Annotated in this window: 205 protein-coding genes, 2 tRNA genes, 2 pseudogenes and 2 riboswitches (2 of these 211 cut by a window edge); of the genes and pseudogenes, 121 read left to right on the top strand and 88 right to left on the bottom strand. The window is 66.1% G+C overall.

What is annotated here, in order from left to right; all coding sequences use genetic code 11:
* Positions 1-1,211 carry the 3' portion of a DNA-directed RNA polymerase subunit beta gene (gene rpoB, locus ACEN9H_RS28825; protein ID WP_413672970.1) on the top strand. The gene continues 2,899 nt to the left of window position 1, outside the view, so only the last 1,211 of its 4,110 coding nucleotides appear in the window; its start codon lies beyond the left edge, outside the window; its stop codon occupies positions 1,209-1,211.
* A 220-nt stretch (positions 1,212-1,431) separates the two neighbouring features.
* On the top strand, positions 1,432-5,679 hold the full coding sequence (gene rpoC, locus ACEN9H_RS28820) for a DNA-directed RNA polymerase subunit beta' (protein WP_056128704.1): 4,248 nt from the start codon (positions 1,432-1,434) through the stop codon (positions 5,677-5,679).
* An 82-nt stretch (positions 5,680-5,761) separates the two neighbouring features.
* Here the strand turns inward: rpoC and ACEN9H_RS28815 are convergent, their stop codons facing one another.
* The 8 genes from ACEN9H_RS28815 to ACEN9H_RS28780 form a co-directional block, all read right to left on the bottom strand.
* Positions 5,762-6,694 carry a hypothetical protein gene (locus tag ACEN9H_RS28815; protein ID WP_413672969.1) on the bottom strand — a complete coding sequence of 311 codons (933 nt, stop codon included), beginning with the start codon at positions 6,692-6,694 and terminating at the stop codon, positions 5,762-5,764.
* 19 nt (positions 6,695-6,713) lie between these two features.
* Positions 6,714-7,658 (bottom strand): hypothetical protein, encoded by a 945-nt coding sequence (locus ACEN9H_RS28810; protein ID WP_413672968.1) that lies wholly within the window; start codon positions 7,656-7,658, stop codon positions 6,714-6,716.
* A 52-nt stretch (positions 7,659-7,710) separates the two neighbouring features.
* The gene (locus tag ACEN9H_RS28805) at positions 7,711-8,109 is read right to left on the bottom strand and encodes a hypothetical protein (RefSeq protein ID WP_413672967.1); all 399 of its coding nucleotides are present in this window, start codon (positions 8,107-8,109) and stop codon (positions 7,711-7,713) included.
* Positions 8,106-8,948, bottom strand: coding sequence for a CsgG/HfaB family protein (locus ACEN9H_RS28800; protein ID WP_413672966.1), 843 nt, complete (start codon positions 8,946-8,948; stop codon positions 8,106-8,108). Before ACEN9H_RS28800 ends, ACEN9H_RS28805 begins: the two co-directional genes overlap by 4 nt.
* On the bottom strand, positions 8,945-9,370 hold the full coding sequence (locus ACEN9H_RS28795) for a curli assembly protein CsgF (protein ID WP_413672965.1): 426 nt from the start codon (positions 9,368-9,370) through the stop codon (positions 8,945-8,947). Before ACEN9H_RS28795 ends, ACEN9H_RS28800 begins: the two co-directional genes overlap by 4 nt.
* Positions 9,371-9,391: 21 nt before the next feature.
* Positions 9,392-9,799 carry a CsgE family curli-type amyloid fiber assembly protein gene (locus ACEN9H_RS28790; RefSeq protein ID WP_413672964.1) on the bottom strand — a complete coding sequence of 136 codons (408 nt, stop codon included), beginning with the start codon at positions 9,797-9,799 and terminating at the stop codon, positions 9,392-9,394.
* A 198-nt stretch (positions 9,800-9,997) separates the two neighbouring features.
* Complete coding sequence (yfcF, locus tag ACEN9H_RS28785; RefSeq protein ID WP_413672963.1) at positions 9,998-10,615, bottom strand: glutathione transferase; 618 nt, start codon at positions 10,613-10,615, stop codon at positions 9,998-10,000.
* Between the two features lie 85 nt (positions 10,616-10,700).
* Positions 10,701-11,705, bottom strand: coding sequence for a zinc-dependent alcohol dehydrogenase family protein (locus ACEN9H_RS28780; protein WP_413672962.1), 1,005 nt, complete (start codon positions 11,703-11,705; stop codon positions 10,701-10,703).
* A 97-nt stretch (positions 11,706-11,802) separates the two neighbouring features.
* On the opposite strand from ACEN9H_RS28780, the pseudogene ACEN9H_RS28775 reads away from it, so the two are divergent.
* Positions 11,803-12,695, top strand: a pseudogene (locus ACEN9H_RS28775) (LysR family transcriptional regulator).
* The gene (locus tag ACEN9H_RS28770; RefSeq protein ID WP_413672961.1) at positions 12,692-13,240 is read left to right on the top strand and encodes a cysteine hydrolase family protein; all 549 of its coding nucleotides are present in this window, start codon (positions 12,692-12,694) and stop codon (positions 13,238-13,240) included. The pseudogene ACEN9H_RS28775 and the gene ACEN9H_RS28770 overlap by 4 nt, the downstream one beginning before the upstream one ends.
* A gap of 34 nt (positions 13,241-13,274) precedes the next feature.
* Here ACEN9H_RS28770 and ACEN9H_RS28765 read toward each other — a convergent pair whose 3' ends face one another.
* From ACEN9H_RS28765 to ACEN9H_RS28745, 5 genes are all read right to left on the bottom strand, one after another.
* Positions 13,275-14,006: an Imm52 family immunity protein gene (locus ACEN9H_RS28765; RefSeq protein WP_413672960.1), complete on the bottom strand. Its 732-nt coding sequence runs from the start codon at positions 14,004-14,006 to the stop codon at positions 13,275-13,277.
* On the bottom strand, positions 14,003-14,596 hold the full coding sequence (locus ACEN9H_RS28760) for a restriction endonuclease fold toxin 5 domain-containing protein (RefSeq protein WP_413672959.1): 594 nt from the start codon (positions 14,594-14,596) through the stop codon (positions 14,003-14,005). The genes ACEN9H_RS28765 and ACEN9H_RS28760 overlap by 4 nt, the downstream gene beginning before the upstream one ends.
* Entirely contained in the window at positions 14,596-14,931 is a 336-nt protein-coding gene (locus ACEN9H_RS28755; RefSeq protein ID WP_413672958.1) for a hypothetical protein, read from the bottom strand. The genes ACEN9H_RS28760 and ACEN9H_RS28755 overlap by 1 nt, the downstream gene beginning before the upstream one ends.
* Positions 14,924-15,415 (bottom strand): DUF4123 domain-containing protein, encoded by a 492-nt coding sequence (locus tag ACEN9H_RS28750; RefSeq protein WP_413672957.1) that lies wholly within the window; start codon positions 15,413-15,415, stop codon positions 14,924-14,926. Before ACEN9H_RS28750 ends, ACEN9H_RS28755 begins: the two co-directional genes overlap by 8 nt.
* A 289-nt stretch (positions 15,416-15,704) precedes the next feature.
* The gene (locus tag ACEN9H_RS28745; protein ID WP_413672956.1) at positions 15,705-15,995 is read right to left on the bottom strand and encodes a hypothetical protein; all 291 of its coding nucleotides are present in this window, start codon (positions 15,993-15,995) and stop codon (positions 15,705-15,707) included.
* A 120-nt stretch (positions 15,996-16,115) separates the two neighbouring features.
* Here ACEN9H_RS28745 and sodC point away from each other — a divergent pair, with 120 nt between their 5' ends.
* Positions 16,116-16,646 (top strand): superoxide dismutase [Cu-Zn] SodC, encoded by a 531-nt coding sequence (gene sodC / locus ACEN9H_RS28740; protein ID WP_413672955.1) that lies wholly within the window; start codon positions 16,116-16,118, stop codon positions 16,644-16,646.
* A gap of 4 nt (positions 16,647-16,650) precedes the next feature.
* On the opposite strand, the gene ACEN9H_RS28735 is transcribed toward sodC, so the two are convergent.
* Positions 16,651-17,127 carry a DUF1348 family protein gene (locus tag ACEN9H_RS28735; protein ID WP_413672954.1) on the bottom strand — a complete coding sequence of 159 codons (477 nt, stop codon included), beginning with the start codon at positions 17,125-17,127 and terminating at the stop codon, positions 16,651-16,653.
* A 141-nt stretch (positions 17,128-17,268) separates the two neighbouring features.
* Here ACEN9H_RS28735 and ACEN9H_RS28730 point away from each other — a divergent pair, with 141 nt between their 5' ends.
* Positions 17,269-17,829 carry a TetR/AcrR family transcriptional regulator gene (locus ACEN9H_RS28730; protein ID WP_413672953.1) on the top strand — a complete coding sequence of 187 codons (561 nt, stop codon included), beginning with the start codon at positions 17,269-17,271 and terminating at the stop codon, positions 17,827-17,829.
* Positions 17,830-18,000: 171 nt separating this feature from the next.
* Positions 18,001-20,610 (top strand): ATP-binding protein, encoded by a 2,610-nt coding sequence (locus ACEN9H_RS28725; RefSeq protein ID WP_413672952.1) that lies wholly within the window; start codon positions 18,001-18,003, stop codon positions 20,608-20,610.
* Between the two features lie 21 nt (positions 20,611-20,631).
* On the opposite strand, the gene ACEN9H_RS28720 is transcribed toward ACEN9H_RS28725, so the two are convergent.
* Positions 20,632-21,357, bottom strand: coding sequence for a hypothetical protein (locus tag ACEN9H_RS28720; RefSeq protein WP_413672951.1), 726 nt, complete (start codon positions 21,355-21,357; stop codon positions 20,632-20,634).
* 108 nt (positions 21,358-21,465) lie between these two features.
* Between ACEN9H_RS28720 and ACEN9H_RS28715 the strand changes: the two genes are divergently transcribed.
* A complete protein-coding gene (locus tag ACEN9H_RS28715) occupies positions 21,466-22,470 on the top strand; it encodes a hypothetical protein (RefSeq protein ID WP_413672950.1) in 1,005 nt (334 codons plus the stop codon).
* Positions 22,471-22,809: 339 nt separating this feature from the next.
* On the opposite strand, the gene ACEN9H_RS28710 is transcribed toward ACEN9H_RS28715, so the two are convergent.
* Both ACEN9H_RS28710 and ACEN9H_RS28705 read right to left on the bottom strand, forming a co-directional pair.
* Positions 22,810-25,086 (bottom strand): M28 family peptidase, encoded by a 2,277-nt coding sequence (locus ACEN9H_RS28710; protein ID WP_413672949.1) that lies wholly within the window; start codon positions 25,084-25,086, stop codon positions 22,810-22,812.
* 27 nt (positions 25,087-25,113) lie between these two features.
* Positions 25,114-25,782 carry an energy transducer TonB gene (locus ACEN9H_RS28705; RefSeq protein ID WP_413672948.1) on the bottom strand — a complete coding sequence of 223 codons (669 nt, stop codon included), beginning with the start codon at positions 25,780-25,782 and terminating at the stop codon, positions 25,114-25,116.
* 260 nt (positions 25,783-26,042) lie between these two features.
* Here ACEN9H_RS28705 and ACEN9H_RS28700 point away from each other — a divergent pair, with 260 nt between their 5' ends.
* From ACEN9H_RS28700 to ACEN9H_RS28665, 8 genes are all read left to right on the top strand, one after another.
* Positions 26,043-26,693 carry a response regulator gene (locus tag ACEN9H_RS28700; protein WP_229412145.1) on the top strand — a complete coding sequence of 217 codons (651 nt, stop codon included), beginning with the start codon at positions 26,043-26,045 and terminating at the stop codon, positions 26,691-26,693.
* A gap of 44 nt (positions 26,694-26,737) precedes the next feature.
* On the top strand, positions 26,738-27,703 hold the full coding sequence (locus ACEN9H_RS28695) for a hypothetical protein (RefSeq protein WP_413672947.1): 966 nt from the start codon (positions 26,738-26,740) through the stop codon (positions 27,701-27,703).
* Entirely contained in the window at positions 27,700-29,283 is a 1,584-nt protein-coding gene (locus ACEN9H_RS28690; RefSeq protein WP_082577329.1) for an ATP-binding protein, read from the top strand. The genes ACEN9H_RS28695 and ACEN9H_RS28690 overlap by 4 nt, the downstream gene beginning before the upstream one ends.
* A 60-nt stretch (positions 29,284-29,343) precedes the next feature.
* Positions 29,344-31,032, top strand: a complete 1,689-nt coding sequence (locus ACEN9H_RS28685; protein WP_413672946.1) for a M14 family zinc carboxypeptidase — start codon at positions 29,344-29,346, stop codon at positions 31,030-31,032.
* A gap of 19 nt (positions 31,033-31,051) precedes the next feature.
* Positions 31,052-32,722: a PQQ-dependent sugar dehydrogenase gene (locus ACEN9H_RS28680; RefSeq protein WP_413672945.1), complete on the top strand. Its 1,671-nt coding sequence runs from the start codon at positions 31,052-31,054 to the stop codon at positions 32,720-32,722.
* A gap of 77 nt (positions 32,723-32,799) precedes the next feature.
* Positions 32,800-33,462 (top strand): cytochrome b/b6 domain-containing protein, encoded by a 663-nt coding sequence (locus tag ACEN9H_RS28675; protein ID WP_413672944.1) that lies wholly within the window; start codon positions 32,800-32,802, stop codon positions 33,460-33,462.
* Positions 33,463-33,486: 24 nt separating this feature from the next.
* Positions 33,487-34,155, top strand: a complete 669-nt coding sequence (locus ACEN9H_RS28670) for a response regulator (RefSeq protein WP_413672943.1) — start codon at positions 33,487-33,489, stop codon at positions 34,153-34,155.
* Positions 34,152-35,483, top strand: a complete 1,332-nt coding sequence (locus ACEN9H_RS28665; RefSeq protein WP_413672942.1) for an ATP-binding protein — start codon at positions 34,152-34,154, stop codon at positions 35,481-35,483. The genes ACEN9H_RS28670 and ACEN9H_RS28665 overlap by 4 nt, the downstream gene beginning before the upstream one ends.
* Here the strand turns inward: ACEN9H_RS28665 and ACEN9H_RS28660 are convergent, their stop codons facing one another.
* The 3 genes from ACEN9H_RS28660 to ACEN9H_RS28650 all read right to left on the bottom strand — a co-directional run bounded on the left by ACEN9H_RS28660 (position 35,484) and on the right by ACEN9H_RS28650 (position 39,169).
* Positions 35,484-37,292 (bottom strand): DUF885 domain-containing protein, encoded by a 1,809-nt coding sequence (locus ACEN9H_RS28660; protein ID WP_413672941.1) that lies wholly within the window; start codon positions 37,290-37,292, stop codon positions 35,484-35,486.
* A gap of 78 nt (positions 37,293-37,370) precedes the next feature.
* Positions 37,371-38,504: a branched-chain amino acid ABC transporter substrate-binding protein gene (locus tag ACEN9H_RS28655; protein ID WP_413672940.1), complete on the bottom strand. Its 1,134-nt coding sequence runs from the start codon at positions 38,502-38,504 to the stop codon at positions 37,371-37,373.
* 179 nt (positions 38,505-38,683) lie between these two features.
* Entirely contained in the window at positions 38,684-39,169 is a 486-nt protein-coding gene (locus ACEN9H_RS28650) for an Lrp/AsnC family transcriptional regulator (protein WP_056128727.1), read from the bottom strand.
* A gap of 152 nt (positions 39,170-39,321) precedes the next feature.
* On the opposite strand from ACEN9H_RS28650, the gene ACEN9H_RS28645 reads away from it, so the two are divergent.
* The 4 genes from ACEN9H_RS28645 to ACEN9H_RS28630 all read left to right on the top strand — a co-directional run bounded on the left by ACEN9H_RS28645 (position 39,322) and on the right by ACEN9H_RS28630 (position 51,481).
* The gene (locus tag ACEN9H_RS28645; protein WP_413672939.1) at positions 39,322-41,244 is read left to right on the top strand and encodes an aminotransferase class V-fold PLP-dependent enzyme; all 1,923 of its coding nucleotides are present in this window, start codon (positions 39,322-39,324) and stop codon (positions 41,242-41,244) included.
* 159 nt (positions 41,245-41,403) lie between these two features.
* Positions 41,404-49,587 (top strand): GH36-type glycosyl hydrolase domain-containing protein, encoded by an 8,184-nt coding sequence (locus ACEN9H_RS28640; RefSeq protein ID WP_413672938.1) that lies wholly within the window; start codon positions 41,404-41,406, stop codon positions 49,585-49,587.
* Positions 49,584-49,751, top strand: coding sequence for a hypothetical protein (locus ACEN9H_RS28635; protein WP_413672937.1), 168 nt, complete (start codon positions 49,584-49,586; stop codon positions 49,749-49,751). The genes ACEN9H_RS28640 and ACEN9H_RS28635 overlap by 4 nt, the downstream gene beginning before the upstream one ends.
* 95 nt (positions 49,752-49,846) lie before the next feature.
* Entirely contained in the window at positions 49,847-51,481 is a 1,635-nt protein-coding gene (locus ACEN9H_RS28630; RefSeq protein ID WP_413672936.1) for a CehA/McbA family metallohydrolase, read from the top strand.
* Here the strand turns inward: ACEN9H_RS28630 and ACEN9H_RS28625 are convergent.
* A complete protein-coding gene (locus ACEN9H_RS28625) occupies positions 51,478-52,053 on the bottom strand; it encodes a TMEM165/GDT1 family protein (protein ID WP_413675644.1) in 576 nt (191 codons plus the stop codon). The two genes, ACEN9H_RS28630 and ACEN9H_RS28625, sit on opposite strands and share 4 nt — an antisense overlap.
* Positions 52,054-52,146: 93 nt before the next feature.
* Between ACEN9H_RS28625 and ACEN9H_RS28620 the strand changes: the two genes are divergently transcribed.
* Positions 52,147-53,781, top strand: a complete 1,635-nt coding sequence (locus tag ACEN9H_RS28620; RefSeq protein ID WP_413672935.1) for a serine hydrolase — start codon at positions 52,147-52,149, stop codon at positions 53,779-53,781.
* A gap of 188 nt (positions 53,782-53,969) precedes the next feature.
* Here ACEN9H_RS28620 and ACEN9H_RS28615 read toward each other — a convergent pair whose 3' ends face one another.
* On the bottom strand, positions 53,970-54,884 hold the full coding sequence (locus ACEN9H_RS28615; protein ID WP_413672934.1) for a hypothetical protein: 915 nt from the start codon (positions 54,882-54,884) through the stop codon (positions 53,970-53,972).
* Positions 54,884-56,425: a trypsin-like peptidase domain-containing protein gene (locus ACEN9H_RS28610; RefSeq protein ID WP_413672933.1), complete on the bottom strand. Its 1,542-nt coding sequence runs from the start codon at positions 56,423-56,425 to the stop codon at positions 54,884-54,886. Before ACEN9H_RS28610 ends, ACEN9H_RS28615 begins: the two co-directional genes overlap by 1 nt.
* A gap of 374 nt (positions 56,426-56,799) precedes the next feature.
* Between ACEN9H_RS28610 and ACEN9H_RS28605 the strand changes: the two genes are divergently transcribed.
* The 10 genes from ACEN9H_RS28605 (at position 56,800) to ACEN9H_RS28560 (ending at position 69,520) form a co-directional block, all read left to right on the top strand.
* Positions 56,800-58,437 carry a TldD/PmbA family protein gene (locus ACEN9H_RS28605; protein ID WP_056128602.1) on the top strand — a complete coding sequence of 546 codons (1,638 nt, stop codon included), beginning with the start codon at positions 56,800-56,802 and terminating at the stop codon, positions 58,435-58,437.
* 13 nt (positions 58,438-58,450) lie between these two features.
* A complete protein-coding gene (locus ACEN9H_RS28600) occupies positions 58,451-59,788 on the top strand; it encodes a TldD/PmbA family protein (protein WP_056128598.1) in 1,338 nt (445 codons plus the stop codon).
* Between the two features lie 147 nt (positions 59,789-59,935).
* Complete coding sequence (locus ACEN9H_RS28595) at positions 59,936-61,573, top strand: TldD/PmbA family protein (RefSeq protein WP_413672932.1); 1,638 nt, start codon at positions 59,936-59,938, stop codon at positions 61,571-61,573.
* Between the two features lie 5 nt (positions 61,574-61,578).
* Positions 61,579-62,199, top strand: coding sequence for a DUF4159 domain-containing protein (locus ACEN9H_RS28590; protein WP_036240140.1), 621 nt, complete (start codon positions 61,579-61,581; stop codon positions 62,197-62,199).
* A 2-nt stretch (positions 62,200-62,201) separates the two neighbouring features.
* Positions 62,202-63,200, top strand: a complete 999-nt coding sequence (locus ACEN9H_RS28585; RefSeq protein ID WP_413672931.1) for an AAA family ATPase — start codon at positions 62,202-62,204, stop codon at positions 63,198-63,200.
* Between the two features lie 3 nt (positions 63,201-63,203).
* Entirely contained in the window at positions 63,204-64,088 is an 885-nt protein-coding gene (locus ACEN9H_RS28580) for a DUF58 domain-containing protein (protein WP_413672930.1), read from the top strand.
* Complete coding sequence (locus ACEN9H_RS28575; protein WP_413672929.1) at positions 64,085-64,954, top strand: BatA domain-containing protein; 870 nt, start codon at positions 64,085-64,087, stop codon at positions 64,952-64,954. Before ACEN9H_RS28580 ends, ACEN9H_RS28575 begins: the two co-directional genes overlap by 4 nt.
* Entirely contained in the window at positions 64,938-66,914 is a 1,977-nt protein-coding gene (locus ACEN9H_RS28570) for a DUF4175 family protein (RefSeq protein ID WP_413672928.1), read from the top strand. Before ACEN9H_RS28575 ends, ACEN9H_RS28570 begins: the two co-directional genes overlap by 17 nt.
* Entirely contained in the window at positions 66,911-68,425 is a 1,515-nt protein-coding gene (locus tag ACEN9H_RS28565) for a hypothetical protein (RefSeq protein ID WP_413672927.1), read from the top strand. The genes ACEN9H_RS28570 and ACEN9H_RS28565 overlap by 4 nt, the downstream gene beginning before the upstream one ends.
* 60 nt (positions 68,426-68,485) lie before the next feature.
* Positions 68,486-69,520, top strand: a complete 1,035-nt coding sequence (locus ACEN9H_RS28560; protein WP_413672926.1) for an MBL fold metallo-hydrolase — start codon at positions 68,486-68,488, stop codon at positions 69,518-69,520.
* Here ACEN9H_RS28560 and ACEN9H_RS28555 read toward each other — a convergent pair.
* The 20 genes from ACEN9H_RS28555 to ACEN9H_RS28460 form a co-directional block, all read right to left on the bottom strand.
* Complete coding sequence (locus ACEN9H_RS28555; RefSeq protein WP_413672925.1) at positions 69,501-70,820, bottom strand: hypothetical protein; 1,320 nt, start codon at positions 70,818-70,820, stop codon at positions 69,501-69,503. The two genes, ACEN9H_RS28560 and ACEN9H_RS28555, sit on opposite strands and share 20 nt — an antisense overlap.
* On the bottom strand, positions 70,813-71,910 hold the full coding sequence (locus ACEN9H_RS28550; protein WP_413672924.1) for an NAD/NADP octopine/nopaline dehydrogenase family protein: 1,098 nt from the start codon (positions 71,908-71,910) through the stop codon (positions 70,813-70,815). The genes ACEN9H_RS28555 and ACEN9H_RS28550 overlap by 8 nt, the downstream gene beginning before the upstream one ends.
* Positions 71,911-72,012: 102 nt before the next feature.
* Positions 72,013-72,525, bottom strand: coding sequence for a GNAT family N-acetyltransferase (locus ACEN9H_RS28545; RefSeq protein WP_413672923.1), 513 nt, complete (start codon positions 72,523-72,525; stop codon positions 72,013-72,015).
* Positions 72,526-72,565: 40 nt separating this feature from the next.
* The gene (locus ACEN9H_RS28540; protein WP_056128562.1) at positions 72,566-73,336 is read right to left on the bottom strand and encodes a spermidine synthase; all 771 of its coding nucleotides are present in this window, start codon (positions 73,334-73,336) and stop codon (positions 72,566-72,568) included.
* Complete coding sequence (locus tag ACEN9H_RS28535; protein WP_082579137.1) at positions 73,336-73,716, bottom strand: energy transducer TonB; 381 nt, start codon at positions 73,714-73,716, stop codon at positions 73,336-73,338. Before ACEN9H_RS28535 ends, ACEN9H_RS28540 begins: the two co-directional genes overlap by 1 nt.
* A gap of 231 nt (positions 73,717-73,947) precedes the next feature.
* Positions 73,948-75,270 carry a sensor histidine kinase gene (locus ACEN9H_RS28530; protein WP_413672922.1) on the bottom strand — a complete coding sequence of 441 codons (1,323 nt, stop codon included), beginning with the start codon at positions 75,268-75,270 and terminating at the stop codon, positions 73,948-73,950.
* Complete coding sequence (locus tag ACEN9H_RS28525) at positions 75,267-76,601, bottom strand: sigma-54-dependent transcriptional regulator (RefSeq protein ID WP_413672921.1); 1,335 nt, start codon at positions 76,599-76,601, stop codon at positions 75,267-75,269. The genes ACEN9H_RS28530 and ACEN9H_RS28525 overlap by 4 nt, the downstream gene beginning before the upstream one ends.
* 24 nt (positions 76,602-76,625) lie before the next feature.
* Positions 76,626-77,861, bottom strand: coding sequence for an ABC transporter permease (locus tag ACEN9H_RS28520; protein ID WP_056329156.1), 1,236 nt, complete (start codon positions 77,859-77,861; stop codon positions 76,626-76,628).
* 18 nt (positions 77,862-77,879) lie between these two features.
* Complete coding sequence (locus ACEN9H_RS28515) at positions 77,880-79,190, bottom strand: ABC transporter permease (protein ID WP_413672920.1); 1,311 nt, start codon at positions 79,188-79,190, stop codon at positions 77,880-77,882.
* A gap of 10 nt (positions 79,191-79,200) precedes the next feature.
* Positions 79,201-79,917 (bottom strand): ABC transporter ATP-binding protein, encoded by a 717-nt coding sequence (locus ACEN9H_RS28510; protein WP_413672919.1) that lies wholly within the window; start codon positions 79,915-79,917, stop codon positions 79,201-79,203.
* Between the two features lie 18 nt (positions 79,918-79,935).
* Positions 79,936-81,204 (bottom strand): efflux RND transporter periplasmic adaptor subunit, encoded by a 1,269-nt coding sequence (locus ACEN9H_RS28505; protein ID WP_413672918.1) that lies wholly within the window; start codon positions 81,202-81,204, stop codon positions 79,936-79,938.
* Between the two features lie 403 nt (positions 81,205-81,607).
* Positions 81,608-83,380, bottom strand: a complete 1,773-nt coding sequence (atzF, locus tag ACEN9H_RS28500; RefSeq protein WP_413672917.1) for an allophanate hydrolase — start codon at positions 83,378-83,380, stop codon at positions 81,608-81,610.
* Between the two features lie 19 nt (positions 83,381-83,399).
* Entirely contained in the window at positions 83,400-84,269 is an 870-nt protein-coding gene (locus ACEN9H_RS28495) for a TorF family putative porin (RefSeq protein ID WP_413672916.1), read from the bottom strand.
* A gap of 30 nt (positions 84,270-84,299) precedes the next feature.
* Complete coding sequence (gene uca / locus ACEN9H_RS28490; RefSeq protein WP_413672915.1) at positions 84,300-87,905, bottom strand: urea carboxylase; 3,606 nt, start codon at positions 87,903-87,905, stop codon at positions 84,300-84,302.
* 9 nt (positions 87,906-87,914) lie between these two features.
* Positions 87,915-88,571 carry an urea amidolyase associated protein UAAP2 gene (locus ACEN9H_RS28485; RefSeq protein ID WP_413672914.1) on the bottom strand — a complete coding sequence of 219 codons (657 nt, stop codon included), beginning with the start codon at positions 88,569-88,571 and terminating at the stop codon, positions 87,915-87,917.
* 10 nt (positions 88,572-88,581) lie between these two features.
* On the bottom strand, positions 88,582-89,337 hold the full coding sequence (locus ACEN9H_RS28480; protein ID WP_413672913.1) for an urea amidolyase associated protein UAAP1: 756 nt from the start codon (positions 89,335-89,337) through the stop codon (positions 88,582-88,584).
* A 10-nt stretch (positions 89,338-89,347) separates the two neighbouring features.
* Positions 89,348-90,175 carry an ABC transporter ATP-binding protein gene (locus ACEN9H_RS28475; RefSeq protein WP_056329165.1) on the bottom strand — a complete coding sequence of 276 codons (828 nt, stop codon included), beginning with the start codon at positions 90,173-90,175 and terminating at the stop codon, positions 89,348-89,350.
* A gap of 3 nt (positions 90,176-90,178) precedes the next feature.
* Positions 90,179-91,027: an ABC transporter permease gene (locus ACEN9H_RS28470; protein ID WP_371771593.1), complete on the bottom strand. Its 849-nt coding sequence runs from the start codon at positions 91,025-91,027 to the stop codon at positions 90,179-90,181.
* 3 nt (positions 91,028-91,030) lie between these two features.
* A complete protein-coding gene (locus ACEN9H_RS28465; protein ID WP_413672912.1) occupies positions 91,031-92,032 on the bottom strand; it encodes an ABC transporter substrate-binding protein in 1,002 nt (333 codons plus the stop codon).
* A gap of 54 nt (positions 92,033-92,086) precedes the next feature.
* Positions 92,087-92,196, bottom strand: a riboswitch (guanidine-I (ykkC/yxkD leader).
* Between the two features lie 493 nt (positions 92,197-92,689).
* Positions 92,690-94,546: a phosphoethanolamine transferase gene (locus ACEN9H_RS28460; RefSeq protein WP_413672911.1), complete on the bottom strand. Its 1,857-nt coding sequence runs from the start codon at positions 94,544-94,546 to the stop codon at positions 92,690-92,692.
* A gap of 377 nt (positions 94,547-94,923) precedes the next feature.
* On the opposite strand from ACEN9H_RS28460, the gene rpsL reads away from it, so the two are divergent.
* The 5 genes from rpsL to rpsJ all read left to right on the top strand — a co-directional run bounded on the left by rpsL (position 94,924) and on the right by rpsJ (position 99,913).
* Positions 94,924-95,307: a 30S ribosomal protein S12 gene (gene rpsL, locus ACEN9H_RS28455; protein WP_036240557.1), complete on the top strand. Its 384-nt coding sequence runs from the start codon at positions 94,924-94,926 to the stop codon at positions 95,305-95,307.
* A gap of 127 nt (positions 95,308-95,434) precedes the next feature.
* Positions 95,435-95,905: a 30S ribosomal protein S7 gene (gene rpsG, locus ACEN9H_RS28450; RefSeq protein WP_036240559.1), complete on the top strand. Its 471-nt coding sequence runs from the start codon at positions 95,435-95,437 to the stop codon at positions 95,903-95,905.
* 135 nt (positions 95,906-96,040) lie between these two features.
* Positions 96,041-98,146: an elongation factor G gene (gene fusA / locus ACEN9H_RS28445; RefSeq protein ID WP_056128506.1), complete on the top strand. Its 2,106-nt coding sequence runs from the start codon at positions 96,041-96,043 to the stop codon at positions 98,144-98,146.
* A gap of 78 nt (positions 98,147-98,224) precedes the next feature.
* Positions 98,225-99,415, top strand: a complete 1,191-nt coding sequence (gene tuf, locus ACEN9H_RS28440) for an elongation factor Tu (protein ID WP_160406738.1) — start codon at positions 98,225-98,227, stop codon at positions 99,413-99,415.
* A gap of 180 nt (positions 99,416-99,595) precedes the next feature.
* Positions 99,596-99,913, top strand: a complete 318-nt coding sequence (rpsJ, locus tag ACEN9H_RS28435) for a 30S ribosomal protein S10 (RefSeq protein WP_005663509.1) — start codon at positions 99,596-99,598, stop codon at positions 99,911-99,913.
* Between the two features lie 212 nt (positions 99,914-100,125).
* Here rpsJ and ACEN9H_RS28430 read toward each other — a convergent pair whose 3' ends face one another.
* Together ACEN9H_RS28430 and ACEN9H_RS28425 are read right to left on the bottom strand one after the other, a co-directional pair.
* Positions 100,126-101,481, bottom strand: a complete 1,356-nt coding sequence (locus tag ACEN9H_RS28430) for an 8-oxoguanine deaminase (protein ID WP_371765287.1) — start codon at positions 101,479-101,481, stop codon at positions 100,126-100,128.
* A gap of 77 nt (positions 101,482-101,558) precedes the next feature.
* Positions 101,559-102,911, bottom strand: coding sequence for a nucleobase:cation symporter-2 family protein (locus ACEN9H_RS28425; protein ID WP_413672910.1), 1,353 nt, complete (start codon positions 102,909-102,911; stop codon positions 101,559-101,561).
* Positions 102,912-103,346: 435 nt separating this feature from the next.
* Here ACEN9H_RS28425 and ACEN9H_RS28420 point away from each other — a divergent pair, with 435 nt between their 5' ends.
* A complete protein-coding gene (locus ACEN9H_RS28420; RefSeq protein WP_056329184.1) occupies positions 103,347-104,348 on the top strand; it encodes a LacI family DNA-binding transcriptional regulator in 1,002 nt (333 codons plus the stop codon).
* Between the two features lie 4 nt (positions 104,349-104,352).
* Here the strand turns inward: ACEN9H_RS28420 and ACEN9H_RS28415 are convergent, their stop codons facing one another.
* The gene (locus ACEN9H_RS28415) at positions 104,353-105,408 is read right to left on the bottom strand and encodes a mechanosensitive ion channel family protein (protein ID WP_056329187.1); all 1,056 of its coding nucleotides are present in this window, start codon (positions 105,406-105,408) and stop codon (positions 104,353-104,355) included.
* Positions 105,409-105,443: 35 nt separating this feature from the next.
* On the bottom strand, positions 105,444-107,750 hold the full coding sequence (gene ggpS / locus ACEN9H_RS28410) for a glucosylglycerol-phosphate synthase (protein ID WP_056126489.1): 2,307 nt from the start codon (positions 107,748-107,750) through the stop codon (positions 105,444-105,446).
* A 346-nt stretch (positions 107,751-108,096) separates the two neighbouring features.
* Between ggpS and ACEN9H_RS28405 the strand changes: the two genes are divergently transcribed.
* The 30 genes from ACEN9H_RS28405 to dsbD all read left to right on the top strand — a co-directional run bounded on the left by ACEN9H_RS28405 (position 108,097) and on the right by dsbD (position 124,648).
* Positions 108,097-108,173: transfer RNA gene (locus ACEN9H_RS28405), tRNA-Val, on the top strand.
* 288 nt (positions 108,174-108,461) lie between these two features.
* Positions 108,462-109,118, top strand: coding sequence for a 50S ribosomal protein L3 (gene rplC / locus ACEN9H_RS28400; protein ID WP_036240330.1), 657 nt, complete (start codon positions 108,462-108,464; stop codon positions 109,116-109,118).
* Positions 109,119-109,121: 3 nt separating this feature from the next.
* On the top strand, positions 109,122-109,742 hold the full coding sequence (rplD, locus tag ACEN9H_RS28395) for a 50S ribosomal protein L4 (RefSeq protein ID WP_056126492.1): 621 nt from the start codon (positions 109,122-109,124) through the stop codon (positions 109,740-109,742).
* The gene (gene rplW / locus ACEN9H_RS28390) at positions 109,739-110,056 is read left to right on the top strand and encodes a 50S ribosomal protein L23 (RefSeq protein WP_036240333.1); all 318 of its coding nucleotides are present in this window, start codon (positions 109,739-109,741) and stop codon (positions 110,054-110,056) included. Before rplD ends, rplW begins: the two co-directional genes overlap by 4 nt.
* Positions 110,056-110,883, top strand: a complete 828-nt coding sequence (gene rplB, locus ACEN9H_RS28385; RefSeq protein WP_036240335.1) for a 50S ribosomal protein L2 — start codon at positions 110,056-110,058, stop codon at positions 110,881-110,883. The genes rplW and rplB overlap by 1 nt, the downstream gene beginning before the upstream one ends.
* A gap of 9 nt (positions 110,884-110,892) precedes the next feature.
* Positions 110,893-111,168 (top strand): 30S ribosomal protein S19, encoded by a 276-nt coding sequence (gene rpsS, locus ACEN9H_RS28380; protein WP_036240336.1) that lies wholly within the window; start codon positions 110,893-110,895, stop codon positions 111,166-111,168.
* Positions 111,165-111,497, top strand: coding sequence for a 50S ribosomal protein L22 (gene rplV, locus ACEN9H_RS28375; protein WP_179966292.1), 333 nt, complete (start codon positions 111,165-111,167; stop codon positions 111,495-111,497). Before rpsS ends, rplV begins: the two co-directional genes overlap by 4 nt.
* 11 nt (positions 111,498-111,508) lie before the next feature.
* Positions 111,509-112,303 carry a 30S ribosomal protein S3 gene (gene rpsC / locus ACEN9H_RS28370; protein ID WP_036240339.1) on the top strand — a complete coding sequence of 265 codons (795 nt, stop codon included), beginning with the start codon at positions 111,509-111,511 and terminating at the stop codon, positions 112,301-112,303.
* 2 nt (positions 112,304-112,305) lie between these two features.
* Complete coding sequence (gene rplP / locus ACEN9H_RS28365) at positions 112,306-112,725, top strand: 50S ribosomal protein L16 (protein WP_005663456.1); 420 nt, start codon at positions 112,306-112,308, stop codon at positions 112,723-112,725.
* A 12-nt stretch (positions 112,726-112,737) separates the two neighbouring features.
* Entirely contained in the window at positions 112,738-112,929 is a 192-nt protein-coding gene (gene rpmC, locus ACEN9H_RS28360) for a 50S ribosomal protein L29 (protein WP_036240341.1), read from the top strand.
* The gene (gene rpsQ / locus ACEN9H_RS28355) at positions 112,926-113,198 is read left to right on the top strand and encodes a 30S ribosomal protein S17 (RefSeq protein WP_036240344.1); all 273 of its coding nucleotides are present in this window, start codon (positions 112,926-112,928) and stop codon (positions 113,196-113,198) included. The genes rpmC and rpsQ overlap by 4 nt, the downstream gene beginning before the upstream one ends.
* A 254-nt stretch (positions 113,199-113,452) precedes the next feature.
* Entirely contained in the window at positions 113,453-113,821 is a 369-nt protein-coding gene (rplN, locus tag ACEN9H_RS28350) for a 50S ribosomal protein L14 (protein ID WP_056126494.1), read from the top strand.
* Positions 113,822-113,831: 10 nt separating this feature from the next.
* Positions 113,832-114,146 carry a 50S ribosomal protein L24 gene (gene rplX, locus ACEN9H_RS28345; protein ID WP_036240348.1) on the top strand — a complete coding sequence of 105 codons (315 nt, stop codon included), beginning with the start codon at positions 113,832-113,834 and terminating at the stop codon, positions 114,144-114,146.
* 6 nt (positions 114,147-114,152) lie between these two features.
* The gene (gene rplE / locus ACEN9H_RS28340) at positions 114,153-114,692 is read left to right on the top strand and encodes a 50S ribosomal protein L5 (protein WP_036240349.1); all 540 of its coding nucleotides are present in this window, start codon (positions 114,153-114,155) and stop codon (positions 114,690-114,692) included.
* A gap of 4 nt (positions 114,693-114,696) precedes the next feature.
* On the top strand, positions 114,697-115,002 hold the full coding sequence (rpsN, locus tag ACEN9H_RS28335; RefSeq protein WP_056126496.1) for a 30S ribosomal protein S14: 306 nt from the start codon (positions 114,697-114,699) through the stop codon (positions 115,000-115,002).
* 14 nt (positions 115,003-115,016) lie between these two features.
* Complete coding sequence (rpsH, locus tag ACEN9H_RS28330) at positions 115,017-115,412, top strand: 30S ribosomal protein S8 (protein WP_036240352.1); 396 nt, start codon at positions 115,017-115,019, stop codon at positions 115,410-115,412.
* A 10-nt stretch (positions 115,413-115,422) separates the two neighbouring features.
* Positions 115,423-115,956 (top strand): 50S ribosomal protein L6, encoded by a 534-nt coding sequence (gene rplF / locus ACEN9H_RS28325; RefSeq protein WP_056126497.1) that lies wholly within the window; start codon positions 115,423-115,425, stop codon positions 115,954-115,956.
* A 12-nt stretch (positions 115,957-115,968) separates the two neighbouring features.
* Positions 115,969-116,331 (top strand): 50S ribosomal protein L18, encoded by a 363-nt coding sequence (gene rplR / locus ACEN9H_RS28320; protein ID WP_036240357.1) that lies wholly within the window; start codon positions 115,969-115,971, stop codon positions 116,329-116,331.
* Positions 116,332-116,343: 12 nt separating this feature from the next.
* Positions 116,344-116,862 (top strand): 30S ribosomal protein S5, encoded by a 519-nt coding sequence (gene rpsE / locus ACEN9H_RS28315; RefSeq protein WP_036240359.1) that lies wholly within the window; start codon positions 116,344-116,346, stop codon positions 116,860-116,862.
* Positions 116,863-116,873: 11 nt separating this feature from the next.
* Positions 116,874-117,053 carry a 50S ribosomal protein L30 gene (gene rpmD, locus ACEN9H_RS28310; protein ID WP_036240361.1) on the top strand — a complete coding sequence of 60 codons (180 nt, stop codon included), beginning with the start codon at positions 116,874-116,876 and terminating at the stop codon, positions 117,051-117,053.
* Positions 117,054-117,080: 27 nt separating this feature from the next.
* The gene (gene rplO, locus ACEN9H_RS28305; protein WP_036240364.1) at positions 117,081-117,512 is read left to right on the top strand and encodes a 50S ribosomal protein L15; all 432 of its coding nucleotides are present in this window, start codon (positions 117,081-117,083) and stop codon (positions 117,510-117,512) included.
* Positions 117,513-117,541: 29 nt separating this feature from the next.
* Positions 117,542-118,876 carry a preprotein translocase subunit SecY gene (secY, locus tag ACEN9H_RS28300; protein WP_056126499.1) on the top strand — a complete coding sequence of 445 codons (1,335 nt, stop codon included), beginning with the start codon at positions 117,542-117,544 and terminating at the stop codon, positions 118,874-118,876.
* A gap of 32 nt (positions 118,877-118,908) precedes the next feature.
* Positions 118,909-119,127 carry a translation initiation factor IF-1 gene (gene infA / locus ACEN9H_RS28295; RefSeq protein ID WP_005663428.1) on the top strand — a complete coding sequence of 73 codons (219 nt, stop codon included), beginning with the start codon at positions 118,909-118,911 and terminating at the stop codon, positions 119,125-119,127.
* Between the two features lie 37 nt (positions 119,128-119,164).
* Complete coding sequence (rpmJ, locus tag ACEN9H_RS28290) at positions 119,165-119,278, top strand: 50S ribosomal protein L36 (RefSeq protein WP_005663407.1); 114 nt, start codon at positions 119,165-119,167, stop codon at positions 119,276-119,278.
* Positions 119,279-119,293: 15 nt separating this feature from the next.
* Positions 119,294-119,659: a 30S ribosomal protein S13 gene (gene rpsM, locus ACEN9H_RS28285; RefSeq protein ID WP_036240369.1), complete on the top strand. Its 366-nt coding sequence runs from the start codon at positions 119,294-119,296 to the stop codon at positions 119,657-119,659.
* A 14-nt stretch (positions 119,660-119,673) separates the two neighbouring features.
* The gene (gene rpsK, locus ACEN9H_RS28280; RefSeq protein ID WP_036172227.1) at positions 119,674-120,078 is read left to right on the top strand and encodes a 30S ribosomal protein S11; all 405 of its coding nucleotides are present in this window, start codon (positions 119,674-119,676) and stop codon (positions 120,076-120,078) included.
* A gap of 251 nt (positions 120,079-120,329) precedes the next feature.
* On the top strand, positions 120,330-120,953 hold the full coding sequence (gene rpsD, locus ACEN9H_RS28275; RefSeq protein ID WP_371765281.1) for a 30S ribosomal protein S4: 624 nt from the start codon (positions 120,330-120,332) through the stop codon (positions 120,951-120,953).
* 233 nt (positions 120,954-121,186) lie between these two features.
* The gene (locus ACEN9H_RS28270; RefSeq protein ID WP_413672909.1) at positions 121,187-122,164 is read left to right on the top strand and encodes a DNA-directed RNA polymerase subunit alpha; all 978 of its coding nucleotides are present in this window, start codon (positions 121,187-121,189) and stop codon (positions 122,162-122,164) included.
* 114 nt (positions 122,165-122,278) lie between these two features.
* A complete protein-coding gene (gene rplQ / locus ACEN9H_RS28265; protein ID WP_371762175.1) occupies positions 122,279-122,674 on the top strand; it encodes a 50S ribosomal protein L17 in 396 nt (131 codons plus the stop codon).
* Between the two features lie 111 nt (positions 122,675-122,785).
* Positions 122,786-124,648 (top strand): protein-disulfide reductase DsbD, encoded by a 1,863-nt coding sequence (dsbD, locus tag ACEN9H_RS28260; protein WP_413672908.1) that lies wholly within the window; start codon positions 122,786-122,788, stop codon positions 124,646-124,648.
* 160 nt (positions 124,649-124,808) lie between these two features.
* Here the strand turns inward: dsbD and ACEN9H_RS28255 are convergent, their stop codons facing one another.
* Positions 124,809-125,303, bottom strand: a complete 495-nt coding sequence (locus tag ACEN9H_RS28255) for a Spy/CpxP family protein refolding chaperone (RefSeq protein ID WP_413672907.1) — start codon at positions 125,301-125,303, stop codon at positions 124,809-124,811.
* Positions 125,304-125,530: 227 nt separating this feature from the next.
* Between ACEN9H_RS28255 and ACEN9H_RS28250 the strand changes: the two genes are divergently transcribed.
* The 5 genes from ACEN9H_RS28250 to ACEN9H_RS28230 all read left to right on the top strand — a co-directional run bounded on the left by ACEN9H_RS28250 (position 125,531) and on the right by ACEN9H_RS28230 (position 133,235).
* Positions 125,531-126,259 (top strand): response regulator, encoded by a 729-nt coding sequence (locus ACEN9H_RS28250; RefSeq protein WP_056126509.1) that lies wholly within the window; start codon positions 125,531-125,533, stop codon positions 126,257-126,259.
* Entirely contained in the window at positions 126,256-127,623 is a 1,368-nt protein-coding gene (locus tag ACEN9H_RS28245; protein ID WP_413672906.1) for an ATP-binding protein, read from the top strand. The genes ACEN9H_RS28250 and ACEN9H_RS28245 overlap by 4 nt, the downstream gene beginning before the upstream one ends.
* A 148-nt stretch (positions 127,624-127,771) precedes the next feature.
* On the top strand, positions 127,772-128,947 hold the full coding sequence (locus tag ACEN9H_RS28240) for an efflux RND transporter periplasmic adaptor subunit (RefSeq protein ID WP_413672905.1): 1,176 nt from the start codon (positions 127,772-127,774) through the stop codon (positions 128,945-128,947).
* 5 nt (positions 128,948-128,952) lie between these two features.
* Positions 128,953-132,069, top strand: a complete 3,117-nt coding sequence (locus tag ACEN9H_RS28235; RefSeq protein WP_413672904.1) for an efflux RND transporter permease subunit — start codon at positions 128,953-128,955, stop codon at positions 132,067-132,069.
* Between the two features lie 266 nt (positions 132,070-132,335).
* Entirely contained in the window at positions 132,336-133,235 is a 900-nt protein-coding gene (locus ACEN9H_RS28230; protein ID WP_413672903.1) for a cell envelope integrity protein TolA, read from the top strand.
* A gap of 2 nt (positions 133,236-133,237) precedes the next feature.
* Here the strand turns inward: ACEN9H_RS28230 and ACEN9H_RS28225 are convergent, their stop codons facing one another.
* The 6 genes from ACEN9H_RS28225 to yihA form a co-directional block, all read right to left on the bottom strand.
* The gene (locus tag ACEN9H_RS28225) at positions 133,238-133,972 is read right to left on the bottom strand and encodes a LytR/AlgR family response regulator transcription factor (protein ID WP_413672902.1); all 735 of its coding nucleotides are present in this window, start codon (positions 133,970-133,972) and stop codon (positions 133,238-133,240) included.
* Positions 133,969-135,048: a sensor histidine kinase gene (locus tag ACEN9H_RS28220; protein WP_413672901.1), complete on the bottom strand. Its 1,080-nt coding sequence runs from the start codon at positions 135,046-135,048 to the stop codon at positions 133,969-133,971. The genes ACEN9H_RS28225 and ACEN9H_RS28220 overlap by 4 nt, the downstream gene beginning before the upstream one ends.
* Positions 135,045-135,716, bottom strand: coding sequence for a hypothetical protein (locus ACEN9H_RS28215; protein WP_413672900.1), 672 nt, complete (start codon positions 135,714-135,716; stop codon positions 135,045-135,047). Before ACEN9H_RS28215 ends, ACEN9H_RS28220 begins: the two co-directional genes overlap by 4 nt.
* Before the next feature lie 58 nt (positions 135,717-135,774).
* Positions 135,775-137,070: an MFS transporter gene (locus ACEN9H_RS28210; RefSeq protein WP_413672899.1), complete on the bottom strand. Its 1,296-nt coding sequence runs from the start codon at positions 137,068-137,070 to the stop codon at positions 135,775-135,777.
* 84 nt (positions 137,071-137,154) lie between these two features.
* Positions 137,155-138,168 (bottom strand): porphobilinogen synthase, encoded by a 1,014-nt coding sequence (gene hemB, locus ACEN9H_RS28205; protein WP_413672898.1) that lies wholly within the window; start codon positions 138,166-138,168, stop codon positions 137,155-137,157.
* A gap of 15 nt (positions 138,169-138,183) precedes the next feature.
* Complete coding sequence (gene yihA, locus ACEN9H_RS28200; protein ID WP_160406723.1) at positions 138,184-138,876, bottom strand: ribosome biogenesis GTP-binding protein YihA/YsxC; 693 nt, start codon at positions 138,874-138,876, stop codon at positions 138,184-138,186.
* Positions 138,877-139,051: 175 nt separating this feature from the next.
* On the opposite strand from yihA, the gene ACEN9H_RS28195 reads away from it, so the two are divergent.
* The 6 genes from ACEN9H_RS28195 to ACEN9H_RS28170 all read left to right on the top strand — a co-directional run bounded on the left by ACEN9H_RS28195 (position 139,052) and on the right by ACEN9H_RS28170 (position 145,109).
* Positions 139,052-139,735: a c-type cytochrome gene (locus ACEN9H_RS28195; RefSeq protein WP_413672897.1), complete on the top strand. Its 684-nt coding sequence runs from the start codon at positions 139,052-139,054 to the stop codon at positions 139,733-139,735.
* Between the two features lie 144 nt (positions 139,736-139,879).
* A complete protein-coding gene (locus ACEN9H_RS28190) occupies positions 139,880-141,973 on the top strand; it encodes a cytochrome c biogenesis protein ResB (protein ID WP_413672896.1) in 2,094 nt (697 codons plus the stop codon).
* Between the two features lie 30 nt (positions 141,974-142,003).
* Entirely contained in the window at positions 142,004-143,170 is a 1,167-nt protein-coding gene (ccsB, locus tag ACEN9H_RS28185) for a c-type cytochrome biogenesis protein CcsB (protein ID WP_413672895.1), read from the top strand.
* A gap of 120 nt (positions 143,171-143,290) precedes the next feature.
* Complete coding sequence (gene msrP, locus ACEN9H_RS28180) at positions 143,291-144,268, top strand: protein-methionine-sulfoxide reductase catalytic subunit MsrP (RefSeq protein ID WP_413672894.1); 978 nt, start codon at positions 143,291-143,293, stop codon at positions 144,266-144,268.
* A gap of 12 nt (positions 144,269-144,280) precedes the next feature.
* Positions 144,281-144,922, top strand: a complete 642-nt coding sequence (locus tag ACEN9H_RS28175; RefSeq protein WP_413672893.1) for a sulfite oxidase heme-binding subunit YedZ — start codon at positions 144,281-144,283, stop codon at positions 144,920-144,922.
* Positions 144,923-144,926: 4 nt separating this feature from the next.
* On the top strand, positions 144,927-145,109 hold the full coding sequence (locus ACEN9H_RS28170) for a hypothetical protein (protein ID WP_036239466.1): 183 nt from the start codon (positions 144,927-144,929) through the stop codon (positions 145,107-145,109).
* Positions 145,110-145,155: 46 nt separating this feature from the next.
* Here ACEN9H_RS28170 and lysA read toward each other — a convergent pair whose 3' ends face one another.
* Together lysA and lptM are read right to left on the bottom strand one after the other, a co-directional pair.
* Complete coding sequence (lysA, locus tag ACEN9H_RS28165; RefSeq protein WP_413672892.1) at positions 145,156-146,430, bottom strand: diaminopimelate decarboxylase; 1,275 nt, start codon at positions 146,428-146,430, stop codon at positions 145,156-145,158.
* An 11-nt stretch (positions 146,431-146,441) separates the two neighbouring features.
* Positions 146,442-146,717, bottom strand: coding sequence for an LPS translocon maturation chaperone LptM (lptM, locus tag ACEN9H_RS28160; protein ID WP_229412148.1), 276 nt, complete (start codon positions 146,715-146,717; stop codon positions 146,442-146,444).
* Positions 146,718-146,758: 41 nt separating this feature from the next.
* Here lptM and cyaY point away from each other — a divergent pair, with 41 nt between their 5' ends.
* On the top strand, positions 146,759-147,088 hold the full coding sequence (cyaY, locus tag ACEN9H_RS28155; RefSeq protein ID WP_056126539.1) for an iron donor protein CyaY: 330 nt from the start codon (positions 146,759-146,761) through the stop codon (positions 147,086-147,088).
* Positions 147,089-147,124: 36 nt separating this feature from the next.
* Here cyaY and ACEN9H_RS28150 read toward each other — a convergent pair whose 3' ends face one another.
* Entirely contained in the window at positions 147,125-147,715 is a 591-nt protein-coding gene (locus tag ACEN9H_RS28150) for a PEP-CTERM sorting domain-containing protein (RefSeq protein WP_413672891.1), read from the bottom strand.
* A 158-nt stretch (positions 147,716-147,873) separates the two neighbouring features.
* Entirely contained in the window at positions 147,874-150,225 is a 2,352-nt protein-coding gene (locus ACEN9H_RS28145) for a penicillin-binding protein 1A (protein ID WP_160406713.1), read from the bottom strand.
* A gap of 298 nt (positions 150,226-150,523) precedes the next feature.
* On the opposite strand from ACEN9H_RS28145, the gene ACEN9H_RS28140 reads away from it, so the two are divergent.
* The 8 genes from ACEN9H_RS28140 to ACEN9H_RS28105 all read left to right on the top strand — a co-directional run bounded on the left by ACEN9H_RS28140 (position 150,524) and on the right by ACEN9H_RS28105 (position 160,449).
* Positions 150,524-151,597 carry a pilus assembly protein PilM gene (locus ACEN9H_RS28140; RefSeq protein ID WP_056126544.1) on the top strand — a complete coding sequence of 358 codons (1,074 nt, stop codon included), beginning with the start codon at positions 150,524-150,526 and terminating at the stop codon, positions 151,595-151,597.
* Positions 151,597-152,214 (top strand): PilN domain-containing protein, encoded by a 618-nt coding sequence (locus tag ACEN9H_RS28135; RefSeq protein ID WP_371765265.1) that lies wholly within the window; start codon positions 151,597-151,599, stop codon positions 152,212-152,214. Before ACEN9H_RS28140 ends, ACEN9H_RS28135 begins: the two co-directional genes overlap by 1 nt.
* Positions 152,211-152,879 carry a type 4a pilus biogenesis protein PilO gene (locus ACEN9H_RS28130; protein WP_056126548.1) on the top strand — a complete coding sequence of 223 codons (669 nt, stop codon included), beginning with the start codon at positions 152,211-152,213 and terminating at the stop codon, positions 152,877-152,879. The genes ACEN9H_RS28135 and ACEN9H_RS28130 overlap by 4 nt, the downstream gene beginning before the upstream one ends.
* Complete coding sequence (locus tag ACEN9H_RS28125; RefSeq protein ID WP_413672890.1) at positions 152,876-153,415, top strand: pilus assembly protein PilP; 540 nt, start codon at positions 152,876-152,878, stop codon at positions 153,413-153,415. Before ACEN9H_RS28130 ends, ACEN9H_RS28125 begins: the two co-directional genes overlap by 4 nt.
* A complete protein-coding gene (gene pilQ, locus ACEN9H_RS28120) occupies positions 153,412-155,565 on the top strand; it encodes a type IV pilus secretin PilQ (RefSeq protein ID WP_413672889.1) in 2,154 nt (717 codons plus the stop codon). The genes ACEN9H_RS28125 and pilQ overlap by 4 nt, the downstream gene beginning before the upstream one ends.
* 26 nt (positions 155,566-155,591) lie before the next feature.
* A complete protein-coding gene (locus tag ACEN9H_RS28115) occupies positions 155,592-157,571 on the top strand; it encodes a hypothetical protein (RefSeq protein ID WP_413672888.1) in 1,980 nt (659 codons plus the stop codon).
* Between the two features lie 74 nt (positions 157,572-157,645).
* The gene (gene aroKB / locus ACEN9H_RS28110) at positions 157,646-159,313 is read left to right on the top strand and encodes a bifunctional shikimate kinase/3-dehydroquinate synthase AroKB (protein ID WP_413672887.1); all 1,668 of its coding nucleotides are present in this window, start codon (positions 157,646-157,648) and stop codon (positions 159,311-159,313) included.
* A complete protein-coding gene (locus ACEN9H_RS28105) occupies positions 159,310-160,449 on the top strand; it encodes a deoxyguanosinetriphosphate triphosphohydrolase (protein ID WP_160406698.1) in 1,140 nt (379 codons plus the stop codon). The genes aroKB and ACEN9H_RS28105 overlap by 4 nt, the downstream gene beginning before the upstream one ends.
* Positions 160,450-160,452: 3 nt before the next feature.
* Here the strand turns inward: ACEN9H_RS28105 and ACEN9H_RS28100 are convergent, their stop codons facing one another.
* From ACEN9H_RS28100 to mutM, 4 genes are all read right to left on the bottom strand, one after another.
* Positions 160,453-160,821 carry a VOC family protein gene (locus tag ACEN9H_RS28100; RefSeq protein WP_413672886.1) on the bottom strand — a complete coding sequence of 123 codons (369 nt, stop codon included), beginning with the start codon at positions 160,819-160,821 and terminating at the stop codon, positions 160,453-160,455.
* Positions 160,822-161,120: 299 nt separating this feature from the next.
* Positions 161,121-162,230 (bottom strand): A/G-specific adenine glycosylase, encoded by a 1,110-nt coding sequence (gene mutY, locus ACEN9H_RS28095; RefSeq protein ID WP_413672885.1) that lies wholly within the window; start codon positions 162,228-162,230, stop codon positions 161,121-161,123.
* A 3-nt stretch (positions 162,231-162,233) separates the two neighbouring features.
* Positions 162,234-164,168 carry a dynamin family protein gene (locus tag ACEN9H_RS28090; RefSeq protein WP_413672884.1) on the bottom strand — a complete coding sequence of 645 codons (1,935 nt, stop codon included), beginning with the start codon at positions 164,166-164,168 and terminating at the stop codon, positions 162,234-162,236.
* Positions 164,169-164,205: 37 nt separating this feature from the next.
* The gene (mutM, locus tag ACEN9H_RS28085) at positions 164,206-165,039 is read right to left on the bottom strand and encodes a bifunctional DNA-formamidopyrimidine glycosylase/DNA-(apurinic or apyrimidinic site) lyase (protein WP_056126562.1); all 834 of its coding nucleotides are present in this window, start codon (positions 165,037-165,039) and stop codon (positions 164,206-164,208) included.
* Positions 165,040-165,239: 200 nt separating this feature from the next.
* Here mutM and ACEN9H_RS28080 point away from each other — a divergent pair, with 200 nt between their 5' ends.
* The 6 genes from ACEN9H_RS28080 to ACEN9H_RS28055 all read left to right on the top strand — a co-directional run bounded on the left by ACEN9H_RS28080 (position 165,240) and on the right by ACEN9H_RS28055 (position 170,643).
* On the top strand, positions 165,240-167,027 hold the full coding sequence (locus ACEN9H_RS28080; protein WP_413672883.1) for a tetratricopeptide repeat protein: 1,788 nt from the start codon (positions 165,240-165,242) through the stop codon (positions 167,025-167,027).
* Positions 167,028-167,091: 64 nt separating this feature from the next.
* Complete coding sequence (locus tag ACEN9H_RS28075; RefSeq protein WP_413672882.1) at positions 167,092-167,700, top strand: outer membrane lipoprotein LolB; 609 nt, start codon at positions 167,092-167,094, stop codon at positions 167,698-167,700.
* Between the two features lies 1 nt (position 167,701).
* Positions 167,702-168,595, top strand: a complete 894-nt coding sequence (gene ispE, locus ACEN9H_RS28070) for a 4-(cytidine 5'-diphospho)-2-C-methyl-D-erythritol kinase (protein WP_413672881.1) — start codon at positions 167,702-167,704, stop codon at positions 168,593-168,595.
* Between the two features lie 80 nt (positions 168,596-168,675).
* Positions 168,676-168,752, top strand: a tRNA-Gln gene (locus ACEN9H_RS28065).
* 161 nt (positions 168,753-168,913) lie between these two features.
* A complete protein-coding gene (locus ACEN9H_RS28060) occupies positions 168,914-169,864 on the top strand; it encodes a ribose-phosphate pyrophosphokinase (RefSeq protein WP_056126570.1) in 951 nt (316 codons plus the stop codon).
* Positions 169,865-170,055: 191 nt separating this feature from the next.
* Positions 170,056-170,643, top strand: coding sequence for a 50S ribosomal protein L25/general stress protein Ctc (locus tag ACEN9H_RS28055; protein ID WP_371765253.1), 588 nt, complete (start codon positions 170,056-170,058; stop codon positions 170,641-170,643).
* Between the two features lie 57 nt (positions 170,644-170,700).
* On the opposite strand, the gene ACEN9H_RS28050 is transcribed toward ACEN9H_RS28055, so the two are convergent.
* Positions 170,701-172,170, bottom strand: coding sequence for an HD domain-containing phosphohydrolase (locus ACEN9H_RS28050; RefSeq protein ID WP_413672880.1), 1,470 nt, complete (start codon positions 172,168-172,170; stop codon positions 170,701-170,703).
* Positions 172,171-172,303: 133 nt separating this feature from the next.
* Between ACEN9H_RS28050 and ACEN9H_RS28045 the strand changes: the two genes are divergently transcribed.
* Together ACEN9H_RS28045 and pth are read left to right on the top strand one after the other, a co-directional pair.
* The gene (locus ACEN9H_RS28045; RefSeq protein ID WP_413672879.1) at positions 172,304-173,083 is read left to right on the top strand and encodes an alpha/beta fold hydrolase; all 780 of its coding nucleotides are present in this window, start codon (positions 172,304-172,306) and stop codon (positions 173,081-173,083) included.
* 79 nt (positions 173,084-173,162) lie between these two features.
* Positions 173,163-173,747: an aminoacyl-tRNA hydrolase gene (pth, locus tag ACEN9H_RS28040; RefSeq protein ID WP_056126578.1), complete on the top strand. Its 585-nt coding sequence runs from the start codon at positions 173,163-173,165 to the stop codon at positions 173,745-173,747.
* A gap of 69 nt (positions 173,748-173,816) precedes the next feature.
* On the opposite strand, the gene ACEN9H_RS28035 is transcribed toward pth, so the two are convergent.
* A complete protein-coding gene (locus ACEN9H_RS28035; protein ID WP_413672878.1) occupies positions 173,817-175,247 on the bottom strand; it encodes an HD domain-containing phosphohydrolase in 1,431 nt (476 codons plus the stop codon).
* A 69-nt stretch (positions 175,248-175,316) separates the two neighbouring features.
* On the opposite strand from ACEN9H_RS28035, the gene ACEN9H_RS28030 reads away from it, so the two are divergent.
* Positions 175,317-175,835: a GNAT family N-acetyltransferase gene (locus ACEN9H_RS28030; RefSeq protein WP_413672877.1), complete on the top strand. Its 519-nt coding sequence runs from the start codon at positions 175,317-175,319 to the stop codon at positions 175,833-175,835.
* 1,161 nt (positions 175,836-176,996) lie between these two features.
* Here the strand turns inward: ACEN9H_RS28030 and ACEN9H_RS28025 are convergent.
* Positions 176,997-177,569 (bottom strand): annotated as a pseudogene (locus ACEN9H_RS28025) (DUF3857 domain-containing protein); the annotation flags it as partial.
* Between the two features lie 107 nt (positions 177,570-177,676).
* Here ACEN9H_RS28025 and ACEN9H_RS28020 point away from each other — a divergent pair.
* The 3 genes from ACEN9H_RS28020 to ACEN9H_RS28010 all read left to right on the top strand — a co-directional run bounded on the left by ACEN9H_RS28020 (position 177,677) and on the right by ACEN9H_RS28010 (position 180,947).
* Positions 177,677-178,774 carry a patatin-like phospholipase family protein gene (locus tag ACEN9H_RS28020; protein WP_413672876.1) on the top strand — a complete coding sequence of 366 codons (1,098 nt, stop codon included), beginning with the start codon at positions 177,677-177,679 and terminating at the stop codon, positions 178,772-178,774.
* An 87-nt stretch (positions 178,775-178,861) separates the two neighbouring features.
* Entirely contained in the window at positions 178,862-179,953 is a 1,092-nt protein-coding gene (ychF, locus tag ACEN9H_RS28015) for a redox-regulated ATPase YchF (protein ID WP_056126586.1), read from the top strand.
* A gap of 343 nt (positions 179,954-180,296) precedes the next feature.
* A complete protein-coding gene (locus ACEN9H_RS28010) occupies positions 180,297-180,947 on the top strand; it encodes a DVUA0089 family protein (protein ID WP_413672875.1) in 651 nt (216 codons plus the stop codon).
* Positions 180,948-180,950: 3 nt separating this feature from the next.
* Here the strand turns inward: ACEN9H_RS28010 and ACEN9H_RS28005 are convergent, their stop codons facing one another.
* Positions 180,951-182,909, bottom strand: a complete 1,959-nt coding sequence (locus ACEN9H_RS28005; protein ID WP_413672874.1) for a phosphatase PAP2 family protein — start codon at positions 182,907-182,909, stop codon at positions 180,951-180,953.
* Between the two features lie 155 nt (positions 182,910-183,064).
* Between ACEN9H_RS28005 and ACEN9H_RS28000 the strand changes: the two genes are divergently transcribed.
* Positions 183,065-185,047 (top strand): PhoX family protein, encoded by a 1,983-nt coding sequence (locus ACEN9H_RS28000; RefSeq protein ID WP_413672873.1) that lies wholly within the window; start codon positions 183,065-183,067, stop codon positions 185,045-185,047.
* A gap of 105 nt (positions 185,048-185,152) precedes the next feature.
* Here ACEN9H_RS28000 and ACEN9H_RS27995 read toward each other — a convergent pair whose 3' ends face one another.
* The 7 genes from ACEN9H_RS27995 to thiC all read right to left on the bottom strand — a co-directional run bounded on the left by ACEN9H_RS27995 (position 185,153) and on the right by thiC (position 189,936).
* Complete coding sequence (locus ACEN9H_RS27995; RefSeq protein WP_413672872.1) at positions 185,153-185,281, bottom strand: hypothetical protein; 129 nt, start codon at positions 185,279-185,281, stop codon at positions 185,153-185,155.
* A 103-nt stretch (positions 185,282-185,384) separates the two neighbouring features.
* Positions 185,385-185,513 (bottom strand): hypothetical protein, encoded by a 129-nt coding sequence (locus ACEN9H_RS27990; protein ID WP_413672871.1) that lies wholly within the window; start codon positions 185,511-185,513, stop codon positions 185,385-185,387.
* Positions 185,514-185,616: 103 nt separating this feature from the next.
* Entirely contained in the window at positions 185,617-186,222 is a 606-nt protein-coding gene (thiE, locus tag ACEN9H_RS27985) for a thiamine phosphate synthase (protein ID WP_056126593.1), read from the bottom strand.
* A 9-nt stretch (positions 186,223-186,231) separates the two neighbouring features.
* The gene (gene thiD, locus ACEN9H_RS27980; protein WP_413672870.1) at positions 186,232-186,996 is read right to left on the bottom strand and encodes a bifunctional hydroxymethylpyrimidine kinase/phosphomethylpyrimidine kinase; all 765 of its coding nucleotides are present in this window, start codon (positions 186,994-186,996) and stop codon (positions 186,232-186,234) included.
* Complete coding sequence (locus ACEN9H_RS27975; RefSeq protein ID WP_413672869.1) at positions 186,996-187,790, bottom strand: thiazole synthase; 795 nt, start codon at positions 187,788-187,790, stop codon at positions 186,996-186,998. The genes thiD and ACEN9H_RS27975 overlap by 1 nt, the downstream gene beginning before the upstream one ends.
* 25 nt (positions 187,791-187,815) lie before the next feature.
* Positions 187,816-188,019: a sulfur carrier protein ThiS gene (thiS, locus tag ACEN9H_RS27970; protein ID WP_105378838.1), complete on the bottom strand. Its 204-nt coding sequence runs from the start codon at positions 188,017-188,019 to the stop codon at positions 187,816-187,818.
* Positions 188,020-188,022: 3 nt separating this feature from the next.
* Positions 188,023-189,936 carry a phosphomethylpyrimidine synthase ThiC gene (gene thiC, locus ACEN9H_RS27965; protein ID WP_413672868.1) on the bottom strand — a complete coding sequence of 638 codons (1,914 nt, stop codon included), beginning with the start codon at positions 189,934-189,936 and terminating at the stop codon, positions 188,023-188,025.
* A 198-nt stretch (positions 189,937-190,134) separates the two neighbouring features.
* A riboswitch (TPP riboswitch) is annotated at positions 190,135-190,238 on the bottom strand.
* Between the two features lie 135 nt (positions 190,239-190,373).
* On the opposite strand from thiC, the gene ACEN9H_RS27960 reads away from it, so the two are divergent.
* The gene (locus tag ACEN9H_RS27960) at positions 190,374-191,219 is read left to right on the top strand and encodes an MOSC domain-containing protein (RefSeq protein WP_413672867.1); all 846 of its coding nucleotides are present in this window, start codon (positions 190,374-190,376) and stop codon (positions 191,217-191,219) included.
* Here ACEN9H_RS27960 and ACEN9H_RS27955 read toward each other — a convergent pair.
* The 8 genes from ACEN9H_RS27955 to ACEN9H_RS27920 all read right to left on the bottom strand — a co-directional run bounded on the left by ACEN9H_RS27955 (position 191,216) and on the right by ACEN9H_RS27920 (position 198,496).
* Complete coding sequence (locus ACEN9H_RS27955; RefSeq protein WP_056126609.1) at positions 191,216-191,500, bottom strand: DUF971 domain-containing protein; 285 nt, start codon at positions 191,498-191,500, stop codon at positions 191,216-191,218. The two genes, ACEN9H_RS27960 and ACEN9H_RS27955, sit on opposite strands and share 4 nt — an antisense overlap.
* On the bottom strand, positions 191,497-192,474 hold the full coding sequence (locus ACEN9H_RS27950) for a HEAT repeat domain-containing protein (RefSeq protein ID WP_413672866.1): 978 nt from the start codon (positions 192,472-192,474) through the stop codon (positions 191,497-191,499). Before ACEN9H_RS27950 ends, ACEN9H_RS27955 begins: the two co-directional genes overlap by 4 nt.
* Before the next feature lie 23 nt (positions 192,475-192,497).
* Positions 192,498-193,340 carry an ABC transporter ATP-binding protein gene (locus tag ACEN9H_RS27945; protein WP_413672865.1) on the bottom strand — a complete coding sequence of 281 codons (843 nt, stop codon included), beginning with the start codon at positions 193,338-193,340 and terminating at the stop codon, positions 192,498-192,500.
* The gene (locus tag ACEN9H_RS27940; protein WP_413672864.1) at positions 193,337-194,158 is read right to left on the bottom strand and encodes an ABC transporter permease; all 822 of its coding nucleotides are present in this window, start codon (positions 194,156-194,158) and stop codon (positions 193,337-193,339) included. Before ACEN9H_RS27940 ends, ACEN9H_RS27945 begins: the two co-directional genes overlap by 4 nt.
* 172 nt (positions 194,159-194,330) lie before the next feature.
* Positions 194,331-195,725 carry an ABC transporter substrate-binding protein gene (locus ACEN9H_RS27935; RefSeq protein ID WP_413672863.1) on the bottom strand — a complete coding sequence of 465 codons (1,395 nt, stop codon included), beginning with the start codon at positions 195,723-195,725 and terminating at the stop codon, positions 194,331-194,333.
* Positions 195,726-195,746: 21 nt separating this feature from the next.
* On the bottom strand, positions 195,747-195,980 hold the full coding sequence (locus ACEN9H_RS27930) for a ferredoxin family protein (RefSeq protein WP_075794293.1): 234 nt from the start codon (positions 195,978-195,980) through the stop codon (positions 195,747-195,749).
* A 13-nt stretch (positions 195,981-195,993) separates the two neighbouring features.
* On the bottom strand, positions 195,994-197,724 hold the full coding sequence (locus ACEN9H_RS27925; RefSeq protein ID WP_413672862.1) for a fumarate reductase/succinate dehydrogenase flavoprotein subunit: 1,731 nt from the start codon (positions 197,722-197,724) through the stop codon (positions 195,994-195,996).
* Between the two features lie 22 nt (positions 197,725-197,746).
* A complete protein-coding gene (locus ACEN9H_RS27920; RefSeq protein WP_413672861.1) occupies positions 197,747-198,496 on the bottom strand; it encodes a GntR family transcriptional regulator in 750 nt (249 codons plus the stop codon).
* 154 nt (positions 198,497-198,650) lie between these two features.
* Here ACEN9H_RS27920 and ACEN9H_RS27915 point away from each other — a divergent pair, with 154 nt between their 5' ends.
* Entirely contained in the window at positions 198,651-199,241 is a 591-nt protein-coding gene (locus ACEN9H_RS27915; protein WP_413672860.1) for a dienelactone hydrolase family protein, read from the top strand.
* Between the two features lie 95 nt (positions 199,242-199,336).
* Entirely contained in the window at positions 199,337-200,455 is a 1,119-nt protein-coding gene (locus tag ACEN9H_RS27910) for a sensor domain-containing diguanylate cyclase (protein WP_056329241.1), read from the top strand.
* 3 nt (positions 200,456-200,458) lie between these two features.
* On the opposite strand, the gene ACEN9H_RS27905 is transcribed toward ACEN9H_RS27910, so the two are convergent.
* Positions 200,459-202,441 carry a monovalent cation:proton antiporter family protein gene (locus tag ACEN9H_RS27905; protein ID WP_160406655.1) on the bottom strand — a complete coding sequence of 661 codons (1,983 nt, stop codon included), beginning with the start codon at positions 202,439-202,441 and terminating at the stop codon, positions 200,459-200,461.
* An 85-nt stretch (positions 202,442-202,526) separates the two neighbouring features.
* Between ACEN9H_RS27905 and ACEN9H_RS27900 the strand changes: the two genes are divergently transcribed.
* The 9 genes from ACEN9H_RS27900 (at position 202,527) to ACEN9H_RS27860 (ending at position 209,631) form a co-directional block, all read left to right on the top strand.
* Complete coding sequence (locus ACEN9H_RS27900; RefSeq protein WP_413672859.1) at positions 202,527-203,549, top strand: KpsF/GutQ family sugar-phosphate isomerase; 1,023 nt, start codon at positions 202,527-202,529, stop codon at positions 203,547-203,549.
* Positions 203,549-204,082 carry a KdsC family phosphatase gene (locus ACEN9H_RS27895; RefSeq protein ID WP_413672858.1) on the top strand — a complete coding sequence of 178 codons (534 nt, stop codon included), beginning with the start codon at positions 203,549-203,551 and terminating at the stop codon, positions 204,080-204,082. Before ACEN9H_RS27900 ends, ACEN9H_RS27895 begins: the two co-directional genes overlap by 1 nt.
* Positions 204,083-204,089: 7 nt before the next feature.
* The gene (gene lptC, locus ACEN9H_RS27890) at positions 204,090-204,701 is read left to right on the top strand and encodes an LPS export ABC transporter periplasmic protein LptC (protein ID WP_056329249.1); all 612 of its coding nucleotides are present in this window, start codon (positions 204,090-204,092) and stop codon (positions 204,699-204,701) included.
* A gap of 13 nt (positions 204,702-204,714) precedes the next feature.
* On the top strand, positions 204,715-205,284 hold the full coding sequence (gene lptA / locus ACEN9H_RS27885; protein WP_413672857.1) for a lipopolysaccharide transport periplasmic protein LptA: 570 nt from the start codon (positions 204,715-204,717) through the stop codon (positions 205,282-205,284).
* 14 nt (positions 205,285-205,298) lie between these two features.
* Positions 205,299-206,075, top strand: coding sequence for an LPS export ABC transporter ATP-binding protein (gene lptB, locus ACEN9H_RS27880; RefSeq protein WP_371765226.1), 777 nt, complete (start codon positions 205,299-205,301; stop codon positions 206,073-206,075).
* A gap of 2 nt (positions 206,076-206,077) precedes the next feature.
* Positions 206,078-207,580 carry an RNA polymerase factor sigma-54 gene (locus ACEN9H_RS27875; RefSeq protein ID WP_413672856.1) on the top strand — a complete coding sequence of 501 codons (1,503 nt, stop codon included), beginning with the start codon at positions 206,078-206,080 and terminating at the stop codon, positions 207,578-207,580.
* 63 nt (positions 207,581-207,643) lie between these two features.
* The gene (hpf, locus tag ACEN9H_RS27870; protein WP_036238902.1) at positions 207,644-208,003 is read left to right on the top strand and encodes a ribosome hibernation-promoting factor, HPF/YfiA family; all 360 of its coding nucleotides are present in this window, start codon (positions 207,644-207,646) and stop codon (positions 208,001-208,003) included.
* A gap of 102 nt (positions 208,004-208,105) precedes the next feature.
* Positions 208,106-209,182, top strand: coding sequence for an enoyl-CoA hydratase/isomerase family protein (locus ACEN9H_RS27865; protein ID WP_413672855.1), 1,077 nt, complete (start codon positions 208,106-208,108; stop codon positions 209,180-209,182).
* The gene (locus tag ACEN9H_RS27860; RefSeq protein ID WP_413672854.1) at positions 209,179-209,631 is read left to right on the top strand and encodes an SRPBCC family protein; all 453 of its coding nucleotides are present in this window, start codon (positions 209,179-209,181) and stop codon (positions 209,629-209,631) included. Before ACEN9H_RS27865 ends, ACEN9H_RS27860 begins: the two co-directional genes overlap by 4 nt.
* A 16-nt stretch (positions 209,632-209,647) precedes the next feature.
* On the opposite strand, the gene rapZ is transcribed toward ACEN9H_RS27860, so the two are convergent.
* The 5 genes from rapZ to ilvA form a co-directional block, all read right to left on the bottom strand.
* Positions 209,648-210,511, bottom strand: a complete 864-nt coding sequence (gene rapZ, locus ACEN9H_RS27855) for an RNase adapter RapZ (protein ID WP_413672853.1) — start codon at positions 210,509-210,511, stop codon at positions 209,648-209,650.
* Between the two features lie 187 nt (positions 210,512-210,698).
* Positions 210,699-211,634: an HPr(Ser) kinase/phosphatase gene (hprK, locus tag ACEN9H_RS27850; protein ID WP_036238906.1), complete on the bottom strand. Its 936-nt coding sequence runs from the start codon at positions 211,632-211,634 to the stop codon at positions 210,699-210,701.
* A 16-nt stretch (positions 211,635-211,650) separates the two neighbouring features.
* Positions 211,651-212,133: a PTS sugar transporter subunit IIA gene (locus ACEN9H_RS27845; RefSeq protein WP_259448148.1), complete on the bottom strand. Its 483-nt coding sequence runs from the start codon at positions 212,131-212,133 to the stop codon at positions 211,651-211,653.
* A 334-nt stretch (positions 212,134-212,467) separates the two neighbouring features.
* Positions 212,468-213,298 (bottom strand): NADPH-dependent 7-cyano-7-deazaguanine reductase QueF, encoded by an 831-nt coding sequence (gene queF, locus ACEN9H_RS27840; RefSeq protein WP_056126646.1) that lies wholly within the window; start codon positions 213,296-213,298, stop codon positions 212,468-212,470.
* Positions 213,299-213,445: 147 nt separating this feature from the next.
* Positions 213,446-214,978: a threonine ammonia-lyase, biosynthetic gene (gene ilvA, locus ACEN9H_RS27835; RefSeq protein WP_413672852.1), complete on the bottom strand. Its 1,533-nt coding sequence runs from the start codon at positions 214,976-214,978 to the stop codon at positions 213,446-213,448.
* A gap of 302 nt (positions 214,979-215,280) precedes the next feature.
* Between ilvA and ACEN9H_RS27830 the strand changes: the two genes are divergently transcribed.
* From ACEN9H_RS27830 to ACEN9H_RS27815, 4 genes are all read left to right on the top strand, one after another.
* Complete coding sequence (locus ACEN9H_RS27830) at positions 215,281-215,784, top strand: YqaA family protein (RefSeq protein ID WP_371765209.1); 504 nt, start codon at positions 215,281-215,283, stop codon at positions 215,782-215,784.
* A 218-nt stretch (positions 215,785-216,002) separates the two neighbouring features.
* Complete coding sequence (locus tag ACEN9H_RS27825) at positions 216,003-220,010, top strand: DUF3683 domain-containing protein (protein WP_413672851.1); 4,008 nt, start codon at positions 216,003-216,005, stop codon at positions 220,008-220,010.
* Positions 220,007-220,429, top strand: coding sequence for an HIT family protein (locus ACEN9H_RS27820; protein ID WP_413672850.1), 423 nt, complete (start codon positions 220,007-220,009; stop codon positions 220,427-220,429). The genes ACEN9H_RS27825 and ACEN9H_RS27820 overlap by 4 nt, the downstream gene beginning before the upstream one ends.
* A gap of 242 nt (positions 220,430-220,671) precedes the next feature.
* Positions 220,672-221,097: a gamma-butyrobetaine hydroxylase-like domain-containing protein gene (locus tag ACEN9H_RS27815; RefSeq protein ID WP_056126657.1), complete on the top strand. Its 426-nt coding sequence runs from the start codon at positions 220,672-220,674 to the stop codon at positions 221,095-221,097.
* Between the two features lie 52 nt (positions 221,098-221,149).
* Here ACEN9H_RS27815 and ACEN9H_RS27810 read toward each other — a convergent pair whose 3' ends face one another.
* Positions 221,150-221,353, bottom strand: coding sequence for a cold-shock protein (locus ACEN9H_RS27810; protein WP_036238916.1), 204 nt, complete (start codon positions 221,351-221,353; stop codon positions 221,150-221,152).
* A 274-nt stretch (positions 221,354-221,627) separates the two neighbouring features.
* Between ACEN9H_RS27810 and ubiE the strand changes: the two genes are divergently transcribed.
* The 5 genes from ubiE to ACEN9H_RS27785 all read left to right on the top strand — a co-directional run.
* Complete coding sequence (gene ubiE / locus ACEN9H_RS27805; protein ID WP_056126659.1) at positions 221,628-222,362, top strand: bifunctional demethylmenaquinone methyltransferase/2-methoxy-6-polyprenyl-1,4-benzoquinol methylase UbiE; 735 nt, start codon at positions 221,628-221,630, stop codon at positions 222,360-222,362.
* 9 nt (positions 222,363-222,371) lie between these two features.
* Positions 222,372-223,316 carry a Tim44 domain-containing protein gene (locus tag ACEN9H_RS27800; protein WP_413672849.1) on the top strand — a complete coding sequence of 315 codons (945 nt, stop codon included), beginning with the start codon at positions 222,372-222,374 and terminating at the stop codon, positions 223,314-223,316.
* A gap of 106 nt (positions 223,317-223,422) precedes the next feature.
* Positions 223,423-224,082 (top strand): SCP2 domain-containing protein, encoded by a 660-nt coding sequence (locus ACEN9H_RS27795; RefSeq protein WP_413672848.1) that lies wholly within the window; start codon positions 223,423-223,425, stop codon positions 224,080-224,082.
* The gene (ubiB, locus tag ACEN9H_RS27790; RefSeq protein ID WP_056126665.1) at positions 224,082-225,650 is read left to right on the top strand and encodes a ubiquinone biosynthesis regulatory protein kinase UbiB; all 1,569 of its coding nucleotides are present in this window, start codon (positions 224,082-224,084) and stop codon (positions 225,648-225,650) included. The genes ACEN9H_RS27795 and ubiB overlap by 1 nt, the downstream gene beginning before the upstream one ends.
* Positions 225,650-226,135, top strand: partial view of a methyltransferase gene (locus tag ACEN9H_RS27785; protein ID WP_413672847.1) — the 5' portion only. It continues 120 nt past the right edge of the window; only the first 486 of its 606 coding nucleotides appear in the window; its start codon is at positions 225,650-225,652; the stop codon falls past the right edge of the window. Before ubiB ends, ACEN9H_RS27785 begins: the two co-directional genes overlap by 1 nt.

Raw genomic sequence — 226,135 nt, 5'->3', positions numbered from 1 at the left:
TGAACGACCAGCTGCGTATCGTCGAAGGCGACGCGTTCCAGCGTCTGGAGCGTCTGCTCGTCGGCAAGACCGTCAACGGCGGTCCGAAGAAGCTGGCGAAGGGTGCCGTGATCGACAAGGCCTACCTGGACGACCTGGACAAGTTCCACTGGTTCGACATCCGTCCGGCCGACGACGAAACCGCCAACGCACTGGAGGCGATGAAGGAGTCGATCAACGAGAAGCGTCACCAGTTCGACCTGGCGTTCGAAGAGAAGCGCAAGAAGCTCACGCAGGGCGACGAGCTGCAGCCGGGCGTGCAGAAAATGGTCAAGGTCTACCTGGCCGTCAAGCGCCGCCTGCAGTCGGGCGACAAGATGGCAGGCCGCCACGGTAACAAGGGTGTGGTCTCGCGTATCGTGCCGGTGGAAGACATGCCGTTCATGGCCGACGGTACGCCGGCCGACGTCGTGCTGAACCCGCTGGGCGTTCCGTCGCGTATGAACGTCGGTCAGATCCTGGAAACCCACCTGGGTTGGGCAGCGAAAGGCCTGGGTCTGCGCCTGGGCGAAATGATCAAGGCCAAGGCCGAGACCGAGCAACTGCGCGCGTTCCTGGGCAAGATCTACAACGAAACGGGCAAGAAGGAAGACCTGGACAACTTCAGCGACCAGGAAATCGTCGAGCTGGCGAACAACCTCAAGAACGGCGTGCCGTTCGCGACCCCGGTGTTCGACGGTGCCCACGAAGAAGAGATCCGCCGCATGCTGGATCTGGCTTTCCCGGACGAGATCGCGGCCCACCTGGGCATGACCCCGTCGAAGAACCAGGTCACGATGTACGACGGCCGCACCGGCGAAGCATTCGAGCGCAAGGTGACCGTGGGCTTCATGCACATGCTGAAGCTGCACCACCTGGTCGACGACAAGATGCACGCCCGCTCGACCGGTCCGTACTCGCTGGTGACGCAGCAGCCGCTGGGCGGTAAAGCCCAGTTCGGCGGCCAGCGCTTCGGTGAGATGGAGGTGTGGGCACTGGAAGCGTACGGCGCATCGTACGTGCTGCAGGAAATGCTGACCGTCAAGTCGGACGACGTGAACGGCCGTACCAAAGTGTACGAGAACCTGGTCAAGGGCGACCACGTGATCGACGCGGGTATGCCGGAATCGTTCAACGTGCTGGTGAAGGAAATCCGCTCGCTGGGTATCGACATCGATCTCGAGCGCAGCTAAGACAGCAGCACGGCCGCCAGCCTTCGGGCTGGCCCGCGACCCCAACATCGTCGTTCCCGCGCAGGCGGGAACCTGAGTTCGGTGAATCGCCGAAAAACTTGGATCCCCGCCTGCGCGGGGATGACGGTTTTAAGGAATGTGGTTCCAGCAAGCACTGGCGAAAATCAGTGAGAAGCTGGCGGTAGTAGTAGGTACAGAATTCAATCACCCGGAGTGATAAATGAAAGCACTGCTCGATCTATTCAAGCAAGTTCAGCAAAACGAGAGCTTCGACGCCATCAAGATTGGCCTGGCGTCGCCCGAGAAAATCCGTTCGTGGTCGTTCGGCGAAGTCAAGAAGCCGGAGACCATCAACTACCGTACGTTCAAGCCGGAACGTGATGGCCTGTTTTGCGCGAAAATCTTTGGTCCGATCAAGGACTACGAATGCCTGTGCGGCAAGTACAAGCGCCTGAAGCACCGCGGCGTCATCTGCGAGAAGTGCGGCGTCGAAGTCACCCTGGCGAAAGTCCGTCGTGAGCGCATGGGCCACATCGAGCTGGCCTCGCCGGTCGCGCACATCTGGTTCCTGAAATCGCTGCCGTCGCGCCTGGGCATGGTCCTGGACATGACGCTGCGCGATATCGAACGCGTCCTGTACTTCGAAGCATACGTCGTGACCGATCCGGGCATGACCCCGCTGAAGAAGTGCCAGATCATGTCGGAAGACGACTACGCCGCCAAGTACGAAGAGTACGGCGACGACTTCACCGCATTCATGGGCGCCGAAGGCATCCGTGAACTGCTGCGCTCGATCGACATCGACCGCGAAGCCGAAGCCCTGCGCGTCGAACTCAAAGAGTCGAAGTCGGAAGCCAAGATCAAGAAATACGCCAAGCGCCTGAAAGTGCTCGAGGCGTTCCAGCGTTCGGGCATCAAGCCGGAATGGATGATCATGGAAGTGCTCCCGGTCCTGCCGCCGGAGCTGCGTCCGCTCGTCCCGCTGGATGGCGGCCGTTTCGCCACGTCCGACCTGAACGACCTGTATCGCCGCGTCATCAACCGTAATAACCGCCTGAAGCGCCTGATGGAACTGCGCGCGCCGGAAATCATTACGCGTAACGAGAAGCGCATGCTGCAGGAAGCCGTGGACTCGCTGCTGGACAACGGCCGTCGCGGCAAGGCGATGACCGGCGCCAACAAGCGTCCGCTGAAGTCGCTGGCTGAAATGATCAAGGGTAAGGGCGGCCGCTTCCGTCAGAACCTGCTGGGCAAGCGCGTCGACTACTCGGGCCGTTCGGTCATCGTGGTGGGTCCGCAGCTGAAACTGCACCAGTGCGGTCTGCCGAAGCTGATGGCTCTCGAGCTGTTTAAACCCTTTATCTTCAACAAGTTGGAGTTGATGGGTCTGGCAACGACCATCAAGGCTGCGAAGAAGCTCGTCGAGCAGCAGGAACCGGTCGTCTGGGACATCCTGGAAGAAGTCATCAAGGAACACCCGGTGATGCTGAACCGTGCGCCGACGCTGCACCGTCTCGGTATCCAGGCGTTCGAGCCGGTCCTGATCGAAGGTAAAGCGATCCAGCTGCACCCGCTGGTCTGCGCGGCGTTCAACGCCGACTTCGACGGTGACCAGATGGCAGTCCACGTCCCGCTGTCGATCGAAGCACAGATGGAAGCGCGTACGCTGATGCTGGCGTCGAACAACATCCTGTTCCCGTCGAACGGCGAACCGTCGATCGTGCCGTCCCAGGATATCGTGCTGGGTCTGTACTACGCGACCCGCGAGGCGATCAACGCCAAGGGCGAAGGCATGCTGTTCCCCGACGTGTCGGAAGTCATCCGCGCGTACGACAACAAGGAAGTCGAACTGGCGACCCGCATCACCGTGCGTATCGTGGAATTCCCGCGCAACGCCGAAGGCGGTTTCGACCAGACGCTGACCCGCTACGAGACCACGGTCGGCCGTGCGATCCTGTCCGAGATCCTGCCGAAAGGCCTGCCGTTCTCGGTGCTGAACCGCGCGCTGAAGAAGAAGGAAATCTCGAAGCTGATCAACACGTCGTTCCGCAAGTGCGGCCTGCGTGCGACCGTCGTGTTCGCCGACAAGCTGATGCAGTCGGGCTTCCGTCTCGCAACGCGCGCCGGTATCTCGATCGCCGTCGACGACATGCTGATCCCGGACGTCAAGAAGACCATGATCTCGACCGCCGAAGCGGAAGTGAAGCAGATCGAGCAGCAGTACGCCTCGGGTCTGGTCACCGCCGGCGAGCGTTACAACAAGGTCGTCGACATCTGGGGCAAGACCTCGGACGAAGTGGGCAAGGCGATGATGGACCAGCTGAAAGTCGAGCCGGTCACGAAGCGCGACGGCACCCAGGGCACGCAAGAGTCGTTCAACGCCATCTACATGATGGCCGACTCGGGCGCCCGTGGTTCCGCAGCCCAGATCCGCCAGCTGGCCGGTATGCGCGGCCTGATGGCGAAGCCGGACGGCTCGATTATCGAAACGCCGATTACCGCGAACTTCCGCGAAGGCCTGAACGTTCTGCAGTACTTCATCTCGACGCACGGCGCCCGTAAAGGTCTGGCCGACACCGCGCTGAAGACGGCAAACTCGGGTTACCTGACCCGTCGTCTGGTCGACGTGACGCAGGATCTGGTCGTGACGGAAGACGATTGCGGCACCTCCAACGGCACGCACATGAAGGCGATGGTCGAAGGCGGTGAAGTGATCGAAGCCCTGCGCGACCGTATCCTCGGCCGCGTGACCGGTACCGACGTCGTCAATCCGGAAACGCAGGCGACCCTGTACGAAGCCGGCACGCTGCTGGACGAAGACATGGTCGAAGAGATCGAGCGTCTGGGCATCGACGAAGTCAAGGTCCGCACGCCGCTGAACTGCGACACCCGTTACGGCCTGTGCGCGAAGTGCTATGGCCGTGACCTGGGCCGCGGCATGCTGGTCAACTCCGGCGAAGCCGTCGGTGTGGTGGCAGCACAGTCGATCGGTGAGCCGGGTACCCAGCTGACCATGCGTACGTTCCACATCGGTGGTGCGGCATCGCGTGCGGCGGTGGCATCGTCGGTGGAAGCCAAGTCGAACGGTACGGTCCGCTTCACGGCGACCATGCGTTACGTGACCAACGGCAAGGGCGCCCAGATCGTCATTTCGCGTTCGGGCGAAGTGCTGATCACGGACGACCACGGCCGCGAGCGCGAGCGTCACAAGGTGCCGTACGGCGCGACCCTGGCTGTCCAGGACGGCATGGTGGTGAAAGCCGGCCTGCCGCTGGCAACGTGGGACCCGCTGACCCGTCCGATCATCACCGAGTACGCCGGTACGATCAAGTTCGAGAACGTGGAAGAGGGCGTCACCGTCGCTCGCCAGGTGGACGACGTGACCGGCCTGTCGACCCTGGTCGCGATCGACCCGAAACGCCGCGGTTCGGGCAAGGTCAATCGTCCGCAGGTCAAGCTGCTCAACGCCGAAGGCCAGGAAGTCAAGATCGCCGGCACCGAGCACGCCGTGACGATCGGCTTCCAGGTCGGCGCGCTGATCATGGTGAAGGATGGCCAGCAAGTGTCGGTGGGTGAAGTGCTTGCACGTATCCCGACCGAATCGCAGAAGACCCGTGACATTACCGGTGGTCTGCCGCGCGTTGCCGAGCTGTTCGAAGCCCGTTCGCCGAAAGATGCCGGCATGCTGGCGGAAGTCACTGGTACGGTCGCATTCGGTAAAGAGACCAAGGGCAAACAGCGCCTGGAAATCACCGACATGGACGGCAACAAGCACGAGTTCCTGATCACGAAGGACAAGCAAGTGCTGGTGCACGACGGCCAGGTGGTGAACAAGGGCGAGATGATCGTGGACGGCCCGGCCGATCCGCAAGACATCCTGCGCCTGCTGGGTATCGAAGCGCTGGCCCGCTACATCGTCGACGAAGTGCAGGACGTGTACCGTCTGCAGGGCGTGAAGATCAACGACAAGCACATCGAGGTGATCGTTCGCCAGATGCTGCGTCGTGTTCAGATCGTCGAAGCCGGCGACACCGACTACATCGTCGGCGAGCAGGTGGAGCGTTCGGAACTGCTGGAAGAGAACGACCGCGTGACGGCCGCAGGCAAGCTGCCGGCGACCTACGAAAACGTGCTGCTGGGTATTACCAAGGCATCGCTGTCGACCGACTCGTTCATCTCGGCCGCATCGTTCCAGGAAACCACCCGCGTGCTGACCGAAGCGGCGATCATGGGCAAGCGCGACGGTCTGCGCGGCCTGAAGGAAAACGTCATCGTCGGCCGCCTGATCCCGGGCGGTACCGGTCTGGCATTCCACCGCGCCCGCAAGGAGAAAGAAGCGTGGGAAGCCGAAGAGCGCGCAGCGCTGCTGCAGCAGGAGAAGGCCAACATGGCTGCCGAGCTGCAGGCGATGGAAGACCAGCAGAATGCTGCGGCTTCGGTCGAGCAGCATCATGGCGACGGCGAGTGATCTTCGCTTCTGCTTAGCTTAATCAGCTAGTGAAAACGGCACCTCGAGGGGTGCCGTTTTTTTTACCCGTCGCTTGACGGCCTCAGTGCTGGTAGATGTTCGTCCAGTTGCCCGAGCCCGTCTGGTTGACGTTGGCCACATAGCCTGCGCCAGCCTGGCTGACCGTCGCATTGTTGCTGCTGCCCATCTGGGCAATCGTGGCCAGGTTGCCGGCGCCGGTCTGGATCACCCTGGCCAGGTTGTTATTGCCGACCTGGTTGATGTCGGCGACATGGGCGTCGCCGGTCTGGCTGGCGTCGGCGGTGTTGCCCGATCCCTGTTGCCGGATCGTGATCGCGTCATCCCAGCCATCGTTCTGCGTCGTGCTCGCGCTGTTCTGGGTGCCGTTCTGCACGATGTCGGGGCCGCCCGCCACCATGTTGTTGGCGACCACGGCGACGGTATTCCCATCGCCCGTCTGCGTGATCGCCGGGCCGCGGAACGTGGCGCCCCGCTGGCTGACCGTCAACCTGTTACCCGTGCCGGTCTGGGAGGTCTGGATGCTGGTGTCGGCACTGTCGATCTGCTCCACGCGCGCGAGGTTGCCGCTGCCGTTCTGGTCGACGATGACGGGGCTCGACGTGACGATGGCCTGCGTGATCGCGGCATCGTTCCCGTTCCCGAGCTGTGTGATGCTGGTGTCGAACCGACCGTACACCCTCACGCCGTCCTGCGTGATCCCTGCATTGTTTCCCGTGCCGTTCTGGCTGACCACGGCGGTCACACCGTTGTTGGTGTCGCGCTGGAAGATGCCGCCGCTTGTGGCGCCGGGGCCGCCCACGTGGTTATTGTTGCCGATCTGCGTGATCGATGCGGTGGTGTTCGGCGCCGTGTCGTACGGCGTCAGGCCGACCTGCTCAGCGGCCGCGGTGTTGCCGTTGCCCTGCTGCGTGACCGTGACGGTCTGGCTCGACGCGACGTGGCTGGCGCAGGCCAGCAACGCGCCGATGGCGATTGCCGAAAGTCTGGATTTCATGAGCTTGCTCCTTGGGGTATCAGTGCTGATAGACGTTCGACCAGTTGCCCGCGCCGGTCTGGCTCACGTTGCCGACATAGTAGGCCTGGAGAGTCTGGGTCACCGTTGCGCTGTTGCTGTTGCCGATCTGGGCAATCGAGGCCTTCTGGAAGCCGTTGGCCTGGGTCAGGTTGGCAAGGTTGTAGCTGCCGTTCTGGCTGATGTCTGCATAACTGGTGCCTGACACGCTTGCGTTGGCAACGTTGCCTACACCCTGTTGTGAGAGCGTGAGCATGATATCGAAACCGATCAGCAGGACGTTCGCGTTGTTCATGCTGCCGTCCTGCGTGATCCTGGCGCCGGGGCCAAGGAGATTGTCCGCGTAGAGCGAGACCGTATTGCCTTCGCCGGTCTGGGTCACCTGCGGTCCGCCGTGCGAGCTGCCCAGGTGGTCCACCGTGGCCGTGTTGCCGGAACCGTTCTGCGTGACGTGGAGCGACGCATCGCCGGTACCGACCTGCCGCAAGCGGGCCAGGTTGGCACTGCCGTTCTGGTCGACGGTAACATCGTTGGAGAACGCGTTCGTCTGCGTGATCGTCGCATCGTTCCCGTTGCCTTGCTGGGTAATCACGGCTTCGACCGGCGGCGAGTTCCCTCCGAGCCTGCCGTTCTGCGTGATGCCCGCGTTGTTGTCCGACCCGGTCTGGCTGACCGTTGCACGCGCGCCGCCCCGTGGGGCAAGTATCTGGTAAATGCCGCCGCTCGTGGCACCGGGGCCGCCGACGTGGTTGTTATTCCCGATCTGCGTGATCGATGCGGTGGTGGCGGCCGGGAAGGCGACCGGGTCGGACGTCGTATTTACCTGCTCCGCCGCGACGGTATTGCCGCCGCCCTGCTGCGTGACCGTGATCGTCTGGCCCGATGCAGCCAGGCTGGCGCAAGTCAGACTGATACCAAGTGCGATTGTCGAGAGTGCGAATTTCATGAAGTGCTCCTCGAAGTGGACAGGGGCGGATTGGAAAGCGATTCAGCGGCCCCTAATGCTGAACGATGGTGGCCGACTTGCCGTTGCCGTACTGGGTGATGCGCGCATAGCCTTGCCGGCCGTACTGCTCGATGCGGGCCGTGTTCAGGGTGCCCTGCTGGTCGATGCCGGCCCGATTGCCTGCGCCTGCCTGCAGGATGCTGGCCGCGTTCCGCTGGCCGCTCTGCTGCACGACGGCCTCGTTGTCCAGGCCCGTCTGGAGCAGGCCGGCGTTGTTGTCGCTGCCCGCCTGCGACACCGATGCCCGGCCTGGCGCGGCGGGCAGGGATGCCGCGGCAGTGACGGCGATGGGCACATCGAGTTCGGACGGGGCAAGATCGCCCGCGCGGGCACCCGCGAGGATGCCGGCGGCCAGCAGCAGGCCCCCGGCAGCGAGCCGCAGGGTGGTCATGGCGCGCTCCCCGCGACGGCCAGGTAGCGCCGCAGCACCGGACTGGCCATCCCGGCATCGTCCTGCAGCGCCCAGTTCCCGGCCCGGATGCCCTGCGCGATCAGGTGCACCACGGCGGCCTCGATCGCCTCGCCCACGCACAACTGCGTCGGCTCGTTGCGGGTCGTGCCCGCCTCGAATTCCGCCAGGTCCTTCACGTTGACGAACTTGAAGACGCTCGGATGCAGCTCGTACGAATAAATCGTCTTGGTGGTCGACACGCTCTGCAGGATCTGGCCGCCGCGGATGTCGACCGTGCGCAGGTTGACCGTCACCTGGTCGACCCGGTACTGGGTGCTCATCCCGATGCCGAGGAAGCGCGCGCCGACGCCGCCGGTGCGCACATTGCTCTCGTAGGCGACGACGCCGCCTTCGATCAAGACCGAGGCCGCGAGCAGGGGAGGCATCTGCACGGGCGGCGCCCCCGCCGGCTGCGGCATCTCCAGCGCGCGCACGATCTTGCGTTCGGTGAGCAGATTCTGCAGGTTCTCGCGTTCGACCGGGATGAACCAGCCCGAGTCCTGCAGCGCCCGGATCAGCATCGACGACGCACCCTGCGTCACCGCGGTGGAGAAGGAGCTGTCCGGCGCCGGCTTGTACTGGCCGGTCTGGTCGCGGATGCCGTACACGGCCACGGCGATCCTGCCCTTGGGCGGCGGCAGGGCGAGCAGGTCGCGCCGGATCGCGGTGTCGGGCGTCAGCTGGGCATTGTCGCGCACCGTCGAGGGCACATGGGCGCATCCGCCCAGCGAGCACAGCAGTGCCAATGCTGTCAGACGGGAGCAGCGCCGCGGGTTCATTGGCCCACCTCGAACGAGGTCACGGCGCCGGTCGTCTTGTCCGTCGTGGTCACGCGCAGCAGGCCGCCGCCCAGGTCGGTCACCGTGATGACGAAGTTCTCGGTTGAAAAAGTCCCCGGCAACAGTTTGCCGTCCGATCCCATCAGCTTCGACGTCGCGGCGGACGCGAGCTGGCTCAGCATCATGCGTTCGAGCGTCTGGTTGAACTGTTGGAGGGGCGACTGGTTCAGCGGCGACGATCCGCCCAGGCCCGACAGGCCATGCTTGTTGGTCGCCGACGCCGCGCCCAGCAGGCCCGGACCGTTGGAGGGCGCGCCGCCGAAATTCGGGTTGACCGGCACGTAGACCAGTTCGGAAGCGCACGCGGCGGCGCCCCAGAGCGCGAGGCTGCAGGCGACAGGCAGGGACAGTCGGTGGGACATGGCTCACTCCTTCATGCGGGGTCAGAATTCGTCGGGCGCGAGGTCGGTATCGAGGACGAGCGTGTGTTGGCGCTCGATGTCCAGGACGGCCTGGTAGGCGCTCTCGGCGGCGTTTTCGCCCAGCGCCCTCAGCGCCGTGCGCGCGGGCGGCAGCTGCACCTGGAGTACCCGGCGCGGGCCGTACTCGACCCAGATCAGCGTGCCCCAGCGCGCCGACGGGCGCTCGCGGATGGCGATCGTGTAGCGGTCGCTGCCGGGCTTGTCGAGCCAGGCCGTGATGAAGGAACGGCAGAACTCATGACCCGCCACCGTGATGGGCTGGCTCGTCACGATGCCCCAGCCGTCCGGGTCGGGGTCACGGCCGCTGGCCTGTCCGGCGATGGCACAGGCGGCGAGCAGGCATGCGAGGTGGCGGGCAATCCGGATCATCTGCAACCTTCATTGCTCAAAAGTTATAAAATAAGCAATATGAATAAGTGCAGTGTATCGATCGGACGAGCCCGGCCCATGAGCATGGTCAGAGATGGGTGATTGCGATTTTTCCGATATGGGCGACGATCCTGGATGCTGAAGCCTTGGCTGGATCAGCTAATAAAAACGGCACCTCGAGGGGGCCGCATTGTTTGATCAGAGCGGTGGACGCGGCAGATCGACCCATGCCTGAACCGACGCCCGCTCCCATTGTCTCTTCGCGTAGTCGGCAAATCGCGCCGGCACGTCATCGCCATTCAGGACGAGGCGGTTCAGCATTACGGCGAGATCCACGTCCGCGATACACCACGTCTCGAACAGATGCTCACGGTCCTGTGCCAGCAGCGTATCCGCGGCCTTGAACAGTCTTTGCGCGGCCTGCTCCGCGGCGGTCGATAAAGGCGCATTGGACGGGCCATAAAACAGCACTTCCGTCGTACGCTCCTGGCGGATGGGCAGCAGGTCGCTTCTCAACCACGCCTGGATTTGCCGGGCTCGCGCTTTTGCCTTCGGGTCGGCGGGATACAGGGCGGTGCCGGAATACACCTCATCGAGGTATTCCGTGATTGCCGAAGACTCGGACAAGCGAAAGTCGCCGTCGACCAGCGTCGGCACGCGTTGTGTCAGCGAGGTGGCGGCATAGTCCGCTGAGCGGTTCGCGCCCGCCCCCAGATCCAGCGTTTGCATATCGAACGGAATGCCTTTTTCCTTGAGCCCGACAAAAACGGACATCGCATAGGGACTGGCGTACTGGGCGTCGACGTAGAGAAGCATAATGATCCTTTGGCACTGTGGTGAATGTTGTTGGACAGGAAACAGTAACACCAGATCGCCGCTTCTGCACGACGCCCTTCGGATATCAATGTTCGATCACCAGCTTGCCAAAATGCCGCGACCCCGCCGCCAGCTCGGCATACGCCGCCGCCGTCTCACCGATCACGAACCGCCGATCGACCACCGGCACGATGCCGTTGGCCTCGATGGCCCGCACCGCTTCCGCCAGGTCCGCCACCGATCCCGTGCTGTTGCCCACCACGCGCAAGGCCTTGCCGATGATGGAGAACAGGTTGACCGACGTCGTCGCGCCCGACAGGAACCCGACCGTGAACACGGTGCCGCCCATCGCGGCCGCGTTCAGCGAGCGCTCGAACGTCGCGTCGCCGACCGTCTCGACGACGAGGTCGGCGCCGCGGCCGTGCGTGATTTCCAGCACGGCCTTGTCCCAGTCCGGCACCGCACGATAATTCACCAGGTGGTCCGCCCCGAGCGCACGTCCGCGTTCCAGCTTCTCGTCCGATGACGACACGAGGATGACGGTCGCGCCGCTCGCCTTCGCGAACTGCAGCGCGAACAGGCTCACGCCTCCGGTGCCGAGAATGACGACCGTGGAACCCGGCCGCACCGACGCCGAACGCACCGCATTCCACGCCGTCGTCGCCGCGATCGGCAGGGTCGCGCCCTGGGCAAGATCGAGGTGTTCCGGCAGCCGCACGACGCTCTTCGCCGGCACCGCCACGTATTCCGACAGCGACCCGGGGTGCGTGATCCCGCGCATGGCCGCGATCCGTTCCGGCCGCATCGGCCCGTCGAGCCAGTCCGGCATGAAGTGCGGCACGACACGGTCGCCGAGCGCGACGCTCTCCACGTCCGCACCCAGCGCGACGATTTCTCCGGCCCCATCGGCGACAGGCACCATCGGCAAGGTCGCGCCGGGGAAGCTGCCCGTCGCGACGGCAACGTCGATGAAGTTCAGCGCGGCCGCGCGCAGGCGGATGAGGACGTCGCCCGGCCCGGGCTGCGGATCGGGCAAGGACACGCGGCGGAACGCGGTCAACGACGGTTCGACAAGCTGGATGGCATACATGGCGTTGGCTCCTGTGAAATGAGACGCCCAGTGTGATTGCCAACGGAAAGACGATAAACTCGGCATTTCTTGCAACATTTCCAACCAGGACTTGCGAATGGATCTGCTGGACAGCATGAAGGTCTACGTGTGCACCGTCGAGAAGGGCAGCCTCAGCGCGGCCGCGGACGCGTGCGGCATGTCGGCGACCATGGCCGGCAACCATGTCCGCGCGCTCGAGCAGCGGCTCGGCATGCAGCTGATGCACCGCACGACGCGGCGCCAGCACGTGACGGCGTTCGGCGAGGAGTATTACGCGCGCTGCAAGGAGATCCTGCGGCTCGTGGCCGAGACGGACGCCCAGGCGCACACGATGCGGCTCGCGCCCGCGGGCACGTTGCGCGTCAGCGCGCCCGTCACGTTCGGCACGGAGGCGCTGGCGCCGGTGCTGTCCGATTACCTGGCGCGCTATCCGCAAGTGGATGTCGAACTGGATATTTCCGATCGCTTCGTGGACCTGATGGCAGACGGTTACGAGGCCATCATCCGTGTCGGCCAGTTGCCACCGGATGCGAACGTCGTCGCCCGGCCGCTGGCGCCGTACCGGCTGATGCTGTGCGCGTCGCCCGACTACCTCGCGCGGCGCGGCGTCCCCGCGACCCGGCCGACCTGGCCAGTCACGATTGCATCGCGTTCGGCGCGGCCAGCATCAACCAGTGGCGCTTCCAGCACGACCACGACGTCTGCCAGGTGCCCGTCACCGGCCGCGTGAAAATCAACAATGGACAGGCCTTGCGCACTGCGGCGCTGCACGGGCTCGGGATCGTGCTGCCGCCAACAATCCTGCTCGAGCCCGACGTGCGGGCGGGGCGGCTCGTCCAGCTGTTTCCCGAGTACGGATTGCCGGAGCGGCCGATGCACATCGTTTACCTGCCGGACCGTTATCGCTCGCCCAAGCTGCGCAGTTTTATTGATTTCGTCATCGAACGTTTTGGAGAGCCGACCTCATGATTGCCCTGCTCATCATCGACATGCAAAAAGGCATGCAGAGCCCGACCCTGCCGCCCCGGAACAACCCGCAGGCGGAAGCCAACATTGCCCGCCTGCTGGCCGCGTGGCGGGAGCGCGAGGAGCCCGTCGTCCTCGTCCGCCACATCAGCCGCTCGCCGACGTCGGTGTTCGCGCCCGGCCAGAGCGGCGCCGAGTTCCAGGAAACGTTCCTGCCGCTGGCGCACGAGCACGTCGTCGAAAAGAACGTGCCGGATGCCTTCGTCAACACGGGGCTCGAACGGTGGCTGCATGCGCGCGGCATCCGCGACGTCGTCATCGCCGGCGTGAGCACGAACAATTCGGTCGAGGCGACGGCGCGCACGGCCGGCAATCTCGGGTTCTCGACAGTCGTCGTGGCGGATGCCTGTTTTACCTTCGACAAGACGGATTTCGGCGGCATCTTGCGCAGCGCCGAGGAGGTTCATCTGATGGCGCTCGCGAACCTGCATGGCGAGTATGCAGACGTAAAAGGGACTGCCGACATCTTGCGCCCGCTCAGAAATTGAGTATGCGTATCGCGCCGATCTCCGCTGTTCAGTTCTAGAACTTTGCGACAAATTCACTATTGGTCGGGAGCAGATCTTGATCGACCAGCCGAGTCTCGATCGCGTTCGCCTTTTTGATGTGCTCAGGATTTTGCACGTCGAAGGTTTCCGCTACCGTTACGATGAGACTACCACGCTGGGTTTTACCTTTGTCATCCATGATCTTGATGACTTCAGCTGCTTCCGGAACTTGACGAACATTGATGTCGAACGGCAGATAGAGCATCCAGCCTGCGCCTGGTCTGTCAGGGAAAACGCTTTTTTCCAGATATCCGCCTGGAGCTACCTGGACAACCATGGGTTTCCACATATTGATAACGGCCAAGACCAATTTGATGACATTGGACCGATCGCGAAGTACTACAGCATCTTTGCTGCTGAAATTCAAAGTTGATGGAAAGGGGCCAATGTTATATGTGGCTGTGTAGGCGATAGCGCCTTCTTCTTCTGAACCGTTCCACACGCCCAAGGTCCTCAGGTCGGTGGCAAGGTTGTCGCTGTCAGCTTTGGCCATCGCAAGTGCCGCTGCGCTCGGCCCCACTTCAGTGAATGCCTTATTCAGCAATGAATCGGCTTCAGTATCTGCGGGAGGAAACCATTGGTCGAGAGGATGCCCTAGCGTTTCCAGAGCCTTGGCTATTTTCCATATGTCGATGTAATGCTCGTCTATCGATGGGAGTTGAGCACCAGTGCGAAAATTAGCGTCTATTTCAAGAATTTGGCTCATGGGGTCAAAAAGGTAGTAATGATCAAGGACCGCTTGCGAAATTGAGCGGTAAAGTAGGCGTGACTTAGTGGCTGCATAAAATGCCAGTGTAATCGTGATGGCGGTGATTTCAGGGTAACCATGCTCTGGCGTATCCCCTGAGCAATTATCTTCGGCAGTCCTGTAATCTTGAAGAAGAATTTTGGCTCGGTTGACGACTCGAAGAACTGGTCGTAGGTTGCTTTCGCTTCGAGCAGCAAGCATTCCTTCGATTTAAAACCATCGAAGTCGTTCTCCTGAAATCTCCACTCTGTATAAGGAATAAAGCCGGTAATCCGAGCCTGGTAGCTTCGCGATACCTCAGACATATTCCAGTTACGCTCAACAAGCATCCCGCCGTCCGGCGGGCATTTGTCACAAGTATCTTTCGTTTTAGCCTGAGTCCCAGCCTCCGCAATCGGCGCAGATTTAGCCTTGTCCGCAGATTCGACCTTGTTCCTGGTCGCTTCGTTGACAGCAACCGCGCCGGCGCCGGCAACGGCGGCAACACCGAGCGCCCGCAACAGGGCGCCGCCGGCGGCTTCGAGGATGGGAACTGCGAGCGCTGCCATTAATTCTCCCTCAGTCTGGACTTCACCCACGCGATCATGTCGGCGAACCGTTGTTCGACCGGCCGGCCCGGTTTCCTGAGCCAGGCATCGATGGCCGGTTCACGATAAAAATTCGGGGCAAAAGCTTCGTAATAAAGAAACTGGGTAATGGCACCGCCATCCGTGAAACCCAGCGCGACGGCGTGCGCATACGCGCGTTCGAGGCGGTCCGGCAAACCCCTGTCGCTTGCGAGTTCGGGATGTTCCCTGACGATGTTCTTGCAGACTTGCTTGATGTACTGACGCTTTTCCAGCAGGTCCAGATGCGCGAGCTGTTCTTCGCTCAGTTCAAGCACGGGGCCCTCCCATGCATACTCTGCGGCCATCGTGGATGAAGTGCCATTCGTCGATGAGGTGGACGAACTCGGCGCGCTGCGCGTTGTTCATCGTCTGCATCAGGTTGCCCAGGACGCGCGGATCGTAGAACCGCAGCAGTACCTTGCGGCCATCCGGCAGTTGCGCGTCGAGTTTGAGTTGCAGCAGTTGGCCCAGGCCTTCCAGATCGATCGCCGAGATCAGCCACGACACCGATGGCAGCGCTTGCTCAAGGTCGTGCAGCGACTGCAACTGGTCAGGCGCCCTGACGACGTCGATGAGCCACGGGCCGGGGTGAGCCAGAGGCTCATCTTCCGTACCGAGAAAAATAGGGCGATTGATGCCGCGCTGATAAACCAGACGCTGACCGGTATGCTGTTCATACTGGAAGCCGTCAACCAACGCATAGAGCCATAAGGCAGTGTCAGCCTGTTGAAGGGCCCGGAAGTGCTCGACGATAACCACACTAGCTTCTCACTACCATGGCCGATCCTGCGGCAGCGGCTTTGGCGAGGCACTCCAGGCAGATGGTTGGCGCCTCCTGTGCAACCAGATTACTGAACATGTCGGTGTTTGCGCTGGCAGCGGAAGCTGCGCCGTCAGGGCTGGAATGGTCGTCCCACCAGGCAGACGACTGACCGGCGATCAGCGTCGCACCGCAGGCAGTCTTGTCGCCATGTCGCGCAACGGCTTGGCCGAACCCGGTCAGGTCGGGCAGAGTAACAAAAAGCCAACCTGTTTTGTTGTCTGGCCATCACTCCCGCCTGAACCCGGACTTCACCCGCACGAGCACGTCCGCGAACCGCTGCTCGACCGGCTGGCCGGGCCGCCGCAGCCAGGCGTCGATCGCGGGTTGGCGATAAAAATTCGGGGCCATCGCTTCGTAGCGGAGGAAGCGGGCGATGACGTCGGCATCCGTGAATCCCAGGACCACCGCATGCGCATGGGCGCGCTCGAGGCGGTCCGGCAGGCTGGCATCGTGGGCCAGTTCCGGGTGGATGTCGATGATGGTCTGGCGGATTTCTGAGAGCAGGTTATCGGACATGACGGCTCCTCGGTCGACTCGCCATTGTTCCTGCCGCGCTCACGGTATCCGTTGCGTCAACTCAGCTGGTTATCGAATACACTATTCCCGCGACACATTCCCAACCTGAAAGGAGACGGTATGACGATCAAATCGCTCATCGCACTCGCATGCGCACTGTCCGCAGCCGCCGGCGTCCACGCCGCCGACCAGCTGCAAGCGTCGATGACGCTCGTGGGCCCGGACGGCACCGGCAAACCGATCGGCGCCGTGACGATCACCGAATCGAAGAGCGGTCTCGTGTTCACGCCGAACCTGACGAACCTGCCGCCCGGGGCGCACGGGTTCCACGTGCATGAGATGGCCAGCTGCGGCACGAACGAGAAGGATGGCAAGAAGGTGCCGGCCGGCGCGGCCGGCGGTCACTTCGATCCGACCGGCGCCAAGCACCATGCCGGCCCGTCCGGCGACGGTCACCTGGGCGACCTGCCGCCGCTCGTCGTCGGGGGCAATGGCGGGGCCAGCACGGCCGTGACGGCCCCGCGCCTGACGAAGCTGTCCGAAGTGAAGGGCAAGGCGCTGATGATCCATGCCGGCGGCGACAATTTCTCGGATCAGCCGAAGCCGCTGGGCGGCGGGGGCGACCGCATCGCCTGCGGCGTCATCCAGTAAGGGATTACAGCCCCAGCGCCGACAAGCCGGGGTGATCGTCCGGCCGCCGACCCAGCGGCCAGTGAAACTTGCGCTCGGATGCCTGGATCGGCATGTCGTTCAGGCAGGCATAGCGCCGCTCCATGAGGCCGTTCTCGTCGAATTCCCAGTTCTCGTTGCCGAACGTGCGGAACCAGTTGCCGGAATCGTCGTGCCATTCGTAGGCGTAGCGCACGGCGATGCGGTTCCCTTCGAAGGCCCACAATTCCTTGATCAGGCGATAGTCCAGTTCCTTCTTCCATTTACGGTCCAGGAACGGGACGATCTGCTCGCGGCCGGTGACGAATTCCGCGCGGTTGCGCCAATAGCTGTCCGGCGTGTAGGCCAGTGCGATTTTTTCCGGGTTGCGGCTGTTCCAACCGTCTTCCGCCAGGCGGACTTTCTCGATGGCGGTTTCACGCGTGAACGGTGGGAGGGGTGGACGGGGTTCGATCGTGGACATGCAGGCTCCTTGTAGTGGTGAGGTAGACAGGTCTGTATCGTAAGCGAAACGCGCCTGACGCGGCCCATCCATCCAGCTAGTTGATGTAGACAGGTCTGTATCATATAATGGAGTCCCGCACTCCGACCCGACCTGACGACCATGGCCCAGCCTTCCGCCCGCGACCGCATCCTCGATACGGCAAAACGCCTGTTCTACCGCGACGGTTTCCGCGCCACCGGCATCGACCGGATCGTCGCGGAATCTGGCGTGGCGAAGATGTCGCTGTACCGCCATTTCCCGTCGAAAGACGATTTGATCGCCGCGTTCCTCGACTGGCGCCACGAGCACTGGACGTCGTGGTTCACGGCCGCCGTCGACGCCAGGCTCGCGCGCGGGGAAGGGCTGGCTGCCGTGGCCGACGCGCTGGGCGAGTGGTTCGCGCAGGACGACTTTCGCGGCTGCGCCTTCATCAATGCCGTCGCGGAGACGGGCGCGACGGACGATCCCCGCCACCGCGGGCAGGCCGTGCACCACAAGCGCGAACTGGAACGCTATCTCGGCGGCGTGGCTGCACGGCTGGGACTGGCGGCGCCGGACCAGGTGGCGGAAGAGGCGCTGCTGTGCGTGGAAGGCATGATCGTGCGGGCGCAGATGGATCCGGGCCCCGGGATCGTCGACGCGGGCCGGCGCCTGCTCGCGCGGATCGAACGGGGGGCGTAACATTTTCCCATCTTTTTGTTACAATATTTCAATATATGCACACGTCGGGCTCACGCCGCCTGCTATGATGGCTAGCTGAGCCGCTCCGGCTTGCCTCCGACTATCCACGATATGCCCTGGCCGTTCGATCCTGCATCCCTGGATGACACATCCGCCCGAAAGCCGGGCGACATGGAATTGCAGATGCGGCGCCACGCGTGGGAGACGACGCCCGTCGGTCCCGTCGCGCACTGGCCCTTCAGCCTGAAACTCGCCGTCCGCACGCTGCTCGATTGCCAGCTGCCGATGTACCTCGCCTGGGGCGACGCGTACACGCAATTCTTCAACGATGCCTACGTGCCGATCCTCGGCGCCAAGAAGGATGGGGCGCTGGGCGGCGACGTCCGTGCGACGTGGCCGGAGATCTGGCCGGTTATCGGCCCGATGTGGGCGGGCGTGCTGCAGGGCGAGCCGGTCGGTTCGAGCGACCTTGCCCTGACGATCAACCGCTACGGCTATTTCGAGACCTGCCACTTCGCCTATTCGTACAGCCCCGTCTGCGGCGACGACGGGAGCCCCAAGGGCGTGCTGGTGACCTTCGTCGAGACGACGGAGACGGTGCAGGCCGAACGCCGCCGCGCCTTCCAGCTCGAACTGGCCGACATCCTGCGCCGCGAGACGTCGTCCGGTCCGCTGCTGCGGGCCGCGCTGCGCCAGGTCGGCGCGTACGTCGACGATGCCACCGTGACGTATGCGGAGACCAGGCCGGGCGCGGCTGCGGCCGTGATCCTCGAACAGTGGGACGGCGGCGCGCGCACGCCGCAGTCCGGCCGCACCGTGGCGCTGGAGGCGCTGGCGCTTGGCGTGCCGGAACGGCTGTGCAAGGGCGAGACCGTGTGGTCGACGGATGGCGCGGCCGGAGACAAGGCGGGCATCGCGGTGCCGCTGATGGACGGCGACCGCCTGGCGGCCGTGCTGGCGCTGCATGCGCCGCTCGACGCGGGCCGCATCGGGGACGAGGTCCGCCTGCTGGAAGACGCCGCGCGCCGCATGTGGGAAGCGCTGCGCCGCATCCGTGCCGAGGAGGCGCTGCGCGAAGAGACGCGCGTGCTGGAACTGATGAAGAGCGCGACCGAGACGCTGGCGTCGACGATCGCCCTCGAGCCGCTGATGCAGGCCATCACGGATGCCGCCACGCAGCTCGTCGGCGCGGAATTCGGCGCATTCTTCTACAACAACAAGGACGGCGACGGCGATGTGTATTCGCTGTACGCATTGTCCGGAGCGCCGCGCGCCGCGTTCGAGCGCATCGGCAAGCCCCGTCCCACGCCCATGCTCGTGCCCACGTTCGACGGCAGCGCGCCGATTCGTAGCGACGACATCCGCGACGATCCGCGCTACGGCACCATGCTGCCGCATCGTGGCATGCCGGCCGGGCATCTGCCCGTCGTGAGTTATCTCGCTGCACCCGTCGTGTCGCGCTCGGGCGAAGTGATCGGCGGCCTGTTCTTCGGCCATCCGCAGCCCGCGATGTTCAGTGAACGCAGCGAAGAATTGATCGGCGCCTTCGCCGTGCAGGCCGCGATCGCGATCGACAACGCGCGCCTGTACGACATGGCCCAGCGCGCGGCCGAGGAGCGCGAGCAGCTGCTGTCCAGCGAACGCGCGGCGCGCGCGGAGGCCGAGCGCCACAACAAGATGAAGGACGAGTTCCTCGCGATGCTGGCGCACGAACTGCGCAATCCGCTGGCGCCGATCACGAGCGCGGCTCAGCTCCTGCGCCTGCCCGAAGTGAACGAAGGGCTGCGCCTGAAAGCCAGCAACATCATCTCGCGGCAGGTGCGGCACATGACGGAGCTCGTCGACGACCTGCTGGACGTCTCGCGCGTCACCCGCGGCCTGGTGAAACTGGAGAACGAGATCCTCGACCTGAACAAGGTCGCGATGGCGGCCGTGGAGCAGGCACGCCCGCACATCGAGGAGCGCCAGCATGGCCTCACGGTGGAGCTGCCGGATGCGCCGGTACCGGTCGAAGGCGACCGCACGCGCCTGATCCAGGTGCTCGTCAACCTGCTCAACAACTCGGCCAAGTACACGCCGCCGGGCGGACGCATCGCCCTCGTCGTGACCCTCGAAGACGGAGCGGCGCGGGCCGCGGTGCGCGACAACGGCAGCGGCATCGACGCGCAGCTGCTGCCGCACGTGTTCGACCTGTTCACGCAGGCCGACCGCGCGCCGGACCGCTCGCAGGGCGGCCTCGGGATCGGCCTCGCGCTCGTGAAGAGCATCGTCCGCATGCACAACGGCCAGGTGGCCGCGCACAGCGCCGGGCTGCAGCAGGGCACGACCATGACCGTCACCCTGCCGCTCGCGCAGGCCGAGGTGGGGCAGGTCGTGCGGTCGGGCGAGGGCAGCGGGGAGGCGCGGCCGCTCGCGGTGACCATCGTCGACGACAACGGCGACGCCGGCCAGTCGCTCGCGGTGCTGCTGCGCGCGCACGGCCACACGGTGCACGTGCACGAGGACGCGGCCGGCACGCTGGCGCATGCCGATTCCGCCACAGAAGTCTTCATCCTCGACATCGGCCTGCCCGACATGACGGGATACGAACTGGCGCGCCGCCTGCGTCGCGACACGCGCCACGCGCAGGCCGTCTACGTCGCGCTGACGGGATACGGCCAGCAGCGCGACCGCGAGCTGTCGCGCCAGGCGGGCTTCGACCACCACCTCGTCAAGCCGGTCGAAATCGGCAAGCTGGCGCAGATCCTGGCCGCGGCAGCGGAGAGGAAGCCGGCCCACTGACGGCGACCGCCTATCCGCCGGTCAGGCGCTGTTGCGAAGTTGCCGATAGAGGCGGAGTTCTGTCTCGAATACCTGCTTCAATTCGTCGTCGTCGCCGTTCCAAGTCATTCTGAACGGGGCGATGCCGTGCTTTTCCGACAGCACACCTTTGATATCGGTTTTGCTTCCCCCGCGTTTCACTTTTGCCCGCACGATACGTGTGCCTTCGATATACAGGGAGTAGCGTAGCGGCGTCGATTCGATCCTGAAACGGTCCGGATAATGTTCGTTCACGAATTCGATGAAGTCTTCCAGGTCGACGTCCGGCTCGATATTCGCTCTCGTCCCGGCCGGTGTCGATGACGGCAGCGGCGGTGTTGGAGGTGCGTTTTTCCAGCGCCCGTTCAGGCCGATGCCGTCGTCGGCATCGCAACCGTATTCCTTGATGTAGCGCGCTTCGATCTCGAAGATCCGGTTCTTGTCGATCACGTTGCACAGGTAGCTAAGTGCGATGTCATGCTTGTGGCGGACTGCTTCGGCCAAGGCAACGTGAACACGGCGATAAGGCTTTCCGTTTCGATAGGGCTCGCCTGCCAGCAACCGGTTGACGTTGCGGCTGTAATGTTGGGTAGGGCGCTTCGCGCCTCCATTCGCTTTCCCGATATATCGGCCGGTCACATTGCCATTGGCGTCCCGGATTTCCCACATATAGATCAGGGGCGCATCCGGATTGACCCCAGGGCCAGGTGGAAGATATGTCATTTTCATGGGAGAAGAATATCCGAAATCGAACACCGACCCATAACTTGTTGACAATCATTGTTTAACCACTCAGTATTCACTGCCTATCCAGTTACCGCTTCCCAGCAACCATCCGTGTCCCGCAAAAAGAACAGCCGTCAATGGGCCCGCCTGCGCATCCTGTGCTACGCGGGACTGGACCTGATGACGATGGTCCAGGATGCCTTCACCCTGGTGCGCGAGCTCGTGCCGAATTCCTGTGCCGAGCTGGCGCTGCGCGTCGATCCGGCCGGGGCGTCGCCGCTGGCCGGGAACGACCCCGCGTACGTGTCGGTGCTGCCGCCGCCGAGCGGCTATGCGTACCGCGACCACGCCGGCTTCACGGCGAACGGCACGCCCGCATTGCACACGCTGCAGGTGCCGCTGTCGAACGCCGGCCGCCGCCTGGGCGAGATCACCTTGTGGCGCCACGACGGCCCCGCGTTCGACCGCCACGACGAGGAAGACCTGCAGCGCGTGGCGACGTATTTCGAGCACGTGCTGCGCAACGCGCCCGAACTGGCGGCAGGCGGCGCCGGCGTCGTCGAGGACGAGGCCATGCTGCTGGCTACCGTCGACGGCCAGATCCTGTACCTGAGCGATTCGGCCGGCGCGCTGCTCGACCAGCTGGCGGCGCAGGAGCGCCAGGCCTTCAACCGTCGCACCTTGCCCCCGTTCTGCCTGCGCCTCGTGGAATCCGTCGCGCACGGCGACCGCTATCCGTGGCTGCTGCCGCTCGGGACGCTCGCCATGGCCGGCGGCGTGCTGGAGGCGCGCGCGCAGTGGATGAGCGCGGGCGGCGCGGCCGCGCTGCATGCCGAGGACCCGGCTTACATCCGCACGGTCGGCATCTTCATGAAATTCGTCGTGCCGCTGCCGCTGCGCATCTGGCGCGCCATCGGCTCCGTCGAGCTGTCGCCGCAACAGGCCGAGGTGGCGTTCTGGATGGGCGTCGGCGGCGGCCGCGAATCGGCGCGCGCCAACATGGAAGTCAGCGACGCCGTGCTGCGCGATTGCGTGAAGGCCGTCTACGAAAAATTCGGCTGCTCGTCCGAGGCCGGTCTGCTGGAACAGCTGCGTCCCACCGTCTCGCGGATGTGACCCCACGGGTGGGGCTGGGACGGCGCGGGCGATTTTCCTATCATGGCGTCAAGCTCGAAGCAGGGACCCGGCAAGCGCCGCGGTCCCTGCCCGCTAATTCAACGACCATTCACCGGGGAAGGGGAGACGGCGCGGTCCCTCAGTCCGACAATAACAGCGATACGCATGCCCCAAGGCGTGCGAGGGGAACCCTGCGCCAGCGGCCCGCCGTCTCCCTGACTTTCCCGAACTGGTCGTCCTTCTCCCACGCAGGCATGGCCGGCGCATCGGCCACCCTGCGCCTGCTGCGCCATGCCCGCGGAGCCGTTGTCGGGATCCGCATCGTAGAGCCGGCGCTGCTCAGGGAAACCGCAGCACGTCGGCCGCCACCGTGGTCCCCGACAGCGGCAGCAGCGGCGGCAGGCCGGCGGGACGGGGCGGCAGGTCGCGGGCGGGCAGGCCGGGGATGCGTTCCTGGATGTACACGAGGAACGGCGGATCGCCCTGGAAGTCGAACGCGAAGCGCAATGTCTCGTCTCCCATGCCGTGCAAGGCGAGACGCCAGCTGAAGCACGATTTCTCCGTCAGCACGCGGCCGTTGACGCTCGTGCGCCACGGGCACGCGCCCTGCACGCGCACGACGATGTCGGGCGCGCGGTTCTTCGAGCGCAGCGTGAATTCCACGTGGCGCCGCCGGGGGCTGCGCTCGTCCTTGTCGATGACGAGGCCGGGCCAGGCGATGCCGTCGTCCTTCTGCGCCGCCGCGTACCACACGGGATCCGCGTCGGGCCCGAACAGGTAGGGCAGCGGATACGGATGCAGTGTGTTGGGGAAGACCTGGCGCGTCCACGCATCGAGCGGCCCGGCCGGATGCAGCCAGAACGCCTGCCAGCTCGGGGTGTCCTTGTAGTACACGAGCCGGTTCGGCGCCGGCAGATCGGGCACCTGCGGCACGGCCGCATACGCCATGCCGAACGAGACGCCGGCGCCGGCCAGCAGCGGCCGCACGAGCCAGCGCCGCGCGAGCGCATCGAGGGCCATGCCGCACAGCCCCGCCAGCAGGCACACGAGGCTCGAGGGCAGCACGAGCCACGCCGGCGTGAAGAACGCGAAGCTCGCGCACACCGCCGGCAGCAGCAGGACGAGGGCCGGCAGCGCTCCGGCGGCCGCGATGGCCGCGCGCCGGGCCGGCGTCCACGCGCGTGCGCCCATGAGTACGAGCCATGCGGCCTGCCCGGCCAGCAGCGGCCACGCCAGCGCGTAGCTGGCGCCGGGTGCGCGTACGCAGGTCGCGACGAGTGCGACGTCGGTGGCCAGCAGTACGCCCAGCGCCGTCGCCGCGACGCCGAGCCGCTGCTGCAGGCGCCGCTGCAGCGCGATGAAGACGGCGGCCGGCACCAGCATGAAGGCCGCCAGCTGCCAGCGCACGCCGCCGTCGTCGGCGAGGACGGCGGCCGGATAGCGGGCCTGCAGCACCGGCAGCGCCTCGCGGCACAGGTAAGCGGCGAAGGTGGCGCAGATCGTGATGAACAGGACGCTGAACATGGCGTCGACGATGTCGGTGGCGGAGATGCGGTTGCGCAGGGCCGCGCGGCAGGCCCAGGCGCCCAGCGCGCAGCAGAGCAGCGCCAGCGGCCAGGTCAGGCGGGCATCGTAGTGGACCATGCCGGCGAGCGGCAGCGCGAAATACACCTGGCCGTGCGGGGGAGAGACCAGCGCCAGGTTGGCGTTGCCGAGGCGGCGCAGCAGCGCGAGCATCGTCTCGCCCTCGTGCTGCAGGCTCGCGCTGGACAGGCGCTGCGGCACGTCGTGCATGCCTTCCCGGCCCAGCGGTCCCCGCGTCGTGGCGAAGTGCAGCACGGGAAAGGCGCCCGTCGCCAGCGGCGCGGCGCCCGCGCTTTGCGGCAGGCGGTCGTACAACTCGGCCATGAAGGACGAGCCTTGCGGTTGCGGCGCCGCACGCGCCCAGGCGTCCAGCGCAAAGCCGTCCGCGTGCGCCGCGTCGATCAATTCGAGCGGGCCGCGGTTGCCGGCATTGTCGAAGCGCAGGGCGACGCGCACCTGCTTCGCCCACGGGTGCGATTGCATGAAGGCGCGCGCACCCATCGCCTGTACCGTGTCGGCGTCCGTGAAGACGAACAGCAGGTCGTTGTCGAGTGCCGGCCCGGCCTGGAGGACGCGCATGGTTTCCAGCAGCGCGGCGGCGGACGCGCCGCCGTCGGCCGCGCCGGGCGTCGGCGCGGCGGAATCGTAGTGGGCCATGGCCAGCACGGCGCCATGGCGCGCACCGCCCCGCTTGCGCACGACGATGTTGCGCGCGGTCGCCATCGTGCTCTGCCCATGCGACATCCAGTCCCACGATGTCGCGGACACGGTGTCGACCTGGACCTCGGGTTCGAGGCCGAGCGCGCGGATGCGCGCCAGCAGGTACGCGCGCGCACGGGCGTTCGTGACGCTGCCGGCCGGACGCGGCGCCTGCGCGAGCACTTGCACGTGCGCCTGTGCACGCGCGGCGCTGAATCCGGGGACGAACGGGCCGGTCGGCACCGGCGCCGCGCGCGGCTGCAGCATGAGCCAGGCGAGGAGGAAGGCCAGGCCGCAGGCCGCCCACACGGCCGGTCGAGGTAAGTGACGCATCGTGCGTTTTCCTTTGTTCGCCACCAACTAGTCGAGCTTCCAGACGAAGGCCAGCTTCGCCCAGCCGGCTTGCGCGACGCCGTTGTTCGTGGCGGGCTTGAATGTGCACTGCGTCAGGGCATTGATGGCGGCGCGATCGAGGTCGCGCGACCCGCTCGATTGTTCGATGCGCGAGGAACTCACGCGGCCGTCGGCGCCCACGAGCAGCGCCAGGGTCGTGGTCCCGGTGTCGCCCCGGCGCGCGGCCGCGGCCGGATAGTCGGGCAGGGCGCAGCCATTGGCGTCCGCGAACACCGCCGTGCGCAGCTGGCCCGGGTTGGCGCTGGGCGTGGCCGGCGCGTCCGGCACGGGGTCGGACGGCATGGCCGGGAACGGCGACGGCTCGGCTGCCGTGGTCGCCTGGATGGGGTTCGGCACCCGCGGCGGAGCGACGTCCACCTCGACCTTCGGCACCACGACGTCCGGCGGCGCCAGTTGCTGCGTGGGCTTCGGCGGCTCGGGCGGTGGCGGCGGCGTCGGGCGTTCCGGCTCGATCATGACGAGCACCTGCTCCGGCAGGCTGGACAGGGAAATCTTCTTCGTGTTGATGCTGTGGATGAACACGGCGCCGAGTGCCACGTGCAGGGCGGCGACGAGGACGAATTTCGCGGTTTTCGCATCGGGGCGGTTGGCGCCCGGGAGACTCGTGAATTGCATGGCCATCCTCCTTGTTGTTGTACCGGCATTGCCGGAGGTAAAACGGAGTGAAGCGTAAAATCCATCGAACGGAATCAATATATGCTATCTAATAGCAATAGGTAAAGCGATTTAATGGCAATGTGGCCTTCCACTTTATTGCCGTGGCCGTCTTGACAAGTCGGAATATGGATGCATGCCGCCTCGCGCCCGGTGCTGTTGTGTGGAATAATCGTCTCTGTGCTTTCGCCTGAAAGCAGAAGTAGCCTGGAGAATCGAACGTGCAGAAAGAGCAAAAGCCGATCCGCGTGATGCTGGCGGACGACCACCCGATCGTGATGACCGGGTTCGCGATGTCGTTGTCGGCGCAGGGAATGGAAGTGGTGGGCCAGGCCAAGAGCCCGAGCGAGGCGGCCGCGATGTATGCGGAATTCAAGCCGGACGTGGCGGTGCTCGACATCCGCTTCGGTACCGAGCTGACGGGGATGGACGCGGCGCAGAACATCCTCCGGACCGACCCGAAGGCCAAGATCGTGTTCCTCAGCCAGTTCGACCAGGACAGCCTGATCAAGGAAACCTACCGCCTGGGCGCGCACGCCTTCGTGACCAAGGATTGCGACCCGGCCGACCTGGCCGACGCCGTGCGCCACGCGCACGCGGGCAAGCTGTATTTCCTGCCGCAGATCGCGGAGCGCCTGGCCAGCCTGGCCGTGCGCGGCGACGTCTCGCCGCAGTCGCAGCTGGACGAGCGCAGCCTGGAGATCTTCAAATTGATGGCCGAGGGGCTGACCAATATGGAGATCGCCGAGCGCCTCAACCTGTCGACCAAGACCATCAGCAACATCAGCCAGTCCGTGAAGGAGAAGCTCGGCGTACACCGGCAGGCGTACATCACCAAGCTCGCCGTCAAGCATGGCTTGATCGAGCCCTGACCCGTTTCGTTGCCGTGTTGTCGTCCGTGCTCCGGTTTGCCAACTTGGGTTCCCGCCCGCGCGGGAACGACGGTGCCTGCGTCCGTACGTCGTCCCTGCGCAGGCAGGGACCCAATGTGGTGCTGTCGCTGGCCGCCCTGATGTCGACGACGTCCGCGCACGCGTTCGCCACCCGCGACATCAAGCCGGAACCCGTGCAGGGCTACCGCTTCCAGGTCGTCACGACGGACGACAGCGCCATCACGCGCCGCATCGTGGACGACATCACGCGCCGGCTCGTGCCCGTGTTCGCCGTGTTCCGCACCGAACTGGCCCAGCACCGGCGCATGCTGTACGTGACCGTCGGTCCGGCCGCGCTGCGCGAGGTGGCGCAGCGCCGCTGCGACTGCGTCGTCGTCTCCACGTTCACGTCGAGCCAGGTCGTGCGCTCCATCCTCGGCACGCTGCCGCCCGCGCGCGCGGCCATGTTCACGGCCGTGTACGCGGAACCGGCGCCGGTCGACCAGCTGCGCCTCGTGGCCCTGCTGTACCGGCGTCCCGTGCGCGTGGCCGCCATCCTCGGTCCGGACACGGCCTTCCTCAAGCCGCTGCTGGAGGGCGAACACGTGAACGTGCTGGAGGGCGATTCGGACGAGGGCATCAACCGCCTGCTGGGCCAGATCGCGCAGACCGACGTGCTGCTGGCGCTGCCCGACAGCGCCGTCTACAACACGGAAAACTTCCGCAACATCCTGCTCTCGGCCTACCGCAAGAAGCAGGGCGTGATCGGCTTTTCGGCCGACATGGTCAAGGCCGGCGCGCTGGCGACGACGTATTCCGAGGTCGAGGACATCAACGCCCAGGTGGCCGAGATCGTGGCCAGCTACGTGGCCGGCGGCGAACTGCCGCCACCCCAGTTCCCGCGCTATTTCCACACCATCGTCAACGAGGGCGTCGCGCGCTCGCTCGACGTCGAGGTGCCGGACAACGTACGCAACTTTGCCCGGCCCGCGCCGGCACGCCAGCCATGAAACGCCCCGCCGCCCTCCGTGACGCCTCGCTGCGCGCCGCCAAGCTGCGCTCCGCCACCTTGCGACCCGCGAAGCTGCGCCCCGGCGCGCTGCAGTTCTGGCGCGGCTGGAGCATCGGCCTGCGCATGGCCTTCATCACCATGCTGCCCGTGACCCTGCTGTTCACGTCCTTCGTCTGGTACTCGTGGTACGCGCACCGCGCCCAGGTCGACGAGGAACTGGCGGAACGCGGCCGCATCCTCGCGCGCGCGCTCGCGGAGACCAGCGAATACAACGTCATCTCGGGCAACCTGTCCGACCTGCGCCTGACCATCAACGGCCTGGTGCAGTCGGACAGCAGCGTGTACCGCATCGACGTCGTCGACATGAACGGTCAGAATACGGTGTTCGCCCTGTCCGAGCACCCGATCGAGGCGGAGGGCCGCTCGTTCGAGGCGCCGATCCGCAAGCAGGTCGTCTGGATCAACCTGTTCTCGGACAACGGCACGCCGCACGTGTCGGCCTCCAGCGACACCCGCCCGCCGACTTTGACGACGGAAGTCGTGGGCCTCGTGCGCGTGACGATGTCGCCCACGAACATGCTGGCCAAGCAGCTGCACCGCTTCCGCGTCGAGCTGGCGATGGCCGCGCTGGCGCTGGCCGCGAGCGGCGCGCTCGCGTACATCCTCGCGCGCAGCCTCACGGTCCCGCTGCGCGAGGCGATCTCCGTGCTGCGGCGCATCCGCGGCGGCAACTACCGTGTGCAGCTGCCCGTCACGACGGGCGGCGAGGTGGGCGAACTGCAGGCGTCGATCGGCGAGATGTCGGTGGCGCTGGACCAGTCCAAGCAGGACCTGGAAAACAAGGTGGCCGAGCGCACGCGCGACCTGCTCGCGTCGCGCAACGAGGCGCTGCGCGCCGACGCCGACAAGCGCAAGCTGATCCAGAAGGTCAACAGCATCATCGAGGAAGAACGCAAGAGCATCGCCGTCGAGATCCACGACGAGTTGAACGCGTCCCTGATCGCCGTGCGCCTGGAATCGCAGACGATCCAGCAGCTCGCGGCCAAGGTCACGCCGGGCGACGAGATCGACCAGATCCGCGCCAAGGCGCAGGCCATCACCAAGCTGGCGCTGGACCTGTACGCGAACGGCCGCCGCCTCGTGCGCCGCCTGCGTCCGGAAGTGCTGGACATGCTGGGCCTGCACGGCGCCGTCGAGGAGATGGTCAGCCACTACCGCAGCAGCTCCGGCGTGCACTTCGAATTCGAATCCCAGGGCGACTTCTCGAAGATCGGCAACGAACTCGCCATCTCCGCCTACCGCATCGTGCAGGAAGCGCTGTCGAACATCATGAAGCACTCGCAGGCCGGCTTCGCGCGCGTGAGTCTCGCCCTGTCCGACGAGGACGGCGCGCTGCACATCGAGGTGCAGGACGACGGCGAAGGCTTCGATCCGGCCGTCGCGTCGGAAGGCATCGGCATCATCGGCATGCGCGAGCGCGTGTTCGCCCTCGGCGGCAGCATCCACGTGCAGTCGCGCCCCGGCGAGGGCACCCTCGTCGCCATCACCCTCCCGCTCAGCGACGTGGCGACTGCCTGAAAGCAGTCTTCTGGGGTAGAGTAGCGACCTCGATCTACCATTCGCTAGCAAACCACCACCATGCTCAACGCATTGCAGACGCCTTTCGAGAAGGGCAACCAGAATCAGACCACGACCTGGTCCGATTGCATCGCCTGGTACGACAACCTCGCGCACCAATACCCCCAGGTGCTGCGCTTTTCCGTGGTCGGGACCTCCGACGCGGGCGTGCCGATCCACGCCGGCGTGATCTCGGCCGACGGCGTGTTCGACCGCGCGCGGATCAAGGCCGCGGGCCGCCCCGTCTTCTTCAACAACAACGGCATCCATCCGGGCGAACCGGAAGGCGTCGATGCGTGCATGGCGCTCGTGCGCGACCTGTGCCAGCAGCCGGACCGCCTCGCGGCGCTGGGCAGGACCGTGTTCCTGTTCGTCCCGCTGTACAACGTGGACGGCGCGTTCAACCGCGCCGATACGTCGCGCGTGAACCAGGACGGCCCGGAGTCGTTCGGCTTTCGCGGCAACAGCCGCCACCTCGACCTGAACCGCGATTTCGTCAAGTGCGACACCCTGACGGCACAGACGTTCAATAAACTGTTCACGGAATGGGACCCGGACGTGATGGTCGATACGCACACGTCCAACGGCGCCGACTACAGCTACACGATGACCTTGATCCCGACCCAGGCCGACAAGCTGGGCGGCGGCCTCGGCGCCTTCCTGCGCGACGAGATGCTGCCCGCGCTGTACGCGGAGATGGACAGGCGCGGCTGGCCCACGTGCCCGTACGTGAACCCGGTCAAGGACAGCCCGGATGACGGCATCGCCGACTTCCTCGAGACGGCGCGCTTCTCGACGGGCTATGCGGCGCTGCACGACACGATCGGCTTCATGCCCGAGACGCACATGCTGAAACCGTTCGCCGACCGCTACCACTCGATGCGCGCGCTCGTCGAGACGGCGCTGGACTTCACCGTCGCCAATGGCGACAGGATCGTGCAGATGCGCCGCGCCACCCGCGCGGCCGGCCGCACGCGCCGCGAATGGCCCGTGCACTGGGCGATGGACGAGGCGAATCCGTCGACGTTCCGCTTCAAGGGTTATGCGGCGAAGTACAAGGCCAGCGTGCTGGGCGACTACCAGCGCCTGTACTACGACCGCAACGAGCCGTTCGAGCGCGACATCGCGCACTACAACCGCTTCCCGGCCGACGTCGTCGTGCCGGCACCGACGGCGTACGTCGTGCCGCAGCAATGGCGCGAAGCGATCGAGCGCCTGCGCTGGAACGGCGTCAGGCTCGAGCGCGTGGAAGCCGAGCGCACGCAGGAAGTCTCCGTGTACCGCATCGCGGCGCTGACGACGCGGCCGCACGCGTACGAAGGCCATATGTTCCACGACGACGTGCAGCTGGAGCGCGTGCGCGAGACGGTCGTCATCCGCGCCGGCGACTACCTCGTCCCGCTCGACCAGGACCAGGCCCGCTACGCCGTCGAGACACTGGAGCCGCAGGCCCACGACAGCTTCTTCCGCTGGGGCTTCTTCAACAGCGTGCTGGAAAAGAAGGAAGCCTATTCGGACTACGTGTTCGAGGACGAGGCCGAGCGCCTGCTGGCCGCCGAGCCGGAACTGGCCGCGAAGTTCGGCGCGTGGAAGGCCGCCAATCCGGACCTGCTGAAGGACCAGGGCGCGGTGCTCGACTTCATCTTCGCCAACTGCGCGCGCTGGCGCGAGCCGGAGTGGCGCCGTTATCCGGTCTTCATGATCGACTGATTTACCTGGGGGAGAAAAAATGAACTACAAGATCGCCGCCACGCTGGCGCTGCTGGGTGCCGCATCGGGTGTGTCGGCCGCACCATCCGCGGGCCAGACCTATTTCGAACAGAACTGCGCCAGCTGCCACACGGCCGATGCCGCCATGGGCTCGCGCGCGGGTCCGCCGCTGTTCAACGTCGTGGGCCGCAAGGCCGGTTCGGCACCGGGCTACAACTACACGGATGCGCTGTCGAAGGCCGGCGCGGCCGGCAAGACGTGGACGCGCGCGGAGCTCGACGTCTTCCTGCGCGACCCGACCAGGGATGTGCCGGGGACCGCGATGCCGATCGGGATCGCGGATGCGAAGGCGCGCGGCGCGGTGATCGATTACCTGGCGGCGCAAAGCGGCAAATCGGCCGCCCCGAAAACCGCGGCCGCGGCGGGCGCGCGCGCCGGTGCCTGGACCGACGACAAGCCGGGCGACGTGCATCACATCACGGTCGACCAGCTCGTCGCACCGTTTGCCAGCGAGAGCGCGGGCAATGGGCCCAAGCTCGCGAAGCGTCCCGACGGCGCGCTGCCGGCCGTGCCCAAAGGCTTCAAGGTCGGCGTGCTGGCCGAGACGGGCAAGGCGCGCTACGCGCTGCGCGCGCCGAACGGCGACATCATCCTGGCCGATTCGGGCAAGGGCGAAGTCCGCATCCTGCGCCTGTCGGCCGATGGCGCCAAGGTGGGCACGGACAGCGTGTTCGCAACGGACCTGTCGCGCCCTTACGGCCTCGCGCTGTGGCCGGCCGCGAATCCGAGATACCTGTACGTGGCCAACGCGAATTCCGTCGTGCGCTTCCCGTATGCGGCGGGCGACCTGAAGGCGAAGGGCAAGCCCGAAACCATCGTCGAGAAGATCGTCGACGGCCTGGGCAACCACATCACGCGCTCGCTCGCGTTCTCGCAGGACGGTAAAACCCTGTTCGTGTCGGTCGGCTCGGCCACCAACGTCGGCGAAGGCATCGGCGCCACGCCGCCGCAGCCGCTCGCGCAATGGGAAGCCGCGCACGGCCTGGGCGGCGCGTGGAACCTGGAGACCGACCGCGCCACCGTGCTCGCGTTCGACCCGGACGGAAAGAACCGCCGCAACTACGCGAACGGCCTGCGCAACTGCGTCGGCATGTTCGTGCATCCGGACACGGGCGACCTGTATTGCAGCGTCAACGAGCGCGACGAACTGGGCGACAACCTGCCGCCGGACTACGTCACGCGCGTGAAGCGCGGCGGCTTCTACGGCTGGCCGTGGTACTACCTGGGCGCGCACGAAGACCCGCGCCTGAAGGGCGTCCGTCCGGACCTGAAGGACAGGATCACCGTGCCCGACACGCTGATCCAGGCGCACTCCGCGCCGCTGGGCATGACCGTGTACCACGCCCCGGCGGGCGCGAAGCACGCGTTCCCGAAAGAGTACGACGGCGACATCTTCCTGGCGCTGCACGGCTCGTGGAACCGCGGCATCCGCACCGGCTACAAGGTCGTGCGCGTGATGATGAAGAACGGCGCGCCGACGGGCCAGTACCAGGACTTCATGACCGGCATGGTGCTGTCCGACCGCGACGTGTGGGGCCGTCCGGCGGCCGTGACGGTAGCGGCGGATGGCGCGCTGCTCGTCGTGGACGACGGCGGCGGCGTCGTGTGGCGGATCGTGCCCTCCAAATGAGGCGATAAGAAAACCTTAAGCAGGCTTGCCGATGATGAGGGTCGGGAGATGTCCGGCCCATCGATCAGGAGGCAAGCATGAAAAACGTTCTTGTGTGGGACCTGCCGGTCCGCATATTCCACTGGCTGCTGGCGGCCAGCTTCGCCGGCGCCTGGCTGACGGCCGGCCACGAGCGCTGGATGCTGGTGCACGTGACCCTCGGCTGCACCGTGCTGGCGCTGGCCGTCCTGCGCGTCGCGTGGGGCCTCGTCGGCACGCGCCACGCCCGCTTCGGCGATTTCGTGCGCGGGCCGCGCGCTGCCATGCGCTATCTCGGCGGCCTCGTACGCGGCCAGCCGCAGCACTACCCCGGCCACAATCCCGCCGGCGGCCTTGCGATCGTGGCCCTGCTGGCGCTGGCCGTGACGGCCGCCGCCGCCGGCCTGGCGACGTACACGCTGGGCGACGCGTACGAAGATCTGCACGAAGTGCTGGCGAACCTGATGCTGGGCCTCGTCGGGCTGCACGTGGCGGCGGTCGTCGTGTCGGGCTGGCTGCATCGCGAGAACCTCGTCGCGGCCATGTTCAGCGGCCGCAAGCGCGGTGCGCCCGCCGACGGCATCGCCACGCCCCGGCGCGGTGTCGGCATCGTGCTGCTGGCGGCCGTGCTCGGGTTCTGGGGCTGGCAGCTGAGCCATCCGGCCGCTGGCCTGGGCGCCGTCGCGGTGGCCGAGGCCCATGGCGAAGACGGTGACGACTGACCCGCCGCGTGGGAGAATGAGCGCATGCACATCCTTCTCGCGGAAGACGATCCCCTGCTCGGCGACGGCCTGCGCGCCGGGCTGCGCCAGCTCGGCTTCCAGGTCGACTGGGTGCAGAGCGGCGATGCGGCCGAGCGCGAACTGCGCGCGCAGGACTACGCGGCGGCCGTGCTCGACCTGGGCCTGCCGCGCCGGGACGGCATGGACGTGCTGGCGGCCGTGCGCGCCGCCGGGCTGGCCACGCCCGTGCTCGTGCTGACCGCGCGCGACGCCGTGCCGGACCGCATCCGCGGCCTCGACGCCGGCGCCGACGACTACGTGGTCAAGCCCGTCGACCTGCACGAACTGGCCGCGCGCCTGCGCGCCCTCGTGCGGCGCGCGCATGGACAGCCGCGCGACCGCCTGCGCGCGGGCGACGTCGAACTCGATCCCGCCGCCCGCACCGTGCGCAAGGACGGTACGACGGTGACGCTGTCGACGCGCGAATTCGACCTGCTGCATGCGCTGATGCTGAATGCCAACCGCGTGCTGACGCGCGAACAGCTGGAACAGCACCTGTACAGCTGGGGCCAGGAAGTGGAGAGCAACGCCGTCGAGGTGCACGTCCACAACCTGCGGCGCAAGCTGGGGAGCGCGTTGATCCAGACGGTCCGCGGCGTCGGCTACGTGCTGCGCGATCCCGCTGTGCCATGAGTCGCGGCCCCTCGCTGCAGGTCCGCCTGCTCGGGCTGATGTTCGGCGTGCTCGCGGCGCTGTGGGCCGCGACGCTCGCGCTGACCCTGTCCGACACGCGCCACGAACTGGACGAACTGCTCGACGCGCACCTCGCGCAGTCGGCATCGCTGCTGCTCGTGCAGGACGCGGATGCCGACGAGGACGTCGCGGCGCCCGACGCGCCGATCCTCCATCGCTATGCGCCGCGCGTGGCCTTCCAGGTGTGGCGCGATGGCCGCCTCGTCCTGCGTTCCGCCAACGCGCCCGCGCTGCCGTTCGGTCCCGCCGCGCGGCGCGACGGCTTCGCGTTCGTCGATGCGCCGGGCGCGCGCTGGCGCGTGTTCGCCGCCTATGATCCCGCGCGCCGGCGCCAGGTGTACGTCGGCGAGCGGCTCGATGCGCGCGGCGAGATCCTGGCCGCGGTGCTGCGCGGCGTGTCGTGGCCGCTCGCGCTCGCGCTGCCCGTGCTGGGGCTCGCGACGTGGTGGACCGTGCGGCGCGGCCTCGCGCCGCTGCGGCGGATGGGACGCACGCTGGCGGCGCGCCGTCCGGACGCGCTGGATCCCGTCGCGCTCGATGGCATGAGCGCGGAAATGCTGCCGCTCGCCGCGTCGCTCAACGGTCTGCTCGGACGCATCGCCGACCTGCTGGCGAACGAGCGGCGCTTCACGGCGGACGCGGCGCACGAGTTGCGCACGCCGGTCGCGGCCATCCGCATGCAGGCGCAGGTGGCGCAGGCCGCGACGGACGATGCGACCCGCGCGCACGCGCTGGACGGGCTGCTCGCCGGCTGCGACCGCGCGGCGCGCCTGATCGACCAGCTGCTGACGCTGGCCCGCGTCGAGTCCGCGCAGGCGCCCGAGATGGCCGGCGTCGAACTGGGGGGCGTCACGCGCGGCGTGATGGCCGAGCTGGCGCCGGCCGCGCTGGCGAAGGCGCAGCGGCTCGAGCTGGATGCGCAGGGGACGTACGTCGTGCGCGGGAATGCGCTGCTGCTGGCGGTCCTGGTCCGCAACCTGGTCGACAACGCGGTGCGTTATGCGCCGCCGGGGGCCGCCATCGGCGTGTATCTGCAGCGGGAAGGGGATGAGGTCGTGCTCGACGTCGAGGATGGCGGCGCGGGCCTGGCCGACGCCGACCTGGCGCGGCTCGGCGAACGGTTTTATCGCGTAGCCGGCAACGGCGCGACCGGCAGCGGTCTCGGATGGTCGATCGTGCGCCGCATCGCGGCCGTGCATGGCGCACGGGTCGCGGTGCGGCGCTCGCAACGGCTGGGCGGATTGGCCGTCACCGTCACGTTCGGATGATTACTTGCTCTCGGCGATCCAGCGATCGACCTTCTTTTCCAGCAGCGCCAGCGGCAGCGTGCCTTCGCCCAGCACGATCTCGTGGAACTTCGGCAGGCTGAATTTCGGGCCGAGTTCCTTTTCCGCGCGGGCGCGCAGTTCCTGGATCTTCAGCGCGCCGATCTTGTAGCCCAGCGCCTGCGCCGGCCACGCCATGTAGCGTTCCGTCGCATTGCGCGCGTCCGCTTCCGTGTAGCCCAGCGTCTCGCGCATGTACTGGATCGACTGCTCGCGCGTCCAGCCCTTCGCGTGCATGCCCGTGTCGACGACGAGGCGCACGGCGCGCAGCATTTCGTCGTTCAGGTGGCCGAAGTAATCCTCGGGCTTGTCGAACAGGCCCATCTCCTTGCCCAGCGTCTCGGCGTACAGCGCCCAGCCTTCCGTGAACGCGTTGTTGCCGCCGAACTTGCGGAAGTTCGGCAGGCCCAGCTCCTGCATCAGCGCGATGTGGAAGTGGTGGCCCGGCTGGCCCTCGTGCAGGAACAGCGTGACCATGCCCGTGCTGCCGTACTGCTTCGGGTCGTTCACGACGGACCAGAACACGCCCGGACGCGAGCCGTCCACGGCCGGCGGCGTGTAGTGGTCGGACGCGGTCGCGCGCGACAGTTCCGGTTCCAGGCGCAGGTCGAGCGGCGTCTTCGGCCGCAGCGAGAACAGCGCCGGCAGCTTCGCCTGCAGCACCGTGTTCAGGTGGCGGTAGACGTCGATGATCTCGCCTTCGGTCTTGAACGGCTTGTACTTCGCCTGCTCCGACACCCACACCGGCAGGCCGGCCGGCGGGCCGTCGTAGCCCATCTTCGGACCGATGCGCGCGAACTCGCCCTGGATGCGCGCGACTTCCCGCAAGCCGATCTGGTGGATCTGTTCCGGCTGCAGGTCGGTCGTCGTCTGGCTCGCGACGCGCGCGAGATACCAGTCCATCCCCTGCGGCAGCGCGCTCCAGCCCGTGCTCGTGCGGCAGGCCGGCAGGTAGTCGTGCTCGATGAAGTCGGCCAGGCGCGTCAACGCGGGATTCAGCTTGCCGGCTATGGTGCTGCGATACGCGGCCGTCAGCTTCTTCCTGTCGGCATCCGAAAACGCGGCCGGGAAGTTCTTCACGGGCGAGTAATAGATGCTGTCCTCGGCCTTGGCGACGACCAGCTGCTTGAACTGGGGCAGGGCGGATTCCATGATCGCCTTCGGCTGCACGATCCCGCGCTTCATCCCTTCGCGCATGTTGGCGATGGCCTGGTCGATCCACGGACCGAGCTGGTTCAGGCGGCTCAGGTAGGCCTGGTAATCCTTCACGGTGACCAGCGACTGCGCCTGCTGGCCGCTGCTGTAGTTGGCTAGCGTGACCGGCAGCGCGTCCATCTGGTCCAGCGGCAGCAGGTACTCGGGGAACGGCTCGAAGCGCAGCGCGGTCTTGAGTTCGTAGTCGAGGATGTCGTAGCTCGTCTGGTCGCGCTGGGACAAGCCGTCGCGCGGGATCGCGTGCAGGCGTTTCAGGTAGCCCTTGTACAGCGCGTACTGGTGGGCGATGTTCTTCGGTGCGATCGTCATGCCGATCTGGTCGGGGAAGCGGTTGTCGCCGCTTTCGCCGGCGGCGACGGGATCGAAGCGCGCTTCGGCGTCCCAGTAGTCGTCGGCCAGTCTGTTCAGCTGTTTCGACGCGGCGCTGGCGTTCGTGGCGCCGGCCGTGGGCTTGGCCGCGGTGTCGGCGGCGAGGGCCGGCGCGCAGGCGATGAGGCAGGCGGCGGCGATGGTGCCCAGGGTAAGGGTCTGTTTCATGATGTTTGAACGATGTAAAGGAAGCGGCGCCAAGGATACTCCCGGCACCGCCCGAGGCCCAGTCTTTACGGGCGATCTTTAATAATTGGCCAGCGGCGCCAGCTGCCCGCCCTTGAACGTGTAGACCGTGACGGCCGTCTTCTTCAGGTTGCCGCTCGCATCGTAGCCGTACGTGCCGGCCACGCCCTGGTAGCTCATCGTGTGCAGCTGCTTGCCGACGGCCGCGGCGTCCGTCGTGTTCGCGGCCTGCATGGCGCGGGCGATGAACATCGTCTGGTCGTAGAACGCGGGCGCGTACACGTCCGGGTCGCGCTGGTAACGCTGTTTGTATCTCGCCTTGAACGCGGGGCCGTTGGCCTGCTTGTCGAGCGTCGCGCCGGCCTGCGCGCACATCACGTTCTCGCCGACGGCATCGCCGCCCAGCTTGGCCATCTCGGGGCTGCACAGCGTGTCGCCGCCCAGCAGGCGCACGTTCGCCATGCCCAGCTGCTTCATCTGGCGCGCCATCGGGGCGCCCTGCGGCGCATAGCCGCCGAAGAAGATGGCGTCCACTTTCTTCGCGCGGAACGCGGTCAGGATGGCGGAGAAATCGCTCGCCTTGTCGTTGGTGAATTCGCGGCCGACGACGGTCACGCCCGAGGCGCGCGCCTGCTTCGCGAATTCGTCGGCGATGCCCTGGCCGAACGCGGTGCGGTCATCGATCACGCCCACCGTCTTGATCTTGAGTTCCCTGGCGGCGTACGACGCCATCGATGCGCCCACCTGGGCATCGCTGGCGACGATGCGGAACACGTTCGGGTAGCGCGCCTGCGTGATCTTGGGGCTCGTGCCCACGGTCGACATCAGGATGCCGGCATCGTTGTAGACGCGCGAGGCGGGGATCGCCACGCCCGAGTTGTACGGGCCGAGCACGAACTTGACGCCGGCGTCGGCGAACTTCTGCGCCACGCTCACGCCGGCTTTCGGGTCGCCCTGGTCGTCTTCCGACAGCAGTTCGAATTTCAGCGTCTTGCCGCCCACCCTGAGCTTTTGCGCGTTGAGTTCCTCGACCGCGAGGCGCACGCCGTTCTCGTCGTCCTTGCCGGCGAAGGCGTTGGAACCCGACAGCGGGCCGCTCACGCCGATGCGCACGACCTGGTCCTGGGCGAGCGCGGTGGTCCCGGTCGCGAGCAGGATCGCCGCCAGCGCCAGGGTCTTGATGGTTGATGCCATTCCGTTGTCTCCGTTGTTATTCAACGGCCGCCATCATCGCATGGGGATCTCAAAAAACCTACTGCGCGTTGCCCCGTCGCCCTGCGATGCTCACTGTACGTCCGTACAGCTGCGCTTCTCGGACAACGGTGCTGCCGCTCGCGACGGTTTTTTCGAGATCCCGCTGAAGTGTGCAAACTTCAGGCGGGCAGCCCGTGCGTGATCAGTTCCAGCGGCAGCGCGGTGGTGCACTTGATCTGCTCCATCGAGAACGCGGAGGAGACGCCGGACAGCTGCGCGGTGCGGATCAGCTTTTTGTAGAAACGGTCGTAGCCGTCGATGTCGGTCGTGACGACCTTGAGCAGGTAGTCGACGTCGCCGCTCATGCGGTGGAATTCCAGGACTTCCGGCAGCGCGATGACGGCGGAGGCGAAGCGCTCCAGCCATTTTTCGTCGTGCTCGTTGGTGCGCACGCTGACGAATACCGTCACGGGCAGGCCGACCTTGTGCCGGTTGACGATGCTGACCCGGCTCTCGATGTATCCCTCTTCTTCCAGGCGTTTGACGCGTTTCCAGCAGGGGGTGCTGGAGAGCCCGACCTTTTCGCTCAGGCCGGAAATCGACAGCGTGGCGTCGGCCTGCAGGGCGGCCAGGATCGCGCAGTCGTATTTGTCGAGTGAATTCATCTTGTCCATCGCACGGTCTCTAGAATGTTCGTTCTTCAGCGCAGGAAAAATCAAAGATTCTTTAGTACGTCATTTTCGGCACCTAACCGTAACATATTACTCAACAATCGCGCTGCTGGCGCATTTATTTTTGGACTTTTAGCAATTATTTTATGGCCCCCGACCTCTACCTCGACGCAAACGCCACTTCGCCGGTCCTGCCTTCCGCAATCACCGCCGCGGTCGAGGCGATGGAGGCCTCGTTCGGCAATCCGAGCAGCAGCCACGCCACCGGCCTGCGCGCCAAACGCATCCTCGACACGACCCGTGCGCGCGCCCGCCGCGTGCTCGGTGCCGGACCTGGGCGCGTGCTGTTCACGAGCGGTGCCACGGAAGGCATCCAGACCGCCGTGCTGTCGGCGCTCGTCGCCGTGCGCGAGCGCCGCGCGGCCGGGGAAGACTGCGGCGACCTGCTGGTCTACGGCGCCACCGAACACAAGGCCGTGTCGGAAAGCCTCGCGCACTGGAACCGCCTGCTCGGCACGGGGCTCACCTTGCAGCCGCTGCCCGTCGACGCCGCAGGACGCCACCGCCTGGACGTGCTGCGCGACCTGGCGCCGCGCGCGGCCATGGTCTGCACCATGGCGGCCAACAACGAGACGGGCGCCATCTCGGACCTGGACGGCATTGCCCGTGTGCTGCGCGCGAGCGGATCGAAAGCCTGCTGGATGGTCGACTGCGTGCAGGCGCTGGGCAAGCTGCCGCTGGATCTCGCGAACACGCGCATCGATTACGCGCCGTTCTCCGGCCACAAGCTGCACGCGCCGAAAGGCATCGGCATCCTGTACGTGCGCGACGGCGCGCCCTACACGCCGCTGATGATCGGCGGCGGCCAGGAAGGCGGCCAGCGCTCCGGCACGGAAAACATGGCCGGCATCGCCGCGCTCGGCGCCGTGCTGGCCGCACTGGAAGAGGGCACGACGTTCCGCACCCACGCCGAGCTGGCCGCCATGCGCGACCGACTTGCGGCCGCGTTGCGCGACGCGTTTCCCGGCATCGTCTTCAACGCGCCGTTCGAACACACCCTGCCGACCACGCTGAATGTCGCCGTGCCCGGCGTCTCCAGCAAGGACCTGCTCGACCTGTTCGACGCGGCCGGCGTGCGCGTCAGCGCGGGCTCGGCCTGTTCCGCCGCCAAGGCCGCGCCCAGCTACGTCCTCGATGCGATGGGACTGCCCCTGTGGCGCAGCGGCGGCGCCGTGCGCCTGTCGATCGGGCCGCTCGCCGACGATGCCTTCGTCGACGCCGCCTGCGCGCGCATCCGCCGCTGCGGCGAGGCGTTGCGCACATCGCCGCTGAGCGGTGGGCATCCCGGTGTGATGCAGGTCAGCGGCGACGGGCGGCATGGCTGGATCGTGTTCGATGGTGAAACCTGCGTCGCGCTCGATCCGCCGCCCGGACAGGTCGAACGCATCGCCGCGCTGGCGCGCGACGCGGGCCTGCGCCTGGCCGACGTCGACGCGGCAGAGCGCGCCACCGTCGCGCTGGACGACGGCAGCCATGTGCCCTGCATGCCCATCGGCGGCGCCGTGCTGGCCCGCCTGCCGGACGGCTGGCTGCTGGGCGAGGCGCAAGACGGCCGCTTGCCGCGCACGGCCGTGCGCCAGGTCTTCGGCGCCATCGATGCGACCCGCCTGGCGCAGGTCGCGCATGACGGCGCCGTGATCTGCCACGGCACCGATGTCGACGGCCTGGCCTGCGCGACGGTGAATGCGCTGCGCGATGCCGGCGCGCCGGGCCAGCTGCATCCCGACGCGCTGGACGTGTTCCTGCGCCGCCACGCGGACGCGCTGCTCGTCGACGTGCGCGAAACGGGCGAAGCGGCGGCCGGCGCAATCACCTTGCACGGCCGCGCGGCGCACCACGTGCCGCTGTCGCGCCTTGCCGAGCACCTGCCGGCGTGGCTGTCCGATCCGGCACGGCCGATCGTATTCGTCTGCCGCAGTGGGAACCGTAGCGCGAAGGCCGCCCTGTGCCTGCGCCGCGCGGGGCATGTGCAGGCGTGGACGCTCGTGGGCGGGCTCGCGCTGGCGTAAAACATACCGATCGTCAATGAGCGTTCGCTAACGCACAGTTGCCCGGCACCTGATTGCTTAGCATGGCGGCAGCCGTGCGCCCTCGTCTCACGCTTCATCCGAATGGTCGCGTCCCGCGTCAGCCGGCGGTCGGTTGCGCACGCCACCACGAGGTTCCTGTTGAAAGAAGAAAAAGTGCTGCCGCCCGCAGCCGGGGTCGCCGATGACGGCGCCCCGCTGCGCGCCGAACTGTTTTCCGCCGCCCAGATGGCCGTCCACGGCCGCCGCCTCGCCGCGCGCCATCAACTGGCCGACGCGCCGGGCAGCGACCGCCTGCTGGACCGCCTGGACGACAATGCCGCCGTCATCGCCGATGCCTGCGCCGGCCTCGCGCGCGCCGCCCGCGCCGGCGTGCGCCTGCCGCCGGCGGCCGCCGCGCTGCTCGACCATGCCTGGCTGATCGACGACCACGTCCGCCTCGCGCGCCGCCACCTCCCCGACGACGATTGCTGCGCGCTGCCTTGCCTGCAGGATGCCGATGCGCGGGGCAATCCGCGCGTGTACCAGCTGGCGCTGGACGTGATCGCGCATGGCGACGGCCGGCTGGACGCGGAAAGCCTCGCGCGCTTCGTCGCCGCGTACCAGGAAGGCGCGCCGCTGGCGCTGGCGGAACTTGCGGCGCTGCCGGCCATGCTGCGCCTCGTGCTGATCGAGAACCTGCGCCGCCTCGCCGTGCGGCAGGCGGACACCCGGCGCCAGCGCGTGCAGGCCAACCGCTGGGCCGACCGCATGACGGCGCGGGCCGAGGAGCGGCCCGGTGACCTGATCCTCGTCGTGGCCGACATGGTGCGCGACGTGCAGCCGATGAGTTCCGGCTTCGTGGCCGAACTCGCGCGCCGGCTGCAGGGCCGCGGCGGCCCGCTCACCCAGGCCTTGCAATGGATCGCCACACGCCTCGCGGACGAGGGCCGCACGCTCGACCAGGCGATGCAGGCCGACGTCACGCAGCAGGCCGCGGACGACGTCTCGGTCGCGAACTCCATCGCCAGCCTGCGCCTGCTGGGCAGCATGGACTGGCGCGAATTCGCCGAGACGATGAGCGCCGTCGAGCAGGCGCTGCGCGGCGACCCGGCCGGCGTCTACGGCCGCATGGACGGCGCCACGCGCGACCATTACCGCCACCTAGTCGGGCGCCTCGCGCGCGCCGCCGGCCGCCGCGAGATCGAGGTGGCGACGGAAGCGCTGGCGCTGGCGGCGGAAGGGCATGACGCGCGCCGGCGCCACGTCGGCTGTTACCTGGCTGGCGACGGGTTGCCGCAACTGAAGCAGCGGCTGAACCTGCGCCCCGGCCGCGTGCGCGCGCTGCCGGCCTATCTGGGCGGCGTCGGCGCGTGCACCGCACTGTTCGCGGGGGCGGCCGCCGTCCACGCGGCGCAGGATGGCGCCGGCCCGGCGCTGCTCGTCGCGATCGGCCTGCTGGGCGCGCTCGGTGCGAGCCGGCTGGCGCTGGCCCTCGTCGACCTGATGGCCGCGCGGCTCGTCGCGCCGGCGCCGCTGCCGCGCATGGATGTCGGCGCGGGCATCCCGCCCGATGCGCGCGCCATCGTCGTCGTGCCCGCGCTGCTGTACGGCCGCGACAACGTGGCGGCCCTCGTCGAGTCGCTGGAAGTGCATTATCTCGCCAACCGCGACCCGCACCTGCGCTTCTGCCTCCTGACCGACCTGGCCGACGCGCCGCGGCAAGAGGTGTACGGCGACGCCGACCTGATCGAACAGGCGCGCGCCGGCATCGCCGCGCTGAATGCGAAGTATGGGGCGTGCCGGCCGTTCCTGCTGCTGCACCGCCAGCGCACGTGGAGCGACGGCGAGGGCGCGTGGATCGGCCGCGACCGCAAGCGCGGCAAGCTGGAAGACCTGAACGCGTTCCTGCTGCGCGGCGAGCGCGCGCCGTTCGCCGTGATCGAGGGGCCCGTCGACGGCGTGGACGAGATCCGCTACGTGATCACGCTGGACGCCGGCACCGGCCTGCCGCGCGACGCCGCCCGCGCTTTCGTCGCCGCGATGGCGCATCCGCTCAATCGCCCCGTGCTCGATGACGCGGGCCGGCGCGTGGTGGCGGGTCACGGCCTGCTGCAGCCGCGCATGACGGCCGCGCTGCCGCCGGAACACGCGTCGCGCTACGAACGCCTGTGCGGCGGCGCATCCGGCATCGAGCAGGACCTGTTCGGCGAAGGCACGTTCGCGGGCCAGGGCATCTACGACCTGGCCGTGGCCGACCGCGTGCTGCGCGGCCGCCTGCCGGACGACCGGGTGCTGTCGCACGACCTGCTGGAAGGCAGCTACCTGCGTGCCGGCCTGCTGGGCGACGCCCACCTCGTGGCGCCATGCCCGGCGCGCTACAGCGACGACGTCGCCCGGCGCCACCGCCAGATCCGCGGCGACTGGCAACTGGCCGGCTGGCTGCGCGACCGCGTGCCGCGGGCGGACGGCAGCCGCGAAGCGAATCCGCTGCCGCCGCTGGCGCGCTGGAAGCTGTTCGACAACCTGCGCCGCAGCCTCGTCGCGCCCACGTTGTGCATCCTGCTGGTGCTGTGCTGGGCGCTGCTGCCGGCGCCCGCGTTCTGGACCGCGGCCGTGCTGGCCGTGTTCTTCGTGCCGTTCGCGCTGCGCACGCTCGTCGCCCTGGCCGACAAGCCGCACGACGTCGCGCCCGGCGCGCACCTGCGGCACTGCGCGCACGACGCGCGCATCGGCCTCTATCACGCGCTGCTGGACACGGCCTTCCTGCCGCACGAGGCCAGCTACAGCGTGGACGCGATCGCGCGCGGCGCGTGGCGCATGCTCGTGTCGAAACGGCTGCGCCTGGAATGGCGCGCGCCCACGCTGTCGCGCTCCAGCACGGACATGGAGTCGAACTGGCAGAACATGTGGTTCGCTCCCGCGTTCGCGGTGGGCGTCGCCGTGCTGCTCAGCTTTGCGAACCCGCTCGCGCTGTTCGCGGCCGCGCCGCTGCTGCTGCTGTGGTTCCTGTCGCCCGTGGTCGCATGGTGGGTCAGCCTGCCGGCCGCGCGTCACGCACCGCACCTGGCGGAGGCGCAGCGCCGCTTCCTGCGCACGACGGCGCGCCGCACGTGGGCATTCTTCGAGGACCACGTCACGGCCGAGAGCAACTGGCTGCCGCCCGACCACTTGCAGGAACACCCGGCCCCCGTCGTCGCGCACCGCACGTCGCCCGCAAGCATGGGCTTCGCGCTGCTGGCCAACATGACGGCCTGGGACTTCGGCTACGCGCCCACGGGCGGCCTGCTGGCGCGCACGCGTGCGGCGCTGGATACGATGGGCCGGCTGGAACGCCAGCGCGGCCATTTCCACGACGCGTACGACACGCGCACGCTGGAGCCCCTGTCCTTGTCGGCCACCGGCAGCGGCAACCTGGCGGCGCACCTGCTCACGCTGGCCGCCGGCCTGGAACGGCTGGCCGACGAGCCCATCGCCTCCAGCCGCGCGCTGGACGGCATCCGCGACACGCTGGACGTCGTCGAAGACCACGCCGTGCCCGCCGTGCGCGAGGCGATCGCCGCGCTGCGCCTGCACCTCTCGCCGGAGCGCTGCCGCAATGCGGGCACGTTGCCGGGCCTCGCCGATTGCCTGCAGACGCTGGCGCGCCGCGCGGAGGCGTTGTGCGCCGCCGTGCCGGACGACGCCGATCCGCAGTTGCGCGAGTGGGCCGGCAGGCTGGCGCGGCAAACGGCGGCCGCGCAGGCAGACCTGCTGGCGATGGCGCCGTGGATGCGCGTCGTGCAGGAATACGTGATCGATTCGAGCCTCACCCGCATCCCGACGGTGCGCGAGCTGGCCGGCTTCGGCATGAAGGCGCCGGGCGACGACCTGGAACCGGACGAGCGCACGCGCCAGCTGCTGCTCGCCGGGCTTGTCGCGGAAGGCAGCACGAACGCGCAGGTGCGCCTGCAGGAGATTGAGCAGCTGGCGCGTGCCGCGCGCGCGTGCGCGGACATGGATTTCGGTTTGCTGGCCGAGGCGGACACGGGCCTGCTCGCATCGGATGCCCGCCTGGCCAGCTTCACCGGCATCGCGCGCGGCCAGCTGCCGCAGGAACACTGGACCGCGCTGGGCCGCCAGTCGTGCCGCGCGTACGGCCACCCGGTGCTGCTGTCGGCGGACGGCGCGCTGGACGACTACCTGGCGCCGCTGCTGGTGATGCCGGCGTACCGCGACACGTTGCTGGACCAGACGTACCGGGGCATCGTCCGCGCGCAGGCGGAATACGGCCGCCGCCGCGACGTGCCGTGGGGCTTTGCGGCATCCGGCTACAACGCGATGGACGCCGCGCTGCATTACCAGTACCGCGCCTTCGGCGTACCCGGCACGGGGACGCAACGGGCGTCAGGCGAAGACCTCGTCGTCGCGCCATACGCCGCGCTGCTGGCGCTGATGGTCGAACCGGAGCGCGCCTGCGCCAACCTGGAACGCATGGCGCAGCTGGGCTTCACGGGCCGCTACGGTTTCTATGAAGCCATCGACTACACGCCGGCGCGGCGGCCCGCGGGCCAGGCCCATGCGATCGTGCGCGCGTTCATGGCGCACCACCAGGGCATGGGTTTGCTGGCGCTGTCCTGCCTGCTGCACGACCGGCCCATGCAGCGCCGCTTCGCCGCCGAGCCGCAGTTCCAGGCCGCGTTGCCGCTGCTGCAGGAACCGGTGCCGCGCTCCGGTGCGGGGCGGCACGTGGAGGTCGAAGACATGCGCCCGCGCGCGCCCGACAGCGCCACGACGGCGCGCACGGTGACGCAACCGGACGCCGCGCCGCAGGACGTGCAACTGCTGTCCAACGGCCGCTACCACGTGCTGGTGACGGCGAGCGGCGCCGGCTACAGCGCGTGGCGCGACCTGGCCGTGACGCGCTGGCGCGCGGATCCGACCGCCGGCGACGGCGGCCATGTCTGCTACGTGCGCGACGTGGACAGCGGGGCCGTGTGGTCGAACACGTGGCGGCCCACGCTGGCGCGGCCCGAGCATGACGAAGCCCGGTTCTCCGAAGGCCGCGCCGCATTCCACCGGCGCGACCACGGCATCGAACTGCACACGGAGATCGTCGTCGCGCCCGACGACGACGTCGAATTGCGCCGCCTGCGCATCGCCAACCGGACGGGCACGACCCGCACCATCGAGCTGACGAGCTACGCGGAGGCGGCGCCGGCAACCGTGCAGATGGAGATCCTGGCACAGCGCGATGCTCTCCTGTGCACGCATGGGCAGGCATGGCTGCTGAACGTGATGACGGTGCACGGCGCGGACGCACCCGCGGCCCAGTTCGGGACGGACCGCGCGCACTTCATCGGCCGCGGACGGAGCAGGGCGCATCCGGCCGCGCTGGAGGACCGCGTGCCGCTGGGCGGCCAGGACGGCATCGTGGCCGATCCGGCGCTGGCGATCCGCCGCATCCTGACGCTGGCGCCGCATCAGGAAGCGACGGTCGACATCGTGCTGGGCGTGGCCGAGACGCGCGACCACGCGCTGCGCCTCGTCGACAAATACCGCGACCGCCAGGTGGCCGACCGCGTGCCCGAACTCGCGTGGACGCACGGCCAGGTCATGCTGCGCCAGTTGAACGCGAGCGAGGCGGACGCCCAGTCGTACGCGCGCCTGGCCGGCAGCGTGCTGTGTCCGCAGCCTGCGCTGCGCGCCGACCCGGCCGTCATCGCGCGCAACCAGTACGGCCGGGCCGACCTGGAAGCGCTCGGCATTCCGGGCGAGCGTCCGCTCGTGCTGCTGCACCTGCGCGACGCCGCCAACCTCGACCTCGCGCGCCAGGCGGTCCAGGCGTATGCGTGGTGGCGCGCGAAAGGACTCGCCGCGAACCTCGTGGTCTGGTGCGACGGCCCGGCGGCGTTGCAGGACGAAGTCATGCGGCTGCCGGGCGCGGGCTGCGTGTACGTGTGCACGTCCGAGCAGCTGTCGCTGGACGAGCGCATGCTGATGCAGGCCGTGGCGCGGGTGGTCCTGGCGGACGACCAGGGCAGCCTCGCCGAGCAGCTGCGCCGCGCGGCCGCGCGCAAGGACGAGCTGCCGCCGGCGCTGGTGCCGACCGCGGCGCCGGGCCAGGACGAAGGGACCGCGCCGGCCGTACCGGACGGCGACATCGACGGCTTTACGGCCGACGGGCGCGAATACGTCATCCGTACGGGTCCGGGCCGGCATACGCCCACGCCGTGGGTCAACGTGCTGGCGAGCCCGATGTTCGGCACGGTGATCTCGGAAAGCGGCCAGGCGTACAGCTGGAACCAGAATGCCCATGAATTCCGCCTGACGCCGTGGGACGACGACCTCGTGGCCGGCCGCGGCGGCGAAGTGTTTTATCTGCGCGACGAGCAGACGGGCGTGTTCTGGTCGCCGACGGCGCTGCCGGCACCGTCCGGCGCCGGCCATGTCACGCGCCACGGCTTCGGCTACAGCGTGTTCGAGCACGCGGCGCACGGCATCCACAGCGAGCTGTTGACGTATGTGGCTCTGGACGCGCCGCTGAAACACATCGTGCTCAAGCTGCGCAACGACGGGACCGCGGCGCGGCGCCTGTCCGTCACGGGCTACGTGGAGTGGGTGCTGGGCGAGCTGCGCGCGGACGCCGCGCCGCACGTGGTGACGGAGCAGGATCCCGTCAGCGGCGCGCTGTTTGCCCGCAACGCGTGGAACGGGGATTTCGCGGGCCGCGTCGCGTTCTTCCACCTCGATGCCGAGCACGTGGCGTTTACCTGCGACCGCGCGGAATTCATCGGCCGCGACGGCAGCCTCGCCAATCCGGCCGCGCTCGCGCGCACGACCTTGTCCGGCCGCAGCGGCGCCGCGCTCGATCCGTGCGCCGCGCTGCAAACCGTCATCGACCTGGCGCCGGGAGAAGAACAGGAACTCGTGTTCATGCTGGGCGTGGGCGGACGCCGCAACCTGGACGCCACCGGCATGGTCCAGCGCCACAGCGGCGCCGTGACCGCCGCCGCCGACCTGGCGCGCGTGCGCGACTTCTGGGACGACACGCTCGGCGCCGTCCGCATCGAGACGCCGGAGCCCGCGTTCGACGTCCTCGTCAACGGCTGGCTGATGGTGCAGGCGATCGCGGGCCGCATGTGGGCACGCACGAGCCATGACCAGTCGGTGGGTGCGTACCGTTTCGGCGACCAGTTGCAGGATGCGATGGCGGCCGTGCACGTGCGTCCGGAACTGCTGCGCGACCACATCCTGCTGTTCGCCGGCCACCAGTTCGTCGAAGGCGACGTGCAGCACTGGTGGCATCCGCCGACGGGCCGCGGCCAGCGCACGCGCTGCCCGGACGATGCCTTGTGGCTGCCGCTCGCGGTGCACCGCTACGTGGGCGTGACGGGCGACTACGCGCTGCTGGACGAGATCGCGCCGTTCATCGAAGGCCGCGCGCTCAGGCAGGACGAGGCGGCGTATTGCGACCTGCCCGAGCGTTCGCAGGAACAGGCCAGCATCTACGAACACTGCGTGCGCGCGCTGCGCCGCGCCCTCGTGTTCGGGCCGCACGGCCTGCCGCCGGGTGCGGGTGGCGTTGGCGAGAGCGTCCGGCTCGGGTTCTTCCTGTACGACGTGCTGTGCCGCTTCGCGGAACTCGCCGACCGCCGCGGCGACTACGGCTTCTGCACGACGTGCCGCAGCGCGGCCCAGGTCCTCGCGCACAACCTCGACGGCAACGCGTGGGACGGCGCCTGGTACCGGCGCGCGTATGGCGACGACAGCGCGAGCGGCATCGATGCGGCCACGCAAAGCTGGGCCGTGCTGTCCGGCGCGGCCGACCGGGACCGGGCCCGCATCGCGATGGAGGCGGTGGAGGCCCATCTCGTGCGCGACGGCGGCGGCGTCCAGGACACGCAGGCGGCGATCTGGGCGGCGATGGCGTTCGCGCACCTGGGCGACACGGAGCGCGCGTGGGCACTGGCGCGCATGCTCGTGCCGGCCGAGCGCACGGCGCCCTACGTGATGACGGCAAGCTGGTACGCGGGCTCGGCCGGCGGGATGTACCGGTTGATCGTCGAATCGTTGCTCGGGGTGACGCGAGCCGGCGAAACCTTGACCTTGATGCCACGCCTGCCTGCCAACTGGGAAGGCTTCCGTCTACACTACCGCTACCGCGGCAGCCAGTACACGATCGCCGTGCGGCGCGCGGACGAGCCGCTGCTGCACGTGGACGGGGTGGCGCAGCAGGGCAACACGATCGCGCTGGTGGACGACGGCCGGACGCACGAGGTGGAACTGCACGTGGCTTCCCGCCACGACCCGGCCGCCCCGGCGCCGCACATGAACTGGACGACCTGCGAAAAGATGCGACCATGAACACGCGACGTGCGCATGCGGCGGCTTTCCTGATCGGGATGGCAAGCATGTCGGCGCACGCCGCCGACTGGAGCGACACGGCGCTCAGCTGGCGCTACGGCACGACCGGCAACCGGGGCCAGCGCGCCAGCACCCCGATGGTACGGGCCGAGTACCACTTTTGAACGGCCTTAAAATTTGTCAATAAGTTAATATCTAAATGACAATTTTATGAGCCTTGGATCAAGGCCGACATGCATGCAATTGCAAAAATTGCATCATGAAAACCTCGATCCCCACTCTTTCCCTGGTGCTGGCCGCGGCCGGCGTGTTCAACCCCTGGTGTAGCGCTGCGTCGGCCGCGACGCTCGAACATAACGAGTTCGATGCGACCCTGCTCGCGCCCTACCACGGCGACGTCCGCGATGCGCGCACGTTCACCTTGTCGTTCGAGTATCCCGCCCTGCAGGCAGGTCGAAAGGCACGCCGTCCCGTGACGTGGCGCCTGGAGCTTGTCACGCCGTCCGGTCGCCGTGCCGCCCAATGGCAGGGGCGGCTGGCGCTGGGCGGCACGCCGCGTGACGTTGCCGTACGCTGGTCGGGCATCCTCGCCGGCCGCCGGCCCGCGCCCGGCATCTACCGCGTGCGCCTGCATGCCGCGAGCGGCAGCGAGACGGCCGACCAGGCGTGGGACATCGCCGTCGGCAGCGTGCCGGCGCCCGCGCTGCCCGCGTTCTCTCCGCTGCCGACGGGCCGCGCACGCATGATGGCCATGCCGGCGCCGGGCGCGTTGCCGTACACGGTCTATTACGGCAACCTGCACAGCCAGACGCGCGACAGCGACGGCGGCGGCCCCGTCGACAACTGCCACGGCGCGCAAGACCCGCAGACGGCGCCCTACGGTCCGGACGCAGCGTATCCGTATGCGCGCAGGCACGGACTGGACTTCCTGATGGTCTCGGAGCACAACCACATGTACGACGGTTCGGATGGCACGAACCTGGATGCCGATCCCGCGCAAGCGAAGGCGCTGTACCGGGCCGGCCTGAAGACGGCGCGCGATTACTCGGATGCGAATCCGGGCTTCCTCGCGCTGTACGGCATGGAATGGGGCGTGATCGGCAATGGCGGCCACCTGAACATCTTCGACAGCGACGAGCTGCTCGGCTGGGAAAAGAACGGGAAGGGCGAGCTGCTTGCGGACACGCCGACGGCCAAGAGCGACTACGCCGCGTTGTACGCCCTGATGCGCCAGCGCGGCCTGACCGGCCAGTTCAACCATCCTGCGCTGACCGGCCAGTTCACCGTGAACGGCACGCCGCTCGCATACACTCCCGACGGCGACGCCGTGATGGCCTTGTGCGAAGTGGTCAACAGCTCCGCGTTTTCCGTCAGCGAGAACGAGGGCGAGACGCGGCGCAGCAATTTCGAGCTGGCCTGCAACAAGCTGCTGGAAGCGGGCTACCACGTGGCGTTCAGCAGCAACCAGGACAACCACTGCGCCAACTGGGGCGCGTCATACAGCAACCGCAGCGCCGTACTGATCCCGAACGGCGTGCCGCTGACGCGCGCCAGCTTCCTCGATGCCGTGCGTGCCCGCCGCGTGTTCGCGACGATGGACAAGGATGCGCAGGTGGTCCTCACCGCGAACGGCCACCTGATGGGCGAGCGCTTCGACAATACAGGCGCGCTGCGGCTGCAGGTGGCCTACGCCAGCGCGACGGGACGGCAGGCCGCGACGGTGGCGATCATCGAAGGCGTCCCGGGACGCAACGGCGACGTGAGCCAGCTCTCCGACAAGGCCGACGTCACGACAGCGCCTTCGCCGGGCGCGCATTTCTATTATGCGAAGGTGACGCAGGACGACGGCAGGATCCTGTGGTCGGCCCCGGTGTGGGTGACGCAGCAGCCCTAGAAGCCCAGGCTGCGGCCCGCGCCGAACAGGGTGGCGATGCCCAGCACGGCGAAGATCAGCGCCGCCAGGCCGTGCACGAGTTTCAAGGGGACGCGACCGGCGATCCGGTCGCCGAAGTACACGGCCGGCACGTTCGCGAGCATCATGCCGAGCGTCGTCCCGGCGACCACCGCCACGGCGGACGTGTAGCGCGCGGCCAGGGCGACCGTCGCGACCTGCGTCTTGTCGCCCATCTCGGCGACGAAGAACGCGAGCACCGTGGTGAGGAAAACGCCGAAGCGCGCCAGCGGCGCCTCGTCCTCGTCCATCTCGTCCGGCACCATGATCCAGGCGGCCATGCCGAGGAAGGCGATGCCCAGCACCCAGCGCATGACGTCGGGGCCGAGCAGGCGGCTCACGAGCGCGCCGACGGCGGCGGCGAAGGCGTGGTTGGCGATGGTCGCGACGAAGATGCCGGCCACGATGGGCAGCGGACGGCGGAAGCGTGCGGCGAGGAGGAAGGCCAGCAACTGCGTCTTGTCGCCGATTTCGGCGAGGGCGACGATGCCGGTGGAAACGAGGAAGGCATCCATGGAAAGGCGGATCATAGCAGAGGTGTGGCGCCGACGCGAACATGCTATCCTGCCCCGCGCTTCCACCATCCAAGGAATCCAAGAGTGCAATCCATGACCCGCATCGCAGCAGCGATCCTGCTCGCTTTCTCCGGCGCCGCACTGGCGCAGACACCCGCCACCGCCCCCGCCCCCGCCCCCGCCGCAACCGTCATTACGCAGGATGCCTCAGCCCTGAACGCCTGGCTGGCCACCGACGTCGAACGCACGATGAAGCTGTTCGACGTGCCCGGCATCGCGATCGCCATCGTCAAGGACGGCAAGGTCGTCGCCACGCAGGGCTTCGGCGTGCGCAAGCTGGGCGCGCCGGACAAGGTCGATGCGAAGACGCTGTTCGAGGTCGCGTCGAACTCGAAGGCGTTCACGGCGGCCGCGCTGGCGATGCTCGTCGACGAAGGCAAGCTCGCGTGGGACGATCCGGTCACGAAGCACCTGCCGGACTTCCAGATGTACGACGCGTACGTCACGCACGAGATGACGGTGCGCGACCTGCTCACGCACCGCAGCGGCCTGGGTCTCGGCGCCGGCGACCTGCTGTGGTGGCCCACGACGAATTTCTCGACCGACGAGATCATCCACAAGCTGCGCTTCATCCGCCCCGCCACGAGCTTCCGCAGCAGCTACGCGTACGACAACCTGCTGTACATCGTGGCCGGCAAGATCGTCGCGGCCAAGTCAGGTAAAACGTGGGGCGAGACGGTCCGCGAGCGCATCCTCGCGCCGGTCGGCATGGTCTCCACGACGACGAGCCTTGCGGAAAACGCGGGCAATCCGGACGTGGCGAACGCGCACAGCAAGATCAACGACAGGATCGCGGCCGTGAAGGCGATGCCGGTGGCGAACGCCGTGGGCGCCGTCGGCATCAATACGAATGCCGAGGATATCGCGCGCTGGATGAACGTGCTGCTGGCCGGCGGCAAGGTGGGCACGGACGCGAACGGGAAGGAGATCCGCCTGTACAGCGCGAAGCAGGCGCGCGAGATGTGGACGGCGCAGACGCCGATGCGCATCAGCGAGCCCGATCCCAAGCTGGCCGCCACGCGCCCGAACTTCCTCGCGTACGGCCTCGGCTTCCAACTGCGCGACTGGCAGGGCAGGCTGGTCGCGATGCACAGCGGCGCGCTGCAGGGCTTTTATTCGAAGGTGGTGCTGGTGCCGGAAGCGAAGCTGGGCATCGCCATCCTGACCAACGCGGAAAGCGGCGGGGCGCTGAACGCGCTGCAATACCAGCTGCTCGACCGCATGCTGAACCCGGCCGCGGCGACCGACTGGATCGGCATCGTGAAAGCCGTCGAGGACGAGAACCACGCGAAGGAACTGGCGCGCATCGGCAAGGCGAACGCCGCGCGCGCGGCGAAGTCGCAACCGTCGCTGGCGCGCACGGCGTACGACGGCGAGTACCAGGATCCATGGTACGGCATCGCGACGATCAAGCATGAGGGGAACAGACAGATCCTGACGATGTCGCGCACGCCCGACCTGACGGGCGACCTGGAACACTACCAGCACGACACGTTCATCGTGCGCTGGAAGGAGCGCAATTTCAACGCCGATGCGTACGTCACGTTCGCGCTGAATCCGGACGGCAGCATCGAGCGGATGCGGATGCAGCCCATCTCGACGGAGACGGATTTCAGCTATGACTTCCAGGATCTGAACTTCACGCCGGTGAAGAAAGCGGTGCCGTAACTGTCGACCTGCGGCCCATGAACCGTCGCCCCTGCGAAGGCAGGGGGCCAATTTTGCGTGCGCGGCTACTCAGATAAACTTGGGTCCCCGCCTGCGCGGGGACGACGGTGTATGTACTTGGGTCCCCGCCTGCGCGGGACGACGGTATATGTACTTGGGTCCCCGCCTGCGCGGGGACGACGGTATATTTAAATCGCCGGCACCGGCGAGTACCCCGAAATCGCCCGATACTTCCCATTCCCGTACCGCAGCACCTGCTTCTGGTCGATCGCCGCCGGCGGCCCCCCATACGACTCCGCGCGGCTGATCGCCCCCTGGTAGCGGATGGTCAGGTCGCCCGGTTGCTCATGCGTCGCGTCGATGCTCCAGCCGCTCTCGATCGCATAGCAGTCATGCGTGTCCGGCGCAGCGCCGTCGTCGCGTGCGATGGGGTCCTGCGCGTGCGGCTTCACGAGCGGAGCCAGGCGGCGCTGGCAATCCGCCGCGCTGTCGACGTTGATGCCGGACAGTGCCAGCTCCACGGCCGGCTCGCGCCGGACGGCGTCGCGGCCGACTTCGTACACGGCGAGCCAGGTGCCGCAGTAACCCTGCCAGCAACTGCCGTATTCCACCGCGACGGCCTGGCGGCGCGCGGCCAGCGCGACCTCGCGCACGGCGGCGGCGCCGGAAAAGCCGCGCAGCGCGAAGATGCCCTGGCGTCCGCTCACGCCCCACGTGCTGCCGTGCTGTTCGAACTGGTAGGCAGCCAGTGCCAGCGGCGTCGCGTGGACGGCGCTGGAGCGGCCGTCGTCCCCGGCTGGCACGAGGCCCGCGATGAGGGTCAGGTGCGAGGGGTCCGTGCGCAGCACCAGTTTCGGTTCGACGAGTACGCGGTTCGGCCCCACGTTCCAGCCGGCGTAGATGCCGTGCCCGGTGCCGGGAAGCGGCGGCAAGGCCGCGCTGTGCACGCGGCCGGCCGCGCTCTCGCTCCAGCCGGGAAAGGCCAGCGCAGCCAGCTGGGCCGGCGTGGGTAACGGTTGCGCGGCCGCGGCGAAGCAGGGCACGCAGGCGGACAGCACGGCCGCGCCGAGCGCGGCGCGGCGTAACGAAAACGCGGCCGCCATCAATTCTTCTTGCCGTTCCAGACGTCCAGCATGTCTTGCGAACCTTGCGAACGGATGCCGTTGTCCTGCAGGACGCCCTCGGTGGCGTCGACCATCGCCTGGCGCGGCAGGACCATCGTCTCGCCCAGGCGCTGGTCGAAGCGCAGCACGACGAGGTCGTCCTTCAGGTCGCGCAGCAGGGCCACCAGGTGGCGCAGGCTGCGTACCGGCACGCCGTTGATGGAGTCGACGACGGAGCCGAAGCGGTTGCTGTAGCCCGTCACGAGCTTGTGCGGGAAGAACGGCGAGCTGATGACGACGAGTTCTTCGCGCTGCGCATCGGGCTCGTCGCCGCGCCGCGTCACGAGCGGGCTGGCGTTGAAGCTGTAGGCGTTCAGCAGTTGCGCGTTGTTGCTGATGAAGGACAGGTATTCGGCCGTGGCGCGCGAGAACACGATCGGGCCGTACACGAAGTACGACGGATAGTCGCCGTCCAGCGCGGGGATCAACAGGGGACGCCGGCCGCTCGCGGGCACCTGTACCTGCATGGTCTTGCCGCCGCGGACGATGGTCAGCGGTACCTTGCCGTTCTTCGCGACCTGCTGCACGCGGTACTGGAAGCGCACGCGCAGGTTGGCCCCCAGCCTGACCATGCCCTGGTTGTCGATGGGGTAGTCGCCGATGCGCGTGATGACGTCCCATTCCTTCAGCGGGTACGCGGCATCGGTGCGGTACGGGCGGTGTACGACGACGCCGTCGACCGCGTTGTCCAGCTTGAGGTACTGGCGCAGGACCGGGTTCTCCAGCGTCTGGATATCGTCCAGCAGCAGCGGCTTGCCGTCGTAGCGGCCGTCGGCCACGTCGCGCAGGAACAGTTCCACTTCCTCGTTCGGGATCACGTAGCCGATGTTCTGGGCATTCGCCGCCATCGAGAACGCGAGACCGATCATCTTGTCGCCGTCGATCACCGGCCCGCCGCTGTTGCCGGGGTTGATGGGCGCGTCGATCTGCACGCGCAGGCCCGCGCTGCCGTAGCCGTAGGGGACGAATTCGACGCGCGAGACAATGCCCTTGGTGACGGACAGCGACGTGCCGCCCATCGGATAACCGTAGGCCATGACGGCCTCGCGCACGTCCGGCAGGACGCTCGTGCGCTTGACCGGGCGGTGTTTGTCGAAGAACGATTCGTCGTCCAGTTTCAGCAGCGCGAGGTCCATGCCGCGCGCGATGGCGACGACGGTGGCGCCGACCTTGTCGCCGTCCTGGCTCGCCTGCACCTGCACCTGGCTCGCGTAGCCGACGACGTGGGCGTTGGTGAGGATCCGCTTGCCCTCGATGACCACGCCGGATCCCGTGATCTCCTGCGGCGTGGCCTTGGTCCAGGGCTTGAACGGGTCCGGGCGGCGCAGGGTGCTGAAGATCTTGACGACCGAGTTTTCGACGGCAGGTGATACGGGCGGCGCGGCGGTTGGCGGGGCGGTGGCCTGGCTGATTTCCTGGGCCTGGAGCGTGCAGCTGGCCAGCGCGATTGCGGCGGCCGCCGCAAGGCGAACGATCTTCATGGAATCCCTGTTTTGGTGTGCAAATGTGACATGCAAACGTTGCCGTCGCAATATACACGGTGCGTAACTGTAAAAATGCACGAATTCTCACGCGTAACCATTCAGTAATCTGGTGTTGCATCCAGGCGTAATGACGCATGCATATGCGAGGTGTCCGGCCCACCTGTCGCGGACACCGGGCGGACAGTCGCGGACACCGAAAAACGCCGGAACGCGTGCAAATCCGCCGCCTGCCACGTGGCATGAAGATTGCCTATTCAAAACGTCAACTTGCTGCTAAGGTGCATCGGCTTCATGACCCCCGCAGTAAAAAAAGGAGCGGCCCGCCACCCGGGGCGCTGACCAAAAAGAAGTGTGTGATTTCAGGAGAACCCATGGAACGCCGTACCTTCCTTAAAATCGGTGCCGGAACCGCCGGTGCCATGCTGGTACCCGTCTTCGGCAACGCCATCGCCGCCGAGGAGCTGCTCACCGCGATGCCCATCGCGGCCAAGAAGGCGCTGGCCGACACCGCGCTGAACGCCGCCACCAAGGCCGGCGCGAGCTATTGCGACGTGCGCATCGGCCGCTATCTCAACCAGTACATCATCACCCGCGACCTGAACGTCGAGAACGTGACGAACACGGAATCGGCCGGCGTCGGCGTGCGCGTGGTGGTCAACGGCGCGTACGGCTTCGCCGCCACCAACGACATGACCCCGGACGGCATCGCGGGCGCGGCGCGCCAGGCGGTGGCGATCGCCAAGGCGAACGCCAGGCTGCAGTCCGAGCCGGTCCGTCTCGCACCGGTCAAGGGCGTGGGCGAGGTGTCGTGGGCGACGCCCATCGTCAAGGACTGGCGCGCGGTGCCCATCAAGGACAAGGCCGAACTGCTGATCGCGGCGAACAAGGCGGGCATGGATGCCGGCGCGAGCTTCATGCAGTCGATGCTGTTCCAGGTGAATCAGCAGAAGTATTTCGCATCGACCGACGGTTCGTACATCGACCAGGACGTGCAGCGCCTGTGGGCGCCGTTCTCCGCGACCGCGGTGGACAAGGCCAGCGGGAAGTTCCGTTCGCGCAGCGGCCTGTCGACGCCGGTCGGCATGGGCTACGAATACCTGGACGCGCGCAAGGAAGACAAGATCAAGGCGGCGGGCGGCGTCGCCACGCTGTACACGAAATCGTACGACATCGTCGAGGACGCGCGCGCCGCGGGCCGCGACGCCAAGCGCAAGCTGACCGCGAAGTCGGTCACGCCGGGCAAGTACGACCTGATGCTGTCGCCGGAACACCTGTACCTGACGATCCACGAATCCGTCGGCCACCCGACCGAATTGGATCGCGTGCTGGGCTACGAGGCGAACTACGCCGGCACCAGCTTCGCCACGCTGGATAAATGGGAGTCGAAGTCGTTCAAGTACGGCTCGCCGCTGGTGAACATCGTCGCCGACAAGACGACCCCGGGCTCGCTGGGCAACGTGGGCTACGACGACGAAGGCGTCAAGACCAAGCGCTGGGACATCATCAAGGACGGCATCCTCGTCAGCTACCAGGCCACGCGCGACCAGGCGCACATCATCGGCAAGGAAGAATCGGACGGCTGCTCGTACGCGGACAGCTGGAGCAACGTGCAGTTCCAGCGCATGCCGAACGTGTCTCTGCAGGCCGGGAAGAAGAAGCTCACGCCGGACGAGATGGTCAAGGACATCAAGAAGGGCATCTACATCGTGGGCGACGGTTCGTTCTCGATCGACCAGCAGCGCTACAACTTCCAGTTCGGCGGCCAGCTGTTCTACGAGATCAACAACGGCAAGATCGGCCAGATGCTGGAAGACGTGGCATACCAGTCGAACACGCAGGACTTCTGGAATGCGTGCACGGCGATCTGCGACGAGCGCGATTGGCGCATGGGCGGCTCCTTCTTCGACGGCAAGGGCCAGCCTCCGCAGATCAGCATCGTGTCGCACGGGTCGTCGACCGCGCGCTTCAACGGCATCAACGTCATCAACACCGCCCGCAAGATCGGCTAAGGGGACCTGCATCATGACCATCCTGACCCAGGAACAGACCAAACACATCACCGACCGCGTCCTCTCGTTCTCGAAGGCCGACGAATGCATCGTCACCGTGAGCGGCAGCCGCAACGGCAACATCCGCTTCGCGCGCAACCAGGTCTCCACCGCCGGCCTCGCGGACGACACCAACATCTCGGTGACGGTCGCTTTCGGCAAGCGCCAGGGCACCGCCACCATCAACGAGTTCGACGACAAGTCGCTGGAAAAAGTCGTGCGCCGCGCCGAGGACCTCGCGCGCCTGGCGCCGGAGAATCCGGAATTCATGCCGGCCGTGTCGAAGCAGGAGTACAAGGCGTCGCAGACCTTCAGCGCGAAGACGGCCGCCATCGATCCGGACTTCCGCGCCCAGACCGCGGCGTACGCGATCGAAGCCTGCAAGAAGAACAAGCTCGTCGCCGCCGGCTTCTTCACGGACGGTAACCAGTTCTCCAGCGTGGCCAACTCGAACGGCGTGTATGGCCACCAGCAGCAGACGAGTCTCGATTTCACCTGCACCGTGCGCACGGAAGACGGCCGCGGCTCCGGCTGGGTCAAGCGCTCGGCCACCGACGCGAACAGGTTCGACGCGCGCGAAGCGGCCGACGTCGCGATCGAAAAGGCCCTGCGCTCCGTCGACGCGAAGGCGCTGGAACCGGGCCGCTACACCGTGATCCTGGAACCGGCCGCCACGTCCGAGCTGCTCGGCTACATGCTGTTCGGCTTCGATGCGCGCCAGACCGACGAAGGCCGCAGCTTCCTGTCGAAGAAGGGCGGCGCCTCGCGCCTGGGGGACAAGCTGTTCGACCAGCAGGTCAACATCTGGGCCGACCCGTGGAACCCGGACGTGCCCGTGCTGCCGTGGGACACCGAGAACCTCATCGCGCGCAAGCGCATGGACCTGATCAAGGACGGCAAGGTCAACGCGCTGAACTACTCGCAGTACTGGGCCAAGAAGAAGGGCGTGCCGGCGACGGCCACGCCGGGCAACATCATCATGGCCGGCACGGACAAGTCGACGGCGGAGCTGATCGCCAACACGAAGAAGGGCGTGCTCGTGACCCGCACGTGGTACATCCGCATGGTCGACCCGCAATCGGTGCTGCTGACGGGCCTCACGCGCGACGGCACGTTCTACATCGAGAATGGCAAGATCAAGTACCCGATCAAGAACTTCCGCTTCAACGAAAGCCCCGTCACGATGCTCAACAACATCGAGGAGATCGGCAAGCCGGTCGTCATCGGTGGCGACGAGGTGCCGTTCCAGATGCTGATTCCGCCGATGAAGGTACGCGACTTCAACTTCACGTCGCTGTCGGACGCGGTGTAAAAATAAGCACGTCGTCCCCGGACTGGCCGTCCGCCTTGGCGGGGACCCAATTTCGTTTGCGACATAGGTAGACGCCGCAAGTCTGCATGCTAACTTGGGTTCCCGCCTGCGCGGGAACGACGGTGGTTTTGCGGTAATGGAGAATTCATGGAACGCCGTACCTTCCTCAAAATCGGTGCCGGCACGGCCGGCGCCATGCTGGTCCCCGTGTTGGGCAACGCGATCGCCGCCGAGGAACTGCTCAATCCCCTCGCGTTGAGCTTCAAGAAGTCGCTGGCCGACACCGCGATGGACGTCGCGAAAAAAGCGGGCGCGTCGTACTGCGACGTGCGCATCGGCCGCTACCTGAACCAGTACATCACGACGCGCGACCTGAACGTCGAGAGCGTGACGAATACCGAATCGACCGGCATCGGCGTGCGCGTGATCGCCGCCGGCGCCTACGGCTTCGCCGCCACGAATTCCCTGACCCCGGACGCCGTCGCCGGCGCCGCGCGCCAGGCCGTGGCCATCGCGAAGGCCAACGCGAAGCTGCAGACGGAACCCGTGCAGCTCGCGCCCGTGAAAGGTGTGGGCGAAGTCGCGTGGGCCACGCCGATCAGGAAGGACTGGCGCACCGTCCCCGTCAAGGACAAGGCCGATATGTTGATCGCCGCGAACAAGGCGGGCCTCGCCGCGGGCGCCAGCTTCATGACGGCGAATTTGTTCCAGGTGAACCAGCAGAAGTATTTTGCATCGACCGACGGCTCGTACATCGACCAGGACATCCACCGCCTGTGGGCCCCGATCAACGCGACCGCGGTCGACAAGGCGACCGGCAGATTCCGTTCGCGCGCGGGCCTGGCGCCGCCGGTCGGCATGGGCTATGAATGGTTCGACGTGAAGCCGGAGCACAAGGTGCGCGCGGCCGGCGGCGTGGCCACGCTGTACAACGGCGGCTACGACATCGTCGAGGAAGCGAAGAACGCGGGCCGCCAGGCGCGCGAGAAGCTGACCGCGCGGACCGTCGACCCGGGCAAGTACGACCTCGTGCTGGCGCCGGAAAACCTGTTCCTGACGATCCACGAATCCGTCGGCCACCCGACGGAGCTTGACCGTGTGCTGGGCTACGAAGCCAATTACGCCGGCACGAGCTTCTGCACGCTGGACAAGTGGGAGTCGCGCAAATTCAATTTCGGTTCGAAGATCGTCAACTTCACGGGCGACAAGACGGCGCCGGGTTCGCTGGGCGCCGTCGCCTACGACGACGAGGGCGTGCCCGCGAAGCGCTGGGACATCATCAGGGACGGCATCCTCGTCAACTACCAGGCCACGCGCGACCAGGCGCACATCATCGGCGAAAAGGAATCGCACGGCTGCTCGTACGCGGACAGCTGGAGCAAGGTGCAGTTCCAGCGCATGCCGAACGTGTCGCTCGTTCCGGGCAAGCTGAAGATGACCCCGGACGAGATGGTCAAGGACGTCAAGAAGGGCATCTACATCCTCGGCCGCGGCTCCTACTCGATCGACCAGCAGCGCTACAACTTCCAGTTCGGCGGCCAGTTGTACTTCGAGATCAAGGACGGCAAGATCGGCCAGATGCTGGAAGATGTGGCGTACCAGTCGAACACGCAGGACTTCTGGAATGCGTGCACGGCGATCTGCGATGAACGCGACTGGCGCATGAGCGGCTCCTTCTTCGACGGCAAGGGCCAGCCGAGCCAGGTCAGCGCCGTCTCGCACGGCACGTCGACCACGCGCTTCAACGGCATCAACGTGATCAACACGGGCCGCAAGATCGGCTGAAGAGAATGGCGACGTACGACTTCTACTTCACGCGGTTGACGTACGAGTCGGGCGACTGGGACGTGGACCAACGCATGCCCAGCAACGTCCTGAACTCGCTCGTCGAGTACACGACGCTCAGGGTGGATACCGCCGAGCGCATCGTCGCCCTGGCGGATCCGAAGATGCTCGAAGCGCCGTTCTGCTACCTGGCCGGGCACAAGCTCGTCCAGTTCACCCCCGCCGAGCGGCGCAACTTCGAGCGCTACGTGAAGGGCGGCGGCTTCGTGTTCGTGGACGACTGCAACCACGACATCGACGGCCTGTTCGCCAAATCGTTCGAGGCCGAGATGGCGCGCATCTTCGGCCCGAAGGCGCTGCACAAGATCCCGAATAATCACCGCCTGTATTCCAGCTTCTTCCACTTCGACGGTCCGCCCAACACGGCGGTGGAGCTGAACGGCTGGGGCGACGATCTCGTGCACGAATACCTGCGCGCCATCGAGGTGGGTGGCCGCATCGGCGTGCTGTACTCGAACAAGGACTACGGCTGCGAGTGGGACTACGACTTCCGCAACAAGCGCTGGCTCGCGGTCGACAACACGCGGTTCGCCGTCAACATCATTCAATACGCTTTAGGAGCATAGCTGTGGCAGAAGCATCTGCGTGGACCGAGAACGAGATCGCCGACCTGACGGCGAAGGTGGACGCGCTCAAGGCGAGCATGGGCCGCGTGATCATCGGCCAGCGCGACGTGATCGACCTGCTGGTGACGTGCCTGCTGGGTGGCGGCCATGCGCTCGTCGAGGGCGTGCCGGGCCTCGGCAAGACGCTGCTCGTGAAATCGCTGGCGCAGGCGACCGACATGCAGTTCCGGCGCGTGCAGTTCACGCCCGACCTGATGCCGTCCGATATCGTCGGCACCGAGATCCTGGAAGAAGACCAGACCACGCGCCAGCGCGTGTTCCGCTTCCAGCCGGGGCCCGTGTTCACGCAGGTGCTGCTCGCCGACGAGATCAACCGCGCGCCGCCGAAGACGCAATCCGCGCTGCTCGAAGCGATGCAGGAACGATCCGTCACGTTCGCCGGGCAAACGCACAAGCTGCCGAAGCCGTTCTTCGTGCTCGCGACACAGAATCCGATCGAGCAGGCCGGCACGTATCCGCTGCCGGAAGCGCAGCTCGACCGCTTCCTGCTGCGCATCGACGTCGGCTACCCGACCGAGGATGAAGAGATGATGATGGTCGGCGCGACGACGCACGCCGGCCTGCGCGACGCCGATCCCGCGATGGACCTGGAGACGCTGCTGCGCCTGCAACTGCTCGTGCGCGACATCGAGATCTCGGATGCGATGCTGCGCTACGCGACGCGCCTCGTGCGCGCCACGCGCCCGGCCGATTCGCCGGTGGACGCGATCCGCAAGCACATCGGCTGGGGCGCCGGTCCGCGCGCCGGCCAGGCCCTCGTGCTGGCATCGAAGGCGCGCGCGCTGATGCATGGCCGTCTCGCCGTCACGCGCGACGACATCAAAGCGATGCTGCTGCCGGTGCTGGCGCACCGCGTGCTGCGCAACTTCGAGGCCGAGGCGGACGGCGTCGCCATCGCGGACATCCTCGCCGCGCTGCACGCCGGGATCCGGACCGAGTAAGACGTGTTGTCTCCATCGTCGCTGATCGCGCACACGACCAACCTCGACCTCGTGGTGCGCCACGTGCTGGCGGGGCTCGGCCACGGCATCCACGCCGGGCGCGAGCGGGGTGCGGGTGTCGAGTTCTCGGAATACCGGGCCTATGCGCCGGGCGACGAGTGGCGCCGCGTCGACTGGAAGCTGCTGGCGCGCGCCGATCGGTACTACGTGCGCGAGGCGGAGCGCGACAGCCACGTCGCCGTCTGGCTCGTGCTGGATGCGACCGCGTCGATGGCGGAACCCAGCCGCAGTATCGAAGGGCTCACGAAACTGCAGTATGCGCGCGTGCTGCTCGCCTGCGTGGCCGCCATCGCGCAGCGCCAGGGCGATGCGTTCGGCCTCGTCGTGTGCCGCGGCGAGCGTGCCGATTTCACGCCGGCGGCGCGCGGGCCGCGCCAGCTGCAGCGCGTGCTGGCGCGCCTGAACGGCGCCGACGCGGGCGGCATGCTGCCCGGCGCCGACACCCTGCGCGCCAGCCTGCATTTCAGCCGCGCGCCCGGCGTCGTGTGCGTGGCCAGCGACTTCCTCGACTGGCCGTCGCCGCTGTCCGATGCGCTGCTCCGGTTGCGCCGCATGCGCCACGACGTGCGCGCCCTGTGCCTGCACACGCAGGCCGAGGCGGATGCCGCGTTCGACGCGACGCCGGCTTACCGCGACCCCGAGCACGGCGGCGCCGTCTACCGCTTCGGCCGTGACGTGAAGGAAGCGTACGTCCGCAACCGTGCCGCACACTTCGACGAGGTCGTGCGCGCGTGCCGCAAGAACGACGTGCCGCTGGTCCAGGCGCGCATCGAGCAGGCGCCCGGTGAAGTCCTGCGTGCATGGTTACGGAGGGCGGGGGGCGCATGAACGGGATGAGCTTGTGGTGGTGGGCGCTGCCGGTCGTGCTGCTGCCCATCCTGTGGCACCGTCAGAAGCGCGAGCAGACGAAGACGGCCTTGCTTGCCTCGGCACGCTTCCTGCCGGCGGCGGAGCCGAAGCAGCAGCGCGTGTGGCGCTGGCGCGACGTGATCCTGCTGGTGCTGCGCTGCCTGCTGCTGGTGGTCCTGATCGCGCTGCTGGCCGACCTCGTGCTGGCGTGGCGCGGGGACACGGTGCTGGTCGTGCCGGGGACGCCGCCGGCGGTCGTCGCCAAAGAGGCTGGCCAGCGCATTACCTTGCCCGATCGCGACGCCGTGACGTGGCTGCACGCGCACGAGCGCGAATTCGAACCGGGTGCGCGCCTGGTCGTCGTCGGCGATGCCGTCATGCCGGCCGTGCTGCCGCGCTTCCGTCACGCCGTCGAGTTGCGCACGGTGGCGGCGCCTGCCGCACCGGCCGAGCGTCACGTCGCCGTCTTCAGCGACCGCGTCGACGACTGGCGCCGGCTGTTCGCGGCGGCCGAGGGACCGTGGCATATCGTCGTGGATGCGGCGCCCGGCCCGCGTACGGAACTCGTCGTGTGGGACCGGCCCGACGCGCCGCCGGCCGGCCTGCGCGCACCGCTGTGGCGCGCCGAGCCGCCGCACGACGCCGACGGTGCCCGCGCCCTGTTCGCCGCGTGGCAGCGCCGGTACTTCGGCGTACGACCCTACACGGCGCCCGCACAGGCACTCGCACCGGACGCCGCCGCGCCGGCCGGACCGGCCTCCGGTGCGCTGCGCCATTGGCTGGGCCTCGCGCTCGTCGCCCTGTTCGCACTCGAAAGGATCGTGACCCATGTCCGGCGCCGTTGATCTCGCACGCCGCTTGTGGCGCACCGCATTGCTGCGCCGGGCCGGCTTGTGGTTCGTCGGCGCGCTGCCCTGGCTGCTGCTGCGCTCCGGTCCCGGCCTGCTGGCGTGGTCCGCGTTCTGCGCGTGGGACGGCCTGCACCTGCAACGCCGCGTGGCGCATGGCTGGACGCACTGGGTCGACGGCGCCGTGCCCGAGATGGAAGACAGCGCCGCGCTGCTGGCGGAGGAACCGGAGACGCCGGTCGCGCGCCTGCAGCGCGAGCGCCTGCTGAAACGCATCGCTGCCGCGCTGCCGCCGCGCCGCGTGCGCGCCATCGTGGCCGCGCACGTGCCGTTCGGCGGGACGTGGCTGCTCGCGAATCTCGCGCTCGCGGGGCTGGCGTGGGGTTCGGCCTTGCTGCCGCACGCGGCCGGTCCGCACACTGCCGCGCATGCGGCCGGACGGCCGGCAACCGCGCCCACGACGCATGCGGGACTGGTCGTGAAACTGGCGCCGCCGTCGTACACGGGCGTGGCGCCATCGTCGTCCACACCGAAGGATGCGCAGGTGCCCGAGCAGACCGGGGTCGAATGGTGCCTCGACGACCCACATAAGGCGGATGAAACCATCGAACTGAGCGACGGCCAGACCCTGCACGCGGGACCGGCGTGCGCGCGCTGGACGGCGACGGAGTCCATCTTCTGGCGCTGGCGCGGCACGCGCTACACGCTGAAGGTGATCCCGGACCAGCCGCCCGAGATCGCGATCACGCAGCCCAACGAGATGACGAAGGACCTGCCGCGCGATGCGAAGAACGCGGCCATCGCGGTGACCGTCACCGACGACTACCGCGTCCAGCAGGCCACGCTGCACCTCACGCTGGCGCGCGGCAGCGGCGAGAACATCCGCTTCAGCGACCGCGAACTGCCGCTGCCCGCATCGACCGACCCGCGCCGGCGCAGCTGGAGCCACGATTGGCTGCTCACGGACCTCGGCATGGAGCCCGGCGACGAGTTGTACTTCTTCGTGCGTGCCAGCGACAACGCGGCGCGGCCGCACACGGTGCAATCGCCCACGGTCACGCTGCGCCTGCCCGCGCCTCTGTCTGAACAGGATGAAGAGACGACGGCGCTGCCCACGCTCGTCAAGCCGGAAAGCCTGCGCAGCCAGCGCCAGGTCATCATCGACACGGAGCAGCTGGTGGCGGACATGCGGTCGAAGAAGATGCGCGAGGACGACGTGCGCGAACGCAGCGAAAGCATCGCCGCCGACCAGGCCGCGCTGCGCCGCCGCTACGGCCAGTTCCTCGGCGAGGAATCGACGTTGTTCGGCAAGGATGACGACCATGATGAAAAGCCGGGCGCAAAGCTCGACGTGCTGCACGAATTCGGCCACGCGCACGATTCGGTCGAGAACGCGACCCTGTTCGACGACGCGACGAAAAAACTGCTGCGGCGCGCGCTGTCCGCGATGTGGGACGCGGAAAAGGCGCTGCGCGCCATCACGCCGAAGACCGCGCTGCCGCCCGAGTTCAAGGCGCTGGACGCGATCAAGGCGCTGCAGCAGGCGGAACGCATCTATCTGCACAAGACGGCGTTCGCCCCGCCGGCGATCAAGGAGGACAAGCGCATGAGCGGCGACATGGCCGGCGCGGCCAGCTACAAGCGGGCGCAGGCTGACGCCGCGGAGATCGTGCCGGCCAACCTGCGCGACCTCGTGCAGGCGCTCGGCGGCGACGGTCTTCTGCCCGCGTTGTGGACCCGCACGGCGCATGACTGGGTGCGCGAGCGCATCACGGACGACGAGCAGCGGCTCGCGGCGCAGCGGGCGATTCAGGACGTGGCCGACGGCAAGCCGGCCGCGCGTGCGCAACTGGCCGCGTGGCTGCGCGGCGGCGTGCTTGACGCGCCCGTGCTGCTGCAGGCGCGGCCCGTCGTCGAGACGCCGTTCGCGAAAGCGCTGCAAGGAGGCGGGCGATGATTGCCATGGCCGCTGTCGTCATTGGCGTGCTGGCCGCGCTGGCGTATGCCGCGCGCCGGCACTGGATCGATGCCGTGCTGGCACTGGTCGCGGGCGTCGCGCTGGCCGGCACGGTCGGAGAATTTTCGTTGCCGGGGGAGGCGGGAGCCACGCTGATGGTCGATGCGGCCGACCCGCCGCGCACCCTGGCTGGCGTGCGCACCTTGCGCCTGGCCGGCGACGGTCTGCGTGCGGCCGAGTGGGACGACCTGCCGGCCCGTCCGCTCGACTGGAACAAGCCCGACACCCCGGCGATCGATCTCGACTTCCCGCGCACGATCGCGCTGGGCCGCGTGTTTACGCTGAGGGTGCACCGTTCGTGGTCCGCGCCCGGCCGGCTGCAACTGCTGGCGGAAAACGGGCAAGTACTGGCCGAAGCGAAAGGCGACACCGACCTCGCCGTGCAATGGCTGCCGCCCGTCGCGGAACGGCTCGTGCTGAAGGCGCGCCTGCTCGACGCCGCGGGCAAGGTCGTCGATGAAGGCCCCGTGCCGTTCACGGTGACGGATCCCGCGCCGCTGCAGGTGCGCGGCCGGTTCGGCGCGCCGTCGTTCGACCTGCGCGTGCTGGACGACCTGCTCGCGGCCAGCGGCGCGGTCATCGACTGGCAGGTCGAACTGGGCAAAGGACTGGAACGTGCGGAGACGGCGCGCGCGGAAATGGACAAGCCCGAGCTGGAGATCGTCGACGCGGCCTGGTTCGAACGGGCCGGCGCCGCCTCCGGCGATGCGCTGCTCGCGCGCGTGGCCGGCGGTACGCGGCTGCTCGTGCTGGGCGCGAATGCGCGCGATGCGAGTACGTGGGCGCGCAGCGTGCAATTGCCGCTGGCGCCGCAGCCGGCCAACAAGACCATCGGCACGGTGCTGCCGATGGCGTCCGCCGGCCTGAATCCGAACGGCGACCGCGCCGGCGAGTGGATCGGCAAGGACGGCCTGTGGACGCGCGACTGGAAAGACGGCCGCATCGCCTGGCTGGGCGTGGGCGACTGGCACCGTCATGCGATCGCGCAACCGCGCCAGCTGGCGCTGTGGTGGCAGGACGTTCTCGACCGCCTGCGCGTGCAGCGCCGCGCGGACGTCGCGTGGCTCGATCCGGAGGAGATGCCGCTGCCGCACCGGCGCCTGGCAGTCTGCGCGCGCGGCGTGAGCGGCACCGCGACCATCGCTGAGTTGAAACAGACGCTCGCCTGGCAGCGCCGCCCGGAACACGTGGACGCCGCCTGCGTGGCCGTGTGGCCGGCGGCCAGCGGCTGGTTGCATCTGCAGACGGGCACGAACGACGGCCAGGTGTACGTGTATGCGCCGGGCGACTGGCCATTGTGGCAACGCAGCGAACGCCGTGCGGCGACTGCGCAGTATGCGGCGCGCACGCCGGCGCCGGTCGCACCGGGCACGCGGCCGATGCCCGTGTGGCCGTTCGGCGTCGTGTTCGCGCTGGCCATGCTCTCGCTGTGGTGGCGCGAACGGAGGTGAGCCGGCATGAATTTCCCGAACGTGCGATGATCGTTCATCGTCTTTCGATCCATCTCCGCCATGCCTGAATCCACCAACGCCCCACGTCACCCGGACGGCCGTTTCCGCAACGTCGTCCCGCGCCGCCGCCAGGGCATCATGGAGATGCTGGCGCTGTTCTGGAAAGTGTCGACGACGAAGCCGAAGACGGCGGTGCCCGACCAGCCGCTGCCCGTGCAGCCGGTGACAAGGGCCGACATCGAATCCGCGCCCGACGCGAGCCTGTGGCGCCTGGGCCATTCGACGATGCTGTTCAAGCTCGCCGGCCGCTACTGGCTCACGGATCCCGTGTTTTCCGAGCGCGCGGCGCCGGTGCAATGGGCCGGTCCGAAGCGTTTTCACGCGCCGCCGATCGGCATCGAGGCGCTGCCGCGGCTGGCCGGCGTGATCCTGTCGCACGACCATTACGACCATCTGGATTACGACAGCATCAAGCGCCTGATTCCCAAGGCCGACCAGTTCATCGCGCCGCTCGGCGTGGGCGACCGCATCGTCCGCTGGGGCGTCGATCCGGCGAAGGTGCGCCAGCTCGACTGGTGGCAGTCGACCGATGTCGAGGGCCTGCGCCTGACGGCGGCGCCGTCGCGGCATTTTTCCGGCCGGAGCTTGAGCGACGGCGACCGCACGTTGTGGGTGTCGTGGGTGATCGAAGCGGCGGGACTGAAGCTGTTCTTCAGCGGGGACACGGGTTACCACGACGACTTCAAGACCATCGGCGAGCGTTTCGGCCCGTTCGACGTGACGTTCGTCGAAAACGGCGCCTACAACGCGATGTGGCCCGAGGTGCACATGCTGCCCGAGGAGACGCTGCAGGCGCACCTGGACCTGCGCGGGCGCTGGCTGGTCCCGGTCCACAACGGCACGTTCGACCTGGCGCTGCATCCGTGGTACGAGCCGTTCGAGCGCATCGCCGATCTTGCGCGCGCGGCCGGCGTGAAGCTGGCGACGCCGATGATGGGCGAGCGCCTCGCGCTCGCGCAGCCGCAGGAGGGCGCCGACTGGTGGCGCGAGGCGATGCCCGCGCCAGCCCTGCCGCTCACGCACCCGGCGCGCTGACCACCAGCTTGCGCTTGCCGTTCGGTGCCAGCGGGATGTCGCTTTCTTCCTGCAAGGTGATGTCGAACCGGTCGCCCCAGCGGCGCCGCTGGGCGTCGAGCAGGAAGGCGCGCTGGGCGGCGTCGAGCGGGCCGTGGCGTCCCACCACCGCGAGGACGATCTCGCCGGGACGCCGCTGGCGCACCTGGTACAGGCGCACGACGTCCCACGTGACTTCGTCGATGACGATGGAGAGGCCGGGGATGCGGTTGCCCGCGCGGTCGACCAGGAATTCCTGCGCGCGCCCGTCGATGGCGGCGCAGCGGCCGCCCGCCTCGATCACGCCGTAGTCGCCCGTGCGGTAGCGGATCAGCGGCATCACGTCGTTCCACAGCGAGGTGCCGACGATTTCCGCGCGCTCGCCGTCCCAGCGGTTTTCCGACCAGCCGTACAGGGGCTGGAAGCGATAGTCCGCGCCCGCAAGCCCGGTGCATGTGGCGAAGGCCAGGTTCGTGCGTTCCGACAGGCCGTAGTTGAGCGAGACGGGACAATCGAATAGCCGGCGCAGCGCCGCCAGTTGCGCGGGCGTGACGGGCTCGGACGCCAGCAGCACGGCGCGCACGCGGACATCGAGGTCGCCGGGATCGAGCAGTTCGGCCAGCGCGGCCGCGGAGCTGGGATACGCGTGCACGTAGTCCGGGCGGAAGCGGTTGATGGCCGCGAGGATGGCGGCGCGGTGCGCGGCGCCGACGTGGTAGGGCGACAGCATCAGGCGGTTGCCCGCCACACGCACCGGCGGCTCGTGCGCGAGGCGGCGTGCGTCGGCGCCGATGCGCAGGATGCGCGATTTGTCGAACGAGAAGCCGAAGCGCCCCCACTCGTGCGCGAAGAAGGCTTTTTCGATGTCGGCCAGGCGCTTGTTGCGCCACATGCCGATGCCCTGGCCGGACGAGCCGCCGCTCGTCGCGTACAGCAGCCGGCGCGGGTCGAGGCGGCTGTCGAGGAAGTCGCGCTGCCGCGCCATCACCTCGTCCTTGGTCAGCCAGGGAAAGGCGGCCAGCACCTCGGCGAGCGGTTCGTGCGCCGCCTCGGCGACGCCGAGCCGCACGGTGCGGCGGTAGTGCGGCACGTGCGCGAGCGCGTGCACGAGGATGCGGCGCAGGCGGCGCCGCGCGAGCGCATCGATGGCCGCGGCGTCGCCGGCGAGCAGCGCGCGCAGGCGGAAATAGTCCGGGTGGTACAGCAGGCGGGCCGGAAGATACGGGCGCCACGCGTAGTAGCGGTGCGCCAGCCAGCCGTACAGGGCGGCGCGCTCAAGCATCGAGCAGGCGGCGGAAGTCGGCCGCCGACGCATCGCCCAGCCCGAGGCTCGCCAGGGTGCGCGCCTCGGGTTCGCTGCGGAAATCGCGGTCGAGCAGGCCTTCGGCGATCACGATCAGCGCATCCGCCACCGGTGTCGGCACGTCCATCAGGCGGCCGATCGAGGACAGCAGGGCGAGGCCCATCGGCACGTCTTCCGTGATGAAGCGCGTCTCCATGCTGGCCGGTCCTTTCGGGCCCCCTTCCCGCGCGTAGCGGCGGAACACGGCCAGCGCGGGTTCGTCCAGGTCGTCGGCGTTGCGGAAGCGGCACTCGTCGAAATACGGCGACGGCTGGCCACCCGTGGCCGCGATGACGGCGTTCTTTTCCGCGTCGAGCCGCGCCAGCAGGCGCAGGACCGAGGGCGTGAACGCTTCGCGGTACATCCAGAATTCGCCTTCCGCGTATTCGATGCGGCTGGCCGAGAGCAGCGTGCCGATCGTGTGCACGACGAGGTTCGGATTGTGCAGCGCGGATTCGACCACGTTGGTGCGGGTCGCGACATACGTCGGGAACAAACGGGCCGCGCGGGCCAGGCCCTCGGCCGCGCGGGCCCGCGGCACGAAGGCCAGCGCGTTGCGCACGTTGCGGAACAGGATGTCGACGGTGCCCGGCGCGACGAGGCGTGCGTCGTACGGCAGGCTTTCGCCTTCCGCCAGCAGGAACCCGGCGCGGGACTGCCAGGGCAGGAAGTGGAACGACCCCAGGTAGCCGGGCGTCAGCAGCACGAGCGGGCGGCCGTCGAGCCGGGGGCCGATCAGCGCGGCGACGTGCGGATGGCACTGCGTCTGCGTGGTGACGACGACGGCGTCGGGCGCGATGCCGAAGGCTTCGTCCGGATCGCGCGTGGCGAGCGCCAGCGCGGCCGTGCGCGGTGCGCCGTCGCCGGCCTTGCCGTGCACCGTGATCGTGCGCGTTGCGGCGACCGCGTCGAAGTTCTCGTCATGCAGCGCGCGCGACGTCTTGAGCAGGGCGACACGGTGACCATCCAGCGCCAGCAGGGCCCCGAGCGCGCAGCCGGCATTGCCGGCGCCAACCATTAACACGTTCATGCTTGAGCCTCATCAGAATCGTCGATGACGTCTCATGACAATGCCCATTACACTTTTGGTTGAGTTGCGCTGGCTCAGTCGTATGCGCCGCGCATGACGGAACTATTTGCGGTAGCGGTAGGTCTGCAGGGGACCGTCCGGGAAGCTGACGGTCTCGGCGGCGTTGGCCCCGGCTTTCAATGCGACGCGGCGCGACGCTTCGTTGCCGGGCTTGATCAGGCTGATCAACGACGTCATGCCCAGCGTGCCGAACGCGACGTCGCGCACGGCCCGCGCCGCTTCCGTGGCGAGACCGCGGCCGCGCAGCGCGGGCACGATCATCCAGCCCAGTTCCGCTTCGTCCCACCCGGCCGGATGGAACAGGCCGACGCGGCCGACGAAGCTGCCGTCGGCGGGATCTTCGAGCATCCACGCGCCGTAGCCGCGCATCTGCCAGTGCCCGATCAGCATGGCGAGGTGCAGCCAGGCGTCGGTCCGGTCGAGCGGGCGGCCCTGGCCGATGTAGCGCATCGTGTACGGGTCCGCATGCAGGGCCGCGAATGCCCCCGCGTGGCGGGCTGCCGGGACGACCAGTTGCAGGCGCGCGGTGCGCAGGAGCGAGATGTCGGTGGCCATGCCCCATGCTAGCCCGAGCGGGGCTGGGGCCGGCGCACGATCAGCCGGCGTGGTCGCGCATCCACTCCTTCAACCCGTTGACCCAGCTCTTGGCCGGCAGGTTGTAGCGGCGCTTGATGTCGGCCGCGCGTTCGTACAGCACGGCGAAGTCGATCTGCGGCGCGTCCTTGAACGCGACGACGACGATGTTGGCGTCGTGGACCTCGGGCAGCCAGACGACGGCGTCGAACGCGTCGCGCATCGCATCGAGGTTCTTGTCGTAGTTGGAAAAATCGCCGAACACGTTGGCGGTCATGACGCCCCCGCTCTTCAGGCAGGCGGCGCACGCGGCGTAGAACTCGGGCGTATCGAGCACGGGGCCGCGCGCTTCCTCGTCGTACAGGTCGACCTGCAGCACGTCCACGGTGCCGTGATTGGCCTCGTCCATCACGAAGTCCAGCGCATCCATCTCGCGCACGTCCAGGCGGTCGTCGTCGGACGGCAGGCCGAAGTGTTCGCGGCAGATGGCGATGACGTTCGGATTCAGCTCGACGGCCGTCACGCGCGCCTGCGGAAAGCGCAGGTGGGAGAACTTGGTCAGCGCGGCGCTGCCGAGGCCCAGCTGCACGATGCGGCGCGGATTCGGCAGGAACAGCATCCACATCATCATCATCTGGACGTATTCCAGCTCGATCGCGTCGGGCCGCGCCAGCCGCATCGCGCCCTGCACCCACGAGGTGCCGAGGTGCAGCGAGCGCACGCCTTCGAATTCGGTGATCGTGGCCGGCGGGTGGCCGGGCCGGGCGAAGCGGGGATCCCTGGCGTTGGTCATTACGGCAGCGACCACGCGTACTGGACGGGCTGCCACGCCGCGACCGTATGGCCGTTCTTCAGCGTGGGCTTGAAGCGGCACAGCCGGAGCGCGGCTTCCGCGGCGTGGTCGAGGATCGCGTAACCGCTCGACTTGAGCAGGCGCGATTCGCGCACGGTGCCGTCGCTGCCGACCAGGAAGGCCATCATCGACACGCCGCTCATGCGCGCCTGCAGCGCTTCCTGCGGATAGGCGGGCGGCGCGCAATGCTGGCCCGGCACCTGCTGCTGCGGCGGTTGCTGCGGCTGCGCGGGCGCAGAGGCCGTACGGGTGGCAGGAGACTGGACGCAGCCGGCCAACAGCGCCAGCGCGGTCATGCAAAACAAAGGTAGTCGGATCATTCCTCGCGTACTCCAACGTCGACGAAACCGGGAGTATCGCACGATCGTGCGCTTTCGCGGCAAATTCGGGGTCAGAGCACATTATAAATGGTCGTTGCGCTCAACCTCGCCTATTGTGCGGGTAAGTACGCGGAACGGCGTTCAACCGGCGGAATGGCGTCGGAAAAAAGGGACCTGACCCCGAATCTGAGCAATTGCCTAAAACCGGGGTCTGAATCCGAAGTGTCGAGTTCAGGCGGGCAGGATCAGGGTGACGGCCAGGCCGCCGCCCTCGCGGTTGCCGAGGGTGATGCGGCCGCCGTGGGCTTCGGCGATTTCGCGCGCCAGCGCCAGCCCGAGACCCGTGCCGCTGCGCTTCGTCGAGTAGAACGGGACGAGGGCGTTCGTCAGCACGGCGTCGTTCATCCCGGTGCCGCGGTCGAATACGTCGATGCGGACCACGTCCTGCACGCGCCGTACGTGCAGCTCGACATCTTCCGGGCGCGAGCCGGATTCGTGCGCGTTCTTCAGCAGGTTGAGGAGCGCCTGCTCCATCTGCGCGCGGTCGATGTGTGCCGGAGATTCCGGCAGTTCGCCGCCGAGGCGGAACGCCACCTGGCCCGCGAGGCCGGCCACGAAATCGGCCCACGCGATCGTCTCCAGGCGCGGCGCCGGCAGCTTGGCGAAGCGCGCGTAGCCGAGGATGAAGCTCTCCAGGTGGCGCGTGCGTTCGCCGATGGTCTGCAGGATCTGCGGCAGGCGCTCCGTCTGGCCGCGCCGCACGAGCTCCGTGCCGGAGTGGGCGAGCGATGCGAGCGGGGCCAGCGAATTGTTCAATTCGTGGCTGATGACGCGGATGACTTTTTTCCACGTCTGCACTTCCTGGCGCCGCAGTTCGGCCGTCAGCTGGCGCAGCAGCAGCAGTTCGTGGCGCCGGCCGTTCAGGCTGAAGTTGCGGCGGGCGAGGTGGTAGACCTCTTCCTCTTCGCCGTCGCCGGCCGTGAACAGGCCGTCGCCGCCGCGCGCCAGCGCTTCCACGAGGGCCGGCGTCTTTTGCAGCACGTCGTGCAACGCGTGGCCTTCCAGCTTATGGCCCTCGAACAGCAGCTGGCGCGCCGCCACGTTCGCGTAGACGATGACACGGCCGGCGGCGCCCGGCGGCTCCGTCACGAGCAGCATGGCGACGGGCGTGTTCTGCACCATCGTGTCGAGCAGCAGTTCGCGCTGCACGAGGTCCAGTCTCTGCTCGCGCAGCACTTCGCCCAGCGCGTTGTGGGCGGCGATGAGGTCCGACAGTTCGTCGTTCTGCGGCCAGTGCAGGCTGAACGAAAAATCGCCGTCGCGGTAGCTGGTGACCGTGCCCTCCAGCGCACGGAACAGCGACAGGATCGGCTGCACCTGCGAGCGCAGGGTGATGATGGAAATCGGCACGACGCACAGCAGGCAGATGCCCAGCACGGCGAGCGGACGGCCCGGCAGCAGATGGTCGAGCGCCAGCGCGATGATGATCCCCACCGCCAGCAGCGTGCCGACGAGGGCCGACCAGCGCGTGACGAGCGACAGCCGGAATTTCATGCGGCGCGGGCGATGCCGAGCCGCTCCATGCGACGATACAGGGCCTGGCGCGACAAGCCCAGTTCCGCGGCCGCCTGCGCGATCACGCCGCCCGCGCGCGCGAGCGCCTGCGTGATCGCCTCGCGGTCCGGTTCCGCGTCCAGCGCGGCATGGGCCGGTAGCGGCAGGCCGAGGTCGGGCGGCTTGATCACGTCGCCCTGGGCCAGCAGGTTCGCGCGCGCCATCACGTTCTTCAGTTCGCGCACATTGCCCGGCCAGTTGTGCGCGAGCAGGGCGGCTTCCGCACCCGGATGCAGGGTCTTGCCGCGCGGGAGGAAGCCGTGCGCCAGCGGCAGAATGTCGCCGGGACGCGCGGCCAGCGCCGGCAGCTTCAGTTCGATCACGTTCAGGCGGTAATACAAATCTTCGCGGAAGGTGCCGGCGCGGATCATCGCCGCGAGGTCCGCGTTCGTCGCGCTGATCACGCGCACCTTCACCTGGCGCTCGCGGTTGGAGCCGAGGCGCTCGAAGCGCCCGGTCTCCAGCACGCGCAGGAGTTTCATCTGCCCGGCCAGCGGCAGGTTGCCGATCTCGTCGAGGAACAAGGTGCCGCCGTCGGCCGCCTCGAACTTGCCTTCGCGCGCCTTCGACGCGCCCGTGTACGCGCCAGCGTCGGCGCCGAACAGCTCCGCCTCGATCAGTTCCGACGGCAGCGCGCCGCAGTTCAGCACCACGAACGGGCCGTCGCGGACCATCGAATTCGCCTGGATGATTTCGGCGATGCGTTCCTTGCCCGTGCCGTTCGGCCCCGTGATCAGGACCGGCACGTCGGCGCGCGCCACTTGGCAGGCGAGGCTCAGCACGCGCTCCGTGGCCGGGTCGGCCCACACGAGGCCGCGCAGGTCGAACTGCTGTTCCAGTTCGCGCCGCGCGCGGCGTTCGCGCTGCAGGCGCTGGCCCAGCGCGCGGTTGGCCTGTCCCAGTTCGATGAGGTTCGTCACCGTCGCGAGCAGGCGGTCGTCGTTCCACGGCTTCGACAGGTAATCGGCGGCGCCGGCCTTGATCAGGTCGACGGCCGCGTCCAGGTGCGTCCACGCCGTCAGCAGGATCACCGGCAGGTCCGGATACAGCTTGCGTATCTCGCGGAACAGTGCCACCCCTTCCTCGCCCGAGGTGGTGTCGGCCGTGAAGTTCATGTCCTGGATGACGAGATCGACTTGTTCGCGCGCGAGGAGGGCGAGACCTTCCTCGGGCGAGGCGGCGCGCAGCGAGGCGATGTCGTGCAGCGAAAACAGGACGTCGAGCGCGATGCCGACGGCGGCGTTGTCATCGATGATCAATACGGTAGGCATGCCCGCTAGCATATCACTGCCGGGTCACACGCTGCGCGTCGCGGTGGCCGGCGAAATGCTGGCCGCGCGCCACGCCGGACCGTAGGCCGCCGCCACGCCCAGCAGCCAGAAGCCGAGGGCGCCGAACACGAGATAGCCGGCCGGCAGGCGCGCCATCTCCAGCTTGCTGACGAGGAGCTGGTTCAGCGCGAGGCCCAGCGCCACGCCGCCGAACACGCCGGCGCTCGTGATCATGAAGTTCTCCGTGATGAAGTAGCGCAGGATGTCGGTCTTCTTCGCGCCCAGCGCGCGCCGCACGCCGATCTGCTTGCGGCGCTGCGTGACCCACAGGCTGGCCATGCCGACGATGCCGGAACAGGTGATCAGCACGAGCAGCGCGCTCACGGTGATCAGCATCCACTGCAGCGCGGCGTCGCCGCGGTAGCGGTTCTTGCGGTCGTCGTCGGTGGTCCCGAGCTCCATGATCATCGGCGTGGCCGACGACTTGCGCAGCGCCGCCTCCGCCTCCTTCATCACGCGGTCGCGCTGGCCCTGCTCCGTGCGCACGGCATACAGCGTGCCGCGGCCGCCGCCGTACTGGCGCTGGGGGATCAGCACGGAATGCATGCCGCGTTCCCTGGTCTCGGCGTGCGCGCTGATCAGGTTCTCGACCACGCCGATGATGCGCGCCGGATGCGCGTCGGCGCCGACGCCGAAGTAGATCGTCTTGCCGATCGCGCTCGTGCCCGGCCACAGCTTGTCGGCCGTCGGCTTCGTGATGATGACGCCCGGCGGATACACGTCCTCCGTGCGCTCGTTCACGTCGACGAGTTCCTGCGGCTGGAAATCGCGGCCCTCGACGAGCGTGAGGCCGAACGTCTTGATGAGCGAATCGCCGGACACATAGGTCGATATGTCGGTACTGGACCGCTCCTGGCGCGGGTCGAGCACGATGCTGGTGTTGCTGCCGCTGCGCGACATCGGCACCTGGCTGACCTGGGCCGCGGCGACCACGCCGGGGACGGCGCGCAGGACCTCGGTCTGGCGTCTGATGTCGGCCAGCTGCTGCTCCGGCGTGGCGTTGCTGAGCGTGCGCACGGCGATGTGGAACACCGCGTGCTCGTCGGCGAGGCCGGACGGACGCGACATGACGGCGCGCCGCTCGTTCACGATGTGCACGGCGTTGGCGAGGATCGCCAGGCTGAGTGCGACCTGCAGCGCGACCAGCAGGGGGCCGGTCTTGTTGCGCAGCAGCGCGGACAGGATGGGACGGAATTCCATGGCGTTCTCCTTGGGCCGTTATTGCGATTTGAGCTGGATCGCCGGCGTGACCTGGCACGCGCGCCAGGTCGGCAGCAGGCCGGCGAGGATGGCGGCGCCGACCGAGATCACGAAGGTCAGTCCCAGCATTTCCCAATCCATGTGGGCGACGGCAGCCATCGAATCGCTCGACATGCGGATCAGGGCCAGCGCGCCGAACGCGAGGAGCAGGCCGAGCACGCCGCCGACGAGTCCCACGACGGCGGTCTCGATCAGGAACTGGCGGAAGATCTCGGTGCGTGAGGCGCCCAATGCGCGCCGCACGCCGATCTCGGTGGCGCGCACGGAAAACTTGGCCAGCAACAGGCCGATGGTGTTCACGAGGCACAGCGCGAGGAAGCCGAAGGACAGCCAGGTCTGCAACTGGCTGTCCTTGCCGACGACGTGCGTGTACTCCATCCAGCCCAGGGCATCGAACAGCTGGTTCGGCGCGTTGCGCGTCAGGCGGCCCAGCTTGCGCTGTTCGGCCGCGTAGCTGTCGAGCCAGGATTGCAGGTCGCCGCGGTCGCCGGACGACGCGGTTTCGAACCACGCGGTGATCCACGTGCAGTCGGACGCGAGGCGCGCGGCGAAGCCCGGCCCGACGTTCGAGGAGCAACTCATGCCGCCGCGGTGCTGGGTTTCGTGGCGGATGGCGGTCGGTAGCGGAATGAAGAACTCCTCGCCCGTGACGTAGGGCGATCCGCCTTGGAGGAGGTAGACGCGCGGCAGCATCTTCCACTTGGCGGCAACGCCGACGACGGTGAACGGAAAGCCCATCAGGTTCAGGCGCTGGCCGACCGGGTTGACGTCGCCGAACAGCTTGTCCGCCATCGCGCGGCTCAGCACCACGACGTCGGCAGCGCGCGCCTCGTCCGCCTCGGTCCACGGCTGACCATAGTCGAACGGCACGTCGAACATGGCGAAAAAGTCGCGCGTTGGCGCCAGGCCGCCCATGTTGAACGGGGCGATCTCGCGCCGCGGCGGCTCGACCGACGCTTCGACGCCGTACAGCGCCGTGCGGCGCACGCCCTGGCCGCTCTTGAGCATGTTCATCGCGTCCTGGTAGGTGATCTGGATGTCCTCCGGCCGTTCGCCCGGCGTATAGCCTTTCACCGGGCCCGGGTCGATCAGCGGCACGAACAGCCGGGTGCTCTTCTGCGGGATCGGGTCGCTCGACATCATGTGCAGGATCGTCAGCGTGGACACGCTCGCTGCCACGCCGACGGCCAGCGTCAGCACCATCAGCGCGGTGAGGGCGGGGTTGCGGCGCAGGCTGCGCACGCCGAGCCTGAAGTAATAGCCGAACATGGTGCGCTCCTTATGCGGTAACCGTGGCGGATTTCGTGTCGACGAGGGTCGGGCCGCGGCGCACGAGGTCGGACACCTGGCCGTCGATGATGTGCACGTTGCGCGTGGTGCGCACCGCCAGTTCCGGATCGTGCGTGACCATCAGGATCGTCGTGCCGGTCGCGTTGATTTCTTCCAGCAGTTCCATCACGCCGCGCGCCATCTGCGTATCGAGGTTGCCGGTCGGTTCGTCCGCCAGCAGCAGTTTCGGCGAGCCCGCGAGCGCGCGCGCGATGGCCACGCGCTGCTGCTGGCCGCCGGACAGCTCGGCCGGATAATGCTTCATGCGCGATGCCAGGCCGACTTTCGCCAGGGCGTCCTCGATGCGCTTCTTGCGCTCGGCCGCGTTGAAGCCGCGGTAGCGCAGCGGGACGTCGACGTTGTCGTACAGGTTCAGGTCGGGGATCAGGTTGAAACCCTGGAAGATGAAGCCCAGCTTTTCGTTGCGCAGGCGCGAGCGGGCGTTGTCGTCCAGCCCCTTCACGTTGACGCCGTCGAGGATGTATTCGCCGGACGTGAATTCCTCGAGCAGGCCGGCGATGTTGAGGAAGCTCGTCTTGCCCGAGCCGGACGGACCGGTCACGGTGACGAACTCGCCTTCGCGGACTTCGATCTCGAAGCCGCGCAGCGCGTGCGTCTCGATCATGTGGGTGCGGTATACCTTGGAGAGATTGGTCATGCGCAGCATGGCGGATCCTTTGGTTGGTTACTGGTTGATCGAGATGCGGTTCGCGTTATTGAATGCGTCGGTGCCGGCGACGACGACCTTGTCGCCCAGCTTCAGGCCCGACACGATTTCGACGGCCGACATGCTGGTGGCGCCCATGCGGATCGGCGTGCGCGTGGCGATCCCGTCGCGCACGACGTAGGCATAGCGTCCGCCCTCGCTCTCGACGAACGGGCCGCGCGCCACCATCAGCACGTTCGGGCGTTCCTCGATGAGCAGGCGCGCCGTCACGCGCTGGCTCTGGCGCAGGCCCTTCGGCTGTTCGCCGTCGAAGCGCACGCGCGCCAGCACCATGCTCTTGACGACTTCCGGCGACAGCGCTGACAGCTTGCCCGTCGCGGTGCCCGAGGGCAGCGTGACCTCGGCGTTCATGCCCAGGCCCAGGTCGGCCGCATACGTCTCCGGCACTTCGATCTCGACCTCGAGCTTCGACAGGTCGACGAGCGTCATCAGCGGCGCGTTCGCGGCGACGACCATGCGGTCCTGCACGTTCAGGGTGCCGATGAAGCCGTCGACGGGCGCGCGCACGGTCAGCTCGTCGACGCGGCGCTGCGCTTCTTCCATCGACAGGCGCGCGCGTTCCAGGTCGTTCAGCTTCGTCTTGATCGCGAGCGCGACATCCTCGCTTTCCAGGCTCGCCGCCTGCGTCGCGTGCTTCGCGCGGATCTGTGCGGACTCCAGCGCGTCCTTCGCCTTCTGGTAATCGATCTTGGCGATGACGCCGAACTGGCCCACGCTGTCGTAGCGCTCCAGGGTGCGCTGGGCGGACAGGCGGTCGATCTCGGCGGTGTCGGCCTCCTTCTGCGCCAGCAGCTTCTGCTTGCGCGACAGGATCTGCTGGCGTGCCACCTCGGCCTTCAGGCCTTCGTAGGCGGACGTCTCGCGTTTCAGCACGTCCGCCAGGTCGGGCGATTCGAGCACGGCCAGCACCTGCCCCTTCTTGACGGTGTCGCCGGCCGCGACCTTCAGGTTGACGGTGGCGGGGGCCTTGGCATACAGGGTCGGGCTGACGGCGGCGACGACGCGGCCGTTGACGGAGGCGTCGCGCACGAGCGTGCCGCGCGTGACCTCGGCGATGCGCAGGCGCGACGCGCTGACGGACGCCTCGCTGCCGCGCCATGTCGACACGAGGCCGGCGCACAGGGCGGCCACGAGGACGGCGCTGCCGACCCAGAGCGCGCGGCGCTTCAGCTTGTGGCCCGGGGGCGGGGCAATGACGGCGTCTTGTTGTGAGGTATCGCGGATCATGATGTGGACACGGGTTGTGGACAGTGTCGTATTTGCATGATCCGTGCCAGCCGCTAAGTCATTGATTTTATTGGCGTGGACAGCGGATACGGTCGCGTCCGCGACTGTCCGGGGCCGGTGTGGACGGACAGTGCGGACAGTCTTGATGCCCGGACAGACTCGAGGTCATGGATTCGGGGTCAGAGCACATTTTCTGAAGGCGAGTCGTCGATTCATGGATTCGGGGTCAGAGCACATTTTCTGAAGGCGAGTCGTCGATTTGGACGACGTTGCCAGCACGTAGCCAGGGAAAGGCAGGCGTTGATGAAAACGCCAAAAAATAATGTGCTCTGACCCCGAATTTGATGTGCTCTGACCCCGAATTTGGGAAATTTCCAAAAGCCGGGGTCCTGGGCCCCGATGGTCAGGCCGCGCGGCGGGTCAGGTACGCGCGCCAGCCGCCGAACATGCTGATGTCGGTGGCGTCGGCGATGCCGGCCGGTTCGCAGATGAAGCCCTTGACCCAGCGCCCGTCCGCCAGTTCGAGCGAGCCGATGCCCAGCGGCGCCGGGATCTCGGCCACGAATTCGCCGAAGCGGCGCAGCGGCAGTTCCCACACTTCCACCTCGATCGCCGCGCCGTCGCGGTCGACCCGCGCGAGGCCCGGCTTGGGCGGCGTCGTGCCCGGCAGCGCGAACAGGCGGTAGTGCGGCGCCGTGTGCGTGGCCGCCACCTTGCGCGCGCCCCGTTCCAGCAACTGCCAGTTCAGCGGCTGGCCCGCCAGGTGCGCGCCGACGACGGCCACCTGTACTGTCGGTTCGGCGAACGGCAGGGGATCTGCAGCCAGCGCATCGGCTTCCGCGCCGCCGAGCAGCGCCGCGACCGCCGTCGCCAGTAGGTGGTCGCTGCCGGCGGCGCCGATTAGTGTGACGCCCGCCGGCAGGCCGTCCGCACGGGAAACCCCCGGCACGGCCAGCGCGGCCATGTCGAAGAAGTTCACGAAGTTCGTGTAATACCCCAGTTGCGCATTCAGTTCCACGGGGCGCGCCAGCACGTCGGCGATGCGCGGCATGGTCGGCGTGGTGGGCACCAGCAGGAAGTCGTAGCCCGCGAGGCTGTCCTCGGCCGCACGGCGCAGCGCCGCCAGCCGGTACTGGCCCATGAACGCATCGGTCGCATCGTATTCCCGGGCCTGCCCGATGATGCCTGCGACTACCGGATGCGCGGCGTCCGGCTGCGCGTCGATGAAGGCGCCGACGGCGGCGTGGCGCTCCGCGACCCACGGGCCCTGGTACAGCAGGGCGGCGGCGTCGCGGAACGGCGTGTAGTCGACCGTGCCGAACGTGCAGCCGGGGAGGTCGCGCAGGCGTGCCAGGGTCGCCTCGAAGGCGGCTTGCGCGGCGATGTCGCCGAAGAATTCCAGCTGCGCGGGCACGGCGATGCGATAGCCGCGCCGGCGCACGCCCTGCGGCGCAATGCGGCGCGAATACGGGTCGCGCGCGTCGTACCCGGCCGCCGCCTGCACCACCTTCCACGCGTCGGCCACGTCCGCCGCGAACACGGAGACGCAATCGAGCGTGCGGCATGCCGGCATCACGCCGCGCGTCGAGAGCAGCCCGCGCGTGGGCTTCAGCCCGACGATGCCATTCAGGCCCGCCGGCACGCGGCCGGATCCGGCGGTATCCGTGCCGAGCGCGAACGCGGCCATCCCCAGCGCCACGGCGACGGCGGAGCCGGAACTCGAGCCGCCCGACACATAGGCCGGATCGACCGCGTTGCGCACTGCGCCGTACGGCGAACGTGTGCCGACGAGGCCCGTCGCGAACTGGTCCAGGTTCGTCTTCCCGACCAGCAGGGCGCCGGCCGCAAGGAGTCGTTGCACTACCGGCGCGGATTCGTCCGGCACGTAGGCGTAGGCGGGGCAGGCGGCCGTGGTGGGCATGCCGGTCACGTCGATGTTGTCCTTGACGGCGAACGGGATGCCCAGCAGCGGCAGGCGCGCCAGCGCGGCAGCGCCTTCGGCCGCCAGCATGGCGTCGAGCGCGCGGGCCTGCGCGCGCAGCGCGGCGTCGTCCACGCGGCTGATCCAGATCTCGGGGCGGTCCGCGGCGGCGATGCGGGCCAGTACCTGCTCGATGCAGCGGCTGGGCGTCGATGCGCCGCTCAGGTAGTCGGCGTGGATGTCGGTGATCGTCATGATGTCTCGCGTAAAAGGATCAGAAGGCGTAGCCGAGGGTGGCCAGCAGGCGGTTGCCCTGCTTGACGCCGTAGCGGTTGTCGCCGCCGAGGAGGCCTTGCAGGCCCCAGGTAAAACCGGCGCCGAGCGGCTGCGTGAAGCCGACGGTCAGGTGGCGCCACCCGCCCGACGACGGCGCGCCGCCCGCGAAGCAGCCGTTGACGATGAAGCTCGCGCCGGCCGCGCAGCGCGTGCCGGTCAGCGTGTCGACCGTGCCCAGGTAGCGGCCTTCCTTGTGGTACGTGTAGAAGCCGAGGGTGGCGGAGAGGGTGATGTCGTGCGGGAGCGGCTGGCTCGCGGTCAAGGTCCAGTAGGTGTCGCCCCGGTTGCCCCAGACGACGTCCTTGAGCAGGGTCTGCGCCGTCACGCTGAACGGGCCGTAGCTGGCGCCAAGCTTGGTCTCGAACGCGTTGGCGTGCTCGCCGTTGACGTAGTAATAGCCCGTCAGGCCGACCGTGTAGCCGATGTCGCCCACCTTGCCGTTGTAGCCGCCGTAGAAGTCGTTCTCGATCGATTTCTTGTGCTGGAAGTCCGCGATGCTGCGATCGGCATACGACTCGCCCAGGCGTTTGTACGAGTAGTTGATCTGCGACGCCCAGTAGCCGAGGAAGAAGCCGGACGAATCGTTCCAGTCGACGCCCCATTGCAGCGCGGGCTGGTCCGACTCGGGGGCGTCGGCGCCGGCGTTGCCCAGGCCCGGCAGGCCGGGCCCATAGGTCGAGCTGACGCCGCGCAGGATGTATTTGCTGACCAGGTCCACGTGGCCGGTGAACGCGGGCGCGTCGTCGGCTTGCGCGGTGCCTGCCAGCAGCAGCGTGGCGATGGCGAGAGCGATCTTCTTGTCGTACATGCGGGACTCCTTGTGTTGGGTAGTTCGGATTCAGGATGCAGTGAAGACGGCGATGCGCTGGCCGGCGGCGACGGGCTTGCCCTCGGCGACGAGCCATTCGTCCAGCACGCCGTCGGCGGTGGCGACGACGGGGATTTCCATCTTCATCGATTCGAAGATCGCCAGCGTCTCGCCCTCGCGCACGGCGGCGCCGGGCGGCACGACGATCTTCCACACGCTGCCGGGAACGACGGCGGACAGGTACTGGCTGCCGTCGGGCAGGTCGGCCAGCGCGCCCACATCGAGCGTCGCTTCCTCGCTGACCCATTCGGCCTGGCCGCTCGTGCGCCACCGTTCGCGCTCGGCCTCGAACGCGGCCTGCTGGCGCGTCTTGAACGCGGCGATCGCATCCGCTTCGCGCGCCAGGAACGCGTTGTAGTCGGCCAGCGAGAACGTGGTCTCCTCGATGCGCACGTCGAAGCGGCCGAGCGGGAAATCGCGCCGGTGTTCGAGCAGGCGGTCTTCCGTCACCTCGTAGAAGCGGATCTGGTCGAAGAAGCGCAGCAGCCACGGTTTGCCGTCGCGGAAGCTGGCCGTCTGGCGGTAGCGGTTCCACATCTGGACTGTCCGGCCGACGAACTGGTAGCCGCCCGGGCCTTCCATGCCGTACACGCACAGGTAGGCGCCGCCGATGCCGACCGCGTTTTCCGGCGTCCACGTGCGCGCCGGGTTGTACTTCGTCGTCACGAGGCGGTGGCGCGGATCGACCGGCGTCGCGACCGGCGCGCCCAGGTAGACGTCGCCCAGGCCCAGCACCATGTAGCTGGCCTTGAACACGACGTCGTACACGTCGCGGATCGAGTCCAGGCCATTGATGCGGCGGATGAATTCGATGTTGCTGGGGCACCAGGGCGCGTCCGGGCGCACGGTCGTCTCGTACTTCTGGATCGCGAGGCGCGTCTGCGTGTCGTTCCACGCGAGCGGGAGGTGCACGATGCGCGACGGGACCACCATGTCTTCGACCGGCCCCTGCGCCGCCAGCAGCGCACCGATCCGCTCCAGCAGGCGCGTGGCGCCCAGGCGGCGATGGTCGAAGTGGACCTGCAGCGAGCGGATGCCGGGCGTGAGGTCGACGACGCCATCCAGGCGTGCGTCTTCCAGCGCGCACATCAGCGCATGCACGCGGAAACGGAGGTTGATGTCCAGCGCGAGGTCGCCGAATTCCACCAGCAGGTAGTCGTCGCCGGCGCGGCGGAACACGACGCGCGTACCGTCCGGCAGCGCCGCTTCGCCCGCGACGGCCGGCTGCGCCAGGCCTGGCGGCGACGCCGGCGGCGTCCACACGGGCGCCGCGTCCGGCCGCTCGAACACGGCGTCCAGCGCCGCGCGCAGGGCCGCCGCCTCGTCGACGGACACGCGGTGGAAGCGCACCGTGTCGCCCGGTTTCAGCTGGCCCATCTTCCACAGGTCGCTCGATACGATCACGGCGGGGCACACGAAGCCGCCCAGGCTCGGGCCGTCCGGGCCGAGGATCACGGGCATGTCGCCGGTGAAGTCGATGGAGCCGATGGCATAGGCGTTGTCGTGGATGTTCGACGGGTGCAGGCCCGCTTCGCCGCCGTCCGTGCGCGCCCAGCGCGGTTTCGGGCCGACGAGGCGCACGCCGGTGCGGCTGGAATTGAAGTGAACCTGCCAGTCCGTGCCGAAGAACGTCACGATGTCGTCGCCGGTGAAGAAGTCCGGCGCGCCGTGCGGGCCGTAGTGGACGGCGATGTCCCAGTGGTGCGCATAGGTCGGGATCGCGGCGGGTGCGAGTTCGCGAGTGAACGCCGGCACGGGCTTCAGCTTGAGCATGTCGCCCGCGCGCACGGCGCGGCCCCCGTGACCGCCGAACTGGCCCAGCGTGAACGTGGCGCGGCTGCCGAGATAGTCCGGCACGTCCAGGCCGCCCGCGAATGCGACGTAAGCCCGCACGCCGGCGCCGCGCACGCCGGCGAAGCGCAACGTTTCGCCGGCCGCGATGGCGTGTGCTTGCCAGTTCGCGAGGTCGCGTTTGCCGTCCGCACCGGACACGCTGGCCCCGAGGTCGGCGCCGGCCAGCGCGATCGTGCACGCGCAGTTGAAGCGCAGGGTCGCGCCCTGCAAGGTCATCTCCAGCGTGGGCGCGGCGATATCGTTGCCGAGCAGGTGGTTCGCCACGCGGTGCGCGTAGGCGTCCATCGGCCCGGACGGCGGGATGCCGACGGCCCACAGGCCCAGGCGGCCCGGGTAGTCCTGCACCGTCGTCTGGATGCCGCCGTCCAGCACTTCGACGGTCTGCGGCGCGAAGTCCATCGCGGCCAGCATCTGCGTGATCTGGCGGCCGGCGACGAAATCGCCGTAGCGCAGGATGCGCGCGAGGTAGGCAAGATTGGTCTCGATGCCGTCGATGCGCGACGTCTCGAGAGCGCGCACGAGCTGGTCGACCGACGCGGCCCGGTTGTCCGTCTTGACGATCAGCTTGGCCAGCAGCGGGTCATAGTAGGGGCTGACGGTGACGCCGCGCTCGACCCACGTGTCCACGCGCAGGCCCGGCGCGAATTCGACGGCCGTCAGCACGCCGGAGCAGGGTTGAAAATTGCGCGCCGGGTCTTCCGCGTACACGCGCAGCTGCATCGCGTGGCCGTGCGGCACGAGCGATGCCTGGTCCGGCAGCGTGAGCTCGCCGGCCGCCGCGCGGATCATCCATTCGACGAGGTCGACGCCGAACACTTCTTCCGTCACGCCGTGCTCCACCTGCAGGCGCGTGTTCACTTCGAGGAAGTAGAACGCGCCCGTGTCCGCGTCCAGCACGTATTCGACGGTGCCGGCCGACAGGTAGTCGATCGCTGCGCCCAGGCGCACGGCGGTGGCGGCCAGCGCATGGCGCGTGCCGTCCGAGAGGTCCGGCGCGGGCGTCTCTTCGATCACCTTCTGGTTGCGGCGCTGGACGGAGCAATCGCGCTCGCCCAGCGACACGACGTTGCCGCGGCCGTCGCCGAAGATCTGCACCTCGACGTGGCGCGCGCGCTGCACGAATTTTTCCAGGTAGATGCCGCTGTTCTTGAAGTTGTTCTCGGACAGGTGGCGCACGGACGCGTAGGCGCCGGCCAGTTCGTCGTCGTCGCGGCACAGGCGCATGCCGATGCCTCCGCCGCCCGCCGTACTTTTCAGCATGACGGGGTAGCCGATGCGGCGCGCTTCCGTCAGCGCTTGCTCGACGCCGTCCAGCAGGCCGGTGCCCGGCAGCAGCGGTACGTCGGCCTGCCGTGCCAGTTCGCGCGCGGTGTGCTTGAGGCCGAAGTCGCGCATCTGCCGCGGCGTGGGGCCGATGAACACGATGCCCGCGGCGGCGCACGCTTCCGCGAAGCCGGCGTTCTCGCTCATGAAGCCGTAGCCGGGGTGGATCGCCTGCGCACCCGTGTTGCGCGCCGCCGCCAGCACACGCTCGGCCGACAAATAGCTGTCGCTGGCGGCGGCCGGGCCCACGCACACGGCTTCGTCGGCCAGGCGCACGTGCAGCGATTCGACGTCGGCCTCGGAATAGATGGCCACCGTTTTCATGCCGAGGCGGCGCGCGGTGCGGATCACGCGGCAGGCGATTTCGCCGCGGTTGGCGATCAGGATCTTGTCGAACATGGCGGTCTTTCAGGCGGAGGGGGAGGCCCCCCAGATCACGAAGCGGACCGGGGTGGGGTTGTAGGCATTGCACGGGTTGTTCAGCTGCGGGCAGTTCGACACGAGCACCAGCACGTCCATCTCGGCGCGCAGCTCGACATACTTGCCCGGCGCGGACAGGCCGTCCTCGAACGACAGGCCGCCGCCTTCCGTCACCGGCACGTTCATGAAGAAGTTCACGTTGGGGACGAGGTCGCGCTTGTCCATGCCGATGTCCGCTCGCGCCAGCGCGAGCAGGTAGTTGTCACGGCAGCTGTGCATGAATTTCTTCTGCAGCGCGTAGCGCACCGTGTTGCTCTCGGCCGCGCAGGCGCCGCCCAGCGTGTCGTGGCGGCCGCACGTGTCGGCCACGATAGCCAGCATCGGCCGGCCGCGGTTCGAATACAGCACCGAGCCGGCCGACAGGTAGATGCCGCCCTGGCGCTGCAGCGTGTCGGTGACGCTGTAGCTTTCGGCCGTGTCGGCGGCGTTGTAGAAGATCGTGTCGACGGCCTGGTTGCCTTCCAGGTCGACGATGCGCAGCGTCTGGCCGCGTTTGACTTCGTGCAGCCACGGTTCGCCGGCCGGCAGGTCGTGGATGGCCAGGGCGGCGGCGGGATCGAGCGTGCTCTCGCGCAGGGTGTGCATGACGGTCTCCTCAGCGGTAAATCAGTTCGGTGTTATGAAAGCCGCGGCCGTTTTCGGCGCACGACAGGCGGCACACGTCGTCCTCGCCGGCCGGGCCGGAATCCCAGGCCACGATGGCGACCTTGCCCGGCGCGTAATCGGGGCGCGGATCGAGCGGGTGGGGCGCGGTGGAGACCAGGACCAGCGTGTCCATCTCGAAGCGCAGCTCGACGAAGTCGCCGGGCTTTGCGTGGTTCTCGGCGAAGCGGAAACGCCCGTCGGCATCGACCGCCACCCTGGAAAACAGGTTCAGGTTCGGTACGAGGTCGCGCAGGCCCAACCCCCATTTGCCCATCTCGACGAGCAGGCTGTCCTTGCCGTTGCGGTGCATCGCGTTGCGGTGTTCCTGGTAGCGCTTGACGCCGTGGCGGCGCGCGATGCCTTCCGCATCCGACAGGCCGCACAGCGGATCGTGCCAGCCCACTGTGTCGCGCGGGATCGATGCGAGGATGCGGCCCATGTCCGAGTACAGTACGTGGCCCGCCGTCAGGTGTGCCGTGTGCTGGGCCTTCAGCGTGTCCGGCACGTTGAGGCGCTCCATGCGCTCGTCGGCGCGATACAGCAGCACGGACGCATTGGCGCCGGCTTCCACGGCGATGAAGCGCAGCGTCGTGCCGCGCCGCACGCGGTACGACCAGTGCGCGCCGCCGGGGAAGCGTTCGGTCCACAGCACGCGGGCCGGGTCCAGGTCCGGTGCCAGTTCGAGAGTGTGTTCGGTGTGTGTCATGGTGGTTCCGTCAGGTCGTGCGGGTGAGTTTTTCGAGCTGTTCCAGGTCGGTCTTGACGCCGGACGTCTCGCGGATGCGGTTCAGGATTTGGCGCTTCAGCGCGGAGAATTCGGGCGCGAGCTTCAGGTCCTGGTGGCGTTTGGCGCCGAACGGCACGTCGACGATCGAATCGATGCGGCCCGGACGCGGCGCCATCACGACGACGCGCTCGCCCAGGTAGATCGCTTCCTCGACGTCGTGCGTGACGAACACGATGGTGGTCTTTTCCAGGTGGTGGACGTGGCGGATCAGGTCGTGCATCACTTCGCGCGTCTGCGCGTCCAGCGCGCCGAACGGCTCGTCCATCAGCAGCACGTCCGGCCGCGCCATCAGCGCCCGCGCGATCGCCACGCGCTGCTGCATGCCGCCCGAGAGTTCGGCCGGATACGCATGCGCCACGTGCGCAAGGCCCATCAGGCCGATGAGGGCGTCCGCGCGGCCGGATGCGATTTCGACGTCGCTCGATGTGGCGGCGGCGTGGTGCTTGAGGCGGCGGCAGAAGCGGATGTTGTCCTTCACCGTCAGCCACGGGTACAGGCTATAGCTCTGGAAGACCATGGCGCGGTCGGCGCCGGGGCCGTCGACGTCGCGGCCGTTGCAGACGATGCTGCCTTGCCCGTATTCCTCCAGGCCGCAGATCGTGCGCAGCAGCGTCGATTTGCCGCAGCCGGACGCGCCGACGAGGGTCACGAATTCGCTGGCGGCGATGTCCAGGTCCACGTGCTGCAGCGCGAGCGTGCGCCGCGCCCCGCGGCCATAGTGTTTGTACAGGCCGCGTACGGCTATCTTGGGTGTCATGGTTCAGCCTCGCAGGTGATGCCAGGGAAAGCAGCGCTTGTGCAGCCAGCGGAACGCCTGGTCCGTGAGCAGGCCCACGAGGCCGATCAGCAGGATGCCGGCGAAGATCTTGTCGGTCTGGAGGAAGCGCTGCGCCTTCAGGATCGCGTAGCCCAGGCCCGAGTTCGCGGCCACCAGTTCGGCCACGACGAGGTACGTCCACGCCAGGCACATCGCGCCGCGCAAGGTGGTCAGGATCGCGGGACGCGCGGCCGGGATCAGCACGTACTTGATGATTTCCTCGTTCGTCGCGCCCATCGTGCGCGCCGCTTCGATCGGCGCGTCCGGCACGCGCGCCACGTCGGCGGCGACGAGCAGCAGCATCTGGAAGAACACGCCGACCCAGATCACCGCGATCTTCGCGCTTTCCTCGATGCCGACCCACAGCATGATCAGCGGGATGAACGCGACGGCGGGCAGGTAACGGGTGAATTCCGTCAGCGGCTCGAGGAACGCGCGCACCGGCGCATACGTCCCGACCAGCACGCCGAGCGGCACGGCGACGAGGGCCGCGACGCAGAAGCCGCCCAGCACGCGGCCGATGCTGACGATGACGTCGCCCAGCAGGTCGCCGTCGCGGTACCACTCGCCCAGCTGGGCTAGCACCTGCCACGGCGGCGGCAGGAATACGGGATCGGCCCAGCCGTTCAGCGAGACGAGGATCCACACGGCGAGCGGCAGCACGAAGCCGGCGACGGCCAGCGCGAGCGCGCTGCGGCGGCGCAGATCGCCGCGCACGTCCCACGGCGAGCGGCGGTTGCGCATCACCGTGGGGCCGGCCGCGCCGTCAAGAGGGGGCAGGTCGTCGCGCATGGCTTACTTCTTGAGGGCGTCGGCCAGCAGCGAGGCGTCGATGCCGGCGGCGTAGTCGACCGGGCCGGCGACCAGCTTGTTCGTGCTGAGGAATTTGTGGATCTCGGGACCGGCCGCGACGAGCGACTGCGGCTTGCTGGCGTCGAGCGCGGCCTGGTTGTCGGCGCGGTCGAAGAAGCGCGTGCCCGGCAGGAAGACCTTGTACTCGGCCGGCTTGATGCCGACCACTTTCGACATGATCTGCACCGCCTCGTCCGGATGGTCGTGGATGAAGGACTGCGTGTCGAACCACGCCTGGATCATGCCGACGAGGTCCTGGCGCTTGATCTTGTCGCGCAGGGACTTGCCGTGGGCGACGAGCAGGTCGGGCACGAGGCCCGGCATGTCGCGCGACGTGAACAGCGCGTGGCCCTTGCCGCTCGCCTGGATCTTGTTGACCCACGGGTTCCACACGACGGCGGCGTCCACGCGGCCGGCCACGAACGCGGCGGCCGCATCACCGGCGGACAGGTTGACGACCTTGACGTCATTCATGCTCATGCCGTTGCGGGCCAGCGCCGTGGCGAGCACGAAGTGCGAGATGCTGAATTGCTCCAGCGCCACCGTGCGGCCTTTCAGGTCCGCGAACGACTTGATCTTCGGGCCGACCATCAGCGCGTCGTTGCCGGCCGAGTTGTCGTTGACCAGCACGGCCTTGACGTCGACCTTCTTCGCCAGCGGCGTCATGGTGTCCGACCAGGTCTGCGCATTGGCGTCGAGCTGGCCGGCCGACAGCGCGGCGACGGAGTCCGTGTAATTACCGAACCAGACCAGCTTGACGTTGGCGCCGTGCCGCTTGAAGAACCCCTTCTGGTCCGCGACGTACCAGGCCACCCAGCCCGGCCAGTCGGACAGGCCGACCTTGACCTCGGCGTGCGCGGGCCCGGCGGCCGACAGCGCCGCGCACAGGGCGAGGACCGTTGCGATGGAACTGCGAAGGATGCGGTGATGCTGGAAGAAACGCATGATGGAGCTCCCGAAGTGGATAAAAACGAGAGGCAAGCGATTGCGGCGCAATCGTCCTCCCGGGCTTTTATCCCTCCGTGTAGCTCCTTGCCGCGTGGCGGCGGGGAACCGGCAGCTCTCGGACCAGCACCGCTCGCGCGGTCGGAACCCTAGCCACCTTGTCGAGATGTGCGCGATGCCGACATCGGCCCACCTCTCGTTGCAGGTTCAATTTGCAAGAACAGTGCCAGCGGGTTTCGTACAAGCGCTCCCTGTGTGCGTGTGCCGTGCGCACGTTCGCGGCGCGCCGCGGCGGTGCGTCCATGCGCCGATCTGGTGCGTATTTCGCGCAGGCCGTGCGCCACGGCGATGGACGCGGGCGGGCATCGACCTTGCATGGGATGGATCACGATCACGCAGCGGAGCACCGATGTCCACCTTTGCCAGCACCTTGTGTCGCCGTCTCGCCCGGCTTGCCTGGGCGTTCCTGTACCTGCTGGCCTCGCAGCCCGCGCACCGTTATCCGTGGTTCGCACGGCCCGGAAAAATTCGGGGTCAGAGCACATTTTCTGACCGGTGATCGGCGAGTTGACAGGAGTTGGTTGGGCATTCCGCGAACATGCCGGCGATTTGCCAGCAGCCGCGAAAATTAATGTGCTCTGACCCCGAATTTGAGCTCTAGTCGCGTGGCAAGGGTTTGCCTTTGGCGATCACTTCGTGGCAGTCGCCCTTGATGGCGGCGTTGTCGTAGTCGGTCCAGCCGTAGCTGTCGACGTAGCGCTTGTGTTGCTTGAAGGCGGCGTTGACGAAGCTCCACGCCAGGCGCTCGTCCGGGTAGCGCACGTCGCCCAGGTCGAGCAGGGTGTGGAATATGTTTTCGGTCGCCAGCTTCGCCTTGCGGTGGCGGCGCAGCTGCGTGACCTTGTCCGGGAAGCGCGCCGCGTACGCATCCGAATACCAGGCGAACGCGGGGACGTGGAATTCGTATTGCGTGTTGTGGCCATGGAAGGCGAGGCGGCAGCTGTTGTCGTACAGCGTCTGGCCATGGTCGGCCACGTACAGCATGGCGGCCGGCCTGTCGGCTTCCTTCAGCGTGCCGATGACGTGGTCGAGGAACCAGTCCGTGTACAGGATCGAGCTGTCGTAGCTGTTGTTCAGCTTGTCCTTGATCCTGATGTCCGTGTAGACGGGCTTGTCGATGCCGTACAGCGACGGCAGCCATTTGTCGAACTGCTTCGGGTAGCGGTGGCTGTAGTTCCAGTGGCTACCCAGCGTGTGCAGCACGATCAGTTTCTTCGGCGCCGGATCCGCGACCGCATGTTTCAAAGGGCCGAACAGGATTTCGTCGTAATTCGAATTGTCGGTAAAACCGCCCAGATTCAGGAAGTCGACGACGTCCGCTTCCTTCGCGAACACGGACACGGGGGTGTCGAACTTGCCGAACGAGATCTGGTTCGACAGCCAGAACGTTTTATAGCCCGCTTCCTTGAACGCGGTCAGGAACGATTTTTCCGAGAACCCGTCCTTGAGGCTTTGCGTGGCCGGCTTGCGCGAGATGATGACGGGGACGCTCAGGCGCGTGGCGGAGACGGACGTGATCACGTCGCGCAGCGGCACCACGTTCGGCTCCTGCGACAGCAGCGGGTTCGTGTCGCGGTCGTAGCCGTTTAGGCTCCAGCGGTCGTAGCGCGACGATTCGCCGATCACCATCACGATCACCTGCGGGTCGTCGTTCGGCTCGGCCAGGTGGGCGTGGAAGCGGAAGTTGGCGCTGCGACGGTTCAGGTCGGCGAGATAGACCCGTTCCTTGTAAAAATCGACGCCGCGCGCGGCCAGGCCGAATGGCCACGAATGCGCGAACGTGTCCAGGTCGAACGGCAGCTTCATCCAGTGCGCCAGCGGCGGCAGCGAGGCGGGGCGCGGTATGCTGGACGGACGCGGCGCCGCGGTCTCTTCGCTGGCGGCCTCGACGCTGTCGGAGGCTTTCACGAGCCGCACGCTGGCAGCTGCCGGGCCGGCACCCGCGAGTGGCGGCGGAGCGACGCCGTACTTCAGGCCGTAGGCGAACACGACGGCCACGACCGCCAGCACGCCCAGCACGACGGGGCGCGACACGTCGGCCCAGTCGAGGTCGCGCGTGCGCCAGGCCGCGATCCAGCTCGTGACGAACCACGCGAGCATGCCGACGAAGACGCCGATCAGCAGCCAGACTTTGCTGCCGAGGAATTCCATGGCCTCGGCCGGGCTCGTCTCCGCGATGATGCCGAGGTGGTGCGTGGAAATGCCCTGGCCGTAGAACGCATATAAATAAAGCTCGACGGGCAGCGCGAGGAAGGCGGGCAGCAGCAGCCAGTGGAAGTACGCCGGGCGCTTGAACACGCCCCACACGCCCAGCCAGGCCAGCAGTTCGATGCCGGCCACCTGGCCGGGGTGCGACAGCGGCTGGCCGAACAGCGGCGCCACGTACGGCACGCAGGACAGGAGCAGATAAGTGAGCGCGACGTACAGGTTGCGCGGGCGTAGCAGGAATGACATCGAACAGACGTGTGCGGCGCGCGGAGGCGAAGTCCGCTATTATCCGGTTTTTGCCACTGGTAACGCTATTCCATCTGCACAACGGATGAAATCCGGCGTACACTGGTTGTGTCGTTATCACGACATCTACTGAGCAATTACACAATCTTCCGCCGCTGTCGCGGTGCCCGGTCAGCAAGTTTGTTGACCCGGCCCCGCTTCAGGTCTATACTCGCGAGTTCTCGAATTATTCTGCGCATGGTTTACGCATAACAGCCGCTCCCGCTGGTGAGTGGCTTTCGTCGCCTGTACGGAGAGTTGCGGGACAAGGTTTCAGCCCCCGGAAAGCAAGAGCCCCGGGTCATTAACTAGTAGTTATTTTGTTGGATTTTTGAACGATGCCAACCATCAATCAACTGATTCGCAAGCCGCGTGAAGCCGCGGTTGTGAAGAGCAAGTCGCCGGCACTGGAAAACTGCCCGCAAAAGCGTGGTGTCTGCACCCGTGTCTACACGACGACCCCGAAGAAGCCGAACTCGGCACTGCGTAAAGTCGCCAAAGTTCGCCTGACCAACGGTTTCGAAGTCATTTCGTACATCGGCGGTGAAGGCCACAACCTGCAGGAACACTCGGTCGTGCTGATCCGCGGCGGTCGTGTGAAAGACTTGCCGGGTGTGCGTTACCACATGGTCCGCGGTGCACTGGATACCCAGGGCGTGAAAGACCGTAAGCAGGCCCGTTCGAAGTACGGTGCCAAGCGTGCCAAGGCTGCCAAGAAGTAATCTTCTTGCAATCTGGGTAAATTAATATTGAGTTAGTTGAGGCGGCCGGAAGGCCGAGTAAGTGAAGGGCTTTGATGGCCTTTCGCGAGTGCGATAAGCGCTCAACTGAAGACAAAAAGGAATTGAAATGCCACGTCGTCGTGAAGTACCCAAGCGCGAGATTCTGCCGGATCCAAAATTCGGCAACACCGATGTCGCCAAGTTCGTCAACGTTCTGATGCTGTCCGGTAAGAAATCGGTCGCTGAGAACATCATCTACGGTGCATTCGACTACATCCAGTCCAAATCGGGCAAGGACCCACTGGAAGTGTTCGCAACCGCGATCAACAACTGCAAGCCGATGGTCGAGGTGAAATCCCGCCGCGTCGGTGGCGCCAACTACCAGGTGCCGGTTGAAGTGCGTCCGGTCCGCCGTATGGCCCTGTCTATGCGTTGGTTGCGCGAAGCCGCAAACAAGCGTAGCGAAAAATCCATGCCGCATCGCCTGGGTGGCGAGCTGATGGAAGCAGCAGAAGGCCGCGGCGGCGCGATGAAGCGTCGTGACGAAGTCCACCGTATGGCTGAAGCGAACAAGGCGTTCTCGCACTTCCGCTTCTAAGCAAATGGCCCAATCGCTTCGGGGGCAGAACGCCTCCGGGGTGGTGCGGCCATGCAGTATCCGTTGTTCAGGCCGAGCTCATTTTGATCACCAGAATGCTGCTCGGTTTTGTCCATTCAAAAGTTAGGAAAATTTATGGCACGCACTACCCCTATTGAGCGCTACCGTAACATCGGTATCTCCGCTCACATCGACGCCGGTAAGACGACGACCACCGAGCGCATCCTGTTCTACACCGGTGTCAACCACAAGATCGGTGAAGTGCACGACGGTGCAGCCACCATGGACTGGATGGAGCAGGAGCAAGAGCGCGGCATCACCATTACCTCGGCAGCGACGACCTGCTTCTGGAAGGGTATGGCCAACAACTTCGAGCCGCACCGCTTCAACATCATCGATACCCCGGGCCACGTCGACTTCACCATCGAGGTGGAGCGTTCGATGCGCGTCCTGGACGGCGCCTGCATGGTTTACTGTGCAGTCGGCGGCGTGCAGCCGCAGTCGGAAACCGTGTGGCGTCAGGCTAACAAGTACAAAGTCCCGCGTCTGGCATTCGTCAACAAGATGGACCGTACCGGCGCGAACTTCTTCAAGGTGTACGAGCAGATGCGTGCCCGCCTGAAGGCCAACCCGATCCCGCTGCAGATCCCCATCGGCGCCGAAGACAACTTCAAGGGCGTGGTCGACCTGGTCAAGATGCAGGCGATCTATTGGGACGACGCGTCCCAGGGCATGAAGTTCGACTACCGCGAGATCCCGGCCGAGCTGGTCGATCAAGCCAACGAATGGCGCGAAAAACTGGTCGAGACCGCTGCTGAAGCGTCGGAAGACCTGATGAACAAGTACCTCGAAGAGGGCGAGCTGACCGAAGCCGAGATCAAGCAGGCACTGCGCCAGCGCACCATCGCTTCGGAAATCGTTCCGATGATGTGCGGCACCGCCTTCAAGAACAAGGGCGTGCAGGCCATGCTGGACGCGGTCATCGAGTACCTGCCGTCGCCGGTCGACATTCCGCCGGTCAGCGGTACCGACGAGGACGACCAGCCGGTCACCCGTACGGCATCGGACGACGAGAAATTTGCCGCGCTGGCATTCAAGATCATGACCGACCCGTTCGTCGGCCAGCTGATCTTCTTCCGCGTGTACTCGGGCGTCATCAAGTCGGGCGACACCGTGTTCAACCCGATCAAGGGCAAGAAAGAACGCGTCGGCCGTATTCTGCAGATGCACGCGAACCAGCGCGAAGAGATCAAGGAAGTCCGTGCAGGCGACATCGCCGCTGCCGTGGGCCTGAAAGAAGCGACCACCGGTGAAACGCTGTGCGACCCGGCTGCTCCGATCATCCTGGAAAAGATGGTATTCCCGGAGCCGGTGATCCAGCAGGCCGTCGAGCCGAAAACCAAGGCCGACCAGGAAAAGATGGGCCTGGCACTGAACCGTCTGGCTCAGGAAGACCCGTCGTTCCGCGTGCGCACCGACGAAGAATCGGGCCAGACCATCATCGGTGGTATGGGCGAGCTGCACCTGGAGATTATCGTCGACCGTATGAAGCGTGAATTCGGCGTGGAAGCGACCGTCGGCAAGCCGCAGGTTGCTTACCGCGAAACGATCCGCAAATCGGTCAGCGACGTCGAAGGCAAGTTCGTCAAGCAGTCGGGTGGTCGTGGTCAGTACGGTCACGCCGTGCTGTCGATCGAACCGCAGGAACCGGGCAAAGGCTTCGAGTTCATCGACGCGATCAAGGGTGGTGTGATTCCGCGTGAATTCATCCCGGCAGTCGAGAAGGGTGTGCGCGAGACGCTGTCGAGCGGCGTGATGGCCGGCTATCCGGTGGTCGACGTGAAAGTCACGCTGACCTTCGGTTCGTACCACGACGTGGACTCGAACGAAAACGCGTTCCGCATGGCCGGTTCGATGGCATTCAAGGAAGGCTGCCGTCGCGCCAACCCGGTCATCCTCGAGCCGATGATGGCCGTGGAAGTCGAGACGCCGGAAGACTACGCCGGTACCGTGATGGGCGACCTGTCGTCCCGCCGCGGTATGGTGCAGGGCATGGACGAAATCCCGGGCGGCGGCGGCAAGATCATCAAGGCCGAAGTCCCGCTGTCGGAAATGTTCGGTTACTCGACCGTGCTGCGTTCGGCAACCCAGGGTCGTGCGACCTACACGATGGAATTCAAGCACTATGCTGAAGCACCGAAGCATGTGATGGACGCCATCGTGACGGCTAAAGCCAAGTAATACAGACCAACAAGCCCGGTGGTACCCCATCGGGCTTGAACAAAAACTAGATAATTGTTCTTTTAAAGGAAGATCAAAATGGCAAAGGAAAAATTCGAACGGACCAAGCCGCACGTGAACGTCGGCACGATCGGTCACGTTGACCACGGCAAAACCACCCTGACGGCTGCTATCGCAACCGTCCTGTCGAAGAAATTCGGCGGTGAAGCCAAGGCCTACGACCAGATCGACGCGGCTCCGGAAGAAAAAGCACGCGGCATCACCATCAACACCGCGCACGTCGAGTACGAAACGGCCAACCGCCACTACGCACACGTCGACTGCCCGGGCCACGCCGACTACATCAAGAACATGATCACCGGCGCAGCGCAGATGGACGGCGCGATCCTGGTGTGCTCCGCTGCTGACGGCCCGATGCCGCAGACCCGCGAACACATCCTGCTGGCTCGCCAGGTGGGTGTTCCGTACATCATCGTGTTCCTGAACAAGTGCGACCTGGTCGACGACGCAGAACTGCTGGAACTGGTCGAAATGGAAGTGCGCGAACTGCTGTCGAAGTACGAGTTCCCGGGCGACGACCTGCCGATCATCAAGGGTTCGGCTCGTATGGCGCTGGAAGGCCAGCAGGGCGAAATGGGCGAAGACTGCATCATCCGCCTGGCTGAAGCTCTGGACACCTACATCCCGACCCCGGAACGTGCCGTTGACGGCGCCTTCCTGATGCCGGTGGAAGACGTGTTCTCGATCTCGGGCCGCGGTACCGTGGTGACCGGTCGTGTCGAGCGCGGCATCATCAAGGTCGGCGAAGAGATCGAAATCGTCGGTATCGTCGATACGGTCAAGACCACCTGCACCGGCGTGGAAATGTTCCGCAAGCTGCTGGACCAGGGTCAAGCTGGCGACAACGTCGGCCTGCTGCTGCGCGGTACCAAGCGTGAAGACGTCCAGCGTGGCCAGGTCCTGGCCAAGCCGGGTTCGATCAAGCCGCACACCGACTTCACGGGCGAAGTGTACGTCCTGTCGAAGGACGAAGGTGGCCGTCACACCCCGTTCTTCAACAACTACCGTCCGCAGTTCTACTTCCGTACGACTGACGTGACCGGCTCTATCGTTCTGCCGGCCGACAAAGAGATGGTCATGCCGGGCGACAACGTGTCGATCACCGTCAAGCTGATCGCTCCGATCGCGATGGAAGAAGGTCTGCGCTTCGCAATCCGCGAAGGCGGCCGTACCGTCGGCGCCGGCGTGGTTGCCAAGATCATCGCTTGATTTAGCGATCATCCAAGTAGTCGCAATACGACAGAAGGGGCAGGACGCAAGTTCTGTCCCTTCTGTTTGAGCAGTAAGGGATAAAACGGTGTTATACTGCCGTCCCCTCCGCAGTACACGCAGTACCTGACACATGATTGCCGGCCCGTGTGCCGGTTCGTTCTTTTTTAAGGAAATAGCATGTCCGCTCCGAATCAGAAAATCCGTATCCGCCTGAAAGCGTTCGACTACAAGCTGATCGACCAGTCCGCCCTGGAAATCGTCGACACCGCCAAGCGCACCGGCGCAGTCGTCAAGGGCCCGGTTCCGCTGCCGACCCGCATCCAGCGTTTCGACGTGCTGCGTTCCCCGCACGTCAACAAGACCTCGCGCGACCAGTTCGAAATCCGTACGCACCAGCGTCTGATGGACATCGTGGACCCGACCGACAAGACCGTCGACGCGCTGATGAAGCTGGACCTGCCGGCTGGCGTTGACGTCGAAATCAAGCTGCAGTAATCGTATCAAGCGCCACGGCGGCCCTGCCGCCGGCGCATGCAAAACGGCCCATCTACTTCGCGGTAGATGGGCCGTTTGCTTTTGCACGTCATCCCCGCGAAAGCGGGGACCCATGCTGAAGATACGAAGTCGAAATTGAAGCGCATTGCGGCGTTTCCGACATACTGAATTCTGCCGCTCTGCATGGTTTCCCGCTTTCGCGGGAACGACGACTAGGCCAGCGCCAACTCCTCCGCCAACCGGTTATGCCGCTCCAGCACGACCGGCAGGTCGACCGTCCTCAACACGCCATCCTTCACGACGACCCTGCCGTTGATGACGCTGTGATTGACGTTGGCCGGCGTGCAGAACACGAGCGCCGCCACCGGGTCGTGCAGCGCGCCCGCGAAGCCCACGCCATCCAGCTTGAACATGACGACATCCGCCGACATGCCCGGCGCGATGCTGCCGATGTCGTCGCGATTCAGCACTTTCGCGCCGCCCAGCGTGGCGAGTTCCAGCGCCTGGCGCGCGGTCATCGCATCCGGACCGAAGCCCACGCGCTGCAGCAGCATCGCCTGGCGTACTTCGCCGAGCATGTGCGCGCCGTCGTTCGACGCGCTGCCGTCCACGCCGAGGCCCACGGGCACGCCGGCGTCGACCATCTTGCGCACGGGCGCAATGCCGGACGCGAGGCGCATGTTCGAGCACGGGCAGTGCGCGACGCCGGTGCCGGTCCGCGCGAACAGGCCGATGCCCGCATCGTCCAGCTGCACGCAGTGCGCGTGCCACACGTCGTGGCCGACCCAGCCGCAGTCTTCCGCATATTCGGCCGGCGTCATCGCGAATTTCTCGCGGCTGTACGCGATGTCGTTGACGTTTTCCGCGAGGTGCGTGTGCAGCGACACGCCGTGGCTGCGCGCCAGCAGCGCCGCTTCCTTCATCAGGTCGCGCGACACGGAGAACGGCGAGCAGGGCGCCACGACGATCCGCTGCATCGCGTGGCGCGACGCGTCGTGGTACGTTTCGATGAGCCGCTGCGTGTCCTTCAGGATCGCCGCCTCGTCTTCCACGACGCTGTCCGGCGGCAGGCCGCCTTTCGAGCGGCCCACGCTCATCGCGCCGCGCGCCGCGTGGAAGCGCATGCCGATGGTGTGCGCCGCTTCGATGCTGTCGTCGAGGCGGCAATCGTTCGGGTAGATGTACAGGTGGTCGCTGCTCGTCGTGCAGCCCGACAGGATCAGTTCCGCCATCGCGGTGAGCGTCGACACGTGGACCATCTCGCCCGTCAGGTTCGCCCACACGGGGTACAGGTTCGTCAGCCAGTTGAAGAGTTCGCCGTCCTGCGCGGCCGGGATGACGCGCGTGAGGCTCTGGTACATATGATGGTGCGTGTTGACGAGGCCGGGGATGACGACGTGGCCGGCCGCGTCGATCACCTCGTCGGCGTCCTGGGGGAGTGCGTCCGTCGTGCCCACGCTGACGATCACGTTGTCGCGGATGAAGACGGCACCGTCTTCGATTTCGCGGCGTTGCGCGTCCATCGTGACGAGGACGCGCGCATTCTTGATCAGGAGAGTTTTGCTCATAAGTTCCACTTTTTTAGATTTCAACACTGCGGAAACAATGCGCGGGCACTGCGGAAACAATGTCGGGAGTATCCCCGTCAGACCGCCTCCAGGTCTTTGACCAGCAGCGGCTGGGGGACGTCTTCTTCGTCGTCGTGGATTTCCACGGGACGGTTCGGCAGCACCAGGTTCAGCAGGACGGCCATGATGGCGCCCGTGCTGATGCCCGAGCCGAAGATTTCGTTCACGAACGACGGCAGCTTGGCCAACAGTTCCGGACGCACGCTGACGGCGAGCCCGCAGCCGATCGAGACGGCGATGATGAGGCCCGTGCGCTTGTCGTGCTCGACCTTGCCCAGCATTTGCACGCCGGCGGTAAGAATCATCGCGAACATCATGAGGCCCGCGCCGCCCAGTACGGGCTGCGGGATCGTGACGACGACGGCGCCCAGCACCGGGAACAGGCCGGCCAGCGCCAGCATCACGCCGGTGAGGGCGACGACGTGGCGGCTCGCGACACCGGTCAGCGAGATGACGCCCACGTTCTGCGCGAACGTCGACATCGGCGGCGCGCCCAGCGTCGAGGCGAATGCGGAGCCGACGCCGTCGCACAGCACGCCGCGCTTGAGCAGCGTGCCGCGCATCTTCGTTTCGGTCGCGGCGCCCAGCGCCATGAAGGTGCCGGTCGTTTCGACCATCGTCACGACATAGGCCAGGGCCATCGCGAAGATGCCGCTCGGCGGGAAGCTCATGCCGAAGTGCAGCGGCTGCGGCAGCGCGAACACGGCGGCCTTCTGCACGCTCGAGAAGTCGACGAGGCCCAGGCCCAGGCAGACGGCGTAGCCGATCGCGATGCCGATCACGATGGCGGAAGCGGAGATGATGCCCTTGCCGAACTGGACAAGCGCGACGACGATGGCCAGCACGAACAGCGCGATGCCCAGGTTCGCCGGCGCGCCGTAGTCCGCGCCCGGCGCCTTGCCGCCGGCCGCCCAGTCGACGGCGACGGGGACGAGCGACAGGCCGATCATCGTCACGACGACGGCCGTCACCTGGTGCGGGAACAGTTTGCGGATCTGCGGCATGAAGAAACTGCCGACGATCATGACGACGGAGCCGGCGAGCGACGAGCCGAGGATGCCCGCCACGCCATGCTCGAAACCGATGCTGATGGCCGCGCCGACGAAGGCGAAACTGGTGCCCATCACGCACGGCAGCCGGATGCCGACGGGGCCGATGCCCTTGCACTGGACGATCGTGACGATGCCCGAGCCCAGCAGCGCCGCGTTGACGAGCGCGACGACCTGGTCCGCGGGCAATTTGAGGATGGCGCCGACGACAAGCGGCACGGCGATGATGCCGCCGAGGGCGGCCAGCATGTGCTGGGCGGCGAGGAGGGTCGTGGTGATGAGAGGGGGGCGGTCGTCGACCTTGTACAGCAGATTGTTCATATGTGTCTCCGTCGAATGTTGTCCTGAACTGCGTCGGGTGGTTCGATGATTTCCGGACGGTGGAGACGGTGAACCACGGCAGGCAATCCGGGATCCGGATGCAACCGATTGCGACGTCTCCACAATGCTTGGGCCACTCTGCGGCGGCTTGTTTTCAAATCATGATGCCCCTGCATGCCGGCACTGTCAACGAATTTGTATACAGTTTCTATTGGCTAAGAAGTGGGTGAATCTGCTGTCTCACAGAGGGAAGGCGGGGATTTTTGGCGTCCTCTGTATACAATTTTTCAAGACCGTTTTGCGTGGAAATATCAGATCGACTGGCCGGCCACGGCCCTCTTGATAAGCCGGATAGCGACCTGATCTTGAAGAATGAACCCCGGGAGTTGTAATTACTGAAACACATCGGTAATAATCGCGCCTCAGGAGGAAGCGATGGCGACCATGAAACAGGTAGCGGAGCGTGCCGGGGTGTCGATCTCCACGGTCTCGCACGTGATCAACAACACGCGCGTCGTCAGCAACGACGTGCGCCAGCGCGTGCTCGGCATCATCGACGAGATGCGCTACATCCCCAGCGCCGTCGCCCGCAGCCTCAAGAACGACAAGACCCACACCATCGGCGTGCTCGTGCCGAACTCGTCCAATCCATACTTCGCCGAACTGATCCGCTGGATCGAGGACGCGGCGTTCGAGCTCGGCTACAACATCATCCTCTGCAACGCGCACGGCGGCGCACGGAAGCAGGCCGCCTATCTGCGGCTGCTGATGGAAAAGCGCATCGACGGCATGGTCCTCGTCGCCAGCGGCGCCGACGACGAACAGGATCTGTTGCTGCGCCATCAAGCCGTCCCGATCGTCCAGCTGGAACGGGCGCTGCCCGGGCTCGATGCGGACCTCGTCCTGGCCGGTCAGGAAGAGGGGGGCTACCAGGCCACGCGCCACCTGGTCGAACTGGGGCACCGCGAGATCGCCTGCGTGTCCGGCCCGGCCGACCTGCCGCGCACGCGCGAACGCGTCGGCGGCTTCCTGCGCGCGATGGCGGAGGCGGGGCTGGCGGTGGCGCCGGACCGCATCGTGCACGAGGAATTCACGAGCGCGGGCGGCCACGCGGCCTTTACGCGCCTGCTGGGCCAGACGCAACGCCCGACCGCCGTGTTCGTCACGAGCGACCTGATGGCGCTGGGCGGCCTGTGCGCCGCCGGTGCGGCCGGGGTGCGCGTGCCGGCGCAGTTGTCCGTGGTCGGCTATGACGATATCGCCGGCGCGGGCTATGCGCTGCCGCCGCTGACGACGGTGGCGCCGCCCAAGCGCGACATGGCGAATCTTGCGATCGAGCTATTGATCGATCGCATACGCGGCCAGTACGCGCCGCCGCGCAGCACGGCGCTGACCAGCACGCTCGTCGTGCGGGCGTCGACCGCGCCGCCGCAATGATCCGTCAGGTGGTCGCCGGCTCGCGCGCATCGTGCAGATGCAGCCGCTGCGTCGGAAACGCGAACTCGATCTCCAGCGCGGCGAAACGGTCCATCAGCTGCAGATAGATCTCCTGCTGGATGTCCATGTAGCGGACGTAATCCGCCGACTCCACCCAGTACACGACGTCGAAGTTCAGCGAGGGCGCCACCATGCCGGCGAAATGGGCGCGGTCGAACGTCACGCCTTCCTGCGCCTTGACGAGTTCCGTCAGCAGCGGCGGAATCAGGCGCAGCTTGTCCGTCGGCGTCTCGTACGCGACGGCGACCGTGAATACGACGCGGCGCCGGCTCATGCGCGTCATGTTCTGCAACCGGCTCTTGAGCAGGTCCGCGTTCGAGAACACGAGCTGCTCGCCGCCCAGGCTGCGCAGCCGGGTCGTCTTCAAACCCACGTATTCCACGGTGCCCAGGTATTTGTCGACGATGATGAAGTCGCCGACGACGAAGGGCTTGTCGAGCACGATGGACAGCGATGCGAACAGGTCGCCGAGGATGTTCTGGACGGCCAGTGCCACCGCGATACCGCCGATCCCCAGCGAGGCGACGAGCGTCGTGATGTTGACGCCGAGATTGTCCAGCACCATCAGCAGCAGCACGGTCCACAGCACGGTCTGCGCGATGAAGCCGACGGCCGCCGCCGACGTGGCGCGGGCCGGGTCGTCGGCGCGATTCTGGTAATAGTCCGTCAGCCAGGCGCGCAGGGCGCGGTGGCCCCAGACGGCGGCCTGGATCAGGCCCGTGACGATGGCGGCCCGCGCCGCGAACAGATGTACCTCGGGCGGCAGTACGAGGAACTTGCTGCCCGCGAACAGGCCCATGATGACGATGGCCAGCAGCCGCGTGCCGTCGAGCGCTTCGACGGCAATGTCGTCCAGCCGCGTCTCCGTGCGCTCGGCCAGCTTGCGCAAGTGGTGCACGCCCAGCTTCTTGGCGACGTACAGGGCCAGCGCGACGCCGGCCGCGATGCCGAGGGCCGTGAGCCAGGCCAGCGTCGTGTTATCGAAAAACACTACATTCATCCGATCATCCTTTCCGGTGGTTGCGGTGGGATTGCTCAGGCGGCTTCGGGCAATGCCTCGGTGCCGGCTGCCGCGTCGGCGACGGCGGCGAGGAACTCCCCGCCCCAGCGCGCGACGTCATGGTCGGCGACGATGGCGGCCATGCGCTCCGCGCGGTAGGCGGCCTCGTCGGGCCCCATTGTAATGGCGCGGTACAGCCTGTCCGTCATCGAATGCGCGTCGTAGGGATTCGTCAGCAGGGCGCCGTGCAGTTCGACCGCGGCGCCGGCGAATTCCGACAGGATCAATACGCCCGGCTTGCCGACCGCGTGGCGTGCCGCGATGTATTCCTTCGCGACGAGGTTCAGGCCGTCGCGCAGCGGCGTGATCCACGCGATGTCGCAGGCCGCGTAATGGGCCAGCACGGCCTCGAACGGCAGCGAGCGATAAAAATAGCGTACCGGCACCCAGTCCAGCGTCGAGAAACGCCCGTTGATCCGGCCCACCGTGCGGTCCAGTTCTTCGCGCAGCGTGTCGTAGATCTCCATGCCGGGCGCGGCGGGCGTGATGATGTTCAGCAGCGTGACCTTGCCCGCCAGCGCCGGATGCTGCTCCAGCAGGCGCTCGAACGCCTGCAGCTTTTCCAGCGACCCTTTTACGTAGTCCAGGCGCTCGATCGAGACGATGCCGGTGCGGCCGGCCAGGTAACCGTCGATTTCGGCGAGATCCGCCGCGACCTGCGGCGTCCGCATCAAGCGCCCGATCAGCGCGACGTCCGTGCCGACCGGATGGGCACCCAGCGCGACGCGGCGGCCGCCGGCCTCGATCGCCGTCGTCGTCGTGTCGACGCCCAGCGCGCAGCCATAGGTGAGGAAGCGGGGCGCGCACGGGGCGCTGGCGACGACCTCGACCGGCGCGCAGGAGCGGGCCGCATCGACGAAGTTCTCGACGTAGCGGGGGATGTGGAAGCCCACGTAGTCGCATTGCAGCAGGCTGGCGACGATGTCGCGGCGCCACGGCAGGATGTTGAAGACGTCGCTGGACGGGAAGGCGGTGTGGTGGAAGAACGCGATCTTCAGGTCCGGACGCAGCGGGCGCAGGAATGCGGGCACCATCCACAGGTTGTAGTCGTGCACCCAGACGGTGGCGCCTTCCGCCGCCTCGCGCGCGGCCTGCTCGGCGAACAGGCGGTTCACGTCGAGGTAGCGTTCCCAATGGTCCTGGCGGAATTCGGCGCGGTCCGGGAACGAGAAGATGATCGGCCAGAACGCCTCTTTCGAAAACTTTTTATAGAACAGGTCGATGTCCTCTTCGGTCAGCGCGATGCGCGCCGCCTGCAGGTTCGGATACTGCTCCGGATCGACGGCGACGTGGCTCGCAAAACCGTCCGGATCGCGCGAGTCCTGCTGCGACCACGCGACCCAGGACCCCGTGCGGCCGCCCGAAAACAGGCTCAGCAGGGTCGGCATGATGCCGTTCGGGCTTTTCGGGCGGCGCCGCACGGCCACGCCATCCTCGACCGCCTCGTCGAACGGCAGCCGGTGGTAGACCATCACGAGTTCGGCCTTGCCGGGCAGGTGCGCGACCTCCGCCGTGCCCGCGTGATGCGCGCGCAGGCCGTGGTGGGCGAGGCCGTCGAGGATGCCGCCGCAGCCGGCGTTTTCCGCGATGAACACGCTGGGCATGCGGCGCACGCGCGCGACGAGCGCGGGCTCCGCGCCGCCCACGACCACGCCGCGCAAGCCCGTCTCGAACAGCGACAGGTCGTTCAGGGTGTCACCCGCGACGACGACGTGGGCCGGGTCGAAGCCGGCCGCATCGATCAGCCGGCGCAGCGCGGGACCCTTGCCGACGCCGCGCGGCAGCACGTCCAGGTAGCGCCCGGCGGAGAACAGCAGCTCGCAGCCGAGCGCCTGCACCGTGCTGCGCAGCGCCGGCGTGACGGCACCCTCGGGCGCGATGAACGAGCAGCGCCGCTCTTGCGGCACGCTCTGGCGTTCCAGCTGCGGAAAGCCGGCCAGCGCCTTCAGCACGGCCTGGCTGCCGGGCCAGCGCGCCGCGATCTCATGGTGCAGCGGTTCGACGGGACGCAGGTTGCCGTGCACGATAGTGGCGCCCACGTCGGCGATGATGTAGTCGGGCGTGGGAATGGTCGGATCGGCCAGCAGGGGCATCACGGATTCCAGTCCGCGGCCCGTGACGAACACGAGCGTGGCACCTTCCAGGCCGCCGCCGAACAGCTCGCGCACTCTCCGGCGCGCTTCCTGCGGGCCGGCCAGCAGGGTGCCGTCGAGGTCGGTGGCGAGCACGAGCTTGCGCGGATCGAGGTGAGGGGTACGGGAACGGAAAGGCAATGCGGTCATGGTCATCCTTGTCGAGCGATGTCCGCCACGCGGCCCGCTCGAGCGCGGACGTGGCAGGGAGTGAGGCGTGCAGGGCCGCGGCCGGTGGCCGGGTGCGCGCGCAGGAAAGCGGATGCGGCTTGGCATCCACGCGACGGGGACGGACGGTGAGCTTGAAACGGGGCGCCAGCGTGAGGATTGTATTTATGGTGTGAGACGGCGCTCGTCCCCGGTGGAACCCGTCAAGGATAACATTGCAAAATAACATCGACAACCCGTGAGACGTTTGCACCGAATCACGGAATGACGAGTTTTTTGGATTGGGTATTGCGCTTTGCTAAAACATCCTCGTATAATGCGGCTCCCCGGGCGGTTAGTTCAGCTGGTTAGAATACTTGGTCGACATCCAAGGGGTCGCAGGTTCGAATCCTGCACCGCCCACCAGAATTCCTCCATATCGCAGGCCTCGAGCCTGTAGAGAAAAGATGCCAAGGTGTCTTTTCTGTGCCGTTCAGCTTGAACGGATTCTCTGATCTCCACGACTCTAGCGTAAAGCGCAACAGGCCGCGTCAGCTTCGCATTTTCCTGTTGCGTCCATCCGTTGCGCGCGCTATACTAGCCGGCTTCGGTGTGGGCCTATCTTTTTTTGGCCCACGCGTTTAAGAGGAAGTTTTTTTAAAACTTCCGATAGTCAACTAGCCCCGCCCAATCGTAGGTGGGAATGGAGAAAAAATGAGCCTGGGCCTTCTCGGTCGCAAGGTTGGCATGATGCGCATCTTCACGGACGACGGCGATTCGATTCCCGTCACCGTGCTGGACGTGTCGAACAACCGTGTTGCGCAAATCAAAACTCCTGAAACTGATGGTTATGCCGCAGTTCAGGTCGTCTTCGGTCAACGTCGCGCTTCCCGCGTGAACAAGGCCGCTGCCGGTCACTACGCCAAAGCTGGCGTCGAAGCTGGCACGATGCTGAAGGAATTCCGCGTCGAAGCCGCTCAAGCCGCTGGTTTCAAAGCTGGCGACGCAGTCAACGTCTCGCTGTTCGAAGTGGGCCAGAAGATCGACGTGCAAGGCACCTCGATCGGTAAAGGCTACGCCGGTACCATCAAGCGTTACAACTTCTCGTCGGGCCGCGCCACCCACGGTAACTCGCGTTCGCACAACGTGCCGGGTTCCATCGGTATGGCACAGGATCCGGGCCGTGTGTTCCCGGGTAAGCGCATGACCGGTCACATGGGTGATGTCACTGTCACCACCCAGAACCTGGAAATCGCCCGTATCGACGCCGAGCGTCAACTGCTGCTGGTTAAGGGTGCCGTTCCTGGCGCCAAGAACGGTCAAGTGATCGTCAAGCCGGCAGTCAAAGTCAAAGCCAAGAAAGGAGCGTAAGAGATGGAACTGAAGCTCCTGAATGAGCAAGGTCAAGCTGGCGCCGCAGTCAACGCCGCCGACACCGTGTTCGGCCGTGACTACAACGAAGCCCTGATCCACCAGATCGTGGTCGCCTACGCCGCCAACGCGCGCTCGGGCAACCGCAAGCAGAAGGATCGTGAAGAAGTCTCCCACACGACCAAGAAGCCGTGGCGTCAAAAAGGTACGGGCCGTGCTCGTGCCGGTATGTCGTCGTCGCCGCTGTGGCGCGGTGGTGGTCGTATCTTCCCGAACTCGCCGGACGAGAACTTCTCGCACAAGGTCAACAAGAAGATGCATCGCGCAGGTATCTGCTCGATCTTCTCGCAGCTGGCCCGCGAAGACCGCCTGAGCGTCATCGAGAACCTGACCGTCGAAGCACCGAAGACCAAGCTGCTGTCGCAAAAGCTGCAGGGCATGGGTCTGGACTCGGTCCTGGTGATCACCGACACCATCGATGAAAACCTGCTGCTGGCATCGCGCAACCTGCCGAACGTGCTGGTTGTCGAGCCGAAGCACGCCGACCCGATGTCGCTGGTGTTCTACAAGAAAGTCCTGGTCACCAAAGCTGCTCTGGCCAAGATCGAGGAGATGTACGCATGAGCGCCGCAATCAAATTCAGCGAAGAGCGCCTGATGAAGGTGCTGCTGGCTCCGGTCATTTCCGAAAAGGCGACCTTCGTCGCGGAAAAGAACGAACAGATCGTGTTCAAGGTCCTGCCGGACGCGACCAAGCCGGAAATCAAAGCCGCCGTCGAGCTGCTGTTCAAAGTCGAAGTGGAATCGGTGCAGACCGTGAACCGCGAAGGCAAGCAGAAGCGTTCGGGCCGTTTCACCGGTCGCCGCAACCACACCAAGCGCGCTTTCGTGGCCCTGAAGCCGGGCCAGGAAATCAATTTTGTCGAGGAGGCTAAATAATGGCACTCGTTAAGATGAAGCCAACCTCCCCAGGCCGCCGCGGCATGGTGAAGGTTGTGAACGCCGACCTGTACAAGGGTCGTCCGTTTGCAGCCCTGGTTGAGAAGAAATCGAAGACCGCTGGCCGTAACAACAACGGTCACATCACCACCCGCCACATCGGCGGTGGCCACAAGCACCACTACCGCGTGGTCGACTTCAAGCGCAACAAGGACGGTATCCCGGCCAAGGTCGAGCGCATTGAATACGACCCGAACCGCAGCGCGCACATCGCTCTGGTGTGCTACGCCGACGGTTTCCGCGCGTACATCATCGCCACCAAAGGCATGGCCGTGGGCGATACCGTCATGAACGGCTCGGAAGCGCCGATCAAGTCGGGTAACTGCCTGCCGATCCGTAACATCCCGGTCGGCACCACCATGCACTGCGTCGAAATGCTGCCGGGTAAGGGTGCCCAGATGGCCCGTACCGCAGGCGCCGGCGTCGTGCTGATGGCTCGCGAAGGTACCTACGCTCAGGTTCGCCTGCGTTCGGGTGAAGTGCGCCGCGTGCACATCGAGTGCCGCGCAACGGTTGGCGAAGTCGGCAACGGCGAGCACAACCTGCGCAAGATCGGTAAAGCCGGTGCAATGCGCTGGCGCGGTGTCCGCCCGACCGTTCGCGGTGTGGTGATGAACCCGATCGACCACCCGCACGGTGGTGGTGAAGGTCGTACGGCTGCCGGTCGTCATCCGGTGTCGCCATGGGGCCAGCAGACGAAGGGCAAGAAGACGCGTTCGAACAAGCGCACGTCGTCGATGATCGTCTCGCGCCGCGGCAAGAAATAAGGATAAGACATGACTCGTTCATTGAAAAAAGGGCCGTTCATTGACGCCCACCTGGTGAAAAAAGTCGAAGCCGCGCAAGCGAACAAAGACAAAAAGCCGGTCAAAACCTGGTCGCGCCGCTCGACGATCACCCCGGACTTCATCGGTCTGACGATCGCCGTCCACAACGGTAAAGTGCACGTGCCGGTGTACGTGTCCGAGAACATGGTGGGTCACAAGCTGGGCGAATTCGCCCTGACCCGCACGTTCAAGGGCCACGCCGCTGACAAGAAGGCGAAGAAATAATGGAAACTAAAGCTATCCTCAAAGGCGTCCGCCTGTCGGAACAGAAAGGCCGCCTCGTCGCCGATCTGATCCGCGGCAAGAAAGTCGACGCCGCGCTGAACATCCTGCAGTTCAGCCCGAAAAAAGGCGCGACCATCATCAAGAAAGTGCTGGAGTCCGCAATCGCGAACGCCGAGCACAACGATGGTGCCGACATCGACGAACTGAAGGTCGTTCAGATCTATGTCGAAAAGGGCCCGATCCTCAAGCGCTTTACGGCACGTGCCAAAGGCCGCGGTGATCGCATTTCGAAACAATCCTGTCACATCTTCGTGACTGTCGGTAACTAAGGAGTCACACGATGGGTCAGAAAATCCACCCAACCGGCTTCCGCCTGGCGGTCACCCGTAACTGGGCATCGCGCTGGTACGCTGGCAACGGCAACTTCGCCGACATGCTGAAGGAAGACCTGGAAGCCCGCGCTTTCCTGAAGAAGAAACTGAAGAACGCCTCCGTCGGCCGCATCGTCATCGAGCGTCCGGCCAAGAACGCGCGCTTCACGATCTACTCGTCGCGTCCGGGCGTCGTCATCGGCAAGAAGGGCGAAGACATCGAAGTCCTGAAGTCGTCGCTGACGAAGATCATGGGCGTGCCGGTGCACGTCAATATCGAAGAGATCCGCAAGCCGGAAATCGACTCGCAGCTGATCGCCGATTCGATCGCCCAGCAGCTCGAAAAGCGCATCATGTTCCGCCGCGCGATGAAGCGCGCCATGCAGAACGCCATGCGTCTGGGCGCCGTCGGCATCAAGATCATGTCGTCGGGCCGCCTGAACGGCATCGAGATCGCACGTACCGAATGGTACCGCGAAGGCCGTGTGCCCCTGCACACCCTGCGCGCCGACATCGACTACGGCACCAGCGAAGCCTCGACCACGTACGGCATCATCGGCGTGAAAGTCTGGGTCTACAAGGGTGACCGTTCGCCGACCGGCGAAGCACCGGTGATCGACGTTCCGGCCGACGAGAAAAAGCCGCGCGGTCCGCGTCGTGACGATGGCAAACCGGCTGGCCGTGGCCGCCCGGGCGCCAAGCCAGGTACCGCACCCGCAGGCCGCCGTGCTGCCAAGCCGGCCGCTGAGAAAGCAGGAGAATAAGCATGCTGCAGCCATCCCGCAGAAAGTATCGTAAAGAGCAGAAAGGCCGCAACACCGGCATTTCGCACACCCGCGGCACCGCGGTCTCGTTCGGCGAATTCGGTCTGAAGGCAGTTGCCCGCGGCCGTATCACCGCACGCCAGATCGAAGCTGCACGTCGTGCCATGACCCGTCACATCAAGCGTGGCGGCCGTATCTGGATCCGTATCTTCCCGGACAAGCCGATCTCGAACAAGCCGGCTGAAGTCCGTATGGGTAACGGTAAAGGTAATCCGGAGTACTACGTGGCCGAGATCCAGCCGGGCAAGGTCCTGTACGAAATGGACGGCGTCGCTGAAGAACTGGCGCGCGAAGCCTTCCGTCTGGCTGCCGCCAAACTGCCGCTGGCGACGACGTTCGTCGTGCGTCAAGTCGGTCAATAACAGGAGTTAAGAATGAAAGCAACGGAACTCCGCGGCAAGGACCAGGCAGCTCTGCAACAAGAGCTGAATGAGCTGCTGAAGGCACAGTTCGGCCTGCGCATGCAAATCGCTACGCAGCAACTGACGAACACCGCCCAGCTCAAGAAGGTGCGCCGCGATATCGCGCGTGTCAAGACTGTGATGAACCAGAAGGAAGCCAAATGAACGACACCACTAAAACGGCGCTGAAGCGTACGCTGGTCGGCAAAGTCGTGTCCGACAAGATGGACAAGACGGTGACCGTGCTGATCGAACGTCACGTCAAGCACCCGCTGTACGGCAAGATCATCGTGCGTTCGAACAAGTATCACGCGCACGACGAGACCAACCAGGCGAAAATCGGCGACACCGTCGAGATCGCGGAAGGTCGCCCGATCTCGAAGACGAAGGCTTGGACCCTGACCAAAGTGCTGCAGGTCGCTCCGGTTCTGTAATGCCTGAAGGGGTGTTGTTACAACGCCTCTAAAATTTGTCTTGCGTGGCCCGCTGGTATGTGGAATACTAGCGGGCTTCGTTCATGTGTTGCCGCAGTTTGTCCTTCGGTAACTGCGGCCTGCAACGAACATTGGAAAGTCCAATCACCCAAACGTACGCGCTTGCAATGAGTGCGGACGGCGGGACCAAGACTGACCGCAGGCCTACGGTTTTCCGTGGGGTTTCTTCGGCTTAAGTTGGGAAAGAAAATATCATGATTCAAACCGAAAGCCGGCTCGAAGTGGCCGACAATACCGGTGCAAAAGAAGTTCTGTGCATCAAGGTATTGGGCGGCTCCAAGCGCCGTTACGCCAGCATTGGCGACGTGATCAAGGTCACCGTGAAGCAAGCTGCTCCGCGCGGCCGCGTCAAGAAAGGTGAAATCTACAACGCCGTGGTCGTGCGTACCGCTAAAGGTGTGCGCCGCCAGGACGGCTCCCTGGTGAAGTTCGACGGCAATGCCGCCGTCCTGCTGAACAGCAAGCTGGAGCCGATCGGTACCCGCATCTTCGGACCGGTGACGCGCGAACTGCGTACCGAGAAGTTCATGAAGATCGTGTCCCTGGCACCTGAAGTTCTGTAAGGGAGCAGCAATGGATAAGATTCGTAAAAACGACGAAGTCATCGTTCTGGCCGGTAAAGATAAAGGCAAGCGCGGTGTCGTTCAGCAGCGTGTAGATGCTGAGCACGTCATCGTCGAAGGCGTGAACGTGGCCAAGAAGGCCGTCAAGCCGAACCCGATGACCGGCGTAACTGGTGGTATCGTCGACAAGACCATGCCGATTCACGTGTCGAACGTCGCGCTGTTCAATGCAGCGACCGGCAAGGCTGATCGCGTTGGCTTCAAAGAAGTGGATGGCAAAAAAGTCCGCGTCTTCAAGTCGAACGGCGAAGTAGTGAAAGGGTAATTAGAAATGGCCCGTCTCCAACAAGTTTATAAAGACAAAGTCGTTGCCGAACTGACCGAAAAATTCGGTTACAAGTCGGTGATGGAAGTGCCGCGCCTGACCAAGATCACCCTGAACATGGGTCTGTCGGAAGCTGTCGCCGACAAGAAGATCATCGAGCACGCAACCGGCGACCTGACGAAGATCGCTGGCCAGAAGCCGGTCGTGACCAAGGCTCGCAAGGCAATCGCAGGTTTCAAGATCCGCGAAGGCTACCCGATCGGCACGATGGTGACCCTGCGTGGCGCCCGCATGTACGAATTCCTGGACCGTTTCATCACCGTGGCCCTGCCGCGCGTGCGTGACTTCCGTGGCGTCAGCGGCAAATCGTTCGATGGTCGCGGCAACTACAACATCGGCGTCAAAGAGCAGATCATCTTCCCGGAAATCGATTACGACAAGATCGATGCGCTGCGTGGCATGAACATCTCGATCACCACGACCGCTAAGACCGACGAAGAAGCCAAAGCGCTGCTCGCCGCATTCAAATTCCCGTTCCGGAACTAAGAACATGGCAAAACTTGCACTGATTAACCGCGAACAGAAGCGTGCAGACCTGGTGGAGAAATTCGCCGCAAAGCGTGCCGCTCTGAAAGCAATCATCGACGACCAGTCGAAGACCGAAGAAGAGCGTTACGAAGCACGCCTGAAGCTGCAGGCCCTGCCGCGTAACTCGGCCCCGACCCGCCAGCGTAACCGCTGCGCCATGACCGGCCGTCCTCGTGGCACTTTCCGTAAATTCGGTCTGGCCCGTATTAAACTCCGCGAATTCGCCATGAAAGGCGAAATCCCGGGTATGACCAAAGCTAGCTGGTAATAGGAGAATAAGCAATGAGTATGAGCGATCCTATCGCCGATATGCTGACCCGTATTCGCAACGCGCAAGGCGTGCAGAAGACCACCGTCGAAATGCCGTCGTCGAAGCTGAAAGTTGCGATTGCCAACGTCCTGAAGGATGAGGGTTACATCGAAGATTACGCCGTGTCCACCGAAGGTGGCAAGGCTGAACTGAAAATCGGTTTGAAGTACTACGTCGGCCGTCCGGTTATCGAGCGCATCGAGCGCGTCTCCCGTCCTGGCCTGCGCATCTACAAGGGCAAAGACGAGATCCCTCAGGTCATGAACGGCCTGGGTGTGGCAATCGTCTCGACCCCGAAGGGTGTGATGACCGACCGCAAAGCACGTGCTACCGGTGTCGGTGGCGAAGTGATTTGCTACGTGGCTTAAGGAGTAGACGATGTCTCGAGTAGCTAAGATGCCAATCGCCGTCCCGGCCGGTACCGATGTCGCGATCAACGCGTCGTCGATCACCGTCAAGGGCCCGCTGGGCACCCTGACCCAGCCGCTGAACGGCCTGGTCAAAGTGGAAAACAACAATGGCACGCTGACCTTTGACGTGATCGACGATTCGCGCGAATCGAACGCCATGTCGGGCACCCTGCGTGCACTGGTGAACAACATGGTGACCGGTGTCACCAAAGGTTTCGAAAAGCGCCTGACCCTGGTCGGCGTGGGTTACAAGGCCGCCGTCCAAGGCAACGCCCTGAACCTGTCGCTGGGCTTCTCGCACCCTGTGCTGCACGCGATGCCGGAAGGCGTCACCGCAGCGACCCCGACCCCGACCGAGATCCTGATCAAGGGTATCAACCGTCAACAGGTCGGCCAGGTTGCCGCAGAAGTGCGTGCTTACCGCTCGCCTGAGCCGTACAAAGGCAAGGGTGTCCGTTATGCGGACGAAGTGGTGAAGCTTAAAGAAACCAAGAAGAAATAATCGGAGCTGACGATGGACAAGAAAGAATCGCGTCTGCGTCGCGGACGCCAAACCCGCATCAAGATCGCGCAGTTGGGCGTGAACCGCCTGTCGGTGCACCGCACCAACCTGCACATCTATGCGAACCTGATCAGCCCGGATGCGAAGGTCCTGGTTTCGGCTTCGACGCTGGAAGCAGAAGTGCGCGCCGAGCTGGGCGGCAAGTCGGGTGCGGGCGGCAACGCCGCTGCAGCCGCACTGGTTGGCAAGCGCGTCGCAGAAAAAGCACTGAAAGCAGGGATCACCGAAGTCGCATTCGACCGTTCGGGTTTCCGTTACCACGGCCGTGTGAAGGCGCTGGCAGAAGCCGCGCGCGAAGCTGGTCTGAAGTTCTAAGGAAGAATCGTCATGGCAAAAATGCAAGCGAAAATGGCAAGCGACAAGCCGGATGATGGCATGCGCGAGAAAATGATCGCGATCAACCGCGTGACCAAAGTGGTCAAGGGTGGTCGTATCATGGGTTTTGCAGCGCTGACCGTTGTCGGTGACGGCGATGGCCGCATCGGCATGGGCAAAGGCAAGTCGAAGGAAGTTCCGGTCGGCGTGCAGAAAGCGATGGAAGAAGCCCGCCGCAACCTGATCAAGGTGCCCCTCAAGAACGGTACGCTGCAGCACAGCGTCACCGGCCGCCACGGCGCGTCGTACGTGATGATGTCGCCGGCCAAGCCGGGTACCGGCGTGATCGCAGGCGGCGCAATGCGCGCAATCTTCGAAGTCATGGGCGTGACCGACGTCGTCGCCAAGTCGACCGGTTCGTCGAACCCGTACAACCTGGTTCGCGCGACCCTCGACGGTCTGGCAAAAATGAGCACTCCGGCCGACATCGCTGCCAAGCGCGGCAAGTCGGTGGAAGAGATCCTGGGTTAAGGGGAACAACTATGGCAAACACCATCAAAGTCAAGCTGGTCAAAGGCCTGATCGGTACCCGCCAGGATCACCGCGCCACCGTGCGCGGTCTGGGTCTGCGTCGTGTCAACTCGGTTTCCGAGCTGCAGGACACCCCGGCGATCCGCGGCATGATCAACAAGGTCAACTACCTCGTGAAAATTGTCGACTAAGCTGCGGCTTGGTCAACGGAGAAAATAATGCAACTCAATACCATCCAACCCGCTGAAGGCGCGAAACACGCCAAGCGCCGCGTCGGTCGCGGTATCGGCTCGGGCCTGGGCAAGACCGCCGGCCGCGGTCACAAGGGTCAGAAGTCGCGTTCGGGCGGCTTCCACAAGGTCGGCTTCGAAGGCGGTCAAATGCCGCTGCAGCGCCGTCTGCCGAAGCGTGGCTTCAAGTCGCTGAACGCTACGTTCAAGGCTGAAGTGCGTCTGTCGGACCTGAACAACCTGGCCGTCGCCGACGTCGACGTCCTGGTGCTCAAGCAAGCCGGCGTGCTGCCGGTCGTCGCTCGCGACGTGCGCGTGATCCTGTCGGGCGAAATCACCAAAGCGGTGAACCTGAAAGGCATCAAGGCAACCGCTGGCGCGAAAGCAGCAATCGAAGCAGCTGGCGGCTCGGTCGCCTAAACGCGACCGCTGCCTGATCGGAGCAAAAATTGGCGACTAATTCACAACTTGGTAAAAGTGCTGCATCCGGTTTCCCCTGGGGCCGGTTGTGGTTCTTGCTTGGCGCATTGGTCGTGTACCGTATCGGAGCTCATATCCCGGTCCCCGGGATTGACCCGATCGCCATGGCCCAGCTGTTCAAGCAGAACGAGGGCGGCATTCTCGGCATGTTCAACATGTTCTCGGGCGGTGCCTTGTCTCGTTTTGCCGTGTTCGCACTTGGCATCACGCCGTACATTTCGGCTTCGATCATCATGCAGCTGGTGTCGATCGTCTCGCCGCAGATGGAAGCACTGAAGAAGGAGGGCGAGGCCGGCCGCCGCAAGATCACCCAGTACACCCGTTATTTCACGGTCGTGCTGGCTCTGTTCCAGGCGTTCGGCATCGCCGTCGCGCTCGAGGCGCAGCAAGGCCTCGTGATCGATCCGGGCATGGGCTTCCGCCTCGTGACCGTCGTGACCCTGCTGACCGGCACCATGTTCCTCATGTGGCTGGGCGAGCAGATCACCGAGCGTGGTCTTGGTAACGGTATCTCGATCATCATTTTTGCCGGTATCGCAGCAGGTCTGCCGGGCGCACTGAGTGGCTTGTTCACCCTGGTGTCGAACGGCTCGATCGGTAGCTTCTCCGCGATCATCATCGTGATTCTGGTAGCCCTGGTGACTTACGCTGTCGTGTTCGTCGAACGCGGTCAGCGCAAGATCCTGGTGAATTACGCGAAACGCCAGGTCGGTAACAAGATCTATGGTGGCCAAACCAGCCACCTGCCGCTGAAGCTGAACATGGCTGGGGTGATCCCGCCGATCTTCGCTTCGTCGATCATCCTGTTCCCGGCCACGATCGTCGACTGGTTCACGCGTGGCAAAGATGTCAACAGCCCCGTCGTCGGGTTCCTGAAAGACCTCGCTGCCTCGCTGAGCCCGGGCGAACCGATCCACGCGTTGCTGTATGCGGTGGCCATCGTGTTCTTCTGCTTCTTCTACACGGCGCTGGTATTCAACAGCAAGGAAACGGCGGACAACTTGAAGAAGAGCGGCGCGTTTGTACCGGGCATCCGTCCGGGCGAGCAGACCGCACGCTACATCGACAAGATCCTGATGCGCCTGACCCTGGCCGGTGCGGTCTATATCACGCTGGTGTGCCTGGTGCCGGAGTTCTTCCAGAGCCAGTGGAAAGTACCTTTCTACTTTGGCGGAACCTCGCTCCTGATCATCGTGGTCGTCACGATGGATTTCATGGCGCAGGTGCAGAACTACGTCATGTCGCAGCAATATGAATCGCTGCTGCGCAAGGCTAATTTCAAGGGCGGTATCCCGTCGCGTTGAGCGGCCGGCGCCCCCAGGAGTGAATAGACCGAATGGCAAAAGACGACGTCATCCAAATGCAAGGGGAGATTCTGGAGAACCTCCCGAACGCGACCTTTCGCGTGAAGCTGGAAAACGGGCACGTGGTGCTTGGACATATCTCGGGTAAAATGCGGATGAATTACATCCGCATTCTTCCGGGTGACAAGGTAACGGTGGAGCTGACCCCTTACGACTTGTCCCGGGCCCGCATCGTGTTCCGCACCAAGTAAAACTAATCAAGTTATCGAATCTGGAAGAGAGTGCAAAATGAAAGTTAACGCTTCAGTCAAGCGGATCTGCCGCAACTGCAAGATCATCAAGCGCAAGGGCGTGGTCCGTGTGATCTGCGTCGAGCCGCGTCACAAGCAGCGTCAAGGTTAATACGAGGAATATCGAATGGCACGTATTGCAGGGGTCAACGTCCCCAATCACCAGCACACCGTCATCGGCCTGACGGCGATCTATGGTATCGGCCGTACCCGCTCGAAGCAGATCTGCGAATCGACCGGCGTTGCGACCAACAAGAAGGTCAAGGACCTGGACGACAACGAGCTGGAAAAGCTGCGTGATGCAGTCGGCAAGTTCGTGGTCGAGGGCGACCTGCGCCGTGAGCTGTCCATGAGCATCAAGCGTCTGATGGACCTGGGCTGCTACCGCGGCATGCGTCACCGCAAAGGCCTGCCGGTCCGCGGTCAACGCACCCGTACCAATGCACGTACCCGCAAGGGCCCGCGCAAGGCAGCTCAATCGCTCAAGAAATAATCTAGGAACTGACCATGGCTAAGCAACAAAGCTCGGCGGCTGCAGCCCGCATCCGCAAGAAAGTCAAGAAGAACGTCGCCGAAGGCATCGCACACGTCCACGCATCGTTCAACAACACCATCATCACGATCACCGATCGTCAGGGCAATGCCCTGTCGTGGGCGACGTCCGGCGGCGCAGGCTTCAAGGGTTCGCGTAAATCGACCCCGTTCGCGGCTCAGGTCGCAGCCGAAGCAGCTGGCAAGGTTGCTCAGGAATACGGCGTGAAGAACCTGGAAGTCCGCATCAAGGGTCCGGGCCCGGGCCGTGAGTCGGCTGTGCGCGCGCTGAACAACCTGGGTATCAAGATCACCGAGATCCAGGACGTGACGCCGGTTCCGCACAACGGCTGCCGTCCGCCGAAGCGTCGTCGTATCTAATGTTGCCCGGGCGGTTCGCCGCCCGTCGCAGCATTGATGCGCCACACGCCGTGGTGTAAAGAATCGCCGGTGCAGTTAACCCAGAAATGGGTTATACTGCCCGGCTATTGTCGCCTCGGGCCGTCCTGGCCATGAGGTTTTTGTAAGCCACGTCCGGTCTCATCGCAGAACTGGACTAGCGCCTGTTGTGGAAGAAGTACTGAACTTCGGCCGCATCCGGGGCGTGATCATTCAAACAAAGGAAGTTTAACGTGGCACGTTATATCGGACCTAAAGCAAAACTGTCGCGCCGTGAAGGCACCGACCTGTTCCTGAAGAGCGCACGCCGCTCGCTCGATTCGAAGTGCAAACTGGACGTCAAGCCGGGCCAGCACGGCGTCAAGTCGGGCCAGCGTACGTCGGACTACGGCAACCAGCTGCGCGAAAAGCAGAAGGTCAAGCGTATCTACGGCGTGCTGGAGCGTCAGTTCCGCCGCTACTTCGCCGAAGCGTCGCGCCGCAAGGGCAACACCGGTGAGACCCTGCTGAAGCTGCTGGAATCGCGTCTGGACAACGTCGTCTACCGCATGGGCTTCGGCTCGACCCGCGCCGAAGCACGTCAGCTGGTCAGCCACAAGGCCCTGACCGTGAACGGCAACGTCGTGAACATCGCTTCGTACCAGGTCAAGACCGGCGACGTCATCGCCGTCCGCGAAAAGGCCAAGAAGCAGACCCGTATCCTCGAAGCCCTGTCGCTGGCCGAGCAGGTTGGCTTCCCGAGCTGGGTGTCGGTCGACGCCAAGAAAATGGAAGCGACCTTCCGTTCGTATCCGGAGCGTAACGAGATCGCTGCCGACGTCAACGAAGCGCTGATCGTCGAACTGTACTCGCGTTAATCGACTTTGGCGCGGTCATCCCGCGCCGAAGTCGTCCCCGCGGAAGCGGGGATCCATACTGAGCTGGCGAAAGCCCGCTGTGTATGGGTTCCCGCTTCCGCGGGAACGACGGAACATCCGTTTCCGTCTGCACCGAATTCGCTTTACCGCCTGCTCCCAGAAGCAGGCGTTTCTACTACTGATGCCATCAGCCTTATCGGTGTAACGAGCCGAGGGTATTGAAGAGGACACTCATGCAAAATAGTTTGTTGAAGCCACGTATTATCGATGTCGAAACGCTCGGCCCCGGCCACGCGAAAGTCGTGATGGAACCGTTCGAACGTGGTTATGGCCACACGCTGGGTAATGCGCTGCGCCGCGTGCTGCTGTCGTCGATGATCGGCTACGCGCCGACCGAAGTGACGATCGCGGGCGTCGTGCACGAGTACTCGTCGCTGGATGGTGTGCAGGAAGACGTCGTCGACCTGCTGCTGAACCTGAAAGGCGTCGTGTTCAAGGTGCACAACCGCGACTCCGTGACGCTGACCCTGAAGAAGGAAGGCGAAGGCCCGGTCCTGGCTTCGGACATCGACCTGCCGCATGACGTGGAACTGATCAACCCGGAACACGTGATCGCCCATCTGACCGCCGGCGGCAAGCTGGACATGCAGATCAAGGTCGAAAAAGGCCGCGGCTATGTGCCGGGTAACGTGCGCCGCCTGTCGGAAGACACGAACAAGACCATCGGCCGCATCATCCTGGATGCATCGTTCTCGCCGGTCCGCCGCGTGTCGTACGCCGTGGAATCGGCCCGTGTCGAACAGCGTACCGACCTCGACAAGCTGATCATCAACATCGAGACCAACGGCGTCATCACGCCGGAAGAAGCGATCCGCCAGTCGGCCCGCGTCCTCGTCGACCAGCTGAACGTGTTCGCTGCCCTGGAAGGCACCGAAGCCGCCGCGGAAGCACCGTCGCGTGCGCCGCTGGTCGATCCGATCCTGCTGCGTCCGGTGGACGACCTGGAACTGACCGTCCGTTCGGCAAACTGCCTGAAGGCCGAGAACATCTATTACATCGGCGACCTGATCCAGCGTTCGGAAAACGAACTGCTGAAGACGCCGAACCTGGGCCGCAAGTCGCTGAACGAGATCAAGGAAGTCCTGGCTTCCCGTGGTCTGACCCTGGGCATGAAGCTCGAGAACTGGCCGCCGGCTGGTCTGGAAAAGTAATTGCAGTACCCGCCCGGGGCAGGTGTCCCGGGCGTTTTATCGCCAACCGGCCCGCGTCGCGCATAAGCGGCGATCGAAGAGCTCGGATTTAAACTTAACTCGAAAGGAAATACCATGCGTCACCGTCACGGCCTTCGCAAGCTGAACCGTACCTCGTCCCACCGCCTCGCCATGCTGCGCAACATGACCGTTTCGCTGCTGCGTCACGAAGCGATCAAGACCACCCTGCCGAAAGCCAAGGAACTGCGCAAAGTCGTCGAGCCGATCATCACCCTGGGCAAGAACGACACCCTGGCCAACAAGCGCCTGGCATTCGCCCGCCTGCGTGACCGCGAAATCGTCCAGAAGCTGTTCGCCGAAATCGGCCCGCGCTACAACGCGCGTCCGGGCGGCTACATCCGCATCCTGAAGATGGGCTTCCGCGTTGGCGACAACGCCCCGATGGCCTTCGTCGAGCTGGTCGATCGTCCGGAAGTCACCTCGGCTGAAGACGCGCCGACCGCCGAGTAATCGCGGTTCAAGCAACATGAAAAACCAGGCTCCGGCCTGGTTTTTTTTCGTCTGCAGCGCACTAAACGCACCCGGTGTACCATGCTGATGCGTTGAACCAATATTCCGACCATGTCCCGATCTTTTTCCCTGTCGATAACGCGACTGCTGGCTGCATGGCTGCTGGCCTGTCTCGCCTTCGTCTCGCCCGCCCACGCCGACGACGACTTCCTGCCGCCTGAGCAGGCATTCAAGTTCTCTGCGCAGATGGCGGACGCACACACGATCGTCGTCAATTACGCAATCGCGGACGGCTACTACATGTACCGCGAGCGCTTCCATTTCGCGGCAAGCGGCGCGAAGCTCGGCGAGGCCGTCATCCCGCCCGGCAAGATCAAGTACGACGACACGTTCCAGAAGAACGTCGAGACCTATCACAACGGGGTCGAGATCCGCATCCCGGTCGACGCCGCCGGACCGTTCACGCTGACCGCCACCGGCCAGGGCTGCGCCGACAAGGGCCTGTGCTATCCGCCGCAGGATGCGTCGGTCCAGCTCACGCCCGGCGCCGGCGGCAGCGCGCCGCAGATGAGCGTCGCGCCGGGGCAGGGCGGCGGGTTCAACTTCCCGGGACAACCCGCGCCACAGGTCGATACGCCGCCCGCGCCCGCGTCCGCACCCGCACCCGCACGTGCACCGGCGCCCGTCGCGCCCGTGACACCGGCGGCGCCGTCCGAACTCTCCGGCATCGCCTCGCTGCTGCAGGGCGGCCGCCTGCTGGCGATCATCCCCGCGTTCATCCTGCTGGGCCTGGGCCTCGCGTTCACGCCGTGCGTGCTGCCGATGGTGCCGATCCTGTCGTCGATCATCGTGGGTGAAGGAAAACAGGTGCATCGCACGCGCGGCTTCGTGCTGTCGCTCGCTTACTCGTTCGGGATGGCGATCGTCTACACGGCGCTGGGCGTGGCGGCCGGCCTGCTCGGCGAAGGACTTGCGGCCGCGCTGCAGAATCCCTGGGTGCTGGGCGGCTTCGCGCTGCTGATCGTCGTGATGGCGTTGTCGATGTTCGACGTCTACCAGTTGCAGGTCCCCGCCGCGTTGCAGACGCGGCTGTCCAGCGCCTCCGGCCGCCAGTCGTCCGGCAAGCTGGCCGGCGTGTTCGTGATGGGGGCGATCTCCGCGCTGATCGTCGGCCCGTGCGTGGCCGCGCCGCTCGCGGGTGCGCTCGTGTACATCAGCCAGACGCGCGACGTCGTCATCGGCGGCGCCGCCCTGTTCGCGATGGCGGTCGGGATGAGCATTCCACTGCTGCTCGTCGGCGTCTCCGCGGGCTCCCTGCTGCCGCGCGCGGGCCTGTGGATGGAATCCGTGAAGCGCTTCTTTGGCGTCCTGATGCTGGCGATGGCCTTGTGGATGGCCGCGCCCGTATTGCCGGGCATCGTGCAGATGGTCCTGTGGGCGGCGCTGCTGCTGGGCTATGGTTTCTACCTGCTGCGCGGCCTGCGCGGGCATTGGGCCGGTCTCGCCCTCGGCGCCGCCAGCGTCGTGCTGGGCGCGACGCAGCTCGTCGGCGTGGCCAGCGGTGCGCGCGACCCGCTCGCGCCGCTGGCCCGCTTCACGGGCGGCGCGCCCGCGCAGCCGCTCGCGTTCACGCGCATCAAGACCGTCGACCAGCTCGACGCCGCGCTGGCCGCCACCGGTGGCCGCACCGCGATGCTGGATTTTTACGCCGACTGGTGCGTGTCGTGCAAGGAGATGGAAAAGCTGACCTTCGTCGATCCGGCCGTCAAGGCGCGGCTGGCAAATACCGTGCTGCTGCAGGTCGATGTGACGGCCAACGATGCGGATGACCGGGCGATGCTCAAGCGCTTCGGGCTGTTCGGTCCGCCGGGCATCATCCTGTTCGACAAGCAGGGGAAAGAGATTCCCGATAGCCGGGTGATTGGCTACCAGGATGCGAACAAGTTCCTGGGTTCGCTGGGCAAGCTGCAGTAATCCTCACGCTGTACAAAACAACGTCGCCCCTGCGACGGCAGGGGCCCGGGTTCGTGGCCAAGTCGAGGAACCTGGGCTCCGCCTTCGCGGGAGCGACGGTCGAACTTGGGCTCCCGCCTGCGCGGGAGCGACGGTGGAACGCGGGAGCGACGGTGGATAGTCAACCTTGCGCGGTATGGCCGCGCTGCTGCCAGCCACGATGCCCGCCGTGGCCGAAGCGGGCCGCCTTCTCGTCGAACGTCTTCTTCTGGTCCGCGCTCAGGACCGAGTAGAAGGTGCTCAGCGACGCCTGGCGTTGCTCGAGGGCGGCCGTGCGCAGCTTCTGCCGCTCGATCATCTTCGCCATGCGTTCCGGTGCCGTCAGGTTGGCCCAGGCGGCGCGGTCGTGCGGCTGGCGTGCAGGCGGCTGCATCGACGTCACGAACGCATTCCAGGCGTTTTCCTGGGCCGGCGTGATCTTCAGCTGGTCGTGCAGCTTCGCGATCCGCTTGGCGCGGAATTGCGCGCGCTGTTCCGGCGTCAGCTTCTGGTGCTGCATGCCGTGGCGGGCCTGCGGTGCGGCCTGGTCCGTCGTCTGTGCATGGGCGCCCAGTGCGGCAGCGCCGAGGGTCAGCGCAGACAGGGCGGCGAGGAGGTGTTTGCGATAGGTTTTCATCTCAGGTTTCCTAGTGGGTTAAAGTTGGCAAACCGCCAAACGTTGTCTTCATGCTCCGATCTGCGTGCATCGCGTCGTCTTCGCACGGTTCCCATCATGGGCCGAAGATGTAAGCGCAGCGTTTCCCGTCTCTCGTTCTTTGTATCAATTTGTTTCCCTGGAAGATCCATATACAAGCCGATACAAAGTGACTGTTCAGGGTTCGAACAACTCGCGATAATGGCGTTATGGACAATCCATCTACCATCCTGATCGTCGACGACGACCGCGATATCCGCTCGCTGCTGGCCGATTACCTGGAAGCGAACGGCTACCGCGCGCTTGCCGCGGCCGACGGCACCGCCATGTGGAAACTCCTGGACGAGTCGCGTCCGGACCTGATCGTGCTCGACCTGAACCTGCCGGGCGACGACGGGCTCACGCTGTGCCGCAAGCTGCGCGCGCATTCGACCATGCCCGTCATCATGCTCACTGCCCGCAGCGAGCCGCTGGACCGTATCCTCGGCCTCGAAATGGGCGCGGACGACTACCTGCCGAAGCCGTTCGAGCCGCGCGAACTGCTGGCGCGCATCCGCAGCGTGCTGCGCCGCAGCCACGCGATGCCGCCGACCTCGCAGGCCGAGAACGTGCAGCAGATGAAATTCTCGGGCTGGACGCTCGACCTCACCGCGCGCCACCTCGTCAATCCGCAGGGCGTCATCATCATGCTGTCGGGCGCCGAGTTCCGCCTGCTGCGCGTCTTCCTGGAGCACCCGAACCGCGTGCTGAACCGCGACCAGCTGCTGAACCTCACGCAGGGCCGCGACGCCGATCCGTTCGACCGCTCGATCGACATCCAGATCAGCCGCCTGCGCCAGAAGCTGGGCGAGGATGCGCGCATGCCCCAGATCATCAAGACCGTCCGCAACGGCGGCTACGTGCTGGCCGGCCAGGTCACGGTGGAGCCGAGCGCGTGAGAGCTTTCCTCGGCTCGATGACGGGCCGCGTGTTTGCTACCCTGCTGCTGGGCATCCTGCTCACGGCCGCGCTGACCCAGCTGCTGGCCGACGCCGAGCGCGCGCGCGTCATCGACGAGTTCCGCGACCTGCACAACCTCGACCGGGCCGAACAGCTCATCATGGCCACCGAGATCGTCCCCGAGTCCGCGCGCAAGGCCTACCTCGACGTGGCCAACCGTCCCGGCATGCAGCTCGCCGACGTCGACACCCATCCGGCGGCGCTTGCCCCGACCAACTCCGAATTCACCCAGGCGCTCGCCGCCCGCATGGGCAAAGGGTATGTGATGCGGTCGCTGGCCGCGCGTCCCGTCGCGTGCTCGACGGCGCGCGAGCAGCCCGTCGTGTTCGGCCTGCTGCGCATGAAGTGGCGCGGTACGTGCGAGAGCATCGCCGTGCGCCTGCGCGACGGCGACGACCTCGTGCTGTCCGTGCTGCCGCCGCGCTCGGCCACGTCGCCGCAGCGCACCGACTACACGTGGACGATCTCGATCTTCCTCGTCAGCGTCGCTTTCCTCGCCTACCTCGTGGCGCGCATGACGACGCGTCCGCTGAAGCAGCTGGCGCAGGCGGCGAAAGATCTCGGCAACGACATCAACCACCCGCCGCTCGACCTCACGGGCGCCGACGAGATCCGCCAGGCGAGCGCCGCCTTCAACGCGATGCAGGCGCGCATCCGCCAGTACATCTTCCAGCGCACGCAGATGCTGGCCGCCATCACGCACGACCTGCAGACGCCGCTCACGCGCATGCGCCTGCGCCTGGAAAAGGTCAACGAACCGGAATTGCAGGAGCGCCTGATCGGCGACCTGTCCGCGATGCAGGCGATGGTGCGCGAAGGCCTCGACCTGGCGCGCAGCATGGACACGAACGAAGCCATGCAGATGCTGGACCTCGACTCGCTGCTGGACTCCGTCGTCGCCGACGCGGCCGAGAGCTGCCAGCGCGTGACCTTGACGGGGCACGCCGGCATGGCGCTGCTGGGCCGGCCGATGGACTTGCGCCGCTGCCTCGTGAACCTGATCGACAACGCCGTCAAGTACGGCCACGCGGCCAGGGTCAGCGTCGACCGCATCAACGGCGCGGCGCGCATCCGCATCCGCGACGCCGGCCCCGGCATTCCGGGCGCCGAGCTGGCGCGCGTGTTCGACCCGTTCTACCGGGTGGAGACGTCGCGCTCGCGCGAATCGGGCGGCACGGGCCTCGGGCTCACCATCGCCCGCAACATCGCCGAGCAGCACGGCGGCAGCATCAACCTCGCCAATCATCCGGAAGGCGGGCTCGAAGCGACCCTGATGTTGCCGGAATTTTATCCCGGCAAATAAGCACGCTGAAAAATCGCACGGGCAGAAACATTACTGTTACACCCGTGTGGGACAATCTCCGCCGGAGCCCCGGTCTTGCGGCCGGCGTCACCCTCATCGCATAAATACACAAAGAGAAAGACCGCGGACAGGCGGCACAGGGAGTGGAATGAAGACCAAGAATATCGCGATTGTCGCCGGCATCGTCGTTGCCGTCGGCGCCGCCACGTGGGCCATGAAGGACGGGTCCGAATCGCATGCCGACGGGGCCGCCGCCCCGGGCGGCAAGGGCAATGGTGCGCAGCCGCCGGCCGTCGTCAACGTCGTGGCGCCGCAACGCCAGGACGTGGCCGTCGTGCAGCAGGCCAACGGCACCGTGACGCCGATCCGCACCGTCGACCTGCACCCGCAGACGACCGCCACCATCCGGCAAGTCCACATCAAGGAAGGCCAGTTCGTCAAACAGGGCGAGCTGATGTTCTCGCTCGACGACCGCGAGGACCGCGCCAACCTCGACAAGGCCCAGGCCCAGGTCGCACGCGACCGCGCATCGCTGGCCGACCTCGAGCGCCAGTTCAAGCGCAGCCAGGACTTGTTCGCGCAGCACTTCATCGCCCAGAGCGCCGTCGACACGCTGCGCGCCCAGGTCGACCAGGCCCGCGCCACCCTGCAGGCCGACGCCGCCGCCGCGCGCGCGAGCGGCGTCACGACGAGCTACACCGCGATCCGCGCGCCGATGTCCGGCCGCGTGGGCGGCATCAACGTCTATCCGGGCAGCCTCGTGCAGCCGGCGACGTCGCTCACGACGATCACCCAGCTCGACCCGATCACCGTCGCGTTCACGTTGCCGGAGTCCAGCCTGCCGTCGCTGCTGGCGGCGCAGAAGCGGGGCAAGGTCGAGGTCGAGGCGTTGCCGGGCGCCGACCTGGCGCCGGTGAAGGGCCTGCTGAGCTTCGTCGACAACACGGTCGACCCGCAAGCCGGCACGATCAAGGTGAAGGCCGAGTTCGACAACCGCGAGACCACGCTGTGGCCCGGCCAGTACGTGAACACGAAGGTCATCGTGCAGACGCTGAAGGATGCCGTCGTGATCCCGCAGAACGCCATCATCACCAATGCCCAGGGCACGTTCGTCTACGTGCTCGAGAAGGACCACTCGGCCCGCCTCGTGCCGGTGCGCCGCGTGTACGGCGCGGGCGTGGATGCGGCCGTCAGCGGTCTCGCCGGCAGCGAGCAGGTCATTACCGACGGCAAGCAGAACGTGCGCCCGGGCGCCAAGGTCCGCCTGGCGTCCGACATGGGTAAAGGCAAGGGCAAAGACGTCCACGTCGCCGACAAGGGCTGAACACGATGAACCTGTCCGAACTGTGCATCCGCCGGCCCGTGATGGTCGTGCTGCTGTCGATCAGCCTGATCCTCGTGGGCATCCTGGCGTATTCGCACATCCCCGTCGCGGCGCTGCCCAGTTATAACACGCCCGTCATCAACGTCAACGCCAACCTGGACGGCGCCAGCCCCGAGACGATGGCCTCGTCCGTCGCGCTGCCGCTCGAAAAGCAGTTCTCGACCATCGCCGGCATCAACCTGATCACGTCGACGAGCACGCAGGGCAGCACGTCGCTGACGCTGGAATTCGACCCGTCGATCGACGTCAACGCGGCCGCCGTCGACGTCCAGGCCGCACTCCTTGCAGCCCAGCGCCAGCTGCCGCAGGAAATGACGACGCTGCCGTCGTACCGCAAGGTCAATCCGGCCGATGCGCCCGTGCTGTTCATGACGATGACGTCGCCGTCGATGAACTTGTCCGACCTGAACGACTACGCCGAAAACCTCGTGTCGCCCGCGATCTCGACGTTGCCGGGCGTGGCGCAGGTGTCCGTCAACGGCGGCAAGCGCTTCGCCGTGCGTGTGCGCGCGAAGACCGACCTCATGAATGCCCGCAACCTCACGATGGACGAGCTGGCGACGGCGCTGCGCTCGGCCAACTCGAATTCGGCGCTGGGCATCCTCGATGGTCCGCAGCAGACCCTGACCATCCAGGGACCCGCCCAGATGATGAAGGCGGCCGACTTCGAAAACCTGATCGTCGCCACGCGCGACGGCCTGCCGGTGCGCCTGCGCGACGTGGCCACCGTCGAGGACAGCTACCAGTCCACCCGGGCCTTCGGCGCCTACAACGGCGAACGCGCCATCGTGCTGCTGGTGCAGCGCCAGCCGAACGCGAACACGGTCGAAGTGGTGGACGGCGTGCGCCGCCTGCTGCCGCGCTTCCAGTCACAGCTGCCCGCGTCCATCAAGATCAACCTCGTCAACGACCGTTCCAGATCGATCCGCGAGGCGATCCACGACGTGAACTTCACGCTGGCGCTGACGGTGGGCCTCGTCGTGCTCGTGATCTTCCTGTTCCTGCACCGCGCGTCGGCCACGTTCATCCCCGCGATCACGATGCCGATCTCGCTGCTGGGCGCGCTGGCGCTGCTGTTCTGGCTCGGCTACAGTCTCGACAACATTTCTCTGCTGGGCATCACGCTGGCCGTCGGCCTGGTCGTCGACGATGCGATCGTCGTGCTGGAAAACATCGTGCGCCACATCGAGATGGGCAAGAAGCCGATGCGCGCCGCGCTCGACGGCTCGCGCGAGATGGGTTTTACCATCGTCTCGATTTCGGTGTCGCTGATTGCCGTGTTCATCCCGATCTTCTTCATGCCGGGCGTGATCGGTTTGCTGTTCCACGAATTCGCCGTCATCGTCGGCCTCGCGATCCTCGTGTCGGCCGCCGTGTCGCTGACCCTCGTGCCGATGCTGGCATCGCGCCTGCTCCCGGCACATGGCCACGACCACACGGAAGAGAAAAGCTTTATCGGCCGCCATTTCGAGCGCGGCTTCACGGCGCTGCGCAACGCCTACGAGAAGACGCTCGACGTGGCGCTGAAGCACCGCTTCGTCGTATTGATCGTCGCGTTCGGCACGTTCGCGCTGACCGTCGTGCTGTACACGACCATCCCGAAAGGCTTCTTCCCCGAGGAAGACATCGGCCAGCTGCGCGTGACGACCGAAGCGGCCGAGGACATTTCGTCGTCCGCGCTCGTCGTGCTGCAGACGAAGGTGGCGGAAGTGATCCAGGCCGATCCGGCCGTGCAGGACGTCACCTCGTTCACCGGCGGCGGCAACAATGGCCGCATGTTCATCGTGCTGAAGCCGCGCGCCCAGCGCGACAAGATGCCGCAAGTCGTCGACCGCCTGCGCAAGTCGCTGCGCGGCATCGCCGGCGTCAATGTCTATATGGCGCCCGTGCAGAACCTGCAGCTGGGCGGCCGCCCGAGCAAGAGCCGCTACCAGTACACGCTGCAGAGCGTGTCCGGCGCCGACATCGGCCAGTGGGCCAACCAGTACATGGAGCGCATGCGCAACAACCCGCTGTTCCGCGACGTGACGAGCGATACGCAGGACAAAGGCTTGCAGGCCAAGCTCGATATCGACCGCGACAAGGCGAACCTGCTGGGCGTGCAGGTGGGCGACATCCGCACGGCGCTGTACGCGGCGTTCGGCGAGCGCCAGGTGTCGACGATTTATTCCAGCGCGGCCAGCTATTACGTGATCCTGGAAACGGCCAACGAGGACCGCCAGTTCGAGGACGCGCTGTCGCGCCTGTCCGTGCGCAGCAAGACGGGCCAGCTGGTGCGGCTCTCCAGCGTCGCGACGGTGAAACGCACGGTCGGCCCCATCGCCGTCAACCACCAGGGCCAGCTGCAGGCGATCACGCTGTCGTTCAACCTCGCGCCGGACGCGCCGCTGGGCGACGCCACGGCCGCCATCGAGCAGATGGGCCGCGACATGAAGCTGCCCGCGTCGATTATCACGAAATACGGCGGCGACGCGGCCGTGTTCCAGGATTCCCAGTCGAGCCAGCTGATCCTGATCGTCGCCGCGGTCGGCGTCATCTACGTGCTGCTGGGCGTGCTGTACGAGAGTTTCATTCACCCGATCACGATCCTGGCCGGCCTGCCGTCCGCCGCGGTGGGCGCGCTACTGACGCTGCGCCTGTTCAACCTGGACCTGACGATGATCGCCATCATCGGCATCCTGATGCTGATCGGCATCGTGAAAAAGAACGCGATCATGATGATCGACTTCGCCCTCGACGCCCAGCGCAACCGGGGCCTGGCGCCGGACCAGGCGATCCGCCAGGCGTGCATCCTGCGTTTCCGCCCGATCATGATGACGACGCTGGCCGCGCTGATGGGTGCGCTGCCGATCGCCCTGGGCCTCGGTGCCGGCGCCGAGCTGCGCCAGCCGCTGGGTCTCGCGGTGTGCGGCGGCCTGATCTTCTCGCAGGTCATCACGCTGTACATCACCCCAGTGATTTATTTGTACCTCGACAAGTACAGCGGCAGCGGTCCGATGACGGATACGCAACTCGCGGACGCGGAGCAGGGGCGGAAGCCGGTATTGACGAAGGTCGCTTAACCGTCGCCCCCGCGAAGGCGGGGGCCCAATTTTGCTTCCGTAGCCGTTCAAACTCGGGTCCCGCCAAGGCGGACGGCCAGTCCGGGAACGACGGGGATAAGTAATTCCGAAGAGCAAGGTTGATACACACTGTAACAACCATTAAGCTACCCAGCTTGTACTCTCATTACAGATCCTTAACAGCGCGTGCGCGGCTAATCCAAACGGGTTAGACTGCGCCTCGTCAATATCATTTATTTGTCCTCCAACCGGAGGCGTTCATTATCTTGCGTGACCATTCCCATATCCCGCTGGAAGACAGCGATGTCTGCGCACATTGCGGCCAGCCGCTGCCCGGACGGAAAGTGGTCATCTACGGGCAGAAGGGCCCGAACCGGACGGGCATCGCGATCACGATCGGGCTGCACCTGCTGCTCGTGGCCGTCTGGCTGTTCCAGCCGAAAATCGAAAAGCACGCGCCGCCGAAAGCCGGCGAAGCCGTCGTCTGGCTGCCGCCGCTGAAGCAGAACAAGCCGGCCGCCAAGCCGGCCGAGCAGGCACCGAAGCACACCGCCAAGGCAGCGGCCGCGCCGAAGTTCACGCCGCCGCGCATCACGATGCCGCGCCTGCCGAACACGATTACCGTGCCGGAGATCAAAACGGTGGAGGAAAAGCCGCAGCCGCCGAAGGAAGAGACGAAGGCGCCGCCGCAGGAAGTCGACATGCAGGCCTATATCGAGGCCCAGCGCAAGCGCCGCGGCGCCCCGGCGCAGACGGACCAGGCCGAGGAAAGCGAAGCCGCGCGCGGCACGCGCAACGCGCTCGCGAACATCGCCGCCATCAACGGCCGCGGCGGCCAGGATCCGAACGAGACGGGCGGCGTGTTTAGCATCTCCAACAAGACGTTCAGCCGGGCCGACCTGAAATTCCGCGGCTGGAACCCGAACTTCAAGCGCCGCTGGCTGACGGCGGTGACGGTCGAGCGCGGCAGCGACCCGGACATCGAGACGGCCATCGTCAAGAAGATGATCGAGCTGATCCGCAAGGAAAAGACCGGCGACTTCGAGTGGGATTCGCACCGCCTGAACCGCGTCGTCACGCTGTCGGCCCGGCCGCAGGATACGCAGGAACTGATGGCCTTCCTGTACAAGGAAATGTTCCCGGAATACAAACCGCCGCGTGGTTGATCCTACATTTGCCGGAACTGGTGCTGGTAGCCCTGCGACACGGGCAGCCAACGCACCGAATTCACCAGACGCACGCTGAGCACGCCGTCGATGCGCTGCACGCTGTCGATCGCGCCGACGTTGACGATGGCGCTGCGCGAGATGGGCCAGAACCTGGCCGGGTCCAGCTGGCTCAGCAAATCCTTGAGCGGCGTGCGGATATGCGCTTCGAGCTTCGCGGTGACGACGCAGGTGTACTTGGCTTCGGCATGAAAACACTGGACGTCGTTGATGCCGATGAAGCGCAATTGCCCGCCGCACGACGCCTGTATCCATTGCAGGGGACCGTTCCTGGCTGGCGCGGACAGCGCGGACAGGTCCGCGGGCTGCTTGCCGAGCGCCGTCTGCAGGCGGGCGACCGTCACCGCCAGGCGCCCCGGGTCGAGCGGCTTGAGCAGGTAGTCGACCGCACCGTGGTCGAACGCATCGACGGCGTAATCATTGTAGGCAGTCAGGAAAACGATGTGGCAGCGGCCGGCGGCCAGGCGCGCCAGTTCGACGCCGTTCAAGCCTGGCATGCGCACGTCAAGAAAAGCGATCTGCGGTGCCAGCCCGGACAGCATGCGCGCACCGGTGACGCCGTCGGCCGCTTCGCCGACGATGGCCAGTTCGGGCCAGAAGCGGCCCAGCGAGGTCCGCAATTCCGTGCGCAACGCCTGCTCGTCCTCGACCAGGATGGCGGTGGCGGCAGAGCTCATGTCTTCCCTCCGGCGAGCATCGGCAGCTCGATGGTGGCGCACACGCCGCCGTCCGCGCCCGGCTCGAGACGCAGCTCGGCCGCGTCGCCGTACATCGCGGCCAGGCGTTCCTGCAGGTTCACCAGGCCGACGCCGTCGCCCAGTTCGGCCTGGAACCCGGCGCCGTCGTCTTCGACGCCGATGCGCAGACGCCCGGCGGCGCATACGGCCGTCACGCGCACCGACCCGCCTTCGACCCTGGGCTCGATCCCGTGCTGGATGGCGTTTTCGATCAGGGTCATCACGGACAGCGGCGGGATCTGGCACGCAAGCGCTTCTTCGCTGGCGGCGATGTCGAAGCGCAGGCGCTCGCCCATGCGCATCCTGATGATGTCCAGGTAGGCCCGGGCACGTTCCAGTTCCTGCCCCAGCGACGTGCTCTGGGCGCGCAGGTCGGGCATGGCCGAACGCAGGAACTGGTTCAGGTGGTGGAGCAGTTGTTCGGCCGCGGACGCATCCTGCCGGATCAGCGCGCGGGCATTGGCCAGCGTGTTGTAGAGGAAGTGCGGTTCGATCTGGCCTTGCAGGGCCGCCAGGCGCGCTTCAAGCAGCTGGCGCTTCGTCGTCTCCTCGCGCATCCGCTGGGCCTCCTGCTCGGCTGCTTGCCGGGCCCAGCGGGCGCGTGTCGCCGCGACTTCCGCCGGTACGACGAGCAGGACGGTGACAGCCAGGGCGCCCAGCCGGGGCAGGGAAGAGACCGACGTGGGCACCCCCATATAGTCGATGTAGTGAGCGAACGCGTTGCCCAAAAGCCAGCTGTTGATCACGGCCGCGACGAGCACGCACCAGCACGCGACGCCGTTATCGAAACAGACGCTTTGCAGGACGATGCGCGTGCAGGCGGTGAGCACATACGCGCCGAGCAGGCCCGTAAAGCAGGTCAGCCAGGTATTCCAGTACGCGTAGAATTGCGCGCCCACCACGCGTGCGCCGAACAGGACACCGACGAGGATCAGCGGCAGCAGCGGCCAATCGGCCTGCCGCAAATGCCGCCACACGGGCGCGGCGACGTGTGCCTTGAGGGACAGTGTGCTCATTGCCTGAACTCCAGGTTCGGCGTCGCGACGGCCGCCGCGGCGCCGGCGGGGAAGATCGATTCGGTCTGGGCGGGCAGGGGCAGGTCGGGCAAGCGCCTGGCCAGAAAGGCTTCGCGTTCCGCGGCACGGTCCTTCAGGTGCAGCCTGGACAGGCGGATCTCGGCCTTGACGAGACTGGCGACGCCCAGGCTGCAGCGGGTCGCGTCGGGCGCGACCTTGACGGGTACGTTATGCTCGACCCAGCGGCGGGTCTGCCAGAGGGCGTCCACGGACACCTTGCCGCCGGTCCGGCTGCCGTCGCATTCGACGTGCAGCTCGACGGCTTTTTTGCCCTTCGCGCGCCGCATGACCTCGGGTTCCAGTTCGGCGCGCGAATAAAACGAGACGATCATGGTACGCCCGCGCCATGGCGTCGCGTCGATGGTGTGAACGACGGTGAGCGGCCTCCCCGCGGGGGAGTCTTCCTGCTTGACGATGACCAGCTCGGCCGGGCTGCCGTCCCGTGGCCGGTCCACGCCGATGTCGTCCAGTCCCGCGGCCACGTTGTGGGCGGCCCAGCCGCTGGGCAGGCCCGGTGTTCGCACGGCGTCGACATGGCGCATGCCGCTCGCCACGCTCAACCCTGTTGCCAGCACCGCGATCACGCCGACGGCAATCCAATGTTTCACTTGCTTGCCCTTCCTTGACATGAGGATGGGCCATCATAGGGCGCGCCGGAGGGGGCGTTCAAGATTCTTGCGATGGAGGCGCCGGCGGGGCCGACGAATGCCGGCATCCGTGCGATGGGTGCACGGCCGCCTGCGGCTTGCGGAACCGGCCCAGCACGTGCAGGAGCACGAGCGTCGCCACGATCCATCCGATCAAGATGCCCCACACGGCATCGTAATCGCGCGCTGCATCGTGGATCATGCCGAGCGCTGGCGGCGTCAGGACGATGGCGATCTGGTTGATGGTCATGGCGGCGCCGAGGGCCAGGCCGACGCTGTCCGCCGGCGCGGAATCCGCGATATAGGTGACCCAGGGGCCATACCAGCCCAGCGCAAAAAAACCGAGCACGGCGATCAGCCCGAACAGCCAGGACCGGGGCGCGTCGACGGGCAGGCCGATCAGGGCAAGCAGGCCGATGCCCGTGACGAGCATGCTGACGACCACGGGCAGGAACCGGTTACCCGTCTTGCCGCAGCGGTCGCTCCAGACCGACAGGACGATGCGGCCGACGCCGCCGCACAGCTGCATCGACAGCAGCATCCAGCCGCCGTCGCGCAACGGCAGGCCGAACCGGTCGCGCAGGAACAGCATCAGGAAGACGACGATGCCGTATTGTGTGCCGACCAGGGCCATGCCGGACCAGACGACCCGCTGCATCCACCGTTGACGCACCATCCGGACCAGGAAGAAGACGGTCAGCACGGCACGCTTGCCGGGACGGCCGGGCAGCGTGGGCGGACGATAGACCGCCCAGAACAGCAGGCCGGAAGCCAGCACGACGGCGACGCTGGACAGGAAGGCGGCGCGCCAGTCGCGCACGCCCACGAGGAACGGCAAGGCCGCCGCAGCCGCGGCGCCGCCGAGCGGCAGGCCCGCCTGCCGGATGCCCATCGCGATCCCCAGTTGATGGCCGTGGAACCATTGCGATACCGACCGGCTGCCGCCCGGCTGGACCGTGCTGTAGCCCATGCCGATCACGAACAGGGCGGCGCACAAGGCGAGGAAACCGGGTGCCACGCACGCGCCCACGAGGCCGAGGGCCATGATCAGCATGCCCGCGCCGATGATGGCCCGCTCCGACTTGCGGTCGAGCAGGTCGCCGACGAAGAGCAGGGTGAAGATCGGCGCCACGGTCGAGGCGGTGATGAGCAGGCCCACCTGGGTGGCGGACAGGTGCAGATCCTTTTGCAGGTAGCCCGCCAGCACGGCGATACCTTGCGTGACGAATGCCGCGCCGGCCTGGAGCACGGTGGCGACGGCCAGGATCAGCCAGCGGTAGGGGGACGTCCGGGAATCCTTGGGAAAGGCAGGCATAAAACTGGAGATGTTACCGATCCAGGATTGCCGGACGCTATCGAAATGTCACACATGAACGATGTGTAACGTTTCAGACGTGTTTTATGCCGCGGCCTTCAGGCGCCGCGCCACATCCATCGCGAAATAGGTGAGCACGCCATCCGCGCCGGCACGCTTGAACGACATCATCGTTTCCATGATGACCTTGTCCGGATCGAGCCAGCCGTTCTGGAACGCGGCCTGCAGCATCGCGTACTCGCCGCTGACCTGGTAGGCGAAGGTCGGCACCTTGAATTCGTCCTTCACGCGGCGCACGACGTCCAGGTAGGGCATGCCCGGCTTGACCATGACCATGTCGGCGCCTTCCGCGATGTCCAGCGCCACTTCGCGCAGGGCTTCGTCGCTGTTGGCCGGATCCATCTGGTACGTGTTCTTGTCGGCCTTGCCCAGGTTGGCGGCCGAACCGACGGCTTCGCGGAACGGGCCGTAGTAGCCCGACGCGTACTTGGCCGAGTAGGCCATGATGCGCGTGTGGATCAATTCCTTCTCTTCCAGCGCCACGCGGATCGCGCCGATGCGGCCGTCCATCATGTCCGACGGGGCGACGACGTCGACGCCGGCCTCGGCCTGGGCCAGCGCCTGGCGCGTCAGCATCGCGATCGTTCTTTCGTTGACGATGTAGCCGTTCTCGTCCGGCAGGCCGTCCTGTCCATGGGTCGTGTACGGGTCGAGCGCGACGTCCGTCATGATGCCCAGCTGCGGGAAATGGCGCTTCAGTTCGCGCACGGCGCGCGGGACGAGGCCGTCCGGGTTCGTCGCTTCGACGCCGTCATAAGTCTTCAGCGATGCCTCGATCACGGGGAACAGCGCGAGCACGGGGATGCCCAGCGCGACCGCTTCCTCGGCCACCTTCAGCAGCAGGTCGACCGACAGGCGCTCCACGCCCGGCATCGACGCGACCTGCTGGCGCTGGTTCTGGCCGTCGAGGATGAACACGGGGTAGATCAGGTCGGAGGCGGTGACGACGTTCTCGCGCATCAGGGCGCGCGAGAACGGGTCGCGGCGCATGCGGCGCATGCGCACGGCGGGGTATTGCGAAGGCGTGATGATCGGCATGGCGGTTCCTGGAGTTTATTGTTCGGGATCGGCCGGAACAGGGTCCTCGTCCAGGCCGAACAGTTCGATGATCTTGTCGTTGGCTTCCTCGATGCCGATGCGCTTCAGGGCCGAGAACAGCTGGACGGTGAACGGGAAGCCGTTGCCTTCCTCGTCGACATAGCTGTCCAGCACTTGCTGCGCCTGGCGCAAGGCATTGACGGATTCGTTGCGGTTGAGCTTGTCGACCTTCGTGAGGATGCAGTGGATCGGCTTGCCCGTCGGGGCGAACCATTCCAGCATCTGGATGTCGAGCTCGGTGAACGGGCGGCGCGAATCCATGATCAGGATGAGCGCGGCCAGTTGTTCCCGCCGCTGCACATAGTCGCCCAGCAGCCTTTGCCAGTGCAGCTTGGCATCGCCCGACACTTCAGCGTAGCCATAGCCCGGCAGGTCGACGAGCAGGCCCTCGATTTCCTCGACCTTGGTCGGATCCTTGCGGTGCATGGCGACGTGCGCCCCGCCGATCGAGAAGAAATTGATGTGCTGCGTACGGCCGGGGGTCTTGGACGCGAAGGCGAGGCCCTTCTGGTTCGTCAGGATATTAATCGCCGTCGATTTGCCCGCATTGGACCGGCCGGCGAAGGCGATTTCCGGCACCTGGGTCTTGGGAAGATCCCGCAACTGGTTGACGGTCGTGAAGAAACGGGCTTGCCAGAGTTTGGACATGAGGGAAGTGGAGCGAAAAAGACAACGAAGGTGAGGGCAGGAAACAAAGGCTATTGTACAATAGGGAGTTACCTGCCGCCGGCGAGCCTGAAGGCTCCCTTGCCGACGCGGGGGCACGAGCATGACCGCTGCACTGCAACTGCAAGTTTATCTTTGACTTTTTCAGGGTGCTTGAATGAATCGTGTGTTCCAACCGGCCGCGTGTGCGGCGATCGTGAAGTCCTTGCTGGCCAGTTTCCTCATCGTGGGCAGCGCTCTTGCAGCGGACGCGGCCCACGCGCCCCCGGCCGCCGCCAAGGCCGATCCGGCCAAGGGCGGTTCCCTCTACGACACCGGCGACAATGCCCGCGGCCTGCCGGCCTGCGCGTCGTGCCATGGCGCCGGCGGCAATTCGACCATCAACACGAACCCCAAGCTGGCAGGACAGATCGACAATTACCTGCACAAGCAACTCGTCGACTTCACGACGCCGGCCCGCAACCAGCCCGTGATGACGACGTACGCCAAGATGCTGAGCGAGGACGAAAAGAAGAACATCGCCGCCTACCTCGCCACGCAGCAGCCGAAGCAGGGCGCCGCGCGCAACAAGGACACGCTGGAACTGGGCCGCAAGATCTATCGCGGCGGCATCGCAGACCGCGGCGTGGCCGCCTGCGCCAGCTGCCACGGCGCCACCGGTTCCGGCATCCCGGCCCAGTATCCGCGCGTGGCCGGCCAGCACCAGGATTACACGGTTGCCCAGCTACAAGCGTTCAAAGCGGGTACACGCAGCAACAGCCCGCAGATGGCCGCGCTGGCCAAGCGCTTGTCGGACGATGAAATGAAGGCAGTGGCGGACTATATCGCCGGCCTGAAGTGATACCCGGTATCAGCCGGTCAGAGTGAATAGAGCCGAATAATCGGCCTACAATAAAAAAAGCAGGACAACAGGGAAGGGCGGCCGCGCAAGCGGTGCGCCCTTTTGTTGTATCCTCGATGAATGTTGTGTCTAGAGTGAAAGTCGATGAGTACCACCGGAATTGAACTGAAGACGCGCCGGCGCGGCGTAGCGGAAACGGTCGAATTGCTGTCCTCGATGCGTTTCGCAATCACCCTGCTGGTCATGATCGCGATCGCCGCCATCATCGGCACCATCATGCAACAGGACCGGGCGATGCCGGACTACGTGAACCAGTTCGGACCGTTCTGGTTCGAAGTGTTCCGCAAGCTCAGCCTGTACACGGTCTATTCGGCCTGGTGGTTCCTGCTGATCCTCGCGTTCCTGATCGTGTCCACGAGCCTGTGCATCGCGCGCAATGCGCCCAAGTTCATCCGCGACATGCGGAGCTGGCGCGATTCCGTGCGCGAAGAATCGCTGCGCAATTTCCACCACCGGAGCGAATGGACGGCGCCGCTGGACATGGTCCCGCTCGCGCAGCAGACGGCGTCCCGGCTCGTCGACGCCGGCTATAAAACGAAGATGGTCGACAAGGCGGGCGGCGTGCTCGTCGCCGCGAAAAAGGGCGCCGGCAACAAGTTCGGCTACATCTTCGCGCACACGGCCATCATCGTCATCCTGCTGGGCGGCCTGCTCGATTCGAACCTGCCTATCCGCTTCCAGCAATGGTTCATGGGCAAGACACCGTATGCCGGCACGGGCCTCATCTCCGCCATCCCGCCGCAGCACCGCCTGGGCCTCGGCAACCCGACCTTCCGCGGCAACACGATGATTCCGGAAGGCCAGGCCAGCGACACGGCACTGCTCCAGCAGGCCGACGGCGTGCTCGTGCAGGATCTGCCGTTCACGATCGAGCTGCGCAAATTCATCATCGACTTCTACTCGACGGGCATGCCGAAGCTGTTCGCCAGCGAAGTCGTGATCCGCGACCACGAGACGGGCAAGGCCTTCCCCGCCACCATCAAGGTCAACGAGCCGCTGATCTACCGCGGCATCGCCGTCTACCAGTCCAGCTTCGAGGATGGCGGCAGCAAGCTCAAGCTGACGGGCTGGCCCATGACGGGCACGAGCGACAAATCGTTCTCGTTCGAAGGCGAAGTCGGCAATGCGACCGAGTTGAAGCAGGGCGCCGAGGTGTATTCGGTCGAATGGTCGGGCTTCCGTCCGTTCAACGTCGAGAATACGAGCCAGAACAACGATGCGCGCGCCGTCACCAAGGGCAAGAGCCTTGAGGAACAGTTCGCCCAGACCTTGTCCCAGCACTCAGGCTCGGCCGCGAAGAACGTCGGCAACAAGGACTTGAAAAACGTCGGTCCCAGCGTGCAATACAAGCTGCGCGACAAGACGGGCCAGGCGCGCGAATACCTGAACTACATGCAGCCCGTGACGCTGGAAGGCCATCAAGTGTTCCTGGCCGGCGTGCGCAACAATCCGTCCGACCAATTCAGCTTCCTGCGCATCCCGGCCGATGACGACCACGGCCTGCGCGAATGGATGCGCCTGCGCGCCGCGCTCGCGGACCCGTCGCTGCGGGAAGAGGCGGCCCGCCGCTACGCCGCGCGCGCGCTGCCGCCGGGCGACGCGAGCGGCGCGCTGTCCACGCAATTGCAGGAATCGGCCGCCAAGACGCTGGCCATCTTCGCGGGCGACGGCAACCAGGGCGGCTACCTGGCCGTGTCAAAATTCCTCGAGCGCATCCCCGCTGCGGAGCAGGAAAAGGCGGCGACCGTGTTCATGAAGATGCTCAACGGCGCCATGTGGGAGCTGTGGCAGGCTGCGCGTGCGCGCGCCGGCGAGCAACCCGCCACGCCCACCGAGGCCCACGGCCGCTTCCTGCAGCAGGCGACGAACGCCTTGTCCGACAGCTTTTTCTACGGCGCCCCCGTGTTCCTCGCGCTGGACGATTTCAAGGAAGTGAAGGCGTCGGTGCTGCAGGTGACGCGCTCGCCCGGCAAGAAAGTGGTCTATGTGGGCTGCCTGTTGCTGGTGCTGGGCATCTTCTCGATGTTCTACATCCGCGAGCGTCGCGTCTGGGTCTGGGTGAAACCGGCGCCGGACGGCGGCACGCATGCGTTGATGGCGATGAGCACGCAGCGCAAGACGCTCGATTTCGAGCGCGAATTCGAAGACTTGAAGACCAAATTGCCGCAATCGGCGTAAGCTAGCAGAGCAAGGAAACAGGAGACATCCATGGACATTTCATCCGCATCGCAAGCGCAAGGCGCGGCGTACATCCGCCCGCCGGGCTTCTTCAAGCGCCTCACGGCCATCGACTGGCTGTTCGGCGCCGGCCTCCTGGCCGCCGCGCTGTACGCGCTGAGCCGTTTCGGCGCCTACATGGACATCTACGAGCGGGCGATCCTGGTGCTGGCCGCGCCGACCTTCGCCTTCGTCGGCTGGACGTTCAAGCCGGTACGCTGGCTGATGCCGCTCGTCGCGCTGGTGGCGCTGTGGGCCGTGCAATTGTACGGCGGCTCGCTCGATGCCGCGAACCAGAAATTTTTCCTGAAATACATGCTGTCGAGCCAGTCCGCGATCCTGTGGATGAGCGCGCTGTTCGTGTTCTCGACCGTATTCTACTGGCTCGGTTTGCTCACCCGTTCGCCGTTCGGCGGCAGCGTCGGCTCCAAGCTGTGCTGGGCCGCCGTCGTGCTCGGCTTCACGGGCATGATGGTGCGCTGGTACGAGTCCTACCTGATCGGTACCGACGTCGGCCACATCCCCGTGTCCAACCTGTACGAAGTGTTCATCCTGTTCTCGATGATCACGGCGATGTTCTACCTGTACTACGAACAGCGTTACCAGACGCGCCAGCTGGGCCCGTTCGTGCTGCTCGTGATCTCGGCCGCCGTCGGCTTCCTGCTGTGGTACACGGTCGCGCGCGACGCCGCCGAGATCCAGCCGCTCGTGCCCGCGCTGCAGAGCTGGTGGATGAAAATCCACGTGCCGGCGAACTTCATCGGCTACGGCACGTTCGCGCTCGCGGCGATGGTCGGCTCGGCCTACCTGCTGAAGTCGCACGGCATCCTGGCCGACCGCCTGCCGTCCCTGGAGGTGCTGGACGACGTGATGTACAAGGCGATCTCCGTCGGCTTCGCGTTCTTCACCGTCGCCACGATCCTGGGCGCGCTGTGGGCGGCCGAGGCCTGGGGCGGCTACTGGTCGTGGGACCCGAAAGAGACATGGGCGCTGATCGTCTGGCTGAACTACGCGGCGTGGCTGCACATGCGCCTGATGTCCGGCCTGCGCGGCCGCGCGGCGGCGTGGTGGGCCCTCATCGGCCTCGTCGTGACGACGTTCGCCTTCCTCGGGGTGAACATGTTCCTGTCGGGCCTGCATTCTTACGGCAAGCTGTAATGTGTTCGTTTATGTCCGTTGGCCGGATTTGGTAACAAATCGGCGCCCGGACGACCCTGCGGCGGCAGATGGTGTAACGTTGATACGTCACGAGAAACATTATTTACAGCCGGAGCCGCCATGTTGATCAGAAAAAATCCGAACGGCATCGATTTGCCGTTCCCGTCCGAAATCACGCCGCGCGAGGTCTACGAAGGCCGGCGCGCGTTCCTTGCCAAGGTTGCGGCCTCGGCCGTCGTCGGCTCGTCGCTGTGGGAAATGGCCACGCGCGAAGCCTTCGCACAAGGTACGGTGCAAAAACTGCCGGCCACGCGCAACCCGGCGTTCTCGACGAACGAGAAGCAGACCTCGTTCGACGACGCGACCCACTACAACAATTTCTACGAATTCGGCACGGACAAGGCCGACCCGGCCGCCAACGCGCACACCCTGCGCACGCGGCCGTGGACCGTGCAGATCGAAGGCGAAGTCAAGAAGCCGCAAACGATCGACCTCGACCGCCTGGCCAAACTGGCGCCGCTGGAAGAGCGGATCTACCGCCTGCGCTGCGTCGAGGGCTGGTCGATGGTGATTCCGTGGGTCGGCTATTCGCTCTCGAGCCTGATCCGCCAGGTCGAACCGACGAGCAACGCGAAATACATCGAATTCACGAGCCTCGCCGACCGCAGCCAGATGCCGGGCGTGAAAAGCCGCGTGCTGGAATGGCCGTACGTGGAAGGCTTGCGCATGGATGAAGCCATGCACCCGCTCACCCTGCTGACCGTCGGCATGTACGGCCAGGTGCTGCCTAACCAGAACGGCGCGCCCGTGCGCATCGTCGTGCCGTGGAAATACGGCTTCAAGTCGGCCAAATCCATCGTCAAGATCCGCTTCCTGCGCGACCAGCCGCGCACGGCGTGGAACGGCATCGCACCCGACGAGTACGGCTTCTATTCGAACGTGAACCCGAACGTCGACCACCCGCGCTGGTCGCAGGGGACGGAGCGGCGCATCGGCGAGGGCGGCCTGTTCACGCCCAAGCGCAAGACGCTGCTGTTCAACGGCTATAACGAGGTCGCCTCGCTGTACACGGGCATGGATCTCAAGAAGTTTTATTGAGCGGGGGCTGTGATGGCGTTCAATCCGTCCCCGAGGCAGTTCAAGGCCCTGAAGGCCGCGCTGTTCGTGCTGGCGCTGCTGCCGTTCCTGCGCATGGCGTGGCTGACGGCGGCCGGGGTGCCCGTCGACCCGGTCGAATTCCTCACGCACGGCAGCGGCGACTGGGCCCTGTACCTGCTGTGCGCGACGCTCGCCATCACGCCGCTGCGGCGCCTGACGGGCTGGAACTGGGTCGTACGACTGCGGCGCATGGCGGGCCTGTTCACGTTCTTCTACGCGTTCATGCACTTCATCACGTTCCTGTGGTTCGACCATTTCTTCGACGTGGCCGCCATGTGGAAGGACGTGCTCAAGCGTCCGTTCATCACGGTGGGTTTCGCCGCCTTTGTGCTGCTGATCCCGCTGGCCGTGACGAGCACCAATGCGATGATCAGGCGGCTCGGCCGCAACTGGGCCCTGCTGCACAAGGTGATCTATGTGATCGCGCCGCTGGCGATCCTGCACTATTGGTGGATGAAGGCGGGCAAGCACAACTTCGAGCAGCCCATCGTGTGGGGCAGCGTCGTCGGCGTGCTGCTGCTGTTGCGCGTGTGGTGGAGCCTCAGCCGCGCGCGTGCCGAAAAACGTATTACACCGGCTTCCGTGCGATCATGACGACATGAAGTGGCCCCTCGCGCTGGTGATCGTCGTCGTATTGGCCCTCGTGCTCGTGTTCGGCATGGGGCGGCCGCGCTATGGCCTGCTCGAACGCTGTCTCGACCTGGGCGGTCGCTGGAACGAGCAGGCTGCCGCGTGCGCGGCGCAGATGTGGCCGGATGACCGGTCACGGGGGAGGGAGTAGGTGCTGCGCGAGAAATTGGGCCCCCGCCTGCGCGGGGGCGACGTCATTATTTGACGATGGTCTCGAGCGCGAACAGGTCGGCCGGATTCTCGCGCTTGCGGATCATATGCACCTGGTCTCCGTCGACGAGCACCTCGGCCGCGCGGCCGCGCGTGTTGTAGTTCGACGCCATCGTGAAGCCATAGGCACCGGCCGCCATCATGGCCAGCACGTCGCCCGGCTCGACGGCCAGCGCGCGGTCGCGGGCGAGCCAGTCGCCCGATTCGCACACGGGGCCGACGAGGTCGTAGGTCACCGCGCTACTATCGCGCTGCACGACCGGCTTGACGTCCATCCAGGCCTGGTACAGGGTCGGACGGGCCATGTCGTTCATGGCGGCGTCGACGACGCAGAAGTTCTTTTCCTCGCCCGGCTTCAGGAATTCGACGGACATCAGCAGCACGCCCGTGTTGCCCACGATGGAGCGGCCCGGCTCGAAGATCACCTTGATCGGCTGGCCGCCGTGCTTCTCGGCGCGCCATGCGTCCACGCGCGCGAACACGCGCTCGACGTAATGCGAGATCGGTACCGGCGAATCCTCGCCCGTGCCGTAGTCGATGCCCAGGCCGCCGCCCACGTCCAGGTGGTGCAGGTGGATGCCCTCGGCCGCCAGCGCGTCGATCAGTTCGATCAGCTTGTCCAGCGCTTCCAGCAGCGGCGCGTCGTCCAGCAACTGCGAGCCGATGTGGCAATCGATGCCGACGACGTCCAGGTGCGGCAGTTCGGCGGCGGTGCGGTAGGTGGCCAGCGCGTCCGAGAACGCGACGCCGAATTTACTCGCCTTCAGGCCAGTGGCGATGTACGGGTGGGTCTTCGGGTCGACGTTCGGGTTCACGCGCAGCGAGATGGGCGCGCGCTTGCCCATGCGGCCGGCGACTTCGTTGATGCGGTGCAGTTCGGGAATCGACTCGACGTTGAAGCACAGGATGCCCTTTTCCAGCGCCAGCGCGATTTCGGCCGCCGTCTTGCCGACGCCCGAGAAGATGACCTTGCCCGGGTCGCCGCCGGCCGCGATCACGCGCAGCAGTTCGCCGCCCGACACGATGTCGAAGCCGGCGCCCTGGCGCGCGAGCAGGTCGAGGATGGCCAGGTTGGAGTTGGCCTTCATCGCATAGCAGACCAGCGCGTCGCGGCCCGCGCATGGGCGCGCGTAGCCGGCGAAGTTTTCCAGCAGCTGGGCTTTCGAGTAGACGTAGGTCGGGGTGCCGTGTTCGGTGGCGATCCTGGACAGGGGAACGCGTTCGGCGTGCAGGACGCCGTCTTGATAAGTGAAGTGAGACATGAAATCGGTGCTTACTGTTGGGTGGCCGGCGGCGTCTGGTTGTTCGCTTCGGTATTGTTCGCATTCGAACCGGCGGCGGGGACGGTCACGCCGGCAGCGGGTGCCGGCGGGGAGATCTGGACCGCCGGAGTGGCCGTGTTCGTGGTGGTGCCGGCCGGGGCGGCGCTGGTAGGCGCGGCACCGGGACGGGCGGGGGGCTTGGGCATGTAGAGCGGACCGGTCTGGCCGCAGGCCGACAGCGCCATCAGGGTCGCCAGGCTTGTCAGGAGCGCAAATGGGGACTTCACGATTAGAATCACGGTTTGATTAGCAGACCTTGGAGTGTAGCATGACCGAATCCGAATTTTTGGCCCTGGCCGAGTCCACCCTGAACGACATCGAGCAGGCATTCGACCGCCTGTTCGAGCAGGATATCGTCGACGTCGAGTGCAAGCGCAGCGGCAACGTGCTCGAGATCGAGTTTGTCGACAACGGCTCGAAGATCATCGTCAACAGCCAGGCGCCGCTGCAGGAAATGTGGATCGCCGCCCGCGCCGGCGGCTTCCACTACAAGCGCGTGGGCGACGAGTGGCGCAACACGCGCGACGACACGGAGTTCTTCACGTCGCTGTCCGACTTCGCCACCCAGCAGGGCGGCGCGCCGGTCAAGCTGCGCTGACGGCGAAAAAAAAGCCGGCGGGCGCCGGCTTCCAGGTCAGGCCAGCGTGGCCTGCTTGCCGCGCTGGCGGCGCCGCGCGAAGCCCAGCGCACCGATGGCCATCAGTGCGATCGACGCCGGTTCCGGCACGGCCGCGGTGTCGATGAACTGCGTGTTGTTCTGCTGGGAGACGAACATGTTCAGCAGCTGGACAGGACCGTTCGCGCTGACGATCGTCGCCGTGAAGGTCAGGGTATCCCAAGTCAGCGGGGGCAGGCTGTAGATGGGCAGGCGCACGTCGGAGCAGCATGCCGCCGCGTTGTTCACGGTTCCGGACAGGACGCTGAGTCCGCCAAGCGAGAAGTCGTAGGTGGCGTCCTCGGTGAGCTGGCTGCTGCCACTCCACATCTGGTAATTGAAAATGAATCCCCCGGTGGTCTGGAACGCCTTGTTGGCGGGGGCGTTGACCGTCACCGTCAACGAATCGCCCACAGAGAGCGTCGCGCCGACGTCGCCCGTGCCGGACAGGATCGAGAAACTGGGCGCCGTCGCGGTGTAGGCCACCGAATACACGGTCGCATTGGCGGACTGTACCGAAAAGATGCTGGAAAGAAGAGCGAAAGCGATTGCAGGTATTTTTTTGAACATGTTATTGGCTCACCAGGAAAAGACAGTGTTGGACGTCGGCTTCCTGCTGAGCAATCTTCATGCCATTTTGCAATGCAAATGCTTTACCTTTTAGAAACAACAACTTGACCGAACAGTGTTCCAGGCGAGCAATTCAACTGTAAAGGCCTCCGACAGTTTCAGAACAACTCGTTGCGCACGGCGTCGCGCGACTTCTGCTCGGCCGCAGGGGCCACCGGCCCCACGTCCAGCGACTGCACGCCCGTGCCCGGCGGATTCTCGGCGTAATAGTACTCGTCGCCGTACTGCACGAGCCCCGGCGGCACCGGACGCTCGACCACCGGCTCGGACTTGAGCGCCTTCTGCATGAAGCCGATCCAGATCGGCAGCGCCAGGCCGCCGCCCGTTTCCCTGTTGCCCAGGTTGCGCGGCTGGTCGTAGCCGATCCACGCGATGCCCACCAGGTGCGGCTGGTAGCCGGCGAACCAGGCGTCGATCGAATCGTTCGTCGTGCCCGTCTTGCCCGCGATGTCCGTGCGCTTCAGCACCTGCGACGCCTTGGCGGCCGTGCCGTAGCGGGCCACGTCCTTCAGCATGCTGTCCATCAGCCAGGCGTTGCGCTCGTCGATGACGCGGTTGGCGTCGACGCCGGCGCGGTCCGGACGCGCTTCCGACAACACCTTGCCGTCGGCATCCGTCACCTTCGAGATGATGTAGGGGCTGATGCGGTAGCCGCCGTTGGCGAACACCGAATAGGCGCCGGCCATCTGCAGCGGCGTCGTCGCGCCGGCGCCCAGCGCGAGCGTCAGGTACGGCGGGTTCTTGTCCGGATCGAAGCCGAAGCGCGTTGCGTATTCCTGGCCGTAGCGGGCGCCGATCTTGTTCAGGATGCGGATCGAGATCATGTTCTTCGACTTGGTCAGGCCGCGCCGCATCGTCATCGGGCCTTCGTACTTGTTGTCGTAGTTCTTCGGTTCCCACGCCTGGCCGCCCGTCGCACCCGCGTCGAACGAGATCGGCGCGTCGTTGATCAGGGTGGCCGGCGAGAAGCCGCGTTCCAGCGACGCCGAATAGATGAACGGCTTGAACGACGATCCCGGCTGGCGCCACGCCTGCGTCACGTGGTTGAACTTGCTGCGGTTGAAGTCGAAGCCGCCCACCAGCGCGCGGATCGCGCCGTCGTCCGGGCTCACCGCGATGAACGCGGATTCCACTTCCGGCATCTGCGTGATGCGCCATGACGAATCGTCATCCTGCATGACGCGCACGACGGCGCCGCGGCGCAAGCGCCGGGTCTCGGCCGCCTTCGGCGACAGCCAGTCCTTGGCGAACGCCAGGCCGGCGCCCGTCATCGTGATGTCCTCGCCGGACGCCAGCACGGCCTTCACCTGCGTGGGCGACGCCGACATCACGACTGCCGCGACGATGCCGTCCGAGTCCGGATGCTCGGCCAGTTCCGCCTCGATGGCTTCGTCGGCCTCGCCCTTGGCGGACGGGATCTCGATGTATTTTTCCGGGCCGCGGTACGGGTGGCGGCGCTCGTAATCCATCACGCCGCGGCGCAGCGCGAGGTAGGCGGCGTCCTGGTCGGCCTTGGTGATGGTCGTGAACACGTTCAGGCCGCGCGTATAGGTGTCTTCCTTGAACTGCTCGTACACGAGCTGGCGCGCCATCTCGGCCACGTATTCCGCATGCACGCCGAACGCCGTGCTGTCCATCTTGATCTTGAGTTCCTCGTTCTTCGCCTGTTCGTACTGGGCGTCGGTGATGTAGCGCAGGTCGTGCATGCGTTGCAGGATGTACTGCTGGCGCACGCGTGCGCGCTTCGGATTGACGACCGGGTTGTACGCGGACGGCGCCTTCGGCAGGCCGGCCAGCATCGCCGCTTCCGCGACCGAGATGTCTTTCAAATCCTTGCCGAAGTAGATCTGCGCGGCCGACGAGAAGCCGAACGCGCGCTGGCCCAGGTAGATCTGGTTCATGTAGACCTCGAGGATCTGGTCCTTGGTGAGGTTCTTTTCGATCTTGTACGCGAGCAGGGCCTCGTACGCCTTGCGCTTGAGGGTCTGTTCGGACGACAGGAAGAAGTTGCGGGCCACCTGCTGCGTGATGGTCGATGCGCCCTGGCGCGCGCCGCCGGTCGCGTTGTGCACGGCCGCGCGCAGGATGCCCCAGTAGTCCACGCCGCCGTGTTCGTAGAAGCGGTCGTCCTCGATGGACAGCACGGCCTTCTTCATCACGTCCGGGATGTCCTTGAAGTGGACGAGGGTGCGGCGCTCCTCGCCGAATTCGCCGATCAGGACGTTATCGGCCGTGAAGATCCGCAGCGGCATCTTGGGCCGGTAATCGGTCAGGGTGTCGAGGGCGGGCAGGTTCGGGTACGCCATCGCCAGCGCGAACACGACCACGAGTACCCCGCAGACGGCCAGACCGGCCAGCGTGGCGAGGATGGTCAGGAGGATGCGCTTGGGTGTGTGCTTCGGCGTAGGAGACTGCGGCGCGGGGCTGGCCCCGTTTTGGGATGCTTTCATGCGTAATGTTGGTCGCTTTATTGATCCATTTCATTATAAGTCACGCTTGTATCTGAGGCACGGCGTGACAAGCGGACAATAGGTGTGAAAACAGAGGCAAGATTGATTGATATCAGAGTGAAAGGAGTGTCGTTTTCATGCTGCGCACTATTATGTTCCCGTGTAGAAATTTCTTGTCCTCAAACATCAGTATTGCTACGATTCAATACGGTGCCTGATATATATGCACTGTATTTCTACCATTTCAACAGTTCCCCAAGCGGGCGTTCAAAGAAGCAGCAGATAGGGGAGTGCGCTCGTGATCAGTCTCGGTTCCTTGTTCGGACAAAAGAGCCCGCCGCTCGTCGGGCTCGACATCAGTACGTCCGGCGTGCGCCTGGTCGAGTTGTCCGACGGCGGCAAGGGTGAGTTGCGGCTGGAGCGCCATGCGGCGGAACCGCTGCCGCGCGGCGCCGTCGTCGACGGCAACATCGAGAACATCGACGCCGTGTCGGACGCCGTGCGCCGCGTCGTGCAGAAGAGCGGCACCCGCATCAAGCACGTGGCGCTCGGCATGCCGCCGGCCGCCGTCATCACCAAGAAGATCATCCTCCCGGCCGGCCTGCCGGAAGACCAGCTCGAAGTGCAGGTCGAGTCCGAGGCCAGCCAGTACATCCCGTTCGCGCTGGACGAGGTCAGCCTCGACTTCGACGTGATCGGTCCCGTCGCCAGTTCGCCCGAGGACATGGAAGTGATGCTGGCCGCGGCGCGCCGCGAAAAGGTCGAGGACCGCGTCGCCATCGCCGAAGCGGCCGGCCTCACGGCCACCGTGATGGACATCGAATCGTACGCCGCCCGCGCCGCGCTGCAGCGCCTCCTCGACAACGACAACGGCCCGCGCGACCGCATCGTCGCGCTGTTCCAGATCGGCGCCAATGCGACCCACGTCTCCGTGCTGCAGAACGGCGAGACCGTCTACGAGCGCGAGCAGCCGTTCGGCGGCGTGCAGCTCACGCAGGACGTCGTGCGCGCCTACGGCCTCTCGTTCGAGGAAGCGGAAACGCGCAAGAAGACGGGCGACCTGCCGGACAACTACCGCGCCGACCTGCTGGCGCCCTGGCTCGAAAACGCCGCGCTGGAAGTCACGCGCGCGATCCAGTTCTTCTACACGTCGACGCCGTACACGCGCATCGACCAGATCGTCCTCGCCGGCGGCAGCGCCCAGCTGCCCGGCCTGCCCGACATCATCGCGGGCCGCACGCGCATCGCGACCTCCGTCGTGGCGCCGTTCTTCGGCATGCAGCTGGCCCCCGCCGTGCGCGAGCAGCAGCTGCGCACGGACGGTCCCGGCTATCTCGTCGCCTGCGGCCTCGCATTGCGGAGGTTCGGCTGATGATCCGCATTAACCTGCTCCCGCACCGGGAAGCGAAGCGCAAGCAGAAACAGGCCGCGTTCATCGCGCTGATGGCGCTGGGCGGCCTGGTCGGCGTCGCGCTCGTGCTGCTGGTGGGCGCGTACAACGCCAGCCGCATCGCCACGCAGAACGAACGCAACCTGGTGCTCAAGAACGCCAACGCGGAACTGGACAAGAAGATCAGCAAGATCGCCAGCCTGAAGGCCGAGATCGAGGCGCTGAAGGCGCGCCAGCAGGCCGTCGAGGACTTGCAGGGCGACCGCAACCAGCCCGTCTACCTGCTCGACGAATTGGTGCGCCAGACGCCGGACGGCGTGTACCTGAAGAGCTTCAAGCAGGAGGGCCAGCGCGTGCTGCTGAACGGCTATGCGCAGTCGCAGGAGCGCGTGGCGGAGCTGCTGCGCAACCTGTCCGGCAGCTCGCCGTGGCTGGAGCGCCCGGACCTGACCGAGGTGCGCGCGGCCACGCTTGCGCAGAGCAAGACTGGCCGCAAGGTCGTCGAATTCACGTTGAACGTCGCGATCAAGCGCGCCCGCGCCGAGGACGACGACAAGGATGCCAAGCCGTCCACGAAAAAAGCGGGCACCAAGTCATGAACATCGATCTGAAACAGTCTTTCGCCGACCTGGCGGCCCAGTTCGAGGGCCTGCAGGGACGCCATCCCGGCCTGTGGCCGCTGGCGCCGCGCCTGTTGTGCGCGGCCGGCGTGATGGCGGCCGTCCTCGGCCTCGGCTACTTCTTTTACTGGAGCAGCCAGTTCGAGGAACAGGACGCGCTGGCCGCGCAGGAACTCAAGCTGCGCGACGACTACAAGGTCAAGATGGCGCAGGCGATCAACCTGGACGCGCTGGAAGCCCAGCAGCAGCAGGTGAACCGCTACGTCGAACGTCTCGAGAAGCAGTTGCCGAGCAAGGCCGAGATGGCCGCGCTGCTGTCCGACATTAACCAGGCCGGCATCGGCCGCGGCCTGCAGTTTGAACTGTTCAAGCCGGGCCAGGTCGTCGTCAAGGATTACTACGCCGAGCTGCCGATCGACATCAAGGTCACGGGCCACTACCACGACATCGGCGAATTCGCGGCCGACATGGCCAGGATGCCCCGCATCGTCACCCTGAACAACCTGGCGCTCACCGCCGGCAAGGACGGCACGCTGTCGCTGGACGCCATCGCCAAGACCTTCCGCTACCTCGACCAGGACGAACTGGATGCGCAGGCCAAGGCCCGCAAGGCGAAGAAGACCGCCAAGAAGGGGAAGGCATGAGCCCGCGCATCGCGATCAGCGCCCTGATGGCGACCCTGCTGCTGGCCGGCTGCGGCGATTCCGACGTGCGCGAAGTGCGCGGCTGGATGGAACAGGTCAAGCGCGACACGCGCCCCGCCGTGAAGCCGCTGCCCGAGCCGAAGGATTTCCTGCCTTACGCGTACGGTGCGAAGGATGCCGTCGACCCGTTCGATGCGAACAAGCTGCTGGGCGAACTGGCCCGCGCGGCCGCGACGTCGAACAACCCGAACCAGCCGGACCTGCAGCGCCCGCGCGAGCAGCTGGAGACCTTCCCGCTCGACACCATGCAGATGGTCGGCACGATGGAAAAGGGCGGCACGCGCTTCGCGCTGCTGCAGATCGAACGCGCGCTGTACCAGGTGAAGGCCGGCCAGCGCATCGGCCAGAACTTCGGCGTCGTGACGCACGTGGGCGAGGACGCCGTCGACATCCGCGAAACGGTGCAGGACGCCGCGGGAGAATGGACCGGACGCATGACGAAGCTGGAGCTGCAAACCAAGGAGAACCGTAAATGACCCGATTCCTTTCCGCCGCGGGCGGCATGCTGCTGGCGCTCGCCACGGCCTGCGCCTGGGCCCAGGACAACGCGATCGAGTCGATCAGCGCCAACCAGCAGGGCGGCAACGTCGTCATCCGCGTGGGCATGAAGGCACCACCGAAGCAGCCGCCGATCGGCTTCTCGATCACCAACCCGGCTCGCATCGCGCTCGATTTCGGCGCCACCGCCAACGCCACCGGCAAGAACGTCCAGGACATCAACCTGGGCGACGTGCGCGGCGTGAACGTCGTGCAGGCGGGCGAACGCACGCGCCTCGTGCTGAACCTCAAGCGCGTACTGAACTACGCGACCGCCGTCGACGGCAAGGACGTCATCGTCACCGTCGAAGGCTCGGGCGCGCCCGCGCGCGCCGTCGACGCCGCGGGCGAGCCGGCCCGCGCGGCAAGCGCCGTCCCGGCCAGCCTGCCGCTGCTGCGCGACCTCGATTTCCGCCGCGGCACCAATGGCGAAGGCCGCATCGTCGTCGACCTGCCGAACGGCCAGGTCGCCGTCGACGTGCGCCAGGTCGGCTCGCAGATCCTCGTCGATTTCCTGAAAACCGGCGTGCCGCCGACCTTGCGCCGGCGCCTGGACGTGACCGACTTCGGCACGCCCGTGTCGCGCATCACGACGACGCCGCGAGGCGAGAACACGCACATGGTCGTCGAAGCGCACGGCAACTGGGAGCAGAGCGTCTACCAGAGCGACACGCAGCTCGTCATCGACGTCAAGCCCGTCAAGGAAGATCCGAACCGGCCGGCCGGCGGCGCAGGCGGCGCGGGCTACCGGGGCGAGAAGCTGTCGTTCAACTTCCAGAACGTCGAGGTGCGCCAGGCGCTGCAGGCGATCGCCGACATCTCGGGCCTGAACATCATCACGAGCGATTCCGTCACCGGCAACCTCACGCTGCGCCTGAAGGACGTGCCGTGGGACCAGGCGCTGGACGTCGTCCTGCAGGCCAAGGGCCTCGACATGCGCAAGAACGGCAACGTGTTGTGGATCGCGCCGAAGGAAGAACTGCTGACCAAGGAAAAACTGGAGCTCGAGCAGCGGGCCCAGATCTCCGACCTGGAGCCGCTGCGCTCCGAGATCTTCCAGCTGAACTACCAGAAGGCGGAAGCGTTCCGTACCGTGTTCGGCCTCGACCAGAACGGCGGCGCCAGCGGCGACGGCGGCGGCAAGAACCGCGTGCTGTCCAAGCGCGGCAGCGCCATCATCGACCCGCGCACGAACCAGCTGTTCGTGACCGACATCGCATCGAAGATCGAAGACATCCGCAAACTGATCCAGAAGACCGATATCGCCACCAAGCAGGTGCTCGTCGAGGCGCGCCTCGTGGAAGCGAACGACGGTTTCTCGCGCAACCTCGGCGCCAAGCTCGGTTTCGCCGACCTGCGCACCTTGCGCGGCGGCGACACGGGTTACCAGGTCAGCGGCAACCAGCGCGTGGCCATCGGCGGCAACCTGACGGGCGTGGGCCAGGTCACGGGCCAGACGCCGGACAAGGGCGACGGCTACACCAACACCACGCTCGTGAACCTGCCGGCGGCCGGCATCAACGGCACGAATGCGCCGTCGATCGCATTCTCGCTGTTCTCGTCGGCGGCGAACCGCTTCCTCAACCTGGAACTGTCCGCGCTGGAAGCGGACGGCAAGGGCAAGATCATCTCCAGCCCGCGCGTGGTCACCGAGGACAACGTCCCGGCCATCATCGAGCAGGGCGTCGAGCTGCCGTACCAGCAGGCCACGAGCAGCGGCGCCACGTCGGTCACGTTCAAGAAGGCGAACCTGAAGCTGGAAGTCACGCCGCAGATCACCCCGGACGGCAACGTCGTGCTGGACGTGGACGTGGCCAAGGATTCGAAGGGCGAGGCGACCGCGTCGGGCTTCGCCATCAACACGCAGCACGTGAAGACCAAGGTGATGGTCGAGAACGGCGGCACGGTGGTCCTGGGCGGCATCTACCAGATGACCGAGACCCGCAACGACGACAAGGTGCCGCTGTTCGGCGACATCCCGGTCGTGGGCAATCTGTTCAAGTCGACGTCGCGCCAGAACAGCAAGACCGAGCTGCTCGTCTTCATCACGCCCAAGATCGTGGCCGAGCGCCTGCAGAACGGCCATTGACGGAATCAACAACAAGACCCCCACACATGAACGACTTCAAGAACGACTCCACGGCGCGCCACGGCGTGCGCGTGGCCGGCCTGCTGATGGCCATGGTGCTGACCGCATGCGGCGGCGGCGGCGGCAATCCGGGCGCCGTGAGCGGCGGGACCGGCTCCGGTTCCGGCAGCACGGGGACCGGCGGCACCGGCGGTACCGGCGGCACGACCACCCCTGCGGCGCCCACCGTCTCCGTGGGCTTCACGAACGCGGCCGGCGCGTCGACCAATGCGCTCTCCGGCGCCACGCTGCTGACCGTCAATGCCACCGTGCTGGATGCGGACAAGAAGCCCGTGCCGAACGCGATCGTGACCTTCGCCACCGACAACACGCTGGCCGTGTTCTCGCCGACGGCCGCCACCGCGCTCACGGATGTCAACGGCGTCGCGAAGGTCAGCATGCGCGCCGCCAGCCTGGCCTCCGGCGGCGCGGGCACCGTGACCGCCACGTCGAGCGTCGCCGGCACGACCGTGAGCGGCACCGCGAACTATTCCGTCGGCACCACCACGCTGACGTTCGGCACCCTGTCCGCCAGCCCGGCCAGCATCCAGGCCTACGGCTCGACGGTGCTGTCGGTCGACGTGCTGAACGGTTCCAGCAAGTACACGGACCAGCAGGTCAACGTCAGCTTCAGCTCCGCGTGCGTCACGGCCGGCAAGGCGACGCTGGCCGCGACCGTGCCGACCAATAACGGCACCGTGCAGACGGTCTACCGCGACAAGGGCTGCGCCAACAACGACATCATCACCGTGACGGCCGCCGGCATCGCCAAGTCGGCGTCGGCCACGCTGGCGATCGCGCCGCCGGCCGCCGCGTCAGTGCAGTTCGTGGGCGCCACGCCGACCGCGCAATCGATCGTCGTGCGCGGCAACGGCGGCAACGGCCGCACCGAAACCGCGATCCTGACGTACAAGGTCGTCGACATCTTCGGCAATCCGCTGGCCGGCCAGCGCGTGGACTTCACGCCGGTGCCCGCGGGCGCCGACGTCGTCATCAACAAGGCCAGCGACACCACCGACGCCACCGGCAGCGTGGTCACGACGGTCAACTCGGGCGCGACCCCGACGTCGTTCCGCGTGCAGGCCACGCTGAAGGGCACCGGCACCAACGGCGGCCCGGACATTTCGACCCTGTCCGACTCGATCGTCGTGACGACCGGCCTGCCGGCGCAGCGCGGGTTCTCGCTGAGCTCGGGCTCGTTCAACGTCGAGGGCTGGAGCGTGGACAACCCGTCCGCCACGACCGTGCAGGTGATGGTGGCCGACGCCTTCGGCAACCCGGTCCCGGACGGCACGCCGGTCGTGTTCCAGACGAATATGGGGGCCATCGGCTCGTCCGACAAAGGCGGCTGCAACACCGTCAACGGCGTATGCTCGGTGGCGTTCCGCACCCAGGCGCCGCGCGTCGCGATCCCGGGCACGCCGGCCACGCCGTGCAACGCCGTCACCCCGGACGCGACCCGCCCCGGCCTGGCCACGATCTGCGCCAGCTCGACGGACGGCACGAATACCGTCTACACTCGGACCGCGATCTTCATGAGCGGCAGCGCCGTCAAATACGTCTACATGGACGCCAGCCCCACGCCGCTGGCGAGCGGGGAGATCGACCTGGGCACCCTGCCGTCCAGTGCGACCAAGAGCTTCCGGCTGCAGTTCAACGACGTGAACAACAACCCGATGCCGGCCAATTCCACGGTCGCAATCACGGGTATGCTGGGCGGCAACGCCGCGCCGGTGGTGCCCGCCACGGTGCCGAGCGTCGCGCCGCACACGAACAGCGCCGTCGACGATCCGACCGGCCTGACGGTGGGCAGCATCCCGCAGGGCTATACGCATTTGTTCAGCGTCGGCAGCACGAGCCCGACCAATTGCACGGGACCGTCCACGGCCAAGTTCAACGTCACGGTCACGACGCCCGCTGGCTCCGTAACCAGTATTCCGTTTAAACTGTCGTTCACCTGCCCATAAGTTTTCTTAAGGGATGCCCAATTGCAACAAAGCGGCCAGGGGTTACCTGGCCGTTTTTATTTGAACGCGTACACGTGTCTGACTGTAAGAACAACAACATCTTCCTCGTCGGCCTGATGGGGGCCGGCAAGACCACCATCGGCCGCCTGCTGGCGCGGCGCCTGGACATGACCTTCATCGATTCCGACCACGAGATCGAGGCGCGTACGGGCGCCACGATTCCGTGGATCTTCGAGATCGAGGGCGAGGCCAGCTTCCGCCGCCGCGAAGCCGACGTGATCCGCGAACTCACCGCGCAGAACGGCATCGTGCTGGCGACCGGCGGCGGCGCCGTGCTGAACCCGGCCAGCCGCGCGCTGCTGGCGGAGCGGGGCACCGTGATCTACCTGCGCGCGAGCGTCTCCAGCATCCTGGCACGCACGGCGCACGACAAGAACCGCCCGCTGCTGCAGACGGCCGACCCGCGCAGGAAGCTGGAAGACCTGACCGCGCAGCGCGAGCCGCTGTACCGCGAGATCGCCGACATGGTCATCGACACGGGCCGACCTAACGTACAATCGATGGTTCAGACAATCCTGGACCAGCTCGACGCGGACAACGCCGCACGCGAGCAGGCCAACGCAAAGACGACAATGAACGAACAGGCATGCATCTCTCTTAACGTCGAGCTGGGCGACCGCAGCTATCCGATCGCGATCGGACGCGGCCTGCTGGACGATACTTCCCTTCTGAATCGCCACATCGGCGGCAGCGGCAAGGTGGCCATCGTCACCAACACCACCGTCGCCCCGCTGTACCTGGACAAGGTCGCCGGCCCGCTGCGGGCGGCCGGGCGCGAGGTCGTGCCCATCATCCTGCGCGACGGCGAAGAATTCAAGAACTGGGAGAGCCTGAACGAGGTGTTCGACGCGCTGCTGGCCAACAAGTGCGACCGCAAGACGACCCTGGTGGCGCTGGGCGGCGGTGTGATCGGCGACATGACCGGTTTCGCGGCCGCGACCTACATGCGCGGCGTGCCGTTCGTGCAGATCCCGACGACGCTGCTCGCACAGGTCGACTCCTCGGTCGGCGGCAAGACGGGCATCAACCACCCGCTGGGCAAGAACATGATCGGCGCGTTCTATCAACCGCGCGCCGTGATCGCCGACACCGCCACGCTCGACACCTTGCCGGACCGCGAGCTGTCGGCCGGCCTGGCGGAAGTCATCAAGCACGGCGCCATCCTCGACGCCCCCTTCTTCGACTGGATCGAGGCGAACATCGGGAAACTGGTGGCGCGCGACCACGCGGCCCTCGCGCACGCGATCGCGCGCTCGTGCGAGATCAAGGCCGACGTCGTCGCCCGCGACGAGCGCGAAGGCGGCCTGCGCGCGGTGCTGAACTTCGGCCACACGTTCGGCCACGCCATCGAGGCGGGCCTGGGCTATGGCGCGTGGCTGCACGGCGAGGCCGTGGGCTGCGGCATGGTGATGGCGGCCGACCTGTCGCGCCGTTTGAACCTCATCGACGGCGCCGCGGTCGACCGCGTGCGCGCGCTCGTGAAGGCGGCCGGGCTGCCGGTCATTGCGCCGGACCTCGGCGTCGAGCGCTGGATCGAGCTGATGGAAGTCGACAAGAAGAACGAGGGCGGCGCCATCAAGTTCATCCTCCTGAAACCGCTGGGCAGCCCGAGCATCACGAATGCGCCGCGCGAACTGCTCGACGCCACGCTGCAGGCCTTGGTTGGAGCACCTTCGTCATGATCGACTTCGACGCCCACCTGGCTCCCTACGCGGCGCAGTCGTCGAAGAGCCGTGGGCGTCGTCATCCGGAACCATCGCCCGGCTCGCGCAGCGAATTCCAGCGCGACCGCGACCGCATCATCCACTCGACCGCGTTCCGCCGGCTCGAGTATAAAACCCAGGTCTTCCTGAATCACGAGGGAGATTTATTCCGCACCCGCCTCACGCACTCGATCGAAGTCGCGCAGATCGGGCGCACGCTGGCGCGCAGCCTGCGTCTGAACGAAGACCTCGTCGAAGCGACCGCGCTCGCGCACGACCTCGGCCACACACCGTTCGGCCACGTCGGCCAGGACGTGCTGAACGACTGCATGAAGGACTACGGCGGCTTCGAGCACAACCTGCAAAGCCTGCGCGTCGTCGACCATCTCGAAGAACACTACGGCGCCTTCGATGGCCTGAACCTCACGTTCGAGACGCGCGAAGGCATCCTGAAGCACTGCTCGCTGACGAACGCGCGCCAGCTGGGAGACCTGGGCCAGCGCTTCATCGACAGGACGCAACCGAGCCTGGAAGCGCAGCTGACGAACCTGGCCGACGAGATCGCGTACAACAACCACGACATCGACGACGGCCTGCGTTCGGGCCTGCTGACGATGAAGCAGATGGAAGAGGTGGATTTGTTCGCGCGCCTGCACCGCGAGGTCGTGCAGCAGTACCCGGGCCTGCAGGGCCGGCGCGAGCTGTACGAGACGATCCGTTTGATGATCACGGCGATGACGGCCGACCTGGCCGCGACGTCGGCCGAGCTGCTGGCGGATGCCGCGCCGCAGGGCATCGACGACGTGCGCAAGGGGCCGCCGCTGATCCGCTTCTCGGACGCGATGCGTGCCGAGACGACGGCGCTGAAGCGCTTCCTGCACGCGAACCTGTACCGCCACTACCAGGTGAACCGCATGCGCGTGAAGGCGAGCCGCATCGTGCACGAGCTGTTCGACGCCTTCATGACCGATCCCGTGCTGCTGCCGCCGGACTACCAGGTGGCGTCCGGCGACACCATGAAACAGGCGCGCAAGATTGCGGATTACATTGCGGGGATGACGGATCGGTATGCGATCAAGGAACACCGGCGCATTTATTCGCTCGATACGTTCTGATGTTCACTCGGTACGCGCGAACACGCGCAGGCGGTGGCCGTCCGGATCGGCCGCGGTGAACGTATAACCGAAATCTACCTTGGTCGGCGCCTGCAGGATGCGCAGTCCGGCCTCGCGCCACTTGCCGTGCAGCGCATCGACCTGCGCGTCGTCGGGCACGCGGAACGCGAGCTCGCTGCCGCAGCCGTGGAAGTCGGCGGCCGGCACCGTATCGGACTTCGCCCACAGGCCCAGCATGCGGCCATTCTCCAGCGGGAACAGCACGAACGTGGGCGACGATTCGACGTGCTGCGCGTCCAGCAGCTTGCCATACAGGCGCGCGCTGGCCTGCGGATCGGCGACGTAGAGGATGGTATAGGTCGGGGTCAGCATGATGATCTCCTTCGTTGGTTGACAGTGCGGCCAGTCTAGGCCGGACCACTGTCAATTCCTGTCAGGAGAACAATGACCCCAATTCGGGGTCAGAGCACATTTTCTCGAAAATTCGGGGTCAGAGCACTTTTTCGAGACATGGCTCCGCAGCAATGTTTGCTGAATCTTGCGCGCGATGGCAGGCCCGGCTGGAGAGCGCGTCCCCGTGATCCGCGACGTTGCGGTGCTGGGAAAACATTGCTCCGAAATGTGCTCTGACCCCGAATTTTTCAAATAATGTGCTCTGACCCCGAATTTGGTCAGGAGAACAGCGATGGGGCCGCCAGTTGCCCCAGCAGCTTCTTGATCGGTGCCGGCAGCGGGGCGTCCGTGATGGTCGCCAGGTTCCACCACACGTGGCCCGGCGGCGTTTCGCCGCGCGCGGAGACGCCCATGCGGTACGGCTGGATGTGCAGGCGGTAGTGCGTGAAGCCGTGTACCAGCGGCAGCAGCGGTTCCACTTCGGCCACCGTGCCGAACTCGCCGGCGGCGCCGGCCAGCGTCGTCGGCGACACGTCGTCCGCCTCGTCCAGCGCCACGTGGCCATCGTATTCCGGCAGCGACAGCAGGCCGCCCCAGATGCCGGAATCCGGCCGCTGCTGCAGCAGCACCTGGCCGTTGTCGACGACGGCCAGCATCAGCGCGCGCCGCTCCGGCGTCGCCTTTTTCGGCTTCGGCACAGGCAGCACCGAGGTGCGGTTGGTCGCGAATGCCACGCAGCGGTCCCGCAGCGGACAGCGGTCGCAGTCCGGTTTGCCGCGTGTGCACAGCGTGGCGCCCAGGTCCATCAGGCCCTGCGTGTACGCCTCGATGCCGTCGCCTTCCGGCAGCAGCGCGTCGGCGCGGCGCCACAGCGCGTCTTCCACCGGCTTGATGCCCGGGTATGCGTCGATGCCGAACACGCGCGCGAACACGCGCTTCACGTTGCCGTCCAGGATGGCGGCGCGCGCGCCGGCGGAAAACGCGGCGATGGCGGCAGCCGTCGAGCGGCCGATGCCGGGCAGGTCCGCCAGCAGCGCCGGGTCGCTCGGGAACACGCCGCCGTAGTCCGCGACGACGCGCTTGGCGCACGCGTGCAGGTTGCGCGCCCGCGTGTAGTAACCGAGGCCGCTCCAGTGCGCCATTACGTCTTCCGCCGGCGCCGCGGCGAGGTCGTGCACGGTCGGGAAGCGCTCGAGGAAGCGCGCGTAATAGCCCAGCACCGCCGTCACCTGCGTCTGCTGCAGCATGATTTCGGAGAGCCAGATGCGGTACGCGTCGCGCGTGTTCTGCCAGGGCAGGGCGTGGCGGCCGTGGGCGCGCTGCCAGTCGATGACGGCGCGCGAGAAGCTGGGGTCGGACAGGATTTCGGTGTCGGTGCTGCGTTTCATCTATCAGGCTGCTCGCAATTCGGGCAGGTCGGCGCGCAGCGTGTCGGCGACGGCGCCGGACAAGTTCGCGAGTCGCGCCTTGACCTGCTCCAGGTCGTGTTGGGCCGCCTCGAAGGCGGCGATTTTCTGTTCCAGGCTGTCGGTGGCTTCCAGGATGCGCTGGATCGATGCCTGGCGGTGGCGCAGCTGGTCGCGATGCTGGCGGATCTGCGCTTCGAGCGGCGCATTGACCACCTTCAGCCACGCCTCGGCATCGCCGTTCGCTTCGCGGAACGCGAATTTGATGCGCGATGCGATCGTGTCGAAGAAGCGTTCGAGCAGGGTGCCGCGGCTCGTGATGAGCAGGGTCGCCGTGCCGAACTGCTTCACGTAGATCGCTTCGATGGCATCGATCTCGCGGCGGTAGCGTTCCAGCGACAGCGCGGCCGGCAGCGCCAGCGCGAGTCCGTGCTCGGCGGAGAAGCGCCGCACCATCGTCTCCATCATCGCCGCGATCTCGGCGATTTTTGCTTGCGCCGCAGCCAGGCTGGCGCGCGCCTGGTCGAAGAACGTGCGCACCGGCGCGCGCATGCCCGTCGAAAAGCGCGCGGCTTCCATCGCGGCGCGCACGGCGTCGACATGGTCCTGCACGACGTCCATGCCGATGATCGAGTAGAGCGCCGTCGACAGCGTGGTGAACACGGCGCGCGTGCCCTGCAGCTTGAACAGGCTGGCGTCGAATTCCTTCTTTTCCATCTCGACGCGGCGCACCATGTGCGCGATCACGCCCTGGTTCTTGCCGCGCAGGCTTTGCAGTTCCTGCAGCTGCTCGACGAGGTCGCGCCCGCGCGCGGCCAGCAGCGCGGACTGGGCGCCCGTCAACGTCGCGAGGTCGTCCTGCAGCTGGCGGCGCAGGATGTCCTGGCGCGCCGGGATCAGCTGGTGGAACAGCGCCGATTCCAGCGCGCCCATGCGGCTCTTTTCGAACAGGGCGTAATCGCCCGTGATCTTGCCGACAAGGGCTTTTTGCGCGGACACCGGGAACACCTGCGCATCCGCGACGCCCAGCAGGCGCGCGGCGTCGTGCTGCTGGCGCGCGATGGCGGCGTCGTTGTCCTGTGGCGTCCTCAGTTCATCCCACAAGGCATCGATCTTGTTCAGCACGACGATCCGGCCCGCATTGGACCCGGAATCGGCGTTGATATGCGTGCGCCAGACGTCGATGTCGCTCTTCGTGACGCCCGTCTCGGCGGCCAGGATGAACAGCACGGCGTGCGCGTTCGGGATCAGGTTCAGCGTCAGTTCCGGCTCCGTGCCGATCGCATTCAGGCCCGGCGTGTCGAGGATCACGAGGCCCTGCTTGAGCAGCGGATGCGGCACGTTGATCAGCGCGTGGCGCCAGCGCGGGATCTCCACGAGGCCGTCCGCGCCCAATGTCGCCGCGAGGTCGGGGTCGTCGGGATCGTACAGGCCGTAGCGCTGCGCCTCGGCCGGCGCGACGCGGCGCGTGAGGCTCACCTGCAGGAAGGTCTCGTGCATGCGCTCCGGCGCGGACAGGTCCAGCGGCAGCACGGTCCACGCATCCGGGACGTCGCGATAGTCGCCCGTCGCGAGGCGCTCGGCGCGGGTCTCGATCGGGAGCAGGCGGATGCAGGGGACGAGCGCCGGCTCCCACGCGAATTCGGTCGGGCACATCGTCGTGCGCCCGGGGCTCGACGGCACGATGCGCTGGCCGTAGTCGGCAAAGAAGATGGCGTTGATCAGCTCGGATTTACCGCGCGAGAATTCGGCCACGAATGCGACCGACAGCCGGTCGTCGCGCAGCCGCGCGAGCGCACGCGCGACGCGCTGTTCCGCCGCCCCGTCCAGCAACTCGGCTCCCTGGGCCCAGCTGCGATACTGTTCCAGCGCCTGGGCGACCTGCGTGCGCCAGTGCGCGTACTGTTGCAAATCCTGCATATCGGTGTCCCGCGTGTCCCGTTCCTCGTCGATGGCCTTACCGCTGGCAGACCGCGCAGTAGAACGTGGACCGCTGGCCCTGCTTGATCTGGCGGACCGGCGTGCCACAGTTGCGGCAAGGAACTCCTGCACGATCATAGACGAAATATGTCTGCTGGAAATAGCCTGACTGACCATTTACGGCAATAAAGTCACGCAGCGTGCTGCCGCCTTGTACGATCGCGGCGGCAAGGATGTCGCGGATCGCCTCGGCGAGCTTGTCGTAGCGAGCGCGGCTGATCTTGCCGGCGGCCGTCTTCGGGTTGATGCCGGCGCGGAACAGGCTCTCGCACGCATAGATATTGCCGACGCCGACGACGATGTCGCCCGCGAGCAGCACCTGCTTGATCGGGGCGCTGCGGTTTCTCGTCGCCTGGTGGAGCAGGGCGCCGGAGAACTTGTCTTCGAGCGGTTCGACGCCCAGGCCGCGCAGCAGCACGTGCTGCTCCAGCTCGCCGTCGTCGTGATCGTGCCAGAGGACGGCGCCGAAGCGGCGCGGGTCGTGCAGGCGCAGCACCCGCCGGCCTTCCGGGCCGCGCACGACGAGATCGAAGTGGTCGTGCTTCTTCAGCTCGATACCCTCCGGCAGCACGCGCAAATGACCGGACATGCCCAGGTGGACGATCAAGGTGCCATGTTCGAATGTCAGCAGCAGGTATTTGCCGCGCCTTCCCGTGCCGAGGATGCGGCGGCCCGCGAGCAGCTCGCGCAGATTCGGGGGAAACGGCCAGCGCAGGCCTTCGCGGCGCAACACGACGTCCTCGACGATGCGGTCTTCCAGGTGAGGCGCGACACCTCTTCTCGTCACTTCGACTTCTGGTAATTCAGGCATGTATGGTCTCGCTTAACAATGTCCAGCGCGGTGTTGCAGCTCCTTGCCGTGCTACGGCACTGTCCGCGTCGCTGCGCCTTGCCCTGGACATGTTGAAGCGATCCTTTGAAATGATCGGAATGTAAATTCGTGTTGCAGCGGCGCACGCGCGGCGGGTGCATGGCGTAGAATCGGACAATCTCGATGACGTGGGACTTGCCTTGAAAAACGCTTTCGCCATTGTAACCCTCTCCGCACTGCTGTCGGCCTGCGCTGTGGCTCCCAAGCAGCAGCAACCGGCCCCGGACCTGTCCGACCAGCCGCTCGCCGCCGCCGAAACCCGGGACCATCCCGACCAGGACAAGGAAGGCGAACAGGCCGAAAAGCTCCCCAACGTCGAGATGACCCCGGCCATGATGAGCCAGCTCATGCAGGCCGAGATGGCCTACAAGAACGGGGACTGGCAGGGGCCTTACCTGACGATGATGAGCCTGGCCCAGCAGACGAAGGATCCGCGCCTGGCCAAACGCGCCGCCGAGATGGCGCTGTCCGCCAAGCAGGCCGACGACGCGCTCGCCGCCGTGAAACTGTGGCGCCAGTACGCACCGGACTCCGAAGAGGCCAGCCAGTACTATCTGGGGTTGGTCATCCTTTCCGACAACCTCGGCGAGGCCGAAAATATCTTGAAACAGCGTCTGGCGGACGCGACCCCGGGCGCGCGCGGCCTCGTCATGTTCCAGATGCAGCAATTGCTGCTGCGTGCCAAGGACAAGGAAGCGGCCAGCGCCATGCTCGAGCGCCTCGTCGCGCCGTACGGCAACCTGATGGAAACGCACGTCGTGCTGGCCCAGGCCGCGCTGGCGCGCAACGACAAGGCGGCCGCCAGGCGCGAGGCGCAGACGGCCCTGCAACTGAAGCCCGATTCCGAGATCGCCGCGCTGACGGCGGCCCAGGTGAGCGAGGACGAAGGCGGCGCCATCAAGGTGCTGAAGGATTTCCTCGCGGCCCACCCGGAGGCGCGCGAAGTGCGTTCCGCGTACGCGCGCCTGCTCGTCAACGAGAAGCAGTACGAGGCCGCGCGCCAGGAATTCCTCACGCTGGATAAAGCCCAGCCCGACAATCCGGGCACCTTGTACGCGCTCGGCATCCTGTCGATGCAGATGAACGACCGTACGGCCGCGGAAAAATATTTCAGCCGCTTCGTGGACCTGATGGACAAGGCCCCGGAAGACGAGCGCGACCCGACGAAGGCCGTGATGATCCTGTCGCAGATCGCCGAGGAACGGGGCGATTACAAGGCGGCGGCCGACTGGCTCGACCGGCTCGACACCGAGGATCCGAAGGTCCAGTTCGGCGCCGAACTGCGTCGCGCCCAGCTGACCGCGAAGCAGGGCGACGTCGCCGGCGCGCGCAAGCTGCTGGGCACCCTGAAGACGGACGACAAGACGGAGCAGGCGCAGATCGTCCTCGTCGAAGCACAAATCCTGCGCGACGCGGGCCAGGCCAAGGACGCGTTCAAGCTGATGGAGCAGGGCGTCAAGCGCTTCCCGGACAATACGGACTTCCTGTACGACTATGCCCTGATGGCCGAAAAGATGGGCAAGACGGCCGTGATGGAAAAGGCGCTGCGGAAAGTGATCGCCAAGTCGCCGGACAATATGCAGGCTTATAACGCGCTCGGCTATTCGCTGGCCGACCGCAACATCCGCCTGAAGGAAGCCTATCAGCTGATCTCCAAGGCCCTGAAAATGGCGCCGGGCGACCCGTTCATCCTCGATAGCATGGGTTGGGTGAACTATCGCCTCGGCAAGCTGGACGAGGCCGAGACTCACCTGCGCAAGGCCTACACGCTGCGCAACGATCCGGAGATCGCCGTCCACCTGGGCGAAGTGCTGTGGAAGAAGGGCCAGAAGGAAGATGCCCGCAAGCTGTGGCGCGAAGCGCAAGCCAAGGATCCGAAGAATGACGCGTTGAAGAGCACACTGGCGCGCCTGCACCAGACTCTGTGAAATAATGACAATCGACGGACGCTGCGGCGTCCGTCGGTTCATTCGACTTGCTGACTTCATGCCGATGCATTCACTTTCCCGATTCGTTTTCGCCGCCGCCTGCGTCGCGGCCCTGGCCGGCTGCGCCACCACCGCCAACGTCCCGCTGGCCAACCCGACCGCCCAGGTGGGCGCCTACCGCGACACCATCGACCTGAACGGCCGCCTGGCCGCGAACTACCAGAAGGATGGCCAGCCGCAATCGATCAACGGCAATTTCACGTGGGCGCAGCGCCCTGGCCGCATCGACGTTTCCCTGTTCTCGCCGTTGGGCCAGACCGTCGCCGAGATCACGGTCACGCCCGAGACCGCGACGTTGAAACAGTCCGGCCGCGCGCCGCGCGTGGAAAAAGACATCGACACGCTGACGGCGAAGTCCCTCGGCTGGACCCTGCCCGTGAGCGGCCTGCGCGACTGGCTGCAGGGCTATGCCGTCGACGCGAGCGGCAAGCGGTTCACGGCGTCGCCTGCGCACGACAGCGTCGTCACGAACGATGGCTGGCGCCTGCGTTTCGTGGAATGGCAGAACGGTCCGGGCGGCGTCCCGATGCCGCGCCGCATCGATGCCGAGCGCAGCACGACGGCCGTCGGCGATGCGCTGACGATCCGCATCGTGATCGATCCGGTGGCGTGACATGGCGCCGACGTCTCTGCACAACTGCCCCGCGCCGGCCAAGCTGAACCTGTTCCTGCACGTCGTGGGCCGCCGGCCGGACGGCTACCACCTGCTGCAATCCGTGTTTCAACTCATCGACCGCAGCGACACGCTGCACTTCGACTTGCGCAGCGACGAGCGCATCGTGCGCACGACGGAGGTGCCCGGTGTGCCGGAAGAGCAGGACCTGATCGTCCGCGCGCTGCGCGCGCTGCAGGCGGAATACCAGCGCCGCCACGGCCGCCTGCCGCCCGGTATCGACGTCGCCGTCGAGAAATGCCTGCCGATGGGAGGCGGACTCGGCGGCGGCTCGTCCGACGCGGCCACGGCGCTGATGGCGGCCAATCATTTATGGCGGGCCGGCCTGACGGATGCCGAGTTGATCGCGCTGGGCTTGCCGCTGGGCGCGGACATCCCGTTTTTCCTGTTCGGCGAGACGGCATTCGCCGAAGGCGTGGGGGAGGCATTGCAGGCCGTGCCAGGGCCGGATTGCTGGTATGTCGTCATCGAACCGGGCGTCTCTGTCCCCACCGTTGCAATTTTTACGGCGACCGATTTGACAAGAAACACGAAAGCCATCACAATATCGGACTTTTCCAGACGACATGTCGAATCGAACGATTTGATTGGCTTCGGGAAAAATGATTTGCAGGACGTGGCAGCCCGCTTGTTCCCGCCGGTAGCAGAGGCGATCGAATGGTTGGGTGGTTACGGAGCGGCCAGGATGACTGGTTCGGGCTCGTGCGTGTTTTGCGCATTTTCCACAGAGCATGAAGCTGAACAGGTACTGAAGCATGTGCCGGCCCGGTGGAGAGCGTGGAAAGCGAAAGCGTTGCAGCGACATCCGATGAAAATCGCTCTTGCAAATCAATGAGTTGTAGAATAAAATTTTGCCTGTCGACGCATTTGACGATATAATAATCGAGTGCAGCGACAAGCTGTAAGTTTCAGTGTAGGGGAATCGCCAAGCTGGTTAAGGCACCGGATTTTGATTCCGGCATACCAAGGTTCGAATCCTTGTTCCCCTGCCAAAGTTTCTTTGCCTGAGCTGATGATGACACGTGCTCCAGCAGGCAGATAAAAATGGAGCCGCCAATGAGCGGCTCATTTTTTTTTGTGGTTCAGCGTTAATCATCCGACGATTAGCTGCTTTTCAAGTTCTTTCAACGCTTCTTACATCTCTGGGACTCCCATGGCTTACGAAAACCTGATGGTTTTTACCGGCAATGCCAATCCGGCGCTAGCAGAAGGGGTCGCAAAAAACCTCGGCATTCCTCTCGGCAAAGCCGTAGTTTCGAAGTTCTCCGACGGCGAAGTCATGGTCGAAATCAACGAGAACGTTCGCGGCAAGGACGTCTTCGTTCTGCAATCGACCTGCGCCCCCACCAACGACAGCCTGATGGAAATCATGCTGATGGTCGACGCTCTCAAGCGCGCATCGGCTGGCCGCATCACCGCGGCGATTCCGTACTTCGGCTATGCCCGCCAGGACCGCCGTCCGCGTTCCGCGCGTGTCGCGATCTCGGCGAAAGTCGTCGCGAACATGCTGCAGGAAGCCGGCGTCGAGCGCGTCCTGATCATGGACCTGCACGCCGACCAGATCCAGGGCTTCTTCGACATCCCGGTCGACAACATCTACGCATCGCCGCTGCTGCTGGGTGACCTGCAGAAGCGCAACTACGACGACCTGCTCGTCGTGTCGCCGGACGTCGGCGGCGTGGTGCGTGCCCGTGCGCTGGCCAAGCGCCTCGGCTGCGACCTGGCGATCATCGACAAGCGCCGCCCGAAGGCGAACGTGTCGGAAGTCATGAACATCATCGGTGAAGTCGAAGGCCGCAACTGCGTGATCATGGACGACATGGTCGACACCGCAGGCACGCTGACCAAGGCCGCCGAAGTCCTCAAGGAGCGTGGCGCGAAGAAAGTCGTCGCGTACTGCACGCACCCGGTCCTGTCCGGCCCGGCCATCGAGCGTATCGCGAACTCGCCGCTGGATGAACTGGTCGTCACCGACACGATCCCGCTGAGCCCGGCTGCCCAGGCTTGCGGCAAGATCCGCCAGCTGACCTGCGCACCGCTGCTGGCCGAAACGTTCAAGCGTATCGTCAAGGGCGACTCGGTCATCTCGCTGTTCGTCGACTGATCGAATCAGGTTTCAAGCGCGGCGCGCCTGGCTGAAAAGCCGGCGCGCCGTTGACGTATCAAAGGTTTACAGAATTTCTTGAGCGTGCGCGAGTGCGCTCTTTACCGATGTCCCTGGTCGCGGGGACATCACAACCCGGGCAACCGGGCCGGCACGCGCCGGCATTCGGGCCCACACTTTGGAGTAACACCATGAAAGTAGTCGCATTTGCACGTACTCAGCAGGGGACCGGAGCGAGCCGCCGCCTGCGCAACGCCGGCCAGACCCCGGGCATCATCTACGGTGGCGCCGCTGCCCCGGAACTGATCGCCCTGGATGGCAACGCGTTGTTCCACGCGCTCAAGAAAGAAGCTTTCCACGGTTCGATCCTGGATCTGGAACTGGACGGCAAGACGCAGAAAGTCCTGCTGCGTGACTTCCAGATGCACGCATACAAGCAACTGGTCCTGCACGCTGACTTCCAGCGCGTCGACGCTTCGCAGCCGATCCACGCCAAGGTCGCCCTGCACTTCGTCAACGCCGAGATCTCGCCGGCAGTCAAGCTGAGCGGCGCCATCGTGTCGCACGTGCTGAACGAACTGGACGTGTCCTGCCTGCCGGGCCAACTGCCGGAATTCATCACCGTCGACCTGTCGAAGCTGGAAGCCGGCCAGTCGATCCACGTGTCGCAGCTGGCCCTGCCGGAAGGCGTGACCGTCGTGGCCCACGGCCAGGACCAGACCGTCGCCACCTCGTCGATCCCGCGCGGTGCCGCAACGGCCGAAGCCGCTGCAGAGTAATTTTTACTCCGCATCACAAAACCCGCCGCGACGCGAGTCCGGCGGGTTTTTTGTTTTTCAGATCAATCCCAAGGTCAGCGCCTTGAGCGTGGCGGCGGCCCGCGTCGAGCACGCCAGCTTGCGGAAGATGCTTTCCACGTGCGTGCGCACCGTCGATGGGCTGATCTGCATGACCCGTGCCGCTTCCTTGTTGCTTTCGCCCAGGCTGATGCGGCGCAGGACTTCGATTTCGCGCTCGGACAGCAGGCTCCTGCGGGCCGGCGCCGCTGGGGCAGGGACGCCGGCCGCCGGGGCGCCGGCCGCCGGAGCGCCGGCCGCCGGAGCGCCGGCCGCTTCAATGACGTGGCGTACGGCGTTTGCATCGAAGCATTGTGTCTGCTCGGCCAGCACGCGCGCAGCCTCATCCTGGGAATACGCCGGACGCCATGGCCGCGGCATGCGCAGCGCCACGTAAGCGCACGCGGCCGCGAGCAGCCGGTGCGGCAGGCCGAGCCCATCGGCATCCAGGTTGCGGAAATAGCCGCTGCCGTCCAGCCGTTCGTAGGCGTGCGACGCCAGTGCGGCTTCAAGACGCAAGGTCGGGATCTGGACGCCGGCCCGCGCGGTCCAGTACGGCACGAGCCGGATCTTTTCCCAGTCGGCGGCGCTGAGCTTGCCTTCCCGTTCCCATATCGTGTTCGATACCGCCGCGCGGCCCATGCCGTGGATGAGGGCGGCGCGGCCGAGACTCTGCTGCTGCGCCGGGGACAGGTCCGCGCGCGCGGCCGCCGCTTCCACCAGCTCGGCCACGCGACGCGAGTAACCCGCGAGCCACGGCAGCTTCAACTCCATCATGTCGGCCACGATGGACAGCGGCACGTGCCGCGCGAGCAGCGGGTCGACGGCCGCTGGCGCCGGCGTGTCCAGTTCGTCCAGCCATACCTGCGCGTGATCGGCAAGCAGGCGCGCGAGCGGCCCTGGATATTTGCGGTGGGCCATGCGGGCGATCATCTGCAGCGCCTCGGCCAGGCCATGCGTGCGCGCGAGGATCTCGAGGTCGCCGGCCAGGCTCGTGTAGAAGACGACGGTCGGGACGGCCGATCCGCGCAACCGTTCCGGCAGGCCATTGCCGTCGTAATGTTCCCAGACGTGACGCAGCCCCGCCTCGACTTCCGCCGGCAGACCCAGCAGGCCGGCGATGTCGCCCGACACCTCGCAGTGGATGCGTGCGAGCGGCGTCACGCTTTGCACCGTCAGCGGATTGTCCGCGGGCAGCGTCTGCGTGAGCATGGCGTCGCGGCCGCCGACGTCGTCGCCGAGCAGGGTCGCGAAGCCGGAGGCGTTCGCCGTGCAGCCGGACCAGCGCAGCAGGGCGACGAGCCGCGCATGGCAGCAGGCGTCGAGCGTAGCGCCGTCGGCCTGCGCGAGGCGCGCCGCAAGACGTGCCGCGCGGATGGAGCCATCGGTCGGCTGGCCCATGGACAGGTCGCCGACGAGGGCCAGGGCCTGGACGGCGTCTTCGACGGAGACGGTGTTGTCGATTTGCATCCCGGTACTGTAACGACGATGGCGCGTGGCGGCAAGGTCGGGGTCGGTCGATCGACCGATACCGCGGTTCGGTCCGTCTCTCTACACTGGCTTCCATCGACACCCCAACAACGAACCACCCAAAGGAGCCATCATGAAAGCATCGATCACCACCGTCATCCGTAACGTCGCCGCCGCTGCCGCCATCGCCGCCGCCGGCACCGGTTTCGCCCACGCCGCCACCGCCGCCGAGCAACCGTCCGTCGTCATCGTCCACGGCGCATTCGCCGACGGCTCCGACTGGGCCAAGGTGATCCCGCTGCTGCAGGCCAAGGGCGTCAAGGTCACGGCCGTGCAGAACAGCCTGACGTCGCTGGCCGACGACGTCGCCGCCACCAGGCGCGCGATCGACAACCAGCCGGGCAAGGTCGTGCTCGTCGGCCACTCGTGGGGCGGTACCGTGATCACGGAAGCGGGCGCGGGCGACAAGGTCGCGAGCCTCGTCTACGTCGCCGCGTTCGCACCGGACGCCGGCCAGGCTACCGCCGACCTCGGCAAGGATCTGCCGCCGGCACCGGGCATCACCAAGCTGACGGTCGACAAGTTCGGCTTCGCCAGCCTGTCGCCGGCCGTGCTGAAAGAGAATTTCGCCCAGGACGTGCCCGCTGATCACGCCGCCGTGATGGCCGCCACCCAGGGCCCGATTGCAGTGAAAGCGTTCGGCGAGAAGACGACGGTCGCCGCCTGGAAAAACCACCCGAGCTGGTACATCGTCAGCAAGAACGACCGCATGATCCAGCCGGACCTGGAGCGCCGCTTCGCGAAGGCCATCGGCGCGAAGACGACGGAGCTGCCGACCAGCCACGTGCCGCAGCAGTCGCGTCCGGCGGACGTCGCCAAGGTGATCCTGGACGCTGTCGCCGCGAGCAAATAAGCGCTCAATGATCGTTCACGCGGCCGCGCCGGCCGCGTTTTACGTGATAATCGAGCTTTACGCTCGATTTTCACGTTTTATGCACATTCGCCTGATCGTCGGCCTCGGCAACCCCGGCCCGGAATATGAACAAACCCGTCACAACGCCGGCTTCTGGCTCGTCGACAACCTCGCCAACTCCTTGCCCGGCTGTCACCTGCAGCGCGAATCGCGCTTCAACGCCATGGTCGCCAAGACATCGATCTCGGGCAAGGACGTCTGGCTGCTCGAGCCGCTGACCTTCATGAACCGCTCCGGACTATCGGTGGGCGGCCTGGCACGCTTCTTCAAGATCGGACCGGAAGAGATCCTCGTCGTGCACGACGAACTCGACCTGCCACCGGGCGCCGCCAAGCTCAAGCGCGGTGGTTCCTCGGGCGGCCACAACGGCCTGAAGGACATCACGGCGGCGCTCGGCACGCAGGATTATTGGCGCCTGCGCCTCGGCATCGGCCATCCGCGCACGCTGAACCTGCAACAGGCCGTCGCCGACTTCGTGCTGCATCGCCCCCGCCGCGAAGAGCAGACCCTGATCGAGGAGGCCATCGACAAGAGCCTGCGCATCATTCCGATGGTGTGCGAAGGCAAGATGAGCGCTGCGACGACGCAACTGCACACTGACTGACGTTGCCGCAAACCGGGGTCAGAGCCCGAAATTTGGAAATTGCTCAAAATCGGGCTCTGACCCCGATGTTCAGATCAGCCCGCGCGCCAGCGCCTTCAACGTGGCCGCGGGGCGCGAGCCCGATTCCAGCTTCTGGAAGATATTGTCGACGTGCATGCGCACGCTTGCCGGCGTGATGCGCATGGCGCGGGCGGCTTCCCGGCTCGTTTCGCCTTGAGTGATGTGGCGCAGCACTTCGAGTTCCCGGTCGGACAGCAGGCGGTCACGCACGGGCGGCCGTTGTGCAGGGCCGCGTGCCGCCGCGAGGACGGCCTCGACAGCCTGGCGGTCGAAGCGTCCGGCCGCCGCCTGTGCCGTCATCAACGTGGACGCGGCCGCTTCGCCATGCGCGGGCCGCCACGGCCGTGGCGAGCACAGCGAGACGAACGCGGCGGCCGCGCCGAGCAGCCGTTCCTGCATGCCCAACGCTTCGCCGCGCGCCTTGCGGAAATAACCGCTGCCGTCGAGGCGCTCGTAGATGAAGGACGCGAGCGTGGCCTCGTTCTGGATCGCGGGGATCTGCGTGCCCGCGCGCGCCGTCCAGAACGGCACCTTGCGCACCTGGTCCCAGTCATCCGCATCGAGCTTGCCCGGCCGCTCCCACACGACGTTCGGTACGGCCACCTTGCCGATGCCGTGCAGCAGCGCGGCTCGCACCAGCGGACTTTCTTCCAATGCCATCATGCCGGCCAGCGACGCACTGCGCCGCGCCAGCGCGGCCACGCGGCGCGAATAGCCCGTGAGCCATGGCAGTTTCAGTTCGATGACGTCGGCCACGATGGACAATGGCACACGCCGGTCGTGGCCCGGATAATCGGCCGCGCAGGATGGTTCCTCCAGCATGCCCAGCCAGTCCTGCGCATGCGGCGACAGTCTCTGTACGAGCGTCGCCGGATATTTCACGCCGGCGCGCTCGCCGATCAGCCGCAAGGCGCCGTCCGTGCCGTGCGCGGGCGCCAGCACTTCCAGGTCGCCGGCGAGGCGCACGTAAAACACGGCGCGCGGGATGTTCGGAGCGAACAGCACGTCCTGCATGTCCCCGCGGTGGTGGCTGCCGAACAGGTGGCGCAGGCTGTTCTCGACGTCCCCTGGCAACCCGAGCAGCACGGCGATATCGCCCGCCACCTCGCACTGCATCTGCGCCAGCGGCATCACGTTGGCGAACGTGAGGCCCGCGTGCCCGGACAATGTCCGGGTCACCATCGCATGGCGGCCCCTGACGTCGTCGCCCAGCAGGTGCGCGAATCCGGCCGCCGTCGCCGTGCTGCCCGACCAGCGCAGCAGCGCCACCATTCTCGTACTCGTGCAGGCATCGGCACCGTCGCCGTTTTCTTCCGCCAGCCGTGCGGCGAGCCGCGCCGTGCGGATGGAGTGGTCCGGCGGCAGGCCCATGGACAGGTCGCCGACCATGGCCAGCACCTGCACGGCGTCTTCGACGGTAATGGTTTCATCGGATTGCATGGCACTAATGTAACGGCCATTGCCCTGGCGTACAAGGCGCACGACAGTTCACTGTGCTAGGCTGCCCCGATGAAAATCTCTATCCGCCGCTACCGTCCGGACGACCGCAAGGCCGTGCTGGCGGCCTTTCGCTCGAATGTGCCGGCTCACTTCCCGGCATCGGAAGAATCATGGCTGCGTTCCGCGCTGGACGACCCGGACGGCCCGCTGTTCGTCGCGGTGGAGGCGGGCGAGATCGTTGGCTTCGGCGGCTACGAATTGTCCGAGTTCTACGACCTCGGCACGCTCGTGTTCGGCCTCGTGCGGGCCGATCGCCACGGTTCGGGCATCGGCCGCGCGCTGCTGGCCTATCGCCTGCTGCACATGGCCGGACGCAAGCTGCGGCCCCGCTACGTGACGGTCGATACGCATCCGCACACGGCCGGCTTTTTCAAACGCTGCGGCTTCATCGAGATCGCCCGCTGGCCCGGGGGCTACCGTTCGGGACGGGATCGCGTCGACCTGCGCTTCGATCTCACGGACGAGGCCGTGGCCAGGCTGCGCGCGTGCGGGTGGCGGGAGGCGTTTGCGCGTGATGGCACTGCCTGAGCGCCCAGGTTTGATCTTCGCATCCGTCGCGATGGCGACCCGGCTGCGCAGGTCGCGCCGGATGCGTTCCAGCGCCGGCTGCATGGCGCGGGCATCGATCGGCGAGCAGGTCGCGCGGCCGTGGCGGAATGTGAGGCGGCGCTTGACCAGCACGCCGTCGCTCTCGCGCACATACGTTGCGCGATAGAAGATGCCGCCAGTAATCACGCTGGTGGGCGCCGGCAGCGACGTGAGCCGCAAGCCCGGCGGCAGGCGCAGGCGGGTCTCGTCCTCCGCGTCGATGGCCGGGCAGACGAAGTCGTGGCGCCGGTCGCGTGCCTGCGTCAGGCCTGTCACGGCGGCCTCCACGACGCTCCAGGTGCGGTGGTTGGTGGCCAGCGTCCGGCCCGTGCGCAAGGCGCCAACATGGTCGGTGCCGGACAGCGTCAGCGTGTCGCCAGCGCTGCCTTGTTTCACGTCGCGCAGGTTGGTTCGTGCTGCATGCTCGCGCCCGCCTGCCGCGACATCGTGCGCCATCGCGCGCAAGGGTTCGGCCAGCGCGCCGGACAGGGTCCGTTCCACGTTGAAGCCGACGTGTCCGTCGCGGCCGACATCGACCGTGGCCACCGCGCGGACCTTCTGCGGCTGCAGCACCGGCGTCATCGCGAACGTGCCGCTCCTGAGCAACAGCACAGGCTTGCCCAGCAGCGCAGGTGGCAAATAGCCGGCCTGGACCGATGCCGCCGCCGGGTCGACGAACAGGTCCAGCGCCGGCACGTACAGGATCATGTGGTCGAGCACGGCCAGCACGGGCGCGTCCGGCAACCGGTAGGCGTTGGCGCCGTTGACGAGGGCCGGCGTACTGTCGATGCCGACGGCTGCCAGCATGGCTTGCAGCTGCGTGGTGTGGTCCTTGTCGTCGCCGTGGCGGACGTCGTTCCGCACCCAGTCCGACAGGGCCAGCACGCGGGCGCGCGTGTCGGGCAATTCGTCGGCCAGCCGGTGCGCCAGTGCCGCGATGGCGGGAGAGGGCAGGGCCTTGCCGGCCGCGGCGCCGCGTACGGCGGCGGCGAGCGCCGGGTAGTCGGCGAAGGTGGACACGGCCAGGCGGTGGCCGTCGTCGAGCACGCTGACGGCACCCGCCTCGCCATGCCCATCGCCCTCGTTCACGTAGCGCCACTGGTAACGCCGCCGGCCCGGGGGACTGTCAGCCGGTATCGGCACGAATCCGACGGCATCTGCGTGCAGCGGCAGCGTGGACGGCATGTCGTAGATCACCGTGGTGTTCCGGTGGAATTGAAAAGGCATGACCGCCACATCTTCGAAGTGGCCGGACAACGGCGGTATGCGGCGGCGGATGACGTAGTGCACGACCAGCTGGTCGCCCAGCGCCGCATCGGGGAACACGACGGTTCTCGTGTACCCGTCCTGCTGATCGTGGATGGCGTCCTGCGGCACCGGAATACGCCGTCCGCCGGGCTTTTGCGTGTAGGCGTCCACCGATACGAGGTCGTCCTGCGCCCTGTCGTAGCGGATGGCGAACCGGCCCTGATCCCGCAGGGCGCGTAACCCGGCGATGGTGCGGACGTCGTCCACGGCGAGCCGGTACGTGCCGTCCTGCTCGACGACATAGTGCCGGACATGGCGCTCGACGATGGCGGAGGAATCGATGTCCGTGCCGGCGCGCGCATGGCCGAACGGCGCCAGCAGCGTGACGATCGTCAGAATGAACAGGGCACAATATCTACTGGTCATGCGGGCTCCCCATGCTCACGTCGGAAGGGCGACCGGACCATGTTACGGAGGGCGACCTGTTGACCCTTGAGCCTACGCAATCGTGCTCTTCCTGCGATAATTCCGCGATGAGCGCACTGACTTTCCACGCGGGCCCGCTGGCTCTGGCCCGGATCCGCACGCACGGCTTGCGCGCGGCAGACATCGCCGTCGTGCCGGCCGCGGCGGGCGGACCAAAGGGGCTCGTGTTCCGCGCCCTCGACCAGTGGGTGTTCGGCGAGTGGTTCCCGCGCGCGCCGCGCGAGCGCGTGCTGATCGGCTCGTCCATCGGCGCCTGGCGCATGGCCGCGGCCTGCCAGCGCGATCCGGTCAAAGCGTTCGCGCGCCTGGGCGAGCTCTACAGTGGCCAGCGCTATACGAGCACGAAGCCGTCGCAGGAACAGATCGACGCCGTCGTGCAGGGCCTGCTGAACGAATTCGTGCGCGGCCACGAGAACGACATCGTCAATCACCCGCACCACCGCCTGCACGTGCTGACGGTGCGCGGCAAGCGCGCCCTCGCGGCGCCCGGCCACCGTCACGCCGAGATGCGCGGATTCGCCGCGGCGGCGCTGCACAACCTCTTTTCGCGCGCCAAGCTGGCGCACCTGATGGACCGCGTGGTGCTTGGCGACCGCCGTGCGAACACGCCCTGGCTGCGCGACCGCTTCGACAACTTCGCCACGCATTTCGCCGCGCTGACGCCCGAGAACCTTGCCGCCGGCCTGCTGGCCTCGGGCACCCTGCCGATGCTGATGAAGCCGGTACGCGACATCGCCGGCGCGCCGCCCGGCCACTACTGGGACGGCGGCATCATCGACTACAACCTCGCGCTGCCGTACGCCCGGGTCGCGGAGCAGGCGCCCGGCGACATCGTGCTGTATCCCCATTTCTCCGAGCACATCGTGCCGGGCTGGCTGGACAAGGCGATGCCGTGGCGCCGCGCCGCCCGCGGACCGAACCGCGGCTGGCTGGACAATGTGCTGATCGTAGCGCCGAGCCATGAATTTCTTGCCAAGATGCCGCGCGGAAAAATCATCGACCGCAGCGATTTCAAGTTTTATGGGCTGGATCACGATGCCCGCATCCGTGCCTGGAGTCGGGCGATGGACGAGGGCGAGCGGCTGCGGGATGCCTTCACGGCATTCGTGAACAAGCCGGATATTGCACGGATTCGTCCGCTTTAAACGACGACAACTGGCTTGTTTACGGCCTTTGCAGGCAAGCGGAGGTACAATACGGGGTTTCGTAAATTCGACCCCTGAAAGCTTCCCATGAGTCTCAAATGCGGCATCGTCGGCCTGCCCAACGTCGGCAAGTCTACCCTGTTCAACGCCCTGACCAAGGCCGGCATCCCGGCTGAAAACTATCCGTTCTGCACCATCGAGCCGAACGTCGGCGTCGTCGAGGTGCCGGATCCGCGCATCGACCAGCTGTCGGCCATCGTCAAGCCGGAGCGCGTCGTCAAGGCCATCGTCGAATTCGTCGACATCGCGGGCCTCGTGGCCGGCGCGTCGAAGGGCGAGGGCCTGGGCAACCAGTTCCTGTCGCACATCCGCGAGACGGACGCCATCGTCAACGTCGTGCGCTGCTTCGAAGACCCGAACGTCATCCACGTGGCCGGCAAGGTCAGCCCGATCGACGATATCGAAGTCATCCAGACCGAGCTGGCGCTGGCCGACATGGGTACCGCCGAGAAAGCCCTGCACCGCGAGCAGAAGAAGGCGCGCGCCGGCGACAAGGACGCGATCAAGCTCGTCGCGATCCTGGAAAAGCTGCTGCCGCACCTGAACGAAGGCCAGCCCGCGCGCACGCTGGGCCTGGACGCCGACCAGCTGGAACTGATCAAGCCGCTGTGCCTGATCACGGCGAAACCGGCCATGTTCGTGGCCAACGTGTCGGAAAGCGGTTTCAAGGACAATCCGCTGCTGGACCTGCTGACCGATTTCGCCAACAAGCAGAACGCGCCGATCGTCGCCATCTCCGCCGCTATCGAATCGGAAATCGCCAACCTGGACGACGCCGACAAGCTGGAATTCCTGGCCGACCTCGGCATGGAAGAGCCGGGCCTCGACCGCCTGATCCGCGCCGCTTTTAAACTGTTGGGCCTGCAGACCTATTTCACGGCCGGCGTGAAGGAAGTGCGCGCCTGGACGGTCCCGATCGGCGCCACCGCCCCGCAGGCGGCCGGCGTGATCCACACGGACTTCGAGCGCGGCTTCATCCGCGCCCAGACCATTTCTTTCGACGACTACATCACCTACAAGGGTGAGGCGGGCGCCAAGGAAGCGGGCAAGATGCGTGCGGAAGGCAAGGAATACATCGTCAAGGATGGGGATGTGTTGAACTTCCTGTTCAACGTCTGACCACCATCGCAGGCGACTAAGCCCCGGACACCGCAAGGTGCCGGGGCTTTTTTCTGCTCGTCACTTTGCCCCCAAGCAAGGGGTGACGACATACTTGACACGGTTGTTGCTGATCCGATGGTCATGTGTCTGTATCGACAATCAGATTTTTCGCCGGAAATCAACGCTGATCGGGTAATTATGCTGCAGGCATATGCATGATTTGTGGAAACTACCCCCAGCGGTGGGGTGCCGTCCCCGCTGACAGCAACCTTGGATTTGTCGCGTAAGTCATTGATTCTTCGTGCATTGCCGGTCTGGCACACCAATTGCTGAGTATGGGTTTTTCAACAAGGAGAAACTCATGCAAAAGCTGCTCGCGACCCTGATGTGCGCCGCTGGATTCGTACTGGCGGGGGTCGCCCACGCCACCGTCATCAACGGCACGGTCCACAAGATCGACGGCGACAAGGATGGCCAGGTGGACGATGTCCGCATCTCGCAGTTCACGTTCACCGTCACGGCCGGGGCGACGGTGTTCTTCGATTCGCTGGCTTACGAGGCGACCAACGTCGACCTGAACGGCGACGGCGTCATCACCGGCTTCGACGTCAACATGTGGCTGTTCAAGGGCACGACCCTGCTGCGCGACGAGGACGATTCGTCCCTTACCTTCGGCGATGGCTCCGTCCACCGTTACGACACGGCCTTCAGCCACACCTTCAGCCAGGCCGGCACGTACACGATGGCGATCGGCGAACATGGCCGCACCGGCTTCGACGCACTGCGCGGCTATTCCACCAACACGTATTTCAATCCGCGTGCCGGCAACCTGGACTGGGCCGCCTGGCGCGTCACGATGACGGCGACCAACGGCACCATCGGCAACGTTGCGAACCTGAACGGCGACCCTGTCGCGGCGGTGCCGGAGCCGGCCGCGCTGGGCCTGCTCGGCGCGGGCCTGCTCGGCGTCGCGGCCGCACGCCGGCGCCGGCCCGCCATGACATCCATGTGAGCGCTATTTGCTCAAACGCAGCTGCAGACTCGTTGCAGTGTAGGCCGGGGTCGCGGTGAAACCGTCGACGGCGATGGTCTCGAATTTCCCTTTGAGGCTCGTTGCGGCAATCACCGTCAGCGTGTCGCCAACGGCCGGCTTGTAGCCGTCCAGGAACTTGATCCGCAGCGTGCCGCCGGCGATTGTCGCCGTGCCGCCGACGTCGACTCTTCCCTGCTGGCTGGCACCCAGGCGCAGTTCAAGCGTGGCACCGGCGAGCTGCGTGTAGTTGCCGCCCACGACCAGCGCGGCCGGCGCGTTGCTGACCATGGTAGCGCCGCCGGCGACATAGACGTCGCCGTTGCCGAACGCCTTGGCCGACAGCGCCTCGAGCGTTCCCCCTTCGACCTGGGCGCCGCCGGTCCAGCTGTTCTGGCCGCCCAGCTGCAGCGCGCCGGTGCCTTGCTTGACCAGCTTCCCGCTGCCGGCAATGTCGTTGCGCCAACGGTCGGCGGCGTTGAAGCCGCCATTGCTCGCATCCATGTTCACGATCACGTTACCGGTGAAGACGGCATAGCCTTCCGCCGCGGCGAACAGATTCAGGCGGCCCCAGCCTTCAGGATCGTCCAGGACCGGGTAACCGGAGGGAATCGCCGTGGTTTTCAGCACGACGCGGCGCTGCGCGTCGGTGAGGTAAGGCAACCGTGTCTCGAGCAGCACTTCGGCGCCCTTCGGCACCACGGCCGGGAGGTTCGTGGCCCCGGTCTGCGGCAGGTTGTAGGTCATGCGCCGGATGTAGTCGGCGCGACTGGTGGCGTAGTCGGCGAAACGGTCGTTGGCGGCGGTGCCGGATACGGCGTAGGCCGCAAAGGTCGCCGGCGTGGTCCCGGTCAGCTTCATGAGGGTCGCATGGGCCTGGGTCACGGCAGCGGAGCGGACGGTAGCACCGGCGGCGATCAGGTTGGCGGCAGCCACGGCCTGCGCCTGGACCCGGCCACTGATGACATCCAGCGGCGAATGCATGCCGGCGAGGATGCGGCTTTCGCCCAGTTCCAGGCCGCGGCCGACCAGCTCCTGGTAGCGCTCCGGCAGCACGTAAGCCATGCCGACGGCATTGCGGGTCGCTTCGGCCGCGTGGCCGCTGGTGAAACCGCCGTCGGTGCTCGGGGTCGTGCTCTTGGCCGGCTCCAGTTGCGGCACCACCTTCACCGCGCTGCTCCAGCGGTAGGGACGCGCATATTTGTAGAAACGCTTGGCGGGTTCGGTCGAGCCATTGTTCCCCATCGAGTTGACCAGGTCGACGACCTTGCCGAAGTCGGCATTCGCGTCGCCGCCGACGCCGTTGTTGTTGCCGCCATCATCGTATTTGACGGTGGTGGCATCCAATGGCATGTCCGTGATCGTGGTGGTCTGGCGCGTGGCCGTGCGCCAGGCAGTGGTCAGCGGACCCATGCCTTCGGTCACGCTGTAGCCCTTGTTGCGGCGATCGTCCAGGTAGGCCTGCAGCGTCTGCCCGGCGGTGCGGTTGGCGGTGGCTTTGACCACGTAGTCGATATTCGCGTTGTGAACGGCCGCGTTGACAACGGTGCCGCCATTCGTGCCGTCGTTGGGCAGGCCGGTCCAGGTCGAGCCGACCACCGCCGGGAAGCCATCCACGGCGGGCGCGGTGACGCCGGCGTCGACGATCTCGGTCAAGGGTTTCCAGATGTCGAGCATGCCGCCGAGTACGCGTACACCGGCGTTGGTCGCCAGGGTTGCATAGCGGGCGTCGCCACGCTGGTTGGTGGCGGCCGTATCGACGAAGGCCGGCGCCGACGGTACCGGCGCCGTGTCGGGTGCGCCCTGGTCGGCGGGCGCGGCCGGAATGGCGAGTACGGTGTCGGCATTGTCGATGCGATCGGAACCGCCGCAGGCTGTCAGCGCGAGCAGGGTGCCGGCAGCGATGGCGAGAGGAAGACGGCTCAGCGGATTGGGGTGGTGCATGCGAAACCCTTCAATGTGTTGTCAAGGCGGAAAAATCGATCGCATGGTATGAGCGGCTGATGACGGCTTGATGACCGACGATTCTTGTAATTAGGGTGAAATATTTGTCAACTAATCTCCGGGCATTCCTTTTGTGAACCTTGGAGAGTTGACGCATGAACCCGAATCCCGACGTGTCCCGCCGCCGCCTGCTTCGCCTGATGGGCGCCACCCCGATGCTGCCGCTGGGCGCCGGTGGCGTGGCCGCTCTGCTGGCCGGCTGCGGCGGCGGCAGTGACAACGACACCCCGACGACCACCGCGCCGACGACGCCGGCCGTGACCCTCGCCAGCGTGTCGTTCGGGTCGATGACGGCACCGACCCTGGCCGCCGCCGCCGCGATGGCGACGACCTCCGTCGGGTCGACGATGACGGTCAACTTCAGCGACAGCAGCAAGCTCGATTTCAAGCTGTCGTATCAGCCGTTCTTCATCACGGGCGACATGGTCCCGAACGGCAACGGCGGCACCATCCTCGCCGGCGGCTACTACGACATCAACAACAAGGCTATCGTCGACACCACCGTCGCCGGCAAGGAGCGCCAGTTCTTCTCGGACTCGCCGGACGGCACGTCGCTGCTGACGGTGCCGAACGCGAACGTGGCCGGCGTGAAGGGCAATACCGTGTTCGCCGTCGTGCAGTTCGAGTACACGACGTGGGCGCAGGATGGCAAGACCGACATGTACGGCAGGCTGCCGTCGCCGATCGCGGTGCTGACCCTGGACCAGGACAAGACCACCGGCAAGCTGACGCTCGTGAAGTACCACAACGTCGACACCTCCAGCGTGAACGGCCTGTGGATCACGTGCGGCGCGAGCCTGTCGCCGTGGGGCACGCATCTGTCGAGCGAGGAGTACGAGCCGAACGCCTACCTCGCCGCCTCCGACGCGCAATTCAAGGCCTTCAGCAAGAACCTGTACGGCGACGAGACGACCGCGAACCCGTACAACTACGGCCACCTGCCGGAAGTGACGGTCAACACGGACGGCACCGCATCGATCAAGAAGCACTACTGCCTGGGCCGCATCTCGCACGAGCTGGTGCAGGTCATGCCGGACAACCGCACCGTGATCATGGGCGACGACGCCACCAACAGCGGCTACTTCGTGTTCGTGGCCGATAAAGAGAAAGACCTGTCGGCGGGCACGCTGTACGTGGCCAAGGTCGGCACCGGCTTCTCGCTGGACCCGGCCGCCGCCGCCGCGCCGCTCACGTGGATCAAGCTCGGTTCCGCGACGAGCGCCGAGATCCGCTCGCTGGCCGCGTCGCTGAAACCGGCCGACATCATGGACGTCAAGACCGCCGACCCGGCCGATGCGACGTACACGAAGGTCACCGCCAACGGCCGCGTCGAGTGGCTCAAGGTGAAGGCCGGCATGGAAAAGGCGGCCGCGTTCCTGGAGACGCACCGCTACGCCGCCCTCGTCGGCGCATCGATGGGCTTCACGAAGATGGAAGGCACCACCGTCAACATCAAGGACAAGATCGCCTACTCGGCCCTGCAGAACTGCCAGAGCTCGATGGTCGCCGGACACGCGCTGAACGTGCCGGGCAACGGTATCTCGATCCCGAAGGCGCTGAACGCGGGCGCCGTCATGATGCTGAACCTGAAGGGCGGCCAGAAGGACACGGCCGGCAGCGCCATCGACAGCGAGTGGATGCCGGCGGATACGAAGGCGCTGCTGGTCGGCGAAGACATCGCCGCCGACGCCCTCGGCAACACGGCCAACCCGGACAAGGTGGGCAACCCGGACAACCTGAAGTTCTCGGAAAAGATGCGCACGCTGTTCATCGGCGAGGACAGCAGCCAGCACGTGAACAACTTCCTGTGGGCGTACAACGTCGACACGAAGCAGCTCGCGCGCCTGCTGTCGGTGCCGGCGGGCGGCGAGTCGACGGGCCTGCATGCCGTCGACGACGTCAATGGCTGGACCTACATCATGAGCAACTTCCAGCATCCGGGCGACTGGGGTGGCATCCACGCCGGCGTGAAGGGTACGCTGGAGCCGCTCATCAAGGCCAATTACAAGGACAAGTTCGGGGCGGCGGTCGGTTACCTGACCGGTGAGCTGGCGCAGTTCAAGCTGGCGAAGGCTTAAAAACATCGTCGTCCCCGCGAAAGCGGGGACCCATGCCGAGTTTGCAGTGACGCTGCCTATGTATGGATTCCCGCCTTCGCGGGAATGACGGTCTTACGTTCGCGCTCAGAACAGCGCCACGAACTCCCTCGCCGCCGAATACGGATCCGGCGCCTGCACCACGCTGCTGATCGCCGCGACTATATCGGTGACCTGGCGCAGTTCAAGCTGGCGAAGGCTTGACCGCGAACGCATGAACCGTCGCCCCTGCGAAGGCAGGGGCCCAATGTCGATGCGGTCACGCGGCGCAAAACTTTGGCCCCCGCCTTCGCGGGGGCGACGTGTGGCCGCAGGCCGTTCAAAACAGCGCCACGAACTCCCGCGCCGCCGAATATGGATCCGGCGCCTGCACCACGCTGCCGATCGCCGCGACCATATCGGTGACCTGGCGCAGTTCAAGCTGGCGAAGGCTTGACCGCGAACGCATGAACCGTCGCCCCTGCGAAGACAGGGGCCCAATGTCGAGGCGTTCACACGGCGCAAACCTTGGGCCGCCGCCTTCGCGGGGGCGACGTGTGGCCGCAGGCCGTTCAAAACAGCGCCACGAACTCCCGCGCCGCCGAATATGGATCCGGCGCCTGCACCACGCTGCTGATCGCCGCGACCATATCGGCCCCGCGCGACACGAGCGGCCGCGCGTTCGCCGCCGTCATCCCGCCGATCACGACCACCGGCACGCACAGGCTGGCCTTGGCCTGCAGGACGATGTCCGGCGGCGTCGTCACCGCATACTTCTTCACGAGCGACGGATAGAACCCGCCGAACGCGACATAGCTCGCGCCCGCGCCCTGCGCGCGGCGTGCCAGTTCCAGGTCGCCGTAGCACGACGCACCCACGATCTTGTCCGGGCCAACGAGCCCGCGCACCGCCGCCACCGGCGCATCGAGGCCGCCCACGTGGATGCCGTCCGCATCGAGCTCCGTGCACAACGCGACGTGGTCGTTGATGACCAGCGGCCGGCCGTTGCGGCGGCACAGCGCGAGCAGGGCAGAGGCCTGTTCGCGACGCAGCTCCGGTCCCGCATCCTTGTGGCGGTACTGGATCAGCGCGGCGCCGGCGCGCAGCGCCTGTTCCGTCACCTCCAGCAGGCGGTCGGTGTCGTCCCAGTTCGGGGTCACCAGGTACAAACCTCGCATTTCTTTCTCCTATGGATGGATGCGGCGCGGGATGCGCTGGCCCGGCGCGATGGCGTACGAGTGCGCGAGCGTCCGGTCGCAGTAGCGCTGGCCCAGTTCGAGCGCCTGCGCCATCGTGTCCCCCAGCGCCAGCCGCGCCGCGATGCTCGATGCGAGCGTGCAGCCGCTGCCGTGGAATTCGCCGCGCAGCCGCGGCCAGCGCCATTCGCGCGCGCCGGCGGCCGAGAACCAGCGGTTGACGACGTCGACACCGTCGGCGTGGCCGCCCGTGACCAGCACGTGCGGGCAGGGCAGGTCGGCGCCCGTCGTGGAGATGCCCAGCGCCGCCGCCTCCGGCAGGTTCGGCACGACGAGGGTCGCCAGGGCCAGCAGCGGCGCCAGCGCAGCGAGGGCGTCGCCGCGCGCCAGGCTGTCGCCGCGGCCGCTGGCCAGCACCGGGTCGAGGACGACGGGCAGGCCGGGCCGGCGCACGCGCAGCATGCGGATGATGCCGGCGATGGCTTCCGCGTTTTCCCGGCTACCGGGAATGCCGATCTTCACCGCGTGGATGGACATCGTGTCGGCCAGCACCACGGCCTGGCGCAGCAGCAGGCCCGCGTCGACGGGCACCACTTCGCGCACGGCGTTGTTGTCCTGAACCGTCAGCGCCGTCACGAGCGGCAGCGCGTGCGCGCCCTGGGCCGATATCGCTTCGATGTCGGCCTGGATGCCGGCGCCGCCCGACGGATCGAGGCCGGCGCACACGAGGACGCAGGGCCGCGTGGCGCTCTCCATCAGATCCGGCCCGCCATCGGCGACGACGGCGATGCCGCGAACTTGCGCGGCATGCGGCCCGCCAGATACGCTTCGCGGCCCGCTTCCACCGCGAGGCGCATCGCACCCGCCATGCGCACGGGGTCTTTCGCGCCGGCGATGGCGCTGTTCATCAGCACGCCGTCGCAGCCCAGTTCCATCGCGATGGCCGCGTCGGACGCCGTGCCGACACCCGCGTCGACGATCACCGGCACCTGCGTTTGCTCGATGATCAGCGACAGGTTCCACGGATTCAGGATGCCCATGCCGGAACCGATCAGCGACGCCAGTGGCATGATCGCCGCGCAGCCGATGTCTTCCAGCATGCGCGCCTGGATCGGATCGTCGCTGCAATAGACCATCACGTCGAAGCCGTCGCGCACCAGTTCGCGCGCGGCGATCAGCGTCTCCGGCATGTTCGGGAACAGGGTCTTTTCATCGCCCAGCACTTCCAGCTTGACGAGCTTGTGGCCGTTCAGCAGTTCGCGCGCCAGCTGCAGCGTGTACACGGCGTCCTTGGCGTTGTAGCAGCCTGCCGTGTTGGGCAGGATCGTCCAGCGCGACGGCGGCACCACGTCGAGCAAATTCGGTTCGTTCGCGTGCTGGCCGATGTTCACGCGGCGGATCGCCACCGTGATGATGTCGGCGCCCGACGCTTCGGTCGCCGCGCGCGTCTGTTCCAGGTCGCGGTACTTGCCGCTGCCCACCAGCAGGCGCGAGTTGTAGGCCTTGCCGGCGATGGTGAGCGGCCGGTCCGCATGCGTCGTATTCGTCATGTCGTATTCCTTTTGAAGTTCAGGATCAGCCGCCGCCGATCGCGCGCACCACGTCCACGCGGTCGCGCGCCTGCAAGGGCGTGTCGCGCCAGCGCTCGCGCGGCACGACCTGGCGGTTCACGGCCAGCGCGAGCTTCTGGCCCGCGAGGCCCAGCGATTCCACGAGGTCGTGCAGGCTGGCCTGCGCCGGCAGCGTGTGCGCGGCGCCGTTCAGTTCGATCTCGACCATCCTTTATTCCTTGTGATACAGCTCGGCGCCGCGCTTCATGAACTCGACGGCCTTCACCTGCATGCCCTGTTCCAGCGCGGCGTTCGCGGCGATGCCCTGGCCGGCCGCGTAGTCGCGCACTTCCTGCGTGATCTTCATCGAGCAGAAGTGCGGGCCGCACATCGAGCAGAAGTGCGCCACCTTGGCCGAATCCTTCGGCAGGGTCTCGTCGTGGAAGGAACGCGCCTTGTCCGGATCGAGGCCGAGATTGAACTGGTCTTCCCAGCGGAATTCGAAGCGGGCTTTCGACAGCGCGTTGTCGCGGATCTGCGCGCCCGGATGGCCCTTGGCCAGGTCGGCCGCGTGCGCCGCGATCTTGTACGTGATGATGCCGTCCTTGACGTCGTCCTTGTCGGGCAGGCCGAGGTGCTCCTTCGGTGTCACGTAGCACAGCATCGCGGTGCCGTACCAGCCGATGTTGGCGGCGCCGATGCCGGACGTGATGTGGTCGTAGCCCGGTGCGATGTCGGTCGTGAGCGGTCCGAGCGTGTAGAACGGCGCCTCGTGGCACTGCTCCAGCTGCAGGTCCATGTTTTCCTTGATGAGCTGCAGCGGCACGTGGCCCGGGCCCTCGATCATCACCTGCACGTCGTGCTTCCACGCGACCTGCGTCAGCTCGCCGAGCGTCTTCAGTTCGGACAGCTGCGCTTCGTCGTTGGCGTCGTAGATTGAGCCGGGACGCAGGCCGTCGCCCAGGCTGAACGCGACGTCGTACGCCTTCATGATCTCGCAGATCTCTTCGAAATGCGTGTACAGGAACGATTCCTTGTGGTGGGCGAGGCACCACTTGGCCATGATCGAGCCGCCGCGCGAGACGATGCCCGTCAGGCGGTTCGCGGTCATCGGCACGTAGGCGAGACGCACGCCCGCGTGGATGGTGAAGTAGTCGACGCCTTGCTCCGCCTGTTCGATCAGCGTGTCGCGGTAGATGTCCCACGTCAGATCCTCGGCCTTGCCGTTCACCTTTTCCAGCGCCTGGTACAGCGGCACCGTGCCGATGGGGACGGGGCTGTTGCGGATGATCCATTCGCGCGTCTCGTGGATATGCTTGCCGGTGGAGAGGTCCATCACGGTGTCGCCGCCCCAGCGCGTGGCCCACGTCATCTTCTCGACTTCCTCGCCGATCGACGACGTCACGGCGGAGTTGCCGATGTTCGCGTTGATCTTCACGAGGAAGTTGCGGCCGATGATCATCGGCTCCGATTCCGGGTGGTTGATGTTGTTCGGCAGGATGGCGCGGCCGCGCGCGATCTCGTCGCGCACGAATTCCGGCGTGATCTCGCGCGGGATGCTGGCGCCGAACGACTGGCCCGGATGCTGGCGGCCGATCATCTGCGCCATGCGCTTGCCCGTGGGACCCGCGGCTTCCATCGCCGCGAGGTAGTCCTGGCGGCGCAGGTTTTCGCGGATGGCGACGTATTCCATCTCGGGCGTGATGATCCCCTGGCGCGCGTAATGCATCTGGGTGACGTTGCGGCCGGGGAGTGCCCGGCGCGGCTTGCGCTGCAGGTTGAAACGCAGCTCGGCCAGCTTCGGGTCGTTCAGGCGTTCGACGCCGTAGTGCGACGACGGGCCGGCCAGTTCTTCGGTGTCGCCGCGCTCGCGGATCCAGTCGGCGCGCAGCGGGGCCAGGCCGGAGCGGATGTCGATCTGCGCTTCCGGATCGGTGTACGGACCCGACGTGTCGTAGACCCACACGGGCGGATTCGGTTCATGGCCGAACGATGCGGGCGTGTCGGACTGGGTGATCTCGCGCATCGGCACGCGGATGTCCGGGCGGCTGCCCGTCACGTAGACCTTGCGGGAATTGGGCAGCGGCGCGACAGCGGCGGCGTCGACGGTGGCGCTGGCGGAAAGGAATTTCGGATCGGCGTTCAAGTGCACTCCTTGTTGGTCACTAAGGGGCACTTCAAAACCGTCGCGAGCGGCCGCAGTTTTGTCAGAGAAGCGCAGCTGTACGAGAGTACAGCGAGCATCGCAGGACAAAAATGCAACGCGTAGCAGGTTTGGGAGTGCCCCGAAAGATCGGCGATCCAGCTGGAGGAGTACGAAGATGCGTAGTGCGAACGACGTGCACGTAGACTTTTCGAGCTTCCCTTCGCTGGCATTATCCAGATCAGGTTCAGAGGGTATTTCTCACCCACGCCGTTGATGACGGCGCAGGACCCCTAGCATTGGCGTCGTTTCGTGCAGTCCACGAAACGACGGGACGGAGTGTACGCGGGTTTTTTGGGATTGGCAAACAGGAACCGCGGGCGTGGATTGGTGCATACTATCGGCCTGTATCCTCAGATCCCACCAGAACGAACCGATCCATGGCCCTGCTCACCCATCTGCTGCTGTACCCGATCAAATCCTGCGCCGGCATCGCCGTCCGGTCCGCCACCGTGCTCGAATCCGGCCTGTTCGCGCTGGGCGTGCACGACCGCGAATGGATGCTGGTGACGGAAGACGGCCAGTTCCTCACGCAGCGCGAGCATCCGCGCATGGCGCTGGTCCGGGCGCTGCCGGATGGCGGCAAGCTGCGCGTTCATGCGCCCGGCATGGACCCGCTGGTGCTGCCGCTTGCATGGGACGAGTCCGCGCCGACACGCACGGTGAAGATCTGGGACGACACGGTGGACGCCGCCGATTGCGGCGACGCCGCGGCGGACTGGTTCTCGAACGCGTTGACAACCCCGTGCCGGCTCGTGCGTTTCCACCGCGACGTCGTGCGCCCGACGAGCACCAAGTGGACGAACGGCGTGGAGGCGCAGACGCGTTTCGCGGACGGTTACCCGCTGCTGCTGATCGGCCAGGCGTCGCTGGACGACCTCAACGCCCGCCTCGTCGCGGCCGGCCGCGCGGCGCTGCAGATGGACCGCTTCCGTCCGAACCTCGTCGTCGACGGCATCGATGCCTGCGAAGAGGATTTTCTCGCGGCGCTCACGATCGGCGACGTGGAGATCCGTCCCGTGAAGCCGTGCGCGCGCTGCCCGATCCCGTCCATCGACCAGGCGACGGGCATTCCGGGCCCGGACCCGCTCGACATCCTGCAGACCTACCGCGCCAATCCGCGCATGGAAGGCGCCGTGTGCCTGGGCATGAACTGCATCGTGACGGCGGGCGCCGGCAACGAGCTGCATCTCGGGCAGGAACTGACCACCGAGATCGCGTTTTAATCGAACGTCGCCAGCATCTCGAACGGATAAATGCCCCGCCGGTGCCCGTCGCTGAACGTCAGGTTCAACGCATAGGCGCCCACCGGTTCGATGGCGGCCAGGCGCACGTCCGCCTGTTCCGGGATGTCGATCCCGGCCCGCCGCTGCGCGCGGCATGCCGAGCACGGGCACGCGGCGCGCAGCCGCGCGTGCGTCACGCGCGCGCTGCGCCCGTCCGGCCAGTGCAACGCCAGCACGCCCTGCGCGGCGTGGTTCTCGATGGTCTCCGGCAGTGCCGTCATGCTTGCGTCCCGATCTGCTGCAGCGCGAGGCGCACGGACCTGCGCACTTCCGGATCCGGGTCGTTTTCCGCCGCACGCAGCGCGGGCAGGGCGGCCGGCGCGCCGATCTCGCCCAGCGCCAGCGCCGCTTCCTTGCGCAGATTGCTGATCGTGTGCGTGAGTGCGGCGGTCAATCCGGGCAGCGCATCCACATCGCGCAGGCGGCCCAGGCTGCGGGCGGCGCGCAGGCGCACCTGCCAGTAGGCGTCGTCCAGCGCGGCGACGAGGGCCGGCGCCGCGTCGCGCAGGCGCAGCTTGCCGAGCGTCGTCGCCGCTTCCTCGCGCACCTGCCAGGCCTGGTCCGACAACGCGGCCAGCAGGGCGGCAAGCACGGCGGGCGTCTCTTCCGCAAAACCCAGCGCACCGGCCGCGGCGCGGCGGACTTCCGGCACCGGATCCTGGGTCGCCAGCCGCGTCAGCGCGTCGACCGCGTCGAGGCGTTTCAGATAACCCAGTACGGTCACCGCTTCGCGGCGCACGAGCGGGTCCGCATCGTCCAGGGCCGCCAGCGCAGGCGCAAAACTGTCCGGTACGCGCAGTTCGCGCACGCCGCGCAGCGCGGCCGCACGCACGAACGCGTCGTCCGCGGCCATGAACGGCAGCAGTTCCTGCGCCGATTCCTGCAGCTTCAGTTCGGAGAGGCTCTGGGCCGCGGCGGCGCGCACGTCGGCATCCTCGTCCGACAGCAGACGCGCGAGGCCGCGCACGGTCGCCGGCGATTCGAAGGCTTCCAGCGCCCGCGCGGCTTCCGTGCGGACGACGGCGGCATCGTCGGCGAGTGCGGCCAGCAGCAGCGGCACATGGGCGTCGCCGTCCAGGTCGGCCAGGTCCATCAAGGCGATGCGGCGCACCGTGGCGTCTTTGTCCTGCAGGCGTTCAGGAAGAGAGAAATGCGGCTCGGCGAGTTCGGGGTCGTCGTAAAAATCGGAAGTCACGGTGTGTCCTTGCGTGGCAGGGTTCAGAGAGGGCCCAGTGGGCTCAGGCGCGCGAGCGGCGTGATGCTGGCCTGCGGATGCAGCAGGTCCAGGCAGTGGCGCTTCAGGCGCGTGAAGTGGTTCGAGGTCATGACGTCCGGATGGCGCGGGCGTTCGAAGTCGAGGCGGATCTCGTCGATGATGCGGCCCGGCCGGGGGCTCATCACGAGGATGCGGTCGGCGAGGAACAGCGCTTCGTCGATGTCGTGCGTAATGAAGATGATGGTCGTGTTCACGCGTGCCCACACGTCCAGCAGCAGTTCCTGCATTTTCAGCCGCGTCTGCGCGTCCAGCGCGCCGAACGGTTCGTCCATCAGCATCACGCGCGGATGGTTGATGAGGACGCGCGCGATTTCCACGCGCTGCTGCATGCCGCCCGACAGCTGGATCGGATAGCGGTCCTCGAAGCCGGCGAGGCCGACGAGGCGCAGCAGCTCGCGCGCCCGCTCGCGCCGCTCGCGCCGGCCGACGCCCTGCATCTTGAGGCCGAAGGCGACGTTGTCCAGCACCTTCTTCCACGGGAACAGCGTGTGTTGCTGGAACACGAGGCCGCGGTCCGGATGCGGGCCGGCGACCGGCGCGCCGTCGACGTGGATGCTGCCGCGGCTCGGCGTCCAGTGGCCGGCCAGCGCGCCGAGCAGGGTCGACTTGCCGCAGCCGGACGGGCCGAGCACGCAGACGAATTCGCCGGGCGCGATGGACAGCGACACGTCCTGCACGGCGTCGAACGCCTGCGCGCCTTCGCCGAGACGGATGCCGAGATTGTCGATCTCGATGGCGCCGCCCTGCGCCAGTTGCGCGTGTTCGAAGTGGGTCGTCTGGTTCATCGCTTCTTCCTTTGCATGTGGTACCAGGGCATGGCGAGATCGCCGATCTTTTTCACGAGCGCGCTGCTGCCCATGCCGATCACGCCGATGAACAGCATGCCGACGACGATGTCCGGGTAGTTCTGGATCGTGTACGCGGCCCATGTGTAGTAGCCGATGCCGAACTGGCCGGAGATCATCTCCGCCGTCACGAGGCAGAACCACGCGGTGCCCATGCCGATAGCCAGGCCCGTGACGATGTTTGGCGCGGCCGCCGGCAGGATCACTTCCGAGAAGATGGTCCAGCGGCCGGCGCCGAGGCTGCGCGACGAGGCGACGAGGCGCGGGTCGGCGCCTTCCACGCCGTGGACCGTGTTCAGCAAAATCGGGAACAGCGCGCCGATGAACGTGATGAACACCATCGACAGTTCCGACGACGGGAACATCAGGATCGCCAGCGGGATCCAGGCGACGGCCGGGATCGGGCGCAGCATTTCCAGCGGCGGCAGCAGCACGTCTTCCAGCAGCCGCGAACGGCCGATGAAAAGACCGAGTCCGATGCCGGCGATGCCCGCTGCCGCGAAGCCGGCGAACACGCGCCACACGCTGGCCTTCAGGTGCAGCGCCAGCTTGGGCGATTCGAGCAGCGTCGTGGCGGCGTCCAGCACGTCCTGCGGCGACGGCACGTTCTGGAACGTGAGCAGGCCGAGGTCGAGGTGGCGCGTCGATGCCCACTGCCAGGCCGCCACGCAGGCGACGAGCGACAGCGCGCGCAGCAGCAGGCGGCCCGCGCGGCGCAGCAGGGCCGGGTCGAGTGTGCGAGGGGCGGTTGTGTCCATGTAAGCTCCTAACAGGAAACAGGAAACGCTGCGTTTGCACGTCGTTCCCGTGCAGGCGGGAACCCAGGTTTTCCGACTACGGATGCAGTGCTTGGATCCCCGCCTGCGCGGGGAGTCATTTCCGGCAATGCCGGGGATGACGGTCTTTAAGCTGACAGCGGTTTTTAAGCTATCAAATGGCCTTGCCGCCCTTGAGCGTATCGAAGTCCACGACCTTGCCCTTGACCTTCGCCGCCTGCGTCTGCGCATCCGCCTTCAGCAGGTAGGCGCTGACGTCCTTGCCGTCGGCCGCGACGACGAACCACGCGTCGCCTGCCAGCAGCTTCAGGCCCGAACCCTGGTCGTGGGCGTACACGGTGCGCGCCTTCTTGCCCGATTGTTCCAGCTTGCGCAGCTCGGCGATGGCGGTGGTGGCGCTCGCGTAGTGGCGCACGAGCGGCTCGCCTTGCACCCAGATCTGCGTGAGGTGGCGGAAGTCCGTGATCGGTTTGCCGGTGACGGCGTCCTTCGCCTTCAGCGGCAGCTTCTCGTAGTTCTTCAGCCGCTTGTCGTAGTCCAGGCCCGCCTGCCTGAAGGCGGTGCGAATAAAGGTATCGTCGATGAAGCTGTTCACGTCGATGTCGGAATCCGTCCGCTTCAGGAGGCGCAAGGTCTCGATCGACGTTTTCACGGCCTGGCGGTATTCCGGCTTCCACGTGAAGTCGCGCGTCTGCAGGCCCACGGGACCGTGGAACAGGTAGTTTACTTCCGCTTCGATGCCCGTCACTTTCGCGATCAGCTCACTGTATTTTTCCGGCTCGGCCGCGATCAGGCGGTCCGCCTCGATGGCGGCGCGCAGGTACGCCACGACGATTTCCGGGTACTTCTTCGCATACGCCGCGTCGACGAGGCTGCCGTGCATCGTCGGCGCCTGGGCCTGCGAGCCGTCGTAGATCTTGCGGGCGAAGCCGCGGTGCGGGAACAATTCCGCGAACGGGACGAAGTCGGCGTGCGCGTCGACCTTGTTGCTCTGCAGGGCCGAGCCGGCGACTTCCGGCGCCTGCGTCGTGATGTTCACGTCCTTCTCCGGATCCCAGCCTTGCGCCTTCACGGCGCGCAGCAGCATGCCGTGGGCGGTGGAGGCGAACGGCACGGAGATCGTCTTGCCCTTCAGTTCCGCCAGCGATTGCACGGGCGAGTTCTTCGGCACGACGATGCCGTTGCCGGAACCGAGCGTGCTGCCCGACAGGACGGTGATGAAGATGCTCTTCTTGCCCGCCTTGGCGTGCGCGGCGCCATTGAAGGAGCCGGGGAAGTCGGCCATCGAACCGAGGTCCAGCTTGCCGGCCACCATCTCGTTCGTCAGCGGTGCGCCGGAGGTGAAATTCTTCCACTCGATGTCGTACCTGACGTCCTTGTACTTGCCGTCGTGCGGCAGGTATTTTTCCAGCAGGTGCAGCTCGCGGATCAGCAGGCCGCCGGTGGCGCAGTTGATGGTCGTGTCCTGGGTGCCGATGGCGACGCGGATGGTTTCGGCCGCGTTGGCGGAGCCGAAGGCGAGCAGCAGGGACAGGGCAAGGAATTTCATTATTGTTCTCCGTAGGATGGTTCAACGCAGCAGATAGGGGATATCGACATGGACCGCTCCGGTCGGGCAGTCCTTCTCGCACGGCATGCAGTACCAGCATTCGTCGAACTTCATGTAGGCCTTGCCCTTGACCATGTCGATGGCCAGCACGTCGAGGGGGCACACGTCCACGCACACGGTGCAGCCCTTGTGTGCGATGCATTTGTCGTCGTCGACGGTGACGGGGACGCTGGTGATGTTGATGGTGGTCGGCATGAGGTTCTCCTGGTCAGGCCGCGAGGGCCTCGGTCTTGTGCACGCGCAGGCGGCGGTAGGCGTCCTTCTCGTTGTCGTCGAGCGGAACGATGTATGGCGCGATCGGGCGCTTGAAACAGGTCATCGCGCCATCCTGTTTCTTCAGCTGTACGTGCACGAACCAGTCGGCATCGTTGCGCTGCGGGTAGTCGACGCGGTTGTGGTACAGGCCCCAGCGGCTCTCCGTGCGGTACAGCGACGCGCGCGCGGCCATCTCGGCGCAGTCGCGGATCGCGTGGATCTCCAGCGCGCGCATCAACTCGTGCGGATTGCGCGCCTGCAGGCGATCCAGGTCGGCGCGGATCATCTCGAAGCGCTGCAGGCCGATCTCCATCTTGCGCGTGACCTTCGGCGGCTGCAGGTAGTCGTTGACCATGCGGCGCAGCTTGTACTCGACCTGGTTCGGCGGCAGCCCGTCCTCGCGCGCCAGCGGCGCCCACACGCGGGCGCGCTCGCGCTCGACCTGGGCTTCGTCGACGGCGGGCAGCTCGTGCGCCGCGCAGTACGCGGCCGCGCTTTCGCCGGCCAGGCGGCCGTAGACGAAGGCGCCCAGCATGTAGTTATGCGGGACGCAGGCGAGGTCGCCGGCCGCGTGCAGGCCAGGCACCGTCGTGCGCGCATGCTCGTCGACCCACACGCCGGACGCCGAGTGCCCGCTGCACAGGCCGATCTCGGAGATGTGCATCTCGACCATCTGCTCGCGGTAGTCCGTGCCGCGCCCTTCGTGGAAGCGGCCGCGGCTCGGACGCTCGTTCGTGTGCAGGATCGTCTCGATGGTCTGGATGGTTTCCTCGGCCAGGTGGTTCATCTTCAGGAAGACCGGGCCGTTGCCGCCCTGGAGTTCGTCGTAGAACTCCTGCATCATCTGGCCGCTCCAGTAGTCGCATTCGATGAAGCGCTCGCCTTTCGCATTCGTCGTGTGGCCGCCGAACGGGCCGGTGACGTAGGCGCAGGCGGGGCCGTTGTAATCCTTGATCAGCGGGTTGATCTGGAAGCATTCGATGCCGGACAGCTCGGCCCCCGCGTGATAGGCCATGCTGTAGCCGTCGCCCGCGTTGGTCGCGTTTTCGTAGGTGCCGAACAGATAGCCCGATGCCGGCAGGCCGAGGCGGCCGGCGGCGCCCGTCGCCAGCACGACGGATTTCGCGCGGATCACGTGGAAGTCGCCCGTGCGGCAATCGAAGGCCATCGCGCCTGCGATCGAGCCGTCTGCGGCGGTCAGCAAACGGGTGGCGACGAGCCGGTTGGTGATCGCTACGCGCGCCCGTTTCAGGCGGCGGTACAGCACTTTCTTGATGTCGTGGCCTTCGGGCATCGGCAGCACGTAGGTGCCCATGTGGTGGACCTTGCGCATCGCGTAGTCGCCCGTCTCGTCCTTCTCGAACTTCACGCCCCAGCTGTCCAGTTCCTCGATCATCGCGTAGCTGTTCTGCGCGTACGCCATCACGGTGGCCTGGTTGACGATGCCGTCGTTGGCGATCGTGATCTCCTTGACGTACTGTTCGGGCGTCGCGAAGCCCGGCACGACGGCGTTGTTCAAGCCGTCCATGCCCATCGAGATGGCGCCGCTGCGCTTGACGTTGGCCTTTTCCAGCAGCAGAACGCGCAGCTGCGGGTTCGCTTCCTTGGCTTTCACGGCGGCCATCGGGCCGGCCGTGCCGCCGCCGATCACGAGCACGTCGACGGTTTGAATATGCGTTTCCATATCGGTTCCAGTTAAATGAATGTCAGGGATGGCGCGGCAGGCGCAGGGCGTACTGGAAGGCTTCGCCGCGGACGTACAGGTATTCGAAGTCGAGCGGCACGCCGTCCGCCGTCCACGTCAGGCGCTCGATGCGCAGCAGGGCGGCGCCCGGATCGACGCGCAGGGCACCGGCCAATGCGGCATCTGCATTGATCGCACCGATCTGGATGTCGGCGTGGCCGAGCGCGATGCCGTAGTCGGCCTCCAGGATCAGGAAGATGTCCCGTTCGGCCAGGTTCTCGCCGTGCAGGCGCTCGCCGATCGCGGGCGGCAGGTACGTGATCTCGAACGACACCGGCTCGCGGTCGAGCCAGCGCACGCGGTGGATCTCCGTCACGGGCGCGCCCGGCGCCACGCGCAGCCGCGCGGCCGCCAGGGGCGAGGCTTCGACCAGCGCATGCTTCACGACGCGGTTGACGATCCGGTGGCCCTTGCGCGACATCGCTTCGCCGAAGCCTTCCAGCCGCGCCAGTTCCTGGCTCGGGCGGGTCTCCGCGACGAACGTGCCCTTGCCCGGCACCTTGACGATCACCCCTTCCTTCTGCAGGTCGCCCAGCGCCTGGCGCACGGTAATGCGGCTGACGCCGAGGAGGGTGCCGATCTCGCTTTCGGACGGCAGCCGGGCCTGCGGGGTATAGGTACCGTCGGCGATGCGTTCGCGCAGCCGTTCACGGACTTGCGAATACAGCGGGACGGCGGATGGTTCGATGGCGCGAAAGGTGGCGTGGGTCATGGTCTGGTATGTCCTGTCATGACAAGTCATGATTGGCAGGATGGTAGCGACGAGCGGGGACCCCGGGAACGAATGGTTTCGCGCTTGTTAATTTGGAAAACGCCTGAGTCGGTGGGCGTATATCGATATGCGGCGGATGCGCTAGACTGCGCGGATGCATTCCCTGATCATCCTGCTGCATGGCGTCGGCCAGACGCCCGCCGACATGGCGCCGCTGGCCGACCTGATCACCACCCATGATCCTCACGCGCGCGTGGTCGCACCGCCCGCCGCGCATCGCTGCGACCGTGGCGGCGCGGGCTTTCAATGGATGTCGGTGGCCGGCATCACGGAAGAAAGCCGTCCGGGCCGCATCCGTGCCGCGCTGCCGGCATTCGTCGCGACCATCGAGGCATTACAGCGCGCGCATCGCGTGGGCGCGGAGCAAACGGTGCTGGCGGGCTTTTCGCAGGGCGCGATCATGGCGCTGGCCGCGTGCCAGGACCGCTATCTCGCGCGCCACGTCGTCGCCATCGCGGGACGGTGCGCGCCGTTGCCCGACGTGTGGGAGCGGCGTACGGCCGTCACGCTCGTGCACGGCCGCCGGGACGGGACGGTGCCCGTGCAGCACAGCGAACGCATGTTCGAACGCCTCGCCGCGCTCGGGGCGGACGTGCGGCTGGACGTCGTGCCCCGCGCCGTCCACCTGCTGGCGCCGCCGCTGCTGGACCGGGCCTGGGACGCGGTACGCGCAACATCGAGATGACATCTTGGCAATATTGTTAGCCTTACCTCATCATTTTCGTTTCCAAGCCGCGTAAGTTCGCGTAAATTAGGGTTCTTGCTGAAGGGGAACCACACATGCACGAGCGCGGCGCCAGCGTGCGCGAACTCATCGCCGAGAACGAGGCCTTGCGCCGCCAGTTGGCCAGCCTGATGGACCAGGCCGAGGGCAACCACGCCATCATGATGCGGCACCAGGCGTTCGACCTGGAAATCGTCGGCGCGGGCACCTTCCAGGAACTGGTCGGCACGATCTTCCGCCTGTTGCCCGTGGTGTCCGACCTCGACGCCGTCACCCTGTCGCTCGTCGACACGGACGCCGACATCTACACCGTCATGCACAAGCTGGGCGTCGATTTCGAGGCGTTTCCCAATCTGCTGTTCCACGACAACGTCGATGGCCTCGGCTATGACCTGAGCGCCGGCCGCACGCCGAAACCGCGGCTGATACCGTTCGACGCGGCCACGCAGCGCCACGCCTTTCCCCATCCGCCCGCGGGCCTGGCCAGCGTGGCGATGGTGCCGCTGCTGCGGAATAAACGGCTGATCGGCAGCCTGAACCTGGGCAGCCGCGACCCGGGCCGCTTCACGCCGCTGCTGGGGACGGACTTCGTCGAGCACATGGGGTCGATCATCGCGATCTGCCTGGAGAACGTGATCAGCAACGAGATGCTGAAGTACATCGGCCTGACCGATGCGCTGACGGGCGTCTACAACCGCCGCTACATGGACCGCCGCCTCGTCGAAGAGATTTCGCGCGCGCGGCGCCAGGCGTACCGGCTGTCGTGCATGTACATCGACATCGATTATTTCAAGCAGGTCAACGACACGTACGGCCACCTGGCCGGCGACGACGTGCTGCGCGAAGTGGCGGCGCGCATCAAGGCCGAACTGCGCATGACGGATGCGCTGGGCCGCTTCGGCGGCGAGGAATTCGTCGTGCTGCTGATCGATGCGGACCTGGGCAGCGCCAGCATGGTCGCCCAGCGCATCCGCGCCAGCGTGGCGGAGAAGCCGTTCGTGATGCCGGAAGGGCAGATGCTGGACGTGTCGGTGTCGATCGGCGTGGCGACCCTCGACGATTTCGAGCGGGACCACGCGATCGAGGGTGTGGCGCAGCAGCTCGTCGCGCAGGCCGACCAGGCGCTCTACCAGGCGAAAGAGGGCGGCCGGAACCGCGTCGTCGCATCGACGTAGAGGTCAGCGTAAAAGCCGGCCCTCGGCCCGGGTCACCGCGTTTCCGGTGCCCCGCAACACGACGACATCTCCCGCCCGCAATTCCGTCTCCGGGCCCGGCTCGATGCGGTCGATCCCGCGCCGCACGGCCGTGACTTCGGCCCCCACTTCGTCCAGTTCCAGCTCCGCGATGCAGCGCCCGACGGCGCCGGCGTCGTCGCGCAACGTCACCGAATGCAGGCGCACGTAGTTGTGTTCCGTGCCGTCCGCGATGTCGCTGGCGCCGTGGAAGAAGCCGCGCAGCGAGGCGTAGCGCTCGTCGCGCGCGGCCTGCACGCGGTGCACGACGCGGCGCAGCGGCACGCCCATCACGACCAGCGCGTGCGACGCCAGCATCAGGCTCGATTCCAGCGCTTCCGGCACGACTTCGGTGGCGCCGGCCCGTTTCAGCACGTCGAGTTCCGTGTCGTCGTGGGCGCGCACGATCACGGGCAGCTTCGGCGCCAGCTCGGTCACGAGGTGCAGCACTTTCACCGCGAGGCGCGTGTCCGCGAACGTGATCACGAGGGCGCTGGCGCGGTTGATACCGGCCGCGATCAGCGCTTCGCGGCGCGTGCAGTCGCCGTACGACACGTTGATGCCGGCCGTGCGCGCTTCCTGCACCCGCTCGGGGTCGAGGTCGAGCGCGTACCACGGCAGCTTTTCTTCCGACAGCAAGGTGGCCAGCGACTGGCCGCTGCGGCCGAAGCCGGCGATGATCACGTGCTTCTGCGTGGCCATCGTGCGGCTCGCGATCTGCGTCAGCTGCAGCGACTGCAGCATCCATTCGTTGGTCGCCACCTTCATCACGAGCTTGTCCATGTTCGCGATGACGAACGGGGCGACCAGCATCGACAGCACCATCGACGCGAGCACGAGCTGGATGATGAACGGCGCGATCAGGTGCGACCCCGAGGCGAGGCTCAGCAGCACGAAGCCGAATTCGCCGGCCTGCGCGAGCGCGAGGCCCGTGCGCATCGCGACTCCGTCGGTGGAGCCGAACGCCTTGGCCAGCAGCGCGATCAGCGCGAATTTCAGCAGCACGGGCACGGCCAGCAGGAGCAGGACGACCCACCAGTTCGCGAGCACGAGCTGCACGTTCAGCAGCATGCCGATGGTGATGAAGAAGAGGCCCAGCAGCACGTCGCGGAACGGCTTGATATCCTCTTCCACCTGGTGTTTATACGGCGTCTCGGAGATCAGCATGCCCGCCACGAACGCGCCCAGCGCCATCGACAGGCCCGCGTGTTCCGTGATCGCGGCCGCGCCCAGGGTGATCAGCAGGAGGTTCAGCATGAACAGTTCCTGCGAGCGGCGCTTGACGACGATGTTGAACCACTTGCGCATCAGCTTCTGGCCGAAGAACAGCAGCAGCGCCAGCACGGCGGCGGCCTTGATGCCGGCCCACGCGAGCGTCATCGCAAGCTCCTCGGCGGGTTTCGCCAGCGACGGGATCAGGATCAGCAGCGGCACGACGGCGAGATCCTGGAACAGCAGGATGCCGATGATGCGGCGTCCGTGCTCGCTTTCCAGTTCCAGCCGCTCCGTCAGCAGCTTCGAGACGATGGCCGTCGACGACATCGCCAGCGCCCCGCCGAGCGCCAGCGCGGCCTGCCAGCCGATCTGCATCGACGGGGGCAGGTAGCGCGTCCACAGTGACGCCAGCACCGTCACGACGATGGTCAGCACGACCTGCGCGACCCCGAGCCCGAACACGATGCGGCGCATGGCGCGCAGCTGGGCCAGCGAGAATTCCAGCCCGATGGAGAACATGAGGAAGACGACGCCGAATTCGGCCAGGGCCTGCGTCGTGGTGCCGTTGTCGGCGAGGTTCAGCGCGTGGGGGCCGATCAGCACGCCGACGGCGAGATAGCCCAGCATCGGCGGCAGGTGCAACATCCGGAACGCGACGACGCCGAGGACTGCGCTGCCCAGCAACAAGAGAGTGAGTTCGAGGCCTGAGGTCATGGAGCGCGACGGCGAGGTCCCGTAAATATGTTGTTTGTTACGTCTGGCAAGTTTTTTGCTTTCCCAATTCGGATATACTTTGCCTATGAGTGTAACCGATGAAAAAATAATGCTGACAAGTTTTAACGAGGCCCAGGCCCGGCGCGCGCTGGATCTGGCCCGCGAGGCGCTGGATATCGAAGGCGAGGCGATCCGCAAGCTGTCCGCGCGCCTCGACCGCGACGACAGCGTGCCGCGCGCCGTCGCGCTGATGATGGCGTGCAAAGGCCGTGTCGTCGTGTCGGGCATGGGCAAGTCGGGCCACATCGGCCGCAAGATCGCGGCGACGCTGGCCTCCACCGGCACCCCGGCGCTGTTCCTGCACCCGGGCGAGGCCGCGCACGGCGACCTCGGCATGGTGACCTCGCAGGACGTATTGATCGCCATCTCGTATTCCGGCGAAAGCAGCGAACTGGCCATCGTGATCCCGGCCGTCAAGCGCATGAACGTGCCCGTGATCGCGATGACCGGCAAGCCGGAGTCGAGCCTGGCCCTGGCGGCGGACGTGCACCTGGACGTGGCCGTCGAGAAGGAAGCCTGCCCGCTGAACCTGGCGCCGACCGCGAGCACCACCGCGACCCTCGCGCTGGGCGACGCCCTGGCCGTCGCGCTGCTCGAGCTGCGCGGCTTCAAGTCGGACGATTTCGCACGCTCGCATCCGGGCGGCGCGCTCGGCCGCCGCCTGCTCACGCACGTGCGCGACGTGATGCGCAGCGGCGACGCGGTGCCGAAGGTGAAACCGGACGCGCTCCTCACCGACGCGCTGCTGGAAATCTCGCACAAGGGCATGGGCATGACGGCCATCGTCGACGATGCCGGCCGTCCGGTCGGCGTGTTCACGGACGGCGACCTGCGCCGCCTGATCGAAAAGGTCCAGGATTTCAGCAAGCTCGCGATCCGCGACGTCATGCACCCGAACCCGCGCCGCGTGCATCCGGAACAGCTGGCGGTGGATGCCGTCGCCGTGATGGAAGAATTCCGCATCAACCAGATGCTCGTCACGGATGCGGACGGCGTGCTGGTGGGCGCATTGCACATCCACGACCTCACGCGCGCCAAGGTGATCTGATGGTGACTCCGCTGGCACACATGGAGCGCGCGGCGCGCGTCAAGGTCATGATCTTCGACGTGGACGGCGTCCTCACCGACGGCAGCCTGACCTACGGCCCGGACGGCGAAGTCACGAAGACGTTCTACGTGCTGGACGGCCTCGGCATCCAGCTGCTGAACCGCACCGGCGTGCAGACGGCGATCATCAGCGCGCGCACGTCGCCCATCGTCATCAAGCGGGCGGCCGATCTCGGCATCACGCACGTATTCCAGGGCCAGCACGACAAGCGCCTCGCGTTCGCCGAGCTGCTGAATAAAACCGGCGTGACGGCCCAGGCGTGCGGCTACATCGGCGACGACGTGATCGACCTGCCGCTGTTCACGCGCGTGGGCTTTGCGGTGACGGTGCCGAGCGGGCATCCGGAAGTGCAGCATCGCGCCCATTACGTGACGAAGAACCCGGGCGGCCGCGGCGCCGTGCGCGAAGTCTGCGACATGGTGATGCGCGCCCAGGGCACCTACGAACAGGCGCTCGCGCCTTACTTCGGATAAGAGAGATATGGCTCCCGCAAGCTACAAGCGTACCGCGCACCGCTGGCGCCTGCTGCTCCTGATGCTGTTCGCCGTGTTCTGCGCGTTCGGCAGCTTCTGGCTCGTGCAGGTGATGCAGGGCGAGGAGAACGGGCCGGGCTTCAACGCGGGCAACGAGCCGGACTACATCGTCGACAACTTCAGCTGGGTGCGCATGTCGGAGGCCGGCAAGCCGCGCTACGTGATCTCGGGCGAGCGCCTCACGCACCGCCCCGTCGACAACACGGCGCTCGTCGACAAGCCGGTCGTGCAGAGCCTTACCGACGAGCATCCGCCGATGACGATGACGTCCAACAGCGCGCTCGTGAGCCAGAACCAGAACCAGATCGACCTGACGGGCAATGTCGACATCCGGCGTCCAGCGGCCCCGGGTGCGGATCCGATGCGGATCCGCACCGAGGTGTTGACGATCCTGCCGGACGACGAGATCGCGAAGACCGACAGGCCGATCCACATGACGCTCGGCGCCGCATCGGTCGACGCGGTGGGCATGGTCGCCAACAACGCCACGCAGCAGATCGCGCTGGGTGGCCGCGGCAAGGTCACCTATCCGCCACGCCAGTCGCGCGCAAGTCACTAAAAAGGACTATCGAATGAAAAAAATACTCGCCGCCGCCATCTTCCTGCTGGTGCCGCTGGCTGCCTCGGCCGAGAAGGCGGACGCGCTCAAGCCCGTCGACATCGCGTTCGACAACGCCAACGTCGACCAGGTCACGCAGAACTACGTCGCCACCGGCAACGTGGTCATCACGCGCGGCACCATGATCCTGAAATCCGACCGCGCCGAGGTCAAGGAGTCGCCGGACGGTTGGCGCACCTTCATCCTCACGGCCAACCCCGGCAAGCTCGCGACCTTCCGCCAGAAGCGCGACGGCGGCCCGGACCTGTGGGGCGAGGGCCAGGCCCAGCGCATCGAATACGACGAGCGCAACGACCTCGTGAAGCTGTTCTCGAAGGCCGTCATCCGCCAGCTCGAGGGCAAGAAGATCACGCAGGAGATGGCCAGCGAATTCATCTCCTACGACAACCGCAACGAGAAGCTGCTCGGCCTGAACGACGCCAACGGCACGGACAAGCCGGGCAATGGCCGCGGCAGCATCACGCTGCAGCCGCGCCGCGCCCCTGCAGCCGGCGCCGCTCCCGCTCCGGCAGGCAAGCAATGACGGAGGCAAGCGCAATGGAAGCAGGCACGCAGGCCGCGCCGGCCGAATGCGGCGGCAGCACCCTCGTCGTCAAGGGACTGCAGAAGAGCTACGGCAAGCGGCTCGTCGTGCGCGACGTGTCGCTGCAGGTGGCGTGCGGCGAAGTGGTCGGCCTGCTGGGCCCGAACGGCGCAGGCAAGACGACCTCGTTCTACATGATCGTGGGCCTCGTGCCGTCGGACGCCGGCAGCATCGACATCAACGGCACCGACATCACGAGCCTGCCGATCCACCGGCGCGCGCTGCTCGGACTGTCGTACCTGCCGCAGGAAGCGTCCGTGTTCCGCAAGCTGACGGTGGAAGAGAACATCCGCGCCGTGCTGGAATTGCAGCGCGAGAACGGCAAGTCGCTCACCAAGGCGCGCATCACCGAACGTCTCGACGAGCTGCTGACCGAGCTGCAGATCGAGAAGCTGCGCGAGAGCCCGGCGCTGTCCCTGTCCGGTGGCGAACGCCGCCGGGTGGAGATCGCGCGCGCGCTCGCGACCAATCCGCGCTTCGTGCTGCTGGACGAACCGTTCGCCGGCGTGGATCCAATCGCGGTGATCGAGATCCAACGCATCGTGCGCTTCCTGAAGGAGCGCGGCATCGGCGTGCTGATCACGGACCATAATGTGCGCGAGACGCTGGGCATCTGCGACCGCGCCTACATCATCAACCAGGGCGCGGTGCTGGCGTCGGGCCGTCCCGACGACATCATCGCCAACGAATCGGTACGCCGCGTCTACCTGGGCGAACACTTCCGAATGTAGTCATGAAACAGACGCTGCAACTCAAGACCTCACAGCACCTTGCACTGACGCCGCAACTGCAGCAATCGATCCGCCTGCTGCAGTTGTCCACGCTCGAGCTGCACCAGGAAATCGAGCAGGTCCTGAGCGAGAACCCGCTGCTCGAACGGCTCGACGATCCGCTCGACCGCTCCGTGCGGTTGCTCGCCGACGGCGCGATCAACAGCGCCCCGGCGTCATCGCAGGCAAGCGAGGCGCCGGCCGCGCAGGGCAACGGCGAGGAAGGCGGCAGCGCGCCCGCCGAGAACGCCAATGGCGAAGCGAATGACGCCGGCGGCGAGGGCGGAGAGGGCGGCGGCGAAGGCGGCGAGGACTGGGGCGAATACGGCCGCAGCAGCGGCAGCGGCGGCGAGGACGAGGACGGCCGCCCGCAGCTGGAAGCGAGCCCCGTCACCCTGCGCGAGCATTTGATGGAACAGGTGCGCATGACGTGCTGCGCGGCGCGCGACTGCGCGCTCGTGGAACTCGTCGTCGACGCGCTCGACGACAACGGCTACCTGGAAGAACCGCTGGAAGACATCCACGCGCGCCTGCCGGAAGAACTCGAGATCGAGTTCGACGAATTGCGCACGGCGCTCGCCATGGTGCAGAGCATGGATCCGCCCGGCGTGGGCGCGCGCAGCGCGGCCGAGTGTCTGGCGCTGCAGATCCGCCGCATGCCCGGCGTGCCGATGGTGACGCGGCGCATGGCGCTCGTCATCGTCGAAAAATACCTGACGTGGTTCGCGCAGCGCGAATTCAACAAGCTGAAGAAGGCGCTCGATTGCGACGACGAAGACCTGCGCGAAGCCCAGGCCGTCATCCGCCAGTGCAATCCGCATCCGGGCGCGGCGTTCGCGTCGGACGTGTCGGACTTCGTCGTGCCCGACGTGATCGTGCGCCGCGCCAAGGATGGCTGGAGCGTGCTGCTGAATCCGGAAGTGATGCCGCGCCTGCGCGTGAATAGCCTGTACGCGTCGCTGATGAAGCAGGGCAAATCGGAAACACAGATGAACGCGCAGTTGCAGGAAGCCAAGTGGCTCATCAAGAACATGCGCCAGCGCTTCGACACGATCCTGCGTGTAGCCCAAGCAATTGTCGATCGCCAGCGCAACTTTTTTTCCCATGGCGCAGTCGCGATGCGGCCCCTTGTTTTACGTGAGATAGCTGATACACTAGGTCTACACGAGAGCACAATTTCTCGAGTCACAACTCAGAAATATATGCTGACCCCGCACGGCATGTTCGAGTTGAAGTATTTCTTCGGGAGTCACGTTGCCACCGAAGCGGGAGGCGAAGCATCGTCGACGGCAATACGGGCCCTCATCGTACAACTCACAGGAGCAGAAGACCCCAAGAATCCATTATCCGATAGCAAGATCGCGGAGATGCTAGGGGAACAGGGAATGGTCATCGCGCGACGCACGGTCGCAAAATACCGTGAGGCGCTGAAAATCCCGCCCGTCAGTCTCCGCAAATCCTTGTAACAAACACTGTCCCATTGCGCTAGATGCGCGCACGGCAGGCAGTGCATCTTCAAAGGAGTGTGTATGAATCTCACAATCAGCGGACATCATCTCGATGTAACTCCAGCCATCCGAGAATACGTACAGAACAAGCTCGAACGCATCACCCGTCATTTCGATCAAGTGATCGACTCCCATGTCATCCTCTGCATCGACAATCTCACCGAGAAAGAAAAACGCCAGAAAGCCGAGATCAACCTGCGCCTCGCGGGCAAGATCGTCCATGTCGCCAGTGCCGCGCACGATCTATACGCCGCGATCGACATGTTGATGGACCGCCTGGACCGCCAGGTCGTCAAGTACAAGCAAATGCTCAAGGACCATGACAACGCGTGTATCAAGCGCATGTCCGAGGGTGGGGAGGAAGAGCCCGCCGCAGCGTGATGCCACGCTTGCAGTAGGACCATGAACGAAGGGCGCATCGGCGCCCTTTTCGTTTTTCTGGACGCTACAATGCTGGTCTGATTATTTCAATAACAACGAGACATGACTGCACACGTTCTGACGCGGGTTGCCAACCGCACCGGCATCATCACCCTGGACCGCCCGAAGGCGCTGAACTCCCTGTCGCTGGACATGGTCCGCGCGCTCACCGCCACGCTGCTCGCCTGGCGTGACGATGCATCGATCGACGCCGTCGTCATCGGAAGCAGCAGCGAAAAGGCCTTGTGTGCCGGCGGCGACATCCGCTTTTTCCACGAGGCCGGCAAAGCGACGCCGCAGACCGGCAGCCCGCTGCTGGAAGATTTCTTCACCGAAGAATACGCGCTCAACCACCTCATTCACTTCTATCCGAAGCCGTACATTGCGCTGATGGATGGCGTCGTGATGGGCGGCGGGATGGGCATCGCGCAGGGCGGTCCGGACTGCGGCCTGCGCATCGTGACGGAGCGCTCGAAGATCGCCATGCCCGAGGTGAACATTGGCCTGTTCCCGGACGTGGGCGGCAGCCACTTCCTGTCGCATGCACCGGGCCGCCTGGGCCACTATCTCGGCGTGACGGGCGTGACCATCGGCGCGGCCGATGCGATCTACGTCGGCCTGGCCGACGTGTTCGTGCCGGGCGCGCAGCTGGATGCGCTGCGCGCGCTGATCGAGACGACACCGGGCGCGCAACTGCCCGCCGCGATCCGCGCGTTCGCCGCGCCGTTCCCGGCTGGCGCGAGCGAACTGGAAGCGCAGCGCGACGCGATCGACCGCCATTTCGGTGCGGACTCCGTCGCGGCCGTGATGGCGTCGCTGGAGACGGATGCGAGCCCGTTCGCGCAAAAGACGCTGGCCACGCTGCGCCAGCGCTCGCCGCTGATGATGTCCGTGACGCGCGAGATGCTCGTGCGCGGGGAAGCGCTTGGCGTGGCGGACTGCCTGCGCATGGAGCGCTCGCTCGTGCGCCGCACGTTCGAACACGGCGAAGTGCTCGAAGGCGTGCGCGCGCTCGTGATCGACAAGGACAATGCGCCGCGTTGGAATCCGCCCACGCTAGCTGCGGTCACGCCGGAGATGGTCGCGTGGTTCTTCGCGCCCGTCTGGCCCCGGCACGCGCATCCACTCCGCGATTTGTGATCGCGCTGCGCTTCGAATCCGAGCTGGCTGCCGCGCCGGACACGGTGTGGCGCCGGGTCACGTCCGTCGAGGGCATCGCCGACGAGATGACGCCGCTGCTGCGCATGACGTTCCCGCGCGGGATGCGGACCCTGCCGGAGGATGTCGTGCCGGGACAGCGCCTGTGCCGCAGCTGGCTGTTGTTGTTGCGCGTGCTGCCCATCGACCGGAGCGACCTCACGCTCGTCGAACTCGAGCCGGGCCGGCGTTTTTTGGAGCGCTCGCCGATGCTGTCGATGGCGTTCTGGCAGCACGAGCGCATCGTCGCGCCGTCGGCGCGGGGCACGCGGGTCGTCGACAACCTGACGTTCCGTTCGCGCCTGCTGCCGCGCGTGCTCGCGCGCGCGAGCGTGGCGCTGTTGTTCCGCCATCGCCATGCGCGGCTGCGCCGGCGCTTCGGCATCGGCTGAATTCGCGTTGGCCGTATCAGGGCTGTTCGCGGTGGCGCACGACGACCCGTTCCGTGTCGCTGAAATACGCGCCGAGCCGTTCCGCCATGTACACGGAGCGGTGCTGGCCGCCCGTACAACCGACGGCCACGGTGAGATAGCTGCGGTTGTCCTTCTTGAACGACGGCAGCCATTTGGCGATGAACGCGCGGATATCGGACAGCAGCTCGGTCGCCTGCGGCTGGGCGTCGAGGAAGGCGATCACGGGTGCGTCCCTGCCGTTCAGCGGGCGCAAGGTGAGGTCGTAATACGGATTCGGCACGGCGCGCACGTCGAACACGAAGTCGGCATCGAGCGGCACGCCGCGCTTGAATGCGAACGATTCGAAATACAGCGTCAGCGGCGCGTAGGTGACCTCGGCCAGTTCCTTGATCCACGCGCGCAGCTTGTTGGCCGACAGTTCGGACGTGTCGATCACGTGGCCCATCTTCTCGATCTGCCCCAGCCGGTCGCGTTCTTCCGAAATGCATTCGATCAGCGTGCGGCGCGACGCCGGGTTCTCGCCCGGACGCAGTTCGTGCGACAGCGGGTGGCTGCGGCGCGTCTCGGAAAAACGGGCGACGAGCGAGTGCGTGCTGGCCGTCAGGAAGATCACCTTCACCTGATGGCCTTCCTCCCGCAGTGCAGCGACCGTCGTCGGCAGTTCGGCCAGGGACTCCGCGCTGCGCGCATCGACGGCGACGGCGATGCGCCTGGTTTCGTCGCCTTCGATACTGCCGACGAGCGCCGGCAGCAGGGCGGGGGGCAGGTTGTCGACGCAATAGTAGCCAGCGTCTTCGAGGACGTTCAGGGCGACGGATTTACCGGAGCCCGAGATACCGGTGATGAGTAGGATGCGCATGGCGCGATGATAGCATCGGCAAGTCTTTGCCGCATCGCACAAGGCTTATGGATGAGGTATTTGCAACAGGCGTCGCGGGTCAGGGTACTCGGCATGGATTCCCGCGTGCGCGGGAATGACGGTATTTCGCGGACACGTACACAAGAACGTCGTTCCCGCGAAAGCGGGAATCCATACTGAACATCCGTCAGTCGCTGGACATCGCTTGGCGTTGACGCTCCATGAACTCCTGCAGCGTATCGATCCCGCGCAGCTGCAGGATCGTATTGCGCACCGCAGCTTCCAGCAGCACCGCGATGTTGCGGCCGGCCGCGACGGGAATGACCACTTTGCGGATCGGCAGGCCCAGCACGTCCTCGGTGGGGAAGTGGAAGGGCAGGCGTTCGACTTCCTCGTCCAGCGCGCCCCGTTTGACGAGGTGGACGATCAATTTGAGGCGCATCTTGCGGCGCACCGCCGTCTCGCCGAAGATCGCCTTGATGTCCAGCAGGCCCAGGCCGCGCACTTCGAGCAGGTTCTGCAGCAGCGGCGGGCAGCGGCCCTCGATCATGTTCGGGGCGATGCGCGAGAATTCGACAGCGTCGTCGGCGACGAGACCGTGCGAGCGCGAGATCAGTTCCAGGCCCAGCTCGCTTTTGCCGAGGCCCGAGTCGCCCGTGATCAGCACGCCGACGCCCAGCACGTCCATGAACACGCCGTGCATGATGACGCGCTGCGCCAGCTTCTTCGACAGGTACACGCGCAGGTAGTCGATGACCTGCGCGGCCGGCAGCGGCGTCGAGAACAGCGGGATATTCTGCTCGTCGCAGATGGCGAGGATGTCCGGCGGGGTGTCGAGACCCTGGGCGATGAACAGCGCCGGCGGACCGCCCGCGATCAGTTCGCCGATCAGGTGGCTGCGCGACCCGGATTTCAGGCGCTGGTAGTAATTCAGTTCCTGGTGACCGAACACCTGCATGCGGCCCGGGTGGATCAGGTTCAGGTGGCCGACCTGGTCCGCGGCGGAGACGGCGTCGCCGGAGATCTGGCGTTCTCCGCCCGGAAATCCGGCGAACCAGCCCAGTTGCAGGCTGTCGCGGTTGTCGTCATACAGCCGTTGGATGGTCAGCGGGGTCTGCAGCATGGTCGCTTTCGCAAAGTCAGCCGAGGGCTTGCAGGCTCGGTTGCCAGTTGATGATGCGTTCGTAGACGGACTTCGGATCCGTGTCCGTGCTCAAGGCCGTGCGGATTGCCTCATCCGAAAACAGTTCCGCGATCTCCGACAGGATTTCCAGGTGCTGTTGCGTGACGTGGTCCGGGATCAGCAGGAAAAAGAGCAGCTTCACGGGCTGGCCGTCCGGCGATTCGAACGGGATCGGCTCGGCCAGGCGCACGAACGCGGCCAGCGGCGATTTGAGGCTTTTGCTGCCCTTGATGCGGCCATGCGGCACGGCGACGCCATGACCGAGTCCGGTGGACCCGAGACGCTCGCGCGCAAACAGGTTGTCCGACACGGTGGAGCGGGCGATGCCGCAGTTGTTCTCGAAGATCAGGCCGGCCTGCTCGAAGGCGCGCTTCTTGCTCGACACTTCGATGTCCAGCTGCACGTTCTCGAGCGAGAGGATTTTGCTTAGATTAGTCATAACACGCTTCTATTGCGGTGCACCTGGGTGCTTGCGAGCGGGAATTATAGGCCTGTTTTATGGCCGTGTAATTCGATTTTGCACGCCGTCCGATGCCTGTGTGATCCCTGCCGCAAACCTTTGCACAAAGACCCCGTACCCGGCGATCCGGCGAGCGCAATTTCCGCCACGAAATCCCGGGTTTCACGCATGAAACGTCTTCCCGGGGCCTCTTTTACCGATTTTTCTAGCGCTTGGTTGCCGTTTTACACATCCGGAAACATCGTGAAGGATGTCGCCGGAAACGTACACTGTAGATGGGGACGAACGATCAAAAATCACCCATCCGCATTGTTCATTGGCGCGCGGCACGCAAATTCGGCGGTTTGGCGGTGCTGAAATTGGCGCGCCACGGATTGATGTCCAGGCCGCCGCGCCGGGTATAGCGGGCATAGACCGCCAGCTTGTTCGGCTTGCACTGGCGCAGGATGTCCGTGAAGATGCGCTCGACACATTGCTCGTGAAATTCGTTGTGCTCGCGGAAGCCGATCAGGTAGCGCAGCAGGCTTTCCTGGTCGATCTGCGGACCGACGTAGCGGATCTGCACACTGCCCCAGTCCGGCTGGCCCGTGACGAGGCAGTTCGATTTGAGCAGGTGCGACACGAGGGTTTCCTCGACCGCGGCTTCCTCGTGGTTGGCCTTGAGGAGTTCCGGCGACGGACTGTAATTGTCGATCTCGACGTCGAGGCGGTCGAGCAGGAGGCCGTCCAGCTCGCCCATTTTCAGCTTGTCGAAGTCTTCGGGCAAGGTCAGCGCCGCATGCACGGGCGCGCCGACTGCGGTCGACAAGTCTTCGCGCAGCAGGGCCAGCAGGGCGTCCGTGTTGGCCAGACGGGTCTGGTTGAACGAATTCAGGTAGAGCTTGAAGGATTTCGATTCGACGATGTTGGGCGAATCGGCCGGTACCGTGAAGGTCGCGATGGCGACCTGCGGCTTGCCGCGCATGTTCAGCCACGACAGTTCGTAGGCGTTCCAGATGTCGACGCCGAAGAAGGGCAGCGTGCCCGCCAGGCCGAGTTCGTCGCGCTTTTGCTGGCGCGGGATGGGAAACAGCAGCTCCGGCGCATATTCGGTCTGGTAGGCCGAGTTTTTGCCAAGAGGCGATTGATCAGGGGTATTGGTCATGGTGTGTACTCGAAGCCGGCCACATGCGTGACGATGCCGGTCCGGCGGCGGCAAAGCGGCGTATCGTACACCTTTCCGGCAATCGTTGCGCGCCCGGTTAACACATCCAGTGATTGATGCCGGGGGCATCAATCACCGCGCCATGCATTACAGGAACAGCTTGTAGACCGGATTCGCGCTCTCGTCCCAATAGCGATAACCGAGCGTGGCGAGGAACTGGCGGAACTCGTCCATCTCGCCGGACGGCACCTGCAGGCCGACGAGGATGCGGCCCACGTCGCCGCCCTGGTTCCGGTAGTGGAACAGGGAGATGTTCCAGTTCGGCGCCATGCTGTCCAGGAAGCGCATCAGCGCGCCCGGGCGCTCCGGGAATTCGAAGCGGTACAGCAGTTCGTCGTGCGCGAGCCTGCTCTTACCGCCGACGAGGTGGCGCACGTGCTGCTTGGCCAGTTCGTCGTGCGTGAGGTCGAGGGTGCGGAAACCGTGTTCCTCAAACGTGCGCGCGACGGTGCCGGACTCGCTGCGGCTGCCGATCTGCACGCCGACGAAGACGTGCGCCTCGCGCTCGTCGCTGATGCGGTAGTTGAATTCGGTGACGTTGCGCGGCCCGATCAGCGCGCAGAAGCGTTTAAAACTGCCGCGCTGCTCGGGGATCGTCACGGCGAACACGGCTTCGCGCGCCTCGCCCAGTTCGGCGCGCTCGGCGACGAAACGCAGGCGGTCGAAGTTCATGTTCGCGCCGGACGGCACGGCGACGAGCGTCTCGCCGCGCACCGGATTCTTCGTCATCAGCGAGCGTTCCACGTACGCCTTGGCACCCGCGACGGCCAGCGCGCCGGACGGTTCCACGATGCTGCGCGTGTCGGTGAACACGTCCTTGATGGCGGCGCAGATGGCGTCGTTGTCGACGATGATGATTTCATCGACGAGTTCCTGGCACAGGCGGAAGGTTTCCGAGCCCACGAGGCGCACGGCGGTACCGTCCGCGAACAGGCCGACGTCCGGCAGGGTCACGCGCTCGCCGGCCTTGAGGCTGCGCGCCATCGCGTCCGAATCGTTCGTCTGCACGCCGATGATCTTGATGTCGGGGCGGATCTGTTTTACGTACGCGGCCACGCCACTGATCAGGCCGCCGCCGCCGATGGCGAGGAAGATCGCGTGGATCGGCGCCGAATGCTGGCGCAGGATCTCGACGCCGATCGTGCCCTGGCCGGCGATGACGTCCGGATCGTCGAACGGGTGCACGAACGCCAGCTTCTGTTCCTTTTCCAGCATCTGCGCATGGTTGAACGCATCCGTGTACGACTCGCCGTGCAGCACGACTTCCACGTTGCTGCCGCCGAACGCGCGCACCGCATCCACTTTCACGCTGGGCGTGGTGGTCGGCATCACGATCACGGCACGGCAGTTCAGCCGCGCCGCCGACATGGCGACGCCCTGGGCATGGTTGCCGGCCGACGCGCAAATCACGCCGCGTTTCAGTTGCGATTCCGACAGGTTGGCCATCTTGTTGTAGGCGCCGCGCAGCTTGAAGCTGAACACGCTCTGCATGTCCTCGCGCTTCAGGTAAATCTTGTTGTCGGTGCGCTTCGACAGGCTGGGGGCGTACTCCAGCGGGGTTTCGACGGCCACGTCGTAGACGCGCGCGGTGAGGATTTTCTTGAGATAGTCGGTAGTCATGATCGGTGCGGGGCTGTTCGGGTTCCGGGGCGACGCTGACTGTCCTGCTTGGTGGGTAACCGAGGCGAGCAGTGCGGCACGAAGGCTTGGTAGAGCCTGGCGTACCGTGTCGTTACGAAGGACACCTCGAAAAACCGTCGCGAGCGGCAGCAATGTCGTCCGAGAAGCGCGGCTGTACGAATAGTACGGCGAGCATCGCAGGACGACAGTGCAACGCGCAGCAGGCGTTTCGACGTGTCCGGGTGTTTCTCTTCATTATAATGTAATGGACCGGTGCTCTTGCCGTCCATCCTTTCCTGCCGATGATCGAATCCGCCGTCCTGTGGCTGCTGAAATTCCTCGCCGTGCCCACCGTGGGCCTGACGTCGGTATTCCTCATCGCCTTCGTGTCCGCAACCCTGCTGCCGCTCGGCTCCGAGCCGGCCGTGTTCGCCGTCGTGAAAGCGAATCCCGCGATGTTCTGGCCTACCGTCCTCGTCGCCACCCTGGGCAACACGCTGGGCGGCATCGTCGACTACTGGATCGGCTACCGCGCCAAGGTCGCCTTCGCGAAGGAACGCTCGTCGCGCTGGTTCCACTGGCTCAAACGCTACGGCGCGAAGACGATGCTGCTGTCCTGGGTGCCGGGCATCGGCGACCCGCTGTGCACGCTGGCGGGCTGGCTGCACCTGCCGTTCTGGCCCAGCGTCATCTATATGGCCATCGGCAAGTTCGGGCGCTATGTGTTCATGACGGTCACGCTGCTGTACGTGCCGGACGGGTGGTGGAAGTGGCTGGGGGAGATGAGCAGCAAGCTGTTCGGATGAACGGCTCCATCCGGCGTGGATAAGATGCCTATTGTTTCATCACGCCGAGCTTTCGCCGGAAAATCTTGCATTCAACCAAAACAAATTTGCGCGAAAGCGTCGTTTTCCGCCCGTTTCTGCTTTTTCGCCATTGCAAAAATTATTCCTTCCCCAGCGTGGTGCATCGCAATAAGCTAGAATAGAGAGTCCTACGCGTCAGTACGACAGTCGATCTCCCCATGAACGCTCCTGCCAATATCCACGCCCTGCTCGAAGAAAACGCACCCATCCGGCTGCGCGAAATCCCCTATAACTACACGTCGTTCTCCGATCGCGAGATCGTGATCCGTCTGCTGGGCGAGTCATCGTGGCAGTTGCTGGATGAATTGCGCGGTGCCCGCCAGACCGGGCGCTCGGCCCGCATGCTGTACGAAGTCCTGGGCGACATCTGGGTCGTGCGCCGCAATCCATACCTGCAGGACGACCTGCTGGACAACCCGAAGCGCCGCGCCAAGCTGATCGAGGCACTGCATCACCGCCTGGCGGAAGTCGACAAGCGCCGCCTGACCGTCGATGCCGGCGAAGCCGATCCCGCCACCGCCGCGCGCCGCAGCGCCGCCGTCGAGCAGCTGCTCGTCGCCGCGCGCAAGGCCGTCGACGACTTCGGCCGCGAATTCGCGGACACCTACGACCTGCGCAAGCGCGCCAAGGCCGTGCTGGGCCGCTACACCGACAAGCGCAACATTCGTTTCGACGGCATGCACCGCACGTCGCACGTGACGGACGCTACCGACTGGCGCGTCGAATACCCGTTCCTCGTCCTGCTGCCGGATTCGGAAGACGAGATGGCCGGCCTCGTGAAAGGCTGTATCGAACTCGGGCTGACCATCATCCCGCGCGGCGGCGGCACAGGTTACACGGGCGGCGCGATTCCGCTGTCGCCGATGTCGGCCGTGATCAACACGGAAAAGCTGCTGCAGATGGGCGAGGTCGAGATGACGCGCCTGCCGGGCGTCGACCGCGACTACGCGACCATCTTCACGGGCGCCGGCGTCGTCACGCAGCGCGTGTCGCAGGCGGCCGAGAAGGCCGGCTTCGTGTTCGCCGTCGACCCGACGTCCGCGCACGCCTCGTGCATCGGCGGGAACATCGCGATGAACGCGGGCGGCAAGAAGGCCGTCCTGTGGGGCACGGCGCTGGACAATCTCGCTTCGTGGCGCATGGTCGACCCGAACGGCGACTGGCTCGACGTCACGCGCGTCGACCACAACCTGGGCAAGATCCACGACGCCCCGGTGGCGACGTTCAAGCTCGAATGGACGCACCCGTCGGAAAAGGGCGCGCCGAAAGGTGCGCCGTTCCGCACCGAGACGCTGGCCATCGAAGGCCGCCGCTTCCGCAAGGAAGGCCTTGGCAAGGACGTCACCGACAAATTCCTCGCCGGTCTGCCGGGCATCCAGAAAGAGGGCACCGATGGTTTGATCACGTCGTCGCGCTGGATCCTGCACAAGATGCCGAAGTTCACGCGCACCGTCGCGCTGGAATTCTTCGGCCAGGCGCGCGATGCGATCCCGTCGATCGTCGAGATCAAGGATTACCTCGACAGCCTGCCGAAGAGCGGCAAGCCGGAATTCGCCAGCCTGCGCCTCGCGGGCCTGGAACACCTGGACGAGCGCTACCTGCGCGCCGTCGGCTATGCGACGAAATCCAAGCGCGGCACCCTGCCGAAGATGGCGCTGTTCGGCGACATCGTCGGCGACGACGAGAATGCCGTCGCGCTGGCCACGTCGGAAGTCGTGCGTCTTGCGAACACGCGCGTGGGCGAGGGCTTCGTCGCCGTCAGCCCGGAAGCCCGCAAAAAATTCTGGCTCGACCGCTCGCGCACCGCGGCCATCGCGCGCCACACGAACGCCTTCAAGATCAACGAAGACGTCGTCATTCCGCTGAACCGGATGGGCGAGTACACCGACGGCATCGAGCGCATCAACGTCGAGCTGTCGATCAAGAACAAGCTGCAGCTCGTCGAGGAACTGCACGCCTATTTCGCGGCCGGGAACCTGGAAGTGACGAAGGCGGACGATGCAACCGGCGAAGGCGTGTCGAAGGAAGAGATCCTCGGCGACCGTCCGCAGCAGGCCGACGAGCTGCTGGGCCGCGTCGCGGCGCGCTGGACCTGGATCACGGCGAACCTCGACCAGCCGCTGGGCGACGTGCTCGACAAGCTCGCCGACGTCGGCCTCGATGGTCTCGCCGGCACGTTCCAGGCGCGCCTCACGCAGCAGCCGGGCGCGAAGCTGTTCGACGTCGTGCAGGACCATACCGTGCGCGTCTCGTGGAAGCAGGAGATCCGCGCGCCGCTGCGCCACATCTTCAATGGCGCGGCCTACGAGCCGATCCTGGCTGAGGCCACCGCGATCCACAAGCGCGTGCTGCGTTCGCGCGTGTTCGTCGCGCTGCACATGCACGCCGGCGACGGCAACGTGCACACGAACCTGCCCGTGAACTCGGACGATTACGCGATGCTGCAGGACGCGCACAAGGCCGTCGAGCGCATCATGAAGCTGGCGCGTTCGCTGGATGGCGTCATCTCGGGCGAACACGGCATCGGCATCACGAAGCTGGAATTCCTCACCGACGACGAGATCCGCGACTTCCGCGACTACAAGCAGCGCGTGGACCCGGAAGGCCGCTTCAACAAGGGCAAGCTGCTGAACAGCGAGACCACGTACGCCGACCTGCGCAACGCGTACACGCCGTCGTTCGGCCTGATGGGCCACGAGTCGCTGATCATGCAGCAGAGCGACATCGGCGAGATCGCCAACAGCGTCAAGGACTGCCTGCGCTGCGGCAAGTGCAAGCCCGTGTGCACGACGCACGTGCCGCAATCGAATCTGCTGTACTCGCCGCGCGACAAGATCCTCGCGACGTCCGCGCTGATCGAAGCGTTCCTGTACGAAGAGCAGACGCGCCGCGGCGTGTCGATCCGCCACTGGGAAGAATTCGAGGACGTGTCCGACCACTGCACCGTGTGCCACAAGTGCGTGACGCCGTGCCCGGTCAACATCGACTTCGGCGACGTCTCGATGAACATGCGTAACCTGCTGCGCAAGATGGACAAGCGCAGCTTCAAGCCGGCCCACCGCGCGGGCATGTTCTTCCTGAACGCGACCGATCCGACGACGATCAACGCGATGCGCAAGGGGATGATCGACTGGGGCTACAAGGCCCAGCGTCTCGGCGCGACCGTGCTGAAGGCCGTTGCGAAAGAGCAGACGAAGGCACCGCCTCCGACGACCGGCAAGGCGCCGATCCGCGAGCAGGTGATCCACTTCGTGAACAAGAAGATGCCGGGCAACCTGCCGAAGAAGACGGCGCGCGCGCTGCTGGACATCGAGGACGACAAGGTCATCCCGATCATCCGCAATCCGAAGGTCACCAACGCCGATACGGAAGCCGTGTTCTACTTCCCGGGCTGCGGTTCCGAGCGCCTGTTCTCGCAGGTGGGCCTGGCCACGCAGGCGATGCTGTGGGAAGTGGGCGTGCAGACCGTGCTGCCGCCGGGCTATCTGTGCTGCGGCTATCCGCAGCGCGGCGCCGGCCAGTACGACAAGGCCGACAAGATGATGACGGATAACCGCGTGCTGTTCCACCGCATGGCCAACACGCTGAACTACCTCGACATCAAGACGGTCCTCGTCTCGTGCGGCACCTGCTACGACCAGCTCGCGACCTACGAGTTCGAGAAGATCTTCCCGGGCTGCCGCATCATGGACATCCACGAGTACCTGCTGGAGAAGGGCGTCAAGCTGGAAGGCGTGACGGGGATGCGCTACATGTACCACGAACCGTGCCACAACCCGATGAAGCTGGGCGATTCGATGAAGACCGTGAACGCGCTCGTGCAGACCGTCGACAACGTCAAGATCGAGAAGAACGACCGCTGCTGCGGCGAGTCGGGCACGTTCGCCGTGAGCCGTCCGGACATCTCGACCCAGGTCCGCTTCCGCAAGGAGCAGGAAATGGTGAAGGGTGCCGACAAGCTGCGCGCCGACGGTTTCGGTGGCGACGTCAAGATCCTGACGAGCTGCCCGTCCTGCCTGCAGGGACTGAACCGCTACAACGACGATTCGGGCACCACGGCCGACTACATCGTCGTCGAGATGGCGCGTCACCTGCTGGGCGAGAACTGGATGCCGAACTACGTGGCCAACGCCAACAACGGCGGTATCGAGCGGGTGCTTGTATGATCGGTTGCGAGTTGTGCGAACTGGCCGTGCCGACTGTCGTCGATAACGACAAGTTCGCCGTCATCCTCGTCGACGATGCCAACTACCCCGGCTTCGCGCGCGTGATCTGGAAAGACCATGTGCGCGAAGTGAGCGACCTCGCGGATGCGGATCGCCTGCTGCTGAACGACGCGGTGTGGCAGCTCGAACTCGCCGTGCGCGAGGTGATGCAGCCGCTGAAAGTCAACGTGGCGAGCCTCGGCAACGTGGTGCCGCACCTGCACTGGCACGTGATCCCGCGCTACGCCGACGACGCGCACTTCCCCGCGCCCGTGTGGGCGCAGGCGCAGCGCACGACGGACGAGACGGTGCTGGTCGCGCGCCGGGCACTGGTGCCGCAACTGGCGGAAGCGATCAAGCGCCGCTTCATTAAGCGGTAAAATTCGCCTATCCACGTCGTCCCCGCGAAGGCGGGGACCCAATTTCGCAAGCGCCGACGCGACGCGCGCAGAACTTGGGCTCCCGCCTTCGCGGGAGCGACGGTAATCGACACTCCCGATTCTATTTGCACGTCGTCCCCGCGGAGGCGGGGACCCAATTTCGCAAGCGCCGACGCGATGCGCGCAGAACGTGGGCTCCCGCCTTCGCGGGAGCGACGGTAATTAACACTCCCGATCCTATTATGCCCACCCCCACCAACCTCACCATCCGCCAGCAATCGAAGATCCTGGAAATCGCCTTCGACGACGGCGCCGCGTTCTCCATCCCGTTCGAGCTGATGCGCGTGTACTCGCCGTCGGCCGAAGTGAAGGGCCACGGCCCGGGCCAGGAAGTGCTCCAGGTCGGCAAGCGCGATGTGGGCATCCGCGGCGTCGAGCCGGTCGGGAACTATGGCGTCAAGCCGCTGTTCACGGACGGCCACGAGTCCGGCATCTTCACGTGGGACTATCTGTACAAGCTGGGCAACGAGCATGACGTCCTGTGGCAGGACTACCTGGGCCGCCTGCACGCGGCGGGGTATGAAGGCGACAGCGGCCGCGAGGCCAGTGCCGTGCCGGCGGCCGGGCCGAAGGGCGGCGGTTGCGGTAGCGGTGGATGTAGCCACTGAACGAAAAAAGCGCCGGTTTGCACACGGCGCTTTTTCGTTTACCGGCCTGGAATTACTGCGGCTGGATGTTTGCAGCCTGCTTGCCTTTCGGGCCGGAGGTCACGTCGAAGGTGACGCGCTGGTTTTCCGCCAGCGATTTGAAGCCTGCCGAATTGATGGCCGAGAAGTGTGCGAACAGATCGTCGCCACCATCGTCAGGTTTGATGAAGCCAAAGCCTTTTGCGTCGTTGAACCATTTCACGGTGCCAGTCGCCATGTGTCTCTCTCTCAAGAATTTTTTTAACAAGTAATGAAGTATCGCCGGCAGCACATGGTTAAGCGATAAACATCCCTGTTCCAGACTGTGCGCGAGCGAAAACCATTATAAGCAGAGTTTTAACAATTGGGATGCACGATTGTTATCGTGTGTGGTAAAGCCGACATTGGCACCGCCGCAAACGTTTTCTTCGCGTGCGCCCGGGTAAGTCATCTTTAAGCCGGGCGGCGGACCCCCGCTTGTATAATGTGGCAAGACTAAACGGCTTGCTACTATGACCAACACCACCCATTTCGGCTACAAGACCGTCTCGGAAGACGAGAAGGTCCACGAGGTAGCCAAGGTATTCCACTCGGTCGCGTCCAAATACGACGTGATGAACGACCTGATGTCCGCCGGCCTGCACCGCGTGTGGAAGGCGTTCACCATCGCCCAGGCCGGCATTCGTCCCGGCTTCAAGGTGCTCGACATCGCCGGCGGCACGGGCGACTTGTCGAAGGCATTCGCCAAGGCGGCGGGGCCGAGCGGCGAGGTGTGGCTCACGGACATCAACGAGTCGATGCTGCGCGTGGGCCGCGATCGTCTATTGAACAAAGGTCTGGTCACCCCCACCTTACTGTGTGACGCGGAGAAACTGCCGTTCCCGGACAATTATTTCGATCGCGTCAGCGTGGCCTTTGGCCTGCGCAACATGACGCACAAGGATCAGGCTCTGGCGGAAATGCGCCGTGTGCTCAAGCCGGGCGGCAAGTTGCTGGTGCTGGAGTTTTCCAAAGTGGCGGCGCCGCTGCAAAAACCGTACGACGTGTATTCGTTCTCGGTGCTGCCGTGGCTGGGCCAGCGCATCGCCAACGATGCGGAAAGCTACCGGTATCTGGCGGAATCGATCCGCATGCATCCGGACCAGGAAACGCTGAAGGGCATGATGGAAACGGCGGGCCTGGAAAGAGTGCAGTACTACAACCTGACGGCCGGTGTGGCCGCACTGCACACCGGCATCAAACTTTGAGGTGAGCTGATGAAAAAGTTTTTGGCCAGCATGATGATCGCGCTGATGACGCTGTCGAGCGTCGCCGATGCGCGTCCGGTCGGCGGTGGCCGTTCGTTCGGCCGCCAGTCGCAGTCCGTGAGCCGCATGCGCGCACCTGCGCCGGCGCCGACGCCTGCCCAGCAGCCGTCGTACCAGCAGCGTCCGGCGCCGGCCCCCATGGCGCCGGCCCAGGTGCCGCAGAAGCGGCCGAGCATGTGGAAAGGCGTGCTGGGCGGCGCATTGCTGGGCCTTGGCCTGGGCGCGCTGTTCTCGCACTTCGGCATCGGCGGCGCGATGGCCAGCGCCCTGTCGTCGCTGCTGATGATCCTGCTGCTCGTGTTCGCCGTGATGTTCATCATCCGCATGTTCCGCCGCAAGGACACGCCGGCCAACCCGACTTTCACGGGTTTTAACCAGAATCCCGTGCCGGCCTCGGCCACGCCGGAAATCGGTTCGGGCCTGAACAATGCCTATGCCGGCAACCAGGGCGGTTTCCAGTCGGGCTTCTCGAATGCGCCGTCGCTCGACAAGGCCGCGCCCGCGCACGAGCAGTGGGGCGTGCTGCCCGGGTTCGACACGGAAGCGTTCCTGCGCCACGCCAGGTCCTCATTCATCCGCATGCAAGCGGCCTGGGACCGCGGCGACCTCGCCGACCTGCGCGAATTCACGTCGCCCGAGGTGTACGCCGAACTGTCGCTGCAGATCCAGGAACGGGGCGGCCAGCCGGACTACACGGAAGTCGTCAACATCGATTCGCAGCTGCTGGGCATCGAGACGACCGACCGCGATTACCTGGCGAGCGTCCAGTTCAACGGCATGATCCGCAACGCGCCGGGCGCGGCGCCGGAACCGTTCGTCGAAGTCTGGAACCTGGCCAAGCCGCTGGCCGGCAATGGCGGCTGGGTCCTGGCGGGCATTCAGCAGATCACTTGAAATTTTCGCAAGAAAAGTTCCGTGCTCCGGGGTTTATGCTCTGGTGAACTGGTAAGATCGAAACCGCCCGACCTATGCCGGGCGGTTTTATTTTGTGTAGATGAAAATGGTCATGTCTTCGACTCCCTCTTTCCTGTCGCCGTCGGCTCCGGCCGTAGCGACGATCAATCACCTGCTGGCACAGGAAGCGTGGGCGCGCGACGCGTTGATGCGCCATGCCGGCAAGACCGCCGTCATCGATACCGGGCACCTCGCCCTGCGCATGCGCGTCGCGCGCGACGGCATGCTCGAGACGGCGGGCGTCGACGACGCGGCCAGCGTCACCATCCACGTCAAGCTCTCCGACCTGCCGCTGATCCTGCAGAACCGCGACCGCGCGTTTTCGTACGTACGGATCGAGGGCGACGCCGAGTTCGCCAACACGATCTCGCAATTGTCCAAGGGCCTGCGCTGGGATGCCGAGCACGATCTCGAGCGCGTGGTGGGGCCGATCGGCGCCGTGCGCCTGGCCGGCGGTGCGCGCTCGGCGGTGACGGGCGCGGCCACGGCCGGACGCCGGCTCGCGGAAAACGTCGCCGAATTCCTGCTGGAAGAACGCCGCGTGCTCGTGCGCCCGGCGACTGTCGATGATTTCGCCGACGACGTCGGCCGCCTGCGCGACGACGTCGAGCGTACGGCCAAGCGCATCGCCAAACTGGAGCAGAAGCTTGCCGCGCGCAGCATCGCTCCCGTTCCGACGACCCCTGACACGCCTTCGGACCACTGATGATCCTGAAATTCCTGCGCCTGCTGAAGATCTTCACCGTCATCGTCAAGTATGGCCTGGACGAGATCGCGATTTCCGGCCTCCACGTACCCCGTACCGCCCGCCTGATCAATACCGTCTTCTTCTGGCGCCGCATCACGTCGCCGCGCGCGATCCGCCTGCGTCTCGCGCTGGAAGAGCTGGGCCCGATCTTCGTCAAATTCGGCCAGGTGCTGTCGACCCGGCCCGACCTGATGCCGCCGGATATCGTCGAAGAACTGTCGCTGCTGCAGGACCGCGTGCCGCCGTTCGATTCCGACCTGGCCGTCGCCCAGATCACGCGTTCCCTCGGCGCCTCGCCGGAGACGCTGTTCGCATCGTTCGAGCGCACCCCGGTCGCATCCGCATCGATCGCCCAGGTGCACTTTGCCGAGCTCAAGAATGGCAAGCAGGTCGCCGTGAAAGTGCTGCGCCCGGGCATGAAGACCACAATCGATGAAGACATTGCCCTGATGCAGATGGCCGCCGGCGTCATCGAAAAGGTGTGGGCCGACAGCCGTCGCCTGAAGCCGCGCGAGGTCGTGGCCGAGTTCGACAAATACCTGCACGACGAGCTCGACCTGATGCGCGAGGCCGCCAACGCGAGCCAGCTGCGCCGCAATTTTGCGAATTCCGATCTGCTGATGGTGCCGGAGATGTACTGGGACTATTGTTCGAACAGCGTGATCGTGATGGAACGCATGAACGGCATCCCGATCTCGCAGACCGACCGCCTCGTCGCGGCCGGCGTCGACCTCAAGAAATTGTCCAGCGACGGTGTCGAAATCTTCTTCACGCAAGTTTTTCGAGACGGCTTTTTTCACGCGGATATGCACCCGGGTAATATCCTCGTGTCGATCGATCCGGATACGTTCGGGCGCTACATCGCGCTGGACTTCGGCATCGTGGGCACCCTGAACGACTTCGACAAGGATTACCTGTCGCAGAACTTCCTCGCCTTCTTCCGCCGCGACTACAAGCGCGTGGCCGAGGCGCACATCGAATCGGGCTGGGCGCCGCGCGAGACCCGCGTCGACGAACTGGAAGCCGCCGTGCGCGCGACGTGCGAACCCATCTTCGATCGTCCTCTCAAGGACATTTCGTTCGGCCAGGTGCTGCTGCGCCTGTTCCAGACGTCGCGCCGGTTCAACGTCGAAGTGCAGCCGCAGCTCGTGCTGCTGCAAAAGACCATGCTGAACATCGAAGGCCTGGGCCGCCAGCTCGACCCGGACCTCGACCTGTGGAAGACGGCGAAACCGTACCTGGAGCGCTGGATGGCCGAGCAGGTCGGCTGGCGCGGCATGGCCGAGCGCCTGAAGGCGGAGGCGCCGCGCTTCGGCCAGATCCTGCCGCAGCTGCCGCGCCTCGTGCACCAGGTCTTGCACAAGCGGGCGTACAGCGACCTCGACATGGGCGACCTGATGGCCAAGCTGGTCGACCAGCAGCGCCGTACCAACCGCCTGCTGGCCTTCCTCGCCTGCGTGACGGGCGTGCTGACGGTGATCGTCGTCGGCCTGGAGGTCGCCGGGCACCTGCACTGGACGCCGTGATGGCGGCACCGCCCGCTTTCGCCAGCCGCGATCCGCTGTCGCCGCAATTCTGGGACGAGCGCTTCGAGCGCGATTTCACGCCGTGGGAGCGGGGCGGGGTGCCGGCGGCGTTGCGGCGGTTCGTCTCCGCGTCGACGCGTCCGTTGTCGGCATTGATTCCTGGCTGCGGCTCCGCGCACGAGCTGACGCTGATGTGCGAGGCCGGCTGGGACGCCACCGCCATCGATTTTTCGCCCGAAGCCGTCGCGCGCGCCCGCGCGCTGGCCGGACCGTGGGCGGACCGCATCCGGCAAGCCGATTTCTTCGCCTATGCGCCGGAGAAGCCGCTGGACCTGGTCTACGAACAGGCGTTCCTGTGCGCGCTGCCGCGGGCACGCCGGCCGGACGTGGCGCGGCGCTGGGCGGAACTGCTGGGGCAGGGCGGCCTGCTGGCTGGCTATTTCTTCTTTGACGATGTGGCGACGGGACCGCCGTTCGGTATCGTG

Source organism: Massilia cellulosiltytica (assembly GCF_047325105.1).
GTDB classification, from domain to species: Bacteria; Pseudomonadota; Gammaproteobacteria; order Burkholderiales; family Burkholderiaceae_D; genus Telluria; species Telluria orientalis.
This window is presented reverse-complemented; position numbering and strand designations above follow the sequence as displayed.

What these genes read in the sequence shown, in the direction of transcription:
- rpoC (WP_056128704.1), top strand. Translation starts at nt 1,432, where the DNA reads ATGAAAGCACTGCTCGATCTATTCAAGCAAGTTCAGCAAAACGAGAGC.
- ACEN9H_RS28815 (WP_413672969.1), bottom strand. Translation starts at nt 6,694, where the DNA reads ATGAAATCCAGACTTTCGGCAATCGCCATCGGCGCGTTGCTGGCCTGC.
- ACEN9H_RS28810 (WP_413672968.1), bottom strand. Translation starts at nt 7,658, where the DNA reads ATGAAATTCGCACTCTCGACAATCGCACTTGGTATCAGTCTGACTTGC.
- ACEN9H_RS28805 (WP_413672967.1), bottom strand. Translation starts at nt 8,109, where the DNA reads ATGACCACCCTGCGGCTCGCTGCCGGGGGCCTGCTGCTGGCCGCCGGC.
- ACEN9H_RS28800 (WP_413672966.1), bottom strand. Translation starts at nt 8,948, where the DNA reads ATGAACCCGCGGCGCTGCTCCCGTCTGACAGCATTGGCACTGCTGTGC.
- ACEN9H_RS28795 (WP_413672965.1), bottom strand. Translation starts at nt 9,370, where the DNA reads ATGTCCCACCGACTGTCCCTGCCTGTCGCCTGCAGCCTCGCGCTCTGG.
- ACEN9H_RS28790 (WP_413672964.1), bottom strand. Translation starts at nt 9,799, where the DNA reads ATGATCCGGATTGCCCGCCACCTCGCATGCCTGCTCGCCGCCTGTGCC.
- yfcF (WP_413672963.1), bottom strand. Translation starts at nt 10,615, where the DNA reads ATGCTTCTCTACGTCGACGCCCAGTACGCCAGTCCCTATGCGATGTCC.
- ACEN9H_RS28780 (WP_413672962.1), bottom strand. Translation starts at nt 11,705, where the DNA reads ATGTATGCCATCCAGCTTGTCGAACCGTCGTTGACCGCGTTCCGCCGC.
- ACEN9H_RS28770 (WP_413672961.1), top strand. Translation starts at nt 12,692, where the DNA reads ATGATTGCCCTGCTCATCATCGACATGCAAAAAGGCATGCAGAGCCCG.
- ACEN9H_RS28765 (WP_413672960.1), bottom strand. Translation starts at nt 14,006, where the DNA reads ATGAGCCAAATTCTTGAAATAGACGCTAATTTTCGCACTGGTGCTCAA.
- ACEN9H_RS28760 (WP_413672959.1), bottom strand. Translation starts at nt 14,596, where the DNA reads ATGGCAGCGCTCGCAGTTCCCATCCTCGAAGCCGCCGGCGGCGCCCTG.
- ACEN9H_RS28745 (WP_413672956.1), bottom strand. Translation starts at nt 15,995, where the DNA reads ATGTCCGATAACCTGCTCTCAGAAATCCGCCAGACCATCATCGACATC.
- sodC (WP_413672955.1), top strand. Translation starts at nt 16,116, where the DNA reads ATGACGATCAAATCGCTCATCGCACTCGCATGCGCACTGTCCGCAGCC.
- ACEN9H_RS28735 (WP_413672954.1), bottom strand. Translation starts at nt 17,127, where the DNA reads ATGTCCACGATCGAACCCCGTCCACCCCTCCCACCGTTCACGCGTGAA.
- ACEN9H_RS28730 (WP_413672953.1), top strand. Translation starts at nt 17,269, where the DNA reads ATGGCCCAGCCTTCCGCCCGCGACCGCATCCTCGATACGGCAAAACGC.
- ACEN9H_RS28725 (WP_413672952.1), top strand. Translation starts at nt 18,001, where the DNA reads ATGGAATTGCAGATGCGGCGCCACGCGTGGGAGACGACGCCCGTCGGT.
- ACEN9H_RS28720 (WP_413672951.1), bottom strand. Translation starts at nt 21,357, where the DNA reads ATGAAAATGACATATCTTCCACCTGGCCCTGGGGTCAATCCGGATGCG.
- ACEN9H_RS28710 (WP_413672949.1), bottom strand. Translation starts at nt 25,086, where the DNA reads ATGCGTCACTTACCTCGACCGGCCGTGTGGGCGGCCTGCGGCCTGGCC.
- ACEN9H_RS28705 (WP_413672948.1), bottom strand. Translation starts at nt 25,782, where the DNA reads ATGCAATTCACGAGTCTCCCGGGCGCCAACCGCCCCGATGCGAAAACC.
- ACEN9H_RS28690 (WP_082577329.1), top strand. Translation starts at nt 27,700, where the DNA reads ATGAAACGCCCCGCCGCCCTCCGTGACGCCTCGCTGCGCGCCGCCAAG.
- ACEN9H_RS28685 (WP_413672946.1), top strand. Translation starts at nt 29,344, where the DNA reads ATGCTCAACGCATTGCAGACGCCTTTCGAGAAGGGCAACCAGAATCAG.
- ACEN9H_RS28680 (WP_413672945.1), top strand. Translation starts at nt 31,052, where the DNA reads ATGAACTACAAGATCGCCGCCACGCTGGCGCTGCTGGGTGCCGCATCG.
- ACEN9H_RS28675 (WP_413672944.1), top strand. Translation starts at nt 32,800, where the DNA reads ATGAAAAACGTTCTTGTGTGGGACCTGCCGGTCCGCATATTCCACTGG.
- ACEN9H_RS28670 (WP_413672943.1), top strand. Translation starts at nt 33,487, where the DNA reads ATGCACATCCTTCTCGCGGAAGACGATCCCCTGCTCGGCGACGGCCTG.
- ACEN9H_RS28665 (WP_413672942.1), top strand. Translation starts at nt 34,152, where the DNA reads ATGAGTCGCGGCCCCTCGCTGCAGGTCCGCCTGCTCGGGCTGATGTTC.
- ACEN9H_RS28660 (WP_413672941.1), bottom strand. Translation starts at nt 37,292, where the DNA reads ATGAAACAGACCCTTACCCTGGGCACCATCGCCGCCGCCTGCCTCATC.
- ACEN9H_RS28655 (WP_413672940.1), bottom strand. Translation starts at nt 38,504, where the DNA reads ATGGCATCAACCATCAAGACCCTGGCGCTGGCGGCGATCCTGCTCGCG.
- ACEN9H_RS28650 (WP_056128727.1), bottom strand. Translation starts at nt 39,169, where the DNA reads ATGAATTCACTCGACAAATACGACTGCGCGATCCTGGCCGCCCTGCAG.
- ACEN9H_RS28645 (WP_413672939.1), top strand. Translation starts at nt 39,322, where the DNA reads ATGGCCCCCGACCTCTACCTCGACGCAAACGCCACTTCGCCGGTCCTG.
- ACEN9H_RS28635 (WP_413672937.1), top strand. Translation starts at nt 49,584, where the DNA reads ATGAACACGCGACGTGCGCATGCGGCGGCTTTCCTGATCGGGATGGCA.
- ACEN9H_RS28630 (WP_413672936.1), top strand. Translation starts at nt 49,847, where the DNA reads ATGAAAACCTCGATCCCCACTCTTTCCCTGGTGCTGGCCGCGGCCGGC.
- ACEN9H_RS28625 (WP_413675644.1), bottom strand. Translation starts at nt 52,053, where the DNA reads ATGGATGCCTTCCTCGTTTCCACCGGCATCGTCGCCCTCGCCGAAATC.
- ACEN9H_RS28620 (WP_413672935.1), top strand. Translation starts at nt 52,147, where the DNA reads ATGACCCGCATCGCAGCAGCGATCCTGCTCGCTTTCTCCGGCGCCGCA.
- ACEN9H_RS28615 (WP_413672934.1), bottom strand. Translation starts at nt 54,884, where the DNA reads ATGGCGGCCGCGTTTTCGTTACGCCGCGCCGCGCTCGGCGCGGCCGTG.
- ACEN9H_RS28610 (WP_413672933.1), bottom strand. Translation starts at nt 56,425, where the DNA reads ATGAAGATCGTTCGCCTTGCGGCGGCCGCCGCAATCGCGCTGGCCAGC.
- ACEN9H_RS28605 (WP_056128602.1), top strand. Translation starts at nt 56,800, where the DNA reads ATGGAACGCCGTACCTTCCTTAAAATCGGTGCCGGAACCGCCGGTGCC.
- ACEN9H_RS28600 (WP_056128598.1), top strand. Translation starts at nt 58,451, where the DNA reads ATGACCATCCTGACCCAGGAACAGACCAAACACATCACCGACCGCGTC.
- ACEN9H_RS28595 (WP_413672932.1), top strand. Translation starts at nt 59,936, where the DNA reads ATGGAACGCCGTACCTTCCTCAAAATCGGTGCCGGCACGGCCGGCGCC.
- ACEN9H_RS28590 (WP_036240140.1), top strand. Translation starts at nt 61,579, where the DNA reads ATGGCGACGTACGACTTCTACTTCACGCGGTTGACGTACGAGTCGGGC.
- ACEN9H_RS28575 (WP_413672929.1), top strand. Translation starts at nt 64,085, where the DNA reads ATGAACGGGATGAGCTTGTGGTGGTGGGCGCTGCCGGTCGTGCTGCTG.
- ACEN9H_RS28570 (WP_413672928.1), top strand. Translation starts at nt 64,938, where the DNA reads ATGTCCGGCGCCGTTGATCTCGCACGCCGCTTGTGGCGCACCGCATTG.
- ACEN9H_RS28565 (WP_413672927.1), top strand. Translation starts at nt 66,911, where the DNA reads ATGATTGCCATGGCCGCTGTCGTCATTGGCGTGCTGGCCGCGCTGGCG.
- ACEN9H_RS28560 (WP_413672926.1), top strand. Translation starts at nt 68,486, where the DNA reads ATGCCTGAATCCACCAACGCCCCACGTCACCCGGACGGCCGTTTCCGC.
- ACEN9H_RS28555 (WP_413672925.1), bottom strand. Translation starts at nt 70,820, where the DNA reads ATGCTTGAGCGCGCCGCCCTGTACGGCTGGCTGGCGCACCGCTACTAC.
- ACEN9H_RS28550 (WP_413672924.1), bottom strand. Translation starts at nt 71,910, where the DNA reads ATGAACGTGTTAATGGTTGGCGCCGGCAATGCCGGCTGCGCGCTCGGG.
- ACEN9H_RS28545 (WP_413672923.1), bottom strand. Translation starts at nt 72,525, where the DNA reads ATGGCCACCGACATCTCGCTCCTGCGCACCGCGCGCCTGCAACTGGTC.
- ACEN9H_RS28540 (WP_056128562.1), bottom strand. Translation starts at nt 73,336, where the DNA reads ATGACCAACGCCAGGGATCCCCGCTTCGCCCGGCCCGGCCACCCGCCG.
- ACEN9H_RS28535 (WP_082579137.1), bottom strand. Translation starts at nt 73,716, where the DNA reads ATGATCCGACTACCTTTGTTTTGCATGACCGCGCTGGCGCTGTTGGCC.
- ACEN9H_RS28530 (WP_413672922.1), bottom strand. Translation starts at nt 75,270, where the DNA reads ATGAAATTCCGGCTGTCGCTCGTCACGCGCTGGTCGGCCCTCGTCGGC.
- ACEN9H_RS28525 (WP_413672921.1), bottom strand. Translation starts at nt 76,601, where the DNA reads ATGCCTACCGTATTGATCATCGATGACAACGCCGCCGTCGGCATCGCG.
- ACEN9H_RS28520 (WP_056329156.1), bottom strand. Translation starts at nt 77,861, where the DNA reads ATGGAATTCCGTCCCATCCTGTCCGCGCTGCTGCGCAACAAGACCGGC.
- ACEN9H_RS28515 (WP_413672920.1), bottom strand. Translation starts at nt 79,190, where the DNA reads ATGTTCGGCTATTACTTCAGGCTCGGCGTGCGCAGCCTGCGCCGCAAC.
- ACEN9H_RS28510 (WP_413672919.1), bottom strand. Translation starts at nt 79,917, where the DNA reads ATGCTGCGCATGACCAATCTCTCCAAGGTATACCGCACCCACATGATC.
- ACEN9H_RS28505 (WP_413672918.1), bottom strand. Translation starts at nt 81,204, where the DNA reads ATGATCCGCGATACCTCACAACAAGACGCCGTCATTGCCCCGCCCCCG.
- atzF (WP_413672917.1), bottom strand. Translation starts at nt 83,380, where the DNA reads ATGACGATCACCGACATCCACGCCGACTACCTGAGCGGCGCATCGACG.
- ACEN9H_RS28495 (WP_413672916.1), bottom strand. Translation starts at nt 84,269, where the DNA reads ATGTACGACAAGAAGATCGCTCTCGCCATCGCCACGCTGCTGCTGGCA.
- uca (WP_413672915.1), bottom strand. Translation starts at nt 87,905, where the DNA reads ATGTTCGACAAGATCCTGATCGCCAACCGCGGCGAAATCGCCTGCCGC.
- ACEN9H_RS28485 (WP_413672914.1), bottom strand. Translation starts at nt 88,571, where the DNA reads ATGCACACCCTGCGCGAGAGCACGCTCGATCCCGCCGCCGCCCTGGCC.
- ACEN9H_RS28480 (WP_413672913.1), bottom strand. Translation starts at nt 89,337, where the DNA reads ATGACACACACCGAACACACTCTCGAACTGGCACCGGACCTGGACCCG.
- ACEN9H_RS28475 (WP_056329165.1), bottom strand. Translation starts at nt 90,175, where the DNA reads ATGACACCCAAGATAGCCGTACGCGGCCTGTACAAACACTATGGCCGC.
- ACEN9H_RS28470 (WP_371771593.1), bottom strand. Translation starts at nt 91,027, where the DNA reads ATGCGCGACGACCTGCCCCCTCTTGACGGCGCGGCCGGCCCCACGGTG.
- ACEN9H_RS28465 (WP_413672912.1), bottom strand. Translation starts at nt 92,032, where the DNA reads ATGCGTTTCTTCCAGCATCACCGCATCCTTCGCAGTTCCATCGCAACG.
- ACEN9H_RS28460 (WP_413672911.1), bottom strand. Translation starts at nt 94,546, where the DNA reads ATGTCATTCCTGCTACGCCCGCGCAACCTGTACGTCGCGCTCACTTAT.
- rpsL (WP_036240557.1), top strand. Translation starts at nt 94,924, where the DNA reads ATGCCAACCATCAATCAACTGATTCGCAAGCCGCGTGAAGCCGCGGTT.
- rpsG (WP_036240559.1), top strand. Translation starts at nt 95,435, where the DNA reads ATGCCACGTCGTCGTGAAGTACCCAAGCGCGAGATTCTGCCGGATCCA.
- fusA (WP_056128506.1), top strand. Translation starts at nt 96,041, where the DNA reads ATGGCACGCACTACCCCTATTGAGCGCTACCGTAACATCGGTATCTCC.
- tuf (WP_160406738.1), top strand. Translation starts at nt 98,225, where the DNA reads ATGGCAAAGGAAAAATTCGAACGGACCAAGCCGCACGTGAACGTCGGC.
- rpsJ (WP_005663509.1), top strand. Translation starts at nt 99,596, where the DNA reads ATGTCCGCTCCGAATCAGAAAATCCGTATCCGCCTGAAAGCGTTCGAC.
- ACEN9H_RS28430 (WP_371765287.1), bottom strand. Translation starts at nt 101,481, where the DNA reads ATGAGCAAAACTCTCCTGATCAAGAATGCGCGCGTCCTCGTCACGATG.
- ACEN9H_RS28425 (WP_413672910.1), bottom strand. Translation starts at nt 102,911, where the DNA reads ATGAACAATCTGCTGTACAAGGTCGACGACCGCCCCCCTCTCATCACC.
- ACEN9H_RS28420 (WP_056329184.1), top strand. Translation starts at nt 103,347, where the DNA reads ATGGCGACCATGAAACAGGTAGCGGAGCGTGCCGGGGTGTCGATCTCC.
- ACEN9H_RS28415 (WP_056329187.1), bottom strand. Translation starts at nt 105,408, where the DNA reads ATGAATGTAGTGTTTTTCGATAACACGACGCTGGCCTGGCTCACGGCC.
- ggpS (WP_056126489.1), bottom strand. Translation starts at nt 107,750, where the DNA reads ATGACCGCATTGCCTTTCCGTTCCCGTACCCCTCACCTCGATCCGCGC.
- rplC (WP_036240330.1), top strand. Translation starts at nt 108,462, where the DNA reads ATGAGCCTGGGCCTTCTCGGTCGCAAGGTTGGCATGATGCGCATCTTC.
- rplD (WP_056126492.1), top strand. Translation starts at nt 109,122, where the DNA reads ATGGAACTGAAGCTCCTGAATGAGCAAGGTCAAGCTGGCGCCGCAGTC.
- rplW (WP_036240333.1), top strand. Translation starts at nt 109,739, where the DNA reads ATGAGCGCCGCAATCAAATTCAGCGAAGAGCGCCTGATGAAGGTGCTG.
- rplB (WP_036240335.1), top strand. Translation starts at nt 110,056, where the DNA reads ATGGCACTCGTTAAGATGAAGCCAACCTCCCCAGGCCGCCGCGGCATG.
- rpsS (WP_036240336.1), top strand. Translation starts at nt 110,893, where the DNA reads ATGACTCGTTCATTGAAAAAAGGGCCGTTCATTGACGCCCACCTGGTG.
- rpsC (WP_036240339.1), top strand. Translation starts at nt 111,509, where the DNA reads ATGGGTCAGAAAATCCACCCAACCGGCTTCCGCCTGGCGGTCACCCGT.
- rplP (WP_005663456.1), top strand. Translation starts at nt 112,306, where the DNA reads ATGCTGCAGCCATCCCGCAGAAAGTATCGTAAAGAGCAGAAAGGCCGC.
- rpmC (WP_036240341.1), top strand. Translation starts at nt 112,738, where the DNA reads ATGAAAGCAACGGAACTCCGCGGCAAGGACCAGGCAGCTCTGCAACAA.
- rpsQ (WP_036240344.1), top strand. Translation starts at nt 112,926, where the DNA reads ATGAACGACACCACTAAAACGGCGCTGAAGCGTACGCTGGTCGGCAAA.
- rplN (WP_056126494.1), top strand. Translation starts at nt 113,453, where the DNA reads ATGATTCAAACCGAAAGCCGGCTCGAAGTGGCCGACAATACCGGTGCA.
- rplX (WP_036240348.1), top strand. Translation starts at nt 113,832, where the DNA reads ATGGATAAGATTCGTAAAAACGACGAAGTCATCGTTCTGGCCGGTAAA.
- rplE (WP_036240349.1), top strand. Translation starts at nt 114,153, where the DNA reads ATGGCCCGTCTCCAACAAGTTTATAAAGACAAAGTCGTTGCCGAACTG.
- rpsN (WP_056126496.1), top strand. Translation starts at nt 114,697, where the DNA reads ATGGCAAAACTTGCACTGATTAACCGCGAACAGAAGCGTGCAGACCTG.
- rpsH (WP_036240352.1), top strand. Translation starts at nt 115,017, where the DNA reads ATGAGTATGAGCGATCCTATCGCCGATATGCTGACCCGTATTCGCAAC.
- rplF (WP_056126497.1), top strand. Translation starts at nt 115,423, where the DNA reads ATGTCTCGAGTAGCTAAGATGCCAATCGCCGTCCCGGCCGGTACCGAT.
- rplR (WP_036240357.1), top strand. Translation starts at nt 115,969, where the DNA reads ATGGACAAGAAAGAATCGCGTCTGCGTCGCGGACGCCAAACCCGCATC.
- rpsE (WP_036240359.1), top strand. Translation starts at nt 116,344, where the DNA reads ATGGCAAAAATGCAAGCGAAAATGGCAAGCGACAAGCCGGATGATGGC.
- rpmD (WP_036240361.1), top strand. Translation starts at nt 116,874, where the DNA reads ATGGCAAACACCATCAAAGTCAAGCTGGTCAAAGGCCTGATCGGTACC.
- rplO (WP_036240364.1), top strand. Translation starts at nt 117,081, where the DNA reads ATGCAACTCAATACCATCCAACCCGCTGAAGGCGCGAAACACGCCAAG.
- infA (WP_005663428.1), top strand. Translation starts at nt 118,909, where the DNA reads ATGGCAAAAGACGACGTCATCCAAATGCAAGGGGAGATTCTGGAGAAC.
- rpmJ (WP_005663407.1), top strand. Translation starts at nt 119,165, where the DNA reads ATGAAAGTTAACGCTTCAGTCAAGCGGATCTGCCGCAACTGCAAGATC.
- rpsM (WP_036240369.1), top strand. Translation starts at nt 119,294, where the DNA reads ATGGCACGTATTGCAGGGGTCAACGTCCCCAATCACCAGCACACCGTC.
- rpsK (WP_036172227.1), top strand. Translation starts at nt 119,674, where the DNA reads ATGGCTAAGCAACAAAGCTCGGCGGCTGCAGCCCGCATCCGCAAGAAA.
- ACEN9H_RS28270 (WP_413672909.1), top strand. Translation starts at nt 121,187, where the DNA reads ATGCAAAATAGTTTGTTGAAGCCACGTATTATCGATGTCGAAACGCTC.
- rplQ (WP_371762175.1), top strand. Translation starts at nt 122,279, where the DNA reads ATGCGTCACCGTCACGGCCTTCGCAAGCTGAACCGTACCTCGTCCCAC.
- dsbD (WP_413672908.1), top strand. Translation starts at nt 122,786, where the DNA reads ATGTCCCGATCTTTTTCCCTGTCGATAACGCGACTGCTGGCTGCATGG.
- ACEN9H_RS28255 (WP_413672907.1), bottom strand. Translation starts at nt 125,303, where the DNA reads ATGAAAACCTATCGCAAACACCTCCTCGCCGCCCTGTCTGCGCTGACC.
- ACEN9H_RS28250 (WP_056126509.1), top strand. Translation starts at nt 125,531, where the DNA reads ATGGACAATCCATCTACCATCCTGATCGTCGACGACGACCGCGATATC.
- ACEN9H_RS28240 (WP_413672905.1), top strand. Translation starts at nt 127,772, where the DNA reads ATGAAGACCAAGAATATCGCGATTGTCGCCGGCATCGTCGTTGCCGTC.
- ACEN9H_RS28235 (WP_413672904.1), top strand. Translation starts at nt 128,953, where the DNA reads ATGAACCTGTCCGAACTGTGCATCCGCCGGCCCGTGATGGTCGTGCTG.
- ACEN9H_RS28225 (WP_413672902.1), bottom strand. Translation starts at nt 133,972, where the DNA reads ATGAGCTCTGCCGCCACCGCCATCCTGGTCGAGGACGAGCAGGCGTTG.
- ACEN9H_RS28220 (WP_413672901.1), bottom strand. Translation starts at nt 135,048, where the DNA reads ATGAGCACACTGTCCCTCAAGGCACACGTCGCCGCGCCCGTGTGGCGG.
- ACEN9H_RS28210 (WP_413672899.1), bottom strand. Translation starts at nt 137,070, where the DNA reads ATGCCTGCCTTTCCCAAGGATTCCCGGACGTCCCCCTACCGCTGGCTG.
- hemB (WP_413672898.1), bottom strand. Translation starts at nt 138,168, where the DNA reads ATGCCGATCATCACGCCTTCGCAATACCCCGCCGTGCGCATGCGCCGC.
- yihA (WP_160406723.1), bottom strand. Translation starts at nt 138,876, where the DNA reads ATGTCCAAACTCTGGCAAGCCCGTTTCTTCACGACCGTCAACCAGTTG.
- ACEN9H_RS28195 (WP_413672897.1), top strand. Translation starts at nt 139,052, where the DNA reads ATGAATCGTGTGTTCCAACCGGCCGCGTGTGCGGCGATCGTGAAGTCC.
- ACEN9H_RS28190 (WP_413672896.1), top strand. Translation starts at nt 139,880, where the DNA reads ATGAGTACCACCGGAATTGAACTGAAGACGCGCCGGCGCGGCGTAGCG.
- ccsB (WP_413672895.1), top strand. Translation starts at nt 142,004, where the DNA reads ATGGACATTTCATCCGCATCGCAAGCGCAAGGCGCGGCGTACATCCGC.
- msrP (WP_413672894.1), top strand. Translation starts at nt 143,291, where the DNA reads ATGTTGATCAGAAAAAATCCGAACGGCATCGATTTGCCGTTCCCGTCC.
- ACEN9H_RS28175 (WP_413672893.1), top strand. Translation starts at nt 144,281, where the DNA reads ATGGCGTTCAATCCGTCCCCGAGGCAGTTCAAGGCCCTGAAGGCCGCG.
- ACEN9H_RS28170 (WP_036239466.1), top strand. Translation starts at nt 144,927, where the DNA reads ATGAAGTGGCCCCTCGCGCTGGTGATCGTCGTCGTATTGGCCCTCGTG.
- lysA (WP_413672892.1), bottom strand. Translation starts at nt 146,430, where the DNA reads ATGTCTCACTTCACTTATCAAGACGGCGTCCTGCACGCCGAACGCGTT.
- cyaY (WP_056126539.1), top strand. Translation starts at nt 146,759, where the DNA reads ATGACCGAATCCGAATTTTTGGCCCTGGCCGAGTCCACCCTGAACGAC.
- ACEN9H_RS28150 (WP_413672891.1), bottom strand. Translation starts at nt 147,715, where the DNA reads ATGTTCAAAAAAATACCTGCAATCGCTTTCGCTCTTCTTTCCAGCATC.
- ACEN9H_RS28145 (WP_160406713.1), bottom strand. Translation starts at nt 150,225, where the DNA reads ATGAAAGCATCCCAAAACGGGGCCAGCCCCGCGCCGCAGTCTCCTACG.
- ACEN9H_RS28135 (WP_371765265.1), top strand. Translation starts at nt 151,597, where the DNA reads ATGATCCGCATTAACCTGCTCCCGCACCGGGAAGCGAAGCGCAAGCAG.
- ACEN9H_RS28130 (WP_056126548.1), top strand. Translation starts at nt 152,211, where the DNA reads ATGAACATCGATCTGAAACAGTCTTTCGCCGACCTGGCGGCCCAGTTC.
- ACEN9H_RS28125 (WP_413672890.1), top strand. Translation starts at nt 152,876, where the DNA reads ATGAGCCCGCGCATCGCGATCAGCGCCCTGATGGCGACCCTGCTGCTG.
- pilQ (WP_413672889.1), top strand. Translation starts at nt 153,412, where the DNA reads ATGACCCGATTCCTTTCCGCCGCGGGCGGCATGCTGCTGGCGCTCGCC.
- ACEN9H_RS28115 (WP_413672888.1), top strand. Translation starts at nt 155,592, where the DNA reads ATGAACGACTTCAAGAACGACTCCACGGCGCGCCACGGCGTGCGCGTG.
- ACEN9H_RS28105 (WP_160406698.1), top strand. Translation starts at nt 159,310, where the DNA reads ATGATCGACTTCGACGCCCACCTGGCTCCCTACGCGGCGCAGTCGTCG.
- ACEN9H_RS28100 (WP_413672886.1), bottom strand. Translation starts at nt 160,821, where the DNA reads ATGCTGACCCCGACCTATACCATCCTCTACGTCGCCGATCCGCAGGCC.
- mutY (WP_413672885.1), bottom strand. Translation starts at nt 162,230, where the DNA reads ATGAAACGCAGCACCGACACCGAAATCCTGTCCGACCCCAGCTTCTCG.
- ACEN9H_RS28090 (WP_413672884.1), bottom strand. Translation starts at nt 164,168, where the DNA reads ATGCAGGATTTGCAACAGTACGCGCACTGGCGCACGCAGGTCGCCCAG.
- mutM (WP_056126562.1), bottom strand. Translation starts at nt 165,039, where the DNA reads ATGCCTGAATTACCAGAAGTCGAAGTGACGAGAAGAGGTGTCGCGCCT.
- ACEN9H_RS28075 (WP_413672882.1), top strand. Translation starts at nt 167,092, where the DNA reads ATGCATTCACTTTCCCGATTCGTTTTCGCCGCCGCCTGCGTCGCGGCC.
- ispE (WP_413672881.1), top strand. Translation starts at nt 167,702, where the DNA reads ATGGCGCCGACGTCTCTGCACAACTGCCCCGCGCCGGCCAAGCTGAAC.
- ACEN9H_RS28060 (WP_056126570.1), top strand. Translation starts at nt 168,914, where the DNA reads ATGGCTTACGAAAACCTGATGGTTTTTACCGGCAATGCCAATCCGGCG.
- ACEN9H_RS28055 (WP_371765253.1), top strand. Translation starts at nt 170,056, where the DNA reads ATGAAAGTAGTCGCATTTGCACGTACTCAGCAGGGGACCGGAGCGAGC.
- ACEN9H_RS28050 (WP_413672880.1), bottom strand. Translation starts at nt 172,170, where the DNA reads ATGCAAATCGACAACACCGTCTCCGTCGAAGACGCCGTCCAGGCCCTG.
- ACEN9H_RS28045 (WP_413672879.1), top strand. Translation starts at nt 172,304, where the DNA reads ATGAAAGCATCGATCACCACCGTCATCCGTAACGTCGCCGCCGCTGCC.
- pth (WP_056126578.1), top strand. Translation starts at nt 173,163, where the DNA reads ATGCACATTCGCCTGATCGTCGGCCTCGGCAACCCCGGCCCGGAATAT.
- ACEN9H_RS28035 (WP_413672878.1), bottom strand. Translation starts at nt 175,247, where the DNA reads ATGCAATCCGATGAAACCATTACCGTCGAAGACGCCGTGCAGGTGCTG.
- ACEN9H_RS28030 (WP_413672877.1), top strand. Translation starts at nt 175,317, where the DNA reads ATGAAAATCTCTATCCGCCGCTACCGTCCGGACGACCGCAAGGCCGTG.
- ACEN9H_RS28020 (WP_413672876.1), top strand. Translation starts at nt 177,677, where the DNA reads ATGAGCGCACTGACTTTCCACGCGGGCCCGCTGGCTCTGGCCCGGATC.
- ychF (WP_056126586.1), top strand. Translation starts at nt 178,862, where the DNA reads ATGAGTCTCAAATGCGGCATCGTCGGCCTGCCCAACGTCGGCAAGTCT.
- ACEN9H_RS28010 (WP_413672875.1), top strand. Translation starts at nt 180,297, where the DNA reads ATGCAAAAGCTGCTCGCGACCCTGATGTGCGCCGCTGGATTCGTACTG.
- ACEN9H_RS28005 (WP_413672874.1), bottom strand. Translation starts at nt 182,909, where the DNA reads ATGCACCACCCCAATCCGCTGAGCCGTCTTCCTCTCGCCATCGCTGCC.
- ACEN9H_RS28000 (WP_413672873.1), top strand. Translation starts at nt 183,065, where the DNA reads ATGAACCCGAATCCCGACGTGTCCCGCCGCCGCCTGCTTCGCCTGATG.
- ACEN9H_RS27995 (WP_413672872.1), bottom strand. Translation starts at nt 185,281, where the DNA reads ATGCGTTCGCGGTCAAGCCTTCGCCAGCTTGAACTGCGCCAGGTCACC.
- ACEN9H_RS27990 (WP_413672871.1), bottom strand. Translation starts at nt 185,513, where the DNA reads ATGCGTTCGCGGTCAAGCCTTCGCCAGCTTGAACTGCGCCAGGTCACC.
- thiE (WP_056126593.1), bottom strand. Translation starts at nt 186,222, where the DNA reads ATGCGAGGTTTGTACCTGGTGACCCCGAACTGGGACGACACCGACCGC.
- thiD (WP_413672870.1), bottom strand. Translation starts at nt 186,996, where the DNA reads ATGGAGAGCGCCACGCGGCCCTGCGTCCTCGTGTGCGCCGGCCTCGAT.
- ACEN9H_RS27975 (WP_413672869.1), bottom strand. Translation starts at nt 187,790, where the DNA reads ATGACGAATACGACGCATGCGGACCGGCCGCTCACCATCGCCGGCAAG.
- thiS (WP_105378838.1), bottom strand. Translation starts at nt 188,019, where the DNA reads ATGGTCGAGATCGAACTGAACGGCGCCGCGCACACGCTGCCGGCGCAG.
- ACEN9H_RS27960 (WP_413672867.1), top strand. Translation starts at nt 190,374, where the DNA reads ATGGCCCTGCTCACCCATCTGCTGCTGTACCCGATCAAATCCTGCGCC.
- ACEN9H_RS27955 (WP_056126609.1), bottom strand. Translation starts at nt 191,500, where the DNA reads ATGACGGCACTGCCGGAGACCATCGAGAACCACGCCGCGCAGGGCGTG.
- ACEN9H_RS27945 (WP_413672865.1), bottom strand. Translation starts at nt 193,340, where the DNA reads ATGAACCAGACGACCCACTTCGAACACGCGCAACTGGCGCAGGGCGGC.
- ACEN9H_RS27940 (WP_413672864.1), bottom strand. Translation starts at nt 194,158, where the DNA reads ATGGACACAACCGCCCCTCGCACACTCGACCCGGCCCTGCTGCGCCGC.
- ACEN9H_RS27935 (WP_413672863.1), bottom strand. Translation starts at nt 195,725, where the DNA reads ATGAAATTCCTTGCCCTGTCCCTGCTGCTCGCCTTCGGCTCCGCCAAC.
- ACEN9H_RS27930 (WP_075794293.1), bottom strand. Translation starts at nt 195,980, where the DNA reads ATGCCGACCACCATCAACATCACCAGCGTCCCCGTCACCGTCGACGAC.
- ACEN9H_RS27925 (WP_413672862.1), bottom strand. Translation starts at nt 197,724, where the DNA reads ATGGAAACGCATATTCAAACCGTCGACGTGCTCGTGATCGGCGGCGGC.
- ACEN9H_RS27920 (WP_413672861.1), bottom strand. Translation starts at nt 198,496, where the DNA reads ATGACCCACGCCACCTTTCGCGCCATCGAACCATCCGCCGTCCCGCTG.
- ACEN9H_RS27915 (WP_413672860.1), top strand. Translation starts at nt 198,651, where the DNA reads ATGCATTCCCTGATCATCCTGCTGCATGGCGTCGGCCAGACGCCCGCC.
- ACEN9H_RS27910 (WP_056329241.1), top strand. Translation starts at nt 199,337, where the DNA reads ATGCACGAGCGCGGCGCCAGCGTGCGCGAACTCATCGCCGAGAACGAG.
- ACEN9H_RS27905 (WP_160406655.1), bottom strand. Translation starts at nt 202,441, where the DNA reads ATGACCTCAGGCCTCGAACTCACTCTCTTGTTGCTGGGCAGCGCAGTC.
- ACEN9H_RS27900 (WP_413672859.1), top strand. Translation starts at nt 202,527, where the DNA reads ATGAGTGTAACCGATGAAAAAATAATGCTGACAAGTTTTAACGAGGCC.
- ACEN9H_RS27895 (WP_413672858.1), top strand. Translation starts at nt 203,549, where the DNA reads ATGGTGACTCCGCTGGCACACATGGAGCGCGCGGCGCGCGTCAAGGTC.
- lptC (WP_056329249.1), top strand. Translation starts at nt 204,090, where the DNA reads ATGGCTCCCGCAAGCTACAAGCGTACCGCGCACCGCTGGCGCCTGCTG.
- lptA (WP_413672857.1), top strand. Translation starts at nt 204,715, where the DNA reads ATGAAAAAAATACTCGCCGCCGCCATCTTCCTGCTGGTGCCGCTGGCT.
- lptB (WP_371765226.1), top strand. Translation starts at nt 205,299, where the DNA reads ATGGAAGCAGGCACGCAGGCCGCGCCGGCCGAATGCGGCGGCAGCACC.
- ACEN9H_RS27875 (WP_413672856.1), top strand. Translation starts at nt 206,078, where the DNA reads ATGAAACAGACGCTGCAACTCAAGACCTCACAGCACCTTGCACTGACG.
- hpf (WP_036238902.1), top strand. Translation starts at nt 207,644, where the DNA reads ATGAATCTCACAATCAGCGGACATCATCTCGATGTAACTCCAGCCATC.
- ACEN9H_RS27865 (WP_413672855.1), top strand. Translation starts at nt 208,106, where the DNA reads ATGACTGCACACGTTCTGACGCGGGTTGCCAACCGCACCGGCATCATC.
- rapZ (WP_413672853.1), bottom strand. Translation starts at nt 210,511, where the DNA reads ATGCGCATCCTACTCATCACCGGTATCTCGGGCTCCGGTAAATCCGTC.
- hprK (WP_036238906.1), bottom strand. Translation starts at nt 211,634, where the DNA reads ATGCTGCAGACCCCGCTGACCATCCAACGGCTGTATGACGACAACCGC.
- ACEN9H_RS27845 (WP_259448148.1), bottom strand. Translation starts at nt 212,133, where the DNA reads ATGACTAATCTAAGCAAAATCCTCTCGCTCGAGAACGTGCAGCTGGAC.
- queF (WP_056126646.1), bottom strand. Translation starts at nt 213,298, where the DNA reads ATGACCAATACCCCTGATCAATCGCCTCTTGGCAAAAACTCGGCCTAC.
- ilvA (WP_413672852.1), bottom strand. Translation starts at nt 214,978, where the DNA reads ATGACTACCGACTATCTCAAGAAAATCCTCACCGCGCGCGTCTACGAC.
- ACEN9H_RS27830 (WP_371765209.1), top strand. Translation starts at nt 215,281, where the DNA reads ATGATCGAATCCGCCGTCCTGTGGCTGCTGAAATTCCTCGCCGTGCCC.
- ACEN9H_RS27825 (WP_413672851.1), top strand. Translation starts at nt 216,003, where the DNA reads ATGAACGCTCCTGCCAATATCCACGCCCTGCTCGAAGAAAACGCACCC.
- ACEN9H_RS27820 (WP_413672850.1), top strand. Translation starts at nt 220,007, where the DNA reads ATGATCGGTTGCGAGTTGTGCGAACTGGCCGTGCCGACTGTCGTCGAT.
- ACEN9H_RS27815 (WP_056126657.1), top strand. Translation starts at nt 220,672, where the DNA reads ATGCCCACCCCCACCAACCTCACCATCCGCCAGCAATCGAAGATCCTG.
- ACEN9H_RS27810 (WP_036238916.1), bottom strand. Translation starts at nt 221,353, where the DNA reads ATGGCGACTGGCACCGTGAAATGGTTCAACGACGCAAAAGGCTTTGGC.
- ubiE (WP_056126659.1), top strand. Translation starts at nt 221,628, where the DNA reads ATGACCAACACCACCCATTTCGGCTACAAGACCGTCTCGGAAGACGAG.
- ACEN9H_RS27800 (WP_413672849.1), top strand. Translation starts at nt 222,372, where the DNA reads ATGAAAAAGTTTTTGGCCAGCATGATGATCGCGCTGATGACGCTGTCG.
- ACEN9H_RS27795 (WP_413672848.1), top strand. Translation starts at nt 223,423, where the DNA reads ATGGTCATGTCTTCGACTCCCTCTTTCCTGTCGCCGTCGGCTCCGGCC.
- ubiB (WP_056126665.1), top strand. Translation starts at nt 224,082, where the DNA reads ATGATCCTGAAATTCCTGCGCCTGCTGAAGATCTTCACCGTCATCGTC.